Annotated in this window: 198 protein-coding genes, 2 tRNA genes and 6 pseudogenes (2 of these 206 running past the window's edge); 105 read left to right on the forward strand and 101 right to left on the reverse strand. The window is 67.4% G+C overall.

All coding sequences use genetic code 11. From position 1 onward, the window contains the following. Positions 1-355 carry the 3' end of a DUF4215 domain-containing protein gene (locus IPI67_05935; protein ID MBK7579734.1) on the forward strand. Its footprint begins 1,493 nt before the window's first position, so only the last 355 of its 1,848 coding nucleotides appear in the window; the start codon falls outside the window, past its left edge; it ends in the stop codon at positions 353-355. Positions 356-366: 11 nt separating this feature from the next. On the opposite strand, the gene IPI67_05940 is transcribed toward IPI67_05935, so the two are convergent. Further along, on the reverse strand, positions 367-1,281 hold the full coding sequence (locus IPI67_05940; GenBank protein MBK7579735.1) for a patatin-like phospholipase family protein: 915 nt from the start codon (positions 1,279-1,281) through the stop codon (positions 367-369). A 101-nt stretch (positions 1,282-1,382) separates the two neighbouring features. On the opposite strand from IPI67_05940, the gene IPI67_05945 reads away from it, so the two are divergent. After that, positions 1,383-2,681: a hypothetical protein gene (locus tag IPI67_05945; protein ID MBK7579736.1), complete on the forward strand. Its 1,299-nt coding sequence runs from the start codon at positions 1,383-1,385 to the stop codon at positions 2,679-2,681. A 29-nt stretch (positions 2,682-2,710) separates the two neighbouring features. Next, on the forward strand, positions 2,711-4,036 hold the full coding sequence (locus tag IPI67_05950; protein MBK7579737.1) for a hypothetical protein: 1,326 nt from the start codon (positions 2,711-2,713) through the stop codon (positions 4,034-4,036). 4 nt (positions 4,037-4,040) lie between these two features. Here the strand turns inward: IPI67_05950 and IPI67_05955 are convergent, their stop codons facing one another. Further along, positions 4,041-5,243: a hypothetical protein gene (locus tag IPI67_05955; protein MBK7579738.1), complete on the reverse strand. Its 1,203-nt coding sequence runs from the start codon at positions 5,241-5,243 to the stop codon at positions 4,041-4,043. Between the two features lie 43 nt (positions 5,244-5,286). Continuing rightward, complete coding sequence (locus IPI67_05960) at positions 5,287-5,661, reverse strand: hypothetical protein (GenBank protein ID MBK7579739.1); 375 nt, start codon at positions 5,659-5,661, stop codon at positions 5,287-5,289. A gap of 160 nt (positions 5,662-5,821) precedes the next feature. Between IPI67_05960 and IPI67_05965 the strand changes: the two genes are divergently transcribed. Genes IPI67_05965 through IPI67_05975 form a run of 3 tightly spaced genes read left to right on the forward strand, consistent with a single transcriptional unit; the run spans position 5,822 to position 8,804 of the window. After that, positions 5,822-6,457, forward strand: a complete 636-nt coding sequence (locus tag IPI67_05965) for a sigma-70 family RNA polymerase sigma factor (GenBank protein MBK7579740.1) — start codon at positions 5,822-5,824, stop codon at positions 6,455-6,457. Beyond that, a complete protein-coding gene (locus IPI67_05970) occupies positions 6,457-7,800 on the forward strand; it encodes a serine/threonine protein kinase (GenBank protein MBK7579741.1) in 1,344 nt (447 codons plus the stop codon). Before IPI67_05965 ends, IPI67_05970 begins: the two co-directional genes overlap by 1 nt. Next, positions 7,800-8,804 (forward strand): hypothetical protein, encoded by a 1,005-nt coding sequence (locus IPI67_05975; GenBank protein MBK7579742.1) that lies wholly within the window; start codon positions 7,800-7,802, stop codon positions 8,802-8,804. The genes IPI67_05970 and IPI67_05975 overlap by 1 nt, the downstream gene beginning before the upstream one ends. Positions 8,805-8,870: 66 nt before the next feature. Here the strand turns inward: IPI67_05975 and IPI67_05980 are convergent, their stop codons facing one another. Further along, positions 8,871-10,076 carry an NnrS family protein gene (locus IPI67_05980; GenBank protein MBK7579743.1) on the reverse strand — a complete coding sequence of 402 codons (1,206 nt, stop codon included), beginning with the start codon at positions 10,074-10,076 and terminating at the stop codon, positions 8,871-8,873. 108 nt (positions 10,077-10,184) lie between these two features. Between IPI67_05980 and IPI67_05985 the strand changes: the two genes are divergently transcribed. Then, on the forward strand, positions 10,185-10,817 hold the full coding sequence (locus tag IPI67_05985; protein MBK7579744.1) for an autotransporter domain-containing protein: 633 nt from the start codon (positions 10,185-10,187) through the stop codon (positions 10,815-10,817). On the opposite strand, the gene IPI67_05990 is transcribed toward IPI67_05985, so the two are convergent. From IPI67_05990 to IPI67_06005, 4 genes are all read right to left on the reverse strand, one after another. After that, positions 10,811-11,359, reverse strand: a complete 549-nt coding sequence (locus tag IPI67_05990; GenBank protein ID MBK7579745.1) for a hypothetical protein — start codon at positions 11,357-11,359, stop codon at positions 10,811-10,813. The genes IPI67_05985 and IPI67_05990 overlap by 7 nt on opposite strands. Positions 11,360-11,366: 7 nt before the next feature. Further along, on the reverse strand, positions 11,367-13,256 hold the full coding sequence (locus tag IPI67_05995) for a radical SAM protein (GenBank protein MBK7579746.1): 1,890 nt from the start codon (positions 13,254-13,256) through the stop codon (positions 11,367-11,369). Positions 13,257-13,298: 42 nt separating this feature from the next. Continuing rightward, complete coding sequence (locus IPI67_06000; protein ID MBK7579747.1) at positions 13,299-14,219, reverse strand: methyltransferase domain-containing protein; 921 nt, start codon at positions 14,217-14,219, stop codon at positions 13,299-13,301. 142 nt (positions 14,220-14,361) lie between these two features. After that, on the reverse strand, positions 14,362-15,144 hold the full coding sequence (locus IPI67_06005) for a CBS domain-containing protein (GenBank protein MBK7579748.1): 783 nt from the start codon (positions 15,142-15,144) through the stop codon (positions 14,362-14,364). A gap of 81 nt (positions 15,145-15,225) precedes the next feature. Here IPI67_06005 and IPI67_06010 point away from each other — a divergent pair, with 81 nt between their 5' ends. Continuing rightward, on the forward strand, positions 15,226-16,380 hold the full coding sequence (locus tag IPI67_06010; protein ID MBK7579749.1) for a metallophosphoesterase: 1,155 nt from the start codon (positions 15,226-15,228) through the stop codon (positions 16,378-16,380). Positions 16,381-16,389: 9 nt separating this feature from the next. Here IPI67_06010 and IPI67_06015 read toward each other — a convergent pair whose 3' ends face one another. The 5 genes from IPI67_06015 to IPI67_06035 all read right to left on the reverse strand — a co-directional run bounded on the left by IPI67_06015 (position 16,390) and on the right by IPI67_06035 (position 19,604). After that, positions 16,390-16,875 (reverse strand): PaaI family thioesterase, encoded by a 486-nt coding sequence (locus IPI67_06015; protein MBK7579750.1) that lies wholly within the window; start codon positions 16,873-16,875, stop codon positions 16,390-16,392. A 16-nt stretch (positions 16,876-16,891) separates the two neighbouring features. Further along, the gene (fetB, locus tag IPI67_06020; protein ID MBK7579751.1) at positions 16,892-17,692 is read right to left on the reverse strand and encodes an iron export ABC transporter permease subunit FetB; all 801 of its coding nucleotides are present in this window, start codon (positions 17,690-17,692) and stop codon (positions 16,892-16,894) included. After that, on the reverse strand, positions 17,685-18,395 hold the full coding sequence (locus IPI67_06025; GenBank protein MBK7579752.1) for an ABC transporter ATP-binding protein: 711 nt from the start codon (positions 18,393-18,395) through the stop codon (positions 17,685-17,687). Before IPI67_06025 ends, fetB begins: the two co-directional genes overlap by 8 nt. Before the next feature lie 271 nt (positions 18,396-18,666). Then, a complete protein-coding gene (locus IPI67_06030) occupies positions 18,667-19,275 on the reverse strand; it encodes a methylated-DNA--[protein]-cysteine S-methyltransferase (GenBank protein ID MBK7579753.1) in 609 nt (202 codons plus the stop codon). Positions 19,276-19,307: 32 nt separating this feature from the next. Further along, positions 19,308-19,604 carry a SelT/SelW/SelH family protein gene (locus IPI67_06035; protein MBK7579754.1) on the reverse strand — a complete coding sequence of 99 codons (297 nt, stop codon included), beginning with the start codon at positions 19,602-19,604 and terminating at the stop codon, positions 19,308-19,310. Between the two features lie 81 nt (positions 19,605-19,685). Between IPI67_06035 and IPI67_06040 the strand changes: the two genes are divergently transcribed. Further along, complete coding sequence (locus IPI67_06040) at positions 19,686-20,345, forward strand: hypothetical protein (GenBank protein ID MBK7579755.1); 660 nt, start codon at positions 19,686-19,688, stop codon at positions 20,343-20,345. Positions 20,346-20,361: 16 nt separating this feature from the next. After that, complete coding sequence (locus IPI67_06045; protein MBK7579756.1) at positions 20,362-20,589, forward strand: hypothetical protein; 228 nt, start codon at positions 20,362-20,364, stop codon at positions 20,587-20,589. Positions 20,590-21,870: 1,281 nt separating this feature from the next. Here IPI67_06045 and IPI67_06050 read toward each other — a convergent pair. From IPI67_06050 to ruvC, 6 genes and pseudogenes are all read right to left on the reverse strand, one after another. Further along, positions 21,871-22,044: pseudogene (locus IPI67_06050) on the reverse strand (calcium-binding protein). 1,037 nt (positions 22,045-23,081) lie between these two features. After that, complete coding sequence (locus IPI67_06055; GenBank protein MBK7579757.1) at positions 23,082-25,286, reverse strand: hypothetical protein; 2,205 nt, start codon at positions 25,284-25,286, stop codon at positions 23,082-23,084. A gap of 250 nt (positions 25,287-25,536) precedes the next feature. Further along, positions 25,537-26,502 (reverse strand): alpha/beta fold hydrolase, encoded by a 966-nt coding sequence (locus IPI67_06060; GenBank protein MBK7579758.1) that lies wholly within the window; start codon positions 26,500-26,502, stop codon positions 25,537-25,539. A gap of 18 nt (positions 26,503-26,520) precedes the next feature. Further along, positions 26,521-27,207 carry an outer membrane lipoprotein carrier protein LolA gene (locus IPI67_06065; protein ID MBK7579759.1) on the reverse strand — a complete coding sequence of 229 codons (687 nt, stop codon included), beginning with the start codon at positions 27,205-27,207 and terminating at the stop codon, positions 26,521-26,523. 275 nt (positions 27,208-27,482) lie between these two features. Next, positions 27,483-29,588: a hypothetical protein gene (locus tag IPI67_06070; protein MBK7579760.1), complete on the reverse strand. Its 2,106-nt coding sequence runs from the start codon at positions 29,586-29,588 to the stop codon at positions 27,483-27,485. Positions 29,589-29,707: 119 nt separating this feature from the next. Next, positions 29,708-30,280: a crossover junction endodeoxyribonuclease RuvC gene (gene ruvC / locus IPI67_06075; protein MBK7579761.1), complete on the reverse strand. Its 573-nt coding sequence runs from the start codon at positions 30,278-30,280 to the stop codon at positions 29,708-29,710. Positions 30,281-30,406: 126 nt separating this feature from the next. Between ruvC and IPI67_06080 the strand changes: the two genes are divergently transcribed. Both IPI67_06080 and IPI67_06085 read left to right on the forward strand, forming a co-directional pair. Further along, complete coding sequence (locus tag IPI67_06080; GenBank protein MBK7579762.1) at positions 30,407-30,763, forward strand: protein kinase; 357 nt, start codon at positions 30,407-30,409, stop codon at positions 30,761-30,763. Positions 30,764-30,890: 127 nt separating this feature from the next. Further along, entirely contained in the window at positions 30,891-31,292 is a 402-nt protein-coding gene (locus tag IPI67_06085; GenBank protein MBK7579763.1) for a hypothetical protein, read from the forward strand. A gap of 3 nt (positions 31,293-31,295) precedes the next feature. Here the strand turns inward: IPI67_06085 and IPI67_06090 are convergent, their stop codons facing one another. Both IPI67_06090 and IPI67_06095 read right to left on the reverse strand, forming a co-directional pair. After that, complete coding sequence (locus IPI67_06090) at positions 31,296-32,273, reverse strand: esterase (GenBank protein MBK7579764.1); 978 nt, start codon at positions 32,271-32,273, stop codon at positions 31,296-31,298. 6 nt (positions 32,274-32,279) lie between these two features. Continuing rightward, complete coding sequence (locus IPI67_06095; GenBank protein MBK7579765.1) at positions 32,280-33,440, reverse strand: teichoic acid biosynthesis protein; 1,161 nt, start codon at positions 33,438-33,440, stop codon at positions 32,280-32,282. 128 nt (positions 33,441-33,568) lie between these two features. On the opposite strand from IPI67_06095, the gene yhbY reads away from it, so the two are divergent. Genes yhbY through orn form a run of 3 tightly spaced genes read left to right on the forward strand, consistent with a single transcriptional unit; the run spans position 33,569 to position 34,975 of the window. Next, positions 33,569-33,886 (forward strand): ribosome assembly RNA-binding protein YhbY, encoded by a 318-nt coding sequence (yhbY, locus tag IPI67_06100; protein MBK7579766.1) that lies wholly within the window; start codon positions 33,569-33,571, stop codon positions 33,884-33,886. A gap of 11 nt (positions 33,887-33,897) precedes the next feature. Then, entirely contained in the window at positions 33,898-34,398 is a 501-nt protein-coding gene (locus tag IPI67_06105) for a universal stress protein (protein ID MBK7579767.1), read from the forward strand. A 1-nt stretch (position 34,399) separates the two neighbouring features. Continuing rightward, entirely contained in the window at positions 34,400-34,975 is a 576-nt protein-coding gene (gene orn / locus IPI67_06110) for an oligoribonuclease (protein ID MBK7579768.1), read from the forward strand. 6 nt (positions 34,976-34,981) lie between these two features. Here the strand turns inward: orn and IPI67_06115 are convergent, their stop codons facing one another. Then, positions 34,982-36,406 (reverse strand): FAD-binding protein, encoded by a 1,425-nt coding sequence (locus tag IPI67_06115; GenBank protein ID MBK7579769.1) that lies wholly within the window; start codon positions 36,404-36,406, stop codon positions 34,982-34,984. A 163-nt stretch (positions 36,407-36,569) separates the two neighbouring features. Between IPI67_06115 and IPI67_06120 the strand changes: the two genes are divergently transcribed. The 3 genes from IPI67_06120 (at position 36,570) to IPI67_06130 (ending at position 39,067) form a co-directional block, all read left to right on the forward strand. Continuing rightward, a tRNA-Ser gene (locus tag IPI67_06120) sits at positions 36,570-36,659 on the forward strand. 72 nt (positions 36,660-36,731) lie between these two features. Beyond that, a complete protein-coding gene (locus IPI67_06125; protein ID MBK7579770.1) occupies positions 36,732-37,898 on the forward strand; it encodes a hypothetical protein in 1,167 nt (388 codons plus the stop codon). Between the two features lie 65 nt (positions 37,899-37,963). Continuing rightward, on the forward strand, positions 37,964-39,067 hold the full coding sequence (locus tag IPI67_06130) for a hypothetical protein (protein ID MBK7579771.1): 1,104 nt from the start codon (positions 37,964-37,966) through the stop codon (positions 39,065-39,067). 23 nt (positions 39,068-39,090) lie between these two features. Here the strand turns inward: IPI67_06130 and IPI67_06135 are convergent, their stop codons facing one another. The 5 genes from IPI67_06135 to IPI67_06155 form a co-directional block, all read right to left on the reverse strand. After that, the gene (locus IPI67_06135; GenBank protein ID MBK7579772.1) at positions 39,091-40,380 is read right to left on the reverse strand and encodes a cyclic nucleotide-binding domain-containing protein; all 1,290 of its coding nucleotides are present in this window, start codon (positions 40,378-40,380) and stop codon (positions 39,091-39,093) included. A gap of 84 nt (positions 40,381-40,464) precedes the next feature. Then, on the reverse strand, positions 40,465-41,547 hold the full coding sequence (locus IPI67_06140; GenBank protein ID MBK7579773.1) for a peptidoglycan DD-metalloendopeptidase family protein: 1,083 nt from the start codon (positions 41,545-41,547) through the stop codon (positions 40,465-40,467). Positions 41,548-41,738: 191 nt separating this feature from the next. Further along, the gene (sppA, locus tag IPI67_06145) at positions 41,739-43,562 is read right to left on the reverse strand and encodes a signal peptide peptidase SppA (protein ID MBK7579774.1); all 1,824 of its coding nucleotides are present in this window, start codon (positions 43,560-43,562) and stop codon (positions 41,739-41,741) included. Beyond that, complete coding sequence (locus IPI67_06150) at positions 43,563-44,963, reverse strand: tetratricopeptide repeat protein (protein MBK7579775.1); 1,401 nt, start codon at positions 44,961-44,963, stop codon at positions 43,563-43,565. A gap of 39 nt (positions 44,964-45,002) precedes the next feature. Next, complete coding sequence (locus IPI67_06155; GenBank protein MBK7579776.1) at positions 45,003-45,740, reverse strand: zinc-ribbon domain-containing protein; 738 nt, start codon at positions 45,738-45,740, stop codon at positions 45,003-45,005. 201 nt (positions 45,741-45,941) lie between these two features. Here IPI67_06155 and IPI67_06160 point away from each other — a divergent pair, with 201 nt between their 5' ends. Next, positions 45,942-46,469: a hypothetical protein gene (locus IPI67_06160; GenBank protein MBK7579777.1), complete on the forward strand. Its 528-nt coding sequence runs from the start codon at positions 45,942-45,944 to the stop codon at positions 46,467-46,469. A gap of 19 nt (positions 46,470-46,488) precedes the next feature. Here the strand turns inward: IPI67_06160 and IPI67_06165 are convergent, their stop codons facing one another. After that, positions 46,489-47,181 (reverse strand): hypothetical protein, encoded by a 693-nt coding sequence (locus IPI67_06165; GenBank protein MBK7579778.1) that lies wholly within the window; start codon positions 47,179-47,181, stop codon positions 46,489-46,491. 157 nt (positions 47,182-47,338) lie between these two features. Between IPI67_06165 and IPI67_06170 the strand changes: the two genes are divergently transcribed. Genes IPI67_06170 through IPI67_06180 form a run of 3 tightly spaced genes read left to right on the forward strand, consistent with a single transcriptional unit; the run spans position 47,339 to position 50,999 of the window. Further along, entirely contained in the window at positions 47,339-49,057 is a 1,719-nt protein-coding gene (locus IPI67_06170) for an amidohydrolase family protein (protein ID MBK7579779.1), read from the forward strand. Then, the gene (locus IPI67_06175; GenBank protein ID MBK7579780.1) at positions 49,054-50,085 is read left to right on the forward strand and encodes an FkbM family methyltransferase; all 1,032 of its coding nucleotides are present in this window, start codon (positions 49,054-49,056) and stop codon (positions 50,083-50,085) included. Before IPI67_06170 ends, IPI67_06175 begins: the two co-directional genes overlap by 4 nt. 2 nt (positions 50,086-50,087) lie before the next feature. After that, on the forward strand, positions 50,088-50,999 hold the full coding sequence (locus tag IPI67_06180) for a hypothetical protein (GenBank protein ID MBK7579781.1): 912 nt from the start codon (positions 50,088-50,090) through the stop codon (positions 50,997-50,999). Here IPI67_06180 and IPI67_06185 read toward each other — a convergent pair. Both IPI67_06185 and IPI67_06190 read right to left on the reverse strand, forming a co-directional pair. After that, positions 50,996-52,447, reverse strand: a complete 1,452-nt coding sequence (locus tag IPI67_06185) for a glycoside hydrolase family 13 protein (protein MBK7579782.1) — start codon at positions 52,445-52,447, stop codon at positions 50,996-50,998. The two genes, IPI67_06180 and IPI67_06185, sit on opposite strands and share 4 nt — an antisense overlap. Next, the gene (locus tag IPI67_06190; GenBank protein ID MBK7579783.1) at positions 52,444-53,760 is read right to left on the reverse strand and encodes a phenylacetate--CoA ligase family protein; all 1,317 of its coding nucleotides are present in this window, start codon (positions 53,758-53,760) and stop codon (positions 52,444-52,446) included. The genes IPI67_06185 and IPI67_06190 overlap by 4 nt, the downstream gene beginning before the upstream one ends. Positions 53,761-53,962: 202 nt before the next feature. On the opposite strand from IPI67_06190, the gene IPI67_06195 reads away from it, so the two are divergent. Continuing rightward, positions 53,963-56,791 carry a hypothetical protein gene (locus IPI67_06195; protein ID MBK7579784.1) on the forward strand — a complete coding sequence of 943 codons (2,829 nt, stop codon included), beginning with the start codon at positions 53,963-53,965 and terminating at the stop codon, positions 56,789-56,791. Positions 56,792-56,817: 26 nt separating this feature from the next. Here IPI67_06195 and IPI67_06200 read toward each other — a convergent pair whose 3' ends face one another. From IPI67_06200 to IPI67_06215, 4 genes are all read right to left on the reverse strand, one after another. Further along, entirely contained in the window at positions 56,818-58,119 is a 1,302-nt protein-coding gene (locus IPI67_06200) for an aminotransferase class III-fold pyridoxal phosphate-dependent enzyme (GenBank protein MBK7579785.1), read from the reverse strand. Positions 58,120-58,132: 13 nt separating this feature from the next. Beyond that, the gene (locus IPI67_06205; GenBank protein MBK7579786.1) at positions 58,133-59,608 is read right to left on the reverse strand and encodes a hypothetical protein; all 1,476 of its coding nucleotides are present in this window, start codon (positions 59,606-59,608) and stop codon (positions 58,133-58,135) included. Between the two features lie 155 nt (positions 59,609-59,763). Further along, positions 59,764-60,924, reverse strand: coding sequence for a hypothetical protein (locus IPI67_06210; GenBank protein MBK7579787.1), 1,161 nt, complete (start codon positions 60,922-60,924; stop codon positions 59,764-59,766). Then, complete coding sequence (locus IPI67_06215; protein ID MBK7579788.1) at positions 60,914-62,089, reverse strand: glycosyltransferase family 4 protein; 1,176 nt, start codon at positions 62,087-62,089, stop codon at positions 60,914-60,916. The genes IPI67_06210 and IPI67_06215 overlap by 11 nt, the downstream gene beginning before the upstream one ends. Positions 62,090-62,182: 93 nt before the next feature. On the opposite strand from IPI67_06215, the gene IPI67_06220 reads away from it, so the two are divergent. Continuing rightward, positions 62,183-63,751, forward strand: coding sequence for a GMC family oxidoreductase (locus IPI67_06220; GenBank protein ID MBK7579789.1), 1,569 nt, complete (start codon positions 62,183-62,185; stop codon positions 63,749-63,751). Positions 63,752-63,770: 19 nt separating this feature from the next. Here IPI67_06220 and IPI67_06225 read toward each other — a convergent pair whose 3' ends face one another. Further along, positions 63,771-64,928, reverse strand: coding sequence for a hypothetical protein (locus tag IPI67_06225; protein MBK7579790.1), 1,158 nt, complete (start codon positions 64,926-64,928; stop codon positions 63,771-63,773). A gap of 56 nt (positions 64,929-64,984) precedes the next feature. Then, entirely contained in the window at positions 64,985-66,709 is a 1,725-nt protein-coding gene (locus tag IPI67_06230) for a hypothetical protein (protein MBK7579791.1), read from the reverse strand. Positions 66,710-66,774: 65 nt separating this feature from the next. Between IPI67_06230 and IPI67_06235 the strand changes: the two genes are divergently transcribed. Both IPI67_06235 and IPI67_06240 read left to right on the forward strand, forming a co-directional pair. Then, positions 66,775-67,848, forward strand: a complete 1,074-nt coding sequence (locus tag IPI67_06235) for a radical SAM protein (protein MBK7579792.1) — start codon at positions 66,775-66,777, stop codon at positions 67,846-67,848. Between the two features lie 40 nt (positions 67,849-67,888). Then, complete coding sequence (locus IPI67_06240; protein MBK7579793.1) at positions 67,889-68,608, forward strand: methyltransferase domain-containing protein; 720 nt, start codon at positions 67,889-67,891, stop codon at positions 68,606-68,608. Positions 68,609-68,636: 28 nt separating this feature from the next. Here the strand turns inward: IPI67_06240 and IPI67_06245 are convergent, their stop codons facing one another. After that, complete coding sequence (locus IPI67_06245) at positions 68,637-70,034, reverse strand: phenylacetate--CoA ligase family protein (protein MBK7579794.1); 1,398 nt, start codon at positions 70,032-70,034, stop codon at positions 68,637-68,639. Continuing rightward, positions 70,034-70,696 (reverse strand): bis-aminopropyl spermidine synthase family protein, encoded by a 663-nt coding sequence (locus IPI67_06250; protein MBK7579795.1) that lies wholly within the window; start codon positions 70,694-70,696, stop codon positions 70,034-70,036. The genes IPI67_06245 and IPI67_06250 overlap by 1 nt, the downstream gene beginning before the upstream one ends. Positions 70,697-70,793: 97 nt before the next feature. Between IPI67_06250 and IPI67_06255 the strand changes: the two genes are divergently transcribed. Both IPI67_06255 and IPI67_06260 read left to right on the forward strand, forming a co-directional pair. After that, positions 70,794-73,625: a hypothetical protein gene (locus IPI67_06255; protein MBK7579796.1), complete on the forward strand. Its 2,832-nt coding sequence runs from the start codon at positions 70,794-70,796 to the stop codon at positions 73,623-73,625. Next, positions 73,625-76,432 (forward strand): hypothetical protein, encoded by a 2,808-nt coding sequence (locus IPI67_06260; GenBank protein MBK7579797.1) that lies wholly within the window; start codon positions 73,625-73,627, stop codon positions 76,430-76,432. Before IPI67_06255 ends, IPI67_06260 begins: the two co-directional genes overlap by 1 nt. A gap of 10 nt (positions 76,433-76,442) precedes the next feature. On the opposite strand, the gene IPI67_06265 is transcribed toward IPI67_06260, so the two are convergent. Further along, on the reverse strand, positions 76,443-76,931 hold the full coding sequence (locus IPI67_06265; protein MBK7579798.1) for a histidine phosphatase family protein: 489 nt from the start codon (positions 76,929-76,931) through the stop codon (positions 76,443-76,445). 4 nt (positions 76,932-76,935) lie between these two features. Then, the gene (locus IPI67_06270) at positions 76,936-78,552 is read right to left on the reverse strand and encodes a hypothetical protein (GenBank protein ID MBK7579799.1); all 1,617 of its coding nucleotides are present in this window, start codon (positions 78,550-78,552) and stop codon (positions 76,936-76,938) included. A 139-nt stretch (positions 78,553-78,691) separates the two neighbouring features. Between IPI67_06270 and IPI67_06275 the strand changes: the two genes are divergently transcribed. The 3 genes from IPI67_06275 to IPI67_06285 are packed head-to-tail and all read left to right on the forward strand — an operon-like array spanning position 78,692 to position 81,534. After that, positions 78,692-79,285: a hypothetical protein gene (locus IPI67_06275; GenBank protein ID MBK7579800.1), complete on the forward strand. Its 594-nt coding sequence runs from the start codon at positions 78,692-78,694 to the stop codon at positions 79,283-79,285. 60 nt (positions 79,286-79,345) lie between these two features. Further along, a complete protein-coding gene (locus tag IPI67_06280) occupies positions 79,346-80,050 on the forward strand; it encodes a response regulator transcription factor (GenBank protein ID MBK7579801.1) in 705 nt (234 codons plus the stop codon). After that, positions 80,047-81,534 carry a GHKL domain-containing protein gene (locus IPI67_06285; protein ID MBK7579802.1) on the forward strand — a complete coding sequence of 496 codons (1,488 nt, stop codon included), beginning with the start codon at positions 80,047-80,049 and terminating at the stop codon, positions 81,532-81,534. Before IPI67_06280 ends, IPI67_06285 begins: the two co-directional genes overlap by 4 nt. A gap of 74 nt (positions 81,535-81,608) precedes the next feature. Here the strand turns inward: IPI67_06285 and IPI67_06290 are convergent, their stop codons facing one another. Next, positions 81,609-82,151, reverse strand: coding sequence for a hypothetical protein (locus IPI67_06290; GenBank protein ID MBK7579803.1), 543 nt, complete (start codon positions 82,149-82,151; stop codon positions 81,609-81,611). Between the two features lie 258 nt (positions 82,152-82,409). Between IPI67_06290 and uppS the strand changes: the two genes are divergently transcribed. The 4 genes and pseudogenes from uppS to IPI67_06310 all read left to right on the forward strand — a co-directional run bounded on the left by uppS (position 82,410) and on the right by IPI67_06310 (position 86,404). Then, positions 82,410-83,201 carry a di-trans,poly-cis-decaprenylcistransferase gene (gene uppS / locus IPI67_06295; GenBank protein ID MBK7579804.1) on the forward strand — a complete coding sequence of 264 codons (792 nt, stop codon included), beginning with the start codon at positions 82,410-82,412 and terminating at the stop codon, positions 83,199-83,201. A 335-nt stretch (positions 83,202-83,536) separates the two neighbouring features. Then, positions 83,537-84,679: pseudogene (locus tag IPI67_06300) on the forward strand (ATP-binding protein). Between the two features lie 207 nt (positions 84,680-84,886). Continuing rightward, positions 84,887-85,807 carry a hypothetical protein gene (locus IPI67_06305; GenBank protein MBK7579805.1) on the forward strand — a complete coding sequence of 307 codons (921 nt, stop codon included), beginning with the start codon at positions 84,887-84,889 and terminating at the stop codon, positions 85,805-85,807. Between the two features lie 135 nt (positions 85,808-85,942). Beyond that, complete coding sequence (locus IPI67_06310) at positions 85,943-86,404, forward strand: VOC family protein (GenBank protein ID MBK7579806.1); 462 nt, start codon at positions 85,943-85,945, stop codon at positions 86,402-86,404. Between the two features lie 77 nt (positions 86,405-86,481). On the opposite strand, the gene IPI67_06315 is transcribed toward IPI67_06310, so the two are convergent. From IPI67_06315 to IPI67_06365, 11 genes are all read right to left on the reverse strand, one after another. Beyond that, positions 86,482-86,958, reverse strand: a complete 477-nt coding sequence (locus IPI67_06315) for a hypothetical protein (GenBank protein ID MBK7579807.1) — start codon at positions 86,956-86,958, stop codon at positions 86,482-86,484. A 40-nt stretch (positions 86,959-86,998) separates the two neighbouring features. Continuing rightward, positions 86,999-87,721: a hypothetical protein gene (locus IPI67_06320; protein MBK7579808.1), complete on the reverse strand. Its 723-nt coding sequence runs from the start codon at positions 87,719-87,721 to the stop codon at positions 86,999-87,001. 673 nt (positions 87,722-88,394) lie between these two features. After that, positions 88,395-88,820 (reverse strand): type II toxin-antitoxin system HicB family antitoxin, encoded by a 426-nt coding sequence (locus tag IPI67_06325; GenBank protein ID MBK7579809.1) that lies wholly within the window; start codon positions 88,818-88,820, stop codon positions 88,395-88,397. 6 nt (positions 88,821-88,826) lie between these two features. After that, positions 88,827-89,021, reverse strand: a complete 195-nt coding sequence (locus IPI67_06330; protein MBK7579810.1) for a type II toxin-antitoxin system HicA family toxin — start codon at positions 89,019-89,021, stop codon at positions 88,827-88,829. A 587-nt stretch (positions 89,022-89,608) separates the two neighbouring features. Beyond that, positions 89,609-90,136 (reverse strand): hypothetical protein, encoded by a 528-nt coding sequence (locus IPI67_06335; GenBank protein ID MBK7579811.1) that lies wholly within the window; start codon positions 90,134-90,136, stop codon positions 89,609-89,611. Between the two features lie 67 nt (positions 90,137-90,203). Beyond that, entirely contained in the window at positions 90,204-90,461 is a 258-nt protein-coding gene (locus IPI67_06340) for a MoaD/ThiS family protein (protein ID MBK7579812.1), read from the reverse strand. After that, positions 90,458-91,573, reverse strand: coding sequence for a glycosyl hydrolase (locus IPI67_06345; protein ID MBK7579813.1), 1,116 nt, complete (start codon positions 91,571-91,573; stop codon positions 90,458-90,460). The genes IPI67_06340 and IPI67_06345 overlap by 4 nt, the downstream gene beginning before the upstream one ends. Before the next feature lie 740 nt (positions 91,574-92,313). Further along, positions 92,314-93,147 carry a HEAT repeat domain-containing protein gene (locus IPI67_06350; GenBank protein MBK7579814.1) on the reverse strand — a complete coding sequence of 278 codons (834 nt, stop codon included), beginning with the start codon at positions 93,145-93,147 and terminating at the stop codon, positions 92,314-92,316. Between the two features lie 7 nt (positions 93,148-93,154). Further along, positions 93,155-95,740, reverse strand: a complete 2,586-nt coding sequence (locus tag IPI67_06355) for a serine/threonine protein kinase (protein MBK7579815.1) — start codon at positions 95,738-95,740, stop codon at positions 93,155-93,157. 43 nt (positions 95,741-95,783) lie between these two features. Next, positions 95,784-96,599, reverse strand: coding sequence for a hypothetical protein (locus IPI67_06360; protein ID MBK7579816.1), 816 nt, complete (start codon positions 96,597-96,599; stop codon positions 95,784-95,786). Positions 96,600-96,619: 20 nt separating this feature from the next. Continuing rightward, a tRNA-Arg gene (locus IPI67_06365) sits at positions 96,620-96,696 on the reverse strand. Between the two features lie 164 nt (positions 96,697-96,860). Here IPI67_06365 and IPI67_06370 point away from each other — a divergent pair. The 3 genes from IPI67_06370 (at position 96,861) to IPI67_06380 (ending at position 99,417) form a co-directional block, all read left to right on the forward strand. Further along, positions 96,861-97,328 carry a hypothetical protein gene (locus IPI67_06370; GenBank protein ID MBK7579817.1) on the forward strand — a complete coding sequence of 156 codons (468 nt, stop codon included), beginning with the start codon at positions 96,861-96,863 and terminating at the stop codon, positions 97,326-97,328. Between the two features lie 13 nt (positions 97,329-97,341). Further along, positions 97,342-97,638, forward strand: a complete 297-nt coding sequence (locus IPI67_06375) for a hypothetical protein (GenBank protein MBK7579818.1) — start codon at positions 97,342-97,344, stop codon at positions 97,636-97,638. A 114-nt stretch (positions 97,639-97,752) separates the two neighbouring features. Next, positions 97,753-99,417: an IgGFc-binding protein gene (locus IPI67_06380; GenBank protein MBK7579819.1), complete on the forward strand. Its 1,665-nt coding sequence runs from the start codon at positions 97,753-97,755 to the stop codon at positions 99,415-99,417. Between the two features lie 36 nt (positions 99,418-99,453). On the opposite strand, the gene IPI67_06385 is transcribed toward IPI67_06380, so the two are convergent. Then, a complete protein-coding gene (locus IPI67_06385; protein MBK7579820.1) occupies positions 99,454-99,867 on the reverse strand; it encodes a gamma-glutamylcyclotransferase in 414 nt (137 codons plus the stop codon). Positions 99,868-99,917: 50 nt separating this feature from the next. Here IPI67_06385 and IPI67_06390 point away from each other — a divergent pair, with 50 nt between their 5' ends. The 3 genes from IPI67_06390 (at position 99,918) to IPI67_06400 (ending at position 102,498) form a co-directional block, all read left to right on the forward strand. Next, entirely contained in the window at positions 99,918-101,030 is a 1,113-nt protein-coding gene (locus tag IPI67_06390; GenBank protein MBK7579821.1) for a hypothetical protein, read from the forward strand. A gap of 869 nt (positions 101,031-101,899) precedes the next feature. Further along, entirely contained in the window at positions 101,900-102,184 is a 285-nt protein-coding gene (locus IPI67_06395) for a hypothetical protein (protein MBK7579822.1), read from the forward strand. 5 nt (positions 102,185-102,189) lie between these two features. After that, positions 102,190-102,498: a hypothetical protein gene (locus IPI67_06400; GenBank protein MBK7579823.1), complete on the forward strand. Its 309-nt coding sequence runs from the start codon at positions 102,190-102,192 to the stop codon at positions 102,496-102,498. 6 nt (positions 102,499-102,504) lie between these two features. Here the strand turns inward: IPI67_06400 and IPI67_06405 are convergent, their stop codons facing one another. From IPI67_06405 to IPI67_06415, 3 genes are read right to left on the reverse strand one after another with little or no spacing between them, the layout of a single operon-like run. Next, a complete protein-coding gene (locus IPI67_06405; protein ID MBK7579824.1) occupies positions 102,505-103,206 on the reverse strand; it encodes a hypothetical protein in 702 nt (233 codons plus the stop codon). A gap of 50 nt (positions 103,207-103,256) precedes the next feature. Next, complete coding sequence (locus tag IPI67_06410; GenBank protein MBK7579825.1) at positions 103,257-103,673, reverse strand: isoprenylcysteine carboxylmethyltransferase family protein; 417 nt, start codon at positions 103,671-103,673, stop codon at positions 103,257-103,259. A gap of 7 nt (positions 103,674-103,680) precedes the next feature. Further along, positions 103,681-105,843: a hypothetical protein gene (locus IPI67_06415; GenBank protein ID MBK7579826.1), complete on the reverse strand. Its 2,163-nt coding sequence runs from the start codon at positions 105,841-105,843 to the stop codon at positions 103,681-103,683. 68 nt (positions 105,844-105,911) lie between these two features. On the opposite strand from IPI67_06415, the gene IPI67_06420 reads away from it, so the two are divergent. Beyond that, positions 105,912-106,184 carry a hypothetical protein gene (locus IPI67_06420; protein ID MBK7579827.1) on the forward strand — a complete coding sequence of 91 codons (273 nt, stop codon included), beginning with the start codon at positions 105,912-105,914 and terminating at the stop codon, positions 106,182-106,184. A gap of 35 nt (positions 106,185-106,219) precedes the next feature. Here IPI67_06420 and IPI67_06425 read toward each other — a convergent pair whose 3' ends face one another. From IPI67_06425 to IPI67_06450, 6 genes are all read right to left on the reverse strand, one after another. Beyond that, complete coding sequence (locus tag IPI67_06425) at positions 106,220-107,128, reverse strand: hypothetical protein (GenBank protein ID MBK7579828.1); 909 nt, start codon at positions 107,126-107,128, stop codon at positions 106,220-106,222. An 8-nt stretch (positions 107,129-107,136) separates the two neighbouring features. Next, on the reverse strand, positions 107,137-108,204 hold the full coding sequence (locus IPI67_06430) for an ABC transporter ATP-binding protein (protein ID MBK7579829.1): 1,068 nt from the start codon (positions 108,202-108,204) through the stop codon (positions 107,137-107,139). After that, entirely contained in the window at positions 108,201-109,082 is an 882-nt protein-coding gene (gene cysW / locus IPI67_06435) for a sulfate ABC transporter permease subunit CysW (protein ID MBK7579830.1), read from the reverse strand. Before cysW ends, IPI67_06430 begins: the two co-directional genes overlap by 4 nt. Next, a complete protein-coding gene (cysT, locus tag IPI67_06440; GenBank protein ID MBK7579831.1) occupies positions 109,082-109,915 on the reverse strand; it encodes a sulfate ABC transporter permease subunit CysT in 834 nt (277 codons plus the stop codon). The genes cysW and cysT overlap by 1 nt, the downstream gene beginning before the upstream one ends. Next, positions 109,916-110,938: a sulfate ABC transporter substrate-binding protein gene (locus IPI67_06445; GenBank protein ID MBK7579832.1), complete on the reverse strand. Its 1,023-nt coding sequence runs from the start codon at positions 110,936-110,938 to the stop codon at positions 109,916-109,918. Positions 110,939-111,031: 93 nt separating this feature from the next. Then, entirely contained in the window at positions 111,032-111,691 is a 660-nt protein-coding gene (locus IPI67_06450) for a helix-turn-helix transcriptional regulator (GenBank protein ID MBK7579833.1), read from the reverse strand. 198 nt (positions 111,692-111,889) lie between these two features. On the opposite strand from IPI67_06450, the gene IPI67_06455 reads away from it, so the two are divergent. From IPI67_06455 to IPI67_06475, 5 genes are all read left to right on the forward strand, one after another. Next, on the forward strand, positions 111,890-112,651 hold the full coding sequence (locus IPI67_06455; protein MBK7579834.1) for a hypothetical protein: 762 nt from the start codon (positions 111,890-111,892) through the stop codon (positions 112,649-112,651). 89 nt (positions 112,652-112,740) lie between these two features. After that, entirely contained in the window at positions 112,741-113,892 is a 1,152-nt protein-coding gene (locus IPI67_06460) for a cysteine desulfurase (GenBank protein MBK7579835.1), read from the forward strand. A 10-nt stretch (positions 113,893-113,902) separates the two neighbouring features. Then, positions 113,903-114,997: a serine/threonine protein kinase gene (locus IPI67_06465; GenBank protein ID MBK7579836.1), complete on the forward strand. Its 1,095-nt coding sequence runs from the start codon at positions 113,903-113,905 to the stop codon at positions 114,995-114,997. A 179-nt stretch (positions 114,998-115,176) separates the two neighbouring features. Next, positions 115,177-115,968 carry a phosphodiester glycosidase family protein gene (locus tag IPI67_06470; protein ID MBK7579837.1) on the forward strand — a complete coding sequence of 264 codons (792 nt, stop codon included), beginning with the start codon at positions 115,177-115,179 and terminating at the stop codon, positions 115,966-115,968. A gap of 62 nt (positions 115,969-116,030) precedes the next feature. After that, entirely contained in the window at positions 116,031-117,266 is a 1,236-nt protein-coding gene (locus IPI67_06475) for a hypothetical protein (protein MBK7579838.1), read from the forward strand. 45 nt (positions 117,267-117,311) lie between these two features. On the opposite strand, the gene IPI67_06480 is transcribed toward IPI67_06475, so the two are convergent. Further along, entirely contained in the window at positions 117,312-117,530 is a 219-nt protein-coding gene (locus IPI67_06480) for a hypothetical protein (GenBank protein MBK7579839.1), read from the reverse strand. A gap of 3 nt (positions 117,531-117,533) precedes the next feature. On the opposite strand from IPI67_06480, the gene IPI67_06485 reads away from it, so the two are divergent. Next, positions 117,534-117,692 (forward strand): hypothetical protein, encoded by a 159-nt coding sequence (locus tag IPI67_06485; GenBank protein ID MBK7579840.1) that lies wholly within the window; start codon positions 117,534-117,536, stop codon positions 117,690-117,692. Positions 117,693-117,820: 128 nt separating this feature from the next. Here IPI67_06485 and IPI67_06490 read toward each other — a convergent pair whose 3' ends face one another. Then, the gene (locus IPI67_06490) at positions 117,821-118,135 is read right to left on the reverse strand and encodes a hypothetical protein (protein MBK7579841.1); all 315 of its coding nucleotides are present in this window, start codon (positions 118,133-118,135) and stop codon (positions 117,821-117,823) included. A gap of 198 nt (positions 118,136-118,333) precedes the next feature. Between IPI67_06490 and IPI67_06495 the strand changes: the two genes are divergently transcribed. From IPI67_06495 to IPI67_06505, 3 genes are all read left to right on the forward strand, one after another. Continuing rightward, positions 118,334-120,100, forward strand: a complete 1,767-nt coding sequence (locus IPI67_06495; protein ID MBK7579842.1) for a hypothetical protein — start codon at positions 118,334-118,336, stop codon at positions 120,098-120,100. 61 nt (positions 120,101-120,161) lie between these two features. Continuing rightward, positions 120,162-120,974 (forward strand): alpha/beta fold hydrolase, encoded by an 813-nt coding sequence (locus IPI67_06500; protein ID MBK7579843.1) that lies wholly within the window; start codon positions 120,162-120,164, stop codon positions 120,972-120,974. A 117-nt stretch (positions 120,975-121,091) separates the two neighbouring features. Then, positions 121,092-121,595, forward strand: a complete 504-nt coding sequence (locus IPI67_06505) for a peptidyl-prolyl cis-trans isomerase (protein MBK7579844.1) — start codon at positions 121,092-121,094, stop codon at positions 121,593-121,595. A 3-nt stretch (positions 121,596-121,598) separates the two neighbouring features. Here the strand turns inward: IPI67_06505 and IPI67_06510 are convergent, their stop codons facing one another. Continuing rightward, entirely contained in the window at positions 121,599-122,066 is a 468-nt protein-coding gene (locus IPI67_06510; GenBank protein MBK7579845.1) for a hypothetical protein, read from the reverse strand. Positions 122,067-122,151: 85 nt separating this feature from the next. Between IPI67_06510 and IPI67_06515 the strand changes: the two genes are divergently transcribed. The 5 genes from IPI67_06515 (at position 122,152) to IPI67_06535 (ending at position 127,339) form a co-directional block, all read left to right on the forward strand. Next, positions 122,152-122,997, forward strand: coding sequence for a class I SAM-dependent methyltransferase (locus tag IPI67_06515; GenBank protein ID MBK7579846.1), 846 nt, complete (start codon positions 122,152-122,154; stop codon positions 122,995-122,997). Positions 122,998-123,005: 8 nt separating this feature from the next. Next, positions 123,006-124,517 (forward strand): beta-galactosidase, encoded by a 1,512-nt coding sequence (locus IPI67_06520; protein MBK7579847.1) that lies wholly within the window; start codon positions 123,006-123,008, stop codon positions 124,515-124,517. A gap of 76 nt (positions 124,518-124,593) precedes the next feature. Continuing rightward, positions 124,594-125,235, forward strand: coding sequence for a TetR/AcrR family transcriptional regulator (locus tag IPI67_06525; GenBank protein MBK7579848.1), 642 nt, complete (start codon positions 124,594-124,596; stop codon positions 125,233-125,235). Then, positions 125,232-126,530 (forward strand): radical SAM protein, encoded by a 1,299-nt coding sequence (locus IPI67_06530; protein ID MBK7579849.1) that lies wholly within the window; start codon positions 125,232-125,234, stop codon positions 126,528-126,530. The genes IPI67_06525 and IPI67_06530 overlap by 4 nt, the downstream gene beginning before the upstream one ends. 2 nt (positions 126,531-126,532) lie before the next feature. Beyond that, the gene (locus tag IPI67_06535) at positions 126,533-127,339 is read left to right on the forward strand and encodes a DUF2878 family protein (GenBank protein ID MBK7579850.1); all 807 of its coding nucleotides are present in this window, start codon (positions 126,533-126,535) and stop codon (positions 127,337-127,339) included. A gap of 28 nt (positions 127,340-127,367) precedes the next feature. Here IPI67_06535 and IPI67_06540 read toward each other — a convergent pair whose 3' ends face one another. After that, positions 127,368-127,610 carry a hypothetical protein gene (locus IPI67_06540; protein ID MBK7579851.1) on the reverse strand — a complete coding sequence of 81 codons (243 nt, stop codon included), beginning with the start codon at positions 127,608-127,610 and terminating at the stop codon, positions 127,368-127,370. Positions 127,611-127,856: 246 nt separating this feature from the next. On the opposite strand from IPI67_06540, the gene IPI67_06545 reads away from it, so the two are divergent. The 6 genes and pseudogenes from IPI67_06545 (at position 127,857) to IPI67_06570 (ending at position 133,825) form a co-directional block, all read left to right on the forward strand. Further along, on the forward strand, positions 127,857-130,424 hold the full coding sequence (locus tag IPI67_06545) for a phosphatidylserine/phosphatidylglycerophosphate/cardiolipin synthase family protein (protein ID MBK7579852.1): 2,568 nt from the start codon (positions 127,857-127,859) through the stop codon (positions 130,422-130,424). A 157-nt stretch (positions 130,425-130,581) separates the two neighbouring features. Continuing rightward, complete coding sequence (locus IPI67_06550) at positions 130,582-131,508, forward strand: AraC family transcriptional regulator (GenBank protein MBK7579853.1); 927 nt, start codon at positions 130,582-130,584, stop codon at positions 131,506-131,508. A gap of 441 nt (positions 131,509-131,949) precedes the next feature. Then, positions 131,950-132,282 (forward strand): annotated as a pseudogene (locus tag IPI67_06555) (PAS domain-containing protein). Next, positions 132,268-132,516, forward strand: a pseudogene (locus IPI67_06560) (hybrid sensor histidine kinase/response regulator). Before IPI67_06555 ends, IPI67_06560 begins: the two co-directional pseudogenes overlap by 15 nt. A gap of 126 nt (positions 132,517-132,642) precedes the next feature. Continuing rightward, a pseudogene (locus IPI67_06565) lies at positions 132,643-133,437 on the forward strand (response regulator). 226 nt (positions 133,438-133,663) lie between these two features. Beyond that, positions 133,664-133,825 (forward strand): hypothetical protein, encoded by a 162-nt coding sequence (locus tag IPI67_06570; protein MBK7579854.1) that lies wholly within the window; start codon positions 133,664-133,666, stop codon positions 133,823-133,825. An 18-nt stretch (positions 133,826-133,843) separates the two neighbouring features. Here IPI67_06570 and IPI67_06575 read toward each other — a convergent pair whose 3' ends face one another. Together IPI67_06575 and IPI67_06580 are read right to left on the reverse strand one after the other, a co-directional pair. Continuing rightward, positions 133,844-135,070 carry a glycosyltransferase family 4 protein gene (locus IPI67_06575; GenBank protein MBK7579855.1) on the reverse strand — a complete coding sequence of 409 codons (1,227 nt, stop codon included), beginning with the start codon at positions 135,068-135,070 and terminating at the stop codon, positions 133,844-133,846. After that, positions 135,070-136,095 carry a radical SAM protein gene (locus IPI67_06580; GenBank protein MBK7579856.1) on the reverse strand — a complete coding sequence of 342 codons (1,026 nt, stop codon included), beginning with the start codon at positions 136,093-136,095 and terminating at the stop codon, positions 135,070-135,072. Before IPI67_06580 ends, IPI67_06575 begins: the two co-directional genes overlap by 1 nt. Positions 136,096-136,460: 365 nt before the next feature. Between IPI67_06580 and IPI67_06585 the strand changes: the two genes are divergently transcribed. Genes IPI67_06585 through IPI67_06600 form a run of 4 tightly spaced genes read left to right on the forward strand, consistent with a single transcriptional unit; the run spans position 136,461 to position 141,617 of the window. Beyond that, positions 136,461-137,474: a hypothetical protein gene (locus tag IPI67_06585; GenBank protein MBK7579857.1), complete on the forward strand. Its 1,014-nt coding sequence runs from the start codon at positions 136,461-136,463 to the stop codon at positions 137,472-137,474. Positions 137,475-137,476: 2 nt separating this feature from the next. Next, the gene (locus IPI67_06590; GenBank protein MBK7579858.1) at positions 137,477-138,832 is read left to right on the forward strand and encodes an SUMF1/EgtB/PvdO family nonheme iron enzyme; all 1,356 of its coding nucleotides are present in this window, start codon (positions 137,477-137,479) and stop codon (positions 138,830-138,832) included. Then, positions 138,829-140,148: an SUMF1/EgtB/PvdO family nonheme iron enzyme gene (locus IPI67_06595; protein ID MBK7579859.1), complete on the forward strand. Its 1,320-nt coding sequence runs from the start codon at positions 138,829-138,831 to the stop codon at positions 140,146-140,148. The genes IPI67_06590 and IPI67_06595 overlap by 4 nt, the downstream gene beginning before the upstream one ends. Next, the gene (locus IPI67_06600) at positions 140,145-141,617 is read left to right on the forward strand and encodes a protein kinase (GenBank protein MBK7579860.1); all 1,473 of its coding nucleotides are present in this window, start codon (positions 140,145-140,147) and stop codon (positions 141,615-141,617) included. Before IPI67_06595 ends, IPI67_06600 begins: the two co-directional genes overlap by 4 nt. Positions 141,618-141,619: 2 nt before the next feature. On the opposite strand, the gene lon is transcribed toward IPI67_06600, so the two are convergent. Beyond that, positions 141,620-144,007, reverse strand: coding sequence for an endopeptidase La (lon, locus tag IPI67_06605; protein ID MBK7579861.1), 2,388 nt, complete (start codon positions 144,005-144,007; stop codon positions 141,620-141,622). 109 nt (positions 144,008-144,116) lie between these two features. Further along, complete coding sequence (locus tag IPI67_06610) at positions 144,117-144,764, reverse strand: TetR/AcrR family transcriptional regulator (protein ID MBK7579862.1); 648 nt, start codon at positions 144,762-144,764, stop codon at positions 144,117-144,119. Between the two features lie 215 nt (positions 144,765-144,979). On the opposite strand from IPI67_06610, the gene IPI67_06615 reads away from it, so the two are divergent. Both IPI67_06615 and IPI67_06620 read left to right on the forward strand, forming a co-directional pair. Further along, complete coding sequence (locus IPI67_06615) at positions 144,980-147,082, forward strand: SGNH/GDSL hydrolase family protein (GenBank protein MBK7579863.1); 2,103 nt, start codon at positions 144,980-144,982, stop codon at positions 147,080-147,082. Positions 147,083-147,208: 126 nt separating this feature from the next. Further along, positions 147,209-147,901, forward strand: coding sequence for a hypothetical protein (locus tag IPI67_06620; GenBank protein ID MBK7579864.1), 693 nt, complete (start codon positions 147,209-147,211; stop codon positions 147,899-147,901). A 34-nt stretch (positions 147,902-147,935) separates the two neighbouring features. Here the strand turns inward: IPI67_06620 and IPI67_06625 are convergent, their stop codons facing one another. Both IPI67_06625 and IPI67_06630 read right to left on the reverse strand, forming a co-directional pair. Continuing rightward, positions 147,936-148,895, reverse strand: a complete 960-nt coding sequence (locus IPI67_06625) for a hypothetical protein (protein ID MBK7579865.1) — start codon at positions 148,893-148,895, stop codon at positions 147,936-147,938. Then, positions 148,892-149,764, reverse strand: a complete 873-nt coding sequence (locus IPI67_06630; protein ID MBK7579866.1) for a DUF455 family protein — start codon at positions 149,762-149,764, stop codon at positions 148,892-148,894. Before IPI67_06630 ends, IPI67_06625 begins: the two co-directional genes overlap by 4 nt. A gap of 332 nt (positions 149,765-150,096) precedes the next feature. On the opposite strand from IPI67_06630, the gene IPI67_06635 reads away from it, so the two are divergent. After that, positions 150,097-151,941: a hypothetical protein gene (locus IPI67_06635; GenBank protein MBK7579867.1), complete on the forward strand. Its 1,845-nt coding sequence runs from the start codon at positions 150,097-150,099 to the stop codon at positions 151,939-151,941. A 100-nt stretch (positions 151,942-152,041) separates the two neighbouring features. On the opposite strand, the gene IPI67_06640 is transcribed toward IPI67_06635, so the two are convergent. From IPI67_06640 to IPI67_06660, 5 genes are all read right to left on the reverse strand, one after another. Further along, a complete protein-coding gene (locus IPI67_06640; GenBank protein ID MBK7579868.1) occupies positions 152,042-152,248 on the reverse strand; it encodes a hypothetical protein in 207 nt (68 codons plus the stop codon). Positions 152,249-152,561: 313 nt separating this feature from the next. Beyond that, positions 152,562-153,149 (reverse strand): pyridoxamine 5'-phosphate oxidase, encoded by a 588-nt coding sequence (gene pdxH, locus IPI67_06645; GenBank protein ID MBK7579869.1) that lies wholly within the window; start codon positions 153,147-153,149, stop codon positions 152,562-152,564. Next, the gene (locus tag IPI67_06650; protein MBK7579870.1) at positions 153,146-154,591 is read right to left on the reverse strand and encodes a PLP-dependent aminotransferase family protein; all 1,446 of its coding nucleotides are present in this window, start codon (positions 154,589-154,591) and stop codon (positions 153,146-153,148) included. The genes pdxH and IPI67_06650 overlap by 4 nt, the downstream gene beginning before the upstream one ends. A 91-nt stretch (positions 154,592-154,682) precedes the next feature. Further along, a complete protein-coding gene (locus tag IPI67_06655; protein MBK7579871.1) occupies positions 154,683-155,339 on the reverse strand; it encodes a queuosine precursor transporter in 657 nt (218 codons plus the stop codon). Positions 155,340-155,468: 129 nt separating this feature from the next. Further along, the gene (locus tag IPI67_06660) at positions 155,469-156,242 is read right to left on the reverse strand and encodes a hypothetical protein (protein ID MBK7579872.1); all 774 of its coding nucleotides are present in this window, start codon (positions 156,240-156,242) and stop codon (positions 155,469-155,471) included. A gap of 27 nt (positions 156,243-156,269) precedes the next feature. Between IPI67_06660 and IPI67_06665 the strand changes: the two genes are divergently transcribed. The 3 genes from IPI67_06665 to IPI67_06675 all read left to right on the forward strand — a co-directional run bounded on the left by IPI67_06665 (position 156,270) and on the right by IPI67_06675 (position 158,824). Further along, positions 156,270-156,686: a hypothetical protein gene (locus tag IPI67_06665; protein ID MBK7579873.1), complete on the forward strand. Its 417-nt coding sequence runs from the start codon at positions 156,270-156,272 to the stop codon at positions 156,684-156,686. Between the two features lie 95 nt (positions 156,687-156,781). Further along, complete coding sequence (locus IPI67_06670) at positions 156,782-157,300, forward strand: hypothetical protein (protein MBK7579874.1); 519 nt, start codon at positions 156,782-156,784, stop codon at positions 157,298-157,300. A gap of 15 nt (positions 157,301-157,315) precedes the next feature. After that, on the forward strand, positions 157,316-158,824 hold the full coding sequence (locus IPI67_06675; protein ID MBK7579875.1) for an Hsp70 family protein: 1,509 nt from the start codon (positions 157,316-157,318) through the stop codon (positions 158,822-158,824). Positions 158,825-158,830: 6 nt separating this feature from the next. Here the strand turns inward: IPI67_06675 and IPI67_06680 are convergent, their stop codons facing one another. Further along, the gene (locus tag IPI67_06680; protein ID MBK7579876.1) at positions 158,831-160,459 is read right to left on the reverse strand and encodes a VWA domain-containing protein; all 1,629 of its coding nucleotides are present in this window, start codon (positions 160,457-160,459) and stop codon (positions 158,831-158,833) included. 123 nt (positions 160,460-160,582) lie between these two features. On the opposite strand from IPI67_06680, the gene IPI67_06685 reads away from it, so the two are divergent. From IPI67_06685 to IPI67_06710, 6 genes are all read left to right on the forward strand, one after another. Continuing rightward, positions 160,583-162,013, forward strand: coding sequence for a metallophosphoesterase (locus tag IPI67_06685; GenBank protein MBK7579877.1), 1,431 nt, complete (start codon positions 160,583-160,585; stop codon positions 162,011-162,013). Between the two features lie 91 nt (positions 162,014-162,104). After that, on the forward strand, positions 162,105-163,373 hold the full coding sequence (locus tag IPI67_06690) for a GGDEF domain-containing protein (protein ID MBK7579878.1): 1,269 nt from the start codon (positions 162,105-162,107) through the stop codon (positions 163,371-163,373). Between the two features lie 26 nt (positions 163,374-163,399). Then, positions 163,400-164,653 carry an NHL repeat-containing protein gene (locus tag IPI67_06695; protein MBK7579879.1) on the forward strand — a complete coding sequence of 418 codons (1,254 nt, stop codon included), beginning with the start codon at positions 163,400-163,402 and terminating at the stop codon, positions 164,651-164,653. A 28-nt stretch (positions 164,654-164,681) separates the two neighbouring features. Next, positions 164,682-166,733, forward strand: a complete 2,052-nt coding sequence (locus tag IPI67_06700; protein ID MBK7579880.1) for a CRTAC1 family protein — start codon at positions 164,682-164,684, stop codon at positions 166,731-166,733. Between the two features lie 117 nt (positions 166,734-166,850). Beyond that, a complete protein-coding gene (locus IPI67_06705) occupies positions 166,851-169,136 on the forward strand; it encodes a VCBS repeat-containing protein (protein ID MBK7579881.1) in 2,286 nt (761 codons plus the stop codon). 125 nt (positions 169,137-169,261) lie between these two features. After that, a complete protein-coding gene (locus tag IPI67_06710) occupies positions 169,262-170,761 on the forward strand; it encodes an NCS1 family nucleobase:cation symporter-1 (GenBank protein ID MBK7579882.1) in 1,500 nt (499 codons plus the stop codon). Positions 170,762-170,768: 7 nt separating this feature from the next. On the opposite strand, the gene IPI67_06715 is transcribed toward IPI67_06710, so the two are convergent. After that, positions 170,769-173,297 carry a hypothetical protein gene (locus IPI67_06715; protein MBK7579883.1) on the reverse strand — a complete coding sequence of 843 codons (2,529 nt, stop codon included), beginning with the start codon at positions 173,295-173,297 and terminating at the stop codon, positions 170,769-170,771. Positions 173,298-173,425: 128 nt separating this feature from the next. On the opposite strand from IPI67_06715, the gene IPI67_06720 reads away from it, so the two are divergent. Continuing rightward, positions 173,426-174,697, forward strand: a complete 1,272-nt coding sequence (locus tag IPI67_06720) for an acetylornithine deacetylase/succinyl-diaminopimelate desuccinylase family protein (protein ID MBK7579884.1) — start codon at positions 173,426-173,428, stop codon at positions 174,695-174,697. A gap of 3 nt (positions 174,698-174,700) precedes the next feature. Here IPI67_06720 and IPI67_06725 read toward each other — a convergent pair whose 3' ends face one another. Together IPI67_06725 and IPI67_06730 are read right to left on the reverse strand one after the other, a co-directional pair. Continuing rightward, positions 174,701-175,186, reverse strand: coding sequence for a GNAT family N-acetyltransferase (locus IPI67_06725; protein ID MBK7579885.1), 486 nt, complete (start codon positions 175,184-175,186; stop codon positions 174,701-174,703). Between the two features lie 7 nt (positions 175,187-175,193). Next, positions 175,194-175,595, reverse strand: coding sequence for a hypothetical protein (locus IPI67_06730; protein MBK7579886.1), 402 nt, complete (start codon positions 175,593-175,595; stop codon positions 175,194-175,196). 208 nt (positions 175,596-175,803) lie between these two features. Here IPI67_06730 and IPI67_06735 point away from each other — a divergent pair, with 208 nt between their 5' ends. From IPI67_06735 to IPI67_06745, 3 genes are all read left to right on the forward strand, one after another. Further along, positions 175,804-176,670, forward strand: a complete 867-nt coding sequence (locus IPI67_06735; protein MBK7579887.1) for an acyltransferase — start codon at positions 175,804-175,806, stop codon at positions 176,668-176,670. A gap of 107 nt (positions 176,671-176,777) precedes the next feature. Then, a complete protein-coding gene (locus IPI67_06740; GenBank protein MBK7579888.1) occupies positions 176,778-177,908 on the forward strand; it encodes an adenylate/guanylate cyclase domain-containing protein in 1,131 nt (376 codons plus the stop codon). 183 nt (positions 177,909-178,091) lie between these two features. Beyond that, the gene (locus tag IPI67_06745; protein MBK7579889.1) at positions 178,092-179,594 is read left to right on the forward strand and encodes a CoA-acylating methylmalonate-semialdehyde dehydrogenase; all 1,503 of its coding nucleotides are present in this window, start codon (positions 178,092-178,094) and stop codon (positions 179,592-179,594) included. A 6-nt stretch (positions 179,595-179,600) separates the two neighbouring features. Here the strand turns inward: IPI67_06745 and IPI67_06750 are convergent, their stop codons facing one another. From IPI67_06750 to IPI67_06760, 3 genes are all read right to left on the reverse strand, one after another. Next, positions 179,601-180,896: a hypothetical protein gene (locus IPI67_06750; GenBank protein MBK7579890.1), complete on the reverse strand. Its 1,296-nt coding sequence runs from the start codon at positions 180,894-180,896 to the stop codon at positions 179,601-179,603. Positions 180,897-181,008: 112 nt separating this feature from the next. Continuing rightward, positions 181,009-181,197 carry a hypothetical protein gene (locus tag IPI67_06755; protein ID MBK7579891.1) on the reverse strand — a complete coding sequence of 63 codons (189 nt, stop codon included), beginning with the start codon at positions 181,195-181,197 and terminating at the stop codon, positions 181,009-181,011. A gap of 184 nt (positions 181,198-181,381) precedes the next feature. After that, entirely contained in the window at positions 181,382-182,395 is a 1,014-nt protein-coding gene (locus tag IPI67_06760; GenBank protein ID MBK7579892.1) for a diacylglycerol kinase, read from the reverse strand. 300 nt (positions 182,396-182,695) lie between these two features. On the opposite strand from IPI67_06760, the gene IPI67_06765 reads away from it, so the two are divergent. Then, on the forward strand, positions 182,696-184,015 hold the full coding sequence (locus IPI67_06765) for an aminotransferase class III-fold pyridoxal phosphate-dependent enzyme (GenBank protein MBK7579893.1): 1,320 nt from the start codon (positions 182,696-182,698) through the stop codon (positions 184,013-184,015). 310 nt (positions 184,016-184,325) lie between these two features. On the opposite strand, the gene IPI67_06770 is transcribed toward IPI67_06765, so the two are convergent. From IPI67_06770 to IPI67_06785, 4 genes are all read right to left on the reverse strand, one after another. Beyond that, positions 184,326-185,114 (reverse strand): hypothetical protein, encoded by a 789-nt coding sequence (locus IPI67_06770; GenBank protein ID MBK7579894.1) that lies wholly within the window; start codon positions 185,112-185,114, stop codon positions 184,326-184,328. A gap of 415 nt (positions 185,115-185,529) precedes the next feature. Beyond that, positions 185,530-186,645, reverse strand: coding sequence for a hypothetical protein (locus IPI67_06775; protein ID MBK7579895.1), 1,116 nt, complete (start codon positions 186,643-186,645; stop codon positions 185,530-185,532). A gap of 226 nt (positions 186,646-186,871) precedes the next feature. Beyond that, positions 186,872-187,351: a hypothetical protein gene (locus IPI67_06780; GenBank protein MBK7579896.1), complete on the reverse strand. Its 480-nt coding sequence runs from the start codon at positions 187,349-187,351 to the stop codon at positions 186,872-186,874. A 191-nt stretch (positions 187,352-187,542) separates the two neighbouring features. Continuing rightward, complete coding sequence (locus IPI67_06785) at positions 187,543-190,782, reverse strand: VCBS repeat-containing protein (protein MBK7579897.1); 3,240 nt, start codon at positions 190,780-190,782, stop codon at positions 187,543-187,545. Positions 190,783-191,085: 303 nt separating this feature from the next. Here IPI67_06785 and IPI67_06790 point away from each other — a divergent pair, with 303 nt between their 5' ends. The 3 genes from IPI67_06790 to IPI67_06800 are packed head-to-tail and all read left to right on the forward strand — an operon-like array spanning position 191,086 to position 196,399. Next, the gene (locus IPI67_06790) at positions 191,086-192,744 is read left to right on the forward strand and encodes a hypothetical protein (GenBank protein ID MBK7579898.1); all 1,659 of its coding nucleotides are present in this window, start codon (positions 191,086-191,088) and stop codon (positions 192,742-192,744) included. Positions 192,745-192,799: 55 nt separating this feature from the next. Beyond that, positions 192,800-194,443, forward strand: coding sequence for a hypothetical protein (locus tag IPI67_06795; protein ID MBK7579899.1), 1,644 nt, complete (start codon positions 192,800-192,802; stop codon positions 194,441-194,443). Positions 194,444-194,446: 3 nt separating this feature from the next. After that, positions 194,447-196,399: a DUF2079 domain-containing protein gene (locus IPI67_06800; protein MBK7579900.1), complete on the forward strand. Its 1,953-nt coding sequence runs from the start codon at positions 194,447-194,449 to the stop codon at positions 196,397-196,399. Here the strand turns inward: IPI67_06800 and IPI67_06805 are convergent. Next, a complete protein-coding gene (locus IPI67_06805; GenBank protein ID MBK7579901.1) occupies positions 196,381-196,965 on the reverse strand; it encodes a hypothetical protein in 585 nt (194 codons plus the stop codon). The two genes, IPI67_06800 and IPI67_06805, sit on opposite strands and share 19 nt — an antisense overlap. A 230-nt stretch (positions 196,966-197,195) precedes the next feature. On the opposite strand from IPI67_06805, the gene IPI67_06810 reads away from it, so the two are divergent. The 3 genes from IPI67_06810 (at position 197,196) to IPI67_06820 (ending at position 199,650) form a co-directional block, all read left to right on the forward strand. After that, positions 197,196-198,266, forward strand: coding sequence for an NAD-dependent epimerase/dehydratase family protein (locus IPI67_06810; GenBank protein ID MBK7579902.1), 1,071 nt, complete (start codon positions 197,196-197,198; stop codon positions 198,264-198,266). 2 nt (positions 198,267-198,268) lie between these two features. Then, the gene (locus tag IPI67_06815) at positions 198,269-199,297 is read left to right on the forward strand and encodes an NAD-dependent epimerase/dehydratase family protein (GenBank protein ID MBK7579903.1); all 1,029 of its coding nucleotides are present in this window, start codon (positions 198,269-198,271) and stop codon (positions 199,295-199,297) included. A gap of 137 nt (positions 199,298-199,434) precedes the next feature. Further along, the gene (locus tag IPI67_06820; protein ID MBK7579904.1) at positions 199,435-199,650 is read left to right on the forward strand and encodes a hypothetical protein; all 216 of its coding nucleotides are present in this window, start codon (positions 199,435-199,437) and stop codon (positions 199,648-199,650) included. A 53-nt stretch (positions 199,651-199,703) separates the two neighbouring features. On the opposite strand, the gene IPI67_06825 is transcribed toward IPI67_06820, so the two are convergent. Beyond that, the gene (locus IPI67_06825; GenBank protein MBK7579905.1) at positions 199,704-199,973 is read right to left on the reverse strand and encodes a hypothetical protein; all 270 of its coding nucleotides are present in this window, start codon (positions 199,971-199,973) and stop codon (positions 199,704-199,706) included. Between the two features lie 58 nt (positions 199,974-200,031). On the opposite strand from IPI67_06825, the gene IPI67_06830 reads away from it, so the two are divergent. The 3 genes from IPI67_06830 to IPI67_06840 all read left to right on the forward strand — a co-directional run bounded on the left by IPI67_06830 (position 200,032) and on the right by IPI67_06840 (position 203,844). Beyond that, positions 200,032-201,810 (forward strand): HAMP domain-containing histidine kinase, encoded by a 1,779-nt coding sequence (locus IPI67_06830; GenBank protein ID MBK7579906.1) that lies wholly within the window; start codon positions 200,032-200,034, stop codon positions 201,808-201,810. Next, positions 201,807-202,523 (forward strand): response regulator transcription factor, encoded by a 717-nt coding sequence (locus IPI67_06835; protein ID MBK7579907.1) that lies wholly within the window; start codon positions 201,807-201,809, stop codon positions 202,521-202,523. Before IPI67_06830 ends, IPI67_06835 begins: the two co-directional genes overlap by 4 nt. 85 nt (positions 202,524-202,608) lie before the next feature. Continuing rightward, complete coding sequence (locus IPI67_06840; GenBank protein MBK7579908.1) at positions 202,609-203,844, forward strand: AgmX/PglI C-terminal domain-containing protein; 1,236 nt, start codon at positions 202,609-202,611, stop codon at positions 203,842-203,844. Between the two features lie 54 nt (positions 203,845-203,898). On the opposite strand, the gene IPI67_06845 is transcribed toward IPI67_06840, so the two are convergent. Together IPI67_06845 and IPI67_06850 are read right to left on the reverse strand one after the other, a co-directional pair. After that, the gene (locus IPI67_06845) at positions 203,899-205,083 is read right to left on the reverse strand and encodes a ferritin-like domain-containing protein (GenBank protein MBK7579909.1); all 1,185 of its coding nucleotides are present in this window, start codon (positions 205,081-205,083) and stop codon (positions 203,899-203,901) included. A gap of 5 nt (positions 205,084-205,088) precedes the next feature. Continuing rightward, positions 205,089-205,973 carry a PhnD/SsuA/transferrin family substrate-binding protein gene (locus tag IPI67_06850; GenBank protein MBK7579910.1) on the reverse strand — a complete coding sequence of 295 codons (885 nt, stop codon included), beginning with the start codon at positions 205,971-205,973 and terminating at the stop codon, positions 205,089-205,091. Positions 205,974-206,258: 285 nt separating this feature from the next. Between IPI67_06850 and IPI67_06855 the strand changes: the two genes are divergently transcribed. Then, positions 206,259-206,912 carry a hypothetical protein gene (locus tag IPI67_06855; protein ID MBK7579911.1) on the forward strand — a complete coding sequence of 218 codons (654 nt, stop codon included), beginning with the start codon at positions 206,259-206,261 and terminating at the stop codon, positions 206,910-206,912. A 181-nt stretch (positions 206,913-207,093) separates the two neighbouring features. Here IPI67_06855 and IPI67_06860 read toward each other — a convergent pair whose 3' ends face one another. The 3 genes from IPI67_06860 to IPI67_06870 form a co-directional block, all read right to left on the reverse strand. Further along, complete coding sequence (locus IPI67_06860) at positions 207,094-207,840, reverse strand: NAD(P)-binding domain-containing protein (GenBank protein MBK7579912.1); 747 nt, start codon at positions 207,838-207,840, stop codon at positions 207,094-207,096. Between the two features lie 51 nt (positions 207,841-207,891). Continuing rightward, a complete protein-coding gene (locus IPI67_06865; protein ID MBK7579913.1) occupies positions 207,892-208,581 on the reverse strand; it encodes a hypothetical protein in 690 nt (229 codons plus the stop codon). Positions 208,582-209,475: 894 nt separating this feature from the next. Further along, positions 209,476-210,216, reverse strand: coding sequence for a C-type lectin domain-containing protein (locus IPI67_06870; protein ID MBK7579914.1), 741 nt, complete (start codon positions 210,214-210,216; stop codon positions 209,476-209,478). A 216-nt stretch (positions 210,217-210,432) separates the two neighbouring features. Between IPI67_06870 and IPI67_06875 the strand changes: the two genes are divergently transcribed. Both IPI67_06875 and IPI67_06880 read left to right on the forward strand, forming a co-directional pair. After that, on the forward strand, positions 210,433-211,953 hold the full coding sequence (locus IPI67_06875; GenBank protein MBK7579915.1) for a hypothetical protein: 1,521 nt from the start codon (positions 210,433-210,435) through the stop codon (positions 211,951-211,953). Between the two features lie 62 nt (positions 211,954-212,015). After that, the gene (locus tag IPI67_06880; GenBank protein ID MBK7579916.1) at positions 212,016-212,588 is read left to right on the forward strand and encodes a hypothetical protein; all 573 of its coding nucleotides are present in this window, start codon (positions 212,016-212,018) and stop codon (positions 212,586-212,588) included. A 13-nt stretch (positions 212,589-212,601) separates the two neighbouring features. On the opposite strand, the gene IPI67_06885 is transcribed toward IPI67_06880, so the two are convergent. From IPI67_06885 to IPI67_06895, 3 genes are all read right to left on the reverse strand, one after another. Next, positions 212,602-214,494, reverse strand: coding sequence for a hypothetical protein (locus IPI67_06885; GenBank protein MBK7579917.1), 1,893 nt, complete (start codon positions 214,492-214,494; stop codon positions 212,602-212,604). Between the two features lie 37 nt (positions 214,495-214,531). Further along, positions 214,532-215,656 (reverse strand): TIGR04053 family radical SAM/SPASM domain-containing protein, encoded by a 1,125-nt coding sequence (locus tag IPI67_06890; protein MBK7579918.1) that lies wholly within the window; start codon positions 215,654-215,656, stop codon positions 214,532-214,534. 243 nt (positions 215,657-215,899) lie between these two features. Next, positions 215,900-216,688, reverse strand: coding sequence for a hypothetical protein (locus IPI67_06895; protein ID MBK7579919.1), 789 nt, complete (start codon positions 216,686-216,688; stop codon positions 215,900-215,902). 149 nt (positions 216,689-216,837) lie between these two features. On the opposite strand from IPI67_06895, the gene IPI67_06900 reads away from it, so the two are divergent. Both IPI67_06900 and hydA read left to right on the forward strand, forming a co-directional pair. Further along, positions 216,838-217,383, forward strand: a complete 546-nt coding sequence (locus IPI67_06900) for a hypothetical protein (GenBank protein MBK7579920.1) — start codon at positions 216,838-216,840, stop codon at positions 217,381-217,383. Positions 217,384-217,452: 69 nt separating this feature from the next. Beyond that, positions 217,453-218,844 (forward strand): dihydropyrimidinase, encoded by a 1,392-nt coding sequence (gene hydA, locus IPI67_06905; GenBank protein MBK7579921.1) that lies wholly within the window; start codon positions 217,453-217,455, stop codon positions 218,842-218,844. Positions 218,845-218,905: 61 nt separating this feature from the next. Here hydA and IPI67_06910 read toward each other — a convergent pair whose 3' ends face one another. After that, positions 218,906-219,718 (reverse strand): hypothetical protein, encoded by an 813-nt coding sequence (locus IPI67_06910; GenBank protein ID MBK7579922.1) that lies wholly within the window; start codon positions 219,716-219,718, stop codon positions 218,906-218,908. Between the two features lie 4 nt (positions 219,719-219,722). Beyond that, positions 219,723-221,222 (reverse strand): hypothetical protein, encoded by a 1,500-nt coding sequence (locus IPI67_06915; protein ID MBK7579923.1) that lies wholly within the window; start codon positions 221,220-221,222, stop codon positions 219,723-219,725. 449 nt (positions 221,223-221,671) lie between these two features. Here IPI67_06915 and IPI67_06920 point away from each other — a divergent pair. From IPI67_06920 to IPI67_06945, 6 genes and pseudogenes are all read left to right on the forward strand, one after another. After that, positions 221,672-222,688: pseudogene (locus tag IPI67_06920) on the forward strand (hypothetical protein). Between the two features lie 508 nt (positions 222,689-223,196). Further along, on the forward strand, positions 223,197-225,134 hold the full coding sequence (locus IPI67_06925; GenBank protein ID MBK7579924.1) for a response regulator: 1,938 nt from the start codon (positions 223,197-223,199) through the stop codon (positions 225,132-225,134). Positions 225,135-225,182: 48 nt separating this feature from the next. Next, entirely contained in the window at positions 225,183-225,752 is a 570-nt protein-coding gene (locus tag IPI67_06930) for a molybdopterin-dependent oxidoreductase (protein MBK7579925.1), read from the forward strand. A 207-nt stretch (positions 225,753-225,959) separates the two neighbouring features. Then, entirely contained in the window at positions 225,960-226,757 is a 798-nt protein-coding gene (locus IPI67_06935; protein MBK7579926.1) for a nucleotide-binding protein, read from the forward strand. 222 nt (positions 226,758-226,979) lie between these two features. Then, entirely contained in the window at positions 226,980-228,344 is a 1,365-nt protein-coding gene (locus tag IPI67_06940; protein ID MBK7579927.1) for a collagen-like protein, read from the forward strand. Positions 228,345-228,494: 150 nt separating this feature from the next. Then, positions 228,495-229,526: a hypothetical protein gene (locus IPI67_06945; GenBank protein MBK7579928.1), complete on the forward strand. Its 1,032-nt coding sequence runs from the start codon at positions 228,495-228,497 to the stop codon at positions 229,524-229,526. A 4-nt stretch (positions 229,527-229,530) separates the two neighbouring features. Here IPI67_06945 and IPI67_06950 read toward each other — a convergent pair whose 3' ends face one another. Next, positions 229,531-229,917 (reverse strand): SRPBCC domain-containing protein, encoded by a 387-nt coding sequence (locus IPI67_06950; GenBank protein MBK7579929.1) that lies wholly within the window; start codon positions 229,915-229,917, stop codon positions 229,531-229,533. A gap of 82 nt (positions 229,918-229,999) precedes the next feature. Here IPI67_06950 and IPI67_06955 point away from each other — a divergent pair, with 82 nt between their 5' ends. After that, positions 230,000-230,344 (forward strand): helix-turn-helix transcriptional regulator, encoded by a 345-nt coding sequence (locus tag IPI67_06955; protein MBK7579930.1) that lies wholly within the window; start codon positions 230,000-230,002, stop codon positions 230,342-230,344. Next, a protein-coding gene (locus tag IPI67_06960) for an SRPBCC domain-containing protein (protein ID MBK7579931.1) crosses the window boundary here: on the forward strand, positions 230,341-230,686 show its 5' portion. Its footprint extends 116 nt past the window's final position; the window shows 346 of its 462 coding nt (coding positions 1-346); the start codon lies at positions 230,341-230,343; its stop codon lies off the right edge, out of view. The genes IPI67_06955 and IPI67_06960 overlap by 4 nt, the downstream gene beginning before the upstream one ends.

Genomic DNA, 230,686 nt, shown 5'->3' on the forward strand with positions numbered 1-230,686 from the left:
GGAATCGCTGGCGAAGATCCCGCTGCCGGAGGCGCTCACGACCGGGATCGGTGCGTGCCAGGTCTGCCCCGGCTCGCTGAAGTACACGTTCTGCGGCAAGGATCAGCCGGTGGGCGACACCTGCAACTCGCTGCTCGATGCCCTGGTGGGCGGCTGCAAGGGACTCGCGTGCGCGTTGACCACCATCAACGCAACCCAGCCCGACGTGGCAAAATCCGGCGGCGCGTTGACCAAGCTGGCCAACCAGGGCGCGCTGAACAAGATCCCCGCCGCAGAGACCAACGGAAATCAAGACGGTTACTCCGCGTTCATGACGTTCCGAGCACGGCGCGCCCACGTCACCGGAAAAAAGTGAGCTGACTCGCCTCACGGCTCGTCAGTGACACGCACCACACCGCGATCGATGGGCCGGTCGAGCGCGATGCGCGCCGCGTCGCGCGCGCACTCGAGGGCGCGGCGACCTTCGTGCAAACGAAACGGGCCCGAGCGAGGCAGGCCCTCGAGCACCATCGCGACGAGCCCCTGGCGCACCGGAGGCTCGAGGCTCGGGCTCGCCTTGCTGCGCCAGGGTGAGCGCGAAGCAAGGTGGTGATGCAACACACGGCGCCCGGGCTCGACGCCGTGCAAGCCCGGCCGATCGAGGATGCCGCCATCGAGCAGCGGGCGCCCTTGGTGCCAGGTCGGCTGGAACAATCCCGGCAACGTGCAGCTCGCCTGGATGGCGGGAGCCAGCGGCCCCGCGGACAGCGCCCGCGTCGAACGCGAGAACAGATCGAAGACGGAAAACACGGCCGGCACCCGACAGCGCGCGAAGTCGTTCACGGGCAGAATTTCCTCGAGGCGCGCGCGGAAGCGCCGTCCGCGCAAGAGTCCGAACCCCAGGCCCGGATCCCAGAAGTCCTCGCGCCGCAACCGCGTGAGCTCGTCACGAAGCGCCGGAGCATCGAGCCCCGCCGTCCACAGCCCGGCGACCAGCGCACCGGCGCTCGAGCCGCTGACGCGCTCCGGCAAGAGGCCCACGTCCTCGAGCGCCGAGAGCATGCCGGTGTGCGCGAAGAAACCGAAGAACCCGCTGGAGAGCGCCAGCGTGAAAGGCGACTCGGCGAGCCAATCCCGGAGCGTCGGAGCCGTCACGCTGACCACCCGCGGGCGAACGCGGCCCCTACGGGGACATTGGGACTGAAGCGACACACCACCGGACGGGACGCAGCGTAACCGCGCGAGGATGCTGCGTCGACACGCGAGCTTGGGGCTTCGGCGGGACAGACCCAATGTCGGCATTGGCAGTCGCGCTCGCTGGAAGCCGAAGACTTCGGCTCGACACCGAGCAGTTGCCCGCGAATTGCGGTGTCGCGCGCGCCAGCTCGGTAGATACTCGGGCGGTGGGCAGGCTCGACACGAAGGTCGTCCGTCTCGTGGCAGGCGTTCTCAGCGTGTGCGCGAGCGCCGCAGCGCAACCGACCGGCGCGCTGCCGGATGCCTCACCGACAGCGAACCCCAGCGCCGCTCCGCCCGCGTCTCCACCCCCCCCGGCGCTCACGGCAGCAACGCCCGCCCCCGCGCCGCCGCTCGCGCCGCAGCAAGCCAACCCGGTGAGCGTTGGGACCGCGAGCTGGAGTGAACGCTACCAGCACGCTCGCGAGCGGCTCTTGGCCGGCGACTTCCAGAGCGCCGAGCAGGAGCTCTCCGATCTGGCACAGGTGGCGCCCGGCCCCATCGAGCGCTCGCTGGCGGTCGAGCTCGCGCATCTGGCGCGCACGTGGCGCTCGCGCGGGCTCGTGTTCGTGAGGAACAAGGACCTCGGTGATGCGTCGATCAAGGCGCGCGCCGTGGACGAGCGCAGCACCGACGAGATCGCCGTGTTGTATCTGAACTCGGTCGTGTACGGGCTTGGCACCGGTGGTTGGCTCGCGGTGCAGACCGAGCCGGACTCGGCCGCGGGATACATCCTGCCCTCCCTGGCGCTCGGGGGTGCCTCGGCGGGCGCCGTCGCCATCCTCGACTCGGGTCGTCCACTTCGATACGGCGTACCGCAGTCGATCGTCAGCGGAATGTACGTGGGTCTGTCGGAAGGGCTGGTGTGGACGTTCTGGAACCAGTCCCGCACCGACCGCCAGGACGAGTGGAGCGGCAAGACGGTCGCAACGTTGATCTGGGGCTCTGCCACCGCCGGTGCCATCGTTGGCGGAGCAATTGGCTCGACGAGCGGAACGACTCCGGGACGCGCCTCGTTCATCGGCTCAGCGGCGCTGTGGGGCGGGCTGGTTGCGGGCATGGGCGTTGCCGCGTTGCACGAGGAGAACTACGCCCAGGACGACGCTGCTCTGCTCGGCGCGGGCATCGGGATGAACGCGGGAGTGGTGGGGGCCCTGCTCGCCGCCGGCCCTGTCTCGCCCTCCATCGCGCGCGTTCGCTTCCTCGATCTCGGTGGCATCGCGGGCGGGCTCGTGTTCGGCGGGCTCTACATCTCTGCGGCCGGCGACGGCTCCGACGCCAGGGCGGCGCTGGGTCTGACGTCGCTGGGAATTGCCAGCGGACTCGGCACGGCCTGGTTCCTCACCGAATCACTGGAACCCGATCGAGGAGCCGATTCGGCGAGCTCGAACCGCTCGGGCGAGATCGCCACGGCGATCGCACCAACCCGCGGCGGGTTCGTGCTGCGCATGAGCGGGTGGCTGTGAGCGGTGGCGTCACGCTTCGCGCGAACCGGATGAAGCTCCGTGGTCTCGGCCTTCGACTGTTTCTTGCAGCCTCACTTTGCCTGCCGGCTGCGTGGTCTTGCTCCGGTGATGTCGCAGAGCAAAAGGCACCGCCCGCTGACGGCGGCACACCGACGCCGACCACTTGCGGAGGCCTGGTTGCGCCGAGCGATGCGTGCGCCGCGTGCGAGAGCGCAGCGTGTTGCGAACCGGCGGCGGCGTGCGCCGCGACCCCGAGCTGCGCGGCCTTCGAAGTGTGTCTCTCCGCCTGCGCAGGCGACACCACCTGCCGCGCGGCATGTGTCCAATCGAACGGGGGCGTCCCACTGGGTTGGGCCGCCCTCGAGACCTGCCAAGCGAGCGCCTGTGCCGACGCTTGCGGCGCCAGCTGCGGCAAGGCTTTGCCCGTCCATGACACACTGTGCACGGGCTGCGCGACCGTGCCGTGCTGTCAGCAGCTCGCCGCCTGCGCGACGGATCTGGACTGCTCGAAGCTCGTCAGCTGCATCGAGAGCTGCGGAACAGATGACGATTGCGCGGCACTCTGTGTCGTGACGAACCAAGCTGGCAAGGCCAAGCTGAACGCAGTAAGCGCTTGCGTGAGCGGGGGCGAGTGCGCCGCCGCGTGCAGCGGCGCGGACCTGTCTTGCGTGGGCGCCGTGCAGTGGCCGCAGGCCAGCGGAGCGAAATACGGCTACCAAATGGTGCTCCATGATGCCCAGTCGGGTAAACCCATGGTCGGCGCGCAGCTGTTGGCTTGCACGCGGTCCGCAGTGGAGTGCACCCCCGAGTCGGCGCTCGGGGGCGCCATTTCGGATGCCAACGGGGCGGCCGGAGTACTGGTAGACGGAGCCGAGATCGCCTGGCTGAGGGTCGATGGTCCGGGAGACTTCTTGCCGGCCTTGCTGTTCTTTCGCCCCCACCTGGTGGAGACCACCTTCCTGGACGTGTTCTTCTACTCGCTCTCGGCGGCCTCCCAACAGATGTCGTCGGCAGCCAAGATCGACCCGACCACGGCGCAGCTGCACGTGGTCGTGACCGACTGCAAGCACCGGCCGCTAGTTGGCGCCCAGGTCGATGTGGAGGTGCTGGGGTTCGAGCGGACCGTGTTCTACACGCGCGCCGACTCCACGCCGGACCCCAAATTGATTGCGACCGGACCGACCGGCGAAGTTCGAGTGTTGAACATCCCGGTGACCGAGGCCGACGGCTTCCCGCTCGCCGACATCACCGTTCGGAGCACGACTGGAGCGAAGGTCGCACACACTTCGGTGCGACTTCGCGCGGGTTATTGGAGCGAGCTCTGGGGCCTCGGCCCGACGCCTACATCCGAGTGAGCCCTCAGTCGCCGCCGGCGTCCAAGTTCGACGGGAAGCAGATGTCACTGCACTGGGCCAGGAGGCAGTCGAAGAACGCTTGAAACAATTTCTTCCCGACCGGATTGCCGATGGCACAATCCCCCTTGCACTGCTCGCTGCTGCAGCCTTCGCTACAGAGCTGATACTCGATGGCTCGCACGTCTAGTGCGGCGGCAGTGGCTTGCTCGCAGCATTTCTGGTTCCCGCACTCGAGGCAGCTCGGATCGGGGAGCCCAATCCCACAGCGTCGCGCGGGCGGGAACTGGCACTCGCTGTTGCAGTGGTGTGCGCCGCAGTTGATCGCGGCGAAGAACAGCGCCCGAGCGTGGCTCGAGGAACTGGTGATGCAAGCGTCCTGGCAGGCTTGAGAGGCGCCGCAACCATCAGCGCAGTACTGAAGTGCGCTGCAGGCGGGATCCCCGTCGCATGCTTTCGTTGCCGCGCAGCAGTTCTTCACGAAACAATCGGTGCAGACGTCGCCATCTGCGACCTCGATCCCACATTGTGCGCCGTGTGGCGCTCCGCAGACCGACGCGCAGGCCAGACTGGCGCAGGACTGCAGCTCGACCTGATAAGCCCCCGCCCCGGGGTGCCCGATGTAACAAGCGTTCTGGCACCCGAGATCGCCGGGGCCGCAGGCGGCGAGGCAGAGCATGACCTCTCGCGCGGCGGCCACTCCGTAGGCGTCGCGTTCCTCCTTGCAGCAAGCCTGGTCGACACAGGTCGTGCACGCGTTGCTCGGGCCCGGCGGGCGACCGCAGCGTGCCGCGTCCCCGCAAGCGTCGTCACAAGCGCGCACCCGGCATGCCAATGCCGCGGCGGACCGAGCGCGCGAATCGGGATGCTCGGCGCTGCACGTCTGGTAGCAGTTCACGTCGGCGCTCTTGCCGCAGCCGGCCATGCATGTCACGGCGGCGACGCAGTCCGCGTCGGCGTTGCACGCCGAGATCTCGCCGCAGCAGTCGGTGGCAAGGCACGCCCGACAGCCCGGGCTGTCGCTCCCGGCAAAACCCGGCAACGCGCCGCAAGCGAGCGCACTCAAGAGCGACGAATCGGCCGCCGCGTCGGAATTGTCCGATGCGTCGACCTCCGAGACTCGGTCATCGATGCCAGCGATCTGACGGCAGGCGCCGCCCCAGAGGCCGACTACCAACACGAGAGTGCGGAAACGTCGAGCCCCTTTCATTCAGCCGGAGGCTATCACTGCTCCCGTGGGTCGTGCGCCCGTCTCACCGCGCCGCGATCTCCTTCACGCTGCGACGGAACACGGCCCGGTAAAGTCGCGGCTGGCTCGGATCGCCGAAGGACGGGCTCTCGGCCGCGGCGCCGGGGGCCTCCCAGTGATCGAAGCGCCAGCCCGGCTTGGCCTCGGCGACCAGGACGGGCTCGGCCACGCGGTCCCAGCGGAGCTGGCAGCGGGCAATCGCGTCGCACCTCTCCTCGGACGGACCGAGATCCACGGCACCCCCGCCCTCGACCTCGACCCACAGCTGCTGACCGCTGGCAACCATCCGGGTTTCAGGCGCCTGACTCGTCGTCGTGGCGCAACCGGCGGTGACGGCAACGAAAACGGTGACAATCCCCAGGGTCCAGTGCTTCGACATCTGCTTGCTCCGGAGAGACAGGACCCACTGCCGACGGATGTGAACGTAGCTCGGTGCTTTTTTCTCCGAGCCCGTCAAATGCGCGAAAGACAGTTGGTTTTAGGGGTCGCACGGCAGCAAGTTGGCGGCGCAAGCACAAACAAGGAAGATCCGAACTCGCATGGAACCCGCGGGGAGGGCTGCTCTCGACGAGGAAGTGCGAAGGCGCGTTCAAGGTGGAGATCTCCACGGCGCAACCACCGCGGCCCTGGGTGGCTACGGACAGGAGGTGTTCGGCTTCCTGGTCGGCTTGGTCGGTCGACGCGAGGCGGCCGACGAGGTTTTTGCTCGCTTCGCGGAGCAAACGTGGCGCGGCTTGGCAGAGTTCGGCTGGCAGTGCTCCCTTCGCACCTGGCTCTACGGCGTTGCCCGCCACGCCGCGTACAACCACATGCGCGACGAGCGGCGGCGCGCGCGGCGACAGAAACCGCTGCCCGAGGGCTCGCAGCTCTCCGCGATCGTGGCGGAAGCGCGGGAGAAGACCCGCAGCTATTTTGCGACCGATTTCAAAGATCGCTTCGCAAAACTCCGCGAGTCGCTGCCCACCGAAGACCGTGAGCTCTTGGTTTTGCGAGTGGATCGCGGGCTGGAATGGGAAGAGCTCGCGCGTGTGTTGTCCGACGCGAGCGACGATCTGGACGCGGCAACGCTGAAGCGAGAAGCATCGCGACTGCGCAAGCGCTTTCAGTTGCTCAAGAAGAAGCTCCTCGAGCTCGGACGCAAAGAGGGATTGGTCCCAGATCGGTCCGAACGGTAGTGACGCGCGCTTCCGACTCCAGCAGCTCCGCCTCGAGTGGGGAGGGTGAGCCGAGCGAGCCGTCGCTCGCCCAGAGTGGCGAGTCGGTCACTGATACGACTTCGCTCGGCTCTGACGGCTCGCTGGACGGAGAGACCGGGGAAGACTTTCTGCGCGCGCTCGCCCGCGTGCCCAGCACGCCACCCCCGACCGTCGAGCTATTACCGGGCCAAATCGTGGGTGGTTATCGCATCGACGGCAAACTGGGTGAAGGCGGCATGGGCGTGGTCTACGCCGCCATCGATCCCAAGCTGAATCGCTCGGTCGCCCTCAAGGTACTACCTGACAACATCGGCAGCGACCGTCGGGCTCGCTTCCTGCGCGAAGCACGCTCGGCGTCAGCGGTGGACCATCCGAGCATCGCCATGGTGTTCGCCGTGGGCGAGGACGCCGGCTCGATCTTCATCGCCATGGAGCGAGTGTACGGGGTCACGCTCCGCGCCCATCTGATCTCCCACGCCGGCCCGCTCTCCGAGAGTGACGCGCTGCGCATCATCCGCGAAATCGCCAGCGCGCTCTCCAAAGCACACGCCGTCGGGGTCGTGCACCGGGATCTGAAGCCCGAGAACCTGATGCTCACCGAGGACGGTCGCATCAAGATCTTGGATTTCGGCCTGGCCAAGCTGCGAGGGGCCGAAGACTCGACGGGGGAGCGTGAGGTCAGCGAGTTCGCGACGCGCGAGGGACGCATCCTGGGCACGCCGAGCTACATGTCGCCAGAACAGGCGAAAGGTGGCCGAGTGGATGCGCGCAGCGATCTGTTCTCGCTCGGCGTCGTGTTGTACGAGCTCTTGTCCGGCAAGCGTCCGTTCATCGGCTCCACGACCATGGCGCTTCTGATTGCCATCGACCGCGACGACTACGAGCCCCTGGCGAAAGCATGCCCGGGCGCCGACGCGCCCCTCGAAGCCCTGCTCGCACGCTGCTTGGCGAAGCTGCCGGAAGACCGCTTTGCGACTGCCGACGCGCTGGTCGCGGCGATCGACGGGCTGCCGTGGGCCCGTCACCAGGCTCGCCAACGGCGCTGGGCCGCCGCCGGCCTCGCGCTCGCCCTGGTCATTCTTGCCGGGGTGCTCGCGTCGCGACTGGGTTCGGAGCCGAGCACGGCGCGGCCGACCCGGCTCGTCGAATCGGCCGGCGTTCCGGCAGTCGCCCCTGCTCCGACGGGACCCCCCACGACCGCCGCAGTCGAGCCCTCCGCCGCGGCGACCTTTCCCGCCTCCGTAGCGGGAGCGCCGTCGGTGAGCGCGACCAAGCGACGCCCTGTTGTGCCGCGAGCCGATCCGCTATCAGATCAGAAGTGATGAGCGTCAGCAGCGTCGGCAGCGCGTGCGCATACGGCCTGGCGCTGGCGTTGTTGGTCAGCAGCGCCCACGCCGACCCGACGCCAAGCGATCGCGCTCTGGCGACTCAGCTCTTCAAGCAGGGGCGCGCCCTCATGCAGCAGAAGAAACACGCCGAGGCGTGCCCGAAGCTGGAGGAGAGCCAGCGCCTGGATCCCGGGGGTGGGACGCTGCTGAATCTCGCGCTGTGTCACGAGGCGGTGGGGCGCACGGCCACCGCTTGGTCGGAGCTGAGCGAGGCAGTGAGTGTCGCGCGCCGCGACCGACGGCCGGACCGAGAGAGGATCGCCAGCGAGCACATGAAGGCTCTCGAGCCGCGCCTGTCGCTGCTCACGATCGCAGTAAATACGGCTGTCGCGCCCAAAGGGCTCGCAATCCTACGCGACGGAACGGAGGTCGCGCCGGTGGCGTGGGGCACACCCATGCCCGTCGATCCGGGCAGTCACCTGCTCGAAGTCAGCGCGCCGGGCTTCGTCACCTGGACGACCACGGTGGAGATCGGGCCCGACGCGGACAAACGAACGCTCGCGGTTCCCGCCCTCGCTGCGCTGACTCCGCCCACGCCAGAGCCACCGGCCGCACCGCCAACGACGATCCCAATCCAACCGCCCGCGCCTGCCCCGCTTCCGACTCCGCCGCCGTCGCCCCAGCGCGACCCCGCGCCGGCACCGTCCCTCGTCCCCGCCTACGTCGCCATCGGCGTCGGCGTCGTGGGCATCGGGCTCGGTTCGTATTTCGGGCTGCGCGCACTCTCCAAACGCAGCGACAGCGACGCCGCCTGCCAACCTCGCTGCACCGACAGAGCGGTGAGCCTCAACGACGACGCCAGAACCGCCGCCGACCTATCGACGATCTCATTTGCGGTTGGCGCGGTTGGGCTTGGGCTCGGGATGTACTTGTGGCTCGACGCACCGCCACGCGACCCGACAAAATCCGGCATGGTGACGCTGCGCAGTCGCTGGTGAACGGGCTGTCCGCGCCGCGCGCGATTGGCGCCACGCTGATCCATCACGCTTCCCGCCGGGTCCCGCTCATCCCGGGCGACCGTCCACCCGCGGTGCGGTGAGGACGCGCGCGTAGACCAAGACGAAGATCAGGAACGCCAGCGCAAACAGCACGCCACCGGTGAGCATGCTGTGCCGATAGGCCGTGCTGCCGGCCATGGGTCCGAAGACACGAATCAGCGCCGAGAGGGTGACCGCGCCGAAGGCGAAGGCCATGATCGGCTTCGGCGCCAACATGCGCCCGGTGTGGCCGAGCGAGACCCGCGCCATCATGCCGAGCGTGAGTGAGCCGATGGCGCCGGCCGTGAGCGCGTGAAGCGACGCGCTGAGCGTGACGGCGGGCGTCAGGAGCGTGGCTCCTCGCAAGAGCAGCCCCAGGCCGATGAAGGCGTTGCCGGAGTGCAAGATCCAGAGCAGCGGCTGTCTGAACGTGTGCCGGGTTCCCCAGAAGGCGGTCCGCGCGAGCACCAGCACACCGCTCATCGCGGCCCAAGGAGCGACGATGCGCTCATCGACACCCGCGAGATCGATCACCGCGAGAATCACCACACCCGCGGCGGCCGCTCGATCGAGCTTGGGCAGGCTCTTGATGGTCTGAACGTCGGTCGCGTTCTTGGTGAACATGGGCACGATGCGCGCGGTCATCACCACCATCATCAGCGTGATGGCGTAGGTCGCGAGCCAGGCCCCCCGGCGGGAATATCCCGGCAGCACCCCGAGCGCGTCGAGGTGCATGGCGAGGTTTGCCAGAAAGAGCGCCGACAGCATGCCGACGAACTGGTAGTTCCGGGTGTTCGCGCTGTGGAAGATGGGGCGCGCGCAGGCCACTGCGAGCGCCGGCAAGAACGCGAGGTCAACGACGGCGGGCAGCGGGCGCGGGAGTCGATCGGACAGCAGCACCGCGACGCGCCCGAGCAGCCAGAGCAGTGCCAGCACGCCGAGCGGGGCGCCGACCACCGTCTCGCGAGACGTCCAGTTGCTGATCGCAGTCAGCAAGAATCCCGCGATGGTCGCCAGCGCGAACCCGAACAGCATCTCGTGTGCGTGCCAGAACGTTCCCCCCAGGTACTCGTTGGGCGCGAGCACTCCGTTCAACACGAGCAGCCAGATCGGCAAAAAAAGCGCCCCGTACAACCCAGCCAAAAGGAAGAACGGACGGAACCCCTTCGACAAGAGCGCCCACTTCACGCCGGCCTCGGCGACCGGCTTGTCGTGGAGCAGGGAGCGTTGCACGGGCCTCCATCTAGCGCCGCCGACGCCCCGCGCCAACCCCGAACCAAGACGACGTTCGACCGGGCGTGCCGCTTGCGACATTGGCCACTTCGACCTATGTCACGGAGCATGCGCACAACGTGGAGCATCGCCCTCGTGGTCCTCTCGCTGAGCGGCACGGCCGGTGCACACGGCGCGACCGTGTACGAGGTGTACATCCACGACGGGTTCTACGCGCGACTGGGCGCAGGTCCCGGCTACGTGCTCGGCAAGAGCGAGCCCGACCAGGGTACCGGCAAGCAGGACATCGGGGGCTTCGCGCTCTCGACCGAGCTCGCGTTCGGCGGCACAATCTCGCCGGGCCTCGTGATCGGGGGCGGCAGTTACTCGATGGTGGTACCGGGCCCGACGTATTCGTCCGACGCGGGCCCCGATGTGGATGTCGGAACCCACCACGTCTCAGGCTTCGGGCCTTTCGTGGACTACTACGTCGATCCCCGCCGCGGCCTACACTTCCAAGCAGCGCTGCTCTTGAGTGGCGTCTACATCCAGAAGAAGGACCAGCAAGAGTCGGCTTCGGGTTTTGGATTCGGCGCCATGGCAGGCGCGGGTTACGAGCTCTGGGTGGGCCACGAATGGAGCATCGGACCGCTCTTGCGCGTCACGTTGTACAACAATGCCATCGAGGGCAGCGACAGCGGTGGAAAGGCGACCCTGCGCCTGTTCGTTCCGTCGCTGCTCTTCGGCGCGACGTATCACTGAGCTAGGGAAGCGTAGCGTCGCAAGCGCACCACCCAGAGCGGGGCTAGAAGCGCCGGCAGCGCCAGAAGATCACCCGCGTCACGAGCCAGCGCAACGCGATGGACCCCGGGCAAGCTCCGCCCGCGCAACACCTCCAGCAGTGCAACGAACGGCCACTGCACGAGACCCAGTCCCACGCGGAAGACCTCAGCACCGAGGGGGCTCAGCTTGATCCAGGCGAACGCCACACCGGTTACGACGACGGCGCCCACGGCCAGCCAGCGTCGCGCCCGCTCGCCCGGGGGGCGAGCACCCAGCGCGAGCTCGCACGCCGCGTAGAGCACCAGCGGAAAACACACCAGACCCGCGACGTCCGAGAGTTTGCCCGTGACGAAACCAGGGAACCGCGCCTTGAACACGTGGTCGTTCAGCAGCAGGAGGGCGAGGGAAACGAGCGTGAGCGGGTGCAGCAACACCTCACCCGGTACCGGTACAGCGTCCGCGGCTGCTCGGCGCGCGTCCGCCCGCACATCGGCGGCGGGAGTCACCGGCAGCCACCGCACGACGAGCTCACGTTGCGCTCTCCACCAACCTGAGGTGGGTTCGACCATCGGGCGAGGCCTGTTTGTCGAGGACGATGCTCAGGGGCTCGGTCGACAGCGGCAGGTGCTGGTTCTTGGCGTAGACCGGATGTTTGCCGTGTTTGCGCGACCACTCCGCGACGCTGGCTGTGCGATACATCTTCTCGACCACCTGCCGCCAACCGACGCCGGTGTTGTAGGCGCAGAACGAGATCTCACCGAGCTGGGTACCGTAAGGGATGATGCACATCTCGGTCCGCCGAAAATCGTAGTTGAAGAGATCTTGGAAGTGCATGCCTGCGACGAACAAGAAACGCCAGTCGAACTCCCGCGCGTCGCCCTCGCTGGCACCCACGCGATCCCCGCGCGCGCCCATTTGTGAGAGCACCTGCCGGATCAGCGTCGAGAGCGTGAAGCCGGGCGGCGCCTTCTCGGGCCGGAAGTTCCGCAAGAGCGCCACACCAACCTCCGCGAGCGTGGCCTTCTTGCCCTGGCCGGCGTCGGCGATCACGACCAGGTCCCGGAGCAACTGCGGCAGGTCCACGAGCTCCGCCACCGGCACCATCTGTTTGGTGCGTTTGTTGACGAGCAGTACCGTGCCGATCCCGCAATCCGGGTGGCAGCCACACTTGAGCGAACCAAACTCCGCGTCCGCGCCCAGCATCTGGTCCAGAATGTCGCTGAAGGGGTTCATGGCCGAGAGCGGGAACCAATCTCTGAGCGGCTCCGTGATGCCAAGTTGAGCTCGCAGGCCGTGGGCCAGGTGACTCAGGGTGTAACGCTGCTTCTTACGGGTCTCGTCGTCGACGTCCTCGTCCCGCCCCGTGAAGCTGACTGGCTGGAACGAGACGACGGTGACCTTGTCGGCGTTGTCGATGGCGAACTTCACGATGCGCCCGACCTCTTGGTCGTTCACTCCGCCCACGATGGTGACCACCAGCACGACGTCGATGCCCGCCGCAGCCAGGTTCTCGATGGCGCGCAGCTTCACGTCGTAGAGATTGCCGATCTTGCGGTGGGCGTTCTGCTCGTTGCCGATGCCATCGAACTGGAGGTACGCCAGCCGCAAGCCGTTCGCCTTGGCTTGCCGGCAGAACTCCGGTTCCTGCGCGAAACGGATGCCGTTGGTCGCGCACTGCACGCAGAAATATCCAACATCCCGCGCGTAGCGGACCGAGTCGAGGAACGCCGGGTGCAACGTCGGCTCGCCACCGGAGAACTGCACGCTCATCTGCCGCCGGGGTTTCACACTCAGAGCGTCGTCCAGGATGCGTTTCACGTCCGCGAGCTCCAGCTCGTGCACGTAGCCGACCTGGTTCGCGTCCATGAAACATGGCTCACACATCATGTTGCAGCGATTGGTCAGATCGACGGTCAGCACCGAGCCGCGCCCGTACTTGATGCTCGAGCTGCCGTGGTCGCGCAGGCTGCTCTTGGGTGCGAGGAAATCGCGACCGGGGAACAGGCCCTCGATGCGCGACAGGAACTGGACGTCGACGCTGAGCACCTCCTCGAAGGCGCCGTGTTTGGGGCATTCCTTCAGCATCAGGACGCGCCCGTGGCGCACCACGATGTCTGCCGGGATCTCACCGGGATGCTGGTGCAGCACATCGATGGGTTTTTGGCCGGCGAGCACGGCGGCCCGCACTTCCTTGACGCAGGTCGGACACAGCGAGTCGGTGCGCCGGGGAAAGCCGAGCTCCGGGAACGAGCGGTCGTTGCCGCGGATGAGCGGCGCTGGGGCCCAGGCCGGCTGTTTCGGGGCGCCCTTCGCCCAGGCGTTGTACGCCTCGATGGCGGGCCAGAGGGTGGTCGCAGCCGAGCTGACCCAGGTCGTCGCGCGACGGCCGACCGCGGGCAGGAGAGTACTGAAGTGCATGGGTCGCGGGAGCGTATCAGACGTCGGCGCCGGCCCGCGCGTTCAGCCGGGCTTCCGCCCCGAGATCAGGTAACCCATCGTGCCGCCGGCCTGGTGCTCCTTGCCCGCACGGATCGCCGCGGCGACCTCGCGGAAGCCGTCGAGACCAATCTGCCACAGCCGCTCGAACTCCAGCTCGCTTCCGCCACCTGCCAGGAAAAACCGCCGCGTCTCCTCGCGCCCCCAGCACCAGAAGTCGCGCGCCTCCCAGTCGAGGATTTGGTTCCGCAGTACCTCCTGGGCGCGGCCCGCGTAGGGCGGGAACAAGGGTGACGGCCGGTCGTTCATGTGCACCTCGATCTCGGTCAGACCGAGCTCGGCGGCGTAACCAGGGATCAGCTCGCCGATCGAGTCGTTGCCCTCGCCAAGCTTCTCCTTGCCCCGCGTCGCGGTGAGGTAGAGCCGCACGAGATCGAGGAGCTGCTCGATGGGGGCGGAGAAGTGTGTGCTGCCGAGCACCAACGTGTTCGCCATGTTGTTGGGTTCCGCCAAGAGCAACAAACCTCCCGGCCTCACGACGCGCAGCATCTCTCGGAGCACTGCCTTTGGCTCCGGCACGTGAATGAGCAACGTCTGGCAAGTGACGAAATCGAACACGTCGTCGTGGAACGGGATCTTCTCGGCCGCGCCCAGGCGGTAGCTGGTGCGCTCGGCTGCGCCGCTCGCGGCGGCGCGCGCGCTCGCTTCCTTCACCCAGCGCGGCTCGCGATCGATGCCAAACAGGCGCGCCTCGGCGGGCAGGTGCGGGAGCAGCACTCCGCTCCAGTGGCCAACACCCGAGCCGACATCGAGCACCGTGCGCACGGTGTCGAGGCGCAGGCGCTTGGCCATCAGCGCGACGTAGTCGGCGTTCCACCAGAAATCTCGCTGCTCACCGAAGAACTCGGCGGAGTGCGGCTTGGCGGTGGGATCGGTCGTGGACATTCGAGCTTCGAGCGCCTGAAGACGGGCGCGGAAACATCGGCGTGTTGTCCGCTGCACGCAAGCGCACGACCGAGGAAAGGCCCGAGAGCGTCGCAGAGAACGGAAAAAATACTGGGCGGGCCGCGCGAAGTCGAGTCGCGGTTCAAGCTCGAGCGGCGGCCCGGGCGAAGTCGAGGCCCGCGACGATCCCGAGCAGCCGGTTGTTCTCCATCACGAGAAGGTGCCGGGCACGGGTCGCCGCGGCTTGCGCTGCAGCATGATGCAGCGCGGTCCGCGCGTTGACCGTGATGAAGCGCGCGCTCATGACACCCTCCACGGGCGCGTCGCCCGCGTGTGCGCTGCTCTCGAGCGCTTCACGCTGGGTGAAGACACCGACCGGGACCTCGTCGGGACCCGAGACGACCACCAGCCCGGTGACCCCTGCCGCGCGCAAGCTCAGGCTGGCCTCCGCTAGCGGCGTCGCCACGTCCAGCGTCCCCACCGGCGAGGTCATCAGCTCGGCCACATGCGCCTTGGCCCTCGACTCGACCAGCGCGCGCATCACCTCCAACGTTCCCACCACCCCGAAAACGTTGCGCGCCTTGCGCACAAAAAGTCGATGCACGCGCTGCTCCACCATTCCCCTTGCAGCGGTGCGCACGCTCTCCGCCGGGTCGACACAAAATGCCGGCCCGTGCATCAACGCGCGAACTTCTTGCGCCGACAACACCAGCGCGTACGCCCCGGTTTCGCTGCGCTCGAAGCGACCCGCTTTCAGTAGATCGGTCCTCGAGATCACACCCGCGAGCGGCTCAGCGCCGTCGAACACGCCGAGACACGAGACATTGTGAGTCGCCAGGCGGTGACGAACCGTTTCGAGATCGGTCTCGGCCGCGACGCTGAAGACGGGAGTCCGCATGTAGTGGCTGACGGGGCGGTCGAGCATGCGCTCCATTCAAGCCAGAAACATGCCAGGTCCGCCGCGCCACTGCGGCTGAACCGCAGCCTGCTAGACTTCGCGCCCCGCATGTCTCGTGCCTTCGACCAACCGCTTTGTATCGTGGGCGACGTGCACCTCGCCGCGCGCTCGCGCGAGGCGGTTGGAGCGGCCCTCGCTGAGCTGATCCGCCGGCATCCGGAGCACGAGGTGATCCTGAACGGCGACAGCTTCGACCTCTCGACCGATCCGCCGGAGACACCTGCCTCGGACAGCGTGAGCCGGCTCATGTCCACACACGCCGGCGTCACCGAAGCCATCCGGCACCACCTCGCGCGCGGTGCTCGGCTGACGTTCGTCGTCGGCAATCACGACGCAGCGCTGGCATCAGCGCCCGTGCAAGCGGCACTGCGGAGCGCCGTCGGGACAGACACAGCTCGGCTCGATTTCGCTCCCTGGTTGCTGCGCCGAGGTGGTGTGCACGTCGAACACGGCCACCTCTACGATCCGGACAACGCACCGACCCATCCGCTCGCGCCGTGGACCCTGGAGACGGAGCCGCTCGGCATCGCGCTGATGCGGCGCTTCGTCGCGCCGAGCGCCATGTGGGAGTTCGCCCACGGCGAGGAGACGACTCCCCTCGCCGGCCTGCTCAGGACCTTCCGAACCCAGAAGCTCAGGGCGCCGGGCAAGGTGTTTCGCTACTACCGAACCGCCGCCGCGCTGACGCGCGAGGCTGGACGTCAACCCGGCATCGACGGCGAGCGGACATCCGGCGCAAGGGCCGTGACCGCCTACGCAGCGGAGGTTGGCGTCGCTCCAGATGCCCTGCATGCCCTCGCCACGGCGTCGGCGGTCGCCACTCATCACCGTCGGGGCGCCACGTTCCAGCGCTTGTACCTCGATCGCTCACTGGCCACGGCGTTGCTCGTTGCCGCGCTCGGCGCATCCGCCGTTGGAGGCGGCGCGGGACCTGGCGTTGCCGCTGTCGCAGCCTCGTACCTCGGCTTCTCGGTCTCGCGCGGCACGAACCGCTACCGGGGGCTCTTGGAGACACGCCTGGCCGAGGCTGCAACACGAATTCGCGGGCTCACCGGCGCCGCGCAGGTTGTCCTCGGTCACTCCCACCGCCTGGCGCTGAGCGACGGATACGCCAACCCCGGCTCATTCGCGTATCCGGGCCAGGGCCCGCGGCGCTTCGTGCTCGTCGACCCAGACGGCACGACTCACCTCGGCGAGCTGTGAGCGAGCGCTTCAGGTTGCCTTGGCCTTGCCGAGTTTGTCGACTCCGTAGTCCGCGAGCTCGATGAACAAGCCGTTGGCTTCCGCGTAGGGTGCGCCGGACGCGTCCAGCAAGTGACCTCGGGTGTGTACCTTGCGACCATCGACGTGATCGATCCAGGCCTCGAGCAGCACGTCGCTGCCCAGGGGCAACATGCGGCGAAAGCTGACCTCGATCTTGGCAGCCACGACCCGATGCCCGTTCAGCCAACCGACCTTGCCGATGGCGTCGTCGAGTACGGACGCCATGCTGCCGCCGTGAGCATGACCCGGGGGTCCCTCACACCACGGGCCGAACCACACCCGGCCAACCAGCGCGCCGTCGCGGTCGCGGCGGAAATACGCCGCACGTAGGCGCCCGTCCCCCTCCGCGCCGTGTACGAAAGAACGCCCGGACTTGGCAGTGATCGGTGAGAGGGCGGTCCAGCCTTCTTCTGCGACGACCTCGGGCACTTCCATGGCTGCTCCTTCTACCTCAGCGGCGCACGATGCGCTCGGCGCGGAGTTGGTGCCGTTCGTTGAACAGGCTGCGGACGACCCACAACGTCACACCCATGCAGCCGAGCGAGCTCGAAGCCGCCAGCATGAACATCACGACGATCTGGTACTTGACGGCCTCGAGCGGGCTCGCCCCCTGCAAGATCTGCCCGGTCATCATCCCGGGGAGGGACACGATGCCAACGACGGTCATCGAGTTGAGGATCGGGATCATGCCGCGGCGCGCGGCGTCGGTCAGCGGATCGCGCGCCGCCTCCCACGCCGTTGCGCCGAGCGAGAGCTCCATCTCGATCCGGTCCCGGTGTTCGTCGAGATCCGTGAGCAACGCATCGAGGGAGAGGGAGATGCCCGTGAGTGAGTTCCCGAGCACCATGCCCAGCAGCGGGATCACGTACTGCGCGTGGTACCAGGGATGCACTCCGATGATGGCCCCCGTCACCACGAAGGTGGTCGACAGTCCCGTCAGTACCAGGGTCACGAAGGCACCAACGCGGGCGCCGCCGAAGCTGCGGCTCGAGCGCGCCACCGCGGCGTGACCCGCCGCCGCTGTCATCACACCGAGCACAGCCAGCAGCACCCACGGGTTGTCGATGCGGAACACCCACTCGAGCAGGTAGCCCACCAGCATCAACTGCACGACGGTGCGCACGGCCGCGACACCCAGCTTCGACTCCAGCTTCAGCCGCAGGCTGAGGCTCACCACACCCGCAACGAGCACCAGGAGCGCGGCGATGCCGAGCTCGAAGGGGCCGAGGGGGATCACCCCATGCTCAGGCATCGGGTTGCTCCCCCGCTTCAGGCTCGGCGCCGGCTTCTCCCGCGTCCAGCTCGACCCGAGGCTGGAAGTCTCGGATGTCGAGCTGGCGCGAGGTCCAGCGCGCGACCTGTTCGCGATCGTGGCTGACGATCAATGCCGCCAGGCTGGTGCTCTCGGCGCGGCGGCGGATGAGCGCCTCGACGCGCTCGACGGCCTCGAAATCGAGGGCGCTCGTGGGTTCGTCGAGCAGGATGACCGCCGGGTGCAGCAGCAGCGCGCGCGCGAGCGCCACACGCTGCTGCTCACCGACGGAGAGCGTGCGGGCGCGTTGCGCGAGCAGCTCACCTGCGAGACCCAGGCGACCGAGCAACTCGCCGAGTTCGTTGTCGCCGCAAGGCTTGCCCCCGACGCTCGCGTACGAGAGCGGTCTCAGTAGATTGTCACGCACGCTGCCCTCGAGCATGACCGGGCGCTGGCTCACGTAGGTCACTTGCCGGCGCCAAGCGGGCCACGGCGTCTCTCCGCGCTCGCGCCCTTCGAGTCGGAAGGCACCTGCATCGGCGTCCCGAAGCCCCGCGATGGCACGCAAGAGCTCCGTCTTGCCACTGCCACTCGGTCCGATGAGGCCCACGAGCTCGCCGGCGTCGAGGCTGAGGTTCACACCGGTCAGCAGGCGACGCTGCTCGACCGAGATCGCTACCTGCTCGACGACCAGAAGCGCCACACGCCGTGCGTAGCACGAGCTGGCGACTGGGCGCGCACATCGTGACCTGCACAGCCCCGTGTTAGGGAATAGGGAGCTCCCGGATTTCTCCTTGGCCACCATTCGCAAACGTCCGAAGCGTCCCAGAGCTCGGGGAGAGCGGCGACGACGTCGAAAAGAAGGCCAAGCTCGTGCCCCTGTACGCGGGCAAGATCGCCAAGAACGCCAAGACGACAGCCTACGTCTGCCGAGAGCGAACGTGTCTGCTGCCCACCAATGACCCCAAGCTATTTCAGGCGGAGCTTGCCAAATTCGAGCCGCTCCTGCCGACCCGGCCAGCGCCGTTGCGCTGACGTTCGCTCTTGGTGCTCCAACCTCCGCTCAACTTCCCCAGACCCTCATGCTGGTGCAAGCGGCGTTTCAGCTCGATGCCACCCGAGAACCCGCCGAGCGAGCCGTCGGCCGCGACGACCCGATGGCAGGGCACCAGGATCGGCAGCGGGTTCTTTGCCATCGCGGCGCCGACGGCGCGGGCGGCACCTGGGCTACCGACAACCTGGGCAAGCGCGCCATACGTGGTGAGCTGTCCAAAACGAACGCGCGCCAGGCGTTCGAGCACCCGCCGCTGAAATCCGCTGACCAAACGCCAGTCGAGCGGCACGCCAAACGTCGTGCGCCGGCCGCGGAAGTACTCTCCGAGCTCGGTCGTGGCCCGCAAGCGCGAACGCCTCTCGAGGAGCACGACGCGGCGCAGGTCTCGGCCTAGCCGCGAAGCCAGAGTTGTTGCGCTCGCGGCGCCGAAGTCGACGGCGACGACGCCACGCTCCCCTTCCACCACCGTGAGTGGTCCGACCGGCGAGTCTACGACCGCGTAGCGGAATACCTCTTCACGTCGGGCCATGCCCGAACTTGTCTCCGCGACGGGCAGCGACGTCAATCCTCGGCAGGAGTCTTCGGCTCGCTGTGGCCCAGGTCCATGTCCGGCGCGATGCGGTCGCGAATGAGTTGCTTCAGCTGCTTCGGCTCCGGGAAACCGTCACCTTTGGCGCGGTCCCAGAGCTTCTCGTCGCCCAGGTACACTTCGAAGACCCCTCCGCTGCCGGGCAGGAGAGCCACCTCGCCGAGCTGCTCCCCGAACGTGAAGAGCAGCTCTTCGGCGAGCCAGCTGGCGCGCAGCGTGAAGCGACACTTCGAACAAAAGTGAATCGCGACGCGGGGTGAACGCAGCATGAGCGCGAGCGTAGAGGTGACTCCGGCGGCTTGCCATCCCGGACGGGTGACGATGGCGGGAATTTCTGCAAAACTCCGGGTATGACTAGCTTGAAGTTGAAGATAATCGTCTCGGGTCTCGTCACCCTCACGCTCCCGGCGCTGCTGATGTCCGCCTGCGGTGGCGACAGCTCCTCCGACGACAATGGCGGCAAGGGTGGAGCGACCGGCGGCACCAGCAGCGGTGGCGCCAGCAGCGGCGGCACCAGCAGCGGCGGCACCAGCAGCGGCGGCAGTGCGGGGACCACCGGCGGCGGCAGCGCCGGGACCACCAGCGGTGGCAGCGGTGGCGTTGCGGGTTCGTCGAGCGGTGGCAGTGGTGGCAGCACGGCGGACGCATCCACGGACGCGAACCCCGATGGCTCGACCTACGGGACGACGGAAGTACCAACAGTCGACGGTTGCCTCTCGTGCAGCGCAGCTTCGACCAAACTGAACGACGGCATCGAGGCGGCGCGCAAGGCCAACGCGAGCTGCGGCTCCGCGGGCGACTGCACGCTCACGGGTGCGGGCACCACGTGTGCCGGAGACTGCCAAGTCGCGGTCAGTAAGAGCGGCGAGGCAGCGTTCAAGACAGCGCTGTCGAAGCTGGACGGCGACTACTGCCAGGGCTTCGTGCCGGTCTGCGGGTACTCGACACCCAAGTGCGCCGTGCCCACGCTGGTCTGCACGAACGGACTGTGTGAAGCGAAGTACAACTAGCGCCGGGATCGGGCGGATGAAGCTCGGGCAGACGAAGCTTCGGGCTGCCTTGGTTCTCCTGTTTGGACTGGGCGCGACGGCTTGCCCGGATGGGGCAAAGGGCTCGAGCCAGAGGCCGGCGAGCACGTGCAAACAGCGGGGTGAGCAATGCCAGCTGCCCGGCGGTGTGCTCGGCGTGTGCAACGACGGCGCGTGCCCCGCGGGCCGCGAGCCGCCGTGCCTCGCGTGTACACCGCAGCACTGAGCGCCGCGGCGAGCCCCACCAACGCAAACGCCCCGGTACCGATTGCTCGGCCCCGGGGCGAATGCAGGGTTCAGTGCGTGAGCCGGCTCAGCGCACGTAGACTTCCATTGCCTCGTTGCCAGCGGGCGGGTTGCCGCCAGCGTTAAAGACCCATTTGGAGGCGTTGCCCACCACGTGCAACCCAGTCGCGTTACCGCATGCATGGTAGATGCTCGGGTAGGTCGCGGTCGGCGTGCACGTGTAGGACAAGAGCCCATTCGTCGCGAACGGACCGGTGTAGTCCGCCAAGCTCCAGGTCCCGAGGGCCGACGTGCGCTCGATCGTGAGGAGCGTGCGCAGGTTCTTGATCGGCAGTGAGTCAGCCGTCGTGGTGAACGAGCGCGCCAGGTCGTCCGTGGTGCGGACGTGGATCTGGCTCGACACGCCCGACGCAGCGAGGGCCTGCATGGTCGCGGCCGGCATGTACGTGGTCGAACCGCGGGTGACGATACCGGCGGTGAGCCCTGAGGGCCCGCCTGCGCCGGCGGTGGTCGACTCGATCATCGTCCAGCCGCCTCCCGCGTTCCGCTGATCACACCAGGCGAGGAACGGGGCAATCGCGCCGGCTCCATCCGGGTCGATGGTGTACTGGCCGGTGATGCCGAGGGCGCTCATGTTGGAGACCGAGTCGCTGTTCACGTACGCACCACACGACTTCGCCACGGCAGGACCCGCGTCGTTGGTCGAGCAAATGACCGAGCCCTGGATGCCGGCGGTGGCGTTGGCGTCGTTCCACGTGCCGAACGTGCCACATGTGCCCGTGCGGTAGAGCGCGTTGGCGGTGCTGTTGTCACCGTTGGGCTCGAAGCCACCGCAGACCGTCGCGGGTGCGTCACCGTTCGTGTTCCGGCTGTCGTTGATGTAGAAACTGCAGGGCTGGCCCTGACACATGCCGGTCCAGTTCTCCAGGCCGCTTGCGCCGTTCGTCTTCGGGAAGACGTTGACCAGGTTCGGCGGCACGCCGCCGTTCCAGGCCATGATGGCCAGCGCGTGGGCGCGCGTGCGGGGCACGATGACTTCCAGGCCCCGCGCTGCACAGAAGTTGCGGTACACCGACTGGGGAGTGGTGAGCGACGCATCCGTGAACTTGACCATCGTGTAGCCGGCACCACCGTCACTGGTCATGTCGCAATACACGGAGAGCTCGGGAAGCGGTCCCGCAGCGCCGTCCGGGTCGATCGAGGTGTTGCCGTCGCCGATGCTCGGCACGGCCGCTTTCAGCGCCGCGCAGGACTTGTACGCGGTGCAGGTCTTGCCATCGCCGAAGAAGGCCGGCTTGCAGGTGCAGGTGTACGAACCCGCCGTGTTCGTGCAGTCCGCCTTGGGGCTACAGTTGTTGGTCGCGGCCGAGGCGCACTCGTCGACGTCGGCGCAGGTCGTGCCGTTGCCCGAGTAGCCGGCCTTGCACGTGCAGATCGCGTTGCCCGAGGTGTCGTCACACGTGGCGTTCGCATCACACGTCGTCTGCGCGCAGGTCGTCCCGCCGCCGCCGCCGGTGCCGCCCGTTGCGCCGCCGGTGCCGCCCGTTGCACCGCCGGTGCCGCCCGTTGCGCCGCCGGTGCCGCCCGTTGCGCCGCCGGTGCCGCCCGTTGCGCCGCCGGTGCCGCCCGTTGCGCCGCCGGTGCCGCCCGTTGCGCCGCCGGTGCCGCCCGTTGCGCCGCCGGTGCCGCCCGTTGCGCCGCCGGTGCCGCCCGTTGCGCCGCCGGTGCCGCCCGTTGCGCCGCCGGTGCCGCCCGTTGCGCCGCCGGTGCCGCCCGTTGCGCCGCCGGTGCCGCCCGTTGCGCCGCCGGTGCCACCCGTCGCGCCGCCGGTGCCACCCGTTGCGCCGCCGGTTCCGCCCGTCGCGCCGCCCGAGCCAGCCGCGCCGCCCGAGCCGGCCGCGCCGCCCGTCCCACCCGTCGCGCCGCCCGAGCCGGCCGCGCCGCCCGAGCCGGCCACGCCGCCCGAACCCGCCACGCCGCCCGAACCCGCCACGCCGCCGGCTCCGCCGGTCGTGCCACCGGTTCCGCCGGCCGCCCCGCCGGTCCCGCCGACGCCGGTTCCACCTGTGCCCTTGCCACCGGTTCCACCGGTGCTCTTGCCACCAGTTCCACCGCTCGACCCACCCGAGTCGTCACTTCCGCAAGCAGACACCGCAAAACACAGAGCCACCGAGCTCAAGAGCCAGACAGAACGCATTGATATTGACCTTTCAAAAGAAGACGCACGCCGAGCAACGGCTCAGGCCCCCCCGGCGCACGATTTGCGCACCCTAGATCGAATGGGCTTGCACTCCAAGGTGTTTTCCGATCGTTCGGCTGGCTCCCGGTGGAAGGCTCGGGAGGCCGATCGGCCGACCGGGCGAGCGGCAGGTCCCGCAAGACAAAAGCAAACGCCCCGGAGCCGATTGCTCGACCTCGGGGCGCTCGGGTGTCGCGACCGAGAGGTACCTCTCGGTCACCGTCCGTGTGCTCTCAGCGCACCCAGACGTAGCCGAAGGCAGGGATGTTCTTGTCGCCGTTGTCTGGAGTGCAGCCGGCGATGTTGCCGACCGAGGGCGCCGTGCCCGGGCCACACGGTGCAAGCTGACCACCGATGCCGATCCACGAATCAGGTGAGTTACAGTCGTTCTCCTGGTTGCTCACGATCCCGATGCGGGTGGCGGGCCAGGCGGTGGTGTTCGGCTGTGAGTTGAAACCCTCCTGATTGCAGTTGGCCTGGAGCGACGCGTTCGCGCCGATCAGACCCTTCCAGGCATTGCGACCGAGCACGGTCGCCGAGTAGGGCGCCGCAAACACTGCCGCGAGCGAGGTCGCAGTCTTTGGAATGACCAGGCTGGTGGTGGTGGCGCCCACGACCATCGTTGCGCGGACGTTCGTGAACGGAACGACGTTGAAACTCTGGAGCTTCGCTTCTGTCGTGTCGATGGCGGGGCTCGCCGCGTTCAGCAGCGTGCTGTTGGTCCACAGCGCGGCCTGGTAAGTGAAGGTCTGCAGGGCGCCATCGGCCTTGATCGCGAGCGTCCAGCCGCCTCCGTCGATCCGCTCGTCGCAGCCGACGTCGAACGGAGCACCGGCTCCGGCTCCGTCCGGGTCGATCGTGTAGACGCCGCTGATGCCGAGCGCGCTCTTGTTCCAGACCGAGTTGCTCGTCAGGTAGGCGTTGCAGTTCGCGGCGACCGCCGGACCCGCGTCGTTGGTCGAGCAGATCACCGAACCGGTGGTGGACATGGCAGCGTTGGCGTCGTTCCAAGTGCCGAACGTGCCACAGGCGCCGGTGAGGTAGAGCGCGTCGCCGGTGTTGTTGTCACCGTTGGGCTCGAAGCCGCCGCAGACCGTCGCGGGTGCGTCACCGTTCGTGTTGCGGCTGTCATTGATGTAGAAGCCGCAGGGCTGGCCCATACACCTGCCAGTCCAGTTCTCGAGCCCGACCGCCCCGTTCGTCTTCGGGAAGACGTTGACCAGATTCGGCGGTGCGCCGCCGTTCCAAGCCTTGATGGCCAGCGCGTGGGCGCGCGTGCGAGGCACGATCACCTCGAGACCGCGGGCCGCACAGAAGTTCCGGTAAGCCCCCTGAGTACCGCCAAGCGAAGCGTCCGTGAACTTCACCATCGTGTAACCGACACCACCGTCACTGGTCATGTCGCAATACACGGAGAGCTCGGGAAGCGGTCCCGCAGCGCCGTCTGGGTCGATCGAGGTGTTGCCATCGCCGATGCTCGGCACGGCCGCTTTCAGCGCCGCGCAGGACTTGTACGCGGTGCAGGTCTTGCCGTCGCCGAAGAAGGCCGGCTTGCAGGTGCAAGTGTACGAACCCGCCGTGTTCGTGCAGTCCGCCTTGGGGCTGCAGTTGTTGGTTGCGGCCGAGGCGCATTCGTCGATGTCGGCGCAGGTCGTGCCGTTGCCCGAGTAGCCCGCCTTGCAGGTGCAGATTGCGTTGCCCGACGTGTCGTCACACGTGGCGTTCGCATCACACGTCGTCTGCGCGCAGGTCGTCCCGCCGCCGCCGCCGGTGCCGCCCGTCGCGCCGCCGGTGCCGCCCGTCGCACCGCCGGTTCCGCCCGTCGCGCCACCTGAGCCGGCTGCGCCGCCAGTTCCGCCCGTCGCGCCGCCAGTTCCGCCCGTCGCGCCGCCAGTTCCGCCCGTCGCGCCGCCAGTTCCGCCCGTCGCGCCGCCGGTTCCGCCCGTTGCGCCGCCCGTTCCGCCCGTCGCGCCGCCGGTTCCGCCCGTTGCGCCGCCGGTTCCGCCCGTTGCGCCGCCGGTTCCGCCCGTTGCGCCGCCGGTGCCGCCCGTCGCGCCGCCGGTGCCACCCGTTGCGCCGCCGGTTCCGCCGGTCGCCCCACCGGAGCCAGCCGCTCCGCCCGTTCCGCCGGTCGCGCCGCCCGAGCCGGCCGCGCCACCCGAGCCCGCAACGCCGCCCGAGCCGGCCACACCACCCGAGCCCGCAACGCCACCCGAGCCAGCCACACCACCCGAGCCAGCCACGCCGCCGGTTCCGCCGGTTCCGCCAGTGCCGCCGCCGCCGACGCCCGTTCCGCCGGTTCCGCCCGTGGCCTTGCCTCCGGTTCCGCCGGTGGTCTTCCCACCGGTTCCACCGCTGGAACCACCCGAGTCGTCACTTCCACAAGCCGAGACCGCAAAACACAGAGCCACCGAGCTCAAGAGCCAGACTGAACGCATGGTATTGGACCTTTCTAAAGGGTGTGCGCGCCAAGCCGCGGCAACAGCCGAACCCCTCCGCGCACGAATTGCGGACGCTATTCCTTTGTTTCGCAGCTGAGAAGAGGATTCGGAAGGCCAGTGTTGGGGCGAAACGCAGACCTGGGGCGCGCCCAGATCACCCTCCACTCCCCCGCAAAATTCCCAACGGTTTCGCCGCCACCCGCGGCGGCCGTGACCCGGGCTAGGGTTGCGCCCGAGGAACCCAGCGTCAGTCCCTAGCCGCCAGCCAGTCCGCGAGCGGCGCAAACACGCGCTCTTGCGCGGGCCGGCTGATGAACAGATCGGCGTGGGCGAACCAGGTCTCGTCGTCCCCGACCGCGAGCTCGGTCGAGGCCGGCGCACGCATGACCTCGAGCGCGCTCCGCGCCGCGTCCGGCGGCACGATGCCGTCGCGGTTCGCCACCACGCACAAAAGCGGACGATCGATCTCGCCGAGCGCGGTCGTGATGTTGAGGCCATCCACCACCAGATCACCGGACTTGAACCAGCGTGCGATCTCGGAGTTGAGCTTCGGGATCGGATCCTCAACCGTGTCGATCAGCTCCTCGGGCTGGGACAGATCGACGATCGACGCGTTCATGTAGAGCGACAAGAGCCGAGGCGCACGTCGAGCGACGAGCGGCAACACGAACCCCGCCATGCGACGCGTCCCGGAGACCCGAAGCCGCCGCGTGAGCGTCGGCGATGCAAACACCAGCTTGAGCAGCGGGTTGGCGTTCAGCCAGCGCAACGGTGCACCGATTCCGACCACCGATCCAACTCCGTGCGTCTCGGGATGATGCGCGAGATACGCGAAGATGTACGTCCCGCCCAGGCTGCAACCGACGACGTCAACGCGGTCCGTTCCCGTCTCGGTGTGCTCGCGCACGTGGCGGATCGCCGTCGCCAGATCTTCCAGAGCCAGGACGCGAAAACCCACGTCCCGCCCTCCGCCGAGTGAGCGCGATTCGCCCTGGCCTCGGAGGTTGCTGGTCCAGACCTCGAACCCGCGCTCGACCAGGAACTCGATCATCGAGAGGCCGCTCGGGTGAAAACCGAGGGGCGTGGTGTTCATGCAATAGCCAGGTACGAGCAGCACGGGACGCCGGCGCGGGACGCCGAGCCCCGGGCGAACGTAGCGGCGCACATCCAGAGCCCACCCGGTGCTCTCGGGCCAGTGTCGATCGATCTGCATGCGGAAATCGGCCGCGGCTCAGGGCTTGATGACCTGGGTGCCCTGCGGAGGCTTGAAGTCGAACTCGCCCGCCGGGATCTTCTCGTTCACGGTCGGTGACACGAAGTCGAAGCGATTGCGGTTCCCCTGCGCATCCAGCAGCAGCACACGCCGCACCTGATACGTGCCGGAGTCGACATAGAGCAGGATCTTCTGGTAGGCGGGCGTCGCTTCCTTCGGCACGCCCTCGAGCACGTAGCCCCCCTCGAACTGCATCTGCTTGGCGTCGAGCTTGCGCAGCTTGAAGCTCTTCTTGAGGTTGCCGCCGCCGACCAGGAACGCGAGCGCCGCCGGGTACTGGCTCTTGCCCATCGACTGCTCGTACATCTGTTTGTTCTCGGCCTCGTAGACCTTGATGATCTTGCCGTCCGAGACCACGCGGTTGCCGTTGTTCGTGTAGCGCCAGCTCATCTTGCCGGGCTTCTCGAAGATCACGGTGCCGGCGCTGTCCTTGCGCTTGTTGTAGGCCTTGACCTGATAGCGTTGTTTGAAGCCCGACTTGAAGTTCTTGGTCTTGTCGTAGAACTTCTGCACGTTCTCGGCGACCTCGTTGGCGCTGGGTCCGCTCTTGGCTGCCGGCTTCGACTGAGCATCGGCGGTGGCCTGGATGACGAACGGAGTCGCGAGCGCGACGAGGACGGACAAGACTGCGTGGTGGAGCTTCATTTTCGGACGATCCTGCGAACTGCTACTTCCCTAACCCACAACGCCGGAATTCATTCGCGGCTAACACCGCCTCCGGCCTTCGATGGACCTGAGACGAGACAGCGCCCCGGAAGATTCGAGCGGAGGCGGTCCGCGGGGGCCTTTTAGCACAAGGCGCCGCGGCGGCATTTATTAGGGGTTTGCCCAAAGAATGCTGGCCGAGGAAGACCCCATGTCCCTCCCCCGTAGCACGCACCGGGGCTGGGCACCCGCCGGGGGGCGCCGAGCGCTCCCGTTCAGCACTGACGGCGGTAGACCTTGAGCGTCCAGGGCGAGCAAGAACGACCGCTCGAGTAGCGGACCTCGACGTTGGCGGTGAAGCTGTCGTCGCTGCCCGAGCTGTCGTCGCACCAGATGGTGATGATGTCGTTTCCCGGCGACGCCGAGTAGAAACCCACCGGGTCGGAGAAACATCCGGTGCCGGTCACGTAGAGGTCGTAGTTCACCCCGGTGGGCACCGTGAGCTCGAAGCGCACGGACACGTAGGCGCTGCAGCTCGAGGCCTCGTTCGCCGTGATCGTGAAGAACTGGCCTTGCGTACCAGTCTTCGTCAAGCTCGCCTCGTTCACGCAGCCAGAGCAACCGCACACGAAGCCGGAGCAAGCGTCAGCGTCCCAGGTTCCGAGGAGCTGCCCTGGTGCCGAGTTCGACGAACCCGAGTGTTTGGTCTCGCAGCCAGGGTTCGCGTTGCAGTCGCTGTAGCCCGAATTACACGAGGTGACCACGCAGCCGCCGCCCGAGCAGGTCGAAGAAGCGTTCGGGAGACTACACGGCCCTTCGTCGACGTTGCCGTCGCAGTCTTGATCGATGCTGTCGCAGATCTCGACATTGTTGCCCGTGTTGTCGCTGCAAGTGACGGCGTTCATGCCGTTGCACTGCCACTGGCCCTCGTTACAGAGATCCGTGTCCGAGCCGTCGCACGGTGTGCCGGGTGACTTTGAAAGCGTGCACGCGCCTCCGCACGAGTTGCTGCCCTCGTCGATCTTGCCGTCGCAGTTGTCGTCGGCGCCGTTGCAGGTCTCGACGTTGTTGCCGGTGTTGTCGGTGCACGACAGCCCGTTGAGCCCGTTGCACACCAGCTGCCCTTCGGCACACAGGTCCGTGTCGGGCCCGTCGCATCCCGCGCCCAGCACTCCGGACAGTGTGCACACTCCGCCGCACGCGTTGTTGCCCTCGTCGATCTTGCCGTCGCAGTTGTCGTCGACGCCGTTGCAGATCTCGACGCTGTTGCCCGTGGTATCGCTGCAAGTGACGGCATTCAGCCCGTTACAGGTCCACTGCCCTTCCGCGCAGAGATCGGTGTCCGGGCCATCACACGCAGTATTGGGTGTGTTCGAGAGGGTGCAGGCTCCGCCGCAGAGGTTGCCGCCGTTGTCGATCTTGCCGTCGCAGTCGTTGTCCTGGCCGTCGCAGGTTTCGCTTCCGGGCTGCGTTACCGCCACACACTCGAGCTTGCCGTTCTTGCAAGTCTGAGCGCCCAGCGAACAAACCCCCGAGAGTCCGGTGGAGCAGGTCGCGCCACCGCCCGGGTTGTTCTCGTCGTCCTGGTTGTTGCAGTTGTTGTCCTTGCCGTCGCAGATCTCGGTGGTCGGCACCACCTCGCCCTGGCAAGTACCCCACTTGCCGCCGGTGCAGGTCTGCAGACCGCTCTTGCAGAGACCCACGCCTTCGGTTGCCGATGGGCCCGAGTAACAAGTCTGCGTCTTGCCGTCCTGACAGCTACAGCCTTCATCGATGTTGCCATCGCAGTTGTCGTCGACGCCGTCGCACTTCTCCGTCGCGCTGCCGGTCTTCGGCGTGCAGGTCTGCGGCACGCCCTTCACGCAGTTTTCCACCGTGACCTGGCACACACCCTTGCCGCAGGTGGTCTGACCGAGCGCCTCGTCCACGAGGCCGTTGCAGTCGTTGTCCTTGCTGTCGCAGGTCTCGGCCGTGGCCGGCACGACCTCACCTTCACACGCGCCCCATTGCCCGGCCTGGCATTTCTGTTTGCCAGCCTTGCACTCGCCGACACCGTCGGTGCCCGGTGTGCCGCTGTAACAATTCTGTTCGTCGCTGCCGCTGCACTCTCCTCCGGCGTCGGAGCCTGCGTCGCTCCCGGAATCGGAAGCCCCGCTGCCGCCATCCTGCGCGCCGGTTCCACCACTGCCGCCCGTGCCACCCGTTGCCGCGGTGCCGGAGTCCCCAGCGCCGGTGCCGCCCGTGCCGCCCGTGGCACCCGCGTCCGTTCCTCCTTTGCCACCCCCGCCCGTCACGTCCTCGCCGGACGCACACGCAACTGCCAGCGCGGTGGCGAGACCAGGAACGAGCAGCAGCGAGACGGCCCGAACGATGCGACGCATTGCAAATACCTCCGGCCGGAGGGACACGCCTCCGAGGCCCAACGTGCGCCTATTTTCCCCTGATTCGCCCCACGGCGCCAACTTGGCCGGGAGTGGACCCATGAAACCGCGCTCAATCTTCAGGTGGGCACGCGACGCCGGGACGCGACCAAAGCGCGAATCGCCGCCTGCCCGCGCCGGTGTGCCCGCGCCTGCGGCTGCACGTGCGTCGCGAGTCGTTCCGCCAGAGGACCCAAGCGCAGGTGGGTGACCGCGAGCGCCAAGGCGTCGGCGGCGTCACCCGGCGGGAGCTCCGCGAGCGACAACACTGCGCGCACCATCAGCGCGACCTGGCGTTTGTCAGCCTGCCCGCGACCCGCAACCGTGCGCTTCACACGAGCCGGCGCGTACTCCGCGACGTTGACGCCGGCGCGCGCGAGGGAGAGCAACACGACTCCGCGCGCGTGACCGAGCTTCGCGGCGGCCTGGGCGTCCTTGTGGAAGAACAGGCTCTCGACCGAGCCGACGTCAGGTGTGTACCGAGTGATCACCTGCGCGAGCTCGGAGTCGATGCGCTGCAAGCGCCCGGCGAGGGCCATCTTGGCATCCAGGTGAATCACGCCGTGCGCGATGTGCCTCAATCGGCTGCCGCTACGCTCCACCACACCCCACCCGAGGTGCAGCGTGCCGGGGTCGATGCCGAGGGCGATCACGCATCGGTCGTAGCAGGGGTGGCGGTGAATGGAAAGTCTCTTGCCTCGATCGCCGCCGCAAGGTCGAGCAGAGGAGCGGTCAAGCCGCTTGCATCGCGGAACGGAGTGGCGCTAGCTCGGCTTGCATTGCAACAGGTAATCCCAGCACCCGGAATGGTCCTCGCCGAGCGGTACCGGCTGGATGAACAGATCGGACACGGGGGTTTCAGCCAGGTATTTCGCGCGACCGAGCTCCGGATCGGGCGCGAGGTGGCGATCAAGATCTTGAGCCAGGACAGCGTCGACGCCGCCGGCGAACAACGCTTTCAGCGGGAGGCGGAGCTGGCGCGGCAGCTGACCCACCCGAACACGGTGCACCTGCTGGACTTCGACCTCAGCCACCGACCCAGCCCGTTCATCGTGTACGAGCTGCTCAGCGGCGACACCCTGGAGCGGGTCGTCAAGCGTGATGGGCCGCTGGCCGAACGCCGCGCCTGGTGGTGAGCGTGCTGGCGTTCGCGGTGCTCGGGATCGCGGCGCTGCTCGCGTGGCGATGGCTGGCTCGCTGAGCGGAGACCCAGCCCTTCGATTTTGCGTCGCGCCGACCAGACGACGGTCTACCCTGGCAATCATGACGCACCAATTGAGGCTAGCCGCGCTCGTCCTGCTTGCACTGCCCACCTCGCTCGCCGCCTGTGGTGATGACGACAACGGAGGCGGTGGCACCGAGGCAGACAAGATCGGCGTCGGCGCGAGCTGCAACGTGAACGAGGACTGCGCGGTCAAGGGGCAGACCTGTCTGCCCTTCAAGGGCGGTTACTGCGGTCTCGCGGACTGCACCGCAGACGCCGACTGCCCGCAGGGTTCGGCCTGTGTGAGCCACGACGACGGCAAGAACTATTGCTTCCGCATCTGCCTCGACAAGTCCGAGTGTAACTACAACCGCCCCGTCGATCTCGCGTCGAACTGCTCGTCCAACGTCACGTTCGTCGAAGGCAAGAAGGGCAACAAGGCCTGCGTGCCCCCGAGCTGAGGACTACTTCGCGTGCTCGGCGAAGAAATCGAAGATTGCCTTGCTGGCGTCGAGCTCTCGGCTGACTCGGCCGACTGTGCGCTCGGGCAAATACTGCCTCCCGCCCGGCCAGGTGTGCCCACCGCCCTCGATCCGATAGAGGGCGACGGTCGTGCCATCGGCGCACCCTTCGCGCGCCTCGAAGCTGACGCGCGTGCCGTCGTCCGGATCGAGGTCCGGTAGCGTCCGCGGCCCCGAACGTCGGGTGCACGCCGCGTGTTTGGCGAACAGCTCCAGCGTTGCATCGGTCGAGAGCACCTCGCCACGCTCCTTGCCGAGCACGCGGATCTGTCCGCCGCGAAACGGTACGAGCGGATCTTCGGTGCCGTTGACCAGCAACACCGAGAGCGGCCGCTTCGGGGCGGTGTGCTCGAGGCCGACGGGGAGTCCCATGGTGACGGGCGCCACCGCTCGGATCCGCTCCGACAGATCGACGGCCAGCCGAAAGCTCATGGCACCACCGTTGCTGATCCCCGTGACGAACACCCGCTCCCGATCGACTCCCCACTTCGCGTGGGCGTGGTCGATCAGCGTCGAAATGTACCCCACGTCGTCGACGCCGGCTCGCTCGCGGGAGGCGCGATCGACGCTCGGTCGCCCGTCGTTCCAACCCTTGGCGACGCCCTGAGGAAACAAGAGGACCCAGCCCCGCGCGTCAGCCTCGCGCGTCAGCGAGAACTTGGTGAAGCTGTTGAAATACGCCGCCACGCCGCCGCCGCCGTGCAGCGCAATCACGAGCGGCACGGCGAGCGTGGGGGAGTGACCGGGCGGCAGGTGTACGAGGAAACTCCGCTCGCGCCCCTCATGTTCGAGCTGATGCTCGGTCAGTCCGGCACGCGCGCGGGCGCGACACGACAGGAGCACCGCTAGCACCAACACGACCGCGCCGAGCGCCGCGAAGTACCGGCGTCTGCGCCTGGCAGCGGGCGGCACGTCGCCCACCAGCCTTCAGACCTCGGTCGTCGACGCGCCGGCGTCCGGCTGGTCCGGCGTCCACTTGCCCATGGCCTCGGACTCCAGGCGGTCGGGGCCCGGCTCGTCCGCCGCGCGCCGACGGATCAGCTCGTCGACACACGCAAACAGCATCCCGTTGTCGTGGCGCTCGAAGCGCTCGAGGTTCGCCGTGAACTCGTCCACGCGCCCGAGAAAACCGGAGATCACGTCCTGACTCAGCTTGGGCGCCCACTGCCCGTAACCCAGCTGCTCCAGGTAGCGTGCGTTCAGCTCCTGTTCGTATTGCTGTTCGATCGGCACCGACAAGAGCGGAACGTGCAAACTCACGGCCTCGCTCATCAGCGAGAACCCGCCGCCGGCGATCACGGCGCGGGCAGTGCGCAGGTCGTCGACGAAGCCGTTCTCCGAGAACGGTCGCAGCGTGACGTTGCCGTCGGTGCCGTCCTTCCCCATGCCGTAGACCCGGAAGCGAAACGGCAGCTTCTTGAGCGTGGGTACCAGCTGCTCGTTGTTGCCGGCCGTCTGATAGACCAGCACGTGATCGCCGGGCTCGCGCCGCGCCGCCAAGATCTCCGGCCGCAAGATGGGCGGGACCAAGCTGGTGCGGCGTTTCTTCACCGGTGGGTAGAAGAAGCTCGTCACCAGGTAGTGGTAGGCGCCGGGCATCTTGATCTTCACCGCCAGCTTGGCGATGCGAAAGTTCATGCCTCCGGATTTCGTGAGCGGCTTTTCGTGCCGGCAGCGGTTGATGACCTGCATGTTGTCGATGCTGATCACCGGCAAAAAATGGTTCAGCGCGTAGAAGGCCGCCCAGGACTCGAAGTCGCTGATCACCAGCTCCGGCGTGAAGCCGTCCTCGGCGACCTTGCGGTACACCTCGATGTTCTTCTTGATGCCCTTCGGTGCGTCCTTCAGGTTCTCGAACAGACTCTCGGACTTGTCGAGGCGGTTGCCGAAGTAACGCAGGCTCAGCCCGTGGATCTCCTCCACCGTCAGCCGGTCGCGCCCCGCCAGACGATCCGTCAGGAACTTGTGGGCACGGCCGGACACCACGACCTTGATCTCGTGACCCGCCGCCAGAAGGTGCTCGAGGACCACACGACTGCGAGTCGCGTGCCCCATGCCTTCGCCCACGACCCCATAAAGAATCCGCATTTCAGAACCTCCGACGGGCCGAGCGTCGTCCGTGTGGCGCGCCCGGTCGAGCGGGGGCAAATGTTCACCGCTTCTCGGATCTCGGAACGCGAGCGTCCGCCGGAAATCCGTGCCAAGACTCCGCCGCCGTGACCCGCCCCCTGACCGGAAAACAGCGCCGCCACCTGCGCGCCCTCGCCCACCACCTCGATCCGGTGATCCAGATCGGCAACGCCGGAGTGACCGAGGGATTTCTCGCCGAGCTGGGCCGAGCGCTGCACACTCACGAGCTGGTCAAGGTGCGGGTGGGCACCGAGAGCCCCATCACCGCAACCGACAGCGTCCTGCCCATCGAAACCGGGACGAAGTCCCAGGTCGCACAGGTCATCGGGCGCACGCTGATCGTGTATCGCCGGCGCCAGAAAGATCCGAAGATCGTGCTGCCTAAGGAAGCCGGCAAGAAGTAGACTCAGGCCTCATGCCGCAAGCCGCGCGACCCACCGCGTTCAAGACCATCCTGGTGGCCACGGATCTGTCCGAGACCGGCGCCCACGCGCTCGACTACGCCCTGTGTCTGGCGTCCGAACGCGACGACGCGGCGCTGCACGTCGTGTACGTCGCCGGAACGCGCGGCGACCTGCTCGAGGTCACCACGCCAGAAGGCAGCGCGGAGATGACCGCGGGAGCCGCCGCCAAGTACCTCGCCGATCACGTCGAGCGCGCACGAGTCGACGCCATGAAAGAAGGCGAGCCCATCGAGAGCGGGCGAGTCAGCGTGCACGTGCGCTCCGGTGTGGCCGACGACGAGATCGTCACCTTGGCCGAGAAACTCGCGGTGAGCCTGATCGTGCTCGGCACCCACGGGCGCCGTGGGCTCCGAAATCTGGTGCTCGGCTCGGTGGCTGAGAGTGTGCTGAAAGTCGCGACCCGCCCGGTGCTGGTGGTGAGGCCCAAGGCCTATCCTCCACCCGAAGAATGACATGACCGAGGCGTCACGAATCGAGCGCGTTCAGAGCGCCACGAACCTGGTCTGGCTCGATCTGGAGATGACCGGGCTCGATCCGACCCGGGACGTCATTCTGCAGGCCGCGCTGGTGGTGACCAACGCGGCGCTCGAGTCCCTGGAGGAGTATGCGGCGGACGTGTGGCAACCCGAGGCCGCGCTCGCCAGCATGGTGCCCTTCGTGCGCGAGATGCACCAGAAGACGGGGCTGTCGGCGCGCATCGCTGGGTCGAAGACCGATCTCCGGGCCGTCGAGCGGCAGTTGATGGAACGTGTCACTGGCTGGTGTCCGTACGGAGCCGTGCTCTGCGGCAACAGCGTTCACAACGACAAAGCCTTCATCGACCGCTGGATGCCGGCGCTCGCGGGGTATCTCTCGTATCGTCTGGTCGACGTGTCGAGCTTCAAGGTGCTGGCAAAGCTCTGGTACGGGCCAGACGCCGTGTTCAAGAAGCCCAAAGAGGGCGAGCACGACGCGATCGTCGACATTCGCAACAGCATCGCGGAGCTGGCGTTCTACCGCGAACGACTCATGCGACCCGCTTCGGGTTGACCGCGCTCAACACGCCCGATGCGAGCTGCCGGCGAAGATCTTCCCGGGATTCAAGAGCCCCTGCGGATCGAACACGCGCTTGATGTCTCGCTGCAAGGTGATCAGCTCCGGTGACTGCTCGAGGGACAGATAGGGGGCCTTGAGCACGCCGATGCCGTGCTCGCCACTGAGGGTGCCCCGGAGCTCGATCACGTCGCGGAAGAGTCGTTCGATGGCCCGCTGCACCGCCGGCTCCTCGTCCGCCTCGTCCCACAGGAAGTTCACGTGCAGGTTGCCGTCTCCGGCGTGCCCGTAGGTGAGGTGGCGAACGCCGGATTTTTCCGCGTGCGCGGCCACCCGCTCGAGCAGCTCGGGGATCTGCTGTCGGGGCACGACCACGTCTTCGCTGAGTTTGTGGCGGGAGAGCTTGCGCACGGCGCGGCTCATCTCGCGGCGAGCCGCCCAGAGTTTCTCCCGCTGCCCGGCATCTGCGGCTACCAAGATTTCGAGGGCGCCGTCGCAGGCATTGCCGACGCGTTCGGCCTCGCGCTCGGTCTCGCTCGGCTCCCCATCGACCTCGAGCAAGAGCAGGGCCCCCGCCCGCTCGGAGAGCTCGTTGCCCGCCGCGCGCATCGCCGCGAGGGTGTGCGAGTCGAGCAGCTCGATGCAGCGGGGGATCACGCCGGCGCCGGTCATGTTGGCAACCGCCGTGCTGGCGGCTCGCACATCCGGAAACAACGCGAGCAGTGTCATCACGCTCGGCGGCTTCGGCACCAGCCGCAGGGTGACGTCACCAAAAACCGCGAGGGTGCCTTCACTGCCGACCAGGAGCGCGGTGACATCGTAACCGGTCACCCCCTTCACGGTGCGACGCCCAGCCGCGATGCGCTGACCCCCCATCAAGAAGGCCTCGACCCCGAGCACGTACTCTCGCGTCACTCCGTACTTGAAGGCGCGGGGACCGCCGGCGTTCTCCGCCACGTTGCCGCCGAGCGCGCAGCTCTCGACGCTGTTGGGATCCGGCGGGTAGAACAGTCCCTCGCGCTCCACCGCAGCATGCAGATCGGCGAGCACGACTCCGGGCTGAACGACGGCGAGCATCTCGCGTGGATCGATCTCCTTGATCTGATTCATGCCGAGAGTGGAGAGCACGATGCCGCCCGCGGTGGGCACGGCGCCGCCGGTGCGGCCAGTGCCCGCGCTGCGCGGAGTGATGGGGACCTCGGCGTCCCGCGCGACGGCGAGTGCCGCCAGGATGTCGGCGCTCGACTCGGCGCGCACCACCGCGAAGGGCACGTGGCCACGCGCCTCGGACTCATCCTCGGCGTAGGCAGCGCACGCCTCGCGCTCGGTGAGCAGCTTCGACGGCCCGAGGGCGCGCTCGAGCAAACGCAGCGCCTTTTCACGCGCAGCGGGACTCGGCAGCCAAGGCTCCGGCGTTGGGCTGGACATGCCGAAAAACCATAGCGGAAGCGCCGAGACGCCGCCCGGCCAGCGGAGTTTTCATGCGCTTTGTGGCGCGCGGCGCGGAGTCCGAGGGGCGAGCCGCTCCCAGATCTTGACGGCGCCCGCGCTGCGGGTACCTTCTCGGCCTCCGCAGGCCGAAAGACCACCTGGAGAGGTGACCGAGTGGCCGAAGGTACCCGCTTGCTAAGCGGGCGTGGGGGAAACTCCACCGAGGGTTCGAATCCCTCCCTCTCCGCCAACCGCCTCGCGCGCGTTCGTCTCGGCCTTCTCGGACGAACGGCCGCGCCGTGAGTCGGCAGGGAGGACTGTCATGTCGAGGGCCTGCATCTCAGGGATTGTTCTCTTGGCTGTGATCGCGGGTTGCGGCGGTTCGACCGCTGGCTCCGGGACCGGTGGCAGCGGCGCCATCGGCAGCGGCGCGGCGGGCGGCAGCGGTGCGACAGGCGGAACGGCGGGCACGAGCCCAACGGGCGGCGGCGGCAGCAGCGGAAGCGGCGCAAGCGGCGCAAGCGGGGGCACCACTGGCACCGGCGCAACCGGCGGCGGCGGCTTCGGCGGCGGCACGCCGCCCGCGGGCACGAGCTTGGCGGTGCGACGTGTGTTCCTCGGCGACACGGACACGAACTCGATCCCCGACCCGACGGCTTGGAGGAAGTTCGGAATGAACCTGGACGGCCTCGTCTCGACGAAGACCGACACGGCACACTGCAAGGTTCAGGCGGGCGGCGTCAAAAGTTTCATTCAGACCGACGGGGACAACGGCATCGACAACTCCTGGGGCAGCAACCTGATGCCGATCATGAAGTCGCTCGCGGCCGATCCGAGCAAGAACGTCAACGACGGCATCGCCGCTGGAGGTCCGACGCTCATGCTTTCGATCGCGGGTTTGACGACGGCTCCTGATCAGAGCGGGCTATCCGTCGCGAGCTACGCGGCAGCGCAGTTCAGCGGTGGCATCCCCAAGTGGGACGGCAGCGACGTTCGGTTGACCCGCTTCGAGTCAGTGAGCGGCGGCAACATCAATCAGCCCCTCACCTCGTTCCCCGCGAGCCTCGTCGCCGGTGGTGTTCTCTCGGCGGGACCCCCGACCACGATGCAATTCCCGCTGCAAGGCGATCTGATCCTGTTCGGTGACCTGCGGATCCATCTCGCGCGAGTCAGCGCCACGATCACCGGAGTGGGAGGCTCCGCCAAGGCCACTGCGGGGATCGTCGCTGGGGTGATCGACACGGAGGAGATGGTCGTAGAGCTGAAGAAGGTAGCCGGCAGCTTCGACCCGACGCTGTGCTCCGGCGCCACCTTCGACTCCATCGCCCAGCAGATCCGCGCCGCCAGCGACATCATGAAGGACGGCACCAACGGTGACCCGACCAAGACCTGCAACGGCATCTCGATTGGGCTCGGCTTCGAGGCGGTCGCGGTGACCCTGGCCGGTGTCGCGCCGCAGCAGCCGCCGACTCCGGATCCGTGCAACTGAGGCGTCGCCGCCGCAGGTACCCGGTTGCGCGTCGTGCGCGACCGCCTCGAGGTCTCGGCATCGCATTGCTCCTCTTCGCGCTGCACGGCGCGCTGGCTCTCGCGTGTGCACAGACCGCGCCCGAGTCCAGAGCTCGGCCCGTGGCGGTTGCGCCGCCGCCTTCGCGCGCGACCGCGGAGCGCGCCCGTGCTGCGTCGCGCTCGGCAGAGAGTGATGCAGCGACCGCCCCGACGGAAGCGCCAGAGCTCGATCCCATCCTGCTCGAAACCGAGGCCGCGACGCCGGTGCCGGACGCGCCGCCCAAGATCAACATGACGGGCGCCGCCGCTCTGGTCTGGGTCCCCGACGACAAGGCGCGCTTCGCCGTGAAGAGCGTGTTGATCGAAGCGGCGGGGCGTGGTGCACGCGTCGTTGCCACACGCAAAGAGCCAGTGCTCGTGGGACAGCGCGAGCTCTGGGTGTTACGAAAGAAACGCCTGACCTCGCGCGCATGCGCGGAGTGCGAGCTGTGCAACTCGGACCCGCCCGCATGCAAGAAGAACAGCCTGGTCGACATCGAGGAGCCGTTCCTCCAGAGCCTGGGTTCGAAGAAGACCCTCGAACCGTGGAGTGGCGAGTACACACCGATGGATGGCTGCCAATCGGGCGTCGGAGATCACGAGATCGAGCTGACTCTCCACGGCGGCGTCGGCCGCTTCTATTTCTTCAGCGTGAGCACCTCGCTGCAGTTTTGCTGCGGGGCTCATCCGACCTACGGCGACAGCACAATCACCCTCGACGTGGACTCGAGTCAGAAGGTGACCCTGAGCTTTCCGGCGGAGGTGCAGGGCGCGCTCGCCAAGCGCGCCCACGCGGAGCTAGCTCCGGGGTGTGTGATGGACGCGCACGAGAAGCCCGAGCCGTACCGCGCGCTGGCCGCCTACGCAGCGAACGGTGAGCTCACGGGGTTGTTCGACTACACGATGTCGGCGCCGTACGCGTGCGGGACCGGTCCGGGACACTATTCCGTGGTCTCGGAGCAGAGCTCGGCGTGGATCCCGCCGGAGCTCGCGGCCTACGGAAAACTCCCGGCCTGGGTCGCGAGCTACGCCGCCGCGGCCGGTGCGAAGTACGCCTTCATGGTGAGCGCGGCGAGGCTCGGCGCGGTCAAGCGCGAGCTCAAGCGCTGAGACCAACCTTCGGCGCCGCGGTCTCAGGGGCGACGGCTGAACGGTGACGCAACGACCTCGTCGCCCCAGCTCTCGACGAGGGTGTCCGGGGCGGCATCACGCCCCGTGCTCAGCCACTCCGTCGTCTCGTCGAGTCGCAGGCTCTGGCGCACACCCAGGTTCCACAGGAACTTCACCGCCAGCACGGGGTTGTGCTGGAAGAGCGGGTAGAGCGCCTCGCGCGTGAGCACCAGCAGCCGACTTGGCTCGAGGGTCACGACCGTGGCGGAGCGCGGACGGTTGGTGAGCAGCGCCATCTCGCCGAAGTGGCTGCCTTGCCCGAGCTCGGCCAGGCGTTTGCGCCCTCGTTCGACGGCGGCGCGCCCGCTGGCGATGATGTAAAACGCCGCGCTTGCCTCGCCCTCGCGAATGATGACCGTCCCGGCGGGTTGGTCCTCGGAGCGCAGCGCGCCGATCACCTCGAGCAACTCCGAGTAGGTGAGCTCTCGGAGGACTTCGATGCCCGAGAGCGCTCGAAGCGCCTGGGTCACCCGGCTGAGCCGCACCGAGTCTTCGCCTGCCGGTGGTGCTTCCGGTGAGACTTCGAGCACGATGACACTGATGTTGTCCTCACCGCCGGCTTCGTTGGCTGCGTCGACGAGCCGGTCCGGGGCGGTCGAGAACTTCTCGAGGAACGGCCGCAGCTCGCTGGGTTCGACGAAGTAACCGTGGAGCCCATCGCTGCAGAGCATGAGCCGGTCGGCGGGCAGCAGGTCGAAGCTCAGCGTGTCGATGTCGACGTGCGGGTGAGGTCCCACCGCGCGGGACAACATGTTGGTGGCGAAATTCTCCATCGCCTCCGCGCGCGGCATGCCGCGGCGCATCGCCTCGGCGAGGAAGGTGTGGTCGTTGGAGATCTGGTGCACCTGTCCGCCGCGCATCAAATAGAGGCGGGTATCACCGACGTGAGCCAGGGCCGCCTTGCCACCGTAGATGCAGAGCGCGGTGCAGGTGGTTCCGGCTCCGCGTCGCGACGTATCGTCAGCACCCAGCTCGTACACCCGAGTGTTCGCCCGCTCCACGGCATCCCGCAACAGCTCGGCGAGGGCCGCGGCACGAAGCTCGGGCTCGATCTCCGCAATGCCCGGGAGACGCGCGGCGACCCGCTCACGGATGGCCTCGATGGCGGCGTTCGAGGCGACCTCGCCGGCGGCGTGGCCACCCATGCCGTCACAGACGACGAACAGGCCCAGGCCCTCGTCGACCAAAATTGCGTCCTCGTTCCCCTGACGTCGGCGGCCGACGTCGGTCTTGGCTTTGGCAATGACCCGCACGCGCGCCACGATATCGGGGCGGCGGCCGGCTGCAACGGGGACGCTGGATCCGAGCGTTTTTAGGCCCAGACGGGCGGCGGCGGGTCAGGGGCAGTTGCCGCTCTTCACCGTCTCGCCGGTGTTGGGCACGTGGTCGCCTCCGACGTCGACGAACTTCAGGGGGATCGACTGACACGAGTACTTCCCGCAGTCGTCCATGCGCATGACGTGAGCGTGAGGGCCGGTGGAGTATCCCGTCGAGCCGGATAGACCGATGACGGTGCCGCGCTTCACCGTCTGCCCGAGGCTCACGTTCACCTTGTTGAGGTGTTTGTAGGTCGAGAGCTTCCCGTCACCGTGCAATATCACCACGTAGTTCGCGTAGGGGAAGCACGACGAACCGCCGCCGTTGTAACAAGGGTCCCCGGGGCCGGTCTTGTTGTACAGATACTTCACGACGCCGTCGGCCATGGCGACCATCGGTGTGTTGAGCCCGATGGAGAAATCGTAGGCGTAGGCGCTGTTGCCTTGATGGCTGAAGCTGCCGAAGTTGCCCTGGGCAATCTTCGCCGACTTGCCGCAGGCGAGCGGAAGGTAGTACCCGTCGGGCGCCGTGACGACCGGAGGCTTCTCGAGCGTACACGTGGCGAATTGCGCAGAGACGTAGCCAGTGACGTTGGGTGCCTTGATCTGGAACCAGACATCGTTACCGCCGACGACCTCGCCTTTCACCTGGGCGAGCACGTCCACGATGGCGCCGTCGTCGAGCTGACCTACCGCAGCTTTGGCGGTGGACGGAGTGGGGCGCACGTTGAGCATCGCGCCGGCCGCGACGTGGATCTTCACGCGCGGGCAGGCGTTGGTGGTGCCGCCGGTGCCGCCGGTCGCCGTTCCGCCGCTGCCCGTGGTGCCGCCGGTCGCCGCGCCGCCGCTGCCCGTGGTGCCGCCCGCCCCCGCATCGTCGCCAGCCCCCGCAGCGCCGGCCATGCCCGCCATGCCCGCCATGCCCGCGGCACCGGCCACGCCGGCCTCGCCCCCGCTCGCCCAGCCGCTTCCGCCACCTCCAATCGAGCTGCCCGCTCCACCGGAACCCGTCTGCGCGGGCTCGGCGCCCTCACCGGAATCGAGGGTGCAGCCGGAGAGCAGCAGGGTCGAAGCCAGCAGCGAGACGGTCGGGAAGAGGCGCATCCCACTCCGACTTTGCAAGCGCCGGACCACGGGTGCCGCCGCAGTTTCGCGGGAAAACCCAGAAGAGGACCGCACCCCGTGGCCCCCGCGCCAACTTCTAGTTGGCGCGGGCGGTTGCGCGCGTTCGGGCGCGGCCGACCGTGAGCGAAACCCTGCGGGCGAAGAGAGGCTCGAGGCCGGCAGTCTCTCCGTCAGCGAACGACGAGCGCAAACGGCAAGGTCGTCAGTACGGTCTCGTTGGCGAGCAGCGGCGCAAGGCCCGCAACGAACGGGCGGAGCTCCGACGCCACGCCAGCCGTGAAGGGCTCACGCGCGAGGGCAACACGAGCGACGGCGCCTTCGACTGCCTTGGCGTCGGCAGCTTCACCCAAGATCAACGACTCGAACAGGCTGTCGTCTTTGCCAACGACCTCGACCGGTGCTCGTTCATCGAGCTTGCCGAGCTCACGCGCGACCTGAAGCGCACGGGCGAGCCCTCCGAGCTCATCGACGAGCTTGCGATCCAGCCCCTGCTGTCCGCTCCAGATGCGGCCTTCGGCGGACTCACGGATCTTCTCGATCGGAAGCTTCCGGCCTTCTGCCACGCGTTCGAGAAACAGCTGGTAGACCTCGTCCATCTGCTTCTGAACGCGCACGCGGGTCGGATCGTCCCAGCGCGCGAGCCCGGAGAGATACGTGGCGCGTGCCGCCGCCCCGGGCTCTGGGCTGGCCGGAAAAGTGACGGTGTTGATGCCGTACTCGGCGAGCGCGTCGTTCAAGACGATCTTCCCGCCGAGCACACCGATGCTGCCGACGATGCTGGTAGGCTCGGCGATGATGCGCTCCGCCGCGCAGGCCAGGTAGTACCCGCCGCTCGCCGCCATCTCACCCACCGAGGCGATGATCGGTTTCTTCTTGCCTAGCTCGCGCAGCTCGTACCAGAGCAGGTCGCTCGCGAGCGCCGAGCCGCCGGGTGAGTCGATGCGCAGCACGACCGCCTTCACCGAGTCGTCCTTGGCGACCTTGCGCAGCGTCTTGGTCAACGCCTTGGCGGTGATGCCACCCCCGTCGAGCAGACCCCCCGGGGCCATGCTGATCGAGCCTTCAGCCGGCACCAGCGCGATGTGAGGGCGTCCACCTGCGCTGTCGTCCGCGCCGGACAAGATGCGGATCAACTCGGCGATGTCGGGCCCGTCACCCTTCTCGCTGCGCGCGCCAAATCCCCCGCTCACCCGCTCGGTGCCGGCGCGCTTCTTGGCCTCGTCGAGCGCCTCGGATTCGTAGCCGAGGGCGTCCACCAAGCCGCGCTCCTTGGCTTCCCGCGGCGACCACGGCCCGTGCTCCATGTCCGAGCGGAGCTGCGGATTTTTCCGCGCTGCCTCGACGCCGTCCAACCAGCTCTTGCGGATGGATCCGAGAGTCTCGGTGAGGGCGAGGCGTGCCTCGTCGCTCGGCCCGTCCCGTGTCATGGGCTCCGACGCGCTCTTGAATTTTCCGACGTGGAGAAAGTCGGCACCGATCTTGAGTTTGTCGAGCGCGGACTTGAAATACACCATCTGGCCGGCGATGCCGACGGACGCGATCTCACCTGCCGGCGACAGCCAGATGCGATCACACCCCGCCAGCGCCACCCACGCGCCCGCATTGTCGAGGCCGTGAGCGTGGCACACGACGGGTTTGCCAGCTTTCCGGATCTCACCGAGCAGCCCGCCAACCTCCCGTGCCCGCGCAAAGCCCACCGCGCGCTCACCCAGCCGCACGAACACACCCTTCGCGTCTTGATCGTCCCGCGCGCGTTCGAGCGCGCGAACCAGACCGACGTAAGTGCGGGACGCGGGCATCGGGAACAGCCCGCCGCCCGCGGACTCTGGTGCGCCTTGGGTGAGATCGATCTCGACCAGCTTGCCGGTAGCACGACCGAACAACGACGAGCTCGCCTTGGAGCCGGATGCCCCGTACGAGCCACTGCGCGGGCGTCCCTCACACGAGAGTGCGAGCGCCGCGCCGACGAGCAGTGCGAAGGAGGCTCGCCGCACTTATTTCACCCCAGGCAGATCGGAGGTGTCGATCTCGGGTTTGTCGTCCGGCTTGGGCTCTGGCTTGGGCTCTGGCTTGGGCTCTGGCTTGGGCTCTGGCTTGGGCTCTGGCTTGGCAGAACCGCTGCTCGGTGGTGGCGGCGCCGGTCCCTCGCCCTCGGCGAGCCGCGCCGCTGCCTTCTGCCCGTAGGCCGTGCCCGAGCCCGCTTGTTCGAGCACCCGCCGATACAGCGTGAGCGCTCCCTTGCGATCACCCGACTCCCACTTCTGATCCGCGCGCGCGACGAGCGCCGGCAGATAGCTCGGGTTCTCCTTGAGAACCTTGTCGTACATCTTCGCGGCGGTCTCGGGGTCCTTCTTTGCTTTCGCCACGTCCGCCAGACCCGACAGCGCCTCGGTGTTGCTGGGTTCTTTGGCCAGGACCTCGTTGTAGAGCTGCTCGGCGCGGGTCAGGTTGCCGCCCTTGAAGGCCTGCGACGCGAGCTGCAGCTTCACGCGGAAGTCGCCCGGTCCACCCTTGGGCGGCTCGTCGTCCGCAATCACCCCGCCGGCCCCCGAGGTGTCGAGCATCGGCAAGCTCGCCGGATCGACGGCCGCGATCTCGGCGCCCGCGTCGATGCCACCGTCCGTCACCGCAGCGACGCGCTTCAAGAACTGAGCAAGGTCATCGTGAAGCGCCTGGCCTTCGGCCTTGGCGGCGTGTTTGTCGAGCTCCGTCTGAGCCTGCTCCGTCTGTCCGGAGCGGGCTAGCGAGTAGATCAACGCGGCGCGTGCCCGACCCAGCCCTCGCTCGCTCTGGGCTGCGCTCTGCAGTCGATCGATCACACTCGCCCAAACGGGCTGTGACTCGGCCAGATCCAGCGCCGCGAGCACGTACGCATTCTCACCGGTGGGGCTCGACGAGAGCGGAGCGACCAAAGCGCGGGCCTCTTTCAGCTCGCCCGCCAGCCGAAGAATGTCCACCTGGGAGCGGACGACGGCGGGATCGTCGGGAGCGACGGCGACCGCGCGTGAGAGCGCCTCTTTCGCCTTCCCCACTCGCAGCCCGAGCTGTCGGTGGGTGTTTTGGACCAGCTGTTTGTCCTGCGGATCGAGCAACCGCAACCGAAGCCACAGGCCGTCGGCGCGCATCGCCTCGAGGCGAGCGAGCGCCGCGAGCACGGCTGGATCCTTGTCGCCGAGCACCGTGGCTTTGTCGAGCTCACCCCGCGCACCCTCGAAGTCACCGTCATCGAGCTTCTTCTCGGCCTCGGTGAGGAACGCCGCGACGCGCCCGTCAGCGCTCGCCTGAGGTTGGGGCGAGGCCTGGCGGTATTGCTCGAGGTAGCGCCGCCCGACGGTCGCCGCGAGCAACACGGCTACGCCCACCAACACCAGCCCGGCGATCCAGCGCGAACGCACGCGGCGCGACGCGGGACCGGGCAGATACAGCGAGGCTTGCTACTCCCGATAACCGCCCTTCACGTCGCTCGGCGTCGGGGAGTAGTCGAGGTCGGGAACCGACTCGCGAATCATGACCCGACCCGGTGCGCCCGGTACCGACGCTACGGAGGGCGCCGTCGCAGCATCCGCCGGCAGCGCGTTGCGCGGCAACGTCGGCGGGTCGAGATCCGTCTCGGGATGGGTACTTGCCAGCGGATCGACGGGTTTGGACGCCGGAGGACGGATCTGCGTCGCCGCGTCCGTGGAGTGCAGAGCCTCACTCGACGTCCAGGTCGGAGCGTCGGTGTCGGGGATGCGCGGCGGCTTCGGTGGCGGCAGCAGCGGGGCGGCCGGCAGCGGCCCAACGTGGGACCCCGCGGCTGGCGGCGCGACGCCGACGAGGGTGCGAGCCTGAGCGGGCGCCCGGAGGCTCGCACCAGAGCGACCGATGAAGAAGGGTTCGAGCTCGGCGATCGCGCCCAGGGGGCGCGGCGATTGGTTGCCGCGCGCCAGCAGATCCTCGGGACCAACCTGTCGCTGGGCGATGCCTCGCTGGAGCTCGCGCAACGACGTGTACACCAGCTCGCGTCCGCTGGTCGTACGCACGACCCAGCGCTCGGGCACCGCCTGCGACGCCTCCGGGTGCACCTTGAACTGGTGCCCACAGTTGGTGCACTTCACGGTGGTCCCGCGATCGGAGACCAGCGCGTCGTCGAACTCGTATTCGGTTCCGCATCGGCCGCAGCGGACGTCCATCGAACTTGCCTCGGGAAAGCGGCGAAAAACCTAGCATGAGGGCTCCGACCGGGGGGACTTTCGCGCATCGCTCGGCCGCAATCGGCCCCGGCTCGGCCTTGGCGGTCGCCCAGCGGGCCTCGGGCGGATGGCCGAGCTTGTCTGGGGCACCTCAGTTGCTACGCTGGGTGTCGCGGCCTGACGAGACCGCCAAAGAGGCTCATGAAACGAGCGCTGCTCATCGGTATCGCGCTGCTCGGCGCCGGATTTCTAGCAGGCTGTCCCATCTATCCACGCGATCGGCTCGCCTGCGACACCGACTATGATTGCCCGAACGGGCAGGCTTGCGCGGCAAGTGGCTACTGCAGCCAGCCCAACACCGGCGCAGGGGGTGGCCCGAGCGGAACGACCTGCAAGGTCCCCAGCGATTGCGACTTCAACCAGACCTGCGGCACCAAGGGCGTTTGCAAGACCGGTGACTGTTCTTTCAACGGTTGTGTAGCCGGGTACACGTGCGCCATTGCGGACGGAGCTTGGACCTGCGTCGCGGGGGGCAGCGGTGGTTCGTCCGGCAGTGACGCGGGCGACGGCAGCGTACCGCCCGATGGGGGTTCGGACGCTTCGACCGGAGGCAGCGGCGGCAGCGCCGGTGCCGACGCAGCGGCTGACGCGAACAACGACGCGGCAAGCAGCGGCGGCAGTGCCGGCAGCTCGGGCGCCGACGCTTCGAACGATCAGAGCAGCGACTGAGCGAGAACGCAGCTCGGGTTCACTTCACGACGCGCAACCACGGCGGCAGGGGTCGTTTGCCTTTGGCCGGTGGCTCCGAGGGTGTCGCCGCGCGCGGTGAGCTCATGTCCGGCGTCGTGGATGGCCGCGGCGCATCTTCACTGATGCCTTCTCCGGCGGCGACCGCGGGGGGCTCGGCCTGCACGCTCGCGGGCTCAGTGGGCACGGGCTCCGCTGTCTCCGCAATTGCCTCGCTCACTGACTCGGCCGCGACGGGCGGTTGCGCTTCACTCGAAGTCGGCGCATCCGCCTCTGGTTCGCCCCCGCTCGGGACCGCGCGTAGGTGCGCGCGCTTGGCAGCCTTCTCTTCAGCCGTGGCCGCGGCCTTCGCGGCTTGCGCTGCAACCTCGGGCGGAATGTCCTCCGGCCAGACCATGGCACGTCCGTCCGATCCCACGAGCGCGTAGATGGCCTTCCAGGGCAGAAAACAAAAGAACGGCGAACGGTTGAAGCTGAGTGTGCACGACACACTGTCGTCGCTCACCTCGAGATCACGGATCGCCACCGGCATGTTCAACCCGACCTGCAGCACGAGCTGCGGTTGTTTCTTGAACCATTGCGGTACTCGAACCTCCTCGGGTCTCGGGTCGAGGTGAATGAACACGTCGCTCTCCTCGAGCAGCGCGATCATGACCTCCTTCTTCGGCGGTAGACGTTCGGTGTCGGCACCCATCGCGGGACGGCAAATACCCTCTGCGGGCGACGAATGCCAGCAGCTCACCACCAACCCCGCCCGACCACTGCCTACCTTTCCTGAATTTCCCCCGGAAAGCGCCGAACCAATTCCGAGACGACTCCCGCACATGCCGGCTCCCTGTTACTCTTCTGGCATGCGCCCCATCTTGTTCGGCTTGGTACTTCTTCCATTGGTGCTTGCGTCGACTAGCTGCGGGAGCGAGGGCAGCGGGGGCGGTGGTGGCTCGGGCAACCTGGGCGGCTTCGGCAACTATGGCGGCGTCGGCGGTAGCGGCACCGGCGGCGTGACGAACGGAGGCACCGGCGGTTCAGTCGCGGGCGCCGGCGGCGCGACCGGCGGCGGCGGAGTCGCGGGCGCCGGCGGCGCGACCGGCGGCGGCGGAGTCGCAGGCGGCGGTGGCGCGACCGGCGGCGGCGGCGTCGCAGGCGGCGGCGGCGCGGGAGGCACCGGCGGCACCGGCGGAGTCACCAGCCCTCCGGCGACGATCACGCCAGGCGCGGCGACCCGCTTCCTGCTCAAGGGTGCGGTCATCACTCCGGCTGGTGCCATCGACGGTGAGGTCTTGGTCGAGAACCAGAACATCACCTGCGTCGCAGCCTCTTGCAGCTCGCAGGCGGGCGCGACCGGCGCCACCGTCATCAACACGAACGGTGTGATCGTGCCGGGCCTCATCGACCCGCACAACCACGGGCTCTTCAACCTCTTCGACGAGACCGACTGGGCCCCCAAACAGCTCTACACCAACCACAACCACTGGACGGACAAGACCAAAGAGCCTCGTTACTCCGAGATGGTCGACGCAAAACAGAGCCTCGAGTCCGCCTCCGGGCAGAACGTGGCATGTGAGATGGACAAGTTCGCGGAGACGAAGGCGCTGATCGCTGGCACCACTGCTTTTCTCGTCGCCGCGACCTCCAGGAAATGCTTCGGCTCACTCGTGCGCACCATCGACACGGCGTACAACGACCTCGAGACGCCCTCGATCGACAGCGTCCGCACAGCGATTGCCGTGCCCTCCGGCGCGGCGGCGACCTCGGCCTGCACGGCCATCACCGCTGGCGACACCTACGTCGTGCACGTGTCCGAAGGCACCGACGGCCCGGCGCTGAACGAGTTCACTTCACTGAGCACGGTGGCGGGTGGCTGTTTGCTCAACAGCCATGTGACCGTTGTCCACGGCACGGCGCTGAAGGCCGCGAATTTCCAGACCATGGCCACGGCGAACATGGGTCTGGTCTGGTCGCCGAAGTCGAACGTGTTCCTCTACGGCTCTACGACCGACATCCCCGCTGCCATCACCGCCGGCCTGAAGAAGATCGCCCTCGGTCCAGACTGGGCGCTCGGCGGCAGCGTCAACATGCTGGATGAGCTGCGCTTCGCGGACGGTTACGACAACGCGAACTGGGGCAACATCCTGACCCCGAAGAAGATCGTCGAGATGGGCAGCATCGAGGGGGCTCGCGTCCTCGGGCTGGAGAAGTACATCGGCTCGCTCGAGGTGGGGAAACGCGCCGATCTCTTCGTGGTGCCGGGCGCGCTGGCCAACGCCTACGACGCCGTGCTAGCCGCGACGCCGAGCAACGTGCGCCTGACCATGGTCGACGGGCGGGCGCTCTACGGAGAAAAGGCGCTGCAGGCCGCCGGACCCACGGCACCGGGTTGTGAGGCGCTGAGTGTGTGCGGCGTGGACAAGTTCCTGTGCGCCGCCGAGACCACCACCACCGACAAACTGAATCAGACCTACGTGGACTATCGCGGGGCACTCGTGACCGCGCTCTCGACCTACGACACGACGCTGAAGCCGGCCGGCGGACCCTTCACGCCGATCACCAGCTTGACCAAGTGTCCGTGAGCGGGAGCTCCTTCAAACAAACCGTGCTCGACCGCGGCAAGCGGATCTTCGCACGCAGCCCGCCGGGCTCGCTTCTCCCACACATGGGCGGCCGCCCGCTGTTGGTGGTGCTGGTCGGAGCCCGGGGTGGCCCCGCCGAGCGCTGGCGAGAGTTCGGGCGCGACGTCGAGCTCTTCGGGCTCGAACCCGATCCGACCGAGCACCGCCGACTGACGGACGCGCGGTCGCCGGGCGAGCGCTACGTCTGCATCGCAGCCGGTTCGGAGCGTGGACATGCACGGTTGAACCTGACCCGTGAGCCTGGTTGTTCGAGCTTCTACGCGCCCAACCACGAGCTGATCTCTCAATTCTCGTCGGAGCTCTCGCACATGTTCGAGGTCGTGGGGGCAATCGACGTCGAGACCGCACCGCTCGACGAGATCGTGGCGGAGCACGGCGTGACTGCAGACGTGCTCTCGGTGGACGTGCAGGGCGCCGAGCTCTCCGTGCTGCGCGGGGCGAGCCGGTTGCTCGACAGTGTGAAGCTGGTCGAGCTCGAGGTGGAGCTGAACCCGCAGTACGTCGGCCAGCCGCTGTTCAGCGACGTCGATCCCTTCCTGCGGCGGCGCGGCTACGAGCTCCTGGGCCTCCGCCGAACCCTCTGGCGCCGCAAGAGCCGTAGCGGCGCCAACTCCAGCGTCGCCGGCGGCCAGCTCATTCACGCCGACGCGCTCTATCTGAACCGCGCTGCGCTCGACCGCGCGACGACCAGCGCGGAGCTGGTGCTTTTCATGCTGGCGCTCTCCGCGTACCACCAGCACGACTTCGTGGAGTACTTGCTGGACGAACACCCACTCGCAGGGCAACTATCGGGGAGTGACCGGCTCGCGCTGCGAGCCCAGCTGGTCCCTCCCGTGCGCCCGCTCTGGCGCCTTGCACGACGCGCCCTCGCCCTCTTTCATCTACCCCATCACATGACGCTGCGAGCTCTGCTGGTCGCGCTGCGCGGCACGCCGGCGGACGACTGGCACGATCCGGACTTCTTCTGAACATGCCGGACCTCGAGCGCCTTCGATTGCTCGCGCGTGCGAGCCGTTTGTTCGCGTTCCGCGCCGTGTCCTCGACCTTCGCCGAAAATCGCTCGGCTGCCCGCCAGCTGCTCCGAGCAGCGGCGCGCGACGCTTTGCCCGAGCCGGGGCCGGTGCCGATCACCATCGTGCTCCTGAGTTACCGCCGCCCCTGGAACACACCGCTTCAAGCGCACGTCTGCCTTTCCGTGCCCGGTATCACGCGGGTGATCGTCTCGCACAACGACCCAGCGCGCGCACCGCCCCGGCTCCCCGAAGACCCACGGCTCCGCCTGGTCGTGCAGCCGCGCGAGTCGGGGCCCATCACTCGTTATCAAGTGCTCCGTGACGAGCCGGGGCCGTGGTTCGTGGCGATCGATGACGATCTGTTCCTCTCTCCGCTGCAGCTCACCCAGCTGGTGCGGAGGCTGGTCGAGCACCCGGAAGTTCCGCACGGCGTGCACGGGCAGCTGTGGAAAAACGGACAGTTCACCGACAACGTGACCCGTGCGGACGGAGAGGTCGACCTGCTGAACCGGGTGTACGCATTCAGCGCAGCCCAGCTCGCGCGCTACTTCGAGCTCCTCGCGCTGCTCGAGCTGACCGACGAGGCGGTCCTGCGCCGCCTGGACGACGACATCGTGCTGAGCTTCTGCGGCAGCGAACGCCCGCGCATTCACGACCTCGGGCCGATGCTCGATTGTCCCAGCGAGCGGCGGCGGGGTGCGCTCTGGCGCCGCAAGGACGCGCTCGAGCGCCGCACGCAGCTGCTCAGCAGGCTCGAAGCGCTGACCGAGCGCGGCGCTTGCGCCGACGCCGCCGTCGGACGCCCGCTGGTGAAAGGACCACGCTGGTTCTGGAGTTGGGGTCGCGCGCGCTCAGATGAACAGAGCTAGCCTCCGACCCGGAACACACCGCCGCTGCGCGCCCCGACCTCGGCCTCGGGCCCGCGCAGCGTGACGGTTCCGTGGACGAACAGCGGCGTGAGCTCACCCAGCTCGAGCGCTTCCGATTGTGAGCCGGTGTTGGCAACGATCACCAGACGCTCATCCGGGTGCTCACGCACGAACGCGATGCTGACTTCCGTAGCCAGGAGCGTGCGGTAGTCCCCGCGGCGGAGCGCCACGTGCTCGCGCCGGAGCTGTCCGAGCCGTCGGTGCAGGTCGAGCGCGTCGTGGTTCCAGCGCTCGCGATGCTCCCAGGGGAACGCGGCGCGCGATCCCGGGTCGGGTCCGCCGGCGAGACCGATCTCGTCCCCGTAGTACACACAGGGTGCCCCAACGAACGCGAACAAGAGCAGCCGGGCGAGCGCAAACGAATCCCAGTCCCCACTCACCATGGTGAGCAAGCGCGGTGTGTCGTGAGACGAATCCAGATTCAACGCCGCGCGGCTGGTCCGTGCGGGCGCCCTCTCGAGCAGTGTCTCGATGAACTCGGCGTACGCTCGCCCCGAGAGCGGCTGTTTCAGAGGATAATCGAGGCTCTTCACCGCCTCTTGATCGAGGCGGTCGCCCGCGACGAACGCCAGCGTTCGCCCGCCGAACCAGTAGCCGAGCACCGCATCGAAACCGCCCCCGTCGGCGATCCACACACCGGGATCGGTCCACGCCTCGCCGACCAGGTAGAGCTCCGGATTGATGGCCCGGGTGCGCCGGCGGAACTCCTGCCAGAAGCCCGGCGACGCGATCTGCTCGGGGGTGTCGAGGCGAAAGCCGTCGATCCCAAAACGAACCCAGTGCTCTGCGACGCGCATCAAGTACTCGCGAACCTCCGGGTTGCCCGTGGCCAGCTTGGGCAGTGAGGCGTGCCCCGCCCAGGTCTCGTAGTTTGGCGCTCGATTGTCGTAGGCGCAGAGCGGGAAGCCGTCGACCTGGAACCAGTCGACGAAGCGCGAGTCCGCGCCGTTCTCCAGCAGGTCGTGGAAGGCAAAAAAACCGCGGCCGACATGGTTGAAGACGCCGTCGATCACCACGTGCATGGCGCGCCGGTGACAGGCGTCGAGCAGCTGGCGAAAGGCCGCGTCACCACCCAGCGCGGGGTCCACCTGCAAGAAGTCGGAGGTTGCGTAGCGGTGATTGGCGGCGCTGGTGAAGATCGGGTTCAGGTACAGCGCGTTCACGCCGAGGTCCGCGATGAAGTCCAGGTGCTCGAGCACGCCGAGCAGATCCCCCCCCTTGAAACCGCGCGGCGTCGGCGGCGCGTCCCATGCCTCGAGCCGTCCCAGCGGCGAGTGCGCGGCTGAACGCGCGAAACGATCGGGGAAGATCTGGTAGAAGACGGCGTCCTCGACCCAGCCCGGCACCTCGGCGTCCTTCGCGACGTCTCGCGTACCGGCGCCAGTCACAGCGTGAACTCGGGCCGCGTCTGGTTTGCCTCCGCCCGCAGCCGATTGCGAATCAGCACGCGTTTTCCGGTCGGGGCCTTCGCGATGTCGTCGATGCTCCTCACGACCAGGTCGACCCCGGGGCAGAGCGCCGCGAACTTGCGCCTCGCCTCGCCCTCGACGTTGGCGAACTCCGCGTCAGCCGCCACGAGCTCGAGCAACACCTTCGTCTGGGACACGATCGTCACGCGGTACTGCTCGACACCCGCGATCGAAGCATACGGCTCCAGCATCTCGCGCGGCGTGCGTTTTCCGCCGCCTGGCAGCACGAACACGTCCTTCAGGCGGCCCTCGATGCGTTCGATCATCGGTAGCGTGCGCCCGCAGCTGCAGCGTCGGTCGGACGCAACCACCAGATCCCCGAGCTCGTAGCGAACGAGAGGCATCATGCGGTTGATCAGACCCGTCGCGATCACACGCCCGGTGTCACCCGGCCTGACCGGTTGCCCGTCATCGTCGACGATCTCGAAGATCACACTGTCGGCGTCGATGTGATACCCGGTTTTCGCCTTGCACTCCCAGGCCATGCGGTTGAACTCGCTGGTGCCGTACTGGTTGTAGACGGGCTGACCCATCACGTCTTCGATGACTTTGCGCATCGAGCCCGGCAAGAGCTCGGCGTGACAGATGATGGTCTCCGGCGCCGTGGCGCGCAGACGCTCGGGGTAACGCCGCGCGAGGGGAAACAAACTCGTCGGATGGTAGTACCACCAGATGCCTGGGTTTTGCTCCAAGATGGCGAGCTGCGCGCCCTCGTCGAGCATGGCCGGCACACCGACCTTGGGCATGATGCCGAGATAGTTGTGGGAGCGCTTGCGAAACGGCGCGCTCCAGAAATACGCCAGCGGATGCCACGGCCGGAATCCGAGCGCGGCGAACGCGCGATAGTAGAAACCATCCAGCCGCGACCACGAAGCTTCATCGCTGTGGATCTCGAGCTGCGGTCCGCCCGACGAGCCGCCCGAGCGGCGAATGTAACCCGTGCCCGCGCGGTGAAGCTGCAGGTGCTCGAGGGCGACGATGGAGCTCGGGTCGTCCTCGATCTGGCGGCGATTGGGCACCGGGAAACGCCTCAGGTCCGCGAGCCGCTCGACGGAACGCGAGCTGACGCCGGCAGAGGCCCAGAGCTCGCGATAGAACGGCACCTCCTTCTCGACGTAGGCCAGCATCGACCGGAGGCGGCGCAAGCGCAGCGCTTCGAGGGCAGGGGTCGGTAGGTACTGAGAGGCGAGCGCGCTGGCGACCCAGTAGCTGGAATGTGCGAGCGGGAGCATGCGGGTCTGCGAGGGCTAATGTCGCCCTGAGCGGTCGTCAAACCTGGACTGATCCAGCGCGCGCGCGGATGTGGCAGAACGGTGCCGGCGTGTGCCCGCTCATCAAGCCCGACCCTGCCTGCGACGGCCTCACGCCCCGGATGGTGCTCGCCCAGTCGTTCGGGGTGGCATCCGTGCACGTGCCGCGTGAGCCGGGGGCGCCGTGAGCGAACGGCGGGCCCGCACCGGCTTCTGGCTCGTCGTGGGTTATTTCGTTCTCGCAACCATCGCCAACGCCTACGTCCGAGCCAAGGGGTTCGATGCGCGGGTGCTCGACCACCGCGCCTTCGACTTCGGCTGGGAGCTAGGGCTGCCCTGGCGCGCAAGCCACGGACAGTGGGTCGGACGTGATTTCGCCTACCCCATCGGTCCGCTGTGGCAGCTCCTGGCCTGGGTGGGAACGCTCGGTGCGCGGGCCTCGCCAGCGGCCAGCGTCGGCGGACTGCACGTGGTGTTTCCCATCGCGTCCCTCGCAACCGCCGGCGCGCTTTCGACCTGGTGGTGCCCGCGCTGGTCGCGACGCACACTCGTGTTCGCCGCGCTGGCACTGTTTGCGCTCCACGACGACGTGCGCTCCTTCCGCGCCCTCGTCTCGGTCGCGATCGTCATGCTCTACGCACCACGCCGGGGCAGCACGCGCGCCCCCTTCCTGGCCGGCGCCTTGGTCATCGGCTCGACCTTGCTCTCGTTCGAGACTGCGCTGCTCGGTCTGCTGTCGCTGGTGTTCATGTTCATCGCCGAGCTCGTTGCGCGGCGCACCGCCGAGCTCGCCGAGCCGACGCCCGACACCCTCACACCCCTCTCGCGCTCGAGACGCGCAGCGCTGGGTCTGGTCGCAGCAAGCGTCGCACTGAGCCTGCTTTGGGCCGCGGTCGGCGGTAGCTTCTGGGCGGCATTGAAGGGCTGGGGCGCCATCACCGGCGGCTACGTGACGGTGATGATCGAGGGCGCCCACGGCCTCGGCTTCGCGCCGGTGTGGGCGTTCATCGGATTCTCGCTCGTATTGCTCGCGCTCAGCCTGACCCGCCGCGGCAACGAGCTCACGAGCGCGGTGTTGCTCGCCGGTGCGCTGCCGTTGCTGGCGCGCGCCATCATTCGCTCGGACGCCGAGCACGTCTACGCGGCGTTGCTCCCACTCGCCGTGGCGCTGAGCCTGTCGGCCGTCGAGCTCTACCCGAGGCGACCCGCACGCAGCGCGGCGTCTGCGTTGCTGGTCACGACCTTTGCGCTCGCGTGGTTCGGAAGCCGGCAGGGTGTGCCGAACGCCTGGGCACCCGGCGGTTTCAGTCGCGCAGCCCGCCTGCTCGCGGACCGATCACCCGACGAGCGTGGCTACGACCATGACGTGCCAAAGATCGCGCGCTTCGCCCAGGCGCATCGCGAGGCTTGTATGGTCCTGCCCGAGCGTGCGGTCGTCGCACACGCGCTCGCCAATGTGCGCGGGCCGACCGAGACGGGACTGCGCTGGACACCCCGCATGAAAGAGCAGCTCGCAGCGGACATCGAGCGGGATCGCTGTCCATTCGCCGTGCGGCAACTCTCGAGCTTCGACTTCCCGGCACCCTGGCAGAGCTTCGGGTTCGGGGCGGATTTTCTGGCACAGAGCCTGCTCTACGAACCGGCGGAGCGCCTGGGCCCGGCGACGTTCGTCTCGCACTTGCGAGCCCAGGCACGTCGCGCCGATGGTCAGCCTGTTGCTGCGGAGGGCCTGGGTGACACGCGCAGCTTGCCGGTGCCGGGGCGGCTCGGTTTTTCGCTGGCGCGACCGGTAGCGTGGGAAAATTTGCTTCGGCTCGATTACACGCTGAACGTGCCGATGCTGCGTGTGCTGGCCGGAGGGTCGCCGTGGATCAAGGTCGCCTTCTACGACGGCAACGAGCGCCTGGGCGCAGTCACGGCCCTGGCTGACACTGCGGTGAACGAGCGTGCCCGGGCCATCATCCCGGTGCACGCCGAGGTCGCCGAGTGGCGCTGGGCCGCGGGGCGAAGCTCGCGCGTGCAACGCCATGCCGATCGCTTCGAGATCATCGCCGAGGCGCGCCCGCTCTCACCCGCCAGCATCGACTTCGAACTTCACGGCATCGAAGAGCTGACGCCGCCTCCCATCGATGGCGCAAAGCCCCCGTCCTGCAGCGCCGAAGTCGATCTGGCTGCGTCTGTCACGCGCGGCGAGTCCTTCGCACGCGGTCTGCTCGCGCGGCTGGACGGCGAAGGCATCGTGCTCGATCCAAACCCCGAGACCGAGCCCCTCGCGGAGGTGTTCTTGCCGGTCACACCCTGCAAGGACTCCTGTTTGTTCGCGGAGCTCGGGGTCGAGGCGGACGCTGGCCCGCCGCGCGCCGCCCGCTTCGAGGTGCACGTGGTCGACGACTGGGAAAAACCTCGGTTGGTGAACTGGCAAGTGACCGCCGGCGTCTCGCCCAAACCCGCGGAAATTTCCCTATCGGCCTGGGCCGGGCGGGACGTGCTGGTTCGCTTCGGCACCTGGCCCGTCGGAAGCGCCGGCGCCCGTGCACGCGTGTACCGACCGCGAATTGGGCCGTGTCGGGGCAAGAACCTGGTGCACGCGCTGCACGACGGCCGATACACACTGGCGCGCGGCCAGGCAGAGCCACGCGGAGACTCGCTGCGCTTGTCGGTGGCGCCGCTCGGAAGGCCCCCGACTGAGCTTCGAATACCGATCGAGATCGGAGCCTCTGAGTGTCTGGCTTACGACCTGAGCACTGACGCGGCGGCCGGCACACCCCCGCCTTCGCTCGAGCTCTCGCTCCTGCACGACAAGGTCTCGGTGCGTCTGTCGCGGGACATCATCAACCCCGGGGAGTCACGGAGTCATCGCGACATGTCCCTGGCGGAGTTGCGCGGGCAATCGGCGGAGGTCCGGATCGCGGCATGGGGTCCGGATCCGAGCGCACTCGCGCTGGTGTCGAGGCTACGAGTGCATCGCTGTGGCGACGGGGCCCCCTGGGGTTTCGGGCCAGAGCGGCGGTGAGCCTCTGCTCCCGGACGCCGTACCCCTCAACCCGAGCGGCCCACGAGGGAGGGCAAGCTCGTTTCGTCCAGCGCACGGGGCTCGATCATGCGGCGTCTCGCGTACCTCGCCCGCATCTCCGCGCTGAGCGCGAAAAGGCGTTCACTGCGTCCACCCTGCAGGTCACGGCGGATTTCGACGGCAACCTCGCGACAGACCGCCAGCGTCTCGCGCAAGTGCTCCTCGGCGTGGGCCGCCGAAGGACACTGGCCATCATCCTGGAAAAACAGCACGCCGCGCCGCACGGCCCCGGCGTAAAAGGCGGCCTCGGCACGTTCGTCGTCGAACAGGATCTGCATCACCGGAGGCGGACCGAGGCACACCGCACGAATGCCCACGTCGTCGAAGATTTCATCCAGGCCCCGCATCAGGCCCTCACCCGCGCGCCAGATGGCCTCGATCACAGCCTCGCTGCGGTAGAGGTCGAGGCTGGCCAGGCCGGCGGCGAGCCCAGAGGCTTCAGCGTAATAGGTACCGAAGACGTAGGTTCTGTCGCTGGCATCGAGCACGCTCTTCTGGCCGACCACGGCAGCCAGCGGGTGTCCATTCGCGAGACCCTTGCTCAGTGTGAACAGATCGGCGACAACCCCGAAGTGCTGGTGTGCACCCGCCGGCGCAACGCGCAAACCGGCGCGTACCTCGTCCACCACGAACAGCGCCGAGGCAGCGCGAGCCAGGTCGGCGATGCGCGCGAGGTGCGCGGCGCCGAAGAACGCCGGCTCCGGGGTGACGAGCACACAAGCGACGCGCGAACCCTCGTTGTCCAGCACACGTTCGAGCTCTGCCAGATCGTATCCGAAGTCGATCACCGAGCCCGGCACACGAACCGGAGCCGCCCCCGGCAACAGTCGATCGTCCCAGCCGTGGTAACCCGCCGACACCACCAGATCACGACCGGTCGCGACCCGCGCCAAGCGAATGGCGACCTGCACTGCATCGCTACCGTTCTTCACGAACAGCGCGCTCTCGGCGCCGGGCAGATACTCACACAGGCGCGCGGCCAGCTTCTCGTATTCCGGCGGACAGGCACCCAGCAGGATCCCGCTCGCAGCGCGGCTCGCCGCAGCGCGATCGACCTCCGCGCGAGCGTGGCCCAGCGTCACCGCACCCTTGCCCTGAACCCAGTCGACCCAGCGCCGACCCGCGGCGTCGAAGACGTAGGCTCCGGCGCCGCGCTCGAGGAATGTCGGATATCCGTGGCTGAAGCCCGAGCGAAGAAAGGTCAGGATCCCACGGGGGACGTGCAGTCCTTCCGGGGGCGCTTCAGCCTCCGCGACCCAGTCAGCCAACCTCGGGCCCGAATCAGTTGCAGACGCCGGCGGAGTTGTCGCCCTGGAACGGCGAGCACGTCTTGCCCGACGGGCAATCGGCGCTGACCGCGGTGCGGCACACCTTCAGGCAGGTGAGCGAACCTTGCACGGTTTGACACGTTCCGCGCCAAGCCTTGCCGTCGTTTGCACACGACTCGCCGGCCACCGAAGCGACCGAACACTTGCCGCCGATCGCAGCGCTGTCGCCGCCCTCTGCACTGCAGACCCCGCCGAGCGCACAGCGCTGCGAGAGTGAGCACGCTGGGCTCGAGCTGAAGAAGTTGCAGAGCTTGCGACACACGTATGTTCCGAGATCGCGCACGCAGTAGTGACCTGCGGCGCATCCCGTATTGGTGTCACTCGCGGTGCAGGCCGCACCTTCGGTCTTGGTGCCGCGATTGAAACAACCGCCGGCAGCGCCCGAGATCTCCGTCAACAGGCACTCGCGGGTGGTCCCGCAGGTCGACGTCGTGGCGTACGGCGTGCACGACGTGTAACACGCGCCCACCACCGGGCTGCTCACCTGGCCTAGACAGATCTGGCCGGTCGCACAGGCCTGGGTCGCGGTGCACTGGCCCGGACCGCAGGTCAGCTTGGTCGGATCACACACCATCGTCGCGGGAATGGCGCAGTCTTCCGCGTTGGCGCAGGCGCCAACGGTTCCACCCGTGCCACCGGTTCCGCCGGTGCTGCCGCCCGTACCGCCCGTGCTGCCGCCGGTGCCACCGGTGCTGCCACCCGTGCCGCCCGTGCCGCCGGTTCCACCCGTGCCGCCGGTTCCACCTGTGCCACCACCACAAACCTGCTTGTAGTCCGAGCAGCAATCACCAAGCGAAGTGCAACCACTGTCGCACCAGCAACTGCCCGTCGACTTCACGCCGCACGACCCGACGCAGCTGCCGCTCGGCGCGCCACCGGTGCCACCGCCGCCGCCGGCCCCACCCGTCGAGCCACCGCTGCCACCGCTACCGCCGGTACCGCCGCTGCCTCCGCCACCGCTCGTACACACGGTGCTGTAGTCGTCGCAGCAGTCACCGGAGCTGAAACACGCGGTGTCGCAGTAACACCCGTCCGCCGTCGGCGTCGACTTGCCGCAGCTTCCGACGCAGGTCGTCTTGCCGCCGCTGCCACCGCTACCGCCCGTCGCGCCAGTGCCCGCGGTCGCACCGGTGCCGGTTCCACCCGTGTTGATGCCGCCCGTTCCAGCTCCGCCCGTCGCGCCGACGCCGGAAACGCCGCCACCCGACGGTCCACCACCAATGCCACCCCCCGAAGGGCCACCGCCGAAACCTCCGACCGGGCCACCGCCCGAGCCTCCAGTCGGCTTGAACCCGCCGCTGCCTCCGAACGCGCCGCTGCCTCCGCCGCCCGCTGGCAAGCCACTGTCGTCAGAGGTGCTCGCACACGCAGTCAAGCCAACCGCGAGAGACGCCCATGCCAGACCGCGAAGACCGATGTGAAGTGCCATCGTTGAGCCTTTCGGTGACACGCTCGGATACGAGACGTGGCCTGCTTCGTGGCTACGCTCACCCGCGCATCGAGTCAACTGGCGCACATGCGGCCGCGGTCAGCACGCCGAACTCGTCGACGCTGCCAGCCGAACCTGTACAGCCGGCGGAGCGCTCAGAGCTCGCGCAGACGCCGCGACAACAGCTCGAGCTTGGCGACGAATGGTTCGCGGGTTCGCCGCAAGTAGCGCCAGAAATAGAAGCCGGAGTCTTCCAGCGGCAAGAGCTCCGAACTGATGGCGGACAACGCAGATTGCAACGCCGCGTCGCCGCTGTGGCGTGCGAGGGTCTCGCGCAGTGCAAGCTCTCGGGTGAAGGTCTCGAGCAGGCGGAAACACACGAAGTCGTCGGGCGTGTTCAGCCAGGCGGAGAAATCGACGAGAAACGTGCTCGTCGGCAGGTAGCGCTCCTCCGCGAGCGCCGCCCGCTCTTCGACCGCCGCGCTGCCCTGCACGACGCGGTCGACGCGCTCGACCAGCGCGCGCAGCACGCGCTCGTAGGTGAGCCGCGTGCGACCGTTGATTCGTTCACCATCGTCACCCAATACCAAGAGCGAGGCGCCGCTCGCGAAGTACTGCTCGACCGCGCGACCGTAGCTCTCCACCTCGTCGGGCCGGTGCAGCGCTCCCTCGTCCAGATCGACGAGTTTCCAGGTCAGCCCGGGGTGTCGCGCGATGGAGAGCACACGATTTTCTCCCACACGAAGCGCGTCAACGCGCCCGAGCTCCGACTCGTGCAGCAGCGGGCTCAGACGCGGAGACAGGACCTTCTGCCCGTGGCGTTCCTCGGGCTGCCACGCGGGCAGTACCGACCCCATCACCCGCGCAGCGCCGTCGAGCACCGTCCACTCGATGCCCAGCTCCGCCAAGATGGGCACCAGGAAGTGGCTCCAGCCGAGGTCCGCCGGCCAGAATCCCCGAGGCGCGCGGCCGAGGATGCGCTGTTTGGCCTCTACATCGAACCTCACCTGCGCACGCGCGCGTTCGGGAGTGAGCAGCGGGAGCAACGGGTGAAACGCGCCCGAACCAACCACCTCACACAGACCGGAATCGACTGCCGCCACCAGGCGCTCCACGAATTCGGGGCCGAGCTGCGGGAGGCGGGTCAGGAGGGCACCGGACACGTTGAGCGAAAACGGGATCTTCAGCCGCTCGTGCAGCTCGAGCAGCGGTAGATACGACTCCACGACCTGCTCACGCACCTCGCTGTCGGGCACGAAGAAGGGCTGGTGGATGTGCCAGAAGAGCGCGAGCGTGCGCCGAAGCTCAGCTGACACGGCGGAGCGCCTCCGACTCCCCGGTGAGCTCGGCGTAGGCCGCACGCGTGAGCTCGGTTACCTTCGGCCACGCGAACTGTTCAGCTCGGCCACGCGCGCTCGCACCCATGCGCAGACCCTGCTCGGCGTTCGATACGATCTCGAGCACTGCCTTGCCGAAACCGACGACGTCCTGTGGATGGCGAACGTAGCCGTCCACGCCGTCTCGCACGAAGTCACTGGCCCCACCCAGGGCCGACACCACCACCGGACAGCCACAGGCCATGGCCTCGAGCGTCGTCAACCCGAACGGCTCGTACACCGAGGTCGACAAGAACACCGTGGCAGCCGCGTACAAACGCGGTAGCTCGGCGTGGGGCACGTAACCCAAGAGCTCCACGTTGCGCGAGAGCCCGAGCGCGCTCACGCGCGCCGCAATCCGCTGTTTTTCCGGCCCATCACCGGCGATGCGAAGGATGGCGTCGGGGCGCCGCGCCCGCACACGCCGCAAGACCTCGAGCAGATACTCGAGACCCTTTTGCTCACTCAAGCGACTGACCGAGAGCAGCGTGGGCACAGCCGACGCTAGGGCCGAGTCACGACGAAACAGCTCGACATCCACCCCGTTGGGCACCACTCGCAGCTTCTCCGGCACCACGTCGTACTCCCGCGCCAAGAGCTCTGCAATGTAACGACTCGGCGCGAACACTCGGTCGGCAACCCGGAAACCCATCGCCTCGAGTCGGGTCTTCTCTTGCACGGGGATCGGGTGGTTTGCATAGGTGAAGCCGAAGCGCAGCGGCAAGTGCGCGGTCATCACCAACGACACGGACTGACGCGCGCGGAGGGCCAGCGCCGGCAACACGCCGTACCAGTCGTGCACGTGCACGACGTCCCAGGTCTCGCCGAGCAACCCCTTATGCGGAACGTGGGCGTCGATCATGGCCTGGGACAAGAGCGTCTCGCTCGGCAGACGTGCGATCAGCTCGTCGAGCGCCAGGCTCTCCACTCGCACCGCACGCCCAGCCGCGGAGGGGTCCCGGTGATAGTCCCGACCCTCGACCACGACGACCGCGCTCTCGACTCGCGGCGCTGAGCGCCGGACGACGTTCTCGAGGTAGGTGGCGATCCCGCCTAGCCGCCGCGGAGGAAACTCCCCGGCCAGGTGCAGCACGCGTGTCGTCACCGTCGATCCTTGGTGCCGGCAGCATAGTCGATACCGAGAACGAGCGCACTCGGATGGGCGGCGCCGGAAATCCAGGCTAAGCATCCACGGCTCATGACCGCGAGCGCCGTTCGACAGCCGGACTACGGCCCACCACCGCCGAGCGATCTGGGGGACCGCACCTTCGACGTGTGCATCATCGGCAGCGGAGCTTCGGGCTCCGTCGCGGCGGACGAGCTCGCCCGCGCGGGGCTCGAAGTCGTGGTGGTGGAACAAGGCCCCTACGTCGGGCCTTCCACTCTCTTCGCCGACGTCGTGCACTGGGCCGAGCCCGCCTACGTGCGTGTCTTCAGCGGCTGCTTCGCGCTGCAGGGCAATCCCTGGTCGAGCTGCAACGTGGGCGGCGGCACCGTGTTCTTCGGTGGCGCTTCGTTCCGCTACCGCCGCATGGATTTCGACGCGAGCCGCTGGTTGCCAGCCGCGGATCTTCCGGTTGCGTTTCCGTACGACTACGACGAGCTCGAGCCGTACTACGGCGAGCTCGAGCAGCGCATCGGTGTTGCGGCAGATCCCGCGGGCGACCCCACTGCACCACCGGCGCCGAGCGCGCGTTATTTGCCCCCGGTCGCGCCGAGCAGAGCGGCAGAGGTGCTGTTCGCCGGCGCCAGAGCGCTCGGCCTCCGGGCGTTCCCAACGCCACTCTGCATCAACACGGTGCCCTACGCTGGACGCGCAGAGTGCGCGAACCTGACGCCCTGCATCGAACACCGCTGTGAGCGCTTTGCCAAGGGCGACGCAGAGACCATCTTCCTGCGTCCACTGCTCGAGGCCGGCTCCCTGACCCTGTGCGCGGGACTCAAGGCGGTGCGACTCGAGCGGAGCGCGCGCGCGCGCGTGAGCAGCCTGGTCGCAGTTCGGGTCGACACCGGGCAGAGTTACCGCATCAGCGCGCGGCGTTTCGTGCTGGCGGCCAACGCCATCCAATCGGCAGCGCTGCTCTTGCGCTCCGCGGATGACCTCTCACCGTCGGGTCTGGGCAACGACACGGACATGGTGGGGCGCGGGCTGTGTTTCAAGATCAGCGAGTGGGTCGACGGTTTTGTCGATGCCGGGCCCGACGCGGCCAACAACGACGGCCCTTTCTCCACCTTTGCGCTCACGGACCACTACCTCGACGCAGCGGCTCCCTCGGGTCTGGGCGGTCTGATCTACGAGGCGAGCTTCGGCCACCGTTTCTCGCTCCACCGCGGACTCCCGGTGCGAGTCGAGTGCATCCTCGCGGACCACCCTGCGCGGGATAACCGCGTGCTCCTGTCTCGTGACCTCGATGCCCACGGCCTGCCGCGCATCATCATGGACTACACCCCTCACCCAACCGATCTGGCGCGACGGGAGCACATGGTCGACCGCAGCATGGAGCTGTTACGCGCCGCGGGCTGCCGCCTGCTGCGACGCGAGGGCAAGGCCCCGCACTTCGGCGGCACCCATCTGCACGGTGGTTGCCGCGCCGGCAGTGATCCAGCCACCAGCGTCGTCGATGGCTGGGGCCGCGTGCACGGACTCGACAACCTGTTCGTGATCGATGGCGGCTTCATGCCCTACCCGGGCGGGGTCAATCCAACGCTGACGATCCAGGCGAACGCCCTGCGCGCAGCGCGGAACTTGGCGCGCGAGGGGGCTTGAACGAGGGCGCACGCCCGGCTCACTCGAGCACGACGACCGGCGCCAGGAGACCCTTGCCCTGAAACCCTGTGTCCGCCTTCAGGACGGGTGCGTCAGGGGAGCCGGTCACATCGAACGCCTCGACACCGGCGACGGTCGCCGCGAACAAACGCCCCGCCGACGTCAGCGTCGTGCATCGACCGAACCAGGGTGACGTCTCCACGGCGCCGCCGAGCAACACCAGCATCGGCTGCGCGCTGCTCTCGAGGGGGACCAGCGCCAGGGCGGCGGGAGCCGCACCCCGGGAGAGCAACGCGAGCAACACGCCGCGGCTCGCATCTATCTCGACGGACTCGAGCTCACCCAGCGCTCCGGCGACGATGAAACTCCGAAAGCTCTCCGGGGGACCGGGTTGGGTCAACGACAGCTCGCCCAGCTCGAAGCTCTCCGAGTCGGCGTGTTTGCGCACCAGGTACCCGCGCTCGGAGCCCGCGGCCCGAGCGAGGCGAGAGCCTGGGCGTCCGGGCGCCTTCACGCTGTGAAAATCCAGCTTCCATCCGGCCTCGAAGCTGCCCGCGACCAGGCTGTCGAAGTACTCACCGGCGTCGAAACCCGTGGGGCTGAGCGCGAGCCACTCAGCCTTCCCGTGCGCGCGCGCCAAGATCAGACTCGCCGGCCGCACGATGGCCTTGCTGGGTGCCACCGCAACCAGATCCGCGTCGAGCAGCGACCAGCTGACCGCCATCTCCTCGGTCATCACCAGCGTGAACGGAGGCAGATCGAAGAGACGCGCCCCGGGCCCGAGCGGTTCGCTCTCGGCCCCGTCCGACAAACCCGCCTGGCCGATGCGAAACGAGCGCACCACGCTGGTCTCGAGCTGATCGTCACTGGTCGCGACCAGCAGGCGGTCCCCGTCGACGAACAGGTCGAGGATCAGCCCGCCGACGTCATGAGTAAAGCTCGGGTTACCGCTCGCTCCATCGAACAGCACCACGCCGCGCTCGCCGGTTCGACCGATCACACGCGGGGGCTTGGGCACGGCGGCGAGCACGGGATTCGGATCGAGCGTCGACGGCGCTGGGTTCGTGACCGTGGCGGCGCTCGCCTCGACCTCCGGGATCGCATGGAACGGCGGACCGGAGCAACCGGACAGGAGAGCGATGGTGAACGCACAAAACCAGATGCGGGGCTCGGACATGCCTCCCGCTCGGGCCGCGCCCTTCGGGAGTTTCTCGAAAAGTCGTGTTCAGACGCTCAGGGTGCAAAGCGCAGCTCGGCGATGGAACCACCGGCGGGCATGATCACACGTAACCGCTCGACTCGCGGTACGGAGAGGTTCAAGAGCGAGAACTCCGACCCCGCTTGCAGGTCACCAACCGCCTGGCCAACGAGCCGCCCGTCGGCCCAGGCCTCCACCCGCACTCGTCGTTCGGGCCCGGAGCGGCTGCCGGGCATGACACACACGAACACGAGCGCACCTGCGTCCCGGAGCTCGACCTCGAGCACCGACTCGCCGGCGTCCCGCGCTCGCCACTCGCTCGCCACGAACCCGTCCAGCGCTCGCTCGGGTGCAAACGCGAAATCGCTCGGGCTGGTCCTGGCAGTCGGCCGCAGCCAGTGCACGGAGTCCGAACGGCACGGCAACTCCGACGACTCGGACGAGACGAAGCCTGGCCGGGGGCCGACGTCGAACGGCGGGCGTCGCTCGAGCATCAAGGTCGACATACCCGCGAGCAACACCCCGCGATCGAAGGGATAGAGGAAGTCGCCGTGCGCAGCGGCGAGCTGGCTCTGGGACGTGCCGGAGCGGGCGTCCCTCGCGAACGCCGACAGCCCTCGCGCGGCTTCTTGCACCCGGCGCACTGCGATGGGCGCGTTGAGCGCGCTCGCGGCGAAGAGCACCACGGCGAACGCCAGCCCGAACCGCCGCGCACGCCGCGCGTTGCTGCGGGCGGCAGATGCCAGCCCCAGATGCACCAGGATGAGTGTGGGCGCGGCCAGCTCGACGTAACGCTCGGTGAACGCGAGCGCGTTGTCGTAATGTGCGCGTCCGTAGCCAATGGCGAGGGCGATCACGAGCTGAGCGGCGACACCGAGAGCGAAGACGGAGAGTGCGGCGCGCTCTCGACTCGAGACGAGCAACACCAGCGCCGACACGAGCGCGAGCGCGACGACGAGCAACGAAGCGGGCCAGGCCTGCGAACCGATGGCACCCAGCGACGCCGGCAGGAGCTCCGCGGCGAGGCGGAGCGGGTCGACGACGTGCTGGTGGGTCTGACCGAGCTGACTCCAGGGGAAGTACCTGAGCGCGAACAGCGCGCTCGTGAGCAAACACACCACGACCCCGCCCCGCTCGGGCCGCGAAAGCTCCATGCGCCACGATGCAACCCCGAGCGCGAGCCAGGCAAAAACAGCCGAGAGCACCCCGCTCACTCCGCACAGCGGCATGAGCAACAGCACGCACAGGCCGGTCGCGAGCCACGCCCGGTTGGGGCGCCGAACCAGGACCCACGCCGCGGCAATGCCCGTGGCAAAGAGCGCACCGCTCAGCACGAGCTGCAGGTTGAAGCCGCTCACGAAGCTGAAGACGTGGGCCGGCCCGAGCAGAATCAACACGACGACGACGTCGCTGAGCTCGGAGTGTCCGCGGATCCGCGCGGCCGCCCGCGTCACGAGCAGCGACGCCAACGCGAGCACGACCACGTTCAGCACACGATTCACGCCAGCGATGCCGCTCACCACGATGGCGTATGCGCCGAGCGCCATCGGGAGGGGCATCACGTGTTCGAGCGTCGGACGGTGAATCAGCTCCCAGCTGATCGGCTCTCTCCCCGAGGCGACGCCCGCGAAGTAAAGCTCGCGCAAGTAGGGGACGTCGAGCGGCGCGTAGCTCGCGAGCCAGAGGTCGAAACCAACCAAGAGCAGCGCCGAGAACCCGAGCAAGTTCGATGCTTGCCCCTTCCGGTCGGCCCAGCTCATCGCGCGAAGCTACACGAATTGAGCTGTGTCTTGACCGACCGCTGTTGGCCCCATAGCTTTTGGGCATGCGCTTGTTGTCGGTGGAGCAGCTGCTCCGACGGGGTCTGGACCGGCTGGCGCCAGCTAGCCAAGCCGCAAGCGAGCCAAAACCGCAGCGCATCTTCTGGTGGTGGGAGCAGATCTGCAACCTGGCCTGCAACCACTGCGACATCGGTCATCGCACCGAGAGCTACCGCTTGAAGCCCGCCCTCGACCTCGCACAGAAGCGCGAGATCGTGAGCAAACTCTCGACGTGGCTCGGCCCGGGTTACAGCCTGTCGCTGATCGCGGGGGAGCCCTTCCTGCACCGGGACATCTTCGACGTGCTCGGTTTCGCAAGTGAACAGGGTGCGGTCACTTCGCTCACCACCAACGGTACCCTGATCGCGACCAAGAACCGCGCGCGCCAGGTGGTGGACTCGGGCCTCGGTTTCATGGCCGTCTCGCTCGACAGCCTGGACCCCAAGCTGCACGACGAGACCCGCGGCAAACCCGGAACCTGGGCCCAGGCCATGAAGGCCATCGAGTACGTGCGCGAGGCTCGCGAGGCCCGCGGCGCAAAGCGGCCGGTCGTGTACGTCAACTCCATCGTGATGCGCGGTAACCACGACGAGCTCCTGCGCCTCTCCGACTGGTGTCGCGACAATCAGATCGAAGGGCACACCTTCCAGCCTATCGCGACCACCGATTTTTTTCAGGGCAAGGAGCATCAAGGCGACCACTGGTTCCAGAAGAGTGAGCTGTGGCCCGACCCCAAGGAGACCCTCGCGCTGGTGGACGAGCTCGAGCGGCGCCGCGCACAGGGCTACCCGATCAAGAACACCGAGGCGGACTTCGACGCCTGGCGCACGTACTTTCGCGATCCGACGGAGCTGGCGAAGGAGGCAAGCTGCGAAGGGGAGCTCAAGACCCTGCTCGTGACCGAGACCGGTCAGGTCAAGATGTGCCCGAACACGCCGGAAGACTTCGGCAGCATCCTGAAGCACGACCTCGACTGGTTGTGGAGCTCGCCGGCCGCGTCCCGAGCCCGGAAACACGTCTACGAGTGCGACTCACAGTGCAAGATCCTCGCGAACAACAAGGAAGACTTCTACTTCTGAGTGTTCTCGGGCGAGTCTCCGCCTCCAGCTCGAGCGGGCCATGATGAGCACCAGAGAGAACGCGAGCTGGTTCGGCCGTCGTGACGCGTTCGCGTTCCTGGAGCGCGACCGAGACAACCGCCTGCGACTCGCGCAGGTCGAAGCCTGGTTACGCCGGCGGGCGGAGCGTGGTTCGGCCGGTGCACTCCTCGACGTCGGCTGCGGCGACGGTCGGCTTGGCAAACGGCTGGCCGGGCTTGGATATCGAGTGTCTGGACTGGATGCCGCGGCCGAGAACGTCGAGCTCGCGCGCACTGCAGGGGTCGACGCGATCCAGGGCGACGCCAGCGCTGCCCTCCCATTCGAGTCGGAACGATTCGACGTCGTCTACGCCGGGGAGATCATCGAGCACCTGTTCGACACCCGGGCGTTCGTTGCGGAGCTCGCTCGGGTGACTCGCCCTGGTGGAAGTGTGATCGTGACGACACCCAACCTGGCTCACTTGCCCGATCGGTTTCGGCTGCTGCTCGGAGGGACGCCGAGCCAGACCCAGCCGCTGCACCCGTTCCTGAAGCTGCACATTCGCCCCTTCACTGCCGGCACACTGCGTCGCGCGCTCGGCGAAGCGCAGCTACGGGTCGACCACCTCGAGAGCACGCTCGTCGTGTGGCGGCGCGATGCGGCAGATCCAGACCGTGTGGTCCTCGCGTCCCGACTCCCGGCGCGGCTCTTCCCCACCCTCGGCAGCTTCTTGATCGCGTATTCGACGCGAGTGCGTTGACACGAGCGCCGCCGCGATCAGGCTCCGCTCAAAACGCCAGCTTGTACCCGCGTTCGGCCAGCGCCTGGAGCTCTTGCCCCGGCAGCCCCTTGACCAGCGGAGCCTTCTCGCCGATTTCCACGCGGAACTCGTCCAGCGTGACGACGTCGATCTGCATGCCCTCGCCGAGCAGCTCGCGGAGCCCGGCCTGGATTTGTGTGGTCACCGCGCCGCGGGTCGCGGGGCTCGCGTCCGTCTCCCAGCCGACCCGCACCTCGACTCGCTCGAGCGCGGTCTGGATCACCCGGAACCAGCGGACGTTTTGCACCTGCTCCATCACTGCCATCACGCGAAACGGGTCGTGCAGCTCACCCGCCGGAGTGACCAAGAAATCGAGCTTCCGGCCCCGGAGCTGGCGCAGCAGCGGCAGACTCCGGCCACAAGCGCAGGGCTCGGGAGACAGCGCAGCCAGATCCCCGACGCGATAACGGATGATGGGCATCGCCCGCTGATACAGGTTGGTCAGTACCACCTCACCGACCTCGCCGGGCTCCGCTAGCGAACCGTCGGGGCGTACGATCTCGACGAAGTTGAAGTCCGAGTCGATGTGGTAGCCGCCGCCCCCGCTCGGGCACTCCCAGGCGATGATGCCGGTCTCTTCCGTTGCGTAGAAGTCGACGACCTTCGCACCGAAGGCGTTTTCGATGAACCAGCGCGTGCTCGGATCCAGGAGCTCGCCTTTGGTGACCACGCGGAAGGGCCGATACTCGAGCCCACCCGCCGCCTCGATTGCCAGGGCCAGCATCCGGACCCCCGCCAGGACTCCATGAAAGACGTCCGGCTGACGCCGATTGATTTCATCGATCGCCGCCTCGGGAGTCATCCACCAGGGATACGGCTCACGCCGCCAGAGCGAGAGCCGCTGCGGCAAGAAAGCCTTGGGCGCGAGGTGAGCGGGCGCGTCGAGGATCATCTGGGTGTGCCGCGGGCGACAGCCGTGTGCGGTCAAGAAGCGCAGCTCTTGCACACGGCGCGGTAGCTCGGCGACGGGATCGAAATACACACGCACCGGCGAGCCGGTGGAGCCGCTCGATTTGCGCTCGAGCAGGTGCGCGCGCGCGACCTCGGGCCAGATCAGCTGCTCGGTGCAGTCCTTGACGTGACGCTTCTCCAGGAAAGGAACCTCGGCGAACAGCTCCGGATCTGCGAGCTGCGTTCGGCTGAGGCCGGCGGCGGCAAAGGCATCGCGGTAGTGCGGCACGTTTTCCATCGCATGACGCAGAATGCGCCCGCGACGGCGTTCAACCAGGCGCCGGAGAACGGGCTTGGGCAGCCAGGGGTTGCCGAGTAGCTGCGGCAACAGCGTGCCGGCGCCACGCGCATAGGCCAGACCTAGCTCCGAGGCGGAGCGTGCGTGCGGATCGGGACCCAGACCCACCCGAGCCATCAGTAAAACTCCTCGGGCCCGTCGAGCTCGCCGAAGTCGATGCGACGCTTCTCGGCGCGACAGAGCACCAGCATCGAAGACACGGTGCCATGGTACGAACGCTGACTGCTCGGCACGATGTCCACGAGCGCCGCGCCGTTTGCCGCCACGAAGCCCTGCAGCTTGGCCCCGAGCATGAGCGGCTCCTTGACGCTGCTGTGTGCCGCGCGCGCGGACGGCGCCACGATCACGCCGTGTCCCCCCAACTTCAACGCGCCGATGCCAACCCCTGCAAAGACCCGCAGCCCATCCGGACCGTAAGGCGGGTCGGTGATGAACAGATCGAACTGGCTCGCGAGCTTCGGGAGCCGCTTGCGATACACACCTCGCAGGTCGAACTCGAGCGTGGTGATCTTGCGCTTCGACTCGCGTCGGACGATGTCGAGCACCTCCGCGTCGAAGTCAATCAGCGTCAGCCGGGTGTACCCCAACCAGTGCAGGCACAGGCTGGTCAGATCGTCGTCTCCGACCAGCAGCAGGCGGTCCGACGGCGCCGCCAGGCCCACGAGCAGCGCGAGGCGACGCTGCATCGATGGCGCGTCCACATGATACGCCCCCTGCTTCGGTTTGTCGGCAGTGCGAAGCGGCACGGCACGCCGCACGACGCGTCTAATGTCTGCCACCCGCGTGCTCATCGTCAGCCGCCCGTCCTAACCTTCCCGCAACCCCCATGCAACGCAAGCTTGCACCACAGCCGTGTTAGGCTCCTCCGCGGGTTTATTGGCTGAGCAGAGACCCGACCGTCACGCGGGCGACCATGCCGGGGAGCCCGAGCCGCGCTGGCTGCGCGCCGCGCTCACCGCACTGGTCGCGTATGCGCTCCTGGTCGTGGCCGCGCAGGCCGTCGTCCGGGTGCTGGCCTGGGACATGCGGGGCTTCGACGCAAACCTGATCGACTACACCTGGCAGATCGAGCTGCCCTGGCGCGCGACCCGCGGTGAGTGGAGCGGGCGCGACTTCCACTTTCCGATGGGCCCGCTCTGGCAGGTCTTTGCCCTCGCGGGCACGCTCGGTGGAGGCTTCTCCGCACCGCTCGTGATCGCAGGCATGCAGGTCGCGACCCAGCTTGGCGGGATCGGCATCGCGCTCTGGCTCGGGGCCAAGGCCCGAGGTGTTTCCCGCCTGCTGTTGGTCGGCGCAGTCATGCTCGCCTCCTACGGCGCCGGCATCTCCACACTGCGCCCGCTGCTCTCGGTGGTCCACCTGTGGCTCTACGCCCGGGACGCGCGGGACGACCAACCCGCGCGCTGGAGCAGCGCCGCCGCGGCCGCCGGCGTCGCAACCCTGCTCATGTTGTTCTCGTTCGATCGCCTGGTGTTCGCCAGCCTCGCGGTCGTCGCCATGTCCAGCTTCGAGTACCTCGCCCGCCGGCGCTCCGGACTGCCCGCGCGCATCAGCCTGATTCGATTCTTGCGTTATGCGCTCGCCCAGGCCGCGTGTCTGGCGGCCGCTGCGCTCTTCGCAGTGGCCCTCGGTGCAAACCCCATCGAATACGTGGCCGGGCAACGCCGGCTCACCGCGTCGTACGCGGTGAACATGGCCACCAGCGCCGAGGGCTCACCCGTCGCGGGCGCAACCCTCTTCGCACTCTCGGCTGTCGGCCTCGTGCTCTGGGTGCTCGTGCGGCGAAAACGCCGAGTCGCCGGCGCAATGCTGCTCGCAGGGGCGTTGCCCATGCTCGCGTTCTCTGCGGTCCAACCGAACCCGGGGCACGTCTTCATGGGTGCGCTGCCCGCACTGGTCGTGCTGTGTGTGATCGCCGCCACCCGCTCCCTCGGCTCGGACCTGATTCGCATTTCATCGAGCCTGCTTGCGACCGGGTTCTTGTTCGGTTGGTTCGGGACCTTCAGCAGCGACATCTGGCTCCACCCCCGCGCGCTCGTGTCGGCCCGAGACGCCCTCACCCGGCGGCTGCAACCGCAGACCGACTTCGTGACGGATCTCGGGCGCACCGCCGACTACAGCCGCGCGCTCTTGGCGCGCGATCCGAGCATCCGCTGCATGGGGTTTTCTCCTGCCCTCACCGCCACGCACGCCCTCGCCGACATCAATGGCCCGACATCGGCGACAATTCGCTGGAACGCCGAGCAGCGACTCGAGCTGGCGGAGGCGATCCGCGCCGCGCGGTGCCCGTGGTTCGTCTACCAGGTCGGCGGTTTCGATCGCCCCGACCGCCCGAGCTGGTTCATCGGGGAAGATCTGATCGCGATTGGCGAGAGCTACCGGGTTCACGAGCGGCTCGGCCCCGCCACCTACGCGCTCGAACGCCGAGCGACCCCGCAACCGGCCCGCGTCGAGACGCTGCCGATGACCCCCGAACGACGCCGGCTCGCGCTGGGTGTCGAGCTCGTCATTCCGCTCGGACGCGAGGTCTCGGACGCGGATCTCTTGCGCATCGACTACACCCTCAGCGTGTCGCGTCTGGCGACCCTGATCGGTGCGGCACCGCACCTGGAGTATCGCTTCGAGAAGTCGGGAACCGCGACCACCGAATACGCCGATCTCTTCGATCTCTCGGTGAATCGGCCCACCCACACCTTGGTCGCGGTGAACCCCGCCATGGCGGAGACGCGCTGGATCGGCGAGCCCGGCACGCCAGGCTCGCGCCACGCCGACGGCCTGCGTTTCCGGCTGCGCGCTCGCGGGCGCTTCACGCCGAAGACGGCTGAGCTCGAGGTCTCGGGCATCAGCGTTGCAGCACCTGGAGCTCCGGAGGGGCCCGCGCCGGCTCCGAGCTGCGAGCTCGAGCGAGATTTGTTGTCGGACGCCACGACCGGGGTCGCGCTGCCGCGCAACGTCGCGCTCAGAGCGTCGGCCGAGCGCGTCTCGTTGCACCCGAACCCAACCAGCGAGCAGGGTGCCGAGGTCTATTTTCCCATCAAGCCCTGCGCCGATTCCTGCCTCGTTGCGCTGGCGGGCATCGAGCTGCCCCCGGGGAGCGGCGACGGCGCCGAGCTCGACGTCAACGTGCTCCAAGGCCCATCGCGCCCGCGACTCGTCAAGCTCGACGTGCTGCCCGGTGCCGGACCGTCACGACTCGAAATTCCTCTGCAGCGTTTTGCATCAGAAAGCGTGCTGCTCCGCTTCGGCTCGTTGCCCCACGGCGACCCAAGCCAAGACTTCTTGTGGTTGCAGCGCCCGCGGCTCGCCCGCTGTACGGCCCGGACGTCGCTCAGCGAGGCGCTGCGCCAGGAACGTGCGACGGCCGAGGGTGCGGTGGAGGCGCGCGGCGACGACGTCGCCATCGGGCCGGGGCAGAGCAAGCTGACCTACCCGTTCACCGTCGTGGCCGACACCTGCCTCGAGCTCGGCCTCGGCCTCGACGGCTCGAACGGAGCGTACGGGTTCTTGATCGGCGTGCGTGCGGACGGACTGGTGCACGGAGTGACGCTGGGTGAGGTGAAAGCGGGCGAAACCCGCCGCCTCGACCCCGTGTCGATGCACGACTTTCACAAACGCGAGGTCGTGCTCGAGCTGCACTTCGAGCGCAAGCCGGACACGGCGGGCACACTGCGACTGATCGCTCCGCGGCTCGGGAGGTGCCCCCGCTGATGACCAAGGGCCGCAGCCTATTTGTCCTGTTGCTCGCCTACTTTTGCCTCGCGATGCTCGCGAACGCCATCGGTTGGTCCGCGCGGGTCGACGATCGCCTGCTCGAGTACCGACACTGGGACTACGGCTGGGAGCTGCTCTTGCCGTGGGAAGCCAGCCGCGGCCGCTGGTCGGGTCGAGATTTCGCTTATCCCATCGGGCCGCTGTGGCAGCTCTTGGCCTGGCTGCCCAACGCCTTCGGCAGCTTCAGCGCGCGGCGCGCGATCACCGGCCTCCACCTCGTATTTCCGTTGCTGTCGCTGGCGGTCGCCCTGTGGTTGAGTTTGTCCACGCAGAAGACCTGGCGTGCGCGCGCTCTCGCTCTCCTGCCCCTTGCGCTGCTCGGCCTGCACGACGACGTGCGCTCGCTGCGCGGGGTGCTCCCGCTCGCAGCCCTCGTGGTCTTCCTGCCCACGGATCCGGTCCAACCAACCTGGCGACGCTCGGTCGTCGCAGCGGCCCTCGTCTCCGCGAGCGCGTGGCTCTCCCTCGACGCGGGTGCGCTCGGTCTCGCGGGGCTGATCGTCGCTGGGCTGACGCGCGCATGGCTGGCCGAAGCTCGACGGCAGGAGCTGTCACGCCTGGCCATGTTGCTGGCCGCAGTCGCGGGTTTCCAGGCGGTTTTTGCCGCGGTATTGGCGATCTCGGGCGGCAGCTACGCGCGCTACGTCGAGGGGGCGTTCAGCATCACCACCGCCTACGGCACCACGATGCTGCTCGGTGCCGAGGGATTTTCGCCACGCAAGCTCGCCCTCCTGGTGGTGCTCGCGCTGGCGCCGATCGCGGTCATGTTGCGAGGAAGCCGGCGCGACTCGGTCGGAGTCGCGTGGCTCCTCGGAACGACGCCGTTTCTTCTGCGCGCGGTGCTGCGCAGCGATGCGGAGCACGCCTACGCCGCCACCGTCCCGCTGGTCTCGGTGCTGTGTCTGCTCGCCCTGCGCCACCGGAGCGCACGACCACGCCTGGCCGCGTACACGTCACTGCTCGGACTGACCTTCATGCTCGGTTGGTTCGGCGCGCACATCGAGCGTTCGAGCGCCTGGGATCCCCGCGGCTTCTCCCGCGCCGCCACCGCCTTCGCACGCCCGCAAAGCTCGACGCCAGAGTACCGGGGTGAGTTCCGCCGCCTGCGAGAGTGGCTGCTGGCACGCAAGGCCGAGGGTGTGCCCTGTGTGGGCCTGCCGGCGAGCAAGGTCGCGCTGCACGCCATCACCGGCGTGCCGGGACCGACCGCAATGAGCCTTGGCTGGTCGGCGCCCCTGCAACACGAGATGGCCGCCGCCGTGCGCCGCGCGCGATGCCCGCTCTACGTGCAAGAGATCGTGAGCTTCGACGAAGGGAGCTGGGGTTTTGGTGAGTACATGCTGGCGCTCGACGAGCTGTACGAACCCGTCGAGAAGCTCGGGCCTGATCTGTGGGTGACGCGACTCCGAGGCACACCGAGGCAACGCACGACGCAGCCGCTTCCTCTTGCTGAACGCGGCAGCGACCAGCTCTCGGTACCGGGAGAGGTCAGCTACCGGTTTTCGCGTCCGGTCCCCTGGGATCACGCGCTCTTCGTGTCCTATCACTTCGACGTGAGCGGTTTCGCCCGCGCCGCGGGGGGCGTGCCGGCGCTCGAAGCGCAGTTTTACGCAGGAAACGCGGCGCTCGGGCCCGCCATGAGTGTTCCGTACCCGACCGTAGGCACACACCAGACCGTGCTGCCGATCGACGCTGCAGTCGCCGAGCAGCGTTTCATCGCAGGCATCGTAGCGCGGGAGACGCGTCTCGCCGATCGGCTCGTCCTCCGCGCGCGGGGCGGGCGCACGAGCCCATCCAGCATCACCTTCTCGATCACGGCGCTCGAGGAGATCTTCCCTGCGCCAGCCCCGCCTGTGACGACGCGTACGTGTCAGGAGCGGGTCGACCTCGCAGAGCTCGCGAGCACGCCGAGAGTGTTCTTCCGAAGCGCGACGCCGTCGGTCTCTGGTGACGTCATCAGCCTCGATCCGAACCTCTACCCCGAACCCGACGCCGAGCTCTACGTGCCCGTCGTGCCCTGCGAAGACGCGTGCCTCTACGCCGAGCTCGGAGTCCTCGCCGCAACGGAGCCCAGCGACGGCGTCGATTTCGAGATCCACGTGATCGACGGGCACGAAAAGCCGCGCCTCGTCGCCTGGCACACCCTCGCCGGGCTCTCTCCCAAACCCGCGGAGCTGCCCCTCGCTCGCTGGGTGGGGCGCGAGGTGATGCTGCGCTTCGGGACACGCTCGGGCCAGACCCTCGGCGGTGATCGCGCCCGCATCCTGCGCCCGCGCATCGGGCCGTGTAGCACGCGCCAGAATCTGGCCGTCGCCTTCCACCAGGGTCAGCACCGCATCGAACGGGGCCGCGCGGAGGCCCGTGGCGACACGCTCCGGCTCGAGCCCGCGCCTCTTGGTGCGCCCCCGACGGACGTGAGGCTGCCGCTGACGATCGAACCCGGCAGCTGTCTTGCGCTCGATGTGCGCGCCGAAGATCCCCCCGCAGGCTCCGGCCGCATCGCGGTCGACGTGGGCATCGTGGAGGGTGATCTCGTCTTGCGGCTCGAACGGCCGGAGCTCGGCGCCTTCGATCCCCCCCGTAGCGTCAAAGAGCTGCCGCTCGAGCGGTTCTGGGGCAAAAAAGTCGAGCTGCGCCTCGCAACCTGGGCGCTCGACGACGCGCCGAGCCCCACCGCGGTCGTTGCCGGCGCTCGTCTGCACCGCTGCGGCGACGGCGCGCCCTGGGGTTTTGGCGGTCAGTGAGCGCGGGCGCTCAATCCAGCTCTCGCGGCCGCCAGACGTGCACGAGCTCACCGCGCTCACTCGCGGCCTCGCTCCAAGCATCGACGCCGAACGCGAAGCGCGCAATCGCCGCGGTGGGCATGGCCTGGCGCATCAACGACAGGTCGCTCACCAGCTCTTCCATGCCGGGGTTGTGACCCACCACCAACAGGCAGCCGACGTCCGGTGCGACACAGGCAATCTCCGACAGGATTCTGTCGGGCTCCGCCAGATACAACGCGTGCAGCAGTCGCAGCTCCGGCTTCCAGCCAAAACCCTCGGCCACCGCCAGCGCCGTCGCACGCGCCCGCTCGGCAGTCGAGCTCAAGATCAATCCCGGCTGCAGCCCTTCCGCGCCCAAGAGCGCCGCCATTTCGCCGGCGTTCTTTTCACCCCGGGCATTGAGCGGGCGATCGTGGTCCGCGACGCCGTCCTCCGCCCAGCTCGACTTGGCGTGCCGCATCAAGAGCAGCGTCTTCATTGGCTCAGGGCTTCTTCTTGGGCAGCCACTCGGCCTTGGTGGTCAACGCCGTGCCGATCTCGACCCGGGTGATGTCACCCTTGTCACATTTGATCTTCACTTTCGGCACGCCGTCGTCGGTTGTGACGACACTGTCGACCTTCGCGGTCTCGGTGTGGACCTGCCCAACACAGAACGCCATCACCTTGAGACCCGCACCGACCTTGCCCGCGCGCAGCGACGCGACATCTACGACGACGTCCGCCTTGTCCGCCATGCGCTCGACGGTGATCTTCTTGCCCTCGACCTTCTTCACCGTGCCGAGGTGATAGTCCTTGGTCGGCGCCCGAAGCGGCGCCCACACCACGACCCCAACGAGCTCGGTGGTGGGAGGCAGATAACCATCGGTGTCCTCGCTCTTGATGCTCTTCCCGTCGACCCAGGCGCTCGCTTTGTCGAACAGCTGAGGCCCCTCCGCCGCGCCGGGATCTTCGTGAGCGATGAGCACGAACGGCCCGCCCTTGGCCAAGAGCCAGACCTTTTGACCGTGTTTGAGCTTGCCGGTCTCGGCTCCGGCGGCGCTCTCCACGGGTTTCTCCGACGCAGCACCCCACGACCAGGCGGCCTTGGGTTTGTCGAGCTTGCAGCGCAAGCGCTCGCACTCGACCGCGATGTTCAGCTTCTGCCGGGCGGCCGAGATCTCCTCCGGCACCTGCTCGAAGCCGCCGATCTTCAGCGCCGCGTCGATCTCCTTCGCGGCCTCTCCGGGCTTCTTCCCGCTCACCGCGTTCTTCACCACCGCGGTGACGTGCGCCTTGATCGCGTCCCTCACTACCTCGTTTGCGATCTTGCGTTCGCCCTCACTCAGCTTGCCGCCCTTCTGCAGCTCGTCCAGCTTGCTGAACGCCTCCGCCCACTTCTGCCCATCGAGCATCGGCTTGAGCACGCTCAACCCTTGCTCGATGATCAGCTTCTTCAACGCCGCGTCCGCCTTGTCGAAGGTCTCCTTGTCGAGGGCGGTCGTGGTGTCGGGCGCGGTGAGCAGCGCGCGGGCCGCTTCGACGTTCCCCGCCTTGACCTCCTCGGCGAGCTTGCGCTCGAGGCAGGTCAAGAGCTGGACCTTGGTCTTTTCCTTCAGCGCATCCTTGAAGGTCGCCCGCGCCTTGCCGCGGATCGGATCGGCGACGAGCTTCAGGGCGCTCGCGCACTTGCCTTCCGCGGCGTTCTCCAGAGCCCGCTTGGCCGCACGCTCTGCCCGAGCCTCGTCGACGGATTTCTGAAGCGCTCGCGCCTTGCGGGTCAGGTCGAGTCCGGCGTACAGCGTCGCCTCCTCGGCCCGATCGTCCGCGGTCGGGAAGTCTTGCTGCTTGAGCAGCCCCTCCGCCTCCGCGATCAACAGCGCAGCCAGCTCGTCGCGTCCCTCGCCGGCGGCCGCGCTGTCGGGGAATCGCGAGACCAGGCGCCGGTACATCTCGGCGCTCTTCGTGCTGCGCGCCTTGGTCAGAACGGCCTGGGCCCGACCTTCGTCGCGAGAGCTCCCCGCGGGAGAGTCGGCATCCTTGCCGCCGCCGCCGCAGGCGCCCATCGGCAGCGTCGAGAGAGTGAGTGCGAAGAGTCCGATCCCCAGGGTGATGCGTTTCACGCGCGCGATGCTTCCGCCGAGCGGGCGCTTTCGTCAAGCCATGCGGTGGAGTTAGTGCGGTTCAGCGCGCCTGGAAGAGGATGGGCACCGTGGGTGTTCCATCGGGGCGGAAATCGCCATATCAATCTCGAAGGTCTGCATGCCGACTCCGCCCCCACCACTCCCCGAAGGCTCCGAACAGGTCGCCGCCTGGGCGCGCGGCCGGCGCATGAAGTTCGAGGCCTGGCCCGACCAGAGCTGGTTTTCCGCCTGGGAGCCCTTCGACACCATGGTCGGGGCCGAGGCTTGGTTCAACAGCGCGTCGTGGTCGGTCCCGCCCGGGGGTGCAACCATCGCCGAGCCGTGGCAGGCCCCGCTCGACAGCGAGCCCGTGGATCGCACGCTGCTCTTGTTCGTGTCCCACCCGAGCTTCGTGCGGCGCGCCGCAGCCCGCGGTGGCGAGCACTTCAACACCCGGGTTGCTTACCTGGAAAACCCGCCGATGCCGACGGTGCAGATCGGCGACCCAAGCTGGGATTCGAACATGCTGACGCTGGCCGCGTCGCCGTCGGAGGCAGCGGCGGCCTTTCCGCCGGGCGCGCGCCGGCTGTTGTCGGGCTGGGGGTTCACCGGCCACATCGAGATCCGCCCAGGGGGTCTGGTCGTCCACTTCGCCGGCACGAAACCCATTCCCGCGCACCTCGATCGCCTGGTCCACGCCGTTGGACCGCTGGTGAAGGAGCTGGGGCGGTGAGGATCTCTCCCCGCGTTCTCCCCGATTCTTGCACGCGCGCGATGCTAGGCTGAGCCGAGGATGGCGCAACGCATCCTTGTCGTAGAAGACGAGCCCGCGATCGCGGAGTCCGTGGCGTACGCCCTGCGCCGTGACGGGTTCAACGTGGAAATCGCCGGCACCTGCGAGGCAGCAAACGGCGCCGCGGACTCGGAGCTGATCGTACTCGACCTGATGCTGCCAGACGGCAGCGGTTTCGACTTGATCGGTGCGTGGCGGCGCGCCGGACGCCTGACTCCGATCATCGTGCTGTCGAGCCGCGACACCGAGGCCGATCGCGTGGCGGCCCTGGAGACGGGCGCCGACGACTACGTGATGAAGCCATTTTCGCCGCGTGAGGTCGTGGCGCGCGTGCGGGCGGTGCTGCGCCGCGCCGCACCGCCGTCGCCCAGCTCACCGACGGCCACCACGCGCTCACCGCTCGGCGTCGACGAGGACACACGCCGAGCGCAAGTCGACGGGCGCCCCCTCGAGCTCACGCGCGTCGAGTTCGATCTCCTGACCAGCCTGCTCGAGAGCCCGGGTCGGGTCTACACCCGAGCACAGATCATCGACAAGGTCTGGGGAGACGGTTTTGCCATCACCGATCGCACCATCGACTCGCACGTGAAGAGCTTGCGCAAGAAGGTCGCGGATGCCGGCGGAAATCCGGGGCTGATCGAGACGGTGCGCGGCGTCGGTTACCGGGTCGCCGACCAGCCCCGACCCGAAGCCGAGAAGTCGTGACCCGACTGATCGTCGTCGCCGCTGCTTCCATCGGCCTGATCCTGTTTCTCGCCTTCGTGGTCTCGCGCCTGCTCGCGACGCGCACCCGGGGTTTGTCCATTCGCATGCAGGTGTTCCTGGCGCTCGGCCTGATCGTGGGTGCGTTCGCCTTCGGCCTCGGCATCATGGTCATCGATCGCATCGAGGCGCGGGCGGTGCGCCTGGCGAACCAGGCGGCGCACGACGAGAGCGCCGCCATCGCCGGCATCATGGAGGGCGAGATGGACCGCGGGAACATGGGCATCGAAGAGATCGCCGTGCGCCTCGAGGCCGAGCGCGAACGCGGCGCGGAGCTCTCCTTCGAGCTGCTCGACCCGGAGGGCCGCATGCTATTTCCCCGAGGAAAAGCCAGCGAGCGCGGCACCCCAGGCACGGTGACCGTGGACTCCCCGATCATCATCGGCGGGGTGACACGGGGTTCGGCTCGAGTGGTCAAGCCAACCGTCGTGATGCGGCGTTTGCTCGAGGACTTTGCGCCCACGGTGCTGGTCATCAGCCTGGTGCTCGGAGCCGCCGCGGCTGCGGCCGCAGCCCTCATCGGTCGTGCCATCGCGCGCCCCATCGAGAACCTGAGCGCGTTCGCCGAACGCGTCAGCGCCGGCGAGCGGGTCGCCGCACCGCTCTCACCCGGCGGTCGGGAGGTGACGCGCCTGACCCGCTCCATCGACTCGATGCGGCGACAGATCGAAGGGCGCCCGTTCGTCGAGACCTTCGCCGCGGATCTGTCCCACGAGTTGAAGAACCCGGTGGCAGCGATCCGAGCGAGCGCAGAGGTGCTCGAAGAGGGTGCCATCGACGAACCCGAAGAGGCGCGGCGTTTCGTCGGCCGCATCCGCGAGGCAACCGAGCGAATCGAGCGGCTGCTCGGGGATCTCCTGAGCCTTGCGCGCATCGAGGCTCGGGGCGCCGAAGATCAAGAGGTGGTGGAGCTCGAGACCGCGACCCGCATCGCGCTCGACTCGTTGGGGGACGACCGAGGTCGAGTCAAACTGCAGAGTGACGGTGACACCCGGATCCGCGGCGACGAGGCGTGGTTGGTCCGAGCGGTCACCAACCTGCTCGACAACGCCATCGTGCACTCGCCCGAGGGTGAGGGCATCGAGCTCGAGCTTCGCCGCGAAGAAGACGGCGTGGTGCTGGAGATCTCGAGCGCGGGCTCGGTGCCCAAACACGTACGAGAGCGGCTCTTCCGCCGGTTTGTCACCACCCGCGCCGACAAAGGTGGCACGGGGCTCGGCCTCGCCATCGTGCGCGCCGTCGTGGAAGCGCACGGCGGCCGCGCGGAGCTGAAACAGCCCGGGCCTCCGCGCGCGGTGTTCCGCCTGACCTTTCCGCCGGCACGGCGTCGCGCCGCGGAGCAGATCCGCGAGGCCGCAGACGAGGCTCGCGAAGCCCTCGAGCGCCGCTCGAAACCCCGGCACGATGCACCGAACGAGTCGAGCTGACTCGCGACAGAATGTGCGGCGGCCAGGGCGCGCCGGTGCCGGCCCGCGCGCGCCCGTCCGTTACCGCGTGGCTCTCACTGGCACTGCGCTGCGCAGCTTTGCCCGGCGCAGCCCTGAGCCGTCGCAAAGAGACTGAACGCCGCGTCCGTCGTCGGGCAGTCCTTGGTCAGGCACGCCTTCAGCGCCACCGGATCCGTCTCGGTGCACTGCGGCTTCTTCTGAACGAAGCAGGTGTTGAACGCGTTGCAGTCCGTGTCCTTGGCACAGGCCACGAACTCGTTGCAACAGCTGCCCGTGATGCAGTCGGCGCACTGCTGAGAGACGCCGCTGATCTGGAGCGGACACGCGCTGCCGCCGCTGCCACCCCCACCCCCGGTGCCAACGCCACCCGTGCCGACACCCCCCGTGCCGACGCCACCCGTGCCGACGCCACCCGTACCGACGCCGCCGGTGCCCACTGCACCCGAGCCACCGCTGCTGCTGCCGCCGCCCGAGGTCACGCCACCCGTGCCGTAACCGCCAGCACCGCCGGTGCCGGAGCTGCTGTCGGAGGCCGAACAGCCTGCGAGAGACAGAGTTGCAACACCCACCGCCAATGAAACGAGGACGAGCTTCATGTGAGACCTCCGAGAGGGTGAACGAGGACGCACGAGCGCCCGCCACGCCAGGGCGAGCGGATACCGCCAAGCCGCCGCCGGAGCAACCGTCGGCGCACGCCCAGACTGGAGCACAACCTGGTCAAGTGGCTGCAATGCTTGGACTTATGTAACGCAGCCAGGGGGGCGTTCCGGCGATTCCATCAAACCTCCACACAGCCCCCCCGCGTCCCGCGCTTGTCTTTGCCACCTTGTTCTCACAGCGAGCTTCCTTCGCTCATGGAGATTGAAAACATCGTGTCCGAAAACGGCAAAGTCAGAGTCCCGCGTCACATCGCCATCATCATGGACGGCAACGGCCGCTGGGCACGCGAGCGCGGCCTCGAGCGTGTCGAGGGTCACGCAGAGGGTGCCCGCGCGGTGCGCGATGCAGTGGAGACGGCGGCGCGAGTCGGCGTCGAGTACCTCACGCTGTACGCCTTCAGCGTCGCCAACTGGGCACGTCCCCGGGGTGAGGTCGAAGCGCTGATGCGGCTGCTGGTGGACTTTGCCAAGAAGGAGCGCTCGGAGCTGCGTTCACTCGGCATTCGCGTGAACGTCATCGGCGCACTCGAAGATCTGCCCACGGGCACGCGCCACGCGGTCGAAGATCTGATCCACTACACCGCCGACGGCGAGAAGATGACTCTGACCCTGGCCCTCTCGTACGGCGGCCGGCAGGACATCGTGGAGGCTGCGCGGGCCTTGGCCGTGCGCGCTCGCGCTGGGCTGGTCTTGCCCGAAGAGATCGACGAGACCTTCTTCCACCGTGAGATGACCACCCGCACGCTGCCCGACGTGGATCTCCTGATCCGCACCGGCGGCGAGAGTCGCCTGTCGGACTTCCTGCTCTACGAAGCCGCGTACGCAGAGCTGTCGTTCCTGCCCATCATGTGGCCCGACTTCCGCCCCGCGACTCTGCTCGAGTCCATCGAGCAATTCTCGAACAAGGAGCGCCGCTTCGGCCGCACCTCGGAGCAGGTCAAGCGCGGCGAGGCCGCAGCGTTCGACCCGCTCGACCCGGCGGAGTGAGCTCGCGCGCGACCGGTACGCCCCCGCGGCTTCGCGCGCGCTGGTAGGGCCGGATGAAGAACGCGGGGCGCCGATCCTTCGATCGACGCCCCACAGCACCTCCGGTGCGCTCAACGTTGCCGCTTCATGCCGGCGTGAAGACGGGCACTACCATCTCGAGAGAAGCCATCAGGGCCTCGAGCTCGTGAGCCGGCCATCGGCGTCATAGCCGTAGGTCACGCTCGCGCATGAGCCAGCATCCAGCCGTAATTTAAAGACTATTTACTAGCCATGAAAACTCGTCGTTATGTGAAGAGTTTTCATATAGCTTGGTCGCTGTGCAGGAGCGAGGTGAGTTGCTCGCGCGGATTGAGCGCCAGTTTTCGGTGGTGCGCGTAGTCGCGCTGCTGGGACCGCGGCAAAGCGGCAAAACAACCGCCGCGCGCATGTACACGGCCAGCGCCCCGGACTACGCAGGGGAGCAAGCGTATTTCGATCTCGAGGATCCGGATGATCTCCGCCGCCTTGCGGATCCGAAGCTCGCGCTCGGAAACCAGCGCGGACTCGTTGTGATCGACGAAATCCAGCGCGCACCGGATTTGTTTCCGGTCCTTCGCGTGCTCGTCGATCGACCCGACAACCAGATGCGTTTGCTCATTCTCGGAAGCGCGTCACATGATCTCATCCGCCAGAGTTCAGAGTCTTTGGCGGGACGGCTCGCGACCCTCGAGGTGACTCCACTTTCGGGGGACGAAGTGGATGCAGCGGACCGGGAGGGACTCTGGCTGCGGGGTGGATTTCCTCCTTCGTTTCTCGCTGACGATGACGCGGGAAGCTGGCTTTGGAGGAAAGCCTACGTGCAAACGTTCCTGGAGCGCGACATTCCTGCGCTGGGCATTCGCATCGGCGCGCAGGCACTCCACCGATTTTGGCAGATGCTGGCGCACTATCACGGTCAAATCCTCAACGCTTCTGAACTGGGACGTTCGCTCGGGATCGGAGACACGACGATCGCTCGCTACGTCGACATCTTGGTTGGGACGTTCATGGTCCGGCGCCTTGCCCCTTGGTTCGAAAACATCAAGAAACGCCAGGTGAAGCGGCCAAAGGTCTACCTGCGCGATTCTGGGATCCTGCACCAACTCTTGGGCATTCGCTCGGCGTCAGAACTTTTGCGTCATCCGAAGCTGGGCGCTTCTTGGGAAGGATTCGCCCTCGAAGAAGCAGCCCGCACCATCAACGCTGCGCCCGAGGAGCTCTACTTTTGGTCCGTTCATGCACAGGCTGAACTCGACCTTTTGCTCGTGCGCAGCGGCAAGAAGATCGGATTCGAGTTCAAGTTCGCGGACGCCCCGAGCCTCACGGCGTCCATGAGGATGGCGCAAGACGTGCTTGCGCTCGACCAACTGATCGTCGTGCGACCCGACGGCAAAGACTATGCACTTGCACGCGGCGTGGAGGTGACGACACTCGAATCATTGCGGGCTCGCGCGTGGTGAGTGTTGCCGCGCAGGCTGGCCGATGAGGGAACTACCCTCCCCACGAGTATCCGGGGATCATCGTGCTCCGCCTCGCCCGGGCGCCAGCGCTCTGTCCCGGCAAGTTGGGGCAGCTCGAGGCCTTGCAGCCTCGTTTCCGCGCGAGCTCGTGGGCGGCGGCGCGGACACTGCGACCTCTGGCTTCACGACCGGGCCCTCCGCGGCAGCTTGCGCTATCGTCTGCTGGTTGTGCGTGCGGCCTGGCTCTCGACCCTGATCTCTTGCGGTGCGCTGGCCGCGTGCTTGGACATCGCGGAGTCGGAGTCAGCGAGTGGCGGCGGAGGCTTCGTGGCGACCGGCGGCACGACCTCGGGCGGTGGCGGGGCGGCGGGCACCGCGGGGCTCGGCGGTGATGCGGGCACCGGTGGCAGTGCGGGCACGGGCGGTGGCGCAGGCGCCGCTGGAACCCCGAACGACGGCGGCGGAGACGCCGCGGCCAAGACACCCTTCGTGTTGGCCGACTTCAGCAGCGAACAATCGGGCGACAGCGCCCCGAACGCGACGGGACTCACGTTTGCGGCGACGGTCCCAGCGTCGACACGTTTCATGCTCGCCTGCGGCCATGCCCGCGACAACGACACGGCGTCGAACTTCTACGGCACCATCAGTCTCAGCGGACAACCGATGCTCGCCGTCGATCCCGCGGCCAGCGGCGTCGTCGGCAACAACCAGGCCGGCGTGCGGTGTTTTTCCCAAGACGACCCAGCGACGGGGCCACAGGTCGTCCAGTTCAGCGTGCTCGCCGGCCACAGCCTGGACTACCTGCGCATCTCAACTTTCTATTTCAATCGCCCGGCGCTCGTGCACGCGCACGCCATCGCGACCCACAGCGGCGGTAACCAGCACAAGAGCAGCATCGTCACCAGCGAGCCGGCGATCGTGCTGGTGGCCTACACGAAGTATTACACCCAGACACTGAACACCTCCGGATTCACCGAGCTGTTCGACAGCGCCGGGTTCGGCGGTGAGGCGGTGCAGTACGGGGCCTATGAAGTGCAGACCAGCGCGGGCGCGGCAAATTGGAACGTCACCTGGGGCGGCTCGTCGTCATGGGGCGGCAGCCAGATCATGGCCATAGTGCCCAAATGATCGGCGGACGGGCGCACCACGCAGGCTAGCCGGTGGGGACCGCGCCATTTCGGCGAGACGGACGGGCTCAGGTCCATGATACTCCCGCCCTTCACGCGGCGAGCGCGCGCTTGCCCCATAGCAGGGAGGACATCCATGACGACTTTCGTTCATCACGAGCTCAACACCAGCGATCCGGCGGCCGCCAAGAAGTTCTACAAGGGACTCTTCGGGTGGAGCTTCCAGGACATGAAGATGCCCGACGGCAGCGTCTACAGCATGTTCACCACCGCCGAGAAACAGGGCGGCGGGATCCAGAAGCACCCGATGCCGGGTTCACCGAACGCTTGGCTCCAGTACATCGGAGTCGCCTCCGTCAAGAAGTCGATCGCCAAGGCTGCGAAGCTCGGCGCCAACATCATCGTCCCGTACATGCCGATCCCTGGGCACGGCGCCCTCGGCGTCTTCGCGGATCCAACCGGCGCGACCTGCGCGGTGTGGGAACCGTCAGCGGCGCCGGCAGCAAAGAAGGCGACCACGAAGAAGGCCGCCAAGAAGACCAGCAAGAAGGTCGCCAAGAAGACCGCCAAGAAGACCGCGAAGAAGCGCCGCCGTTAGTCGGAGCGACTTCAATCACCGGCTCGATGTCCTCGCGGTGCGCGCTCGCCCGCGAGGACTCGTTCTCGTACCAGCCGTCAGTCCCTGGTGCCGTGAAGCTGCCGGTGCGCCTCGAACAGGACGATGCCCAGGCAGACCGCGAGATTCAGGCTCTGGGTCTTACCTTGCGATTCGACGGTCAGGCTGGTCTGGGCATCCGCGACGACGGCAGGGGGCAGCCCGTGGCTTTCGGGACCGAACACGAGCAGGTCGTTCAGAGCGAACCGAAACTGCGTGAGCGGAGTCGCTCCGGATTGCGCGACCGTTGCGACGACGCGCCCCGAGTAATTGCCCAGGAACTGCCCGGGGTCATCCACTCGGTGCCACTGGATCTTCGCGAAGGCGCCAGCGGAGACCACGCGCATTTCACGAGCGCGAGACTTCCCGTAGCGCTCACGAACCAGGCGTCGCGGATCGAACACGTGACACTCGCGGTGACCGAAGACCTCCAGCGTCCGGGCCAGCACGCAGAGGTTGCGGAAGTCCTGCGGGGCATAGAGGAACACGCTCGTCATGGGTCACACGGAGTCTCGAGCAGTCGTGCTCATGCGCAGCCTACTCGTCCATTCCGATGGAGAGCGACTCTTCTTCGGCGACGCTCAGGGCAATCCGGCGTGCTGACTCCAGGTCGAGGTTCAACAGACTCGCGAGCTCTGTCAACGGAATGCCAGGACGGGCGCGCGCGAGATCGCCGATCGTCGCCCGCAGCGAGCTACTGCCCAAGGGATCGATGAAACGAACGGATCTCCCCGCACGTCGCCCGAGCTGAAGCAGCGCCTCATAGCGATCGAAGTCCGGTGGCCAGGTTCCGTTCCTGGCGATGTCCGCGAGGGTTTCCGGGGCAAGGCGCAGCATGCAGAAGACGTCGTTCTGGCGTTCTTCCGAACCGACGAGCCAGCCTTGCCCGCACTCACGGCAGCGACTGGCCCACAACCACCAGAAGTCGGGCCCCCGCCGCGCGACCTCCTCCAGGGACGCGAACACTCCCCTGTGTTCACCCATGTCGACGACGCCGCAATTGGCGACGGCCAAGCAGTCGCAGGTGTGACTCGCCAACGCGCGCAGCACGCCCTCCAGACGCGTGCGCAGGGAGTCGACGGCAACGACGTCACGGAAGTCCGTCGAAATGAGCTCCAGGTGCCCGTCCTGGCCAAGCAGCGCTCCCAGCGTCTGGGACAAGTAACACCGCTCAGCGAAGTCTTTCGTGCTCAGGTCTCCGCGCACGAACTCCCAGAGCGTGACGATGTCGGCGCTGAGTGGGGCGGCGGCTTCTGTCATCGGGTCTTACGCGGACGAGTCAGCGTCATCGGGACGGAGGTATTCTGGCACGAGTCGAATGCAGCCGCGCGGCGATGGCCTCGACTACACGAGGGGCGTTCAACTTCCACTCGCCCGGGACGTACGTGCCGAGCCAAGCGTAAGGCTCCGATTCGGCCGAGTCGCCGCGCAGGTAGCGACCCAGGAATTCCAGGTGCTCGCGGTTCCAGGCCCAAACCCTGATTCGACCAACATCGAAGGTCCAGTAGCACGCTGGCAAGTGGTCGTACGCGAGGCCCGAAGCTCTGTGGAGGCACGCGGTGCATGCAACCTGCCAATCCTCGAGGGACCACGACGGGGACATGTCACCGATCAACGACGGTTCGCTGGACTCGGACGCTTTCTTGGCGGTGGCCAAAGCCCCGCATCGCGGGCACGCAACCTCGAGGTCGCGCGGCCGACAGCGGTGTCCGTAGCGGACATGGGCCGGTCCAGCAGCGTGTCTCGCAGTCATGTTCTAGGTCCGCAGTGCGAGTCACGCTTTCACCCGCGCACGCCGAGCGTCAAGTCGTCATTCGGCAAGGCGCGGCAGACGCGGGGAGGCAGATCGGGTGCGATGGTGAGCCTGGACGCAGGGATCGTGTTGTGGTTGCGACGACGACGCCGACGGCCGCAGGCCACCTCAGGGCGCGGGCTAGGCCGCACCCGCCACAAGGTCAAAGTGAACTTGAACACCGAGGGCATCCGCAACCTTCCGAAGAGTGGCGATGGATGGATTCGCGCCTGGGCGCTCGAGTTTCGCCATCTGCTGCTGGGACACGCCAACCCTGCGCGCGAGCTGCGCCTGGGTGAGACCGGCCGCCTGTCGCGCCCATCGGAGCGAGACAGCAACGGCGAGCTGAGGATCCACCGCAATGGGCTCCGCGCGGCGTGCGGTCGAGGCGGGTTTAGGCGGGGAGCGTCCGTCGACGAGATGAGCCTCGAGCCAACCTTCGAGAGCTTTCCTCGCCGCAGCCAGGACGCGCTCCTTGGAGGGCGCGCAGGTCGCGCACCCCGGGGCATCAACGAAGACAGCTGTCCACTGACGTCCTTCGCGATCGAGCTTGGCGTGGTAGTGCATGGGTTCCTAGGTCAGTCTGAGTCCGGTGATGCGCTCGATACTCTTGAGCACGCCGATCGAGAGGTCTTTCTTGGGATGCGGGACCGTAACGATGGCGGGGTTGGTGGCGTGTTTGAAGTGGTGGTGGTCACCTTTGGCTCGGACGAGCACCCAACCCGCGTTAGTGAGCGCCCGAATGACATCCGTCGAGCTGCGCACCATTGAAATCTACAACATTTGGGTTGTAGATCAAGTATTGCTCGCCAACGCCCTCAACCTTTGGAAGGTGCTTGCTCGCGGGGTGCGGCCCGCCCACCTGAAAGTCCGCACCAGAAGAACCCAAAGGACCGGAACCGCGAGAGTCATCGCAGCGACATGCAAAACCAACGGAGTTCCGACGGACGTGCCAAGAATGACCATTGGTATCAACGGGACTGCGTAGGCGACGAACACCGCCGGCGCGAATCGAGCCCCCCGTTGCACGTCTGGTACGCTTCGGTAGATCGCGGTACTCGAAACCAAAGAGACCCGCGGTCCCGACGCTCGCATCGCTGGCGGCATCGATCACAGCAGTGGCGCGGGGCGGCGGTGCTCCCTCGGGGTCGACACAGGCCAGCGCGAGTAGCCCGATGACGAGAATCGCGGCGACTCTCACGCCGGCGGTCGATCGAACGCGCATCATGATTGGACCACGCTTCGCCTGATCCGTTCCCGATCGCCGCAAGCTCTCAGGCGCTGCACTGAGGTCGCGCTTCCCCCGCATGCGAGCGGAAGGCCGCGGCACTCGGCAGCGCCGGGTTGGTACAGGCCTAGTATTCGTACTCGACCGTGTTGAGGGACTTCACCTTGTCCTTCCAGGTGATGGCGCTGATCTGTTGTTTCATGCAGGCGACGACCTTGTCGTTCTTGGGTTTGGCCGTGATGTCCATGCCGACGGCCTTGCCGTCCCAGATCGCCACCTTCAACTTCACATGCTGGGTCGGTGACATCTTGCAGGGTTTGTACAGGGCTTCGTCGAGCAGCGGCTTGCTGAGTGCCTCTTGCTCGACGTTGACCCGCGGCGTGCCCTGCGGCACGGCGTTGATCGCCTCGTCGACGCTGCTGCCCTCCTTGAACGTCGGCTCGACCGCAGCCGGCTTGGGCGCCGTCTTGCCTTCCTTGGTGTCGCCTTCGTCAGACTTCGGCTCGTCGCTTGGCTCGGACTTCGGCTCCGGCTTCGGCTCGGGCTTTGTTTGCTCCATCGGCGGATCGGGTGCGTCCGCGGGGGGCGTACTGCCTCCGCAGGCGAACACGAACGCCGCGATACATCCCAGACACGTCGTGAATGATCCCCTCATGGTGGGCGGAGGATAGGCCCGGGCGCGGCGCGGGTCGAGAGGCTCGAATGACGAGCGTCAGGTCACCTCAGCCGCCGCTCAGGGCCTGAACGAGCTGGATCTCGTCGGCCGGGTCGAGCCGCACCGCGAGATCGAACACCTGCTCTCCGTTGCGGAAGAACCGCATGTGAGGCCGCATCTGGTCTTGTTCGTCCACGATCCGAAAACGGATGCCAGGGTAGCGGGCGTCGAGATCCGCGAGCAGCGCCGCGAACGTGGTGCCCCTCGCCTCGACCTCACGCTCCTTCGTGTACGAGAGCAACGGGCTCGGGATCAGGACCTTCATGACGCGAGCTCTGCGGCCTCCACCGCGTAGATCTCCGGTAGGTGGCGGACGATGTTGTGGAAGCGGCGGCCTTCGTCGCGGCTCATCCAGAGCTCGCCGCCAGTGGTGCCGAAGTACACACCGACCGGGTCGTGCCCATCTACGGCCATCGCCTGGCGTTTGACCGTCAGCCACGCCTGTGTGGTTGGCAGCCCCGCATCCAGACGCTGCCAGCTCTTGCCGCCATCGCGCGTCACGTAGACTGCGGGTTTGCCCTCCGGGGAGGTGCGTGGCCAGACGTTGCTTCCGTCCATCGGAAATACCCAGGCGACGTCGGCGTTGCGGGGGTGCACGACCACGTTGAAACCGATGTCACCGACCTTCTTCGGCATGTGTTTACCGATGCGCACCCACTCGTTGCTCGGGCGATCGATGCGGTAGATGCCGCAGTGGTTCTGCTGGTACAGCCGATCGGGCCGGGTCGGGCAGATGGCGAGGCAGTGCGGATCGTGGAACACGATGTTCTTCGGGTCGAACCCCCCGACGACCTCGAGGCCCTTCACCAGCGGCGTCCACGTCTTGCCGCGATCGCGCGACTCGTGCACGCCGCCGCTCGACATGGCGAGGTAGAGGTGTGAGGCCCTGCGCGGGTCGACGAGGATCGAGTGCAGCTTCGGGCCGTCCGGTGTGCCGTCCTGCGGGCCACCCATCCACTCGCGATACTTGGGGTTGTCGTTCAACCCCGAGACGGGCTCCCAGCTGGCGCCGCCGTCCTCGGAACGAAACAGTCCGTGCGGAGACGTGCCCGCGTACCACACACCCTTTTCGCTCGTGTGCCCCGGCGTGAGCCAGAAAGTGTGATCGACCACGCGACCTTTCTCACCCTTGGCTACCTTGGGAAACGCCGGCGGTCGTTTGGCCTCGCTCCAGCTCTTGCCGAAGTTCGTGGAGCGGAAGATCGTCGGGCCGAGGTGACCGGTCTTGGCTGCCGCGAGCAGCGTGCGCCCGTCGCGCGGGTCGAGCACCAGATGACTGATGATGTGGCCGAGGAAGTGCGGGCCGTCGACGCTGAAGTTGCGGCGCGCGGCGTCGCTCTTGTAGATCCACGCGCCCTTGCGGGTCGCAACGAGCAGCGCGACGCGTTGTTTGGTGGCGCGGGGTGAGGTGGGACGCGAGGGTGCCTTCTTGGTGCGCTTCGGCATGGCGCGACGATGCCAGAAAGCCGGGACAGCGGGAAGGCAGGCTGGTCCGGCGCGCGGTCAAGCCCGGAAAACAAACGACGTTCAACCTGTTCGGCGCTCTAGCGGCTCCGCCGCCTCCGACGAACCGCCGTGGCGCCGGCCATCAACAAGAGCCAGGCCGAGCCCGAGCCTCGCGGCGTCGCGCGACAGCCACATCCGCCGTCGTCAGACCCGCTCGCGGGTCCGCCGCTTCCGATGACGTCGGCCCCGTCGATGTTGTCATCGCTTGCAGCACCGCTCGCGCCGGCGGAACCAGCAACGCCTGCGGCTCCCGCATAGCCACCGCTGCCAGGGCTCCCCGCACTGCCAGCGTTCCCAGCACTGCCAGCGACGCCGCCACTCCCGGCGATGCCGCCGACTGCCCCCGCACCCGCGCTCCCGCTCGAACCGCTGCTGCCTCCCGTGCCTCCGCTTCCGCCAGTGCCCGTGGTCGGCGGCGGTCCGTAGAGTCTTTCGATCGCGACCAGATCACCGGCCGGGGGTCAGCTGCCGACCAAGCGGGCGAGAGTGCCGACGACGCGATTGAGCTTGGCAACGAGCGCCGGCTCCAACGACGCGACATGACCAAGCACCGAGGCGGGGGCACCCACATCAAACGCCGTTGCGAACTCGTGTGCCCGCCGCCCGACCCTTCAGCCGCTCAGCCCCAGCAACGAGAGCAGCTCTTTCTTCAGCTCTCCGCGACTTGCGCGGGCCCTCGCCTCGACGTCGCTGCGCCCGAGAGGACCCGCCAGGCTGATCAGCACCCGCGCGATGGTGGTGAGCACGAGCACACTCTCCCCGCTACCGGTCGTTGCGTCCTTGAGCATGGCCATGAACGACATGCGCACCGGGCGGAGCGCGCGCCGGAGCACGTCGACCGCCGCGACGCGTGCGTCTTGGGTGGCCGCGCTCAAGGCACCGGCGGCGGCGGCGCGCAGCTCTTCGCTGGCACCGCTGGTCGTGTTCAGGATGCGGTCGATGCGCGAGACCGCGAGCTGATCGATGGCGCCCGCCTGGCGCAGCCCCGCCAGCGCAGCGATGCGCACACCGTCGTCGGTGTCGTTCACGAGCGTGACCAGCGCATCGCGCGCGTGTGGCCCGACCGCGGTCGACAAAACCGAGGTGGCCGCGCGACGCACGGCCGGTGACTCGTGGCGTGTGAACTCACCGATGATGGGCCCGAGCTTCTCGAACGGCTTCTCGGGCAGTGCGCGCAGCAAGTCCTCGGCGTCGTGAGGCGGGCAGCGGGGGCCGGCGGCGGCGAGCTGTGCGAGCGCCTCGGCGATCACCGCGACGCCGACGTCACCGACGGCCTTGAGCGCCGCGATGAAGCGCCCGCGCGCGGCCTGTTCGTCGCCAATCCGCCCGCGCGCCAGGAGCAACGCGCGTGCACCCGCCGAACCGGCACCGCGCAGGATGCCGATGCCAGCGTTGCGCTGATCCCCCGAGCCCATCAAGAGCGCGTCGGCGATCGCGCCCAACACCTCCGGCTCACGAATGGTCTGCGCCGTGCTCGCAGCCAGAGCCTCGTGACTGTGCTTCCCGGCGTCCACCCCACCCGACAGCTCGAGCAAGCGCGCCGCGGTCGCCCAGAGTGCCGGATTGTCGCCGCGCCGCGCGAGCACTCGCATCGCACGCCGCACACGCTCGAGCTCCCGCGCGAGAGTCTCGAGCTCCGGGATCGCCTGCAGTCTCGCCAGCACCTGCACGGCGTCCCGCGACAGGTCGAAGGCCAAGAGCTCGGCGTCCGCCCACTCTTGCAGGGGCACCGGCAGGTCTTTCAGCTCCAATATCGACGCTTCGTAGAAACGTCGCAGCGTCGTACGTCTCGGGGTCGTCCTGCCGGACGAGCACCTTGGCGAGCGCCCGAGCGACACCCCCCTCGTGCTCGGCGCTGATTCCAGCCCGACTGCTCAGCTCCTCGAGCACGAGCAGCGACAGCTCCACCACCTTGTCGGTGTCGAGCGCCCGGAGCACCACCCGCCGAATGTCGACCTTCGCGAGGTGGGTCAAGGTCGTGGCGGAGCCGCGCGCCAGATCCAGGTTCGATAGCACGGCGCGGAGCTCGGTGAGGGTCAGCGCGCTCGTCACGTCGAGGACGCTGGAGCGCAGCGGGCCTTCGTCCCTGCCGGCGAGCGCGGCACCTGGCGCGCCGCTCAGATCGAACGCGATGCGTGTGACCGCCAGATCCACGTTGCGCGGGACACCGCGATGCCTCGCGACGAGGTCGTTCGCCGTCAGGACCATCAGCCCGCGCCCCGTTCGCTCTCGCAGTCGACCGATCACGGCCTGAGGTGAGAACGCGGTCTCGAACGCCGAGATCAGATCGGCGAGCTCTGCACGACCGACTCCCTCCTTGAGCGCGACGCACGCGAGGTCGTGCTCGGCACACACGTCCGCGAGGCGGCGCACGTAGGGCTCCGATGCGGAACCCACGAGCGCTCGTAGCTCGTAGCTCTCACCCGTGCCGCTCTCCACGCGCAGATCCCGGCCCTCGACCGAGCGGGACAGGAAGCGCACCTCGCCGCGCCCAGCGATGGCCGTACGTGTGGCGGTGGACAGTCGATCGATGGTGCGTTCCCGCTCGACGTCGTCGCGAACGCTCGTGGGGGACAGGCCCGTGGTGAGCGCGATGAACAGCTCCAGGAACCCGGACTCCGGGCTGTCGAGCGGGACACTGGTCCGCTGCACGTCGCGCACCACCGAGCGGGCGTCGAGCAGCGCGCGGAGATCTGCCCGGAGCTCCCGCGCGCTCGGGTAGCGCGCGTCGCGGTTCTTCGCCAGGGAGCGCAGGATGATCTTCTCCAGCCTGGGATCCACCCGCGGGTCGAGGCCCCGAGGGCGCGGGGGCTCCCGGTAGAGCTGCATCTGCACGACGTCCATCACACTCTCGGCGTCGAACGGCAGGTGCCTCGTTGCCACCTCGAACAGCATGACCCCGAGCGCGTACACGTCAGCGCGGCCGTCCAGCCGTTCACCGCGGATCTGCTCGGGCGACATGTACTGCGGGGTGCCAGCAACCAGGTTCACGGCGGAGGCAGCCAGCGAGTTGTCGTCTTTCCCGGCCCGCGGGGACTGCACCGTGGCGAGCCCGAAGTCGCACACCTTCACCACGTCCACCGGGCTGCCGTCCTCGTCCGTGCCCAGCGCGATGATCACGTTCTCGGGCTTGATGTCCCGGTGCACGATGCCCTGCTCGTGCGCGGCAATCAGCGCGGAGCAGACCTGCACGATGACCTCGAGCTCGCGATCCCGACCCAAGCTACGCTCGTTCAAGAGCGCCCTGAGCTCCTTGCCGGAGGCGAGCTCCATCACCAGGTAGAGCAGCCCGTCCGCTTCTTCACCGAAGTCGAGCACCCGCAGCACGTTGGCGTGGTCGAGCTTGCTCGCGGCGAGAGCCTCGGCGTGAAAGCGTTTGTCGAAGCCCGGTGCGGCGCGAAAGTGCGCGTGCATCACCTTCACCGCGACACTGCGCCGGAGCGCGACCTGTTGCGCGCGATAGACGATGCCGGTCGCGCCGGCGCCGAGCGCGACCTCGATGGTGTACTTTCCAGCCAGCGTGCGCCCGACCATGGGGTCGGTGGTGTCGTAGCGAGGCGGCGCGGACAGCGCTTCGCCCATGCCGTTGACGTGGGGAACGGTCGAGAGCTTGCGGTACACCCGCGCCGACGACGGCGGCATGTCCAGCTCGAGGCTGTCGATGCGATCGACGCCGTCCTCGAGCTCGAGGCGGTCGACGGCCGACAACATCTCCCAGCGCCCCGGCGCATACTTCTCACCGACGCCCGCCGCCGGGTCCTCCGGCTGAGAGCAGGCGAGCACCAACAATTGCCCCGCGTGTGCGTCGTCGAAGGGGCGAAGACGCACAGGCAACATGCCGCCGGAAGCCTCGCCGTCCGGATCGCCGAGCAACACGACCGAACGCAGGCCCGGCACACGCAGCTCGAACGCGTGGGGACGCAGGCGCACGACTTGCTCTCCGATGGGCACCAGCGCCACGTCGGTGTTCAGCGCCGCCTGCACGAGACCGACGAGCTCGGCGTGATCGAAGAGGTCGACGAAGACGACGGGGAGCAAGAGAACTCCGATACTAGAACGGAATCAGTTTCCAGGTGAGCAATCAGGCGCCTTCGCGCCGGAACACCAGAGTGTAGGTCACGTGGTGATTCCCCGGGAGTCGCAGGTTGATGACCCGGTCGCTGGCCCCCTCGATGGCGGCGCCGTAGCGCGTGCCGCCACCGGTCATGGGGAAGTTGGTCTGGAACTCGTTCTGGGGTTTCGAGTCGAGGGACAAGGACTCGGTGGGGCCGTCCAGGATGGTCTTTTCGATGCGGATCTCTGGGTTGGTGGTGACGTTCAGCACCTTGTCGTTCTGATCGACGATCTGTACGTAAACGTTGATCCTGCCGCCAGACTCACCAAGACCGGCAAAAGTTGCTGGCGTCTTCCAGAAGTCGACAGACAACGGATCGTTCGCGCCGTTCTTGTTTAAGTCCTCGTCGGTCTCGAATCCGGCTGCCACGAGTCGGTAGAAAGGCTGACCCGCAACCTTGGTGCCGGGACAGAAGCCGACGAGTCCCTTGCCGTCGTCGTGACCGTGACCGCCGAGGGTGTTCGGACCGGTCGCGGTGAACGCCGCGGGCCAGCGCACGCCCGAGGTCGGTGGCGCAGGCGAGGCGAAGTCACACACGACCGGTGGCGCATCGCTCGCAGCATCGGCGATCTCACCCGCGCTGCCGCCGGTGCCGGTTGCACCCGAACCGCCCGAGCCGCCCGTACCTCCGCTCGCGCCGGAGCCACCGCTACCGCCAACTGCAGCACTGCCCCCCGTACCTGGTTGCACCGAGCCCGCGCTGCCGCCGGTCGCCGAAGCAGTGCTCGACGAGTCATCACCACAGCCGGCGACCAACATGGCTGCGAGGAGGAGCCAGCGCATGGCTGTGAGCATCGCACGCTTGGCACGCCCGGAGGGACTCGAACCCCCGACCACCGGATTAGAAATCCAGCGCTCTATCCAGCTGAGCTACGGGCGCAGGCGGCACTGACCTGTCACATTCGGAGACCGATTTCAAAGAGAACCGAGGGCGACGTCCAGGTCGAAGCTGGCCCGCGGCCCAAAGCTCACGGAGAGACTTCCCGGGCCGGCGGCGTTGGAATCGCGCTTTGTGCGCCGAACGACGCCCGTTAGGCTGGCTCGATGAATCCAGACTCGGCACGCGCTCTCGCGCTCGCGGCGGCTCTGGGTCTGATCGCCGGCGCCACCATCGCTTGTTCACCGTCCACACCCGCGACCGCGCCGGCGAGCCCGAACACCCTCGCGACGGTCGAGGTCCCCGAGCAATCGCCGAGTGCATCCGACGTTGGCGAAAGTGAGGCGCTACCCGAGGCCGCCGAGCGCCACGGTGCGCCGAACTGCTGCATGGGCAAGAACGAGTGCAAGGGGCAAGGCCGCTGCGCGGGCGCGAGCAATTGCCGCGGCTTGAACGAGTGCAAAGGGCAAGGCGGTTGCAAGACCGGCTGCCCCGAGGCCGCCGAAGAGAAGAGCTGCTGCAAGGGCATGAACGATTGCAAGGGCAAGGGTGAGTGCAAGACCGCAGAGAACGAGTGCAAAGGCCTGAACGATTGCAAAGGCCATGGCGGCTGCGCCGGTCACTGCCCGCGCTGAGCTTCGGGGACTGATGACGGAAGAGAAGAGAATCATCCTGGCGCGCCGGGCGCAGCTCATCGCTGCTGCGCTGGCGGGGGCGGGCCTGGGTGCGGGAGCCCAGAGCTGCACGGCAGATCAGCGCTCGGGCGTGAACCCGGAGAGCCCGAGGCAGCCCGTCACGGAGATCATCGTGCCCGGGTCGGACGCGAGCGGCACCGAACCGGAAGCGACGGACGAGGACGGTGGACTCCCCGGTCGGACGCCGACCCCCGAGCCGACTCCACCGCCCAGACCCACCCGACCGCAGATCTGTCTGAGTGAGTACTGAGCGACACTCGCGAAGATCTTTTTTTGCGGTCCCCAAAATAGTTCCACCCGCTCGGGCCCCACCCTTCCACAGGAAGGCATGCGGTCAGTCCAGCTCGTGGCGTGGGGAATTGTGATCTCGTTGGCAGCGGGTTGCGCTGCAAGCTCCGGACTCGGGGCCGAAGAGGGTGCGGCCGGCTTCGGCAACAGCGCCGGCACCGGCACGGCCAAACCCGGGGGTGGGAGCGGCGGTTCCGGGGGCAAGTCGAGTGGCCCGGGCCTGAACCTCGATGCCGGCGGCGACGCCGAGTCCGACGCCAAGGTCTTCGTCGGTGATCCAAAGACCTGCGCCGACGCGGCGAGTCAAAAGAGCTACGTCGGCTGTGAGTTCTGGCCCACGGTCACCGCGAACTCGGTCTGGCCAATCTTCGATTTCACCGTCGTCGTCGCCAACACCCAGGACGTGCCAGCTCAGGTCGAGATCAAGAAGGGAGGCAGCGTGGTGGGCAGCGGCACCGTGCCGCCCAATGGCCTGTCGAAGTTCTACCTGCCCTGGGTCGACGAGCTGAAGGGTCCCGCGGTGACGGAGTGCGGCAGCTTGAACGACACACTGAAGAGCAGCGTGCGCGTCAAGGACGGCGCCTACAACCTGACCACCAGCGTCCCGGTCACCGTCTATCAATTCAGCGCCCTCGAGTACAAAGGTCAGGGCGGCCCGAGCGGCAAGGACTGGAGCAAGTGTCCGGCAAACCAGTGTCCTGGCGGCCTGAACGGCTGCCTCTCGTACTCGAATGACGCGTCGCTGCTCTTGCCGAGCACGGTGCTCACCGGCAACTACCGCATCCCCGGCATGAAGGGCTGGCAGCTGGGCAACGTGCCGCCCTACTTCAGCGTCACCGGCACTGCGAACGGGACGCAGGTCAAGGTGAAAGTCGGCCAGGGTGGCGCGGTTGCCGCGGGCGGCGGGATCTGGGCAGTGAGCGCCGGCGGACTGCTCGAGTTCTCACTCGATCGCGGTGAGGTCGTGCAGGTGATGGGGACACCGACCACCGATCTCAGCGGTTCGTTGGTGCAAGCGTCGGCGCCCGTGCAGGTGATCACCGGCATGGCCTGTGTGTACTTGCCGGACAACAAACAAGCCTGTGATCACATCGAGGAGAGTGTGTTCCCCGCCGAGACGCTGGGCCGCCACTACTTCGTTCCGATGCCCACGGGCCCGAACGGTGACGCGCCGGGGCACATCGTGCGCTTGTACGGCAACGTGGACGGGACTCACTTGATCTACGCCCCGTCCAAACCGCTGGGCGCGCCAGATTCACTCAACGCCGGCGACGTGGTCGACCTCGGCATCGTGACCCAGAGCTTCGAGGTGAGCGCGGACCACGAGCTCGCGGTTGCGTCGTTCCAGCTCGGCGCGACAGTGGTCGATCCTTACACGCAGCTCGACAAACAGAAGGGAGACCCGGCCCAGAGTCTGCTCACCGCGGTCGAGCAGTATCGGAAGAAGTACGTCTTCCTGGCGCCCGACGACTACGACGTGAGCTACGTGGACGTGGTGCTGCAGAACGGCACGTCTCTGACCCTCGACGGAGCCCCGGTCAGTGTGACGGCGCAGGCCATGTCGAACGGCTACGGCATCGCCCGCATCAAGCTCGGCCCGGGCCAAAACGGCACCCATGTGCTCGAGAGCAGCGAACCCGTCGGCATCCAGGTCATGGGGTACGGCCTGCAGACGAGCTATCAGTATCCCGGCGGCTCGAACCTGATGTTGATCGCCCCGCCACCGCCGCAGATCAAATAGACCGACGCCGCGCGGTCATGCTTCGCGGTGCATCGCTCAACGTCGACGCGGCGGCGCTCCAGCGCGCGGCGCAGGCGAAAATCGCAGCCGCCATTTGCCGTGGCGCAGACGACGTCGCCCCACGACGCGCGCTTCCGGCATCACGTAGGCGTCGGCCTCGCGACCGTCGGCGAGGCGCACGGTCTGACGCTCGAACAGCACCGGAACCTCTTTGTGAACGTCGAGCCGACGCCGGAGCTCGCGCGAGATTTCGTACAGCTCACCATCGACGGAGCCAGGGCCACCGCGGATCATCGCCGCGTAGACCTCGAGATCTACCAGCCGATACCCCGGCACCGTCTGCGCCAAGCCAAGCGCCGTTGCCTCGGCCATCAACGCGTGGTCGCGCTCGCCGCGCATCAAGGACCCGTAATCGAACAAGAGCAGGCGCTCGCCATCGTCCGTCGCCACGCGCATAGGATACACCGCTCCCGCAGCCGGATTTCGGCTAGACTGCCGAGGTGGCAGCTTGGAGCGCGCTGGGAACCCGCAAGGTCGCCACGCTTTCCGCGTTGGCTCTCGCTGCAGCATGTTCGGTCGATGCGCTGGATCTGTCTGGAAAGCGCTGTCCCTGCGCGGATGGTTGGGTGTGCGACCCCGGCAGTAATACCTGCGTCGCGGTGGGAAGCTCCGGCGGAGCTGACGGGGGCGACGGGGGAGGCACCGGCGGCAGCGGCGGGTCCGACGGCGGCGGCGCGGCCGGCACGGGAGCCGTAGCCGGCAGCGGCGGAGGCGCCGGGGCGAGCGGCAGCGGCGGAGCCGCGGGCACGGGCGGAGCCACGGATGCTGGCGCGGACAGCGGCGACGGTTGGACGGGCTGTGGCGCGTCGATGAAGGTCTGCAATGGAACCTGTGTCCCCACGAACGTGGCGAACGGGTGCGCGGGCACGAGCTGCGATCCCTGCGCGAGCCACCCAAACTCGGTTCCGGCCTGCATCTTCGGCGGTTGCAGCGCCCTCTGCACGTCCGCGTTCGGAGACTGCGATGCCGACCTGAGCAACGGCTGCGAAACCCCGGTCAGCGTCAGTGATGCCAGCAACTGCGGGAAGTGCGCCCGCACTTGCGCCACCAACCACGCGGCCTCCACGAGCTGTTCGGGCGCAGCGTGCCAACCGATCTGCAGCGCCGGCTACGGCAACTGCAACGAGAGCAGCAAGCTCGTCCCCGATGATGGCTGCGAGACCGCCTTGACAACCAGCACCTCCCACTGCGGTCGGTGTGGCTACTCGTGCAGCGCCCAGGGCGGGGTCTCGTCCAAGTTCACATGTTTCTCGGGTGAATGTGGCTGCAGCACGGCCGCACAGTGTTTGACCGAAGCGACACTGACCGGAGTCTCCTGTGACGCCGCCCTACACCGCTGCGTCTGCGGGGCCGGCACGTGCGGCGTGGGCGAGGTGTGCATCAAGCAGGGCGGGAGCTCGACCTGCGCCTGCAACGGCGTCTCCAAGTGCACCGGCTCGACGACGTGTTGCTCGACGGGCTGCAAGAATCTCAGCAGCGACCCGGCCAACTGCGGCGTGTGTGGTCTGATCTGCTCCTCGAGTACGACCTGTCAGGCCGGAAAATGCGTCTGAACCGCCGCCGAGCTGACTCGAGCTTGTACACCACGATCAGAGACGGCACCGCGTACGTGCCCTGCTGATCGTCGGCGCCGAGCACGTTCAGATAGAGCAGCCCCTTGGCAGCGTCGAAGGCTCCACCGCCGGCGCCGCCTCCGCTTTACCACCGCCGCCGTCACTCTCGCTACAGCCCCAGACGAGCGCGGCCGACGCCAAGAGGAAGAGCGAACATCTCAGCGGCAGCGGCATGGGCTCGCCGGCTCGCGCAGCAAAGCGACGCGACCGAGCCCGAGCGGGGCACACGGTGCGCGTTGGGACCGCGCTTCCGGTGGCTGCTCCCAGGCGACGAGACGCGACGTCCGCGCGGGCATCGACTCGCCCTGCGCCGCAGAGTGACTACTTCGTCTTCCTTGCTTTCTTCTCTCCGCCGCTGCCTTCGCCGACCGCTCGGTCGTCGGCGCTGGCCTTCCAGCTCTCGCTGACGCCTTCCCCCCCGCGGCGACCCGCAGGCCGCGAGAGCGGCCGAGGACCGACGCTTGGGGGGGAACGACCGCCACGAGGCCGCGACAGCGGCCGAGAGCCGGGCGAGGCGGGGGCAGCTCAGTCGCGTTCAACTCTCGAATTTGCGCTCTCCCCGCTTGCCCGCCCCAACCACGGCTCAACAGATCAAGAACGCTTCTTTGCTGCTGACCGGCCCGACTACCATCAGGGCTGGTGTTACCCTGTCGCAGTCACACAGGATCGGAGCTCGTTTGGTATCGCGACCCAGAACACTACCGCGTCTTTCATGGCGCGAGCTCTGTCTGCTGCTGGCCGCCTTGCTCGGTTGCGGATTGGGAGGGGGGAGCAAGAACAAGTGTGCGGCCGCGCTCGAGCGGGGCGGAATGCGTCATTCCTCGATTGGCACGGGTTCGTCGGAGCAAGCCGCCAGGACCAGCGCCCAGACGGGCACGTGCATCGCGTACTGTGAGCACGGCGATGCGACCGTCGAGGCGCTCTACAAGACCTGGCGCGCGAGCCCGGCCGGGCAGGTCGCCGGCTCGCCCCGCGACAAGGGCGTCGCACTGGGTTTTGTCCCCGACCTGACGCAGGCCAACAAGAAGTGTCAGGCGGACTGCGCGGCAGCCGTCGCCTCCGGGCTATCCGCGGTGAGGACCACGTGCCTGTGACGCGAGTGCAATCGAGGCCGGGCGCGGGCGGTCTCGCCCTGTTGCTGCTCGTGGCGGCTCTCCTGGCGTGTGGCGGCGGCAACGAGGAGCGCTGCACTTCGACGCTCGACTATCAAGGCAAACGCAGCCAGGGCAAGGGAGTGGACAAGCTCGCAGCTCAGCACAACGCCTGTCGCGCCTGGTGTCAGACCCACGCTTCGGAGGTCACATCGGCAAGCGAACGCGATCGAAACCACGCCCTCGTGGGCTGCGCGAGTCGCTGCGGCGGAGATCTGCTGTTCGGAACGGGCGCGGCGACGACCAGCTGCCCGTAGCGGCGCTCAGCGCGGGCAATCCGCGCGGCGGCCGTACTTGCGGCAGACCTCGTCCTGCCAGAACGTGCAGCAGGCGCTCTTGATGTCGGAGATTGCGCGGGTCGTCGCGGCGGAGTCATCGCCGGCGAGGGCAAGGGTGCCAACACACGCCGCCAGCTCTTTGCGCTTGGAGCAGCGATGGTGCAGCAGCGTGCGGGCCGTCTCGGGGTTCCGGTCCACGTCGAACGGGCTGCCGCCTCGGCCGCAGACCACGAGCGCGTCGCCTTCGAGACAGCCAACGCCGTTGTCGTAGGCGCTGAACAGCGCACCACAAGGTCCCTCGCGGGTGACGGCCTCGGGACTCGACGAGAGCGGTCCGTCGAGCATGCACGCCGCGTGCGCCGCGCGGATCGTCGAGGTGAGCAAGGCATCGCGTGTGAGCATGTGGATCCCGACGAACATCGTGACGGCGGAGGTCTTCAGTCCGAAGCCGACGAACAGGCCGACGGCCCTCTTCCGCGACGACCAGAAGTAGAGCGACGCGAGCAGCGGTCCGAGCAGCAGCGCGGCGAGCAGATGAAATTTCAGATTGGGTCCCTTGGGGACCACACCCGTCTCCGGATCGGGCTCACGCCGCCCACGCATTCGGCGGGCCTCCAGCAGATAGACCGTGGCGACCAGGGCGTACATGCACAGCCATGGCACGACCACCGGGACGAGCACCCGCATGCCGGGGAGTATGCCCGGGTTTCGAGCGAGATGGAGCGCCTGCGAGCGGGTCAGAACCAGGTCTTGTCGCGGTAGGCGCGGTACTCGTCGCCGAAGTGTTGCTCGAGCACGCGATCTTCGCGGCGCGCCCGCACGAGCTGAGCGAGCGCGATGACCGGCACGACTGCCAGGAGCGTGAGCTCGCCGAAGTACAGAATCAGACCGCTGATGCCGAGCAACGAAAAGACGTAGACCGGGTGGCGCAGGCGCGCGTAGAGCCCAGTGGTCACCAGCTTCGACGCGCGCGGCGAGAGCGAGAAGGCCGAACCAAGCTGGAGCCGCGCCAAGGTCAAGAGCGCGAACCCCACGACGCTCGCGCCGAGTCCGAGCGCGCGCAGAGCGGTCCACTCGCCACCGCCGAACACGAACACGAGCGTGGCCACTCCGATGAGTGGCAAGAGTGTGACGATCCAAGCGCGAAGCGTCATGTGTTCTTCACCCACACGAATAACGCTTCACGAACCAGTGTCGCATGCGCGCCATGCTCCCTCTCTGCGCGTCGGGCGCGCGCCGGCGACAGCTCCTGAGCTCGGCGCTGCCCTCGGCGGCGCCCCAGCGCAGCTCCGGACAGTCATTCGGGTTGTAAGCCGCCTCGAACGCCGCGCGGCGTCGGATGACCTCAGCCAAGCTGAGACGTTGTTTGCCGGCGTCCGAACGCGTGTACTCGATTGCCTTCGACTCGCTCTCGGTGCGCAGCACCGCCTCGAGCTCGCGTCGCAGCGCTTCGCCGCGCGTGGCGTCTGCCTCGGCGCGGGCAGCCTGCTCGGGAAACGAGAGTACCGAGTCGATGCCGACCAGGAGCCGAAGATCCCGACAGGGTGTGCTCACCGCCTCCCAGGGTCCGGTTGAGCGGAACATGGCGCGACCCTCCGGCATCTCGATGGGAGTCTTGCGCGCGCCGACGATCTGTTCGGCAATGTCGACCTCGGCGACGCGTCGCTCCAGCTGGGCAAGGAGCGCACCCACGAGATCTTGAAGCTCTTGTCTTGCCGGTTTGGGCTCGGGGCTGATCATGCGGGACATCTGGGCGTAGAAGTCCGCAGCGTCGATCCGGGAAGGTTCCAGGGAAAACCCGCGGTAACCGTCCGCGATCGTGAGCTCGTCGTTGCTCAGGAGGCGCATTTCACCCTTGTCGCGCACGATGGGCCGGAACGCCTTGAAGCCGAAACCCTCGGTGGTGTGCTGGTCCGCGAACAAGAACGTGCCCCGCCAGAAACGGCGCATCCCGATCGTGCCATCGGGTTCAGCGTCGACCGCCAAGAGCTGTCCGGGTCGGGCCGCGGTCTGCGGTACCCACTTCACGAGCGTGAGGGTGTGTCCGTACGGATCTGCGAACACGACCCCCGGACGCAGGTGCTCGCGGTGCAGGGCGACCGGGTACAGATCGGTCACCTCGTCGGTTGCCACCGTGCGCAGGCTGCGCGCCGTCGTGACACCCAGCAGCCGCTCGGCGAAGTCGCGGAACGACGCTCGCGATGCCAAGCGTGGTGTCGCGGGCATCGTCTCGCCCGGGTCACGGGTCTCCACCGGAGGCGTCTCGTTGGTCGTCCAGTCGCCGCAGCGTGGCGGACCGTCGAGCTGCCCGTAGCCGCAGCGGTGGTGACCGAATGGCAAGCCGAGCTTCCACGCGAAGTAAGCGCGCATCACGTGGGGTGCATCGGCGCAGTCCGGATGCAGCGCAAGCTGTTCGGAGTCGGCGTCTTCACCGAGCCCGAGGTGACCGTGCAGGAAGTTGCGCGAGGCATCGGTCAACACGGCACCGATGCCGTTCCAGCGTTTGCCCTCCGGCGCGCTGAAGAGCGCCGCGATCCAGGCGGAATACAGGTTCTCTGCGGCTCGATCCCAGCCGCGCTCGGTCTTCCAGACGCCCGCCCCGGCGGTGCGCCGCCGCCGCCGCTCCGCGACCGTGAAACGTTGGCACGCGATCACGTTCGCGCCTTGCTTGACGACGACGCGGTGAACACCGCGCTCGACCGCCCCGAGTCCGAGCACCCGGTACCAGGGCGGCCCGTCGCCGCGCTCACGCTCGGTGACGGTGAGCGGCCGGCTCCCTTCGGCAGTGATCTCCACCCGAGCGTCGAGGGCGCGATCACTCGCCACCACGACCCGCGGCTGATCTCCAGCCACCAGCGAGGCGGGAGACACGAGCACCGCGGTATCGTTGGACGCTCGACAGTCGTCAGGCTCGCCCCGATGGCGGGCGCGCTCGTCCCGCGCGACGATGGCGCGCATGCGGTCTCGCGTCGCGGTCACCTGAACACGCTGGCGACACTCCGAGCAATTTGCGAGGTAGGCCTCTGCACGCATCAGCACACCGCGCGCCACGAGAGGGTGCGCCTTGTCGCAAGTCGCGCGCAGACCCGCGCATGGCATCAGCTCGCTGTCGCTCAACCTCGGGGGTGCGGAGGCTGGTGTGGGTGTCGGTGCGGCGTCGGCGACAGAAGAGGTTGGTGAGGGTGCGGCCACTGCGGGCGCGCCAGGGCTGAGCCGGGCGGCGCTGCCTGGCGGTGCTGGCCGGTCCTCGGCGCGCGCCCGTCCGCAGGCGAGCGCGCCGCAGGCGAGCAGCACGAAGATCGGGGGCGGGAGCCGGGGCGCCACGACCCGGATTCTATCCCGATGACGCCGCGACCGGCCTCGACTACCTTCTCCCCTCCTGGGAGATCGTCATGCCGCTGTTCAAGCTCTCTTTCGCCGGGTTCTCCGTCGCCGCCTTCGTGTTCGCACTCAGCTCGTGGTCGGCGCCCCGACCCCCGGCGGTTCCCCTCGAGTCCCCGGACGAGGCGGAGTGCTTCGAGTGGAAGTACCCGAAGAACAAAGCCTGCGGTGACCTGAGCGGGAAGACCGAGTGCAAGGCCTCGTCCACCATCTCGGCCTCGGACGACGACGACAAGAAAGACAAGTGCAAGCCCAAGAAGGGCGACACCTGTAACTGCGAGTGAGCGAGCGCGCGTGTTCGTGCGCTGAGCTCGAAGAGCTACTCGTCGATCGAGCGCGTGCCCGCCCGGGTGGCGCTGAACTCGATCAATCGACCCACGCTGGCGGCCAGCGCCGAGGGAGTCGCCGCGTCGAAACCGGCGCGCTCGACTCGGGTGTCCGGCGGCAGTGCCTCGATGCGCGCCTGGAGCTCCCGGAGCGCGTCACAGGCGGTGCTCTTCGGTGCGTAGTCTTGCCCGAGCAAGCGCCAAGCTGCGGCCAACTCCTCGTCGAACCGACGCCACTGCCCGGCGTCCGCGGCCAGCCGCAGACGAGACAGCACTTCTTCCATCAGCCGGTCTCGATCACACGCCCGAAGCAAGCGTTGCCGGGCCTCCGGAGGCATCTCGATGGCACGTTTGGCGCCGAGCAGTCGCCCGAGGTCGGGTAACCAGCGGCGGTCCTCGAGCAGGCGCGGCGCGAGCAACCCCTCGGCGTCCTTCATCACGAACCCTCCGTCGAGAGCGATCAGCGCTCTCAGGAGCGCCAGCTTCAGCTCACCGACGGCGCGCGCGTCTGCCAGCCGTTCGAGCAACAGGTCGGCGTGTGCCTGGGTTGCGGCGGGATTTGCCGCGCGAAGTGCGCTGAGCACGTCCGCCCCACCCCACACCGTCAGCTCGGTCAGAGGTTCGGCGAACATCCACGAGTCGAGCACGGCGGCGGCCGGATCGGCTGACAGGAACCAGGCGTCCGATGCCGAATCGAGCCGCGCGAAGTTCGTAACCTGCTCTCGCGGATCTTCACTGACCGAGTGCACCGAGCCACACTGCCGGCACAGGAACAAATGCTGGAGCGGTTTGCACCACGCGGGCCCGAGCTCGCTGGCCGCGGACCAGATGGACGGCAACGGATGCTCCCCGCGCATGCCGTAGCCACCCCGAGATTGGTCGCACTCTGCACAAGCACTCATGTTTGACCTCAAATGGCGTAGTCCTCCAGGAACACCTTCGCCGCCAGCAGATCGACGTGCACGTTGTCGCCGAGCCGCAGGCCCAGGTCGTCGCTCTCCTTCTGGCTCAGGTGCACGCTGATGGGATCCCCGCTCGGCAACTCGAGCGTGACCTTCACCGTGCTGCCAACCCGCGTCAGCCGCTGCACCCGGGCCAACGACACGGAGGTCTCCGCCGCGTCGGCCACGCGCAGCACCCGCACGTCCCGCGGCCGGACGAAGGCGTTGAAGCGTGCCCCTTCCGGCGCGTCGCTCGGTGCGCCGATGCTGTGCTCCGCCACCCGCGCCCGCCCGCCATCGACTTGACCTTTGAGCACGTTCGCTCCCCCCAAAAATTCTGCGACGAACGCGCTCGCAGGATGATCGTACAGCTCGTTGGGTGCGCCGGCCTGAGCGACCTTGCCCGCCTCGAGCAGGACGACGTGCGCCGCGAGATCGAAGGCCTCTTCTTGGTCGTGGGTGACGAGCAGCGTGGTCACACCGGTCTTCTCGTGGAGCTCGAGCAGTCGGTCACGGAGCTCCACTCGCACCTTGGTGTCGAGGGCGCCGAACGGCTCGTCCAGGAGGAGCAGTCGCGGTTCGGTCGCGAGCGCCCGGGCCAAGGCCACGCGTTGCCGCTGTCCACCCGACAGCTGGATCGGGTAGCGATCCGCATACGCCTCGAGCTGCACGAGCCTGAGCAGCTCCCCGACCCGCGCGTGGATCTCGGCCTTGGGGCGTTTGCGCAGCCGCAGCCCGAAACCGATGTTGTCGTGCACCGTCATGTGTCCGAAGAGCGCGTAGCTCTGAAACACCAGGCCCACCCCCCGCTCGCGCGCGCTCATTCGTGTCACGTCTCGGCCGGCTATTTCGATGCTGCCCGCGTCCGGCAGCTCGAGTCCGGCGATCAGGCGCAGCAGGGTGGACTTGCCCGAGCCCGACGGCCCAAGCAGCGCGGTGATCGCGCCCGTCTTGGCTTCGAAGCTCACGCCCGCCACCGCCGGCGGCGCATCCGGCCCCGAGAACTGCTTCACGAGCCCCCTCACGACCACACTCATCGGGCCGCCTCCGCGCGAGCGCTGGCGTCGGCGCGCGTGAGTCGCCACTCGAGCGCGCGCTTGGCACCCAGCGTCACCAAGGCCAGGAGCGCGAGCAAGGAAGCGACAGCAAACGCGCCGACGAAGTCGTACTCGTTGTAGAGCACCTCGACGTGCAGGGGCAGCGTGTTCGTCTGACCGCGAATGTGCCCTGACACCACTGACACGGCACCGAACTCACCCATCGCGCGCGCGTTGCACAGCACCACGCCGTAAAAGAGCCCCCAGCGGATCTTCGGCAACGTGACGTGCCAGAAGACCTGCCATCCGCTCGCGCCCAGGGTCAGTGCCGACTCCTCTTCATCGCTGCCTTGAGCCTGCATGACCGAGAGCACCTCTCTGGCCACTAGCGGAAACGTGACAAAACAGGTCGCCAGCACGATGGCCGGGAGTGCAAAGATGATGCGCACGTCGTGGGCAGCGAGCCAGGGGCCGAACACACCGCGCGCTCCGAACAAGAGCACGAACAAGAGCCCGGCGATCACCGGTGACACACTGAACGGCACGTCGATCAAAGTCAGCACCAGTGTCTTGCCGCGAAAATCGTACTTTGCGAGCAGCCAGGCCGCCGCAATGCCGAAGACCGTGTTGAGGGGCACGGCGATCAGTGCGGTCACGAGCGTGAGCCATGCCGCGGACAGCGTCGCGGGTGTGAGCAGGGCCTCGAAATAACGCGACATGCCCCGGGCAAACGCCGAATAGAAGACCGTGGCCAGGGGCACGAGCAAGAACGAGCCGAGAAATCCGAGTGCCACCAGCCGCACGCCGAGGGCGCGGGCGCTGACCCGGCGCGGTCGAGGACGGCCAGCAACGCCGCGCGCTGCGATCAACCCGGCCATCACACTCTCCCGCGGCGCAACCAGCGCCCGAGCAGGTTCACGCTCGCGAGCACCGTGAGGCTGAGCGCCAGCATCACCGTCGCCAGGGCCGTGGCCGCGGCGTAGTCGTACTGCTCGAGCTTGGTTGCGATGAGCAGCGGCACGATCTCGGTGCGGAGCGGCATGTTGCCGGAGATGAAGACCACCGAACCGTACTCACCGAGAGCGCGCGCAAACGCCAGCCCGAAGCCCGTGAGCATGGCCGGGGCGAGGGCCGGAAAGACGACCAGTCGAAAGGTCTGAAACGGCGTCGCACCGAGAGTCGCAGCCGCCTCCTCCAGCGCCGGGTCGAGCTCTTCGAGGACCGGCTGCACGGTGCGGACGACGAACGGGAGACCGACGAAGGTCAGCGCGATCACCACACCGAGCTCGCTGAAGGCCGCTTTCACACCCAGCGCTCTGAGCGGTGCACCGAACACACCGTGGGGTGAATAGACCTGCGTCAACGCGATGCCGGCGACCGCCGTTGGCAGCGCGAAGGGCAGATCGACCAGGGCGTTGACCAGCGCGTGGCCGAAGAAGCGCTGCCTCACCAGGACCCACGCCACGACCACACCGAAGAAGGCGTTCAGCGTCGCGCTGGTGAGGGCGGCCCCGAAGCTCAAGCGGAAGGCGGCGAGAGCGCGAGCGTCCGTGGTGATTTCCCATAGCCCCCGCCAACCCACGCTGCTGGTTCTCAGCATCAGCGCGCCGAGGGGCACGAGCACGAGCAGGCCGAGGTAGGCGCCGACAGTGCCGAAGGAGAGGCCAAACCCCGGGAGCAGGCCCGAACGACGCAGTGAGACGCCTGCCATCTAACCCTTGGGTTGGTAGACGCGATCGAAGATCGCGCCCTCCGCGAAGTGGGTCTTCTGGGCCGTCCGCCAGTCGCCCGCGATCTCGGCGACGGTGAACAGTCGCAGGGGACGGAATTGGTCCGCATGCCGCGCCAGCACCGCCGAGTCCCGCGGTCGAAAGTGGTGCCTGGCGGCCAGCTCTTGTCCCTCCGGGGTGTAGAGGAACTTCAGGTACGCCTCGGCGATCTCCCGTGTGCCGTGTTTGTCGGCGTACACATCGACCACTGCGACCGGCGGCTCCGCGAGGATGCTCTCGGATGGCACGACGAGCTCGAGCTCGTTCTCACCAAAACGCTCGACCGCCAAGAGCGCCTCACTCTCCCAGGCGATCAGCACGTCCCCGATCCCGCGCTCGGCGAAGGTGGTGGTCGAACCCCGCGCGCCCGAGTCCAGCACCGGAACCCGGCGATACAACTTCTCCACTAGCTCCCGGGCTCTTGCAGGGCTGCCGTCGGGCCGATGCAGCGCGTAGCCCCACGCCGCCAGATAGTTCCAACGCGCGCCACCCGAGGTCTTCGGGTTCGGGGTGATCACCTCGACGTCTTCGCGCACGAGGTCATCCCAGTCCCGGATCTGTTTCGGGTTCCCGCGCCGCACCATGAACACGATGGTGGAGGTGTACGGCGCGCTATTCATCGGCAGGCGCGCCTGCCAGGTCTTGGGCAGAAGCTGTGCCTGATCGTGCAGCGCGTCGACGTCGTAACCGAGGGCCAGGGTGACCACGTCCGCATCGAGGCCCTCGATCACCGAGCGCGCTTGTTTGCCCGAGCCGCCGTGGGACTGCGCAAACTTCACCTTCACACCGCGCGCGTCGAACCAGTGTCGAGCGAAGGCTTGGTTCACGTCGGTGTAGAAACGCCAGGTCGGGTCGTACGAGACGTTGAGCAGCGTGACCTCGCGAGGTTTCTGGCCGCAACCGCAGGCCAACCATGCCGCCGACAAGGCCGCGAAGAGCACAAACCGGGCGCGCAGGCGTGTCATGCCGGAACCGACGTAATAACGTCACCATGGCACAACATAACGGATGCTTCAACCGGCCTGTCCGTTATCACGGATGGGCGGAACCCCCGGAAATCACTGCCGGGCGTAGGTCATGACCAGGTAGATCACGACCTCGGAGGCCCCGGTGTTGCGATACACGTGGGGTGAATCGGCGCGAAAGAAGATGGCGTCGCCTGGGCGCAAGAGCCGGCGCTCCGAGCCGATCAGCAGCTCGAGATTCCCGCTGGCGACCACGAGGTTCTCCATAATGCCCGAGGCGTGCGCCTCGGCGTGCTCGGCCGAGCGCGGCGCGAGGCGCAACTCGTAGAACTCGACGTTGCGCGGATGGTCCGCCGGGAACAGCGCGCGCGACGCGAACTTCCCGTCGCGGGAGCGCAAGATGCGGGCTTGATTTCTCGGCAGCACCGTCAGCGTGGCCGACTCGGACTGGCTCAAGAGGGCAGAGAAGGGAACCGCGAGCGCGCTCGCGATCTTCCACAGCACGTTGATGGTCGGGGCGCTGCGCTCGAGCTCGATCTGACCGAGCATGGCTCGACTCACACCGCTCTCATCGGCGAGCCGTTGCAGCGACCAACCGCGCTCGGCGCGGAAGCGTTTCAGGTTGCCGGCCACGGTCGGCGTCAGATCTGCAACCGCCGGCGCCTCCTCGCGGCCCTCGGGGCCTGCCGGTGCGGGGCGTTTCGAGCGGGCGACGGTCGCGGGGCGGGCGCGCGCCTTTCTGCCGAGGGCCATCGGGCGAGTCATCCGCCATCCCGTGGGGGCCGTCAATCATCAGCAGATGTCCGTCCGCTGGAACGGACGCTGGAGTTTTCGAGGAGACCGCTGCGGGCCGGGCCGGCCTCGCTCCCCGGAAACGGCGGCGCCTTCTGCCTGCCCACTCCGGCCGCCGGGTACTCAACTCTCTGACACCGAAGGACGGGAGCAACACACATGGTAGGCAAGTGGCTTGTCTTGGGCTCGTTTGGAGCATTTGGGCTGTTGGCGGTTGCCTGCGGGGGCAATGACTCGACGGATCTCGGAACCGGCGGCGCGGGAGCAGGTGGGAGCTCCGGCAGCGGCGGCGCCGGCACGGGTGCCAGCACCGGCACGGGTGCCAGCGCCGGCGTCGGGGGAGCGACTACCAGTTGCAAGAACGCCGGCGAGTGCGCCATCCCGACGCCGTACTGCGGCACGAAGGGTTACTGCATCCAGTGCCTGGCCGATGGCAACTGCTCCGGCGACACACCGTATTGCAACCCGAACACCAACGCCTGCGCGGAGTGCGTCGGCAATGGCAACTGCTCCGGCCAGCAGCCGTACTGCAACACCGCGTCGGGTCGCTGCGTCGAGTGTCTGGCACCCGCCAACTGTGGCGGGGCCAACGAAGTTTGCAACACCGCCACGCACCAGTGCGCAACAGGCTGCAAGGGTGACGGCGACTGCAGCGCGTCGCAAGGAACACCTTACTGCAACACCCAGCTGGGCGTCTGCGTCAGGTGTTTGAGTGACGGCAACTGCAGCGGCGGAGACAACCCGTATTGTGAGGTCGGTTCGGGACGCTGCGTCGAGTGCCTGTCGGACGGCAACTGCGGTGGCGGCGGGCAGCCGTACTGCCACCCGGAGCGGCTGCGCTGCGTCGAGTGCCTGACCAGCGCGCAGTGCGACCCGGGCCAGACCTGCTCGCAGAACGATTTCCAGTGTGACGGAGGGTGAACGACGAAAGTTGATTGGCTGAGATTCCGCGCCCCGGTCGATCTCTGTATCCTGCGGCGCGGCGAGTCTGGAAGAACCCGCACAAGCCCATGCGCGAGCCCATTTATCTGGACCACAACGCCACGACGCCGATCGCCCCGGAGGTCCGGGACGCGATGCTGCCGTACCTGTCCGAGCACTTCGGCAATCCGTCGAGCGGCCACGTCTACGGACAGCGCGCTCGGGCTGCGGTTGAGCACGCTCGCAGCCAGGTTGCCCGCCTGATCGAGTGCGACGCCGACGAGATCGTGTTCACCTCCGGCGGCACCGAAGCCAACAATCTGGCGATCTTCGGCGCCATCGAGGCGGCTCCCAGGCGGCGTGGCGTCGTCACGAGCGTGATCGAACACCCGGCCACGTCGGCGCCTTGTGACTGGCTCGAACAGCATGGGCACGCGGTCACTCGGCTCCCCGTCGACGCCCACGGTCGCACGCTACTGCCAGCCGCTGAGGGCGCCATCGGAGCCGAGACCTGCATCGTCACGGTCATGCACTCCCACAACGAGACCGGCGTGCTGCAGCCCATCGATGAGCTCACTCGGCTCACCAAACGCGCCGGCGCGCTGATGCACACCGACGCGGCACAATCGGTTGGCAAGGTCCCCGTCTCGGTTCGCGCGCTGGGTGTCGATCTGCTCTCGATCGCAGGCCACAAACTCTACGCACCGAAGGGGGTCGGCGCTCTGTTCGTGAAGCAGGGCACAGCGCTGGCACCGCTGTCACTCGGCGCCTCCCACGAGCGCGGGCTTCGACCCGGGACCGAGAACGTCCCCGGCATCGTCGCCCTGGGCAGAGCCGCGGAGCTGGCAGGCAGCTCTCTCGGCGAGGCCGAAGCGCGCACGCGCGGCCTTCGCGACGAGCTGTTCACACGCCTGGTTTCCGCCATCCCGGGCCTCGTGCTCTACGGCCACCCGGCGCTCCGCCTGCCCAACACCCTCTTCCTGCGGTTCCCCGCTGTCAGCGGGCCGGCCCTGCTCGCGGCAACACCCGACGTGGCGGCTTCAACCGGCTCCGCATGCCACGACGGGCAGACCGCCGGGGCGCAAGTACTGCTCGAAATGGGCGTGCTGCCCGCCGACGCGGTGGGCACGGTGCGGCTGACTCTGGGGCGCTCCACGCGCATCGAGGACGTGACCCGCGCCGCCGACGCCCTGACCTTGGCGTGGCGAAGTCTCGCGTCCAGTGGCCGCTCTGGGCCATGATTGCCGACTCGTGGACGAACAGACCCTCGCCCCCGGCACGGTGATCGGGAACCGTTATCGGCTCGAGGCACTCATTGGACAGGGTGCGTTCAGTGAGGTGTATCGCGCGACGGATCTGAAAGACGGCGCGGGCGTGGCCTTGAAGGTGCTGTCGCGAGAGAGCGTCGACGCCGCTGGGCTCGATCGATTTCGCCGGGAAGCGGAGCTCGCGACCCGGCTCAAACACGAGAACACGATCCGTTTGCTCGCCTTCAACCTGCGCACGGGACCGGTGCCCTTCATCGTCTATGAGCTGCTTGATGGAGAGACGCTCCAGAGTCTCATGAAGCGCGAGGGTCCGCTCGGCGAAGCGCGGGCCGCAAACATCACCATGCGCGTGCTGAACAGTCTTCTGGAAGCGCACGAGGTGGGCATCATCCACCGGGACATCAAACCCGAGAACGTGTTCGTGTGCTCCGCCGAGAGCCGAACGGGCAGCGTCAAGGTCCTCGACTTTGGCATCGCAAAGAGCGTCGAGGCGGCGGAGGTGCAGGTCACCGCCGCGGGCATCTTGATCGGCACACCCCGCTACATGCCGCCCGAGCAGATCCGCGGCGCCGATCCGATCCCCGCGATGGACATCTATGCAACGGGAGTGATGCTCGCCGAGATGCTGAGCGGCGAGCCGGTGCTCACGTGTTCGGCGGCCGAGGCCTGCCTCGAGCAACTTCGAGCGGAGCGCCTGCCTTTTCCCGCGTTTCTCGGGCCCTCGCGCCTCGGTGAGGTGATCTGGCGCGCCACCGACAAGGAGCTCGCAACCCGCTACTCGACCGTGAACGAGATGCTCGGTGAGCTCGAGCGTGTCTACCCGCTGCTCTCGCCGGCACCCCTGGTCACGCGCACGGCGCCGGACGAAGGCGCACGCGTCTCGTACGTGCCGACGACGGTGATGGAAAATCCCGAGCGGCAGACCGACGACCGCCACCTGCCGACCGACCCCGGGCCGGCGCCGGCGCCCGCCCGGCGCTCCGCCAGCTGGCTGGTCGCTGCGGCCCTGCTCTTCCTGAGCGCGATCGCCCTCACCGCCTACGGCATCTACTGGGTGAGGACCACGGGAGCGCTCTGATTGAAGCGCGTGCCGTGCGCTGTTCAACCGAAACATCTGGGGTACGCTGCAGCAACGGAGCGACTCGAAGACGAATGCCCCCCAGCCTCGACCGACCAGACACCAGACCAGGGATGAACGACGCACCGCCTGTTTGGATTCGCCAGCTTGCCAGCCGCAGGTCCGCGCAGACTCTGGCTGTGATCACTGCAGCAGTGCTCGTGTGTTCGTGTAACACCAAACAGCCGGAGCCGACCGCGACCACCGCGGCGAGTGCAACCACCGCGGCGAGCGCAACCACCGCGGCGCCCTCCGCGAGTGAGGCTCCGGCCCTGCCACCCACGCTGAGGGTCGAGCGAAAACAGGCAGGCGGGCACAACTATCAGGTGTTCTTGCCCCTCGACGCGGAGTTCGCGCTGCGGCTCGATCGTCCGAGCCAGAAGGAAAAACACGTGACGCTGTGTGTCGCCGGCACGTACACCAGCCCGTCCGATCAAGTGGAGGGGGTGGTGCTGATCGACGGCAAGGTCGTGCAGAAGACACCGCAGAAGTGGGGCGGACTCCTCATCATCGAGGCCGGAGCCATCCGCGTCGAGCCCGCCTCGAAGACGAGCTTCTCCGACGCCTCGTTCGCGCTGTACGCCGAGAGACGCGCCTCGCTCCTCCAGGGGCACCTGCTGGTCGGCGGCGACGGCAAGGTGACCGCGCTCAAACCGAGCCCGGCGCTTCAGCGGCGTGCGATCGCGAGCATCGGGGCGGGATGGGGAAAACACCGTTCCTTCCTGGTCGAATCCGTCGAACCCGTCGAGCTCGCCGCCTTCGCAGCCGATCTGGTCACGCTCGGGGCAAAAGCCGCGCTGAATCTGGACATGGGTGGCTGGAGCGAGGGTTGGTATCGCGACAGCGAAGGCGCGGTGCACTCCATGGGCACCGACAAATCGTCCACCGCGCGCCAATCAAACTGGTTGGTCTTGATGGGGCGCGCGGAGTGACGAGGGCACGCGCTTTCATGACCACGCGGGCAATGTCCGCCGTGCGCTCGCCATGGCCGCTGGTGGGCTCAACGCTCCTGCTCTTTGCCTGCGGCGGCGCGCGGGAACAACCGCCAGACACGGCCCCGGCGAGTGCGCCCCGGCCGAGTGCCGTGCCGGACGCAGGGGTCGAACCGCTGGGCGATGCGGGCGTCGAAGCCGCCGCTCCACCCGTTTCACCCGGACCTCCCGCACCCCAGCTGTCCGACGAGCGCGCGGCACTGGCTGAAAAACTCGGGCGCGCCCGCTGGGTGGTGCGCGGCCGCGTGCGCGAAGGCAAAGAGGTGGTGGAGCAGAGAGCGACAGGCGCGGTGCGCTACCAGTACGCCATCGTCGACGTGCTCGAGTGGGTCGTCGGCGACGCCAAGAACGTCCACAAGGCGTACGCCAAGAGCTTCCCGGTATGGAACATTCCGATCCCGGTGAGCGTCAACAAGTCACCCGCCGCAGGCCACCGCGATCCGGCCCTCGAGCTCTCGGCCCGCGTCGGAGAAGAGCGATTGTTCCTGGTCACATTTCCCAGTGAGGCGCACCTGACCTCGGCTGAGCCCGGGCCGCCACCCTTCGTCGTGAAGCGCTGGGGGAAGTACACGGTCGCCGTGCAAGATCACCTGCCGCTCAGCGAACGCGACGAAGTCATGGCTACGCTGCGAGATCTCGAGCAGCGCGCTCGGTGGCTCGAACAAAACGCCGAACGCCTGGAGGTGCGGGATCGTTTCCGGAGGGCAGCTCCGGAAGCAGTGGCCAAGGCCGCCGCCGGATTCGTCGTCGCGCAGCTCCGCGAGCGGGCGAAGCTGAAGGTCGACCTCGGTCCGCCTGAGCAGCTCGACGGCCCGACGAAGGTCTTCACTTTTCCGCTGACTGGTGATGCCGACGCCTCCGGCAAGCTGACCGTCTCGATCACTCCAGCCACGGGCCGCGTGCGCTCGCTGCAGGTCGACGTGCCCTTCGTGAAGAAGGCAGCGGCCGAGCAAGGGACAACCCGCGCGGAAGCGCTGGCAAATACCAAGTCGGCGCTAGGGATCGAGAGCAGCGGGGGCGAGATGTTCGAGCAAGCCACCGCCAGCGTGCGGGGCGACGGGGTCAGCTTCTGGCGCATCGTGCTGCATGCGGGTCACCTGTACGGGGCGAAGCTGGGTGATCCAGGGCGGATCGCCATCATCTTGGTCACCCCCCGGTCGGGCATCGTGTTCGAGTACAAGAACGCGTTTGCGGAGCCCGTACGGCGCGCGCCAGCGGGCACTCCAGACTCACCCTGAGCGCCGCGTCCCGCATTGCGAGCGCGTCGCTCTCGAGCCGAAGCCTCACTTCGCCAGCGCGTGGAAGCGTTCGTGGACTGCGATCAAGCGCGCCTCGAACTCGGGGCGGCCGGCTTTTTCGCACTCCGCCGCCAGCGCCGCGGTGGCGTCGATCAGCTCTTTGTCGGTCGTTGCGGTCGCCTTGTCCTGCAACGTCTTGGCTGCCGCGCAGGTCTTGTCGGTGCGCGCCGGGCCCTTCTCGGCATGCCAGAGCGGCTTCATCACGTCGTGGAACTCCCGCAGCGGCGCGGGGAGCTCGCCGTGTTCGCCATGCTCGCCGTGCTCGCCGTGCTCGCCGTGCTCACCATGTTCGCCGTGCTCACCGTGCTCACCGTGCTCACCGTGCTCACCGTGCTCACCGTGCTCGTGCGCTCCGTCAGCAGGTGATGCAGCGGGCGGCGAGCCACAAGCCGAGAGCACGAACAGCGCGATGGGAGCCAGAGTGCGTAGCGATTTCACGCCGCGGAATCTAGTCGAACCGGGGGTGGTTCCCGCAAGTCAGATCGAACGCGGCATCACATCGCCACGATCGGCGGCGGTGACGCGGCCTCCGCACCGGCGTCCGGTGCTTCGCGTTCCCCCGGCCCGGGGTCGGGGCGGGCTGCGTCCGGCACGCTGGCCAAGTTGGAATCGTCCGGCGCGTACTCCGCGGGATCGTCGTCCCCCGGCTCGGATGCCTTACCGGCAAAGTCTCCGGAGGTTGCTCCGGGCGCGCCCGCGGCGCCCGCGGCGCCCTCGGGCTCGGTGTCGCCGGGCACTTCGGGCTGCGGGTTCAAATCGCAGCCGGTGATGAGACTCAGGGCTAAGAAAATGAGGACTAGCCAGCGCACGGCGCACCTCTTCCAGGTAAGACGCGGCTGCTCCCGCGAGCCGCCCGGAGAGTGGGCCATGGAACCGGGACCCGTGCAACCAGAGCCCGGTTCGGCTGCCACGACGCGCCGCTTCCCGGCACGCGCTAGGTCGGGTACCTGAGAAGGCGCTCCGTTAGAAGCCCCGGGGCTGCCGGTACTTCGCGCGGGCGGCGCCGCATGAAAGAGGTCGATTTCTACGGATTGCCCCGGCCGGTTCAGGACCGGCTGCTGGACTCGCTCGGCGGGCGCTTCGAGCCACGTCCGCTCCTTCACCAGCTCGGGACTCGCTCGACCGCGCTCGGCTGGATGGGGGTCGCCGCCGCAGCCGCCATCGTGGTCGCCATCGTGGCCGCGGTCGGCCTCGGCAATGCCCAGAGCTCCCTCGCGCTGCATCCCCTGCCCGTCGTCGCCGTGTACGCACTCTTGCTCTCGACCGTCGCGGTGGGGTTGCTCTCGGCGCTCCAGCTCAAATCGCGCATCGGAGACTTGCCGTTCAAACCCGGCATCTACCTCTACGACTCGGCGCTGATCGACGCGCGTCAAGACCGGTTCCGCGTCTATGCCCTCGACACGCTCACCCGAGTCCAGATCGGTCCTCCGGGCAAGGTGACGCTTTCGTTCGGCAGCAACCAGTTCACTCTGCCGCTCGCGGATCCCGCACGCGCGCGAGAGGCTGTCGAGTTGATCGAAGCCACCAAGACGCGCCTGGCAACCCTCGACACCAAGGCACGCTTCGAGATTGATCCGCTCGAACCGCCGGCGGTGATCAGCCCGCTCGCACCCACCACACCCCGCGGACGCAAGGCCCCGCTCTGGGAGAGCCAGCGCTGGGTGCTCGGGCTCGCGGTCGGTTGTGCTCTCGGCGGCGTGCTGTTCTGGCTGCGCAACACCGCCAGCGACAACCGCATGCTGGGCGCCGCCCAGGTCGAGAACACCGTGGCGGGTTATCAGGCCTATTTGAGCCGAGGGAAACGCCACCGCGAGCTCGTTGCGGACGTGCTCTTGCCTCGCGCACTGCTGCGCCAGGCGGTCGAGGCCGGAACCGTCGCCGCCATCGACACCTTCATCCACGACAACCCGAAGACCGGGATCCAGCCGGAGGTCGACGCAGCGAGGACCAACGCCATGGCGGCCGAGCTCGAGCGCGCCAAGGCGCCCGGCACCCTGTCCGCGCTCCTCGACTTTGCCGATGCACATCCCGACCACGGCTTGAAGGAAGTATTCGAACAGGCGCGCCACGCGGCCTTCCTGCGCGCCCGCGCCCGTTTCAAACAAGAGATGGCCGAGGGTGCAGCGGAGCAGGTCGAGTTCGTCAATCGCCTGCTCGAGTACGCGGAGAAGGTAGGCGCCAAGAAGACCGCGCAAGGTTACCGCGGCCCGACCGTCGAGATCCGGTTTCAGCGCTTGGCCTCGAAGACGCTCGGCAGGGCCGACTCCGCGATTCGCAAGAATCCCATGTTCAGCGGCGCGCCGAGCTACCCCGCGCAGTACTTCCAGCCCAAACGCATGGAACCTCACGAGCTAGTGATGGCGCGCGCGTTGGCGGAGCGCTTCGCCAAGGTCTTCGAACCGGAAATTCTTACCTTCGCCCCGGGCGCGCCGCTCGACGGCGAGTCCGAAGACACACCACCGGTCACGAACCCCTCGTTGTTCATCACCCACCGCCTCGAATGGTCCGGCGGGGCGATCGCGCGGGACAAACCCCGGGGCGTGTTCATCGGCCTGCTGTTGTTCTTCCGCTCCGCGTTCGTGATTCCAGGCGACGACCGCGCGCTGAAATTCAAGTATACCGCGGGCGAGAACGTCTCCCTCGAGCTGATCGCAAAACACGCCGACAAACCCTCGGCCGGAGCCCTGGAGGCGGCGGTGTATTCGAGCATGACCGACAGCTCGTTCGAACAATTCCGTAGCCGCTACCTGGCCAAGTGGTTCAAGAAGCCGTGACGGGCGAGCGTCGCTGTTTTCCCGTGGCGCGGCCGGAACAAAGCTGCGAAAAGATGCCCCGGTGTTGCGCATCCAGTACGTGAAGCGCGGGAATCATCGCATCGCGTTCTCCCTGCGCGGCGAGCCCAGCTCGGCGCCGCTGTTGATGATCCGCGGGCTTGCCCGCACCAGTCGTCACTGGGGCCGCATCGTGGGCGAGCTGGAGCAGCGCTTCCGCCTGGTGCTCATCGACAATCGCGGCGTCGGCAAGAGTGACGTCCCGCTGCGCCCGTTCACCACAGCCGACATGGCCGACGACGCGGCGACCGTGCTCGACACGCTCGGGCTCGAGCAGAGCAACGTGCTCGGCATCTCGCTCGGCGGCATGATCGCGCAGGAGCTCGCCTTACGCCACCCAGAGCGGGTTCGGCGCTTGGTGCTCGGATGCACACGCGCCGGCGGCGGCACGGGCAAGTCCGTCCCCTGGCGCACCGCGCTCGAGCTCGTCCGAGTCATGCGCCTGCCAGCCGAACGAGCGATCCGCGAGTCGGCCAAGCTGATCTTGTCCCGAGATTTTCTGGACCAACACCCCGAGGTGCTCGACGAGTGGCTGGAGATCGCGAGGCAATCGCCGCCCAGTCGGCGTGGGGTGATCTTTCAGCTGCTGGCCGCCGCGCGGCACGACACGAGTCAGCGCATCTCGGGCCTCCGTGTGCCGACACTGCTCATCACGGGCGACGCTGACCGCCTGCTGGACGCCGAGAACTCACGCTATTTGTCGCGCAAGATCCCCGGCGCCCGCCTCGAATTTCTACCCGGCGCCGGGCACGATTTCCCGACCGAGCGCGCCACGGAGACCGCCGCGCTGCTCGCGACGTTCTGCTTGGACGCTTGAGCCGCCGCCGGCCGGCGCGCGTCCGCACGGGATTTTGCGCGTCACTTTCGCCCGCCGGAGTCCGGGATCGCGATCTGATCGTGGCAACACCGCCCCGGTCGAGTCTAGAGTCCGCGCATGGCACAGACGGTCGTTCTCGAAACCAATCTCGGCAGCATCACCCTCTCACTGGACGAGGCTCGCGCTCCAAAATCGGTGGCGAACTTCCTGCACTACGTCGACTCGGGGCACTTCAGCGGCACCATCTTTCATCGTGTCATCGATGGTTTCATGGTGCAGGGCGGCGGTTACACGGAGAGCTACGAGCGCAAACCGACGATCGCGCCGGTGGAGAACGAGGCGGACAATGGCCTCAAGAATCTGCGCGGCACGCTGGCCATGGCGCGCACGAGTGATCCGCACTCGGCGACGGCCCAGTTCTTCATCAACGTGAAGGACAACGCATCGCTCGACCACAAGGGCAAGACCGACGCCGGCTGGGGATACACCGTGTTCGGTGAGGTGAGCGCCGGCATGGACGTGGTCGAACGGATGAAGGCCGTGAAGACGGGCGCGCGCGGTCCGTTCACCAAAGACGCGCCGCTCGAGGCCATCGTCATCACCGGCGCCAAGCGCGCCTGAGCGTCACACACCCAGGTCGAGGCCATCCTTGGCCAGCACCGCTCGGGCGCGGTCCGTGCGCTGGCAGACTCCAATCGAGAGCGCGGCCATCAGACCGCCAACGAGCGCGGCCAGCTCCACCATGACCGAGAGCAACGAGAAGTAACCCCAGGTCAGCGCGACCACGGTGAAGGCTCCGACCAGCAGCGCCGTCAGCGCAGCGAGCACGAAGCCGGCGATGGCCGCCCAACCCCGGGCGCGGGACAATTTCCAGCCGACGGCGGCGCTGGCAGCTCCAACCGGCAAGAGCAGTGCAGGCATCACCCAGTGCCAGGAGAAGAACCGCAGATTACTCAGGGACTGCACGGCGTAGAGCAACGTGAACACGCCCAGGAGCAGCACGATGCGCCCCGCCATGACTGCCACGAGGGGGGGCGCCGCTGCGGCGATCTCGGCGTCGATGCGAGCAGAATCCGTCGCTGGGGGTTGCATCCGTGACCGGGTCGCTGACGACCGCTCCGGACCCTGCTACGCAGGCGGCGCACGCGACCTTCCCCGCGTTCTCGTGGCCCACCCCATGTCCCTCGCTCAAATCGCGCCGACCGCGCACTACACCGCCTACGTCTGGCACCGGCTTGGGTTTCCGCACGCCGAGCACTTCGCCACGTCCAGGGGCCGCCGGCTCTTCTGGTCGTTTCGCGCCGCGGGTGAATGGGTCGCGGTGGTTCACCCGACGCTGCCCTCGATGTCGCAGTACCTGGAGCTGCGCCACCGCTGCATCGAGCACGCCCTCGACGAAGAGCGGCCCGATCGCATCGTGGAGATCGGCGCGGGCCTGTCCCGCCGAGGCCTCACCTGGTCCGCGGATCGGGGCGTCGACTACATCGAGCTCGACCTGCCCCACATGGTCGCAGCCAAACGCGAGCTGATCGCCGCGCGGGTGCCGGCCTCCGTCCGCAACCGCGCGAGCGGGCGCCTGCGTCACGAGGCCGTCGACGTGCTCGGGTCGGACTTCGAAGCTTGGCTGAAAAAGGCTCTGCACGGCGCACAGCGACCGATCGTGATCGCCGAGGGAGTGCTCGGCTACTTCGAGCTGCCGGAGCGGGCGCGCGTGGCCCGGAGCATCTGCAACGCGCTCGACGGGCGCGGCGCGTTTTTGTGTGATCTGCGTGCCGCCGAGGGAGGGAGCTCGGTAGCCGCTGCTGCCAAGCTCTTGCGCGGCGGGATCTGGCTCGTCACCCGCGGGCGCGGCATCCGAGAGGATTTTTCGAGCACTGGCGCGGTCGAGCAGTATTTTGCGGAGGCAAGCTTCGGCGAGGCCGTGTCCATCTCCGTGGAGCGCGCGGCCCCGCACCTTGCGGCTCTGCGCTCACCCGGGCGTGTCTGGCGTGCGAGCGGCCGCGTGGCGGCAGGCGAGCGGTGATCGCGGCGATGGCGATCACGCGCCGGTCGAGCGCGGTGCTCGCGGCCACGCTGCTGTTCGCCTGTGGTAGCAACGACGACGGACAGGCACAGACCGAACCCGGCCGGGTTTGCGCAACCGACGACGACTGCGGGGTAACCGAGGTTTGCGCGGTCGGACGCGTGCGAGAGCTCGAGCTCGAAGCCGGCGATGACGCGCGTTGCCTGGCACGGGACCAAGCGATCGGCAGCGCACCAGCGAGTTACCGTTTCGTCGGAGGCGGTCGCCCGCTCGCTGAACGGTTGTGCGTCGCCGGCGGGCTCAACCGCGGCGCGGGGGCCGCGGCCGATGCCGTTCGCAAGCGCCAGCTCGAGCTCTTGGTGTCGGCGGGAGTCCGGGTGATCCGTCTCGATTTTCCCTGGGCCGAAATCGAAAAACAGAAGGGCTCCTTCGACTTCAGCGCCCTCGACCCGGCGGTCGATGCCGCGCGCGCGGCAGGGCTCGAAGTGCTCGGCATCATCGCCTACGGCACACCCTGGGCTTCTTCCCTCACCACGGCCGACACCCGCTACCCACCGGACGACCCGAACGACTACGCCACCTACGCCCGCGCCTTGGCGTCCCACTTTGCCGGCCGCGTGAGGCGCTGGGAGTTGTGGAACGAACCCAACGCTGGCTGGCGGTTCTTCCGGCCCAAGCTCAACGGCGACGCAGCGAAATACGCGGTGATGATGGCCAGCGCCGCGGCGGCCCTGCATGCCGAGTGCGCCGACTGTCAGGTTGTGTCGGCAGGTCTGTTCTTTCATTCGCAGGTCCTGAACGGCGCCCTCGAGTTCACCTCCGACATGCTCAGCGCGACGCCGAGCGCCTTCTCGGGTGTGGACGCGTTCGGCATCCACCCGTATCCACGTTACCCGCCCGTTGCGGCGCCGGAGGTGGACACGCCCCCGGAGCGCGGCTTCGGCGGAATGTTCGCAGATCTCCACGCGGTGCTCGATGGCTACGCGGTGAACCCGTTACCGTACGCGGTCACCGAGCTTGGTTGGCCCTCGTTCGGAGCGGTCGACGAGGGCGTGCAAGCCGCGTTTCTCGCCCGGTCGGTGTTGCTCGGCGCGGCCGTCGGCGCCGATCCGTTGTGCTGGTTCAACCTGGCGGATGGGCCGAACCACGGCACGTTTCCACCGGAGGATGATTTCGGCCTGTATCGCTTCGGCTCCGACGACCCGAACGGAGTGATCGCAAACAAACCCGCTCGAGATGCCCTCGCGCGGCTCGCAACCCTGGGCGCAGACGTGTTGCCGCTCGGGGCGTCGCAGGTCGGCGCATTTCATGACCCCAGCGCGGGGCAGTTTGCGCTCGACTTCGAGGGTCCGAGCGGGCGCGTGACTGCGCTGTGGCAGCTGGCGAACGAACCGACCTCGCTGCAACTGTCGGCTGAGACTCGACATGCCGAGGACCTGTTCGGAGCGACGGTCGCGGTGCCTGTGGGGGGCGCGCTGTCGGTGTCCGTCGGGTCGTCGCCGCTCTACCTGGTGCCGTGAGCTTGGGCGCGTGGCCCACGCGAAATCGACCCCAGGCCCCTTGCGCGGCGTTCGATGACTTGCTATCACTGACTGCGTGTCACCCAAAGAACTGGTCAACTCCCGGCAAAAGCGCAAGCTAGAGACCCGAGCGGCTCTCAAGCGGGCGGCCCTCGATTGCTTTGCGGATCAGGGATTCCGGGCCACCCAGGTCGGTGACATCGCGCGGCGCGCCGGGGTCGCGCACGGCACCTTCTACGTACACTTCGAGACGAAGGAAGCCCTCGTCGACGACCTGCTCGCGGAGTTCAATCACCAGCTCGTGCTGCGCCTCGAGCGCGCCTACCACGAGCGAGAGTCGTCAGGCCCCGACGCGATCGCCCGCCGCCTCGCCGAGGTTTGCCTCGATCACTGGAAGCGTGAGCGGGAGTTGCTCGGGGCGCTGACCGAGCGCGTGGGCGATGGCGGTGGGCTGCCAGCACTGCGCGACGGCATCAGCCCACCCGTCGCACAGTTCCTGGCAGACCGCTTGACGGCCTTCGCTGCCGCCCATGGCACGGTCCTGTCCGAGCCCGAGCTCGTGGCCCACGCCCTGCTCGGCATGTGGATGCGCGTCGGGCTTCGCTACGTGTTCGGCGAAAAGCTGAAGCGCGCGGACGCCGTGGAGCTGCTCACCAAACTATCGCTCGGCGCCCTCGGCGCGGTCTTGCCGATTCAAAAAGCAGAGGTGCTCTCATGAACAGCCTCGTCTCGTTGTCCACAAAACGCTCATCGGACCCCTGGCGCGAGTACGCCGCCGCAACTCCGGAGCAGCTACCGGACTTTCGACGCTATCAGCCGAAGCCAGGCCATCCGACCTGGGGGCGGCTGGCCCGCGAAGCCCGGGCGCTCGCAGCGAGCCTTGGTCCGACCCTCACCGCGCCGGTACGAGGCCCGGAAGAGTGGCGACGCCGCGCGCTGTCCTACGCCACCGCCGCGCGTAGCTACGTCGAGAACCGCTCGCGGGCGCGGGCGGGGCGCGAAGACTTGCTGCCGCTCTATTTCATCTGGACGACCCTGCGTCCGTGCAATTTTTCCTGCAGTTATTGCGACGATCACCGGGGCGCGCGCTATCCGGAGCTCGACGGACACGGCAAGCTCGATACCCAGCGCGGCGAGCGTCTGCTGTCGGTGATGCGCACCCGAGCGAGCAGCGTCTACTTCGCCGGCGGCGAGCCGACGCTGCGAAAGGACCTGCCGCGGCTCGCGCGCCGCGCACGGGAGCTCGCGTTCTATCCGATCGTGGTCAACACCAACGGCAGCCTCTTGCACCGCTTGCTGGCAAAACCCGAATGGGCCACGTTCCTGGCCGACGTCGACATTCTGGTCGTCAGCCTCGACGCCCTCGACCTCGGGCTACTCGCCGACATGTGGCGGACCCCACACCCGGAGGACGTGATCCGAAATCTGCTCATGCTCCGAGAGCTCGCGGAGGGCGCTGGGGTGAAGCTGATGGTGAACGCCGTGCTGCAACCGGGTCGGCTCGCCGAAGCGCGCGCGGTGCTCGACCTCTGCCAAGATCTCGGCATCTGGTTCTGTCCCGTCCCGAAGAACGCCGGTCCGCGCGTCGACGGCGCCGTGCTCGCGGACCCGGAATACTCCGAGCTCGTCGCCCACATCCTGGCCGAGAAGCGCGGTGGCGCGAAGATCAGCGGTTCGCTTCGCATGCTCGAGCGCCTGCTCCGGGCCGAACCCTTCGAGTGTCGTAACACGCTCAAACCCCACGTCGACCACGACGGGCGGCTGGCGTGGCCGTGCAAAGCGGCGGTCAACGTGGAGCCGGAGTGGATTGACGTGCTGGCGTTCGACCACGTCGACGCGCTCTGGGACGAGGCGACCCGCCGCCACGACCCGCGGGATTTCCACGGTCCAGGGCCCGAACAGTGTGGCGGTGACTGCGCCTGGGCGCAGAACTACACGACGGACGAATACCTGCATGGGTTGATGCACCCACGCAGCCTGCTGGGTGCGGTGCGGGATTTTCTGAGGGCCTGAGCATGCGCACGCTCGGCGATCGCGCGTTCTTCATCGACACCGCCGCCATCGTCGCGGTGAGTGTCGCGATCTGCCTCGCGAGCCAGGACCTCGCGCTGATGAGCTGGCTCGTGCCGCTCGTGCTCGCAACCCGCCTCGCGCTCTGGATGGCGCTACCGGACCGCGAGCGAGACATCACCCGGCGCGGTGAGGTGCTCTTCTACGCTGTGTGCACGGTGGTGGGCGCGTTCAACGACTGGAGCTCCGTCACGCGCTACCGCATCTACGACTACACTGTGCCCACCGACCTGCCCGGGGTCAGTCACATCCCGATCTGGATGCTGCTCTTCTGGGGCATGATCTTGCGCTTCTTCGTGAGTGTATTCCATTACCACCGCCTCGAACTCGCGCCCGCCAACGGCGCGCTGTTCGTCGGTCGGCGGCGCTTCGAAGGGGGCGCTCTCCGACTCACGTTCTTGGTCGCGCTGGTGGTGCTCACACGGCAGTCCATCTATCGCTCCTTCGCGCACCCGCTGTGGTCTTGGCTGCCGTTCGCAGTCGCCCTGCTGGCGGTGCTGGTGTTTGCCCGTCCAGACCGCCGACGCATCACCCTGGTCGGAGCGGTGATGCTGCTCGGGCCCCTGGTCGAAGCGCTCTACATCAACGTCGGGCACCTCCACGCCTACCGGCTCGGTTGGTTCGGGGGTGTGCCCCTGTGGATCGCCCTCTGGTGGGGCCTGGCAGCGTTGCTCTGGGAAGACATCGGGACGCGCGTGCAACGCCTCGTCGAGAGTGTGACCGGCTGCACTCCGACTCGCGTGCCTGCGTGAGGCGCCGCTCACCGCGGCCGCGAGCCGCTTACTCGGCTGCCTCTCGATACACCTCCAGGTGCAGCGCGGCAGAGCGATCCCAGGAAAAACTCCGAGCGCGCTCGATGCCGCGTGCTCCCAGCTCCGCCCGCAGCACGTCGTCGTTCGACAAACGACGCAGCCCACGCGCGAGCTCGGACACGTTCAGGGGCACGTGCAGGGCCGCCCGTCCGAGCACCTCGACCAGCGGCGGGGGCGAGGGTTCACCGGTGATCTCGACAAGCGGCTCCAAGCGCGTACGCTCGGCTTGGTGGAATTTTGCAATTCGTTTGCCCAACGCGCGTCTCCCCTGACGTCCACGGGCTCGCCTGCCGCTGGTGGACACTCGCTGCCAGAGGCCCGCGGCGCGCGAGAGCATCTCTCGGGGGCCGGCTCGTGAGCGAGGGTCTCGTTGACATCGGCGATGCCGCCGCCACCGTTGCCCACGCCGTCCTCGACGTTCGCCCTCAGCGGTTCGTTGGAGCGTGGAAGCCCACGCATGCGTGACGGCGCAAGCATGTCCCGGTCGACGCGCACGAACTTCCGGCGCGCGCTGGTCTTCGTCGATCATATCGGGGAGCCGACCCATGTACTCTCGGCGCTCGCGAGCGTGGCGCCCACGCTCAGTAGCATCGTCATCGTGGCCGGCGAGCGAGTGCTCGAATCGCTGGCTGGATGGCGAGAAGTGGCGAACTCCTTCGCGCCGCAGGTGGCCGCGTACCACGCGCCACACCTCCCGTTGGAAGCGCTCGCGGAGCTGGCAAGGACCGAGTCCGCCGATCTGTTGGTCGTAGGAGGGGCGTCGCTGGCCTGCGCGCGCCTCGTCGCGGCCGCGGCGCAACGCGCCGGCGTCGCGCTGCTCTGGCCCGCCGGCGGAAACCACGCTGGTGTGACGCATGTCTTTTGCGCCGCGCTCGGTCGGCGATCTCGATCCGCAATCGCCGCGTTCTTGCGCGAGCAGGCCTCGCCGTCGTGGACGCTCTCGATCGCCGGTGCGCCGGAGATGGGAGTTGGCGAGATTGCGTCCGCTCTGGACGTGCTGGGCGTTCGGGCGCGCGCGACGTTGATACCTCACGCCGCAACTTCGCTGCGCAGCGCGCTGGCGGTCGCCGCGAGCGCCGGGCGGGTCGATCTGATCGTGCTCGCGCGGGTCCCAGCCCCGCTGCTCATCGCGTACGATTGGCCCGCGCCCGTGCTGGTCGTTCCCACGCCCGCGGGACCCAGAGGTCCCTCGCTCGACGTGTGCGACGCGATCGAGCTCCGGGGACGGGTCCGAGTCCACGTCGACGAGGTCACCGTGGGAGGCGGGCTGTCGCCGGCCGCCGGCCGCCGGCTCGCATTGGTCACGGGCGGGCAGACCATCGAGACGCTCCTCACGACGAACGATGGCGAGCTCGACGCTCTCGTCGTGCCGTCCACCGCGACGCTCGGCATCGCGTCCATCGACGACGGCGTTGCGGTCGACGCCATGACAGTGATCGACCAGCGCTTCGCCATCCTCCGCCCCGTACGTCGGGTTGCGCTCTTCGACGCGGAGCTGAGTCGCGAGAAACTCGAGCGACAGCGTGAAGTCGCCAGCGTTTCCGATCTCGAGCCGCTCGGCGTGCGCATGAGGCCGACGCGACGCGTCTCCGCGATCCGCGAACGCCTTCGCGCCGTAGACTTGCCGACGTGTGTCATCGACGCGCGCGCCGTGCTCGATGAGGGCGTTGCATTCGACGTCGCCGAAGCCAACGACGCGGTTCGCCTGGGTCGGGTCGGCGCGCGGCTGCGCTCGGCAGGCTACGACGTGGTCTCGCTCTTCCATCCGGGTCTTCCAGCCCCCGAAGCGCTGGTGCGCGATGACCCCAGCGTGGCGGTTGCGGGCAATCGTGTCGACATCGAGCTCGACAACAAGCTCGCTCGCGCGCGGCTTCTGGACGCTATCGCGCAGAGCGACGATTCGGTGAACGTGCAGGTGTACATGGCACAGGGTGACGAGGTCGGCGCTGCGATCGAATCGGCGATCGCCGACGCGGGAGCCCGGGGGGTCGTCGTACGCGTCCTCGTCGACTCGCTGCACGGCATGCATGGCTCGTTCGGGAGCGAGAACCCTCTCCTCGCTCGCATGGCCCAACGCCGTGGCGTCGAGGTGCGCGCCTCGCGACCCGTCGCGAGCGTGCCGACCATGGCGGACATCAAACAGCGCGACCATCGTAAGCTCGTCGTCGTCGACGAACGGGTTGCGCTCGTGGGCGGACGCAACTTGGGGAACGAGTACTACACCGGCTTCGACGAAGTCTCGCTCGAAACTACGACGTCGTGGCGCCGGGTGCCTTGGCTGGACGGGGGCGTGCGCATCGAGGGGCCCGCGGTGACGCCCATCGCGGAGTCGTTCCTCCAGGCGTGGACGAGCGCCGGCGGCGCGCCGTTCGCCCTGCTCCCCTGTTCGCCCGCGGGAACGGTCCAAGTTCGGGTCGTCGACCACCACGGCCTACGCGACGCGCGCACTCTCGAGGCGTACCTCGAGCTCATCGACGGCGCGCGCTCGCAGATCCGCGCCGTGAATGGCTTCCCGTACGTGCTCGAGCTCCAGCACGCGCTCGTGCGTGCGATTCGCCGAGGCGTTCGCGTGCGCGCGCTGACCGGTCATGTCATCCCGCGCCACAACGAGACGCCGTTCACGGGCCCGTGGTCGTTCGCGCGAGCAACGGTCACGGAGTTCGTGCATTCGCGATTGGATCCGATCGTTGAAGCAGGCGGTGAGGCTTTCTTCTTTGCGCTCGAAGGGGTAGCGGGTTGGCACCCCGCGCTCGGCCGGGTCTTCCCGCACGTTCATGCGAAAATCATGTCCATCGATGGCGCGCGATGCGCCGTCGGCAGTGCAAATCTCGACGTGACCTCGGCCTATTGGGAGAGCGAGCTGATGGTCATCGTCGAGGACGCGCAGGTCGTGCAGCAGCTCGAGGCACGCATCGACGAACTCATCGCCGGCTCGGCGCGGATCGAGCGTGACGATTCGAATTGGCGCGAACGTGCACGACGCCGTAGCTGGATGCGACGTTGGCCCGGACCGATCGCCATCTGAGCCGCCTGGGGCGGTTGCGCGTAGGTCGTCGCTGAGCCCCGCGTCGGCGTACAATCGCCTGGTGCAACGGGCAACCAAGGTGCGACCGTGGAAACAGCAGGGGACCGCCAGCGTGGTGGAGCTGCGACCGATGCTCCAGTACGCTCGCACGAGGGGCGTGGACGTCGATGGGATCCTCCGTGACATCGGCGTGTCGGCGTCCAAGCTCGACGATTTCGATCTCCGTATCCCCGAGGCGAGCCGCTCTCATGCTTGGATCCAGGCCGACCTGCAGGCGCGCGACCCGTACTTCGGCTTGAACGTCGCCGAACAGGCAAAGATGGGAGCGTACGACGTCCTCGATTATGCGTGGTGCTTCAGCAGCACCCTCGGCGAGGCGCTGGACCAACTGGTCCGTTTTCATCGCGTGCTGTCGGATGCATGGGCAATCAGCCACGAGGTCGTCGGGCGTAGTGCTCGGTTGCGACGCATCCATCGAACACCTGCCCCCGAAGTCGAGGCGGCCCTCGCATTCCTGCACCTCCGTGCGCGCGAGCTCACCGGCCGCGACCTCGCGCCGAGCGAGGTCAGTTTCGCGCACGCCGCACAAACTGATACGACACGCCACCGAGCGGTGTTCGGCTGTCCGGTGCGCTTCGGCCGCCCATTCTCGCAGCTCACTTTTTCCGTGACCGACCTTGCGATTCCCATCGGGACAGCCAACCCCGGCGTTCTCGCGGTCCTGGAACGCTACATGAGCGAGATCCTATCGCGTGTTCCGGCCGCGGGATCCTTCGTCGAAACGGTCCGGGCGGCCGTCTCCCGGACGCTCCGTGCGGGTGCTCCGCCGAGCTTGCGTACGACCTCTCTCGCGCTTCATGCATCGGCCCGCACCATCCAGCGCAGGCTCGCCGAGAACGGCACGACTCACCAAGAGATCGTGGACGCCGGGCGCCAGGAGCTTGCCGAACATCTGCTCGCCGAGGGGCGGCTCTCGATCACGGAGATCGCCTTCCTTGTCGGCTTCTCCGACGTCAGCGGCTTCCAGCGCATGTACAAGCGTTCGACCGGCGTGAATCCGTCCCAACGGCAGCGGCCGGACTGACCGGCCGGCCGTGTGGCGCCGGAGGCCTCGCGTTCTGGCGTGTTCGGCGCGGCCGGAACCCGAAAACGCAGCAAATAGACTGGCGTGCCGACACGGATCGTTCTCTTCGATGCCCCATCCTCGGACGAGAGGACCGCCTACGTCGAGGCGCTGACTGCGAACGGACTGGTGGTCGCTGATGACGCCGATGCGCACGACGATTGCATCGTGGTTGGGCGTGACGAGACCTCGATTCTCGTTCACTTGTCGTATCCGGTGAGCGTGCGCCTGTCCCGAGGCATCAGCCCCGGAGATCTGGCGGCGTTTCTCCGGGTCGCAGTCGAGTTCGAGGAGCTGCAGCGCCGCGTGGGTCTTGGCGCGGAGGAGTCTAGCTCAAAGATCGAGAGAGACCTGCAGAGCACGACTGCATTTCTCGACTCGATCGTCGAGAACATCCCGCTGATGATCTTCGTGAAAGAGGCACAGCAGCTGCGATTCGAGCGCATCAACAAGGCAGGCGAGGAGCTGCTGGGGATCGGGCGGGAAGTGCTGCTCGGAAGGACCGACCGCGATTTCTTCACGGAGGAGCAAGCCGACTTCTTCCAGGCGAAGGATCGCGAGGCCTTGGCGGTGAGCTCACCCATCTGCGTGGCCGAGGAGGCGATCGTGACCCCGCAAGGTGAACGCTACCTCCGGACAATCAAGATCGCGATCCGTGACCGACGAGGCACGCCGACGCACCTTCTGGGGATCTCGGAGGACATAACCCCACGGAAGAAGATGGCCGAGGCACTTCGCCGGACGGAGGACCAGTTCCGCCAGGCGCAGAAACTCGAGGCCGTCGGGCGACTCGCAGGTGGCATTGCGCACGACTTCAACAACCTCTTGTCCGTCATCCTGAGCTACGCGGACATGATTCTGGAGGACGTGAAACCCGGCGATCCGCTCCGGGACGATCTCGGGGAAATGCGAAGTGCGGCGGAACGCGCCAGCTTGCTCACACGTCAGCTCCTCGCGTTCAGTCGAAAGCAGGTGCTCGCACCACGCGTCCTTGACCTGAATGAAACCCTCATGGGACTGCGGAGGCTTCTGGGTCGCCTGATCCGGGAAGACATCGAGCTCACGCTGGGCACGTCGCCAGGCCTTGGCTACGTCCTGGCCGACGTCGGGCAGATTGAGCAGGTGCTCATGAATCTGGTGGTCAATTCGCGTGACGCCATGCCCGAGGGAGGAAAGCTCACGATCGAGACTTCGAACGTGGACTTGGACGCCGAGTTCGCTGCGAAACACCTCGGCGTCGCGCCCGGACGCTACGTCATGCTCGCAGTCACCGACACAGGCATCGGCATGGACACGGCGACACGCGCGCGGATTTTCGAGCCGTTCTACACTACGAAGGAGCAGGGCAAGGGCACGGGGCTGGGGCTGGTCATAGTCTTCGGCATCGTGCATTAGATCGGCGGTACGATCTGGGTCTATAGCGAGCCGGGGCACGGGACCACGTTCAAGATCTATCTGCCGCGCGCGGCGGCTTTCGCGACCACCGCCCAGCCACCGAATCCCAAAGAGCCGGCACGCGGCGGTTCGGAGACGATTCTACTCGTGGAGGACGAGGACGCGGTGCGCGGGCTCGTGCGCACCATCTTGCGGCGCGCGGGTTACACGGTGCTCGACGCGGAGAACGCAGGCGCAGCGCTATTGGTGTGCGAAGCGCACCGCGAGCGCATTCATCTGCTACTCACGGACGTTGTCATGCCACGCATGAGCGGGCGCCAGCTAGCCGAGCGGCTCCTGTCAGTGCGCTCCGACATGACCGTGATGTACATGTCTGGCTACACGGACCACTCGATCGTGAATCATGGCGTGCTCGCTGCCGGCGTCGCCTTCGTTCAGAAGCCAATCACGCCGGGGCTGCTGCTGCGCAAGGTGCGGGAAGCGCTCGATCGTTGAAGGGGAGGGAACCCAGGTGCGACCCGGAGCTCAGAAGCTGCCGGCGCTCTGCTTTGACGAGCCCTGAGCCAGCCGAACACCAGCGCCGGGAAGAACACCGCGTCGCCACCGAGGCCATCCACGCGCCGTACGCCTCGTGGACGATCCCGGCGATGTGGACTCGCCTTGTCTCGAGATCCATGAGCTGCGGAGGGAGCCTCATTGCCCCAAAATCGGCGGCGATTTCGTGGGCTGGGTCCTCGAACACTACGCCTTGCTCAACTCTGTACTCCTGTGGATCGCCCCCTGGTGGGGCCTGGCAGCGTTGCTCTGGGAAGACATCCGGACGCGCGTGCAACGCCTCGTCGAGGGTGTGACCGGCAGCACTCCGACTCGCGTGCCTGCGTGAGGCGCCACCGCGAGCCGCTTACTCGGCTGCCTCTCGGTACACCTCCAGGTGCAGCGCGGCAGAGCGATCCCAGGAAAAACTCCGAGCGCGCTCGATGCCACGTGCTCCCAGCTCCGCCCGCAGCACGTCGTCGTTCGACAAACGACGCAGCCCCCGCGCGAGCTCGGACACGTTCAGGGGCACGTGCAGGGCCGCCCGTCCGAGCACCTCGACCAGCGGCGGGATGTCACTCGCGACGACCGGCGTGCCGCAGGCCAACGCTTCCAATGCCGGCATACCGAAACCCTCGTGTTTGGAGAACTGCACCAGCGCCTCCGCTCCCTGCAGGATCTCGAGCAGCGCGCCGTCGGAGAGGCGCTCGGGAAACACGACACGAGCGCCGATCCCGAGCGCTTCGGCGCGCTCGTCGAGCGGGGTCGAACGGAGCACCCCAAAACGCCGCCCGCGGTACAGGCGCTGCAACATCACCAGGTGCACGTCGCTGGGCAGACACGCCGCGGCGAACGCTTCGAGCACTGCCCGGTGGTTCTTGCTGGGAGTGTTCTGACCCACGACCAGCAGATATCGGCCGCGGATGCCCAGGCTTGCGAGCGCGCGAGCCCGCGCCGTCTCGCGGCACGCCGGGGGTTGAAAGCGCGACTCGACCCCGTGGTGAATCACACGAGTCCGCGTCCGAGCCGCAGGCTCGACGCGCGCGATGGCGAGCGCGGTGGCTTCGGAGATTGCGATCAGCCGCGTCGCGCTCCTGAGCGCACGCAGGATCCCGTCTCGATAGAACGCGGCTTTGAACGGCGTGACCGCGGACAGCCCCTCGGCATCCGCCGGCGACTCCAGCCACATGAGATCATGAACCGTCACCACGGTGGGGCATTGCACCCCGCGGCCCAGAATGTTGAAGGGTGCGTGCAGCACATCCGAGTCGTCCAGGTTCACCAGACGTGACGGCATGGTGAGCGTCATCAGACCGTTGGCCGGGGCCGCTACGACACTCTCACCGACGTTCGCTTCGGCCGACAGCGGGCGCGCCGCGCGTGGGTCGACCCACAGCTGGAAGCGCGAGCCCGGCGCGAGCCTCGGCACACGGTCCACGAGCGCCTGCACGTACGCACCAATGCCACTCGGCCGTTCGCGCACGTAACGGCAGTCGATGGACACCGCGAGGTTCGGCGGCGCACTCACACCCGGTTCGGGCACGAGTCGCAGCGCGGACGCAGGGGAGCTCCGACGAGCACGCTGCCCGAGCATCACGCCACCACCTTCAGGCGACGAGGTTCGGGACGAGCGGGGTCTTCGCCGACATCGACCCCGAGGGGCGGCAGCATGTGTCCGACCCGCCCTCCCCAGGCGTAGTTCTCCTCGACCACGCGGGCGCACCAGCACTGCCCGCAGCCACCACGCTTCAACTGCTCGAACGCCGCCCGCGCACCGAGCTCGACCACGTTCGGCGCGGTGCTTCGGCGCAGCACTTGCCCGCAGTGAAACAGGTTGCCCTCAGGGTCGAGCGTCGCGTTGATGATGCCGGCGGCGCAGGGCAGGCTCGCGTCCTCGGGGAAGGCCCGAAAATGGCGCAGGCTCGCCCAGCCATTGGCGACGGCTGCGGTGCCCGCGAGCTTGCGCGCTTCCAGCTGACGAAAGGCGCGCCGGAGCGCGTTGGTGTCCGACGCCCAGGCGCTCCCATCCCGAGCACTCTCCAGGAACAGACTGTTGCGCGCCGGCTGAAAGACCACCGGAAACTCCAGCTCTTCGGCCAGCGAGACCAGCTCGCCGACATGACCGACGTTGTGGCTACCAACGACACAGGTCAGCTCGACCCGGACGCCGGCGTCACGCGCCGCGAGCGCACCCTCCAGGGCCTTGTCGAACGCACCGTCGCCCCGCATGGCGTCGTGACACTCGCGCGGACCGTCCAGGCTGATCTTCAGCTTCGACAGCAGGCGGATGGTAGCCATTTTTTTCGGCACCAGGATGCCGTTGCTGTTCATGTAGACGCGCACACGCCGCTGTACGAGGAACGCCGTGACCTCGTCGATGCAGCGGTGGGTGAGCGGCTCACCGCCGTCGAGTGAGACGTGGCGCATACCCAGCTGGTGAAGCTCGTCGAGCGCGCGAAAGATCTGTGGCTTGGTCATTTCCCGCGGCCGCGGCGTGTGTCGATCGCAGTACTGGCAGTCGAGGTTGCACAGATGGGTGATCTCGAAGCCGACGGAAATCGGGGCGGGTTTGAGCCCAGAGCGCGCAGAAATCCCCCGCGCGAGAGTGGTCAAGTCCATCGGAAGCTCCTTGGGTCATGCAAAGGAACTGCAACGGGCGTGCCGCGCGTGTTTCCGCGCGCTGTCGGCGATCCGCAACCCGCGACGCGCCATCGCTGTGACTCACGCGCTCCAGTCGGGCGGAAACTCGACCACGCCTGTGAGCGCGCGGCACACCCGACATCGTCCCGGGGTGCGCCGCTGTGACTCGTAGGCGAGCCCGCCGGGGCGACCGAGGCAGGTAACTCGTTTCGTATCCCAAGCATTTTCCCGGGCTCGCCACGTCTCGCTGTACCAAACGAGCCCCTGCGCCGTATCCTGAAGGACGACGGATGCGGTGAGGGCTCTCGCAGCTGCACCCGCGCCCGCGCTCGGAGGTCCAGGTCTTGAATTCACGATGCACGCTTCTCACGACGACGTTGGCGCTCGTTGCGCTGAGCCCGACCCTCGCGCTGGCCGAGCCGAGCGCGAACGACAAGGCGATGGCGACCCAGCTGTACGACGACGCGCAGAAGTCGATGGCGGACAAGGCGTACGCGGTCGCCTGTCCGAAGTTTCGCGAGAGCCAGCGCCTCGATCCCCAGCTCGGCACGCTGTTGCATCTGGCCGACTGCTACGAGAAGGCCGGCAAGACGGCCAGCGCATGGGCGGCGTTCAAGGAGGGGGCGGAGATCGCCCATGCCCGCGCTGACGCGAGGGAGCGTGTGGCTCGCGAGCGAGCAGTGGCGCTCGAAACCGGCCTGGCACGACTGACCATCTCGGTGCCCGACGGCAGCTCGGCCGGGTTCCGAGTGGTGCTCGACGGGCAGGCCATCGGGCAGCCGCTCTGGGGCACGGCCGCACCCATCGATCCCGGCGCGCATGTGATCGTGGTGTCCGCCGACGGCCGAGAAGACCGGAAGTACCCTGTGACCGTCGCCCCGGGCGCGCTGGAGAGCGTATCCGTCGAGCCAGGCGCGGTGAGCCGGGCGGCCCCAGCCGCGAAACCCCTGCCGACGCCTGTCGAGACGCGGCCCGAGGCGCCGACACCCAGCGCCGCAGATCGAGCTCAGCGCGACAGGGCATCGAAGCGTCCAGTGCTCGGCTACGTCGGCATTGGCGTCGGCGTGGTCGGTGTCGGGGTGGGCGCGGTCGCCGGCGCCATGGTGTTCAGCAAAAAGAGCACGATCGACTCGCACTGCGACGCGAGCAAAGCCTGCGACGCCGAGGGCCTCGATGCGGCCTCGTCGGCCCGAACGTTGTCCACGGTGAGCACCGTCGGCTTCGTAGTCGGCGCGGTGGGCCTTGGCGCCGGCCTGTACTTCCTGCTCTCGGGAAGTGGCGGCGCCGCGCCACGCACTGCGCTGTCGACCCGCGTCGGTCCGGGGGGCGGCGGCCTGGCGTTGGTACGGGAGTTCTGAGCTTGAGTCGCTGGGGAATCGACGCTCTCGCGCTCCTCGTCGCCGCCACGGGGTGCGCGTCCATCGCAGGTCTCGACCTGGATGGCTTGCACGCGCGAGATGACGCGGGGACGACGGGCGGAGGTGCCGGGTCGGGCGCGAGCAGTGGGACCGGCGCATTCGGCGGCGGAGGAGCGAGCGGCGGCAGCGGGGCCTCGGGCGGCGCCTCCGGCGGCGGCGGCGGCACCAGTGGCAACGGTGGCAACGGTGGCACGAGTGGCAACGGCGGCAGCGGCGGCGGTGGGGGCAGCGGCGGGAGCTGCACGCCCAATGCATTGCAGTGCAACGGCGACCAGCCGCAGAAATGCAATGGCAGTGGCGTGTGGCAGGACGACGGTCTGGCGTGCACCGGTGACGGCAATTGCTCCGCCGGCGTTTGCGTCGCGACCAGCTGCAAATCGAGCGGTGTTGGCGTCACCGATTGCGGCCCCGGTGAGAGCTGTTGCACGAGCCTGCCGGTGCAAGGCGGGACGTTCAAGCGAAGCTACGACAACGTCACGTTCGTGGACGGTACGCATCCAGCGAAGGTCAGCGACTTCCGTCTCGACAAATACGAGGTCAGCGTGGGTCGCTTCCGGAAGTTTGTCGAGGCGTCGGTCGCAGGCTGGGCTCCTGCCGACGGGTCCGGCAAGCACATCCACGTGAACGACGGCAAGGGCTTGCTGGTCGCGCCCACGACCAACGCCTGGGAATACGGCTGGCGCGCGGCGTGGTCGAACAAACTGGCCAAGTCCACGACCGACTGGAACACGAACCTCAGTCAGAGTACGGCGTACCAGACGTGGACGACGAGCGCAGGGCCCCACGAGAAGCGGCCCATCAATTACGTGACCTGGTACGAGGCCTATGCGTTCTGCATCTGGGACGGCGGGTTTCTCCCGAGTGAGGCGGAGTGGAACTACGCCGCGGCCGGCGGCACCGAACAGCGCGTGTACCCGTGGGGCAAGACGGTGCCCGGTCCGGACACGAACCTGGCCATCTACGGTTGCTACCTCAACGGTCCTGCCTGTTCCGGCGTGACGGAAATCGCGACGGTCGGCTCCCTCCCCACGATCGTCGGCAAGTACGGTCAGCTCGACCTTGCCGGAAATGTGACCGAATGGAACCTGGACACGTTCCCAACCCCCTTCCAGGCGACCTCGGGCTACGCCACGCCGTGCACTGACTGCGCCGAGCTCTCCACCCCAGGGCGGTGCATGACCCGGGGCGGCTACTTCCAGCCGACGTCGACGACGGAAATCACCAACTCGCTTCGCGTCGGATACGCTCCGACGGATCGCAAGTTCGGCGTCGGATTTCGCTGTGCGAGGACGCCATGACGGCCTCTCACGCGTGGCCCTGGCTCGTCCTGGCCATCGCAACGACCGGTTGCGCGTCGCTTGCCGGCCTCGACCTGGACGGCTTGCACGAGCGAGCCGCCGACGGCGGCGTGACGGGGGGCAGCGGCGGCGCGGGCGGCGGCCAGGGTGGGACCATCGGTACCGGAGCGGCCGGCGGAAGCGGAGGCAGCGTGCCCACGGGGGGCGCGGCGGGAAGCGCCGGGCAGGGCGGCATCGCGGGCAGCGGAGGCACGGCGGGCAGCGGCGGCGGCGGCGGGTGTACCCCGGACGAGAAGCGCTGCAACGTGAACGCACCCGAGCAGTGCGACGCGCAGGGCACGTGGAAGAAGTTGCCGCAAGCTTGCGCTTCGCCGACGCCCACTTGCCTTGCCGGGGCTTGCGTCACGAAGCCGAGCTGTGCGGGGACGGGCGCGGGGATCGATGACTGCGGCTCGGGCGGGGGTAGCTGCTGTGACAGCCCGAAGCTGCCGGCCGGAACTTTCAAGCGCAGCTACGACGGCGGCAACTTCACCAACGCCACGTATACGGCCAGCGTGAGCGAGGTCCGCCTCGATCGGTACGAGGTCAGCGTGGCGCGTTTCCGGAAGTTCGCCGAAGCGTGGCTAGGCGGCTGGCGCCCCGATGACGGCGCCGGCAAGCACGACCACCTCAACGGCGGGAGCGGGCTGAAGGACGGCGCTGCGGGGGGCGCCTACGAGGTCGGCTGGGAAAAGGCGAGCTGGGACGCCAAGCTTCCGACGACGATTCAGGCCTGGGACGCGGCGCTCGCCTGCGACGCAAAACACAGTTGGGCCTCGGCGCCGGGGTCGACCGACCGGAGCGCGATCAATTGCGTGACCTGGTACGACGCGTCTGCATTCTGCATCTGGGACGGCGGCTTTCTGCCGAGCGAAGCCGAGTGGAACTACGCCGCCGCCGGCGGCAGTGAGCAGCGCGTGTACCCGTTCTCGAGCCCGGCGTCATCGAGCACGATCGACTGCAGCTACGCCAACTTCGCCGGGTGCATCCCGACGACGGGCATCGCCGGGGTGGACGCGCTGTCGCCGAAGGGTGACGGCAAGTGGACACACGCCAACCTGGCCGGGAACGTCCGCGAGTGGACGCAGGATTGGTACTCCGAGACCTATCCTCTGCCGTGTACCAACTGCGGGCACCTGTCTCCGATGACGGAGCGCGCGGCTCGCGGCAGCGACTTCCTGAACAACACCTTCACCGCCCAGAGCTCGGTTCGCTTGCATGGGGTGCCAGAGAAGCGCGAGGGCGGCTACGGGATTCGTTGCGCGAGGGTACCGTGAGCGAAGCGGAGAACACCTCGGCGGGCGTGCGCGAAGGCGACGTGCTCGCGGGGAAGTATCGAGTCGAGCGTGTGCTCGGAGTCGGTGGCATGGGAGTGGTGGTCGCCGCGCACCACATTCAGCTCGACGAGAAGGTCGCGCTCAAGTTCTTGCTACCCGCGGCGCTGACCAACCAACAGGCCGTGGTGCGCTTCGAGCGCGAGGCGCGGGCCGCGGTCAAGATCAAGAGCGAGCACGTCGCGCGCGTGACCGACGTGGGTCAGCTCGAGAACGGCGCGCCCTACATGGTCATGGAGTTCCTCGACGGGGGTGACCTGGCCGGTTGGCTCGAGCAACGCGGCGCGCTCTCCGTCGAGCAGGCCTGCGAGTTCGTGCTGCAAGCGTGCGAGGCCATCGCCGAGGCCCACGCCATCGGCATCGTGCATCGCGATCTGAAACCGGCCAACCTGTTCTGCATCCTCAGACGGGACGGCTTGCTCTCGGTGAAGGTGCTCGACTTCGGGATTTCCAAGCTGACGGTCCCGAGTGGCTCCGGCGCCGACCTCGGGTTCACCACGACACAAGCCGTGATGGGGTCGCCCTACTACATGTCGCCCGAGCAGATGACGTCGGCGAAGGACGTCGATGCCCGCACCGACATCTGGTCATTGGGTGTGGTCCTGTTCGAGCTCGTCACTGGGCGTGTCCCGTTCAAGGGGGATGCGCTCCCCGAGCTCGTGCTGAAGATCGCAGGGCACGAGCCTCCGTCGCTCCGCGACCTTCGTCCGGACACCCCTCTTGGGTTCGAGGCCGTCGTGCGCCGCTGCCTCACCAAGGATCGTCGAGACCGCTACCAGAACGTCGCTGAGCTCGCGCTCGCGCTCGCGCCGTTCGCGCCCAAACGAGCCAGCGTTTCTGTCGAGCGAGTGTCCCGCGTGATCTCCACCGCGGGCATCGCCTCCACCGTGCTGGTGCTGCCGCCCTCAACCGACGAGGGATCGCCGCCGGCGACTCCGGCCAGCACCGTCGATCCGACGGCGATTCCGCTGGGGGAGGCGACAGGACGCGTTTCGAGGCGGTCGCGGCTCCCGTACGTCGCACTCGGCGCTCTGGCTGTGCTCGGCGCTGGCGGGTGGGCGGTCTTCGCGCGGCACGACGCGGCGCCGACGACGGACGCGAGCGCGGCGGCGACCGGTGGAGCGAGCGCGGAACCCACTGTCGCGTCGTCCGTGGTGCCGCCGCGGCCGGCGGAAGAGCCAGCCGTGAGCTCGATCGAACCGGCCGCGGCCGCGCCGAGCGCAGAGCCTCGGACGGTGCCGGTCGCGAAGGGCGCCGCGCCGCCCAGACCAGCGCCCATCGAGAGGACAGCTGCCTCCGTCAAGCCGCCACCGAGCGCAGCGCCAGTACCGAGCGCAGCACCAGTCACGAAGCCACCTTCCGCACCTGTGACGGGTGCTGGTGGCTCGGATAGTCTCGGCGGTCGAATGTGACTTCAACTCGCCAGCAGCGCCGGCGGAGCGTGGGGAGAGGCATCCAGGGCCGGGACATGCGGGGTGTCCTCGAGGGCTAGGGCGAGCACCTCGCGCATGTCACTCACCAACACCAGCTCCAGATCGGCACGCACCGCCTCGGGCACGTCCTCGAAGTCGCGCCGGTTCTTCTCGGGCAAGATCACCCGGCGGATGCCGGCCCGATGCGCCGCGAGCACCTTGGCCTTGATGCCACCGACGGGCAGCACCCGACCGCGCAGCGTCACTTCGCCGGTCATCGCGGTATCGGCCCGCACCGTGCGCCCCGACAGGAGCGAGGCCAGCGCGGTGAAGATGGTGATGCCGGCGCTCGGTCCGTCCTTGGGCACGGCGCCCTGCGGTACATGCAGGTGCAAGTCACTCTCATCCAAGCCTTCCAGATCGAGCTCCAGCTCGGCCGCGTGGCTGCGCAGGTAAGAGAGCGCCGCGCGGGCCGACTCCTTCATCACGTCGCCGAGCTTGCCGGTCGTCTCGAGCCGACCCTTGCCGGGCATACGCGAGGTCTCGATGAACAGGATGTCGCCACCCACCGGCGTCCACGCGAGGCCCGTGGCCACACCTGGCACCGAGGTACGCTCGGCGACATCGCTGGAAAACCGGGGACGCCCCAGGTAGCGCTCGACGTCGTCAGCCCCAACCCGAACCGCGACCGGCGCCGAGTCTTCCGCGCGGGCCACGTCCAGGGCGACCGAGCGGAGCAAGCGGGTGAGCTCCCGGTCGAGCTGCCGTACGCCGGCCTCACGGGTGAAGTCCCGCACCACCGCGCCGAGCGCCGCGTCCGTCAGCTCGAGCACACCCTCGGCCAGGCCGACCTCGCGCAGCCGCTTGGGCAGCAGGTGCCTGCGAGCAATGCCCAGCTTCTCGGGTTCGGTGTAACCGCTGAGCTCCACGATCTCCAGTCGGTCGCGCAGTGGCGCCGAGATCGTCTCGAGTGTGTTCGCCGTGCAGACGAAGAGCACCTCGGAGAGATCGAAGGGCACCTCGAGGTAGTGATCGGTGAAGGCTTTGTTCTGTTCCGGATCGAGCACCTCGAGCAGCGCCGCCTCTGGCGAGCCGCCCCAGCCGGAGAAGAGCTTGTCGATCTCGTCGAGCAAGATCACTGGATTCTTCTGGCCTGCCTTGCGCAGGGCATGGGCAATGCGACCCGGCAGCGCACCGATGTACGTACGCCGGTGTCCTCGGATCTCGGCCTCGTCCCGCACGCCACCGAGCGCAATGCGAACGAAGGGGCGACCGGTCGCGTCGGCGATGCTCTGACCGAGCGACGTCTTGCCGACGCCGGGCGGCCCAACCAGGCACAGGATGGTGCCGCGGGGGTTACCCGAGAGTTTGTGCACCGCCATGTGTTCGAGGATGCGTTTCTTCACGTCATCGAGCCCTGCGTGGTCGGCCTCGAGCTTGGCCGAGATCCCGCTCAGATCGAGGCTGGCCTCGGCGCGGCGATTCCACGGCAAGTCCGCCAGCCACTCCAGGTAGTTGCGGATCACGTTGGCCTCGGGCCCTTGACCCCCTTGGGCGTCGAGGCGGCGCAGCTCCCGCTCCGCGACCTTCGCCACCTCTTCCGGCAGCTCGGCCTCGGCGATGCGCTTGCGCAGGCGCTCGCTGTCACTCTCACCGTCCTCGTCACCCAGCTCACGCCGGATTGCCGAGATCTGCTCGCGCAGCACGACCTCGCGCTGTTTCTTCCCGAACTGCTCGCGCACGTCCCGATCGATCTTGAGTTTGAGCTCGTTGAGAGTCTTGGCGCGGGCCAAGAGTTGAATCACCCGCTCGAGTCGCGTGACCACATCCGAGGTCGCCAGGAGCTCGACGGCGTCATCGGCGTCCGGAAACAGCCCCGCAGCGACCCGGTCCGCAAACAGACCCGGGCTGCCATCGATGCTCGGGAGTTTGTCCAGCGCCCCACCGGACTCCTTGACCATCTGTTCGACTTGTTTCGCGAGCGCCTCGGCGAGCAAGCGCGCTTCGGGCTCGTCTTCTCGCGACTCTTCGACGAGCTTCGCGTGTCCCTTCCAGAACGGCTCGGTCGTCTCCAGATCGCTGAGCTCGAAGCGGTCGAGACCCTCGAGGGTGAGCTGGTAGGCGCGGTCGTTCTGGCGCTCGACGCCGATGACCTTTGCAACGGTTCCGTGGGGATGCAGGTCGGTGAACGCGGGATCACGCATCTGCCCCTGGCGCTGACTGACCACCAGCACCAGATCTCCGGCGTGGAGGGACAATGCCAGCGCCAGCGAACGCGGCCGCCCGACGTTGAAGCTGAAGGTGGTGCCGGGAAACAGCGCCCCGGAGCGCAGGGGCAGGACGGGCAGCGAGGAATTTGGGAGCAAGGCTCCGGATCGCAGGGTTTTCAAGGGACCTCCGTGATGAGCAGTGAACGGAAAGTAAATTCGTTCACGAGTTCGTCAACCCGTCCCCGGACAGATCATTCGCGAGCGGCGGCGCTCGGTCCGCGCGCGCGGCTCAGGCCCCGCGTCTTCGACCCGTCGTGTTTTCCGCCCGCACCAGCAGCCCACGCACGAGCAGCTCGTTCATCTCCTGGCACAGCGCGAGTGCATCGTTGCGGCGAAGGTCGAAGATCCACGGCGGACTCAAGCTGGTGTGAGCGCGCTGAATGAGCTGCGCCACCCGCGCCGGATCGTCCACGGAGAACTCACCCGCCTGTCTGCCTTTTTCGATCAGCTCGGTGACGTACGCCAGCTCGTCATTCCTGAACCGACCGTGCGCGCTCTTGACTGCAGCCGCGCTGCACAGCACCAGATCGCAGGAGTGAGCGCCCTGTCGCGAGAGCTCGAACAGCGCGACGACCCGCGCTTCGAGCGCTCGGCAGATGCGCTCGGCAAAGGCGCCTCGCGCGCCGGCGCGCTGCATCTCGGAGAGCACGTGGTGTTGGCGCCTGCCGGACAGCTCCCCCACGATGTCGTCCTTGGAGCCAAACTCGAGGTAGACGCTGCCGACACCAATGCCCGCCTCCCTCGCGATCTCGCCGATCGTGGTCTTCAGCGGACCGTAGTGGCGAAACAGCCGCTCCGCTGCCGCGAGGATGCCCGCACGGCGCTCCGGGTCAGCGCCGCGGGATTTCGCCGAAATCTTGTCTCGTTTTTGACGCATGCCGAACCCGTGAACGAAATCCTCGACCGCTCACAAGATAGCTTGGCTCGCGGATAAAAGGGAACGCCGGAGGGAGCGCGGCCGGCAAGAGCCGGGAGCGCTGCGGAGCGCTGCGCATGGCTCCGCGGGCCCGCCAGGCGCTCACGACGCCCGCGACTTTTCGCGCCTTGCGCCGGGTGTTTGCCGACCGGGCGGCGTAGACTCGGAGCCTGGACATGGGAGTCCCTGCTCCCCACAAACGCGCGCGCCACGGAGTTGCGCCACTGCTCGTCGCGGGTCTGCTCGCCGCGACCGCGCTGCGCTGCGGCTCCGGGAGCCCACCCCCCGCAAACGTGGGCCACCCCACCGCGGATGCCGGCATGCCACGGGCCCCCGAGGCCAAGGCGATGCCGCCCGTCACCCCGCCCCAAGCGCAGCCCACGTGCGCTGCGCTGCGGGTCGAGCTACCGGCGCTGATCGAAACGAAGCTCGACGTCCCGGTTCCGACAATCGTCGACGCGGCGCAGGCGTTGGCGCCGTTCCGCGAGCGCGTGGCCAGTCTGCTCCGCGGCCGCGCGAAGGATCACGTCCGCATCGCGGTGTTCGGCGACTCGAACATGACGATGGATTGGATCACCGGAGAGATGCGGCGCACGCTGCAGCAGAAGTACGGCGACGCTGGGCATGGATACATTGCGCTGGGGCGGCCCTGGAACTGGTACCGGCACATGGACGTCCGCAGCGGGCACCAACGGCTCGACTGGACACCCTTCGCCGTCTCCACCCATCCTTCGCATGACGCGGCCTACGGCTTCGCTGGGATCGCGGCGCGTAGCGAGCGGCGCGGCGCGGTCACCTGGGTCGCCACGGCGGACAGCTCGTCCCCGATCGGAACACGCGCCAGCCGCTTCGACGTCTACTACTTGAAAAAACCCAACGCCGGCGCGTTCGAGATCCGGGTGGACGGCAGCTCCGTCGCCCAGGTGGACACCGACGGCGCGACTCGCGAGGCCGGATTCGCGCCGTTTTCGCTGCCGGACACTGCCCACAAACTCGAGTTCGTCGCCACCACGGTCAAGCCGGTGACGCTGTTTGGCGTGACGCTGGAGCGGGGCGACCCGAGCTTCGTCGTGGACTCGTTGGGTGTCGGTGCGGTCAGCGGACCGCTGCTCTTGCGACAGAACAAGGACGTGATGGTCGCGGCCTTGCGTCACCGAAAGTACGATCTGATCGCGCTGCTGCTGGGCAGCAATCAGGTCTGGCCGGTGAAGTACGAAGCCTGGATGGCCGAGCTCATCGCGCGCTTCCGCGAAGCACAGCCCGACGTGCCAGTCTTGGTCATGAGCCCCGTCGATCAAGTGACGTCGGTCAAGGCAGTGCGCTCCGTCCCGGACATCCGCTTGGTGGCTCATCAGAACGAGAAGATCGCGCGCGACAACCACTGCGCCTTCTGGGATTTCCGCGGGGCCATGGGGGGCGAGGCCTCCATGGTGCGTTTCATCGCCTCGGGCCTGGGCCAGGCCGACGGAATCCACCTGACACAGCACGGCGCAAGTTACATGGCGCGGCGACTGCTCTACGCGCTGATGCGGGATACCGACCAGTGGCTCGAGAGCCATCCGGCGGCGGCGTGCTCGACGGAGCCTCCGCAGTCTCCGGGGCAGTCGCCCGCCGCCGCGAACCAAGAAGCCGGCGCGGCCGCAGCCGAAACACCGCCCAAACGCGCCTACTACCGGGTCGCGGCGATCGGCGATTCGCTGACTGCGGTGCGTTCGCGCGGCGGCAGGTACCTCGAAGATCAGCGCAAGAAGTGTCGCAAGAGCCGCTTCGACAACTACGGAGTGGGCGGCGAAAACGTCGCGCAGATGCGGCGGCGGTTTCAGCGTGAAGTGGTGGGCGATCCGCGCGCCAAGCGCCGGCCGAGGTACAGCCATGTGATCGTCTTTGGCGGCGTCAACGATCTGATGAACGACGTGAGCGGGGGTCGTTCGACCGCCAAGATCATCGCCGACCTCGACGCGATGTACACGATGGCGCGTCGGGCAGGGGCGCGGGTCGTGGGGATCACGGTCGCCCCCTGGGGCGGACTCGAGAGCCACTACAACCCGCGTCGGGCCGGAGCCATGCGCGAGGTCAACGACTGGATCCTCGCGCAGGCTCAGGCGGGCAAGATCGATCTGGCGCTCGACTCGGTGCAGTTGCTCGGCTGCGATGACGGCGAAAAGCTATGCGAGAGCTTCGAGTTGCCCTGGATCCGAGACGGTCTCCATTTCAACGAGGCCGCCCACGACAAACTCGGTCAGGCGCTGTACGACGCGAAGTTCTCTGACTGTCGCTGAACGCCGCCGGACGTGACGCACGCGGAGCGCACTTCATGAAGTGTGCGCCGCGCACGCGACCAGAGGTTCGCCGGAAATTGCGGCTGAAAACCCGCCGAATGTTAGCGTTCTCCGACGCCCATTCCGATGGATCTTCGCCGCTTCTTCTCGAACGCACTCTTGCTCGCGAGCGGCCTCGCGGTCGCGCTGTCAGGGCGCGAGGCGCGGGCGGAGGAAACACGACGGAGTGCCGGGAGCGAGGGCAAGTGCGCCTCCGTCGTGCACATTGGCGATAGCCTGACTGCGTACACCCAAAGAGCGCTCACCGACGCCTACGCCGCGGTCGGGGTGCGGGCCGTGGTCGACGCCCACGGCGGACGCGCGACCTTGCAGAAGCTCCGTGCGGATCCGAAGACGGGCAAACAAGCGGCGCGGGCCATGAGAGAGTCCGGCTTCGGCGGTTGTTGGGTGGTGGCGCTGGGAACCAACGACACCGCCAACGTCGCCGTCGGGGCGGGCTACACCCGCGCCAAGGCCATCGACGAGATGATGAAGGCGATCGATCCGACCGGAAGCGTCCGCGTCATGTGGGTGAGCTCGTTCACGACCGTGACCACCGGCCCTTGGTCCAACACCAACATGCAGCTCTGGAACACGGCGCTGAACCAGGCGCGCGAGCGCTGGCCCAACCTGCGGGTCTTCGACTGGGCGACCACCGCGGCCTCGGGTGTCGCGCCATTCGCCGACGGAATCCATCACACCCGCGCCGGGTACCAGGTGCGCAACAAGGCCATCGCCGAGGGCCTCGTGGCGAGCTTCGGGCCGGAGCCCAAGCGGTAACAGGCCGCTGCTTGGGCGTTCTTGATCGCCCCAGCTAGCCGAGCCCCAGCAGCTCCGTCGCACGTTCGTGCGCAATGCCGCGCGCGGGATCGAGCGCGAAGGCCGTCGCCCAGTCCATCGTGAAGCGGGCGTTGATCTCGCTCAGCGGGTTCAAGATCGTGCGCCCGGTGCCGTCGAGGGCACGGTGCCGGTAGGCGTCGATTCCGAACGGACCGAAGTAACCGGCCCGGACCAGCGCGTCGCCCACGATGCTCATCGTCTCTTCGAGACGTGCGTCGTCCTCCCGCGGGACCTCGCTCGCTCCGGCACAATCGGTGCGCGTCCATACACCGTGCGGGGTCGTCTGTTGAAAGCACGGTCGCGAGATCGAGACGTGACCGGAAACGTCCACCCATCCGGACCGCGTGTACTCCCGCACCACCTCGACCCACGGTTCGACGACCAGCGGTCCCCTGCGCAAGCTCGCCTCGAGCCACATGCGCTCAGCGTCGGATGGGCGCCCCGCATAGATGCGCCGCCGCCCGCGACCCGCGGCGCCAAACGTTCGGCGTACGAGCCAGCCGTTCGGCGCCGGGTGCGCGAGGCTCGCGAGCACCTGTTCGAGATTGTCCACGACCTGTTTGCCGAAGCTCGCACCTGCGATCGGGGTGCGCAGCTGCGCCGCGAAGGGCCGAGCATTGACCCGACGGAGGGTCTCGATGCTCGGCGCACGCACGGGATTCGCCCCTGCGGCCAGCAGGATCTTCTGTGCGCGGCGCGTCGGACACCAGGCAACCCCGGGGAGCCCACGCGCCAGCTTCGCCCGCTCGGTTCCGTGAAGGACCTCCTCTTCGGTCAGCACGATATCGCCTGGGGCAACCAGAGTTCCGATCAGCCGAGGGCTCTCGCGCGCGACGATCGCACGCAGGTGCGCCGAGGGCGTGTAGCTCTTGGCAATCTCGAGCTCGTGCTCCGCGTCGAGATTCAGGACCCATGCCCGCGGTCGCTCGCTCACTTGGGCCTCTTGCCCCCCACCGGCGGGACGGCCGCGAGGGCATCCAGAAACCCTGCGTCGAAACCGGCGCGTGTCCGCGAGTCGCGATTGAGTGGGCGCCCCTGGAGCACCGCAGGTGTCAGGGGTGCGGGCAGCGCCGCGCGCCAAGCTTCGAACGTGAGCGGGGCCCCGCTGAAATGCTCGAACCACTTCTTTGCAAACAGCACGTGTCCAATCTCGTCTCGGTCGACGTGCTCCAGGATGCGCGCGCCGCGTTCGTCGCCGGCCGCGCGGAACTGGCTCGCGAAACGCTGGGTATGATCCAGGTTCGCGCCCTCCAAGCCGAGACCCTGCAGCGCAACGAACGCGGCGGGGCTCGCGCAGGCCGGGACACGATCCCAGAACCAGTCGCGGACGGGGTACGCGCCGAACTCCGTTCCGAGCTCGCGCATGTGCCCCAAGTACAACTTGAGGTGCGTCAACTCCTCGGCGCACAAGCGCACGAGGCCAGCACGAAACGCTCGCGGTGCAGTCGGAAACCTGAGCAGCGCCCACGCAAAGAGCTCGGCCGCCTGCAGCTCGTGGTGGGCAAAGAGGTGGAACAATTTGCCGCGCGAGCGCGCCTCCGCCAGCGCTTCGGGGTGGGGCGTCCCGCGACTCTTTTCGATCAGGCGCAGTGCCGCGGGGCGCCCCGGGCGCTCGATGCAGCGCTCCTTGGGAGTGGACTCCCAGGAGCGCTCGTCGTCGAGCGCGGGCGGGCGGGCCGGAGAGAGCTTGGTGGACAGGTCCGTGCTCACGATGAAGTCGAAACACCAACGCTCGATGGTCCCATCGGGCGGAGCTCGCCCCGGTGCGGTCCAACCGTCGGCGCTGGTGGTTGCGCTGTTCATCGCGGGACAATGCTACTTCAGGCCGGCGCGAACGCCTCGACGCGGCGGTGAACGAGCGGTTCTGGCGTGTGCCGGCCGACGCCCGCGCGCCCCAAAGGCGGGTTTTGCGCTCGAAACGCCGAGGCTGGGCTTGGCGTGCCCAAGGCGGCCTGCACTAACGTGGGGACATGCGAGCTGCGCGGACCTGGGCGAGTGGACTCTTCCTCGGTGCGCTTGGCTGCGGACCCGCCGCCGCGCCGACCACGGCGCCAGAAGCGAGCGACCGAAGAGCTCCGTCGGGCGAACGCTCCGCCGCCCAGTGCCGCTCGCAGACGAGCCAATGGGTCGCTCGCGTGCATGAGCTGCGAGACGCTGGCCGTCTGGAGGACGCACTCTCTGCATCGAGACCCAAGCTCGACGGCTGCGCGAGCGCGGAAACAGAGCTCGCCGACGCGCGGCTGCGGGTGCTGCAAGAGCTGAAAGATCAGCGGGGCATACACGAGACCGCCCTCTGGCTCAGCCAGGCCAACGATGCGTCTCCGCTCGCGCGGGAACACGCCAAACAGGCGCTGAGCCAGGCCGGCGCTCCGATCGACGATCTACGGCTTGCGCGCGACGCCACGACCAGAGGCCTGCAGCTCACCTGGGACCAGCGCCGAGCGGCCCTCGACACGGCGCTCTTGGCGTACGAGCGCGCCACGGGTGAGCGCGCCGAGGCCGTCGCGCTGTCTCCGAGCAATAACCTGCAAGTCCTCGACGAAGGCACGCTGGTGGCACTGGCGCGGCCGACGCCGGGGCGCGGGTTTCAGCCCGTGGTGCTCGACCTCGTGGGCGAGCAAGGCAAAGTTCCGGTGGGAACCGCGAGGCGTGTGCTGCCAGCGACGGCCGGCGAGGTGCCGCGGATCTCCGTCGCTCCGAGCGGGCTGATCGTCACGAGCGCGGGCGGCAACGGGTTTGTTTACGCTTCGCCCAGCTCCGCGGGGCGGCCGCTGCCAAAAGCTGCCACGCATCAGGCGTTGAGCGGAGATCGCGTGGTCGTGGCGAACCCCGATTGGGTGCTGGTCGTCGCGGGCAATACCGGAGGCGAAGTCCTGTCGAAGACCCGCGTGTCCGTGAGCAGCGCGGCGCTCACTCGCGCGCGGCGCAGCCGGGACCGCAAGTTCTGGGTGGCCTGTGCAGCCGCCGGTGAGGAGCCCAGTGGCGTCGTGGCACTCGCCGCTCCGAGCGGTGTGCTCGCGGTGAACCTTCCGCCGGTTGCTGGCTGCGCGTTCGACGACAAACGCTCGAAGCTCGCCGTGCTGCACTCCACTCGACCCGCAGTGCTCGAGATCTTCGACTTGAGCGCGGGCACGTCGTCGCGCGTCCAGCTCCCCAAGCTAGGCGCGCCGGGGGAGACCCGCCTGGGAATCACCAGCAGCGAGCCAGCAGCCGTGTCGGTGAGCACCGACGACAAACACGTGTTCGTGAACCTGGCGAGCGGGCGAATGACAACCCGGCTTCCTGCCTCGAGACCCGTCGGCCCCCCCGCACTTCGCTCGGTCAGCGTCGGGTCCGCAGGTGAAACTCCCAGCTCGGTTCGGGGCCTGGAGCGGTTGGCGGTCGCCCCTCGGCGAGTGATCCGGCCCGCGTTCGCCACACTGCAGGCGTGGACCGCCAATGGCGTGATGAGCTTCGACGGCAAGACGGTCGCCGCTTACACGTCCGACCCGAAGTCCGGTGGCATCGAGCTCGTGGTGGCAGACGCTGCGTCGTTGAAAGTGCGTCACCGCATCGCGCTGGAGTATGGCGAGAACTGGCTCACCGCTTTCTTCATCGACAATCGTTTGTTGGTCGCCCAGTCATACCCAAATCACCAGGTGTTCGACGCGAACACCGGCGAGTATCTGGCCAGCATCGAGAACCAAGAGCCCGAGCTGCACTTCGATCGCTTCTTGCTCGAGGCCGGTGTGCTCTGGGACACCTCCCCGAACGTCAAAGCCGAGAGCCGCAAGCTGGATCTGGGATTCGTCGACGACGGTGAGTGGACCGGCAAACCGGAGCCGCGGACCTGGCAGGTCAAAGGCAAACCAGGCCGCCTCACCTTCGCTGACGACGGCGGCGTCCAGCTCGAGGGCATGGATGCACCGCGCTGGCTCTACTGCCGCTTCGGCGAGTGGTTGGCACCCTGGCCGGTGTGTGAGCATCGGCTCCAGCGCTGAGGGCGGCGCGGCGCGCGCACAAAAAAGAAGGGCGACCGCGAACGGTCGCCCTTCAAAGTTTGGAACGGTGCAACCCCTCAGGCGGGCTGCGCCCTTCTCCTCACTTCGCTTCTTCCTTCTTCTCCGCCGGAGCTTCTTCCTTCTTCTCCTCGGCCGCCGGGGTCTCCGGGGTCGCGGGGGTCTCCGGGGGCGTCGCCTCCGGGGCTGCGGGGGTCTCCGGGGCCTTCGCCTCGGGGGTCGCGGGCGCGCCGCCGCAAGCAATGCCGAAGGCGCTGAGGCAAACGAGCGAAACGAGAGCAGTGGCCATACGCAGATTCATCGAGGATCCTCCTGTGACGGGCCGACTTCGGCCCAGCATTCGAGCAGACGCGCGACTTTACTGAATCGGCTCGTGGGGGACCAAATCTGCGCTCACTGGGTGGTCTATCCGGTCCCGGGGCCTGCGCGGGCGAGCAGGGGAGCCGTCTAGAGCACCGAACAGGTTGAACGTCGCTTGTTTTCCGGGACTTGCAAGGTGTTCGGCGCTCGCGCTCGGAGCGCGCACGGCCGAAGGCCGGGGGTTTGGGCGCAGCCCCAACGTAAAGGTCCTAGAACACGAGCAGCGCAAGCTGATCGGTGTTCTAGGGGGCGAGGACTTCGTGCCGCCACCCGGCGGCATCCTTCCGGTACTGATGCCGAAAATGCAAGCGGTCCGGATCCGCGATCCAGAACTCGAACAGCGCTGGCTTCAGCGCAAACCCACCCCAGTGGACCGGTCGGGGCACGGGCGCTCCGGCCAGCCGCGCTTCGGCTTCGGAGCGCCGGGCGAGCAGCTCGTCTCGGGTGGTCGGGCGACTCTGCGCCGATACCAGAGCGGAGAGCTGGCTCGCACGGGGGCGGGTCGCGAAGTAGGCGTCCGCGTCCGAATCCGAGACCCGCGTGACACTGCCCTCGATGCGAACCTGACGTCCGAGTGCGGACCAGAAGAAGAGCAGCGCCGCTTGCGGGTTGTCGGCCAGCTCTCGGCCCTTGCGACTCTCGAGGTTGGTGAAAAAACGATACTCGCCGTCGACCACGCCCTTGAGCAGGACGGCCCGCACCGAAGGTTGGCCAGTCGCGGAAGCCGTAGCGAGCAACATCGCGTCCGGATGTTTCGGTGCGGTTGCCTCGTGCTCCACGTACCAGGCTGCGAAGACCGACAGCGGATCGGCGTGCGGTCCGAGGTTCACGCAGCCCTCGACATTTCCCGTAGCTCCTCGGCCAGGATCTCGAGCCCGCCGTGCAGCGTCTCGCTTCGAAGGTAGGCGTACCCGATGGGGAAGCCGTGCAGGTGCGGCTCACCCTGAAACGCCCGTGACATCAGGCCGATGCGCACCTTGCGCGCGAGCAGGCGCTCGGCAAGCGCTTGAAGCCCGAACTGGCGCGGCAACTCGAGCCAGATGAGCGGACCACCCCCGGGTGAGGTCCAGCGCACTCCCGCCGGCATCAGAGCTTCGAGCGCCGACAGGCAGCTCGCGTAACGCAGGTCGAGCTCGGCTTGCAGCTGGGCGAGGTGTGTATCGAAGTAACCTCGCTCGAGGAACTCACACAGCGCCGCTTCGATCAGCGTTGGGTTGCCGAGGGTCGCGACCCGTTTGGCGGCAACCAAGGCCGGAACCGTCTCCTCGTTGCCTGCGACGAAACCCAGGCGCAGCGACGGCAGCAGCTTCTTGGTGAACGAGTTGACGTACATCACGTTGCGCCCACCCAGCGCTCGCAGGGTGGGCCGGTATTCATCACACGACAGCATGTCGGAGCCCCAGTCGTCCTCCAGCAGCGCAAACGAAAACTCGTTCGCCAGCTCCAGCAAGCGTACGAGCTCGTGCGTCGAGTACGAGCGCCCGGTGGGGTTGTGAAAGCTCGTTACGGCGTACAATAGCTCCGGCCGCGCTCTTGCCAGCACCTCGCGCCACTCGTCGAACGGCACCGGTCCGAACGGATCGAGTCGCAGACCCGAGAGCTCCGCCCCCAACGAGGCGAACAGAGCCTGCGCCTGCTGATAGACCGGATTCTCGGTGGCGATGCGGCGTTTGGCCAGCGCCCTACACACGGCGTCCAGCGCTTGCTGCGAACCCGTCGTGATCACGATGTCCCCCGCGACGACGTCCATGCCCCGCGCGTGCAGGCGCTTGGCGATCACGTCCCGAAGCGGCGCGTGCCCCTGAGGGTCGTACAGCGAGTGGAGACCCGGCGTGTTCAGCACGCTGCGGATGCACTCGGAGACGCGCTCGCGCGGCAAGAGCTCGGGGTCGATGAAGACCATGCTGAGCTGCAGCACGTCGGGCTCGGGCGCGCGGGGCCGGTCGATCGCCTGCTCGAGCAGCCGTGCCCTCGGCGCATTTGTCACAGCAGACGCTGGTGTCTGGGCGGTACTCACGGCCACGAACACCCCGTCACGCTCTCGCGACACGAGCACTCCGCGCGCACACAGCTCGTCGTAGGCGGACTGCACCGTGTTCTTGGAGATGCCGAGCTCGTGTTCGAGCGCCCGCACGGGGGGCAAGCGTGAGCCGGCGGGTAATCGCCCCTCGGCCACCTCTTCGACCAGCGTGCGCACGATGTCTTCGGCGTTGACCTTGCGACGGCCGCCGGAGGGTCGGATGTTCACGCGCACGAACGGGGCTTTGGCCATGACGGGGCGAGCCTAACGAAAGTCGGGGAGAGACCCGAGGGACAGCCGCGAGAAATCCCCTGGGACAGCAGCCAGACATGGCTACGCCCGCTCAGGTTTGCAGTGAGAACGGCGTGAACTTGGTCTTGGTGTCGAAATAGTCCTCTCGCTCGGCGATCTTGAGCGCGCGCACCACCCGGTAGGTCAGCGGAGTCGCAAGGACCTCCCAACCGACCTTGATGCAGTAGTTGGCGATCATCACCGCAACGAGCAGCTCGTTCGACCACGTTCCATAAAAAGCGAGGGGGTAGAACACGAGCGTGTCGCAGGCCTCGCCGACGATGGTCGAGCCGATGGTACGCGCCCAGAGCATGCGCCCTCGGGTCATGACCTTCATCTTGGCCAACGTGAACGAGTTGGTGAACTCACCGCAGAAGTAACCGATGAGCGACGCCAGCGCGATGCGCCAGGTGGAGCCGAAGGCGGCCTCGATCACCGGCTGCCCCGTCCAACCCGCGGCCGGCGGCAGGTGGACGACGACCCAGCTCATGAAGGACGCAAACGCCAGCGCACCAAAACCCGCCCACACTACCTTGCGCGAGCGGGCGTAGCCGTAGACCTCGGTCAACACGTCACCGAAGAGATACGACAGCGGGAAGAACAGGTTCCCGGCACCGAACGCGAAGCTCTTGCCGAAGAGGTGAACCTCCGTGACCTTGCTCACGCCGATCAGGTTTGCGCACAAGAGCACGCACACGAACGACGCCATGATGAGATCGTAGTAGCGGTAGCTCTTCGCCCCCGGGTCGGTCACCCCCGCATTCGTCGCAGAGGTCGGCGCCGGCGCCAACGGGATTCGCGCTGGGGTCGCGGCCAAAGCGCGCGCAGAAGGCCGAGCTCAGCGCTTGCAAGTCGCGGTCTTGCCGGGTCCGCAGCCACAATCGCCACTGGTGAACTCGGCGGTCTGGCTGTAGCCGGCGGGGCAGTCATCGCCGCACTCGTTTCCGCAGCACACGTCGTGTTTCGGCGCGCAGACCCGCTCACACACCGTACCGTTGACGCAGAACACGGGGTTACACGCACCGCATTCGCTCAAGCACGTCAGCTTGCGCACGAAGTAGCCCGCCGGACAGATGACGGAGCCGCACTGGAGGATGACGGGCGCGGGGCTGGTCTGCATGCTGTGGGACACCCCCTTCACGGGGTCACAGCTGTCGTCGGTGCAGGTGTTTCCGTCGTCGACCACGAGCGGTTTGCCCGGCGCGCATTTCCCGCTCTGGTCGCAGGCCTCATCGCCGTTGCAGACGTTGCCGTCCGAGCACGAGGTTCCCGGCGCGGGGGTGTGCGTGCAAAGGTCACCCCAGCAGCCGTCGAGAGTGCAAGGGTTGGAGTCGTCGCAGTCATCGGCGGTCGCGCACTGGGCATCGGTCGTATTGGCGTCCCCCGCCTGACCCCCGGCACCGCCTGCGTCACTGCTTGCGGCCCCGTCGGGCTGCGAAGTCGGCCCGGCGAAACCATCGAGCGGGTCCAGAAAACTGCACGCCGTGAACGTGAGGGCGAGGAGCCCACCAACGAGAGCGCGCCGGATCAGCATCGAGAACTGGAAGTGTAGCAGGTTGGGTTGGCGTCCTCCGACGCTCGACCGATGCACACGACGTCGCGCGGGTTCCACGAGCGGGCCTGTGATAGGCTGGCGGCCGTGCGCCACTGGATCATTCCGCACCTCTTCGCGCTGACCTGCGGTTGTGCGAGTGATACCAGAGTGGTTCCCATCGTCGGACCGGATGGCTCGCCCATGTTCCACGTGAGCTGCGGCGCCAACGAAGCCCGCTGTTACCAGCTAGCGGGAGAGCGCTGCCCGGGCGGCTACGATCTGGGCCGCACGGCAGCGGGTCGCGGGAACTTTCTGCTTCGCTGCCGTCCACCGGGTTCTCCGCCGGGCAACGCGAACAGCTGGGTGACCGAGCTCGATCTCGCGCCCACGCCGTACGGTTCGACGGTCCAGGGGCCGTACAACGTGCCGGTCCCCGTCACGACTGTGCCTCCAGGTTATCCGCCGCTCGGTGGCGGCGGGCCACCCGCGCCGAAGCCGACCCCCGGCGACGTGGGGTACTGACCGCCGCTCTGGCTGCGAGCGCGCCCCGCGACCAAGCGAGCGCGCCACTCCGAGCAGCAGCTGGTGTCCACGCCGGGACGATGTATCGTCGGCGCATGCCGGCGAAGGAACCGAAGGCCGCGACGACACGACGCCAACTCCGCACCATTCGCCAGGTGCTCGGGCGACTCCAGACGAAGTGCAAGGAGCGCTACGACGCCGAGGAGGAGACCAACTTCTTTTCCATCGTCGTCGACGAGGGCGATCCGCTCGCCGAGGCTCACCTCGTGCACTACCCCGGGCTGGTGGCCATCTACGGGGTTTTTGCGATCAAACCAGCGAAGCGCCACCGCGCCGAGCTGCTGGCTTTTGCGAATGCGTTCAACGCTGCCTTGCATCAGGGCACCGCGGTCGTCCGAAGTGACGGCCGTCTCGTGTACCGAGCCGCCGTCAGTTATCGGAAGGTCAAGGACCTCGACCCCGGCTACGTGGCGGGGTTGATCGCCGACCTGTTCAGTGTCATCGATCTGATCGACCTGCCGCTGATCCTGGTGGCCAAGGGCAAGACCGCGCGCGCTGCCATCAAGGCGACCTGGGACGGGTCCGAAGAGGCGCGCTTCGCGCTGCCGAGCTGATACGGAGCGAGATCCATGCGGCTCGGCATCGACCTCGGCACGACGCGCACCATCGTGGCGATCCACGACCGCGGGAACTTCCCCGTCGTCACCTTCGCCGGACCCGACGGGGACAGCCTCGACTATTTCCCCACGGTCACGGCGGAAGAGAACGGGCGGCTCGTGCATGGGCCCCGAGCCGAGGCGCTCGAACAAACCGGCGCGCCCACGCTTCGTTCGTGGAAACGGCTGCTCGCGCGCGCCCATCAAGACGCACGCATTCAGATCGGCACGGTCGTGGTGTCACCGGCCGAGCTCGTCGCCGGCTTCCTCGCGGCCCTGAAGCACGACCTGTGCTCGAGCTCGAACGTCGCTTCGCTGCTCGAAGAGCCCCTGGAGGCGGTCATCAGTGTGCCCGCGAACGCCCACTCCACTCAGCGCTTTCTGACCCTGGATGCCTTTCGCCGGGCAGGTTTCGAGGTGCGTGCGGTGATCAACGAACCGTCCGCGGCTGGCATCGAGTACGCACACCGGCACGCGAGTACGCTGTCGTCTCGACGCGAGCACGTGTTGGTCTACGACCTCGGGGGCGGAACCTTCGACGCCGCACTGGTGCACCTGCACGGCGACCATCACGACGTCGCCGTGACCGCGGGTGTCGCAGAGCTCGGTGGCGACGACTTCGATCACATCCTGTGCACGATGGCCCTCGAACGCGCGGGCCGGCCGCGGTCCACGACACCCACAGCCGAGCTGCTGGCCGAGTGCCGCGCCGCGAAGGAGTCGATCCACGCGAACACTCGGAAGCTCGTGCTCGAGCTCGGCGCCCTGGGCGACGACGCACCGGAAGACCCGGTGGTCATCCCCATCGCAGATTTCTACGAACGCTGCCGCCCGCTCCTGGACAGAACCCTCGACGCGCTCACGCCGATCGTCGCTGCTCTCGAAGAAGACGAGGCCAGTGGCGACCTGGCCGGCATCTACATGGTCGGCGGCGCGAGCGGCCTGCCGGTGGTTCAGCGCGTGGTCCGCGAGCGATACGGAAGGCGAGTCCATCGTTCGCCGCATCCGGCGGCGGCGACCGCCATGGGTTGTGCAATCTTCGCCGCCGAGGCATCCGGCGCCATGGTCCTCAGCGAGCGTCTGGCTCGCTATTTCGGGGTCTTCCGCGAGGCCGAGGCCGGACAGCGCGCGGTGTTCGATCCGGTCTTCGAGAAAGGAACGCCGATGCCGGCGGAAGGCCGCGAACCCGTGATCACCACCCGGCGCTACCGCGCGGCCCACGACGTCGGCCACTTTCGCTTCGTCGAGTCAGCCGATGTTGACGCCGCCGGCGAGCCGAGCGGCGACATGACCCCTCACGCCGACGTGCGTTTCGCCTTCGACCCGCGACTCGATCCCACTGCCCTGCCGTCGGCGCCCGTGAGCCGGCTCGTGGAGGGTGGCCCGCTGATCGAAGAGCGTTACGAGCTGGACGCCGCCGGGGTGGTCGCCGTCACCATCACGGATCTGGACCGCGGCCGAAGCGCACGTTTCGTGCTCTGAGCGTCCTCAGTACAGCGGGATCGCTGCGTCGATCAACGACTGGATCTCGTTCAGCTCCGCGTCCACGCCGCCTGGGTTCGCGGCGAGCGCAAGCTGCTTGGCCTTCGCCAGGTCGACCTTCGCCGTGGCCGGGTGCCTAAGGGCCTCGGCGAACGCGATGATGGCCTTCGCCTTTCCGAGATAGACCGGTGTGCTCGCCTGCAGCGCACCCAAAGTGGTGTTGACGGACTTCTCCATCTTCTGATGCGAGATCGGCGTCTGCCAGCGCACGACGACCTCGACGGGATCGGCTGCGTCCAGCGCGGTGGGCGAACAGGGTGCGACGATCTGGTTGAACACCATGGCGTCGTTCGGCGCCAGATGTTGCGGCTCGATCTGCTCGGGATCCGTCGAGTACTCCTCACCGAAAAACTGCTGAATGCCCATGTACCAGGGCATACGAAGCTCGACCCCCACTGCTCGCGCGGCGACATCCATGGTCTCGTCGAAGCGCTTGCCGAACATCTTCTGAGCCTCGGCGGCCGTGTCCAGGTAGACGTAGGCACCTCGGCCGGCATCGGTCACGGTGTTCATCAGCGTGTCATTGATGCCAGCACCGACCCCGACGCCGACCAGGTAGATACCGTCGCCATCGTTGAGCTGCGCGCCATCGCCGATGAGCTTCTCGTCCGTGATGCCGACGTTGGCCATGCCATCACTGATGACCACGACGCGGTTGAGCTTGCCCGGGTCGAAGCTCTTCTGCGCGAGCGCGTAACCCTTGGCCAGGCCGCCCTGCAGATCCGTGCCCCCGCCCGCGCTGATGCCCTCTGCGAGCGCCACCACCTTCGGGTCATTCGGCCCCGAGGCGACGTGGTTGGACAGCAGCACTTGCTGCGCGGTGTTCCAGGTCACCATGCTGATCAGATCTCCAGGTGCGAGCTGCGCGGCAATGGCCTTCACCGCGGCGCGCTCGAGGATGATGGGCTCGCCCGCCATCGAGCCCGAGGTGTCGAGCACGAAGGTGAGCACCATCGGCCGGCGCGGTTTGCTCGCCGCCGGTGAGGCGACCCCGATCTGAAGATCATAGCTCCCGGGCGTGTCGCCAGCCCCAAGCTCGGTCACGACGGACAGCGAGCCGCTGGGGGCCGCGGGATAGCCCACATTGTAGTAGTTCAGGAACTCGTAGGTCCTCAGCATCCACGCCGGCGGCGCTTGATGATCGTGGATCAGACGGCGGGCGATCACCGGGGACGCCATCGAGTTGGAGTCGTCCGCGGACAGGAAGAACACCGCTTGTTTGCTGGCGTCGAGCGCTGCGCAGAGGTCCGCGTCCGCGGCGTCCGGGGCGCCGCCGTCGTTCAGATCGGTGGGCGGAGCCCCTGCCTGCCCGCCCGAGCCTCCGCTCGCCGCGCCGGCGTCGAAGAAACCGCCGCCGCCGCCGCCATATCCAGCCCCCGCAGCGCCGGACCAGCCGCCGGACGAACCGCCGAAACCGCTCGAGTAACCGCCTGCGCCGCCCGCACTCGCGGCTCCGAACCCACCCGTAGCGTGCGGTCCGATCTCACCAGCCCCGCCGTCGTCCGAGCTCGAACAGGCGACCAGCCCCAGCGCCAAACTCAAGACTCCCACTCCTCCGACGGCCAGTGTTCGCATGAGAACCTCCACCCGGTCGGATTAGCAGCATGCGTGCCGTCGGCCGTGGCACAGCCTGGCACGCGCGCCCATGACGCAAGTGTGACCAAGAAAGCTTCGAGATGGGCGTGACAGCGGCGCGGCGTGAGCCAAACTAGGTTTGGGTATTCCTTGCCTGCGGCCCAGCACAACCTCCTCGTCCTCTCCGACGTTCACCTCGGCAGTGATCTCGTGCAGCACTTGCAGCCCGACGCGCCGATGCGGAGCGCCGCGAGCCTGCGCCGCGATCGTGATCTGTCTGCCCTGCTCGACTGGTACCGCGAGCGTCCGGAGCGCGACCGCCCTTGGCGCCTGGTGATCGCCGGTGATCTGGTGGACTTCGTCGGCATGAGTGTCTCGGGCGATGGGGAGGAGCTCTCCACCGAACCCAACGAGGACGAGCGCGAGCACGGCCTCGGCAGCGCCGTCGATCACACCCTGGCCAAGCTGCGCCGCGTCGCCGAGCACCATCGCGACGTGTTCGCGGCCCTCGGGCGGTTCGTCGCCGCGGGAAACACCCTGGTCGTGGTGCGCGGCAACCACGACGTCGATTTCCACTGGGAGCCGGTGCAGGCGGCCTTCCGCCGAGTCCTGGCGAAACACGGCGCGCCGACCGCCGCGATCGAGTTCGCGGAGTGGTTCTACTACGAAGAGGGCGCCGTCTACATCGAGCACGGCCACCAGTACGACACCTTCTGTTCCTACGAACACGTGCTCTTCCCCGTCGAGCCCTCGGATCCCAAACGCTCCGCGCGTTCACTCTCGGACGTGTTGCTTCGCTACGTCGTGCGTCCCACCCGCGGCATGCGTGAGTCCGGACACGACACCGCCAGCGCCATCGACTACGTGCGCTTCGGTCTGCGCCTGGGAGTCCGCGGCATCCTCGGCCTTGGGGCACGCTTTGCGGTCGCCGTTGCGATGCTCGTGGGCCAGTGGCGCGAGCACATGAGCGACGCGACCGGCTGGGTGCGAGCGGAGCACGAGCGCAAGATGGCGCTCCTGGCCGAGGCCCGACAGCTCAGCCTGGTGAAGCTGAAGGCGCTGGCCAAACTCCAGCGTCCGCCGATCACGCAGAGTGTGATCCGACTCCTGGCCGGGGTGATGGTCGACCGCGTCGCGATGAGCGTTGCGGCAAGCGTGGCTCTGATCTGGTTCCTGGTAGCCCGCTGGACCGTAACCCTCGGCATCGCCACGGCAGCGAGCCTCGCGCTCATTGGTCTCGTGAGCTTTCTCTGGCGTCGAGCCCGCGGCAACATCGACGCAAGCACCGCCCTCCGAGACGGAGCGGCGCGGGTCGGGAGTGTGTTTCCGGCAGCGTTCATCGTGATGGGGCACACCCACCTGCCCGAGCTCCGCCCGACGAGCCACGACTCCACCTACGTCAACCTCGGCGCGTGGGCCGAGGAAGAGATGGGGGATGGCGAGGCGACCAGCCTCCCGGCGACCCGTACGCACCTGGTCGTGAATCTGTCCGACGAACAGCCCACCGCCGCGCTCTTGTCCTGGGACAACGAGCGTGGGCCGCGGCGTTACTAGAGAAAATCGCAGTGCCTGGGTGGTCGGCCTCTTCGACGTGCCCGCGCCCGCCTGCTTAAGAACCGCCAAGAGCTGCCGTTGAGGCACGCAAATGGCTGAAGTGGTGCGCGCGAATCCCCCGGACGAGGCAAGAAGACCAGACAGCGGGGCCCAGGACTTCTCCCTGCAGCACCTGATGCGCCGCGCGCTCGACGCCGCCAGCACCCTCGAGCTCCGAGCGCGAGAAGACCAGGTCTTTCGCTCCGTGACGGAGCAGATCAACTCCGGCGTCTACCTCGACGAGGTGGCGAACCACATCTACGAGTCGTTCCGGGACCTGATCCCCTACGACCGCATCGGACTGGCGTTGCTCGAGCAGGACGACCGCGTGCTCCGCGCGCGCTGGGCACGAGCCGAGTACGCACCCGGTGGGATTGGCCGTGGCTTCGCCGCGCCGATGAAGGGCAGCAGCCTCCAGCGCATCCTCGAGACCCGGCAGCCACGCATCATCAACGACCTCGAGGCCTATCTCGCGGCCAACCCCCATTCGGTATCCACGGCCAAGATCCGAACGGAGGGCGTGCAGTCGAGCTTGACTTGTCCCCTCGTCGCTGCCGGCCGTCCAGTTGGCTTCTTGTTCTTCTCCAGCCTGCAACGCGCCACCTACGAGGCGGTACACGTCGAGCTGTTTCAGGGGATCGCCAACTTGCTCTCGGTGGTCGTGGAGCGCGCCCACACGCTGGAAAATCTGGCCAGCCTGAACCAGGAGCTGGCGACGAAGAACCGGGAGCTGCGCCGCGCCAACGCCCGGGTTCGCCACATGACCGTCACCGATCCGCTGACCCGGATCGCCAATCGCCGAGGACTGACGACCGCCCTGAAGATGGCGGCTTCGTTCTCGGACCGCCGCGGGGTCCCACTATCCGTCGTCAGCTTCGACGTCGACCACTTCAAACGAGTGAACGACACCCACGGACACGACGTCGGCGACCGCGTGCTCAAACACGTCGCGCAACTGACCCAGCGCACTTGCCGCCGAGAAGATCTGGCGGGGCGCGCCGGCGGCGAGGAGTTTCTGGTGGTGTTACCGGCGACCAACGAAGAGCAGGCGAAGGTCGTCGCGGAGCGTCTGCGAACCAGCCTGGCAGGCTCGCCGGTGAAGGGCGCAGACGTCAGCGTGACCGCGAGCTTCGGCGTCGCCGAGCGCGCGACCGGCGAGAGCCTCGACTCACTCCTGCATCGGGTGGATCGCGCGCTGTATGCGGCAAAACACGGCGGACGGAATCGGACCGAGCTCGCGTCGTGCCTCGACCCGGAGGCGTCGGAGGAACCCGCTCTCGCCCAGCCGGTAACCTCGGCTGCGAGCGCAGACGGTCCGTGACCGCCGCGCCGTGATATTCCTCGCTGATGCGACCCTGGCGCGCGTTTCTCCTTGGCTCGTCCATCGCGGCGTTTGCTTCGACCCTCAGCGTAGGTGCAGCAGCCTACGACGCCGACCACGTCTTCATCACCAATCGCGGTGGGAACAACGTGCTCGAGCTCGACGCGAGCCTGAACTACGTGAAGAGCTGGTTCGACGGCGCCGGGCTCAGTGTGCCAAATGGGATGGCGTTCGATCCTTCGGATCGCATCTACGTCGCCGACACCGGTAACAATCGCATCGTGGTGTTCAACGCCGCCGGCGCTCAGGTGACGAGCTGGGACACCGGAGCGCTCCTGGCCCCACAGGTCGAGAGCCTGAACTTCAACGCCGCCGGCCGACTCTTCGCCAGCGCGAACGCGGGCAACGGTACGGTCGCGAGCTGGAAGAGTGACGGCAGCGATCCGCAAGTGTTCGTCAAGGACAACGCTTACCTGAACCTCGGCAACGTGAACTTCTCGGCAACCGGCAACGTGTTGCTCGCCGATTTTTCCGGCTCGCATGGCGTGCGCGAGCTGCACCCGACGACCGGCGCGTTGCTCAAGGAGTTCGGCCTGGGCACGAGCAAACACGAGGACATGGTGCTCGACGCCGACGACAACATCTTCGTCTCCGCGTTCACGCAGAACAAGGTCCTGAAGTTCGACGCGACCCGCACTCAAGTTGGAACGTACTCGCCCCCCGGCCTGGTGCAGCCCACCGGCATCGTGCTCACGGCCGCTTGCAAGCTGCTCGTGGCGTCGTTCGGCACGGACGAGATCTTCGAGCTCGACTACGACGGCAGCTTCATCAAGAAGTTCAAGGTCCCGGGACTCTCGCTGCCCGAGAGTCTGGTGATCGCCAAGCTGTCGGTCGCGGGCTCGATCTCCATCGGCAATCCGGTGCCCAAATGCTCGGGGCTCGACGCCGGTGTCGGCGGCGCGGGCGGCTCGGGGGGCGGCGGCCCGAGCGGAGGGGCGGCCGGCAGCGGTGGGGCCGGTGGCACGAGCGGAGGCTCGGGGGGCGTCAGCGGCAGCGCGGGCGCGAGCGGCGGAACGACGAGCGGCGGCGGCGCGGGTGGCGGCGCAAGTGGCGGGGCGAGCGGGTCGGGCGCTGCTCCACCCAAGGGCGGAACGACCTCCGGCGACGACGGCGGCTGCGGTTGCCGCACGACCGGCCGCGAGACGAATGACACCGCTTTCGCGTGGCTCACGCTGCTCGGTTTCGCAATTCGGTTGCGAATTGCGGATTCACGACACTAGGAGCCGCGGCTACTCTACGAGGACTCACATGAAAGTGAACCTGTCGCTTCTGCTTGCCGTGCTCTCGACCACCGCATCTGCCTCGCTCGTCGTGGGCGGCTGCTCGTCCGATGGCTCGAGCTCGAGCCCGACGTCCGATGCGGGGAACGACGCCTCCGGCGGCAGCGCAGGCACTGGCGGAACGGGCGCTGACGCCTGCGCAAACTGTCCGCCGCTTCCGGATCCGATCTGCACCGCGGGCTCGCGCTGGAAACCCGGCACCCAAGCCTTCGTGGAGAAGACGGCGGAGTGGGGGCTGACTGGCGTCGAGGGCTCCCGACTGAGTGTGACGGACATCGACGGAGACGGCGCGCCAGATCTCGTGGTTCGACAGGCGGCGATCGCGTCGGACGATTTTGCGTCGGGGGGCAAACGCTACGTCTGGTTGTTGCGCAACACCGGCGCCAAGAAGTTCGAAGACGTGACGAAGACGTCCGGCTTTCTGGCCATGCGCACCGACTCGAGCGGAGCCAAGGGGCGTCCCGGACAGATCATCGTGTTCGGCGACGTCGACAACGATGGTGATCTCGACGGCTACGATGCGCTGGACACCTCGAATCCCACGAACTCCTTGGGGGAGCACAGTGAGCTCATGCTGAACGACGGCGCGGGGCACTTCGCGTTCGGCCCTGACGCGAGCGACGCGCTCAGCGCGAATCGACCTGAGAGCCCGTCGGGAGCTTCGTTCGTCGACTTCGACCGGGATGGCAACCTGGATCTGTGGGTCACGCAGTACTCGTACGCGGACACCGGACAGCTCAACGCTTCGCCGCAGCAGGACCGGCTCTACCGCGGAGATGGCAAGGGCGGCTTCGTCGAGGTGACGAACGACGTCGGCCTGACCACGTTGCCCTGGGGAAACATCGGCGATTTGAACAACGCCCTCGCTCACAGCCAAGCCTGGGCGTCGCTCGCCTGCGATCTGAACGGCGACGGCGCCCCCGAGCTCTTGGCCGCCTCCTACGGCCGCGCGCCGAATCATCTGTGGCAAGGTTCGATGAACGGCGCGAGCGCCAGCTTCACGAACCGCTCGTTGGCCTCAGGCTACGCCTACGACGGCGACATGAGCTGGCAAGACAACCAATTCGCGCGTTGTTTCTGCCAGGCGAACCCCACGGCAACCGACTGCGCCGGCGTGCCAGCCCCGCTCATCACCTGCACCCAACCCAACTGGAACCACAAGCAAGATCGCGAGCCCTTCCGGCTCGGGGGCAACAGCGGCAGCACGACCTGCGCCGACATCGACAACGACGGCGACATGGATCTCCTGACCAGCGAGATCAAACACTGGTGGGCCGGCAAGGGCGCCGACGGCAGCGAGGTGCTCGTGAACACCGGTGCCAAGGACCTGAAGTTCGACCGCCCGGGCGACACCGCGCTCGGCCTCGAGGTCAAACACGGCACCACCAGCTGGGACGAGGGTCACATGACCAACGCCGTCTTCGACTTCGACAACGACGGCTGGCCCGACCTCTACGTGGGTGCCTCCGACTACGCGGGCAACCACGGCCTGCTCTACCACCAGGAGTCGAAGCTCTCGTTCATGGACGTCCCGATCGCCGAGGGCATCGACCACCATCGGAGCCACGGCGTGGTCTTCGCCGACTTCGACGCTGATGGCGATCTCGACGTGGTCGTCGGACACTCCCGGGCGCGCTGCGACGCGACGGCCCCGGACGACTGTTACGCGACGGCGAACGTGCGGTTCTTCGAGAACGTGATCGGCCAGAACGGCAACTTCGTTCAGATGCGGTTGGTCGGCGGCCCGGGCACGAACCGCGCGGCGATCGGCGCGCGGGTCAGCGTCGAAGCGGGGGGGGTGACCCAGACTCAGGAGGTCGGAGGTGGCCACGGTCACTACGGCTCCCAGCATCAACTGGCGCTGTCGTTTGGCCTGGGCACGGCTTGCACCGCCAAGGTCAGCGTGCGCTGGCCCGACGCGGCCCTCACGACCGAGAGCTTCGAGCTGCCATCCGGCTACCGCTTTGTCCTCGAGCAAGGCAAACCGCCGGTAGTGCTGCCACCCTCGACCAACAAGTGACGACCCGCCGGGCGCGCCGCAGCGCGGCTCACGTTCGCAGCCTGAGCTTGAACAGGTGACGAAGCGTCACCCGCGCCGGCTGGAGCGCACACGCTCGACGTGCAATCATCAGCCTCGATGAAGACCGTCAGAAGACTCTGGCAGGCAGCGGCGCTCCTTGGCCTGTTCATACCCGCCTTCGTGAGCTGCGGTGACGACTCGAGCGGCGGAACGGCGTCGAACGCGGGTGGCTCCGGCGGCGGCGGCACCGGTGGCAGCGCGACCGGCGGGCAAGCTGGAGATGCTTCGGTCAACTTCGACTCGAGCAGCTGCCAGACCGGCAACGCGTGTGGCGACGGTGGCATCTGTGCCGGCGGTGTGTGCTGCGACAAGGCCAACGCCTGTGGCAACGACTGCTGCTCCGGTAGTGAGCTGTGCTCGTTTCAGAAGTGCGTCACACCGGGCAAGACCTGCACCGAGACCTCCGACTGCGCAGCGGGTGAGTACTGCGAGCTCGCCCTTGGCAGCGGCTCCGATGGCGGAACGGCTCCGGACGCCGCGAGCTGCACGACTGGTTTCATCGTCGCCGAGGGCAAGTGTCTGCCGCAGCCGCCCGAATGCACCGGTGCGGAGCCCGGCCTCGATTGTCTGCCCAAGTGCGAGCTGCCACCGAGCACGGCGGGCTTCGATCCGGAGATCACCTACACCTGGGGTGGCGTCACGAGCTCACCCTTCTCGAGCGACGTGATGATGACCCCGATCGTGATTCAGCTCGACGACGACAACTGCGACGGCAAGATCAGCGAGCAAGACATCCCCGAGATCGTATTTTTGACCTTCGCCGGTGGCGCGTACACCGGTCTCGGGACGCTGCACGCGATCTCCGTCGTCAACGGGCAGGTCGTGGAGAAGTTCGCCACGCCCGGCATCCTGAATGCGATGAGTGAGCTCGCCGGCGGCAACATCGACGGCAAACCCGGCAACGAGGTCGTCGGTTGTTCGTCGGGCAGCGTCTCTGCGTTCGATGGCAAGGGGCAGAAGCTCTGGACGAGCCCACCGATCGGCTGCCGTGCACCGGCCCTCGCTGACCTGGAAGGCGACGGCACGGTCGAGGTCGTCGTCGAAGGCGGCATCCTGAACGGCGCAGACGGCACGCTGAAACACGCCTTCGCGGTCGGCGTCTCCGTCCCCTCCGTGTCCGACCTGGACGGGGATGGCAAGCTCGACATCGCGGACGGCCGGCGCGCGTATCGGGCTGACGGCACCCTGCTCGCCGACTGCGGCGTGGACTCGGCCTGGGCCGCCGTCGGAGATCTCGACAAGGATGGCAAGCCCGAGATCGTCGGCATCAACCCGGCCAACGGCAGCCGCAAGATGCACGTGTGGCGCGTCAAGAGCGGCACGCCCAACTTCGAGGTCGTGCGCGCGCCCTTCGACATCCACGAGACCGCCGTCTCGAACCCGTGCGGGCACAACTCCGGCGGCGGACCGCCGACCATCGCCGACTTCAACGGGGACACGGTGCCCGACGTGGCCCTGGCCGGCTCCATCGCCTACGTGATCTTCGACGGCAAGAAGCTGATGGACCCAACGGCGCCGAGCAACACGACCCTACTCTGGCAGAGCATCACCCAGGACTGTTCATCTGCGGCGACCGGCAGCTCGGTGTTCGACTTCAACGGCGACGGCAAGGCCGAGGCGGTCTACTCGGACGAGATCTACCTGCGGGTCTACGACGGGGCCACCGGCAACGAGCTCTGGAAGACCTGTAACACCACCGGAACTCTGATCGAGTACCCGGTCGTCGCCGACGTCGACAACGACGGACAGGCCGACATCGTCGTGGCGTCGAACGCCTACGCCTTCAACTGCGGCGGCACGAAACAGAGCGGCATTCGTATCATCCAGAGCAAGAGTAAGTCTTGGGTGCGCACGCGCCGCGTCTGGAACCAGCACACCTATCACATCACCAACGTCGATGAGGACGGGACCATCCCCACCAAAGAGGTCCCGAACTGGACGGTCCCCGGTCTGAACAACTTCCGCCAGAACAAACAACCCGGTAACGAGTTCGCCGCGCCGGACGCCGTCGTCACGCTCAAACCACGCTGCGCCGGCGCGTTCGGGGTGCTGGTCGAGGTCCGCAATCTGGGCCAGGCTCCCTTGCCCAAGGGCGTCAAGGTCGAGGTGTTCTCGGGAACCCCGCCAAGTGGCACGTCGCTCGCGATCACCGCGACCACCATCCCGCTCTACGCCGCGCAGGCCGAGCTGCTCTCGCTCGATCTGCCGAACGCCCCCGCCGACGTGAAGAGCGGCGCCACGCAGGTGTACGCGACGGTCACCCCACCCGCTGGCGTGATCGAGTGCCGCACCGACAACAACAGCTCGAATCCGGTAGCCGCCGTGTGTAATCAGCCGCGCTGAGGCTGCGGTTTGCGCTCGCCGCCTGGCTCGTGTTACGCGGGCCGGCTTTGGGAGGCGGCATGACGACGGTCACGCGAGAAGAAGATCTGCACACCGGACCGCCGGAGGTCCGCAATCAAGGGCAGATGTTCGAGGTCGTGGGCACCATCGAGTCGCCCTACAACAACCACGATCTGGCGCCGGTGATGCTGTCGGAGCGCAAGTGGGCCACGAAGGACATCGCCGCGCTCTGGATCTCGATGTCGGCGTGTGTACCGACCTACATGCTGGCGTCCAGCGTGATCGCCGAAGGCATGAGCTGGTGGCAGGCCGTGCTCACGATCTTCCTCGGCAACACCATCGTGCTCGTGCCGATGTTGCTCAACGCCCACGCCGGCACGAAGTACGGCATCCCGTTTCCAGTCTACTGCCGCTCCTCGTTCGGCATCCTGGGCGCCAACGTGCCCGCCATCCTGCGCGCGCTGGTTGCCTGCGGCTGGTTCGGCATCCAGGCCTGGATTGGTGGCTGGGCCATCTACAAGATCCTCAGCGTGTGGATCCCGAGCTGGGAGCAGCTCGGCAACCTGCCGTTCATCGGCATCAACACGCCGCAGCTGGTGTGTTTCTTGTTCTTCTGGGCGATCAACATGTGGGTCATCTACAAGGGGATCGAGTCGATCCGGATCCTCTTGAACATCAAGGCGCCGCTCTTGATCGCGCTGGGCTTGTTGTTGCTCTACTGGGCCTACTCCAAGGCCGGCGGGTTCGGCCCGATGCTGGAAAAGCCGAGCGCCTTCGACGCGGGCCAGCCCAAGGCAGGACAGTTCTGGTCCTTCTTCTTCCCGGCCCTCACCGGCATGGTCGGCTTCTGGGCGACGCTCTCGCTCAACATTCCCGACTTCACGCGTTACGCCTATTCACAGCGTGATCAGGTAGCGGGCCAGGCGCTCGGCCTGCCGACCACGATGGGGTTGTTCTCGTTCATCGGTGTGGCGGTGACCAGCGCAACCGTGGTGATTTACGGCGAAACCATCTGGGATCCGGTGGTGCTGATGACCCGCTTCAAGAACCCGGTGCTCTTGGTGGTTGCGCTCGCGGCGCTCTGCATCGCGACCTTGGCCACCAACATCGCCGCCAACGTGGTGAGCCCCGCCAACGATTTTGCCAACATCTCCCCCACCAAGATCTCGTTCCGCACCGGCGGGCTGATCACCGGCGTGATCGGCATCGTGATCCAACCCTGGCGTCTGGTGTCCGATCCCAGCGGCTACATCTTCACCTGGCTCGTGGGTTACTCCGCGCTGCTCGGAGCCATCGGCGGCGTGCTCATCGCCGACTACTACGTGATCCGGAAGACGAAGCTGGACCTGATCCGCCTGTACGAAAAGGACGGGCCCTACTGGTACAAGGGCGGCTGGAACCCCATCGCCATCATCGCGCTGCTCGCCGGCATCCTACCCAACCTGCCGGGCTTCCTCGGTGTGGTGAAGTGGGCCAAGGTCAGCCCGTTCTGGACCGAGCTCTACCACTACGCCTGGTTCGTGGGTTTTGGTCTGTCGTTCCTGGTGTACACGGTACTCACGCTGGCAACGAAGCCATCGACTGCGGATGGGGAACGCGCGCAAACCGAGCCCGCAAACGGCTGAACAACGCCTACTTCAACGCAATCAGCGCGTTGACGTCGAACAGCCCGCCGTCTATTTGCGCCACGGACGAGCCGCGGGCGTAGACGTCGAAGCCGGCGTAACCGGCCTTCTTGTAGTGCTCGAAGTCCTGCGCCCAGGTGTTCGAGGTGCTCATCTGCAAGTTCAGTCGCACGTCGGCGGCGCTGGGCGGCGTGAGCGCGAGCAGCGCGTACAAGACCGGCTGCTCGGCGTGAGGGTCGAAGCCGTCCGCCAGCTTCACCAGGTTGTCGAACAGCGTCTGCGCTTCTCGCGCGCGCGCCTGGCTCAGAGAAGCCGCAGTCGCTTTGTCGTAGTCCGGTCGGTTGGAGGCATCGACCGGGAAGCGGATCTCGACGGTGCGCGGGCCCACGGTCCCGACGTTCTGAATCACTGCGCGCTCGGCCGCCGATAGCTTTTCGTAGCTCAGCGCGTGGAGTTTGTACTCCGCCGCCATTGCCTCGAGCACCGCGGAATCCTTGGCGCTCGGGATCGACGCCCGCTTCGTGGCAATCTCGGAGTCCGAGGCGCCGCGGTCGATCATCACCGCTCGCAGGTACGCGGTCAGCGCGTTCTTCAGCTCGAACTCGCTCTTGTTCGCGAACAGGCTGCCGAGCGCTTTGTCATCGAGACGAAGATCGACCACGACCGAGGTCGGCGGCCCCACGAGCGATGCGGCCGGCTCCAGGGTTGCCTGCGCCGTGAGGCGCAGCGCGCCGGCCTTCGTGACCAGATCCTTGGCAGCGGGCTCGACTCCGGCCATGGCCTGGTCCAGCGCCGCCGCGCCGTCCGCCCGCAGCTTGACCACCTGCGGGTCATCGAGCACCGAGAGCCGACACGGATCAAAAGCCTTGCTGTTCGGACACGCCTTGACCACGTAGCGCTGAAGCTCGTTGCCCGGCTTCTCGATGGCAGTGAGCGCGGCGTTGCCGCCCAGGCTCTGGATCACGGCGTCGAGGTGATCGAGGAGCTTGTCGCGCTCCATGTAGTCGTCGCCCTCTTCCGCCTGGAGAAACAGATTGGCCTCGCCCTGGGCAGGCACACTCGGATTCGCCGGGTCGAACACCAGCCCACTCATGCCAACACGGGTGTGGCCGTGGGACGAAAAGAGCCAGCCGCTCTGTTTGTGGAGGCCGTCGAAGAGCAGCGTCCGTGCGCCGCCCGGCGTCTGGATCACCACCGAGCCCTGAGTCTCCTCGATGCTCTTGAAGAAGCTCATGCCGAAGATGTCGATGCCTGCGTACGACGTCGCCGCCACGCCGGAGCGCGACAGATCGAACTCGGCAATCACGCTCGGATCACCCTGAGCCGAGAGCGCCTGTGCCAACCGGATGTCACCGCGCAGCGCCTGGGCGAGCGCCTGTTCGATCGCGGCCGGATCGGAACCGCCATCCAGCTTGAAGCGCAGCCGCGCTACCGACAATCGCGTCTCTTTCTTGGTCTTCTCGGCGCGCGCGGCGATGAAGTTGAGCTTGGCGTTCATCTGGTTCTGGAGCGCTTTTTCCACCAGACGGCCCAGATCGACATCGATCCCTCCGATGCTGACCTTGCTCTTCACGAGTCCCTGGATGCCCCAGCCATCCGTCAGCGCAATGCTCGCGCTCTTGACCGATGCGCTCGACACACCCACGTCCACGACGACCTCGTCACCCGCGAGGCGCACGAGCTGCACGTCCATCTGCCCGGACAGGTGCGCGCGCAGACCGCCCGAGAGCACGAGGTTGTAGCTGACGCCGGCGGCCGGTGTCGCAACCAACAGCGGGACACCGACACCCAGGTTCAGACCGACACTGCCCGCGCCGCTGAGGGCCATGAGCTCCCCAGGTTTCATGGCGCGCACGTCGGACGCGCTGCGAGGAACGACGAATCCGCGCGTGCTCTTGATCGCTGCGAGCGGTGCGCCCCCGAGGGCCGCGGCCTCGCTGCCGAAAGGTGCGATCACCCGAGCCGCGAGGTTCCCGTTCGCGGCGAAGCCGACCGACACACTTGCCCCACCCAGCCCGCCCGCGGTCAGCCCCCAGTTGTGACCGAGCGACGCCCCAATCTGGAAGGCAAACTCGCCGTAGACGCTGTCGTTCGAGGCATGAAGGTGCTCGCGTCGCAGCCGGTTGACCTCGGTGGTCAGCTCACGCTCGCCGTACGCAACCGCCAGGCCCGTGGCCAGGTTGTCGAGGTTGCCCAGCGTCAGGTCGTTCTTCGCCTTGTCGGCGGTCGCGTACACCTTGGGCTCGCCCAGCTTGATGCCGGCATAGGTGCTGACCGTCAGCGCGTCGTTCAATTGGTCCGACGCGAGGCCCGCGCCCACACTCATCAGATCACCCAGGTCGAGTTTCTTGGCGTCGCGCCAGAGCGAGGTGATCGAACCCCAGCCATCACATTTGCCGTCACAACTGACACCGAGCTGCTCACCGGGATCCGTGGAGCCGCCGCCCGCGCTGTCCGAGGTACTGCACGCGCTGAGGGCGACCGCACCGAGCGCCATGGCGCCCGTGAGATTGATGAAACGAAGCCGTCGGGACATGGGGGGCAGCGTAGCGCGTGTGTGTCGCGTTGCGAACCCCAGTCGGCAAATTTCCGGCACAGGCTGGCAGGGTCGCGCGAAACGCTCGCCGCTAGCGGCACGCGAGCTGTCTCTGCATACTATCGGTCGTGACTGCTGCTGCGCGTGACCGCGTCCTCGAAGCAGTTCGAGGGGCGACGGATGAGCTGATCGAGCTGACCTGTGCACTCGTGCGTGTGCCCACCGTCAACCCACCGGGCGAGAACTATCGCGACGCCGCCGAGCTGCTCGGCAAGCAGCTCGCACAGAGTGGCTACGAGATCAGTTATCACGACGCCGAGGGGCGCCCGGAGCACACGGTCGCCCACCCACGCGTGAACGTGCTCGGTCGTCTGGGTGGGAACGCTCACCCCGCCGTGCACCTGAACGGTCATCTCGACGTGGTTCCGGCCAATCGGGGCTGGAGCGTCGAGCCATTCGCCGCCGTGGTGAAGAACGGCAAGATCTACGGGCGTGGCACCGCCGACATGAAGGCCGGCATCGCCGCCGCGGTGTACGCAGTCGAAGCCCTGCGGCGCGCCGACCTCACGCTCCGCGGCAGCGTCGAAATCTCCGGCACCATCGACGAAGAGAGCGGGGGGCAGGCCGGGGTGGCGTGGCTGTGTGAGCGAGGGGTGATCCGCCGCGAGCGGGTCGATCACGTGATCATCCCGGAGCCACTCAACCCGGACCGCATCTGCATCGGACACCGCGGGGTGTACTGGTTCAAGGTGACCGCCGAGGGTCGCGTCGCCCACGGCAGCATGCCGTTCCTCGGCGTGAGCGCCATCGACCACCTGGCTCACCTCGTGGAAAGAATGCGGACCGAGCTTCAGCCGGTGCTGGCCAGCCGCACCACCGCCGTCCCCGTGGTGCCCGAGGGCGCGCGCCACGCAACGCTCAACGTCAACGCCATCCTGGGCGGGCAGGCGGGACGCGAACCGCAGACACCGTGCGTGGCGGACCGCGCCGAAGCCATCTTCGACCGGCGCTTCTTGTTCGAGGAGGGCTTCGACGCCGCGCGCGCGGAGATCGTCGAGCTCTTGGCCCGCGCGACGCGAGAAGACGCGGCGCGGCGCTACACGCTGGAAGATCTCCTGGTGTTCCACCCCGTGCGCACGCCGGAGGGCTCGCCATTGGTCGCGGCGCTCGAGCGCGCTGTCGCCTCGGTGTACGCACGCCCCGCCACCCTGGTCGCTAGCCCCGGCACCTACGACCACAAACACTTCGCGCGCCTCGGTGACATCGAAGACTGTGTGGCGTACGGGCCCGGCATCCTCGAGCTGGCGCACCAACCTGACGAATACGTCGCCATCGAAGATCTGGTGCGCGCGACGGAGGTCATCGCGCTGTCGCTGATCGAGCTCGGTGTGTTCGCCTGAGCCTCAGTCCGCGCCACCACGAGTCATTTCCAGCAAGGTCGGCCGAAAACCAGCTGCGGCAAACAACGCCTGCGCCGCCGTGTTGTTCACCATCGTCGACAGCAGGATGCGGGGCGCGCCCAGGGTCTCGAGCTCGCGGATCAGCGCTTCGACCAACAGCCGACCGGCGCCCGTTCGACGCGCCGAGCTCTCGACAAACACGTCGTGGATTGCGCCGTGAGCATCCAAGAGCAGGTTCCAGTCGCGCCCTTCGAGGGTTCCGTAGGCGTACCCGATGATGTGTGCGTCGAGCTCCGCCACCAAGATGCGAGCGTGCTCACGTGCGAGCTCGCGTCGGAACCAGCTTTCGTAACCTTCCTCGACACCGTCGACGAGCAGGAAGCGTCCGGGATCGACGGCGTGGTGCATGCGCACCAGCTCCGCCGCCAGCACCGCTGCGCGCGGCAAGTCGCTCGGCGTAGCTCGGCGAATCACCGGCGCGGTGGGCATGCAGTCTTCACTTGGGCGGCGGCGGCGCGCCGTACAGCGTGCGCACTTCGCCCGGATCCTTGATGGCTTCGGGCGGAGGTTCGTCCGGTGCCATGCCGTACATCGGCGCGGGGTTGCCCTCGTCCTCGCCCGCACCGAGTCCAGCGTCGGGGCCCTGTTCGTCCGGCGGCGGTCCACCGTAGACCGGCGCTGGCCCGGGGCCAGGGCCAGGACCTGCACCCGGGCTGCCCGCACAAGCCGTTGCAAGCGCTGCACCGAAAGCGATTCGCGCTGCGCGCGAGAGACGGGAGACATCGGGAACTTCCCTCGGCGCCTCGAGCGGCAGCGCCGCCGAACAAAATGGGCAGGCCGCTTCGGTGTACCGGACGTGTCGTTCACACTCCGGGCAGGGTCGTAGGGTGGCGAGCATGGTTCTTCCGATCGGTTGAGTCCCCGAGAATAACTCGATCGATGCTTTGAACGCACTGAACATCGGAGCGCCAGCGAAACTCGCCGGATCCTCGTGCGTCCGCGCCGTCGCCGCTCCGCGCGATTAAGTCGCTGGTGCTCGGCTCGGGCCTGCGTATTCTACGCGCCAATTCACTTCTCGGAGTCCACTCCGAGGGAGGACGCGAGCCATGCCCCAGATTGTTCGTTGCGGTTTGATTCAGTGTGCCAACGCCCTCAACGACGAGAGCGCACCGGTCAAGAAGATCCAGGAGGCGATGCTCGCCAAACACATGCCGTTCATCGAAGAGGCGGCGAAGAAGGGCGTGCAGATCCTGGGACTGCAGGAGATCTTCAACGGTCCGTACTTCTGTCCGAGCCAGGACAAACGCTGGTACGAGGCCGCCGAGTCCATTCCGGGCCCGAGCACCGAGATGTTCCAGGCCATCGCCAAGAAACACGGCATGGCCATCGTGCTGCCGCTGTACGAACAAGAGATGCGCGGCGTGTTCTACAACACCGCTGCCGTGATCGACGCCGACGGCAAGTACCTCGGCAAGTATCGCAAACAGCACATCCCGCAGGTCTCGGGCTTCTGGGAGAAGTACTTCTTCCGTCCCGGCAACGGCGGCTACCCGGTGTTCCAGACGGCGTTCGCCAAGGTCGGCGTCTACATCTGTTACGATCGCCACTTCCCCGAGGGTGCGCGCTGCCTCGGCCTGAACGGCGCCGAGATCGTCTTCAACCCGAGCGCGACCGTGGCCGGCCTCTCGCAGTACCTGTGGAAGATCGAGCAGCCCGCCCACGCGGTGGCGAACGGGTACTACGTCGCCGCGTCGAACCGCGTCGGCACCGAGGCGCCCTGGAACATCGGCAAGTTCTACGGCAACTCGTACTTCGTCAACCCGCGCGGCGAGATCATCGCCGAGGCGAGCGAGGACATGGACGAGCTGGTCGTTGCCGATCTCGATCTGAACCTCATCGAGGAGGTCCGCCAGACCTGGCAGTTCTTCCGCGATCGCCGCCCGGACGCTTACGAAGAGCTCGTTCGGCCCTGAGTGCGGCCGAGCCCGAGAGCTTCGGGTTCTCGGGCTCGTCGCCTCGAGCGCGTGAGACTCGGATGATTCGTCCGAGTCTGGGCAGAGCGCGCTGTTATGCTTTCCAGGTGGCGATTCTGGATTGGCTGACGAGCCCGGAGGTGGCCCGCCTCGACGGCGCGGCCTTCATCGGCGCGGTGGGCGAACACCTGGGAGAGCTCGGCGTGCCGGCCTGGCGCATCAGCTCGAGCTTCTCGTCCATCCACCCCGAAGTCGCCTTCTACAACGTGCGCTGGGAGGCAGGTGGCGTGGCGGTGCTGGGACTCAGGTCGCAGTCCATCGTGACCTCGCCGTTCTACACGGATAGCCCCGTCGCCCGCGTCTACCAGGATCGAATTGCGGAGCTGCGCCGTCGCTTGACCGGACCCGAGGCTCAGCTCGACTTCCCGATCTGCCGCGAGCTGGCCGAGCTCGGCGCCACCGACTACCTGGTGCAACACCTGCGCATCGGCGGGGGCCGGCGCGGATACATCTCGTACGCCACGCGTGAGCCCGGCGGGTTCCCGGACTCGGCTCTCGAGCTCCTGCGCGAGCTGCTCGCCCCGCTGTCCCTCGCTGTGGAGGTTCGCTGCCTGGAGTTCACGATGCAGAGTCTGCTCCAAGTATACCTGGGAGGTAGCGCGTCCGAGCGCGTCCTGTCAGGAGCAGTCACTCGGGGCTCGGGTGTGCCCATCGAGGCTGCCATTTGGTACTGCGACCTGCGCGGTTTCACGACGCTCTCCGATCGCCAGCCTGCGGCCCAGGTGGTGGCGATCCTGGATCGATACTTCGAGGTCGTGGCGGGCCCGATCGACGGCCACGGCGGGGAGATCTTGAAGTTCATCGGTGACGCGGTGCTCGCGATCTTTCCGGTGACCACGGACCGCGGCGAGGCCTGCCGGCGCGCTCTGGCCGCGGCGCGGGCGGCGCTGGACGGGATCCGGGCGCTCGACGAACCCATCGAAATGGGGCTGGCCCTGCACGTGGGCGAGGTCCTGTTCGGAAACATCGGCGCCCGGGAGCGCCTCGACTTCACCGCGATCGGCGCCGCCGTCAACGAGGTTTGCCGGGTCGAACCCCTGTGCAAACAGCTGAACCGCTCGCTGCTCCTGACCGGCGCCTTTGCTCAGGCCTGTCCCGATCCCGACTTCGTATCCCTCGGCCCACACCAGCTGCGCGGCGTCGCCAGCCCACAAGAGATTTTCGCGCCGCGGTCCTGATGGAAGCCCGGACGCATCTGCGTCCGAGCACTGAACGGTCTCTCGGGCTTGAAGGACGCGGGGGCTCGCGTCATGCTTCGCGCCTCGCCCGGGCGCGTGTCAGTTGACCGCGAGCCCGAGTCACCGATCCGGTTCGGTCGCACCACCCCACGCGCACCGTTCCCTTGTGAGGAGTAAAGCGTCATGAGTACGAGCAAGCTGCCGGCATTTTCCGCCCGTTCCTACGATTTCGTCGAGTACGTTCCGGTCAAGAACTGGATCGGCGGCGAGTGGCGCGACGCCACCACGCAGAAGACCATCCCGGTGGAGAACCCGCGGCACGGCAAGGCCATGTCCAACGTGCCCATCTCGGGTGCGGAAGACGTCGACCTCGCGGTGAAGGCCGCCGAGCGCGCGCAGAAGAGCTGGCGTGAGGTTCCGATGCGTGAGCGCGCGCAGGTGTTCTACCGGCTCAAAGCGCTGATGGAGCGCGACCTCGAAGAGCTCGCGTGGCTCGTGACCCACGAGAACGGCAAACCCATCGAAGAGGCGCGGGCGAGCGTCGAGAAGGGCATCGAGTGCGCGGAGTTCGGCGCCGCGCTGCCGAACGGTGGCGGCGCGGGCGAACAGCTCGAGGTGAGCCGTGGTGTCTTGTGCAAGGAGATCCACGAGCCCCTCGGCGTGGTGGCGGGCATCACGCCCTTCAACTTCCCGATCATGGTCCCCCTGTGGATGCTGCCGCAGGCCATCGTCGGCGGAAACGCCTTCGTGCTGAAGCCGAGTGAGCAGGTGCCCATGGGCAGCATGAAGCTCGCCGAGCTACTCAAGGAAGCCGGGCTCCCGGACGGTGTGTTCAACATCGTGAACGGCTCCGTGGACGTGGTGAACGCCCTGTGTGATCACCCGACCATCCGCGCCATCGGCTTCGTGGGTTCGACCAAGGTCGCGAAGCTCGTGTACGGCCGCGGCGCCACCTCCGGCAAGGCCATGCTCTGCCTGGGCGGCGCGAAGAACCACCTGATCGTGGCTCCGGACGCCGATCCGAAGGTGAGCGTCGACAACATCGTTGCCTCCTTCACCGGCTGCACGGGCCAGCGTTGCATGGCGGCCAGTGTGCTCGTTGCGGTCGGCGACGTGGACCACGTGCTCGGACCCATCATCGAGAAGGCGAAACTACTCGCCCCGGGCAAACAGCTCGGGCCCGTGATCAGCAGCGCGGCGGTGGAGCGCATCGAGCGCTACGTGACCGAGGCGGAGAAGGCGGGCGCCAAGGTCGTGGTCGATGGCCGCGGTCAGAAGGGCGGCAAGGACGGCTACTGGACCGGCGCCTCCATCATCGACGGGGTGACGCCTGAGATGGGCGCGTGGCAGGACGAGATCTTCGGGCCGGTGCTGTCCATCTTGCGAGTGAAGAACCTCGACGAGGCCATCGCCATCGAGAACAAGCACCCCTACGGCAACGCCGCGGCGATCTTCACCACCAGCGGCGCCGTCGCCGACTACGTCACCCACCGGGTCGAGGCCGGCATGGTCGGCGTCAACGTCGGGGTGCCCGTGCCCCGCGAGCCCTTTGGTTTCGGCGGCTGGAACCACAGCAAGTTCGGGCACGGCAACCTGACGGGCCTCGACGGCTTCCACTTCTGGACGCGACCCCGCAAGGTCACCATGAAGTGGGATCTGCAACCCGACACGACCTGGATGGGCTGAGATCGCCTACCGCACGTAGAGATAGCAGTACGCCGGCAGCACCTGCGGCGACGACGGCATCTTCGGGATCACTTTGTCCACCAGGCCCCCGGCGTAGTTGCCACAGGAGATGCCGTACTGCGCGAGGCCGATGCCCACCGCGGTATCCGGCGTCGAGCACGAGTTGGCGTCGCCCGTGTTCGGCTCGTTCATGATCAAACCCAGCCGCACCGCCGCGCCGCTCACCGACCGGCTGAAGCCTTGCAGGTTGCACAGGTCCTGGTGATAGAGCGGCTGCGCCATCAGAGACAGCCAGTCGTTCTTGTTGACTGAGGTCGCGCTGCCGTTCTGGACGGCGGAGAGCAGCGAGGGCGCGGACTTGCCAACCTTGACGGCGCGCAGCTTCGAGTCGCGCGGATCCCAGGTCTCGAACCGGAGCTCCGCGAAGGGGAGCGAAGCGTAGCCAGCGAGTTTGGCCTCGGTGAACTTGGAGTGGTCGTTTCCCGGCGGGGGAGCCGGCGAGGTCTCGTTCAACGGCGTGGCATTCGTCCACAGCGAGCTTCCCCACTCGAATGTCTTCAGTTTGCCATTTGCTTTCAGCAGCAGCGTCCAGCCTCCGCCGTCCGCGTCCATGTTGCAGTACGCCTGGTAAGGCGGGGCGTTCGCCGAGGCGAGGCTGTACACACCGCTCGGGGCGCCGGAGCCGACCAGCTCCTTGCACGACGCCAGGAAACGGCACTGGCCGGCGGTACAGGGTATTTGCGCGCCCGCGTCCGACTTGGGGCACGCCGTCCCGCAAGCTCCACAGCTCGCCACGTCTTTCGTGAGCTCGGTCTCGCAGCCGTTGCCGGGATCGCCATCACAATCGGAAAACCCTGAGTCGCAGCTGAACGCACAATTCCCCTCGACGCACTTCGTGCTCGATGCGTGCTCTCCCTTACACTCGCTCCCGCAGGCTCCGCAGTTCTCGAGGCTCTGGTTAATGTCCGTCTCGCACTTGTTCGACGGGTCGAGATCACAATCTCGGAACGCTCCGCTGCAGCTCACCTCACACGCGCCCTTGGAGCAGGCCACCGTCGCTCCGGGCACGTTCAAACACGCATTGCCACACGTGCCGCAGTGCTGTTTGTTGGTCGCGAGCGTCGTCTCGCAGCCGTTGCTCCCGTCGTTGTCGCAGTCGGCCTTGCCCGGTCCGCACGCTCCGGCGTCGTCTTCGGTGACATCCGAGATCCCGAGACACGCGGCGAGCAGCAGCGTCGAGCCCAGCGCGGCCAACAGGCGCGAAGCCTGGCGACTTCGGCTGGAAGCACCCGGCTGGCCCATCCGCGAAGGATACGCCCTCCGGGGACGGACTCCGCAAACTTCTGCTGGTCGCACCTCTTTGGTGCCGCCCGCCGTCGCGGTCCGGAGCCGCACGCGGCGCGGAGAGCCGCGCTCAGTAGCCCGGCAACGGTTCACCAGCGTCGGTTCGCAGATGATTCATGCAGACGACCGTGGCTCCATCACACGCGATGGCGTTGGGATTCGCTGGGTCCGGGCTCGCCTCGACCTTGGCTCGATCCCCGTCTTCGGGACCCCAGTTGAGCTTGAGCTGACGCGCGGATGAATCGAGGGAGAAGCTCACCTTCTGGTAGAGCTCGATCTCGGAGACAACACCGAGCTGTAGTCCTCCGTATCCGCTTCGTCGAATAGCCAGAGGTCCGCCTCTGCCTTCCACATCCACGCGAAGAAGCCCATCTGCGAGTACATCCTCGACTGCGGGTCCTGCATCTCGCGCTGGAGGATTTGCCGCAGGGCCGCCGGCTTGGCTACGCCGCTGCGACGCGATCTCGCCGCATTTTTCGCCAGTTGATCAGTGGCACCGCGTTCGGCAGGTAGTTCATCTCGACCTCCGTGCGCTCACCCGCGAGATCGCCGCCGATCTCGAAGGGCACCGGGCGGTCGAACTCGAAGCGACAGCGGGTGACCAGGAAGTGGTGGTCGTTCGGCAGCGGGTGTGCGCCACGCCAGAGCCACGGGATGCGCGCCGTCGCCTGCAGCGCCGACGCCGCATAGACGCGCACGTGCATGCGCCCGGGCGTGAGGTGCGCGAACGGGAACGCGCGGAAACCCAGGCCCAGCTCCTCGGTGGTCGCGGCGCCTCCGACGCTGACCGGGCCCTCGTAGAGCACCGCACCGGGCCCCGCGTCGTCGAGCGGCACGGCGTGACCTGTGGGGCTCACGGCAAGCGCGGGCTCACCCAGGTTCACGACGCGCACGTTCGGCGGCGTGAAGCCGAACAGGTGGCGCGGGATGGTGCGGGTGAACAGGCTCTGCATGTAGCCTGCCCGCGCGCTCACGCCGCGCTTGGTGCGCAGCGCCGACTCGCGCGTGGCCTTGTAGTCCGCGAGCACCTCGGCGTCCCAGCCAGTGCCGGCGAAGGGAGTGATCCGACCTTCGGTCTCGACCAGACCGAAGGGAACGAGCGGCGGCGCCGCGTGTTCGTTCAGATGCGACAGCCCGCGGAGCGCGGCGCGTTTGCCGACGTCGCCGGTTGCTCGAGCCCAGCCGTTGCCGGTGCCTAGCGGCAGCAGACCAAAGGCGGGAACGGTGAGGCCGTGATCACGCAGCTCGTTCAAGAGCGCGACCGCGGTGCCGTCACCGCCGCCGGAGATGAGCACCTCCGGGCGCAACGTAGTGAGCTCGTCGCGCACGAAGTCTCGCGCTTCGTCCAGGGTGCTGGTCACCTCGACGCGCGCTCGCGGCAAGATCTGACGAATGCGCTTGCCGATGGCTTCGGAGCCATGCCGCGCTCGGAGGTTGACCAGCACCGCGACCGTCATGTCGAGGTTAACCTAGCGCCGCGCCAGACCCCGAACCGTCAGATTTTGGTCACACCTGTTCTCCAGGGCGCGCGAAAGGTGCGCAGTGCCATTCGCAGCGGCACCGGGCGCCGCCGCGCAGCCACCGGACCGTGGTGAGCATGCGAATCTGCCATCGAGCAGGACGACTGCGGCGGCCGCCACAAACCTCGGCATGAACCCCGCTCGCATCGCGCGTCCTCTAGCGCCGCACCTTGCACGGTCGTAGCATCGCCGCCCGGAAATTGCTGAAGCCGCGGAGAGCGGACGAAAGGGACGCCGATGGACACCCAGGAGATGATCGACCTCTGCAAGCGCCACACCCTGTACACCTGGGCCGCCACCGACGCCGTGAATCCCCTGCCCATCGCCCGCGCGGAGGGGGTCTACCTGTACACTCCCGAGGGCAAGCGCATCCTGGACTTCAACAGTCAGCTGATGAGTGTGCTCATCGGTCACAGCCACCCAAAGGTGGTGGCGGCGATGAAGAAAGCGGCGGACGGTTTGATCTACGTCTACCCGCAGACCGCCACCGAGGTGCGCGCGCGCTACAGCAAGAGGTTGGCCGACCTGACGCCGGGCAACATCAACACGTTCTACTACACCCTCGGCGGGGCCGAGGCGAACGAGAACGCCATCCGCGCGGCCAAGCAGTTCACCGGGCGCCAGAAGATCTTGACGCGGCACCGCGCGTATCACGGCGGCACCAACGCGACGATGCAGCTCACGGGTGATCCGCGCCGCTGGCCGAACGAACCGGGCATGCCCGGCGTCGTGCGGGTGATGGACCCGACGCCGTACTACTACAGCTTCGGCAAGACCGAGGCCGAGATCACCGCCAACAACCTGCAGTACCTGGAGGAGATCATCATGTACGAGGGGCCGCAGACGATTGCGGCGATGATCCTCGAGACGGTGACGGGGACGAACGGGGTGCTCGTGCCGCCGAAGGGCTACATGCAGGGACTGCGCGCGCTCTTGCAGAAGCACGGCATCTTGATGATCTGCGACGAGGTGATGGCGGGCATGGGTCGCACCGGCAAACTCTACGCCTTCGAGCACTTCGACATCGTGCCGGACATGGTCACGATGGCGAAGGGGCTGACCAGCTCGTACGTGCCGCTGGGAGCGCTCGGTGTGTCCGACGAAATCCGGGATTATTTCCACAAGAACGTGTTCTGGGGCGGCCTCACCTACAACTCGCATCCGTTCTGTCTCGAGGTGGCGGACGCAGTGCTCGACGTGATGGTGGACGAGGGCTTGGTGGCGAACGCCGCGCGGCTGGAGAAGGTCGTGCGCCGCGAGATGGATCGGCTGACGGCGAAACATCCGAGCTTGAAGGAAGGTCGGGTGATTGGGCTGTTCGGCATGATGGACGTGCAGAAGAACAGCAAGGGCGAGTTGATCGCGCCCTACAACGGCACCCACCCCGCCATGGGCAAGCTCGCCAAGTTCTTCGAGCAAGAGGGGCTGTTCACCTTCGTGCGCTGGTCCAGCTTCACCTGCAACCCGCCGCTCAACATCACGGAAGAGCAGCTGATGGAGGGGTTTGCGATCGTGGATCGCGGGCTGGAGATCACGGACGAGGTGTTCGAGGGGTAGGCCGCGGTCCCCGACCGGGGGGTCTCTGGAGCTGGCGACTGCGCGCTGCCGAAGAGCATGCGACCCCGCGCCGCCGACCCACGCGCTTGCGCTGGAGCAAGCGGCCCCGCGCTGCCGACCCCCGTGCTTGCGTCGGAGCAGGCCACCCGGCACTCGTGCCCGTGCGCGCGCGGCAGGCACGTCGAATTGGAGCGCACGGTGGGCGATGTTCGCACGAGAAAACATGCCTCTTGATCACGATTGTGCTTGACCGATTTCCGGAGCACCTCTGCGCTCGCACGACAACCTCCGTTCGAACGGCGCACTGTCGTCACGCATTCGTCGCCTGACGCGCTCTCGCGACGAAAACACTTCGAGCATCGTCCGACGCTAGGAACGCCGCACCTGGTGCGAGCAGCGCGGACAAAAATCTCCGTGGTACGAGAGCTTCATGACTCACGTGCCTCTCCACCAACTGAGCGACGACGCGCTCGTCGAAGCAACCCACTCCCTCGTCGTGGCCGGTCGCCGGGTCACCGCCAAGTTCATCTACTACCTCGCCGAGGTCGAAGACCGCCGGCTGCACCTGCGCGCCGCATCGCCATCCCTCTTCGACTTTTGCACCCGCCGCCTCGGCATGAGCGAAGGCGAGGCCTACCGGCGCATCGTCGCCGCGCGTCTGGCGCGGAAGTTCCCCGTGATCTACGAGCTGGTGGCGTCGGGCAAAGTGCACCTGTCGGCGCTGGCCTTGCTCCGTCCCCACCTGACTGCGGAAAATCACGTGGAGCTGCTCGGCGAGATCTCCGGAAAAACCAAGCGCGAGGTCGAGGCCGTCGTCGCGCGCCTCGCGCCCAAACCGGACGTGCCTTCCCGGATCCGCAAGCTGCCGTCGCCGCGTGGCACGGCGTCGTCCGGTCGAACCACCGCATTCGCGAAGCAACTTCAGACAGACCGCCACAAGATCCAGTTCACCGCCAGCACGGAGTTGCGCGCCAAACTCGAGCGTGCGCTCGATCTGATGAGCCACTCGAATCCGCAGCGAGACATCGCGTTGGTCGTGGAGCGAGCCGTTGAGCTTCTGCTGCACGACCTCGAAAAGAAGAAGCTCGGCAAGGCCCAACGAGCCGCCCGCCCCCAGCGCTCCCGCGCCGAGCGCGTGAGCAACAAGACCCGGCGCGAGGTGTTCGCCCGTGATGGTGAGCGCTGCTCGTACACGAGCGCTAACGGCGAACGCTGCCCGGCGCGTGCGTTCCTCGAGCTCGACCACCGTCAGCCGCGGGCCCTCGGCGGCAGCTCCGAACCCGAGAACGTGCGTGTGCTTTGTCGAGCGCACAACCTTCTCGCAGGGGAGGACGTCTTCGGACGCCAGCTCATGAGCAAACAAGTCCACGTGCGCGAGCGGCGCGCAGCGTACGAGCGTGCGAGCCACGGCGGAGGCGCTTGCGCTGACGAAAGCGCTCGCGTTGTGCCGAATACCCGCCGCGGCGGGGGGCACTTTCGCTGGAGAAGGCACCCGCGCAACGCGGGCGCCGGCATTACTTCGGCACGTAAATCGTGTCGCAGCCGAACTGCACTTCGATCTGCCCATTCGGATCCGATTGGATGCTCTGGCAGGTGCTATCGCAGACCTTCACCTGGGTCGGGGCCTGATCGTTGTCGTAGTACCAGCCGCCGTTCGGGCCGCATTCCGCGGCCGAGCCGACCTTGCCGATGGGCGAGCCCGTGCCGCCACCCGGCGTGAAGATCACGTTCACCTTGCCCGGGTTGAACTGCTCGCCTGCGGGCGGCGGCGGAATGCCCCACGCGCAGTCGAGCTTCGCCGCACCGACCACACCCTGGGCCAGCTGGTTGAACACCGGGTCGAAGTTCTGCAGACACATGTCGCTCGACACCCCGCCGGTCTGCGTCACGAGCTCCTGATAAACGGTGCCGGGTTTCGCGGCGCTCGGGCACTTCGTGTAGCAATACACGCCGTACATCTTCCACTGCGCCGGCTTGATCATCGTCGGATCGACGGCGTTGATCTGCGTCGTGAACTGCGCCGCCGGCAACGACGAGTTGTCGTCGGTGACGACCGCGAAGATCTTCACGGCCTCGGGCCGCAGCATGTTCTTGTAGGACTGATACTGGTCCAGGTACTTCTGCAGCGCGTCGGTGCTGCTCACCGTCTCGTACACGTGGGCGTAGAGCGGGAAGTTGGTGTCGTTCGGGCACTGGCCCGAGCCGAGCGGTTTGTCGATGCACACACCCTCTTCGGGAATGATCCCCGGGAACGGCGATGGCGCCCACTGCTCGGCGACCAGCACGATGTGAACGTCGACCCCGGCGTTGGAGATCAGCTGCGAGAACTTGTTCATGTTGGCCTTCACGGCCGCGGTCTCTTCGCTCATGCTGCACGACGTATCGACGGCCCAGATCACGTCGACCGGCAGCGTGCCCGCCGCCGTCTGCTTCACGCCCGCGCAAGCATTGCCGACACCACCACCCCCGCCGGTTCCCGTGCCGGCTCCCGTGTTGAGCCCGCCGCTGCCCGTACCGCCGAAGCCGATGGTCCCTCCCCCGCCCGTCGCGGAGCTGCCAGCACCGTTCCCACCACCGCCGGAACTGCTGTCGTTGCTCGCTGCCGAGCACCCGAGCGCGAAGAAAACCAAGCCGGTAGCTACTCCCCGGAAGTGCCGCATGCACCGAAGTGTGCCGTCGATGGGGGAAACTGGCCATGGCAATCAAGACGCCTGCTCCATCGAGCGACAAATTGCCGCGGCACGTCATGCCCCGACCGCCCCCACGAGGTTCGAGTCAAACGCGAGAAAGCCCGCCGATCCCCTCAATCTTCGCCGGTCCGCTCGCCACGAAACCGCTCGCGGACACCCCGGACGTTCAGCGCTTCAGACAGAACGCCAGCGGGTCCCACTCGTTGCAGTTTCCGGGAGCGGTCTCCACGGCGCGGGCCGGGTCGCCAACAGTCGGCCTTCCCACAACCTCACTGCCCGTCTCGCGCACAGCGCGCGCGCTCGAGCGAGTCATGATGCCGCTGGGCTCGAACACCGGCGCCGAAGCCAGCGCGTCTCCGTCATGCGACAGCGACGGCCCACCCGAGAACATCGACGCTGCCACGAGCGACACCACGGCGAGCACACCGACACACGAGCTCGCGATCCACGTCCGCTTCAGCGAACTCGCTGCACCCGTTTGTGCGCGGCTGAGCTCTTCCGCTTGTTCACGCTTGATGCGCTCGAGCTCGACCGCTGCCTTGGCTTGAATCGCAGCGCACTCGGCAGCAGCCTCGAGCCGCGCCTGGGCACGAGCGGTCATCGAGGTGGGGGCGGCTTCGAGGTCGAGGGCGGGGACGTGGCTCATGGTGTTCGTGTGACTCCGGTTTGATTGCTTGGGAGCTCACTCAGCAATGCGTGTGCCAGCACCCCGTCAGGCGGTTTTCCCGCAGTTCTGCCGCCGACGCCCCGCCCAGGCGCCGCACGTCAGCGTCACGCTGTTACAGCCCACTCCGGCGACGTTACTGCGGGGACCTCGCAGCTTGTCCCACCCACGGCTCAGCCGCGAGGGCGTCGACGCCGACGACCGAACGCCCCCAACGTCAGGGCGATCAGCGCGAGCATTCCGAGCTTCGAGTCAGCGCCCGCCGCCCGACAACCACAGCCGCCATCGTCGCCCGATCCGGAGCCGCCGCCCTTGCCGCCGCTCGCCGCACCAGCGCCTCCCGTGCTCGAGCCACCCGTGCCGCCGCTCGTCGAAGCGCCCGTGCCGCCGCTTCCTCCCGGCCCCGCGTCGTTGCCCGCCGCGCCACCGCTCGCGCCGACACCACCGACTCCAGCGCTGCCGCCCACGCCCGCGTCGGGCGGATCCGGCTGCACGTCGTTGGTGTAGCTGCCCGTGGCGTCGATCGCGACCAGCGTGCCGTCGTCGACCGCACACAGGAGCTCGACCTTGTCGTCCTTGTCGAGATCTGCCGCGATCACGTGGACGACCGGTGCACCCAGCGAAAGCGACCAAACCAGCGCGCCGGTCGCGCCATCGAGTGCGTACAAGTATCCGTCGTCCGAACCGAGCACGAGCTCGTCGTCCCCGTCGCCGTCGAGGTCGACCGCGATCGGCGCATACAGCGCCGAGCGTTTTGCGGGCGGGGATGCCTTCGCGTAGACCGCGCCGCCCGCCAGATAGTCGAACCAGACCTCGGTCATCGTTGCACCGCCCACGCGCGCCACGGCACCCAGGGCGTTTCCCGCCATGCCCGACCAGACCAGATCCTCTGCGCCGACCACCCCAGGACGCCGCATCAAGGCCGCCGTGTTGGCGTCCGATCCGGCCACCACCTGCGTCGGGGGCGTGTAACTCGCTTCGACCACACCCGCGAGCGAGCGTCGTTCGTAAGCACCGAACGCGTTCTGCGACGCCACCCGCACGATGTCGATCTCCGTGTCCGCGTCGAGTTGACCGAACATCGCCTGACCATTCGGCCCGTTGCCAGTGCGGAACAGCTGCACGAAACCCTGGCTGGGCGTGCCTGTGCCGGCCTTCGAGACGTCGATACCCACGAACCACGAGCCGTGCAGCGCCGACACGATGTCGAGCTTACCGTCACCATTGATGTCCGCCGCGGCGTGCCCCTGCAGATACACCCCGCTCGGTGGGAAAAGATCGCCGACCGGCCGCGTGACCATCGAGCTGCCGTCGGTGCCCTTTCGGATCACCAGCTGCTGCTCACTCTTGGCGTCGAGCTCGGTCAGGAAAAAATCCTGCGTGCCGTCGCCATCGAGATCGTCGAGCAGCTCGAAGTTGTCGAACCCGGCCACGCTCCGCCCGGCACCGATGTCCTTGCGCCAGGCCTCGGAGCCGCTCGCTTCGAGCGCCACCAGCGCCGTCTCCTCGTAGCTGGCGGTGGAGTGACCCCGCACCACGAGCCGCGCGCCACCGCCGGTCTTTGGCAACAGCATGCCCGGAGCGTTGACGTAACCCCGGGACTCGGGCTGCGCGGCGTCCGGCAGGCGCCAGGTCGTCACCGGCACCCCCTTGGTGTCGAGCAACGTGCCGTCGATGGCAACCAGCGCGTCCGAAGACTCGACGGCGAATACTTTGTTGCTCGTCCCATCCAAGCTCGCGACGCTGACGAGCTTGGAGTGATTGCCCGGCCTGAGCTCGTTCTTTTGCAACAGCTGATTGTCGAGCACCCGCAGCCCGCCATCCGTTAGCATCACCAGCGACTGCGCCGCCGCCCCCGCCGCGCTGATGCCCGAGTCGAGCAGGTGCACGGCCCCGGTGATGCCGTCCGGGAACGCATACTTGAACAAGATGAGCCCGTTCGAGCCGTGCACTGCCAGGAGCGCACCGGGCCGCGCGTCGGTGATCGAAGCCGCGAGCGCCTTCTGGAACACGTACGCCTCCGCCGCCGCGTCGGCCGCACCGTTGACGTTCTGCCGCGCGAGGACCTGCCCCGCGCCTCCGGTCACGAGCATCGAGCGGCGCGCGCTGACCGTCGCGGCGCGCGCACCATCCAGCGCCCAACCCTTGTCGACGAGCGCGCTGCCCGAAAACGAGTACGCCCGCAGCTTGCTGAAAAAAGGCTTCGGAAAGCTGCCGACGCCGCTCGCTTCGCGCAACAGCACGTCCGGCTTGCCGTCGTCGTCGACGTCCGCGACGCCTTCGAGCACCTCGCCGCTCTTGGACGCGAGCGTCGCGCCGCTGGCAGCGTTCTTGACGACCGTGGTCCAGGTGGAGCTTGCCGCGTCCCACACCGAGTAGACGATCTCGGCGCTGCCGGCGCCGTCCAGGTTGGCCACGGCGTCACCGAGATACCGCACCTGTTTCACCTCGACGTCGTTGCCCGAGCCCGGCGTCGTGTCGGTGACGTACTGGTCCTTCCAGCGCAGGGTCGGCGTCAGCGTTGCGCCGGCGCCGTTGCACGACACCACGAACACTCCAGCGTCCTCGCTGTAGTAGTAGCTGTAGTCGTAGAGCACGACCTCGGCTCGATTGTCTCCATCCACGTCGACCGCCGAGAACGCCGGAAAATACGTGGGAGCGATGGTGCCGGTGACCAGGCCCGCCTGATCACAGCGCACGCCGCCCGTGGCGGCGTCGTAGGCCACGAAGCCGCGATCGTAACCGCGGATCAACTCCAGCTTGCCGTCGCCGTCGAGATCCCCCGCCGCCATGTCGATGGACCACGGGGCGCCCGCGGCTTGCCAGATCTGATTTTGCGCCGGCGTCGTCACGCCGCTCGAGAACGCGTAGCCAATCAGCGCGCCGAGTTGTTCGCTGAGAAACAAGCGCTGGCCGCCGGAAGGATTCGGCACCACGAGGGCATCGATGGCGATTGTTCCCGTGGCTTTGTACCAGAGCGTCGCGCCGGTCTGAGCGTTCAGCACGTACAGCCCGAGCGGGCTCGCGCCGGTGGCGATGACCTCCGGCGGGCCCTGACCATCCAGATCGGCGACGGCGATCACCCGCCGCGCGCCGATGTTCTCACTCTTCCAGAGCTGAGTGTCGTTGGCGCGGCGAGCGACGACGGAGCCGGACGAGACCATCACGACGTCCTTCGCGCCATCGCCGTCGATGTCGTGGGTGACGACCTGATTCTCCGCGAGCGCGCCACCGACGGATCGCTTCCACGCCACGCTGGGCGTCGCGCTGATGGCGCCGACTCCGCTCGAGCGCGCGCTGCGCTTCTGGTCGTGAGCCATGGCGGGCCAGCCGTCACCGCCGGTAGCAAGAGCCGACTGGCTGACGAGCGCAGCCGTAAAAATCACCGAGACCGAGAGAGTGCGCGGGGACATTCACAGAGCCTACGCGGTCTTTGGGGCGCCGCCGAGGGGGCGGGCGGTGCGGCCATAGGGTCGGCAGATACTGGGAGTAGAATGACTTCCACCTCGTGTCGGACTGCGAGGCGAGGACGTACACGTTACCGTAAGCGTCGGAACCGAAGAGGTTCGCCGTGATTGGGCTTGCCGTTTCAAGCCAGCGCGACGCCGTGCCCCGGTTCTGCACACTTTGAAAGTGTCACCCGGAGGGGTGAGCCTGCACTCCTGGGCAACCCGCGTGGTTGCGCGCTAGCATCGGCTGCCTCGCGCCCCGCCCCGATGCCAAAGCGCATCTTTTTTCTCATCCGCCGCAGCCCCTTCGAGACCTGGATCTCGCTCGCGGCTCTCGTCGCCGCGTTCGTCATGTTCGGACGCGAGCTGGCGTTCTTTCAGCGCCATCCCGGCCCCGTCGCGTTCGACGACGGGTACACTGTCGCGTTCGCCGAGCGGATCATCGATCGATCGTGGCTGCCGTACGTGGATGCGTGCAGCCATCGCGGACCGCTCTTGTACTGGTTGACCGCTGTGTTCCAGAACCTGTTCGGTCGGTTCAGCTGGGTGGGGTCGCGCAATCTGTCGTTCGTGCTCTGGTTCGCGACCATCACCGCGGTTTACGTCACTGCCATGGCAGCAAAGCGGCGCGTGGCGGCCGGGGTTGGAGTGCTCCTCTTGGTGTGGTTCGCGGCCGTTTACGACGTGCCGGCCACTTTCGGCGTGGGAGGGGAGAGCATTGCGTCCCCGCTCACGGTCTTCGCGCTCGCCTTGGTGACGATCGCCCTCGAGCGGTTGGAGAGGCTCCGCGGCCGCGCTGTGCTGCTGTTTCTGGCCGGATCCCTGGCAGCCCTTGCCGGCCTCGCGAAACAGACCGCACTGCCGACCATTGCCCCATTGGCGCTCTGGACGGCCGCCGTGTGGTGGAGCGATCGCGCCGAGCCCGGCCGGCGTAGCGGCTATCTTCTGCTGGCCCTCGGCGCGGGTTTCGTGCTGCCCATCGTGGCGGTGCTGGCTCGCTACGCCGTCGCGGGTCACCTTGGCTCGTTCTGGTACTGGTACTATGTCTACAACGCCGAAGTGTACATGGCGCCGCACCGGGCCGACTCTTTCCGAACGGTGTTCGATCGCCTCTTCGATCATCGGAGCTACGCACTGCTTGGCCTCGCGGTGCTCGTCATCGGGAGTCTGCTCGCGCGAATCGCAGCCCTCGGGCCCAGGCCTTGGCAGCCCGCGCGCGAGTACACTAAGGGTGGGTTCGAGCTCACGCTGGTCTGGCTCACCTTGCTCGCACTGCTGGGCGCGCTCGCCCCGTTGCGCTTCTTCTTCCACTACTTCCTACCGCTCTTTCCACTGGCCGCGCTCCTCGTCGGCGTCGGCATCGAGCGGACGTTCATGCAAGCGGGAGGCAGCCGCGCCGCGTTCGCTGCGGCGTCCGCGCTCGTCGTCGTGTCCCTGTTTGCGATCACCCTCTTCGCCCACGATCGCCTGATGCGCGGTCTGCGCGAGTCGCGCAAGGCCGGGGACTGGTCGGGGGTCTACCCCGAGCCGGTCTGTGACTTCATCGATGCACACAGTAAGCCCGGCTCGCCCCTATTCATCTGGGGCTTCGATGCTGACGTCTACGTCACCTGCCGGCGCAAACCCGCTTCGCGCTTCGTTTACCTGACCCTCGTGGCCGGCGTCGTGCCAGACAGCTCGTGGCACGAGCCCAATCCGCAGCGAGTCGCTCGGGACTCGCGCGCACAACTTCTGTCAGATCTCGAGGAGGCCAAGCCAGATGTCGTGTTGGAGATCCTCGAAAACATGAAAGGGGTGTCGATGAGTGTCGCGCCAGAGATCTTCCAGCACGTGGATGCGCGCTACTGTCGTGCCGCGGCTCTGAAGACCAAGGACGGGCGGGTGGTGACACCGTGGCTACTCAACAACGGACAGGCATGCCCGTAGCTCTCCGAGAATTCCCTTGGACTGATTTCGACAGTTTGTCGATACTCCCGGCCCAGTGAAACTCCGCGCCTGGCTCCCAGTGATCACTGCGGTGATGATCGCGATCCCAGCGCTCGTCATCGTCGTCAACCTTCACTGGTTCTTCCTGAAGAACGCCAGCTACGTCGGCTTCGACGACGGTTACACGGTGGCGCTGGCCGAGCGCATCATCGACGGCCAATGGTTGCCGTACGTGGACGGCTGCAGCCATCGCGGGCCAGTCCTCTATTGGCTGGTCGCCGTTGCGCAGAAGCTGTCCGGACGCTTCAACTGGATCGGCCCGCGCAGCCTGATGCTCGCGACGTCCATTATCACGCTGTTCACCATCGTCGGCACTGGCATGGCGGCTCGGGTGCCGCTCGCTGGCGCTGTCGGAGCTTTACTGTGGGTGTACCTAGGGCTCGTGGCCCACGAGGCCGACAGCGCGTTCGCGGTCACGGGCGAGGCCATCGCGGCCGCCTTCGGCTTGCTGGCACTCTTTTTCCTGGCGTGGGGGCTGATTCGTGCGACGCGGTACCGCAATCGCGTCCTCTTGGTTGCTCTCTCCGGCGCAGCAACCGCGATGGCAGGTTTCACCAAGCAGACGGCATTCCCCATCGCCGCACCACTCTTCGTGTGGGTGTTCTGCTCGGCGCTATCGATGGAAGGCCTCGCGAGACGGCAACGAATCGGCCTGCTCGGTGCATACATCGGCGGGCTGCTGGCGATCGTGGTCATCGTGCTTGGTCGTTACGCCATCGGCGGGCACTTGAAGACTTTTTGGTACTGGTTCTACACGTACAACCGCGAGGTCTACATGGCTCCCATGCGCGCGGTCCCGTTCCGCGACGACTTCGACCGTTGGGCGAAAGGCCAGCACTGGGCGGCCTTCGCGATTGCGCTCGCCGCGAGTTGGGGTCTTGCGCGTCCGCTCGCTGAGGTGCGTTCGTTCCGTGATCTACCTGGCGGCTACGCCCGGGCCGGGCTCGAGGTAACGACCTCGGCGCTGGTGTTGGTCGTGTTCGCTGCGATCGCGAGCCCGCAGCGCTTTTGGCCGCCGTATTTCATCATGGTGTTTCCGTTCTTGGCGATGGCGCTCGGCCTGCAGATCGGCCTGGCGATGGACCGCAGCGACGGCCACCCGTGGAGCCGTGCGGCCGGCGCGCTGCTCCTCGGCGCCGTTCTTTGCGGTTGGGTCGGATACACAGCGCGAAATCGCGTCAAGGAACTGGTAGCCGACTACAAGTCCGAAAAGCGAAGGCCTGCGCTACCCGAACCCGTGTGCGAGATGATCAACCAATACGGGAACAAGGACGACAGTTTGTTCGTCTGGGGCTTCGACGCGGACTACTACATCACTTGCAAGCGCCACCCCGCCGCAAGATTCACCTACCTGACGCTCGTCGCCGGCACCGTGCCCCCGGCATGGAACGACATTCGCCCGGAGCGTGAAGCCCGCAATGCGCGGCGTGATCTGATGCACGACTTGCAGGTCAGCAAACCCTCTGTAGTCCTGAACTCACCGGGGACCATGCATGACGTCGGAATTCACACGGTGCCCGCGCTGAGCGAGTGGCTGAAACGCGACTACTGCGCCCTCGCCCCCGTGACCAGCAAGACTGGTCGCCACGCCGACGTCTGGGTGCGCCGCGACCTGACCACATGTACCCATGGTGAGTAGGCGTTGCCCGACGAAGTCCCGCTCCTGACCCGCTTCGCACGCGTCGCGACGCTGGGCGCAGTCCTCTCCGTCGCGTTGACGACCGCGGCGCTGTTCGCCTTCGGCAAGGACTGGGTCCCGAAGTTCATCTCGGGCAACGAGCTCGAGATGGCGCACCGCATGCGCCTGATCCGCTGGACCCTCGGGGCCGCGGGTGTGGGTGCGCTGTTTGCCGTCATCGCCGAGCTCGTCGTCTGGCGACGACGCCTTCGCAGTGACGCCGTCGAGCGCGCGCTATTGCTGGTTAGCCCGCTCGTCGTCGTGGGCTTCCTGCCGCAGCTTCTCCGCGTCGAACCCTGGGTCAATCGCCACGAGATCTTGCTGCCGCTGGTGCTGGCGCTCGCGCTCGGGACCGAGGTCCTCGCCTATCACAGCCTGGGTTTGGTGCCGGGTCGCGTGCTCGAGTTGCTCGACCGGTTGCGCGGGAAGCTACCGGGCTTCTGGAAGAAACACGGCCCGCTCATCCTCGTCGTGCTTGCGGCCCTCGGCTACGCGGCGTTCATGAGCTTCTACAACATCCGCTGGCACCAGAAGCTCAGGACCCACAACTTCGATCTCTCGATCGACAACAACCTGATCTTCCGCGCGCTCCACGGCTACCACATGGAGAGCACGGTCACCCACGGCAACTCGCCCGGCGCGTACCTGGCAGCGCACGCCAAGCTCGGGCAGTACGTCATCTTGCCGGTCTACGCGCTCTTCCCCAGACCCGAGACGCTGATGGTGCTCCAGGGCACGCTGCTGGGGCTCGGCGCGCTGCCGCTCTACGGGTTTGCGCGGCGCCACGTCTCGGACTGGACGGCCGCCGCCGTGTCGCTGGCGTACCTCGTGTACTACCCGCTCCACTGCAACAACTTCGTGGAGTCGAAGTACCTGTCGCTGGCGTGTTTCTTCATCCTGGCCACGTTCTGGGCGGTCGAACGCAAGAAATGGCTGCTCTTCCCGCTGGCCTTCGTGGCCGCGCTCGTGATGCGCGAGGACATTCCGGTGGGGCTGGCGGTCGGCGGTGTGTTCCTGCTCCTCACCGGCCATCGTCCGAAGAGCGGCACTTTGATCGCGCTGATCTCCGTCGGCTGGTTTCTCTACCTGCGCTCGCGCATGGACAAGGCCGGCAGCTGGTGGTTTCCGGGCATGTACAAGGGCCTGTGGGCCACCGGCGAAGAGGGCTACAGCAGTGTGCTGAAGACGGTGCTGACGAACCCGCTGTTCGTCCTGAACGAGGTGCTCGAGAAGGAAAAGCTCGTGTACTTGATGCACATGCTGGTGCCGCTGGTGCTCTTGCCGGCGCGGCGCTGGCAGCTCTGGGCGGCCTTCATTCCCGGCACAGCCCTCACGCTCTTCGTCACCGATTACAAACCCATCCAGGGGTTCTCGTTCCAGTACGTCATGCACTGGATCCCGTATTTGTTCCTGGCGGCGCCCCTGGCCCTGGCCGCCATGACAAAGGACGGACCGACCGGGCCGCGGCGGGCTCACGCCGCCGTGGTGGCCATGGCGTTCGCGAGCTTGGTGCTCTCGTACCAGTACGGCGCGTTCGCGAGGCGCCCCAACAGCGTGCGAGGCGGGTACTTCCAGATCGATTTCACCTTCAGCGCGGAAGAACGCCAGCGTTACGCCGATCTGAAGCGGGTGATCGGCGACGTTCCCCCGCAGGCCTCGGTCGTCGCCAGCGAAAACGTCGGGCCCCACGTCTCTTCCCGCACTCACATGTACGCGATGCGGCGCGGGCTCTACGACGCGGAGTACATCGCAATCGCCCGCACCGAGCTCGACTTCGAACAGACCCGCAAGCTGCTGACGGAGGCGGCGAAGAGCGGCGCCTACGGTGTGGTCCAGCGTGCCGGTGACTTCGCGCTGCTGAAGAAGGGCGCGGACGCCAGCGGAAACGCGGCGTTGATTCAGGAGTGGAAGCTCTGATTGAAGCTCGGCGAGCCGGCGATCTTGCGCGCGAGCGCCTCGTTGTAGCTCAGCGCTCGACAGCGGGCCGAGAGCAGCGCCTGGGCGAGCGGAGCGTAGACCAATGCGAGCAAGCTCGTCGGAACCCGCACGGTCTCGAGAGACAGCTGCTCACCGGAGACGAGACATACAATCATGCCCTCGGCGTGCACGCTGGCCTTGACGATGTCGCGTCTCGGCACGACCCGCATGCCAAAACGGCTGCACAAGAAGAGCGCCGAGCTCGACGACTGCATGCGGGGTTGAATGAACGCGCGAGCGAATGGCAGCGCCGTCAGCCACGCCAGCGGCAGCGGGAGCCAGGGGGCGTTCCTGAGCGTGATCGCGGCGTCCCCGCATTTCGCGGCGCGAAAGTCGGCACCTTGAACGGTGTTCTCAGCCTGAACCCTCGACAGCACGGCGACGTACAAGAAGACCGCCAGAAAAAGACTGAGCACGCTGATGAGCCAGGCGATGGCCCAGTGAAAGGGCAGGTCTTCTTCACTGAGGAGATAGAGACCCACGCTGGCGCCGCCCACAATCGACACCTGGGCCAGGTAGACCCAGGCTCGGGCGGGTCTCGCGTGCGACTTCCGGGAACTCGAGTGTTCGGTTCATTTTCCTGTTCCTCTCAGCGGCGGCCCGCGCGCGTTGAATGGGCGGCTCATCGGTGTGGCGCGCAAGCGTTTGCGCGGTTTTTTCCAGAATGCCGGGCCCGGGAAATCACAGCGCAAAGCGGAGGTTCCTGGGTTAGATTCCCGCCCCCCTTCGAGCTCAGATGGCAAACACCGAGAACCTCGCGATCGTCACGGGCGCCGCCGGCTGGCTGGGTCGCCGGTTGACCGACGTCCTGGCCAACGGCCTCGAGTCCAAAGCCCACCGCGGGCGCTTCACACCACGCGACGTGCGCGCCCTGGTCTTGCCGGGCGAGGACGCCGACGGCGTGCGCAAGCTGTCGGACAAGATCCAGGTCGTCGTGGGCGACATCCAGAACCCCGACGACTGCAAGAAGCTGCTGGACGGCGCCAAGGGCGCCACCGTGTTCCACGCGGCGGGCATCATCCACCCGAAGCGCGTGAGCGAGTTCCGCGCGGTCAACGTCGTCGGCACCGGCAACGTGCTCGACGCCGCCATTGCGGCCGGCGTACGGCGCGCGGTGATCGTCTCGTCGAACTCCCCGATTGGTGTGAACCCGTCGAACGATCACCTGTTCGACGAGAGCTCTCCGTACAACCCCTACATGGGCTATGGGCGCTCGAAGATGGAGATGGAGCTCCAGGTGAAGGAGCTCCAGAAACAAGGTCGCATCGAGACGACGCTGATCCGTCCACCCTGGTTCTACGGTCCGTACCAGCCGCCGCGGCAGACGCTGTTCTTCGAGATGATCCGCGACGGCAAGGGTCCGGTGGTCGGCGGCGGCGAGAACCGGCGTTCGATGGCCTACATCGACAACCTCTGCCAGGGGCTCCTGCTCGCTGGAGAGGTCGAGCGCGCCAACGGCGAGACCTACTGGATCGCCGACGACAAACCCTATCGTATGAACGAGGTGCTCGACACCATCGAGCGTCTGCTCGAGAGCGAGTACTCGATCCCTTGCGCGCACAAACGCCTGCGCCTACCCGGGCTCGCCAGCAAGATTGCTTACCTGGTCGACTTTGCGCTGCAGAGTGTCGGGCTCTATCACCAGAAGTTCCACGTGCTCTCGGAGATGAACAAAACCATCGCGTGCAGCGTCGAGAAGGCCAAGAAAGAGCTCGGTTACGCTCCCGAGGTGGCGCTCGAAGAGGGCATGCGGCGCAGCCTCGGCTGGTGCATCGATCAAGGGCTGCTCGGCCCGCGCAAAGGCTGACCATGAAGACTCTCGTCACGGGCGGTTCGGGTTATTTCGGTGAGGTCGTCGTTCAGCGCTTGCTCGAGCGGGGTGACTCGGTGCGCGTGTTCGACCGCGTGGACAACAACGACCGTCCGAAACACGTGGAGCTGGTCCGGGGCGACGTGCGCGATCGGAGCGCCGTGCGGCGCGCCCTCGAAGGGGTCGAGGTGGTGCATCACAACGTGGCGCAGGTGCCGCTCGCCAAGGACCGCGACGAGTTCTGGTCGGTGAACGTCGACGGCACGCACATCGTGCTCGAAGAGGCGGTGCGGGCCGGAGCGCGCAAGGTCGTGCTCGTGTCGTCGAGCGCCATCTACGGCGTCCCGGCGCGGAACCCGGTGAATGAAGACACCGAGCCCAGTCCTCGGGAGGCCTACGGCCGCGCCAAGCTCGCGGGGGAGGACTACGCCAAGCGGGTCATCTCCCAGGGCCTCAGCGTGAGCATCGTGCGCCCGCGCACGATCTTGGGCCACGGCCGCCTGGGAATTTTCCAGATCTTGTTCGAGTGGGTGCGAAAGAGCCGTCCGCTCTACCTGCTGGGCGACGGGCACAATCGCTACCAGTTCGTGCACGCGGACGACCTGGCGGCGGCCTGCCTGTTGGCGGACGCGCGGACCGAGAACGACGTGCTGCTCTGCGGCACCGATCGTTTTGGCACGATGCGGGAGCTCTTGACGGGCCTGGTGCGACACGCGGGCTCGAACAGCCGTGTGCGCTCGCTGCCGTTTGGGCCGACGCAGCTCGCGATGAAGCTCACGAGCAAACTCGGTGTTTCGCCCCTCGGGGACTACCACTCGCTGATGTACGGCCGCGAGATGTACTTCGACATCACATCGACCTCGGAGCGCCTGAGCTGGACGCCCAAATACAGCAACGCCGAGATGATCGCCGAGAGTTACGACTGGTACGTCGAGCACCGCGAAGAGGTGCTGACTCGTGAGGGCGCCTCCCACCATCGGTCCCCGGTGAAGCTGGGAGTGTTGAAGCTGCTGGAGCGGCTGCCGTAGCGAACGGCCGCGCAGTGCACCGTCCGCGCGAGCGGGACACGACGTGGAAACGCCACCTCGATGCACGCCTCGATAGCCACCTGAACCCAGCGCTCCGCCGCGGCCCGCAGCGTGGCATTCTTGCGAAGCTCGCTGGCATGTCAGCCGCACTCCAGCCAGGCGAGGTGGCGCGTCGCGCGCACGGGCCCTTGCCCAGACAAGCGGCCGGCGTGTTGTCCGGCCAAAGCAAGACCAGCGACGTGATCGATGCCAGCGTTGCGCTGCTCGCTCGGCGGCATGCGGCTGCGGTTCTGACGAGTGATCCCGAGGATCTGAAGCGCATCGACCCAAAGCTCCCGCTCGTCGCTTGCTGAGGTCGAATGCGCCGAGAGCCTGGTGGGAGGCGACTCGAGCTGCCAGCGTCATCTCACACTGACTCGTCGACGCTCGCGATCGCTGCGAGCGCCTCTTCGAGGGCCGGGAGCACGGCGAGATCCTTGCTTCGACCCGTCGCCCGCTTGCCGCCGATTCTCGGGTCGGAGAGGTCTTCGAACCAGATGTCGATGTCACGGGTTCCGGTGTTAGCACCCTGCAGCACGGCCGCGCTCAGACCCACGAGCATGAAGCGCACGCCGCGGCGTTCGAGCGCGGCGAACACCGCCCGCTCACCGGGTGCGAGTGCGGAAAAGTCGTCCATGCGTCAGGGGAGTCGGGCGGTGATATTTCCGTGACACAGCCGGGTGAAGCTCCGGAGCGTGCTGCAACGCCCCAGCTCCCAGATCAGAACCCGCGATTTTGCGGCGCTCGGGCTCGCCGTCCTTTTACCGCTCGTGTTTGCCGCTCTGGTGGGGTACCGCGCGCTGGTCAACGAGTCCGCCGCCCGACAGCGTGAGGTCGAGGTCGAGATCGGCGCGACCGCGCGCCAGTTGCGCACGAAGCTGCTCGACGAGATCGATGCCTCGAGCGCACGCCTGTCCAAGGCCGAGCTTCCCGCGGAGCCCGGCACGGCTCTGCAGGAGATCGAGCGGGCAATGCCGACGTTCGCCGTGGCCTTTGTCATGGGCAGCGACGGCACGTTGCGGCTTCCAGCCCCCGCAGAGCTCAGTGAGCCCAACGCGGAGTGCGACGAGTCCGCACGCCGGATCTCGCTGCGTCTGGACGATGCCGAACGCGAGAAGCTCGCGCAGAAACTCGTGAACGACTGCCCGGACGTGCGCTCGGTGAGCGGCCGTTATCTGCTGCCGGCCCTCGTCTTCGATGGTCTGACCAACGTGGATGGCGCACGCTTCTCGAGTTGGCTCGAGAAACACGCCGCCTCGCTCAGCGCGGCCGAACGGAGCGCGACCGAACACGCACTCTCCACGGTGCCCTGGCTCGACGCGAACGGAAAGGCCCGCGCTCTGGACCTGCTGCGGGGCCAGAGCTCCGACCGTGACGAGCTCACGCGAAAGCTGGCGGACACCGCGGCGCGCCGCGCGGTCACTCAGCTCGACAGCGAGACCCCGATCAGCAAGTGGAACAGCGACGGCGCAGTCGGGGTTCTGCGTCGCATCGATGACAAACTGATCGCCGGGTTCCTCGTCACCCCGCGGGCGCTCGGCCGCGCAGCGCCCTCTTTCCCGCTCCCGGCACAGCTCGTCATCGCGCCGAGTGAGCCCAGCGGCCCGCACGCCGCCGCCGAGCTCGCCCAGGGACTCACGCTGGTGGTCGGGCTCGCCGATCCGCGCCACGTCGAACGATTGACGTCCGAGAGCCGGCGCTGGCTCGTTTCGTCGGCGCTGCTGCTGGCGGCGCTGGCCCTTGTGTTCGGGGGTGTGGCGCTATCACGAGTGCGAGCGGCGCGCCGCTTGAGCGAGCTGCGCACCGATTTCGTGTCCACCGTGTCGCACGAGCTACGCACCCCCATCGCGTCCGTCTCGATGCTGGCCGAGCTGCTCGAGCAGGGGCGCGTCGAAGAGTCCGAACGCGCCGAGGTCCACCAGGCGCTGGCCAAAGAAGCGCGTCGCCTGGGCGAGACCGTCGATCGACTGCTCGGCTTCAGTCGCATGTCCGCCGGCCGCTCGACCACCTCGCGCCGAGAGCTGCGCCTCGCGGATCCGGTCCGAGAGTCCCTCGCTGCCTTCGAAGAGCGTCACCCTGGGGTGGTAGTGGAGCGCGCAATCGACGGAGAGCTCTCTCTCGTCGCCGACGCGGATCAAATCCGGCTGGCGGTCGACAACCTGCTCGCCAACGCCATCAAGTACGCGCCCGACGGACAGCCCTACCGCGTTTCCGTCGAAGCTCGCGGGAAGGACGCCCTGATCTCGGTCGCGGATCGGGGGCCGGGCGTCGCGCCCCGGGATCGCAAACGTATCTTCGAGCCGTTCGAGCGGGCCGACGATCGGCTCAGTCGCGCCACCGAGGGCAGCGGCATCGGCCTCGGTCTCGTGCGACACGTCGCCGAGGCTCACGGCGGCCGCGCGTGGGTCGAGGCCAACCCGGATTCTGACCAGGGCGCACGTTTCGTTGTCGCGCTCCCACGAGGCGTGGCATGACCCGAAACGTGGGCATTCAAGAGTCGGTGCTCGTGGTCGAGGATGATGCGAGCCTGCGCCTGGGTCTGGAAAAAACGCTGCGCTCGGAGGGCTACCGGGTTCGCGTCGCGAGCACCGGTAGCGACGGCCTCGAGTCCGCCCTGGCAGAGCCGCCCGATCTCGTGCTGCTCGACCTGATGCTCCCGAACATGAACGGCTTCGAGGTCTTGCAGGAGCTGCGCGCGCGCAACGTCGAGCTCCCGGTCATCATCCTCACCGCCAAGGGCTCGGAAGAGGACAAGGTCCGCGGCCTGGCCCTCGGCGCCGACGACTACGTGGTCAAACCGTTCGGGGTGATGGAGCTGCTCGCCCGAGTCGACGCCCAGCTGCGCAGAAAACGCCTCGCTCGTTCGACGCTGAGCACCCTCACCCTGGATGAGGTGACCGTCGATTTTGCAGGCCATCGCGCAACCCGCGCTGGTGAACCGCTCGAGATGACCTCCCTCGAGCTCAAGCTGCTCGCGTACTTCGTCGAGCACGAAGGCGCGCTCTTGCCGCGGCAGCGCATCCTCGATGCGGTCTGGGGCGCGGACTACTTCGGCACCGATCGCACGGTCGACAACTTCATCAACCGTCTTCGGCAGAAACTGGAAGCCGATCCGAAAAACCCGCGCTTCTTGCACACACTCCGGGGTGCTGGTTACCGCTTCGAGCGCCCGGTGAAGAAACCATGAGCTGGCTTACACAGTACCAAGACATTCGAAGCGCAGGCTCTCTCTCGTCACGCCGCGAACCCGCGGCACCACGAGGAGAATGATCATGAACACGAACATCCGACTTATCACCGCCCTGTCCACCCTCGCCCTGGCCGCTTGCACCGCGCAAACCGACGGTGGCGGACAACGAAGCGAGTCCAAGGGCGAGCCTGTCCAGGTCAGCGAGCAGGCCCAGGCGGTCGAGACCGCTCAGCGCAGCCTCGACGTCGGCAAGGTGGCCCCGGGTAGCGAGGCCAGCCTCCAGGCAATCATCAAGTCCGGCACCGCCGACGAACGCGACGAGGCTGCCTTGGCTCTCAGCCGCACGTATCAGCTGCAGGGCAAGACCGAGGCTGCCATCACGACGCTCGAAGACTTGCTCGCATCTCACCGTGAAGACGACCGCTGGGAACGAGAAGAAGAGGTCGGCAACAAACTGGCGGAGCTGGTGACCGGGAGAGCTGCGCCCGTCCGCCCCGAAGCCCAGGAAAGAGACCGGATCTCGGCCTTTGCCCGCGCCCTCATGCCGAGCTTCCACCCCGATGCCAAGGGCGCCTACGAGCTGGACGTGATGCTGGTCGGTGGAAGCGGTACGGCCTCCAATCGCCTCGGCACCTTCAACGTGGGCGACGCAATCCACGACCGCGCCCTCGAGCAGTGCCCGCTGTGTGAGAAGCGCCCGAAGGTCCACACCCACCAGAGCCGAATCGGAACCTGGCTCTCCGTCCCCAAGTACCGTGAGCGCTTCGACACGGCGTTGACGGTCTTCTTCTACGACAAAACCGCAAACCGTATCCCGGCGCGATACGAGCAGTACCTGCCGATGTCGGTCAAAGAAATCGACGAGCGGCTGGCGTCGGGGCAGGGCTTGATCGCGGTCAAACAACGAGAGTCGGCGCCGCCCGTCATCTTGATCGCGGCACCACGTTTTGGACAGATCACCGACGTGGAGACGGCGCTCTCGGAGATGTCGAAACTTCCCGAGGGACCGGTCAGCGTGAAGCTCGCGGGAGGATTGCGGCGCGACGAGATCCAGAGTGTCATCCGCGGCGCGCGCAAGGAGTTCAAAGCCTGTTACGAGGCGCTGTTGACGCGAGCCGCGAGCGCAGCCGGCAAGGTCACGCTGGAGTTTTCGATCGACGCGGAGGGGACGGTCCGGTCGCCGCTCGCGAAAGCGGACGGAGACGCCTTGTCGGAGCCGCAGTTCCTGTCGTGTTTCAGCCAGGCGACCCAGGCGCTGACATTCCCCGCGGCGGGCGTCTCGACCACGGTGAAGTATCCACTCGAGCTGTCTCCGTGAGCGAAGGGTGGGTGAGGTCCCGCCCACCGGGCGGGGCCTGGCTCGCGCCAATCGTCACATGAAGTTTCTCGTGTGCAGCGCCGACAGCGTCTCCGCTTCGGAATCGGAGAACCCCAATCGCTCGAGGCGACGCCGGCGTCCGGCATGCATCTCGACCTGAAGCTCGACGACGCGGTTGAAACCTTGCCGGATGGCGGTTGGTGTCCAAGCACCGGCGGCGAGCACGATCAACGCGTCGTACACGAGCTCGTTGAGACCGGCGGAGGTGGCAAGGGAGTCGTGGCGGGCCTGAATGCCGCTCCGCAGGCGACCGAGCAGCGCTGGCTCCTGTTCGAGATGACGTTCCAGATGTGCCATGCCAAACGCAACGTGACGTGCCTCGTCCCGCGCCGCCAGGAGCGCAACTTGTCGTGTGATCGGGTCGGGACCGTGGGTGCTCAGGAACGAGAGCAAGCTGAGAAAACTGCCCTCACCCAGCACGCCGAGCAGGAGCGACGAGAGCGCGAAGTCGGTCTCGTCGAGCAGGGTCTTCAGGGATGCCTGGCCACCCACGGTCGAGAGCCCGAGCTCGGTGCGGTTGAGGAGCGCCCGCCGAGTGAAGACCTCGATGTGCCGGGCCTCGTCGGCGGTCTGGAGAGCCAGGAGCTGCATCACTTCACGGAAGTGTGGGTGCAGCTGCGAGAGAAACCGCGCCGGCACGAGCAACGCGGCGGTCTCGTTCTCGATCAGATAGGTCATGACCTGCACCACGGCGTCCTCGACCTCGGCGGGCAAGTCAGCGACCGCGGTCCAGTCGATGGCGGTGTTCGGATCCCACTGCGCCGCCACTCCTTGTTGGTACAGACGCGCCGCTTCCTCGGCCCACACCCCGCGTTTTTCGGACAACACAAACCCGAGCTCCGGCCCGCCACTCTCCACGCTGGCGCCGCGTGCGGCCAATCCCCAGCTGGCCTTCGGGTGTTCGACCACACCGTCGATGCCGGCGCCTCCAGCGCGCTCCGCGCCGCTGAAACGCCCGGCTTCCGCGCCGCCGCGCTGGACTCGCACGACCTCGCCCTCTCCGGGCTCGAGCGCGACGTGCCCTTCTCCACGGCACCACGCGGAGATGTGAATGAGCAGCGCCGGCGCGGTGCCACGAACCGCCACGAAATCGCCGACCGCCACCTGACGGAGTGCGTGACGAAGCAGCACGTGGCCGCCTTCGGCGAACCCGAGGTCCAGGAGGTCGAGACGCTGCAGGGTGCTCAAGCGAGGCCAAATTCTGCGAGAAACACCGCGAGCGTGTCGAAGCGTTTCACCGCGCGCTCGAGCAGCGCGTAGCCCTCGACGCGCCCGGGCTTCCACTGTTTGAGGCCCTCGAGGTCGAGCAGCGGTCGCACGCGAGGGTCGTCGTAGGACATCTCGAACAGCAGCGAGACGAACTGCTCGACGAGGGCATTGGGCGCGTCGTCGAGGACCGTGAAGTTGCAGTGGTCGTACTTCTCCGTGTGCGCCAGGATGTGCGTCGTGTTCGGCGGCAGGGTGCCTTCCTTGGAAAAGAGCAGGTGATTGCCGTCGATCATGCAACAGGCGTGCACCTCACCTTCCATCAGGGCCTTGGCCGCATCACGCTCGCCGCCGATGTGATCCCCGTGTTTGCCGACGAGCTTGTCGAAGCGCCGAACCTCGAAATCGCGCCCCGGCTCCAGACCCTGTTCGGCGATGTGGAGCAGCGGGAGCAAGGTCGCTTGCGGTGAATCCGAGGCACCGACACCCACGACCTTGCCAGCGAGGTCCGCGACCGATTTGATCGCACCGCCTGCCTTGACCACGACGAGGCTTCGGAGATCCTGATCCGAGTCGCGCATCGCCACGGCTCGCGCCGTGCGCCCTTTCCGCGTTGCGATCGCCTCCGCTTGCAGCCACGCGAGCGGCGAGTTCCACGCCACGTGGTACTGCCCTTGAAAGTGCCCGCGCACCTGCTGCTCGTAGTTGGAGTAGAGCAGGTAGTCGAAGCGCAGGCCGTGTTCTTCGAAGTACGCTTTGAAGCCGTCCCAGATGGTGACGACCTTGGGATCGTAGGCCACGGCGCCAAGGAGCAGCGTCGTGGGGGCTGACGTTTCGACCGAGGCGGATTCTTGTCTCGACATGTTCGCTCCAAACGGCCGGTCCCCGGCCGCGCGAGCGAACGCGCTTACCGGCGAAAGGCCGCAGTCATGACCCGGCGCCGCCGGGTCGATTGGACGGCTCAGAGGGTCTGCGGGAGGGTCGTCTTCACGATGGAGCGAAGCTTGGGTGACTCTCGCTTTCGCGTAAAGGGCTTTCATCCGTGATCGTTTGAGCGAAGGCCAGCGCGCCATCCTGTGAGAGGGTGGTCGTCATCGAGCTGTGAGGCGCGGGCTCGCCTCGCACGCGCCTGCTACTCTGAGCTCGGGATGCGGCGTGCAGCTGGAGCGCTCTGGGTTTCCATCGCGGCCTCGGGCTGTGGCGCCTCCGTCAGGCACGAGGCCACCATGGTCGGTCAGCGCGAGATCCGGCTCGGGGAGCGGGTCGCGCCACCCGCGCTCGCGGTTCGCTCGGTCGCGGGCGGAGTGCTCCTGCGCGTAGTGCGCAACCCACCCTGCCTCGCGATGGTGCAGGACGAGATCGCGGTGAACGAGCGCGTGATCCGCGAGGCGCGGCTCGGTCCGATCATCACAGGCGGCGCGCTGATAGCGTCCGGCGGCTGGCTCTTCTTCAGCGGCGATTCGGAGAGAGCCGACGGTCGGCGCGCCAGCGGGCTCCTGCTTGGAGTTGCCGGGTTCATCGTCGCCATGACCCAGGGGTCCGACTCCGAGGAGAGCTACCGGACCACTCGGCTCCTTCCGCCACGCGAGCGCGCGAGCGAGTGTCGCACCGTCGACGAGGAGGTCCGGTCGGTCGCGCTACTCCTGCCCGACCGCAGCATGCTCCAGGCCGAGCGGACCGGGACCGGGCTCTGGCGTGCCGACGTGCCGGACGAGACGTGGGAACGGTGGGGGAATCACGTCAGCGTGTGGGTCATAGTCGACGGAGCCAACACCCACCGTGTTCAGATTCTGCGACCGTAGTCGAGCTCGGGGACGCTGAAGCGGGGCGCACCCGGCGAGCAGTGAGATGGAGAGCGTGAGCGTGAGGCCCAGCAGGCAGCGTGTCATGGGCTGTACGTGACTCAGCTGACACGCGGCGGCAAGCACGCGCGGTGACGGGGGAGCGCGCGGGTGTGGCGGCTCGAGCGCACGCGCGCTGCGCTCACTTCTTCAGCAGCTTGAACGCGTGGGTCCAGCCGCCACCACGCAGGCCCGGAATGCACCAGAGCATGCACAGGGGTTCGACTGCGCGGGCGCCGGCGGCGGTGCCCATGTCGGCGGTCTCCCAGCCGAACGACTCGAGGATCTTCGTGGCCTCGGCTTTGGCCGTCGCGTCGTTGCCGCATATGAACATCGTCGGCTTCGTACCGCCGAAGTCGGGATCGACCATGAACGCGTTACCGACGCAGGAGAACGCTTTGACGAGGCGCGCCTTCGGTGCGCGCTTCTGGAGCCGCTCCATCAGCGACTCGTTGGGGCCGGTGAAGAACTTGATGACGCCATCTTCGGGCGGCTCGGCGGCGATGGGGTTGGTTGCATCGAGGATCAGCTTGCCAGCAAGGTTCTCGGGCCCCGCGAGGTCGATGACCGACTCCGCGGCGCTGCCCTTCACTGCCAGGACGACGAGCTCACCAAAGGCCGCCGCCTCTCCGAAGGTCCCGATCGACGCGTTCGCGCCGGCCTTGGCCTTCCAGTCGGCCAGCTTCGACGCGTCGCGTGAACCACGCATCGCTGCGTAGCCATGTTTCAGGAAGCCGTTCGCCAGAACCTCGCCCACCTGACCCGAACCGAGAATCGCAACCTTCTGCATGCGAGGGACGATGCCACGCTGGGAAGGCCGAGTCGACTCATCCGGGCGCGCCGTTAGTCTCGATCGGTTCTTCCCAGTCCGCGCGCGATCGTCCACCATCAGCTCGGAGCGGCGGCCCGAGTCGAGGCGGGGGAAGGGCCTGCCAGCCGCCTAGGGCGCATGCGCCGCGCCTCGGCGATGCGTTTCTGCAGCATGCCGATGAGCCTCTGCCTGGTGCGTCCCCTTCGAGTCATGATGCGAGCCTCTGACTCGCTCGCATTGGTGCCCACGACGCTGCCGCTGCCGAGACCACGAGCACCTGCCGGCACACCCTGTCCCGGACACTGTTGATAACTCCGTCTGCGCGGGCTCGGGCGCCATCGTGGTCAAGGTGGTCGGCACGTCCGGCTGCGGAGACCAGCGGGCGATGAGCTCTTCGAGCTGACGCTTCGACTTCCCTCGTGCCTCGGCGAGGAGCTGCTCGACGTTGTCCTCTGTGAGGTGCCTGGAGAGGAGGAACAGCCCAGTCAGGTGCACGTTGCCGGACGCGAGCTCGTCGAGGATCTGAGGAAAGCGCTGTGCCAGCCTGGCGACCCGAACGCGCTTGTTGGCTCCGTCCTCGGAGTACCCCAGGCGCTCCACGCAGCGAGTGGTGAGCGAAGAGCACGCGACCAAATAGACAGTCCGGCCGAGCCGGATGAACTCGCTTCGGGCCTGCCGCAGTCGCGGAATCGCTGCCGGTCGCGTGGCGTGAGAATGGAAAATGAAGACGACGTCCGTCGATGCGGCGCGCTCGCTGCTGACGGCAGCCGAGAGACGTTCGCGGAGCTCGAGATCGGAGACCGAAGAGAGGAGAGGCATGCTTTCTCGCATACCACGCGATTTTCCGCCCTCACCGCTGCCACCAGGCGCGACGCTCACGACATGGAACGTTTCGAACGTCACCGCGATGCGCGAAGCGCGCACAGCCCTCTTCCTCGTGGCAGCGCGCGATGGTTTTCTCGTGACTCGTCGGAAGCGCACGCTGCGCGCCCGGTAACCGGTCAAGAAGAATCGTGCTCGCGTCGCGCTCGACATGCTCTTTTCAAGCACGCGCTTCGGCGCAGCGCAGAGCTCGGAACCACGCCTCTCGCACCCCTCGAACAAAGAGGGGTGCACGGATTGCCCTCGGTGGTCTTGGCAGCGGCAGCGTCATGGGCTCGCGCGCTCGCGCGGAGTGCGAATCGCTGGCGGTTCCACGCATGCGACGGCAGTGCGCGACGCACACGCTAACGACGCGCGATCGCGCGGACGTCACTCGGCGTGCCGCACCGGACGCGCTGGTGCCGCACCGGGCGCGCTGGTGCCGCATCGGACGCGCTCACGCCCGCACCCCGCTCTCCTCGCGGCCCGCGCACCCCATCCCTGCGCCGCAGAGTGACTACTTCGTCTTCCTCGTTCTCTTCTCTCCGCCGCTGCCTTCGCCGACCGCTCGGTCCTCGGCGCTGGCCTTCCAGCTCTCGCTGACGCCTTCCCCCCCGCGGCGACCCGCAGGCCGCGGAGCGGCCGAGGACCGACGCTTGGGGGGGAACGACCGCCACGAGGCCGCGAAGCGGCCGAGGGCCGGGCGAGGCGGGGGCACCTCGGCCGGACTCGAGCTGCGAATTTGTGCTTCGCTCCCCAGCCCTCCCCCGAGGCAGCGCAACTGATCGAAGACGCGTCGCTCTTCCCAACCCGTCCGGCCTGACTACCAATCAGGGCTGGGCGCGCCGTCGTCTACTCGCAGCACCAGCCGCGGACGGTTCCCGCTATGAGAGAGTCGCCAGTGCAGACCGTATCGCTCCAGTTCTTGGCGAGCGTACTGTTGATGAGGACGCAGCCCTGGCCTGGAGGCGCGGACGGCTCGTTCGCCCCCCATGACTGGTAGTCGGACCCGAGCAGGGGAGTCTTGTCGACCCACTGGAAGGGGTTGGTACCCGTTCGCTTCAGGCCGATCCATTTGTTGGCGTTGCCGTTCAAGTTCTTGAGCGCGTCGTTCGTGGCGTCGTCCCCCACCTTGACCAGGTCGAGGCACTTGGCTTGACAGCTCGAGCGTGCGGCGTCCCAGCTGACGAACGACGTGGCGGAGCCAGTCTGGCAACAGGTGTACTTCTTGCCGGACCCCGTCGTGCTGGTGCACTGTTCGCTGACGACGGGGTCGCCGACACAAGCGCCCCCGCTGCCAGCGACTCCGCCAGTGCCGCTGCTCGCCGCGACTCCTCCACTGCCCGCTGCACCGCCCGTCGCGACTCCGCCGCTGCCCGCGGCCCCGCCGCCGACGCCGGCGCTGCCGGCAACTCCGCCGCTTCCGCTGCCCCCACTGGAGCCAGCGTTGCCGCCCGTGCTCGAGCCCCCGCTGCCGCCGCTCGAGCCCGCGCTGCCACCGTTGCCCCCGGCACTGGTGTTGGTCGATTCCGAGGTGCAGCCCGAGGCGGCGCCGAGACAGCCCAAGACCAGAGCAAGAGCCAATCCACGCATGGTCCTCGATGTTAGCGCAATTCGTTCGGAGGCGGGCGGCGCCTCGACTGCGATGGGCCGTCGGACCGAGGAAATCCGTCGGCAACGCGTGCACTTCCCTCACGTCCCTGGAGGCGGCAGGTCGACTGGCTCGCGCCAGCGATCTCGCGCCTCGGACCGCCCCTGTTCAAAGCGGGTTTGGACCGCCCAGGGTCCGTGTCATCCTTCGTTCCACCAATGAGCCATCTGCACTTGTCGGTCTCCATCGCGCTCGGGAGCGCACTCGTGACCCTTGCCCCTGCCGCCGGCGCCGCAACGCTCACGGTCGGCCCGGGCAAACAATACGCCGCACCCTGCGCGGCCTTCGCTGCCGCGGGCCAGGGCGACACCATCGACATCGACGCGGCGGGCAGCTACGCGGGCGACGTCTGCGCCGTCAGCAAGAACAACCTGCTGATCCGCGGGGTCGGCGGCGGACGCGCGAAGATCGACGCGGCGGGCAAGAACGCCCAGGGCAAGGGCATCTGGGTCATCACGGGCAACGATGTGACCGTGATGAACATCGAGTTCTCGGGGGCGAAGGTACCCGATCAGAACGGTGCGGGCATCCGTCAGGAGGGCACGAATCTGACGGTCCAGAACTGCTCGTTTCACGACAACGAGAACGGCATCCTGGCGGGGGACAAACCGGGTAGCCAGATCTTGATCGAGTTCACGGAGTTCAATCACAACGGCGCAGGCGACGGGTACTCACACAACCTCTACATCAATCACGTCGCCAAGCTCGTGTTCCGCCACAACTGGTCACACCGTGCTCAGATTGGACATCTGCTCAAGTCGCGGGCGGCGGAGACCCACGTACTCTACAATCGACTGACCGGAGAGAGCGACGGTACCCAGAGTTACGAAATTGACGTGCCTAACGGCGGCAAGACCTACGTCATCGGCAACTTGATCGAGCAGGGGACGAAGACCGACAACCCGTCGATGCTCGCGTATCGAGAAGAGGGACCGAACGCCGCCAACCCCAGCGACGCGCTGTTTGTCATCAACAACACCTTCGTGAACGACAAGGGCAGCGGCACGTTCGTCAACGTGGGTTCGACCACGTCCACGCCCGCCGTGATCAAGAACAACATCTTTTTTGGCGGCGGCACCCTGACCAATCAGGCCAGCGCGGTGCTGGCCAACAACGAAAAGGGAACGGTGAGCTGCCTCGTCGACCCGAAGAACTTCGACTACCACCTGACGCCCGCTTCGGTCTGCGTCGATGCCGGAGCACCCCCGGGCAACGATGGCGCCTTCGCGCTCTTGCCGGCCTTCCAGTACGTGCACCCCAACTCCACGGAGAATCGCGCGAGCGTCGGCAACATCGACGTCGGCGCGTACGAGCTGGGCGGGGGCAGCGCGGGCGCCGCGGGAAGCGGCGGCGGCGGGGGCACCGCGGGGGCGACGGGTTCGGGCGGCGCCGCGGGCGGCGGAGCTACCGGCACGGGCGCGACCGCCGGCACCGGGGCGACCGCCGGCACCGGCGGCGCAACCAGCACTGGCGGCGCAACGAGCACTGGCGGCGCCACGGCAACTGGCGGCGCAACGGGCTCCGGGGGCAAGAAGGCGTCGACATCGAGCGACGACGGCGGCTGCGGCTGTCGTACGAGCAAACGCCGGGACCCGGGCGGTGTGCTGCTCGTGCTGGCGGGCGGGCTATTCGCGCTGGTGAAACGGCGAGATCTGCGCACCCGGTCGCGGGCGAGCTGAACCGACGGCAACAGCTCTCACTTCCCTCGCGTCCCAGGCGGAGTTAGACCTGCCGCATGGGGATGCAAAAAGCTTTCGGTGTCGTCGCGCTTGGTTCGCTGCTGATCGCCTGCGGCGGCGCGACCCCGCCGCCCGAAGCCGCAAAGCCAGAGCCCGCACCGGCACCCAAGCCCGTGGTCGAAGAGCACAAGGCCGAGGAGCCGAAGCAGGAAGAGCCGAAGAAGGAGGAAGCCCCTCCTCCTCCAGCCGCGCCCGAGGTCCCCAAGAGCGCCGCCACCATCGGCGGAGTCAGCATCAGTGAGATCGATCCGAAAGCGCTCGTGGCCGCGCTGCAGAAAGCAGGCTGGGCGCCGGAGGAAGTCGAGATCAACCACGGCACCGTCGGCAAATACGAGAACATCGAGTTCGGCATCGCCAAGGGCACTGACAAGGGCACGTTCGAAATCGTGCGCCGCGCGGCGCAGCCGACCGGAGCCTCGGGCAGCATGATGGGCCCGAAGGATCAGGCCGCCATGCACGAAAACCTCGGGGCGGTGTTCCTCGACAGCAAGTCCGAGGTTGTGGTGATCGTGGTGGTCGAGGGCAAACAAGCCGTGGCGAAGAAGGTCCTCGAGCTCGTGATCAAGAAGAACTGAGCGGCGGGCGCCATCAGTACTGCGTGACGATCTCGAAGCTGGGCGGCGGTCTGGGGACTCGAATGAACCCGACACGGTCTCCCGCGATGGGAAAACGCTCGATCACACAGTCGGGGCGACACACCAGGGGCTCGAACCAGTGAAAGCGCAGCACGACTTCGTCGCCCGTGACGTCCTCGACTTTGATGCGATTCATGGCTTGCTCGGTGACACGCCCGGCCCCGCGTAGAAAGTAACTCGGCGCCTGGCGCACGCGGTAGATGCGGTGCTCGGCCACCGTCGCAACTAGCTCGAGCACGTCCTGCCGGTAGTCGAGGAAACCGTACTCACCTGCCAGCACCACCCAGCCGACCGCGTAGTCGTCGAAGTAGGCCTGCAGCTCCGCACCCAGGAGATTCCCCGCGCGCGCACGACGAAACAGGTGGGCGTCGGCGTGGTGCACGTTGCGGTGTTCGAGCCCACCCAAGATCGGCAGGCGCGTGGAGGCCGCCAGGTACTCCGCCAGCACCCAGTGCGTGGGGTAGACGCCGCGCACTACGATGCGCCCGCTGCCCTCGGCGTGTTCGATGAGCCAAGCCCGGAGCTCCTGCGCTTCGGGGCTCGCGTGCGAGAGCCGCGCGCCGAACGGCTTGGGTTCGTTCAGCACGATCTCTGCCGTGGGCATGATCGGCAAGAGTCCCGGCATGAAGAACAGGACCGTGCGCACGAAGCGCGGCACGATCAACACCAGCGCCAGAGCCAGCGTGAGCTTGGCCGCCTTGTCCATGCGCCGGAGTGACTCACGGGAGAACAACTCCGAGAGCAACGCGCCGGCGGGGATCGCCGCGGCGAGCATGGCAGGAGCAATCTGCCGATAGGGCTGCGTCTGGCGCCCCGCGTTCGTATAGCTCGCGAGGTAGGCGTAGGTGATGCCCCACAAACACAGCGACGCCAGCGGGAGCACCCGGCGATCTCCGAGCTTGTGCCAGCGCCAGAGCGTCACACCACCGGCGGCAAAACACAGCGTGCGCACCAGCGTCCGCACCGGCGCACCCGTGTGATCGGAGTTCTTCAAGAGGTCGAAGAGGTCGTAGAGCAGGTACTCGAGGCGCGCGTTGAAGTAGGAGTCCGCGGTATCGACGTAGTGTTTGAAGCGATAGGCGGGGAAGATCCAGATCAGCGCCGTCGCCGCCCCCGCGGCGAAGGCCAGCCAGACCAGAGCGTGCTCCCGAGCCCCGAGGGTTTTGCGCGCGCGGAAGTACATCAACCCGCCCGGGACCAGGAGCGCGATCCCGGCGAAGGGATGCACGATGGCCAAGGCCGGCGTGAGCGCCACGAGCGCCGCGAACCACTTGGTCTCGTGTTCCTCCAGCGCGCGATGAAAGAGCGCAACGAACAACACAGCGCCGTAGGCGGCAAACGACCAGGAGATCATGCCGATCCACCAGGTCCAGTGCAGAAGTGAGTCGAAGTACCAGAGCAGGATCCAGAGTGCGACGCTGATTCCCGAGCTTCGGCGGTCGAGGCCAAACAGCCGCGCCGATGCGTAACCCACGAACGGAACCAGGCTCATCACGAGCACGATGAACAGGTTGAAGCCGAGCCCCGCGTGGATGCCGAGGGCGCGCAACCCGATCACGAACAGCTCGGTGCCCTTGCTGGTCAGGTCTTCGGCCACACCGGCGGGTTGCCCCGCCAAGACCAGCGGGTCCCAACCCCAGAGGGCGCCGGAGCCGCGGAACGCCGTCAGCGCACGATCGACCTGATAGGCGTGGAGCGCGTAGTCGACGACGACCACGGGTTCTTTCGAGAACAGCACGCGCGGTGGCGCGAACCACGCCAGCAGAGCAAAATGGAAACCGAAGACGGCGACGAGCGCGGCGGGCAGGGTCCACGGCCGCCCCTTCGACGTGCTCGGCTCGCTCACTTCCGGGTCAATCTACCATCAGTCGCGAGCGCGGCCGTCAATCTTGGCTGTGGGCGTGCGCTGCGCCGACCTTCGGCTGATACGCACACAACGGATCTTCGGCGAGCATGCTGCCGGTCGCAGCCAGGGCGCGGGAGCGCGAGCCGCCGCAAGGGCCGCGGTACTCACAGATCCCGCAGCGCCCTTCGAAGGACTCCGCGCGCCGCAGCGCCACGAACATCTGCGAGCTTCGATAGATTTCGACTGGATCTTCGAGCTTCACGTTGCCCGCGACGAGCGGCAGAAATCCCGAAGGTGAGACGTCCCCGACGCTGGAGATGAACATGATGCCGTTGCCGTCGCGGATCCCGAGCCCGGGCACTGGGCCTTCTCCACCGTGGGGGTGACCGTGACCGTGGCCGTTGCCGTTGCCGCCTGCGTCCTTGGGTCGGGCCTTCACGCGCTCGAGCAGGATGCGGCGGTAGTGCGGCGCCTCGGTGGTGGTGACGATGGGCAAACCCTTGCCGCGCGGCAGACCAGCCAGCCACTGAAACAACGTCTCACACTCGTCGGCGGAGATCGGGTTCAAGACGGTGCCGCGTCCGACGGTGACCAGGAAGAACAGGCTCCAGCGCGCTGCGCCGATGGACTTCACGAGCGGATAGATGGCTTCGAGATCAGCCAGCGTCTCCTTGGCCACGAGCGTGTTGACCTGGAACATCAGGTCGACGTCGACCGCGGCCTTCGCTGCCTCGAGGGTGCGCGCGAAGCAGCCGGGCACCTGACGGATGTCGTCGTGGTGCTCCGGCGTGGCGCCATCGAGGCTGAGAGAGATCGCCTCGACGCCCGCTTGTTTCAACTGGGCGATGGCCTCGGCGGTGAGCAACGGCGTGCCGCTCGGAGAGACGGACACCGCGAGCCCGAGAGACTGGGCGTACGCAATGAGCTCGAATAGATCGTCGCGCTTGAGGGGATCGCCACCGGTGAGCACGACATGCGGCAGCGGATCGCCGAACGCGGCGAGTCGCTCGAGGAGCTTCTTGCCTTGGGCGTTCGACAGCTCGCGCGGATCGGCGTGCGGTGCGGCCTCGGCGCGGCAGTGACGGCACGCGAGATCACAGGCCTTGGTGGTCTCCCAGTAAGCGCGCGCGGGTGCGCGATCGAAGACGAAGCGATTCGGCATAGTGCGGAGCGTAGCGCGGAGGCCTGCGGACCGGAGCCCCCACGGCGGCCAGGAGGCGGCAGGCGCGGCGATTTGGGCGGAGTGAACGGGCGTTTTTGTGGCCCCGGGAAAGCCCGCCGCCCGCCGGACCGACCGCAAAAATTGCTCGGGCGAAGGCGTGCACCCGCTTCTTCCGGCAGAAGTGGGTTCGCCGGCGGCGGCGGGGAGTGGCGCAAGCCCGCGCGGACAACCCAAACCCAAAGCCTACTTCTGCCGGGTAGCCTTCAGCGTCGCGCTGCAGCTCCCGGTCGAGAACCCATCGCCGAAGTAGCTGTACTCGCCCGTCGCAGCGTCACCCGACACCGCCAACTTCAGCTGTTTCGACTCCGAACCCGTCTCGTAGTCGTCGTACGCGTAATAGTAGTCGAAGGCCAGCGAGCAACCATCGACCGAAGTGCTCAGATCCCAGTCCGAGTGAACGCTGCCACCTGGCATCAAGCTCACCGTCATGCTGTTCGGCGGCCCCGGAAAACAAGATACCGGCCCACTGGCGACGACCTCGATCACCCAGGTGCCGAACGGATCACAAAGCTCAGTCGAAGGTGCGCAGACCTGCGACGCTTCGGTCACCCACTGCCCACCGCTGCACAGCGCCTCGACCGGCGAAAACCCACAACCGGAGACGAACTCGGTGTAGCTGCACTTGCCCGACCCCGAGCAGGCTTGACCCGCGGCCGGCATGTCTTCGGGACACGCCGTGCTGACCGGCGGCGGATCCTTGGGTGGATCCACAGGCGGCTTGGTCGGCGGCGGCGGAGGGAACGGATCACAACCCGTCGAGCCAAACTCCGCCTTCCACTTGCCATCCTCACACCAGAGCTTCGCCCCGGGATCACACATCGTCCCTGGGTACGTGCAGGTCAGGCCCTCGTCACCGCAGGCGCTCCCGGCGGCGGCCTCCGTTTTCGGACAGCCGTCGCTCGACGTTTCGCCGGCACAGCCCCCGGAGAGAAGCGCCGAAACCGTGAAAATTGCCCAGAGAGGACGCAGCATGACCTCGACATTTGCAATCGCCGTGCCTCCATCGTTGGCCCAACTTGGCACTCCGCACGACCGCCTTCACGCGCCGCGCCCAGCCGTCGCTTTCGCCTCGCCAGACCCGTGCCCTCGTGCGAGCGTCGGTCGGCTCTTGGAGGTCCTGCATGCGCTCTCTCAACCTGTCATCAATCGTCGCTCTGACGCTCTTCTCCGTCATCGCTTGCAGCAGCGACGACTCCGGCGGTGGTAGCTCGTCGTCCTGTGCAAGCGCTCCACTCAGCTGCCCCACGGGCAAGACCTGCTGGGTCGTGACCACCGACGGCAAGTACGACTGCATCGACGCCCAGGCCACGCAGGTCGAGGGCTCACCGTGTCAGAACTCCGTCGGGCAAGCCCAGTGCAACACCGGCATGATGTGTTTCCCGGGAGCCCAAGGCAGCGCCAACGGAACCTGTCAGCCGTTCTGTGCAGCCGACAAGACCTGCGCCGGCGCCGGCCAGTGTGTGGGTGTCACGTTGATCAACGCACCCGGCGCAGCGACGGTGTACGCGTGCGCTCCGACCGGTACGGGCGGCACCGGAGGCATGGCGGGCAGCGGCGGCGCCGCGGGCAGTGCGAGCGGCGGCGCCGCGGGCAGCGGCGGGGCAGCCGGCAGCGCATCCGGCGGGGCAGCAGGAAGCGGCGGCGCGAGCGACGCGGGCGCGGACTGAAATCGGGTTACCATGCCGGATCCGTGGGGTGTGCCCCGGGGAGACCGTGCGCTGATAGAGGAGAGACTCATGAGCATTTTGATCAAAGGTGGGCGCGTCGTGACCTCCGCCGACGACTACATCGCGGACGTGTTCATCGACGGCGAGAAGGTACACACCATCGGCAAGGACCTCGCGGTCAAGGCCGACGAGGTGATCGACGCCAAGGGCAAGCTCGTGATCCCGGGTGGCATCGACCCGCACACCCACCTGGACATGCCGTTCGGCGGTACGAACAGCGCGGACGACTTCGAGAGCGGCACCATCGCCGCGGCGTTCGGCGGCACCACGTGTCTGGTCGACTTCGCCATCCAGTCGAAGGGTGAGAGCACGCTGAAGGGCCTCGATACCTGGCATGCCAAGGCCGAGGGCAAGGCCACCATCGACTACGGCTTCCACATGATCGTCACCGACATGCCCGACGAGCGGCTGCCGGAGATGCAGAAGCTCGCTGATGCCGGTGTCACCTCGTACAAACTCTTCATGGCGTACCCCGGCGTGCTGTACGTCGACGACGGCACGCTCTATCGCACGTTCCGCCAGGCCGGTGAAAACAGGACCCGCATCTGCATGCACGCCGAGAACGGCATCGTCATCGACGAGATCGTCAAGGCGGCGGTGAAGGACGGCAAGCTCGAGCCGAAGTACCACTCACTGACCCGGCCGACGCGCATGGAAGCGGAGGGTGTGCACCGCGCGATTGCCATCGCCGAGGTCGCCGACGTTCCGCTGCACATCGTGCATCTGTCGTGCGCCGACGCGCTCGAGCAGGTGAAGCTCGGCCGCATGCGCGGCGTCGACGTGCAAGCCGAGACCTGCCCGCAGTACCTGTTCCTCGACTACAGCTATTACGAGAAGCCGGACTTCGAGGGCGCGAAATGGGTCATGACCCCGGCACTGCGCGAGAAGTGGAATCAGGACGTGCTGTGGCAAGGCCTGCGCATGGGGCACCTCTCGCTCGTCGCCACCGATCACTGTCCCTTCTGCTTCAAAGGCCAGAAGGAGCTCGGGCGCGACAGTTTCACCAAGATCCCGAACGGCGCGCCGGGCGTCGAGAACCGCATGACGCTGCTCTACCAGGGTGTGCTGAAGGGCCACTACGATCTGAACCGCTTCGTCGAGATCAGCTCCACCGCCGCCGCCCGCACCTTCGGCATGTTCCCGAAGAAGGGCACCATCGCCGTCGGCAGCGACGCGGACATCGTGATCTTCGACCCGGACAAACGCGTCACCATCAGCGTGAACAACCCCGAGACCCACCACATGAAGGTGGACTACAGCGCCTACGAGGGCTTCGAGGTGCAGGGGTATCCGGACACGGTGCTCTCCCGCGGCCGAGTCATTGCCGAGCGCGGCAAACAGCGCACGCGCGGCGGCGGTCGTTTCATCAAACGCGCGCTGGCCGGCGAGCTCTTGCGCTGAGTCTGCCCGCGAGGCCGGGACGCGGCGGGCTCGCTCGCGTCCCGAACCGCCCTCCCCGGCGTCAGAGCGCTGCGTCCTTGCAGCGCTCGATGCCAGAGCGGAAGCTCTTTTCGACCACCGACCGCCGGTCCTTCTCCGAGAGTTTCTCCATCGCGCTCGGGAACTCGTCCCGGTAGACCTGAAAGGCCGCCTTGCAGTCACCGGCCCGCGCAAGGCACGACGCGCCGGTGTGGAAGAGTGCCTTCGGCGCCGAGGTCACCTGCGAGTCGTCCGGGCCAGTGGACGGAACACGCGGCAGCAGCTCCTTCACCAGCTTGACGTTGGCGGCGCAGTCATTGCGAGTGTTCATGTACGCGCCGTCGGTGAGCTCGCGCAGAGCGCGCAAGAGCCGATCGCGATCCGTCTCGTCGCCCCCACGGCAGCGCATCGAGGCGATGGCCTCGACGCTGGTCTTCGCCAGGCCCGGGCTCATGTTCATCTCGCGCACGTAGTAGTCGAGCAGGGCCAGCTTGCCGGCCTGACAGTTCCCCGTGAGCATCTCGCACTGCGCGCGGATCGCCGTCAGCGTGCTCTCCAGCTTGGCGTCGATCTGTTTCACCCGGTCGAGGTCCTCGAGGCACCCCTTGCCGTCGTCGTGCATCATCTTGCGACTGGCGGACTGCACCAGCACGGCGACGTCGCCCATGGCCGTCCCCGGCAGCTGCGACGGGCCCGCCCCCGTCGCCGGAACGGGTGGCGACGGCGGCAGCTCCGACGAGGCAATCTGCTGCGGATCGCCCTGCCCCACGCTCGCGGCGGGCCCGGGCGCGCGCGACTCGCGCTGGCACGCGAAGAGCCCGAGCGCGACGACGACCGAGAGCCCAGTCCGCTTCATACCGCTACTTCTTCTTGCACTTCTGGTTACTGGTCTCGAACCCCGAGCGCATGATCTGCTCTTTCAGATCGGCCTTGGTGTTCTTGAGCAGCTCGACGGGGTAACCATCCTTGTACAGCTTCCAGGCCAGGTCACAGTCGCCGGCCTTCACCGCGCAGCGCGCCGCGCTGTCGTAGAGCGTGCGCGGACCGTGAACGATCTGCGTGTCGTCCTCGTCCTTGGGTTTGACGGTCTTGAACAGGCGCTTGGCTGTGTCGTAGTTCGACTTGCAGTAAGCCGCGTCTTTCTTGTTCACACCGGCCATGATCAGGTTGTTGACGGCTTGCAACAACGTGTCCCGGTCACCCATCTTGCCCTGACAATACAGCTTGGCGAGGGCCTCGACGTGCCCGTCGATCTGCCCCGGTGATTGGTCCCCCTGCATGACCGCGAGCCCCTTGGTGGCCATCGCCTTGCCTACGTCACACTTTCCCGAGACCATCACACACTGCGCGCGCAGGTAGTGCGGAAAGCCAGACTTCGGTTCCGTCGACTTGTCCTTCGGGTTCAGCTTGTCGTGCGCGTCGAGCTCCGCGAGGCATCCCTTCCCGTCTTTTGCAGCGAACTTCGTCTGGGCGCTCTTGAAGTGCTCCCCCGCTTCACCCGTGGCCTCGAACTTTGCCTCGAGCTTGCTCGCCTTGTTGAGCGAAGCGTCCGTCTCCGGGGCTTTTCGCGCCGTGACATCGGGGTTCTCGCCGCTCTCGATCTTGCGCAGGGTCAGGCGGATCGGGACCTTGCAGCCCTGGATCTCGGTGGCCGTGTCGCTCTTGCAGGTCGTGAGATCGCCGCCCTGTTTGTCGGCCTTCGAGCTCTTCTTGCTGCTGCCGCCAGCACCGAATCCGTACAGTGAACCCTCGGCGCTGACGCTCGTGTCCTTGGCCGAGCCCAGCGCGAAGGCCCCGAGGTTGAAGCCGTAGACGAAGTGCGTGGCGCCCTTGCAGCCGGGGACCTTGCTGACGTCGCCCGCGTACGCCGCGGGCCGCGTCGCCGAGCGTGTACCGGCCACGTAGTACTCCATGCGGAACTGCTCACCGCCGGAGACGCGCCCACCCAGGCTCGCCACCCCGAGCGGAAGGTTGGCGTAGAGCTCGGCTTCGCTCTTGATCTCCATCTTCTCGAGCGAGCCGCTGGTCCACTCGACGGGTTTGTACGAACCGAACGAACCGCGCACCGAGTCGTCCTTGCAGCTGTCGAGCACGGTGAGCTTGCAGCCTTCGTATTTGACGAACACGACATCGTTGGAGGCGATGGACTCGAACTGCGACATGTCCGTCGCGTCCCACTCGATGATGAACGGACGCTCGTGGTTCTCCGGGTTGCAAGCGTTCTTGCCGGCGAAGGTCTCACCCATCAATTTGCTCTGGCCGGACTCGCGGGAGCCGCCCGCCCCGGGTGCTCCACCGGGTCCGCAGGCGGCCGAGAGTGCGATCAAGCCGAAGACGCCGAGATAGGGGAGCTTGTTCATGACTTTCCTTCGATTTCTGCGCCGCGGAGACTTCCACTCTGTAGCCCGGGCTTCAAGGGCGGCCTCCCTACGCCCGAGATCGTGAGATACTTCCCTCCTTGGAGGTATCGCTGATGAGGGACGGCGCTCGGTGGGTGACGGCGGTGTTCGCAGCAAGTCTTGCGCTGAGCTGTGGAGGGGCCGGCGGCTCCGACGCCAAGGGGACCGGCGGCAGCGGCACGGGCGGCACCGGCTCGGGCGGAACCAGCGCCGGGGGCACGAGCTCGGGCGGAACCAACGCGGGAGGTACCAGCTCCGGCGGAACCAACGCCGGTGGCGCCGCGGGCACCAGCTCCGCCGCGGGCACCAGCGCCGGTGGCACGGGTTCCGGTGGAACGAGCGCAGGCGGCACGGGCGCAGGCGGCACGAGCGCAACCGGCGGCGCGACCGGAAGCGGCGGCAGCGGCGCGACCAGCTCACAGAGCGGCCCGCCCGCCGGCAACCCCGACCCAAAGAAATGCACTGACCCGCTGCCTGCGGACGCAAACGCGGAGAGCATTTCGTCGCCGACCACCGTCGTCGGCACCGGAACGCCGGCCAGTTGCACCTCGGCGGCATTCGTCGCGGCAGTCGCCAACGGTGGTGTCATCACCTTCAACTGCGGCAGCGCGCCGGTGACGATCACCCTCGACCAGACCGCCAAGATCTTCAACGACAAGGGTCCGAAGATCGTGATCGACGGTGGCGGCCTCGTCACACTGTCGGGCGGCGGCAAGGTGCGAATTCTCTACCAGAACACCTGCGACCAGGCGCAGAAGTGGACGACGTCCCACTGTCAGGACCAAGACCACCCGCAGCTTTCGCTGCAAAACCTCACCTTCATCGACGGCAACGCGAAGGGTGAAACGAAGGAAGGCGGCGGCGGCGGCGCAGTGTTCGTGCGCGGCGGTCGCGTGAAGATCCTCAACTCACGCTTCTTCAACAACGTCTGCGACGACACCGGCCCCGACGTCGGCGGTGCGGCGGTGCGTGTCTTGAGTCAATCCGGCGGACAACCCGTCTACGTCGTGAACAGTACGTTCGGGGGCGCGGCGGGCTACGGCAATACCTGCTCGAACGGCGCTGGGCTCTCGAGCATCGGCGTCTCGTACACGGTGATCAACAGCTTCTTCAGCCACAACAAAGCCATCGGCAACGGCGCGAACCCAGCCAAGGCGGGCACTCCCGGCGGCGGCAGCGGCGGCGCCATCTACAACGACGGCAACACCTTCACGTTGACCTTGTGTGGCACGAAGATCGTCGACAACACCGCGAACGAAGGCGGCGGAGCGATCTTCTTCGTGAGCAACGACAAGAGTGGCTCGCTGGTGATCAAGGACTCGTTCCTGAGCAAGAACCCGAGTGGCAAGTTCGAGACCCAAGGGTTCCCGGGCATCTTCGTGCTGGCGAAGGGTCCACCCACGGTCACGAACTCGACGATTCAGTGACGCGCGGCTCGGGATTTCTCCACAGAGCCACCCAGATTCTTGGCCCACGCGGCCGATATTGGCGATGCCGATCGCGGAGAGACCGCGTGAACGCCGCCAAGCAAAACACAGCTGCTGCTTTTGAGCTCGAAGTCGGGCGCGCGCCCGTCGTCATCGTCCGTGACGCCGCGTCCGCATCGACCGTGCCCCCACCCCCATCCACGCGCAGGCGCATGCGAATTCAGACGCTGCCTGGCCTCGGCGATGCGGACGGTTACCGCGCCTCGCTGATCGCCATCGACGGCGCCGAGTTCGCGGCCGTCGACGAGCTGCTCGCCCACAGCCTCGACGGCTTCGATCTGGACTGAGCGGAGCGCAAGTTTGGCGCGCAGCCCACTCGGGCCCTGCGGCGAGAGAGTCCCGGAATTCTTCGCGTCTCGGCCCAGCCTGGGCGGGTGTCGCTGAGCGCCGCGAGCTTTCTGAGACCCAGGCGGTCGCCCTCGGCCCGATATCGACTAGGGTGGTCGTGATGAGCGACGATCTCCAATCGCTCAAGCAGCGCATCCGTGTGCTCGAGGCGCAGGCCGAGCGCACGGGGCGAGACCAGGCGATGATGGGGCCGCTGCTCGAGGCGATCCCAGCCGTCGTGATGCGCATTGGGCTCGACGCGCGCCTGGAGTTCATCAACCGGGTGCTCCCAGAATACGTTGGCGTACCGCTGATCGGCGCGAGCATCTACGAGTTTGCCCCGTTCTCGTACCACGAGGTCATGCGCGCGGCCTTCGAGCTTGCGATTCGGGAACGCCGCGCGACCTCGTTCGAGTCGGAGGCGATGGCCCCCGACGGCACTCGCGACTGGTACGCCAGCACCTTCGCTCCCATCTTGGATGGAGAAGAGCTGGTGGGCTTGGTGCTGATCGCCACCAACGTGACCCGCACGCGCCGCAACGAAGCCGACCTCAAGGACCGAGAGGCGCGGCTCACGCTCGCCCTCGAGGCCGGCAACGTCGGCATCTGGCGCTGGGACGCCGTGAGCGACGTCGTGCAGTGGGACGAGAACCTGTGCTCGATGTTCGGCGTGCTCAAGGAGGCGGCACCCCGGACGGAGGCGGAGTTCATGCGGCTGATTTCGCCCGACCAGGCCGGGCGCATGGCGGCCCACATCAAGCGCGCTCTGGAGTCGGGAAACTACCCCGATTTCGAGCTGCGCGTGGACTCTCCGGAGGGAACCCGCTGGATGATGATCAAGGGCGGCGCCATCACGGACGACAACGACCGTGTGACGGCGCTGCTTGGGGGAGTGATCGACATCACCGAGCGGCGGCGGTTCGAACGACGGGTAACGGAGGCCCAAAAGCTGGAAGCTGTGGGGCAACTGGCAGCCGGGGTCGCACACAACTTCAACAACGTGCTGACCTCCATCGTGCTGACGCTGGAGCGCGGAAGGCTGCATGGCTCGCAGGAAGATCGCGCGTTGATGGCCGACGCCTTGGAGTCGGCATTTCACGCTGCCGGTTTGGTGCGCGACCTGCTGGCCTTCTCCCGGGGTCGCAGCGCGGCACCCGTGCGACACGAGCCACTGGTGGCCGCAGTACGCCGCGCCATCGTGCTCGGAAAGAGGACCTTCGACCGTCGGATCACGCTCGAGCTGACGGGGCTCGATGCGCCATCGCTCACTCGCGTCGCCGTCGATGGCAGCGCGGTGGAGCAGCTGCTGATGAACCTCCTCTTGAACGCCCGGGACGCCGTCGATGGGCTCGAGGCGGAGCGCTGCCACATCGACGTGTCGTTGCGGCGTGTTGCTGCTTCCGAGCTGCCCCAGGCACCTCCCGATGCAACGGAGGACTTCGTCGAGCTCCGCGTCGAGGATCGGGGAGTCGGCATGAACGAGGCAACTCGCCTGCGTTGTTTCGAACCCTTCTTCACGACCAAGGAGGTTGGCAAGGGCACCGGCCTCGGCCTCTCCACGGCCTGGGCCGCAGTGACCGCCCTTGGCGGCTTCGTGGAGTGTGAGTCCCGCCCGGGCGTCGGCACGACCTTCAGCGTTTACCTACCGGCGAGCGCTCCGGCCGAAAGCCGCGCCGCGCCGCTCGCTGATGCACCGGAGGCGAAGGGTTCAAGACACACCGTCTTGGTCGTCGATGACGAACCCGCAGTGCGTCGTGTCTGCATCGCGGTGCTGGAGCAACACGGGTTCGTCGTGATCGGCGCGGCGTCCGGTGAAGAGGCCGTTCAGGTCGCGGCGACCCACGCCGTGGACGCGGTGTTGCTCGACTACAGCATGCCGGGGATGTCCGCCGAGGAGACCCTGAGGCGCCTGCGGCAACTTCGCCCCGCTCTGCCCATCGTGTCTCACAGCGGGCTCTCGGTGCTGCTGGAAGGCGCATCGAGCCACCTGGCCAAGCCGGCCACCGCCGAGGGCATCGTCGATGCGATCCGGCGGGCGCTCGACGCTGACCGCCCTTGATTGTCGCCTCGCGTAACCGGCCGCCGTCGTCTCGCGTAGGCTCTGGTGGTGCGACCCGAGGAGTCCCCTGCCGCCGAGATCACGCCGCCAGCGGTCTACGCGGGCCGCCGCGATTTCATCAAACGCGCCCTGGCGTTTGGCGGCACGGCCGCAGCGCTCGGGACAGGGTTGACGCTGCTGTCGGGCCGCGGCCGCGGGGAGAGCCCGGCGCCACCGATGAAACCGACGAACCCGGAGTGGGCGCCGACCAAGAGCGACCGCTTCGGCATAGGCGACGAGCTGACCGCCTTCGACTCGATCACGACCTACAACAACTTCTACGAGCTCGGCCTCGACAAGGACACACCGAGCCGGCTCGGTCATCTGATCGAACCGCGCCCGTGGACCCTGCGCATCACCGGTGAGGTGAAGAAGGAGCTCACGCTCGACATCGACACCCTCGTGCGCTGGTTTGGTCTCGAGGAGCGCGTCTACCGAATGCGTTGCGTCGAGGCCTGGTCGATGGTGATTCCGTGGCTGGGCTTTCCACTCCAGAAGCTGATCCAGCGCGTCAAGGGGGGGGGGTCTGTAGGGCGCTGGGTCCCGGGCTCGGCATCATCCATTTCCTGCTGCGGGTGAAGGCCAGTCGGGTCGAACCCCTGACCTATGGCGCGGTGCTCGTCGTGCTGCTCGGAGTGCGTGGGGTAAGCTGGGCGTCGAAGCGCCGGAGGTGAAACGCTGCCGGGCGTTCTCCGCCGCGTCGCTGCGACGGCAGCGGGCTCCCCGTCGCGCAAAACCTGCACTGACGCCTGGCGTTCGCCGGTGCGGGGACTAGGCTGGGCGGCAATGACTCGCATCCGCTTGCTCCCGCTCGGTGTCGCGCTCGCATTGGCCGGGTGCGTGGACAAAAAAACCCCAGAAGCCAGCGCAGAACCGGCCTCTTCGGCCGCCCCCGCCGCGAGCTACAGCGAGGTGCCACGGCCGGCCGTCGGGGCGACGCCAATCACAATCAGCGGCACCATCGTCGAGAAGCTTTCGCATCCGATGTACACGTACCTGCTGCTCGATACCGGCAGCGCCAAGGAGTGGGCGGCCGTCCCGACCGCAAACGTGGAGGTCGGCCAGAAGGTGACGGTCGAGCAGGCGATGCTCATGCAGGGCTATCACAGCGCCGCGCTGAAACGAGACTTCGACCGGGTCTACTTCGGCACGTTGAGCGGCGCACCACGTCCCGCGTTGCCGTCCGCCGGAGCGTCGGACTCGGCGACACCGCACGCGACCCCTGCGCCGGAGCAACCGGCGCGAGACATTCACGTCAAGAAGGCTCCTGGAGCGGACGGCAAGCGCGTGGCGGAGGTCATCGCGCAGGCTGCGAAGCTCGCGGGCCAGACCGTGTCCGTGCGCGGCGTGGTGGTCAAAGCCATGCCGGCGATCTTGGGCAAGAACTGGATCCACCTTCAGGATGGAAGCGGCACGGCCGAGGCAAAGACCCACGACCTCACGGTGACGCTGCCGCCTGATCAGGCTCCCAAGCTCGGCGAAACGGTCCTCGTCCAGGGCAAAGTTGCGACGGACAAGGATCTCGGCAGCGGCTACCGGTTCAAGGTGCTGCTCGAGGCGGAGCGGATGCAGAAAGAGAAGTAGCGGGGACGGGGGCTCTTCAGGAGTGCCGACCGACAACTCGAACCTCGCGCCCGCGCAAATTCTGCGACGAGGCAACTTCTGCAAACATTGCACTTTTGGGCCGGAAATCATTGGGTTAGGGTGCCGAAGTCGTCCGTGTGCCTATCGCGTACACGATTCGGGCCTTCGCGCCCTTCGACATGAATTCCCGCCTCAGCCGAGGCACTTGCATCGGAGGTAATTATGAAGACGACCAGTTGCGGCATCGTACTATTGGGAGCACTGGGCTTATTGGTTGCGGCTTGCTCCGGCAGTGACGGCGCTGATGGCAAGGCGGGTCCCGCGGGAACCGCAGGCCCCGCAGGCACCGCGGCAGGACCGACTGGCCCAGCAGGACCCGCTGGCCCGACTGGACCAGCCGGACCGGAAGGACCCGCAGGCACCGGCGCGGACGGCGGCGTGCCCGAAGGCGGCCTCGTCACCGGTTGCCTTTCACCGTGTCACGGCTTCACGGGCATCGTGGAGCAGTGGAAGACGAGCACTCACTACTCCACGTACATCTCCAACCTCGGTGGTGAAGAAGTCGCCACCTGGACGGGAGCTTCGGCCTGCGGCAACTGCCACGCAGTCGATGGAATCGAACAGCGCGTCGCTGGCAACGTGAAGTACAGCGGCACCGCAGGCCCGACCGGCGTTGCCAAGGGTCAGCTCAACTACAAGAACAGCACCAGCAGCGCCATCGGCGAAGCCAACTACGGTGGCCAGGCGAAGGTCGCGCAGGTCGGCTGCATCACCTGTCACTCGGTCACCGCCGCCAACGATCCGCACATCAACGGTGGGCTGTATCAGGCTGGGACGTTTGCGCTGCGGGTTCCCACGGGCGCGAGCGACGAGGGCACCATCGAGAAGTCCTCGGCGGTGGGTACTTCCGACGGCACGGCTGCCGGCAAGTACGGCAAGGGCAATGCCTGTGTCTGGTGTCACAAGTCGCGCAAGGACGTGACGAACTACGTCAAGGCGACCGGCAACAACCTGACCAGCGCGTACTGGGGACCCCACGAGGGACCGCAGTCCGACATCTTCACCGGCAAGGGTGGCTACCACTACACGGGTCTGACGTACGACAACTCCGTGCACCAGGGTTTCGCCAACGGCTGCATCAACTGTCACATGTCGCCGGTCGCGTCGAACCAGAACATCGGCAACCACTCGTTCTACCCGCAGCTCAGCTCGTGCAAACAGACCGGCTGCCACACGACCGCCACCAGCTTCGACGCCTTCGGCAACGGCGCGCTCAAGAAGATGGAAGACGGCATTCAGGAGCTACGAGTGGCGCTCAACACCAAGGGCTGGCTGACCCGCAGCGAGGCAGCACCGTACGCGGTGCTGACCGCTACCGAGCTGGCGGACCGGGAGTTCAAGCTGGACAAGGTTCGCTCGGGCAGCAGCGGCCTCACCGGCGACGAAGCAGGCGCGCTCTACAACTACCTGCTCCTCGCCCGCGGTAGCGCCAGCGGCATCCACAACCCGAAGTACAGCCGCCAGCTGATCTTCGACTCGATCGTGGGCGTCGGCGGCACGAACACGACCTACCCAACACGCCCGTAACAACGCACAATCGCCGAACGCTTCGCGGGGTCGCAGGTTTCTGCGGCCCCGCTGGCGTTTTGTGACCGGACTCTCGGCATTCCGGCTCCGCGACGCATGGCCCGTCCCGCCACGGTTCCATTGGGGAGGAAGAAGCCGTAGCCTCGAAGCGTGAGATACGTCGTGCGCGCGCTCGTCCTCTTCACCCTCGCCCTCGGCATCATGCGCTGTGGCTCGTCGGACGACAGCTCCACCGTGTGTGAGTCCGGTCGACAGGTGACCTGTGCGTGCCTGAATGGAACCGGGTATCAGGTGTGCCGCGCAGATGGCACAGGGTACGGCGTCTGCCAGTGCGGCGACGCCGGCGGCGATGGCAGCGCGGGGACTGGCGGCGCCTCGGGGGCCGGTGGTAGCGGAGGTTCTTCCGGTGGCGGCGGCGTGAGCGGCGGCGGAGCCGGTGGGACCGCGCCGGGTGGCGGTGGCGGTGGCACAGGAGGCTCGTCCGGCAGTGGGGGCGCAGCAGGCGACGCGGGCGGCGTGTGTGCGCCGGGCACCGCGACCAACGTCACTGGCGCCTGTGATCTGGTCAAACAGGACTGCGCGGCCGGCCTCACCTGCAGGATCGAGGCATTGGACGGCGGGACCTATCAGAGCTCATGCCTCGATCTGGGCAATGGTGCGAAGAAGCTCGGCGAGAGCTGCAGCTCGCACAAGGACTGTCAGGCGCCCCTGAGCTGCGCGCTGTCGAAGTGTACGCGACCGTGCTGCCCGAACCTCGAAGCTCAGCTGTGCGGGTCGAGCGGCGCTTGTGACATGACGATCAACTACGGTTCGTCGGCGTTCGTGCAAGTGTGCACTTTCTCGGCCTCGTGCACGCCGTGGACGAAGGATTGCCCCTCGGGCCCGGAGTCGGACTGCCACGTCGGCTCCGGCGGCAAGCTGAAGTGCAGCTTTCCCAACTACACAATCGACGCTGGCTCGACCCTCGGTCTGCCGTGTAAATTCCTGAACGACTGCCAGAGCTCTCAGCAGTGTGATTTCGCGAGTGGCAGCGGCGTGTGTCGCTGGCTGTGCAAGGCAACCGCGAGCGGCGGGCCCGATGCCGGCGTGTCCGGCGGAACCCCCGGCAACGGAGGCTGCCCGAGCGGCGAGAAGTGTGTGGCGTACTCGAGCCCGAGCTGGCTCGGGGTGTGCCGACCCTGAGGCCTCAGGCCAGGTACTTCTTCAGCGGCTCCCAGTAGCGGGCGTGCCAGCCCGCGTCGAGGTGCTCCCGCGCGTCGGCCGGGACACCGGTGTGATCCATCACCAGGCGAGTCTTGCCGCCTTCGGCAACGAGGTCGAGCTTGACCAGCGAGTACACACCCTCGGGCCACTGTTTGACGCGCCACGCCTGAACGATGCGCTGATCCTTCACCAGCTCCAGCGTCCGCCCGAGGATCATGCCGCCGTGACACGAGAAAGGGGACCCGGGTTCGACCCCGATGTCCGCCGGTCCGCCGGTGAAGGCCGCATGCAGCTCGCTCTGCATGAGTGCGTCGAAGATTCGCGCGGGGGCGGCGTCGAAGACGATTTCTTGGTGGATCGATTCGGACATTGGGCCTCGTTCTTCTGGGTTCGAACGGCCGATTCGGTCGGCCGTTGCAATTGTTAACCAAATGGTTTACTTTTATCTCCCGATGCCGTCAAGGGCCGACATTCGCGCCAGCCGCCAGCTGGACCAGGTGTTCGGCGCGCTCTCGGATCACACGCGCCGCGCGCTGCTCGCGCGGTTGGCGAGTGGCCCCGCCAAGATCACCGATCTAGCCGAGCCTTTCGACATGTCGCTGCCGGCGGTGTCGAAGCACCTGAAGGTGCTGGAGCGTGCGGGCCTGGTGGAGCGGAACATCGACGGACGCGTACATCGCTGCTCGCTGAACGCGGCGCCGTTGGCCGACGCGGAGGCGTGGCTCGACTACTACCGGGGGTTCTGGCAGCAGAACCTCGACGCCTTGGCGCAGTACCTGGAGGGAGAAGACAAGTGACCGAAACGAGATCATCGTCAGCCGAGGTCGAAGCTCTGACCCTGGTCGTGCGGCGCACGCTCAGCGCGCCTCCCAAGCGGGTCTTCGAGGCGTGGACGCGGGCCGAGCTGCTCCAGAAGTGGTGGGGGCCGGGCCAGGTGACCTGCCCCGAGGCGGAGGTCGACCTCCGCGTCGGCGGCAGCTATCGCATTGCCAACCGCTTCCCCGACGGCAGGGTGATGTGGATTCACGGCGTGTTCGAGCAGATCGAGGCACCCAAAAAGCTCGTCTACACCTGGGGCCTGGGGGATGCCCCGAGCAGCGAGCGCGTCACCGTTCAGTTCGAGGAGCGCAGCGCCGACG

This window comes from Myxococcales bacterium (assembly GCA_016706225.1).
GTDB lineage: Bacteria > Myxococcota_A > Polyangia > Polyangiales > Polyangiaceae > JADJKB01.

Bases quoted from the DNA above. Each gene is read 5' to 3' on its own strand.
- IPI67_06410 (MBK7579825.1), bottom strand. From the start codon at position 103,673: ATGACGCTTCGCGCTTGGATCGTCACACTCTTGCCACTCATCGGAGTG.
- IPI67_06010 (MBK7579749.1), top strand. From the start codon at position 15,226: ATGTCTCGTGCCTTCGACCAACCGCTTTGTATCGTGGGCGACGTGCAC.
- IPI67_06235 (MBK7579792.1), top strand. From the start codon at position 66,775: ATGCGCTTGTTGTCGGTGGAGCAGCTGCTCCGACGGGGTCTGGACCGG.
- IPI67_06315 (MBK7579807.1), bottom strand. From the start codon at position 86,958: ATGACGAGCGTGTTCCTCTATGCCCCGCAGGACTTCCGCAACCTCTGC.
- IPI67_06620 (MBK7579864.1), top strand. From the start codon at position 147,209: ATGGATCTTCGCCGCTTCTTCTCGAACGCACTCTTGCTCGCGAGCGGC.
- cysW (MBK7579830.1), bottom strand. From the start codon at position 109,082: ATGGCCGGGTTGATCGCAGCGCGCGGCGTTGCTGGCCGTCCTCGACCG.
- IPI67_06245 (MBK7579794.1), bottom strand. From the start codon at position 70,034: ATGGCTCGGGTGGGTCTGGGTCCCGATCCGCACGCACGCTCCGCCTCG.
- IPI67_05955 (MBK7579738.1), bottom strand. From the start codon at position 5,243: ATGAAAGGGGCTCGACGTTTCCGCACTCTCGTGTTGGTAGTCGGCCTC.
- IPI67_06860 (MBK7579912.1), bottom strand. From the start codon at position 207,840: ATGGTGGACGATCGCGCGCGGACTGGGAAGAACCGATCGAGACTAACG.
- IPI67_06275 (MBK7579800.1), top strand. From the start codon at position 78,692: ATGCCGACTCCGCCCCCACCACTCCCCGAAGGCTCCGAACAGGTCGCC.
- IPI67_06455 (MBK7579834.1), top strand. From the start codon at position 111,890: ATGGTAGGCAAGTGGCTTGTCTTGGGCTCGTTTGGAGCATTTGGGCTG.
- IPI67_06890 (MBK7579918.1), bottom strand. From the start codon at position 215,656: ATGCCGAATCGCTTCGTCTTCGATCGCGCACCCGCGCGCGCTTACTGG.
- IPI67_06745 (MBK7579889.1), top strand. From the start codon at position 178,092: ATGAGTACGAGCAAGCTGCCGGCATTTTCCGCCCGTTCCTACGATTTC.
- IPI67_06065 (MBK7579759.1), bottom strand. From the start codon at position 27,207: ATGAAGCTCCACCACGCAGTCTTGTCCGTCCTCGTCGCGCTCGCGACT.
- IPI67_06320 (MBK7579808.1), bottom strand. From the start codon at position 87,721: ATGACAGAAGCCGCCGCCCCACTCAGCGCCGACATCGTCACGCTCTGG.
- IPI67_06180 (MBK7579781.1), top strand. From the start codon at position 50,088: ATGCCGGACCTCGAGCGCCTTCGATTGCTCGCGCGTGCGAGCCGTTTG.
- IPI67_06425 (MBK7579828.1), bottom strand. From the start codon at position 107,128: ATGAGTGCTTGTGCAGAGTGCGACCAATCTCGGGGTGGCTACGGCATG.
- IPI67_06705 (MBK7579881.1), top strand. From the start codon at position 166,851: ATGAAGACCGTCAGAAGACTCTGGCAGGCAGCGGCGCTCCTTGGCCTG.
- IPI67_06125 (MBK7579770.1), top strand. From the start codon at position 36,732: ATGTCGAGGGCCTGCATCTCAGGGATTGTTCTCTTGGCTGTGATCGCG.
- IPI67_06855 (MBK7579911.1), top strand. From the start codon at position 206,259: ATGCGGCGTGCAGCTGGAGCGCTCTGGGTTTCCATCGCGGCCTCGGGC.
- IPI67_06675 (MBK7579875.1), top strand. From the start codon at position 157,316: ATGCGGCTCGGCATCGACCTCGGCACGACGCGCACCATCGTGGCGATC.
- IPI67_06950 (MBK7579929.1), bottom strand. From the start codon at position 229,917: ATGTCCGAATCGATCCACCAAGAAATCGTCTTCGACGCCGCCCCCGCG.
- IPI67_06790 (MBK7579898.1), top strand. From the start codon at position 191,086: ATGCCAAAGCGCATCTTTTTTCTCATCCGCCGCAGCCCCTTCGAGACC.
- IPI67_06105 (MBK7579767.1), top strand. From the start codon at position 33,898: ATGCCGCAAGCCGCGCGACCCACCGCGTTCAAGACCATCCTGGTGGCC.
- IPI67_06205 (MBK7579786.1), bottom strand. From the start codon at position 59,608: ATGGCACTTCACATCGGTCTTCGCGGTCTGGCATGGGCGTCTCTCGCG.
- IPI67_06870 (MBK7579914.1), bottom strand. From the start codon at position 210,216: ATGCGTGGATTGGCTCTTGCTCTGGTCTTGGGCTGTCTCGGCGCCGCC.
- IPI67_06715 (MBK7579883.1), bottom strand. From the start codon at position 173,297: ATGTCCCGACGGCTTCGTTTCATCAATCTCACGGGCGCCATGGCGCTC.
- IPI67_06695 (MBK7579879.1), top strand. From the start codon at position 163,400: ATGCGACCCTGGCGCGCGTTTCTCCTTGGCTCGTCCATCGCGGCGTTT.
- IPI67_06505 (MBK7579844.1), top strand. From the start codon at position 121,092: ATGGCACAGACGGTCGTTCTCGAAACCAATCTCGGCAGCATCACCCTC.
- IPI67_06280 (MBK7579801.1), top strand. From the start codon at position 79,346: ATGGCGCAACGCATCCTTGTCGTAGAAGACGAGCCCGCGATCGCGGAG.
- IPI67_06495 (MBK7579842.1), top strand. From the start codon at position 118,334: ATGAAAGAGGTCGATTTCTACGGATTGCCCCGGCCGGTTCAGGACCGG.
- IPI67_06445 (MBK7579832.1), bottom strand. From the start codon at position 110,938: ATGACACGCCTGCGCGCCCGGTTTGTGCTCTTCGCGGCCTTGTCGGCG.
- IPI67_06575 (MBK7579855.1), bottom strand. From the start codon at position 135,070: ATGCTCGGGCAGCGTGCTCGTCGGAGCTCCCCTGCGTCCGCGCTGCGA.
- IPI67_05995 (MBK7579746.1), bottom strand. From the start codon at position 13,256: ATGCACTTCAGTACTCTCCTGCCCGCGGTCGGCCGTCGCGCGACGACC.
- IPI67_06700 (MBK7579880.1), top strand. From the start codon at position 164,682: ATGAAAGTGAACCTGTCGCTTCTGCTTGCCGTGCTCTCGACCACCGCA.
- IPI67_06070 (MBK7579760.1), bottom strand. From the start codon at position 29,588: ATGCGTCGCATCGTTCGGGCCGTCTCGCTGCTGCTCGTTCCTGGTCTC.
- IPI67_06000 (MBK7579747.1), bottom strand. From the start codon at position 14,219: ATGTCCACGACCGATCCCACCGCCAAGCCGCACTCCGCCGAGTTCTTC.
- IPI67_06820 (MBK7579904.1), top strand. From the start codon at position 199,435: ATGTCAGCCGCACTCCAGCCAGGCGAGGTGGCGCGTCGCGCGCACGGG.
- IPI67_06265 (MBK7579798.1), bottom strand. From the start codon at position 76,931: ATGAAGACGCTGCTCTTGATGCGGCACGCCAAGTCGAGCTGGGCGGAG.
- IPI67_06935 (MBK7579926.1), top strand. From the start codon at position 225,960: ATGACTCGCATCCGCTTGCTCCCGCTCGGTGTCGCGCTCGCATTGGCC.
- IPI67_06140 (MBK7579773.1), bottom strand. From the start codon at position 41,547: ATGCGCCTCTTCCCGACCGTCTCGCTGCTGGCTTCGACCCTGCTGCTC.
- IPI67_06310 (MBK7579806.1), top strand. From the start codon at position 85,943: ATGACGACTTTCGTTCATCACGAGCTCAACACCAGCGATCCGGCGGCC.
- IPI67_06230 (MBK7579791.1), bottom strand. From the start codon at position 66,709: ATGAGCTGGGCCGACCGGAAGGGGCAAGCATCGAACTTGCTCGGGTTC.
- IPI67_06900 (MBK7579920.1), top strand. From the start codon at position 216,838: ATGCGCTCTCTCAACCTGTCATCAATCGTCGCTCTGACGCTCTTCTCC.
- IPI67_06825 (MBK7579905.1), bottom strand. From the start codon at position 199,973: ATGGACGACTTTTCCGCACTCGCACCCGGTGAGCGGGCGGTGTTCGCC.
- IPI67_06785 (MBK7579897.1), bottom strand. From the start codon at position 190,782: ATGTCCCCGCGCACTCTCTCGGTCTCGGTGATTTTTACGGCTGCGCTC.
- IPI67_06925 (MBK7579924.1), top strand. From the start codon at position 223,197: ATGAGCGACGATCTCCAATCGCTCAAGCAGCGCATCCGTGTGCTCGAG.
- IPI67_06545 (MBK7579852.1), top strand. From the start codon at position 127,857: ATGCGTGACGGCGCAAGCATGTCCCGGTCGACGCGCACGAACTTCCGG.
- IPI67_06030 (MBK7579753.1), bottom strand. From the start codon at position 19,275: ATGGCCCGACGTGAAGAGGTATTCCGCTACGCGGTCGTAGACTCGCCG.
- fetB (MBK7579751.1), bottom strand. From the start codon at position 17,692: ATGCCTGAGCATGGGGTGATCCCCCTCGGCCCCTTCGAGCTCGGCATC.
- IPI67_06035 (MBK7579754.1), bottom strand. From the start codon at position 19,604: ATGCTGCGTTCACCCCGCGTCGCGATTCACTTTTGTTCGAAGTGTCGC.
- IPI67_06815 (MBK7579903.1), top strand. From the start codon at position 198,269: ATGAAGACTCTCGTCACGGGCGGTTCGGGTTATTTCGGTGAGGTCGTC.
- IPI67_06510 (MBK7579845.1), bottom strand. From the start codon at position 122,066: ATGCAACCCCCAGCGACGGATTCTGCTCGCATCGACGCCGAGATCGCC.
- IPI67_06005 (MBK7579748.1), bottom strand. From the start codon at position 15,144: ATGCTCGACCGCCCCGTCAGCCACTACATGCGGACTCCCGTCTTCAGC.
- IPI67_06595 (MBK7579859.1), top strand. From the start codon at position 138,829: ATGACGGCCTCTCACGCGTGGCCCTGGCTCGTCCTGGCCATCGCAACG.
- IPI67_06040 (MBK7579755.1), top strand. From the start codon at position 19,686: ATGACTAGCTTGAAGTTGAAGATAATCGTCTCGGGTCTCGTCACCCTC.
- IPI67_06225 (MBK7579790.1), bottom strand. From the start codon at position 64,928: ATGTCCGAGCCCCGCATCTGGTTTTGTGCGTTCACCATCGCTCTCCTG.
- IPI67_06690 (MBK7579878.1), top strand. From the start codon at position 162,105: ATGGCTGAAGTGGTGCGCGCGAATCCCCCGGACGAGGCAAGAAGACCA.
- IPI67_06165 (MBK7579778.1), bottom strand. From the start codon at position 47,181: ATGGGTGCCGACACCGAACGTCTACCGCCGAAGAAGGAGGTCATGATC.
- IPI67_06840 (MBK7579908.1), top strand. From the start codon at position 202,609: ATGAACACGAACATCCGACTTATCACCGCCCTGTCCACCCTCGCCCTG.
- IPI67_06725 (MBK7579885.1), bottom strand. From the start codon at position 175,186: ATGCCCACCGCGCCGGTGATTCGCCGAGCTACGCCGAGCGACTTGCCG.
- IPI67_06330 (MBK7579810.1), bottom strand. From the start codon at position 89,021: ATGGTGCGCAGCTCGACGGATGTCATTCGGGCGCTCACTAACGCGGGT.
- IPI67_06170 (MBK7579779.1), top strand. From the start codon at position 47,339: ATGCGCCCCATCTTGTTCGGCTTGGTACTTCTTCCATTGGTGCTTGCG.
- IPI67_06955 (MBK7579930.1), top strand. From the start codon at position 230,000: ATGCCGTCAAGGGCCGACATTCGCGCCAGCCGCCAGCTGGACCAGGTG.
- IPI67_06780 (MBK7579896.1), bottom strand. From the start codon at position 187,351: ATGAGCCACGTCCCCGCCCTCGACCTCGAAGCCGCCCCCACCTCGATG.
- orn (MBK7579768.1), top strand. From the start codon at position 34,400: ATGACCGAGGCGTCACGAATCGAGCGCGTTCAGAGCGCCACGAACCTG.
- IPI67_06155 (MBK7579776.1), bottom strand. From the start codon at position 45,740: ATGGACGTCCGCTGCGGCCGATGCGGAACCGAATACGAGTTCGACGAC.
- cysT (MBK7579831.1), bottom strand. From the start codon at position 109,915: ATGGCAGGCGTCTCACTGCGTCGTTCGGGCCTGCTCCCGGGGTTTGGC.
- IPI67_05965 (MBK7579740.1), top strand. From the start codon at position 5,822: ATGGAACCCGCGGGGAGGGCTGCTCTCGACGAGGAAGTGCGAAGGCGC.
- IPI67_06735 (MBK7579887.1), top strand. From the start codon at position 175,804: ATGCCCCAGATTGTTCGTTGCGGTTTGATTCAGTGTGCCAACGCCCTC.
- IPI67_06370 (MBK7579817.1), top strand. From the start codon at position 96,861: ATGAATCCAGACTCGGCACGCGCTCTCGCGCTCGCGGCGGCTCTGGGT.
- hydA (MBK7579921.1), top strand. From the start codon at position 217,453: ATGAGCATTTTGATCAAAGGTGGGCGCGTCGTGACCTCCGCCGACGAC.
- IPI67_06730 (MBK7579886.1), bottom strand. From the start codon at position 175,595: ATGCTCGCCACCCTACGACCCTGCCCGGAGTGTGAACGACACGTCCGG.
- IPI67_06810 (MBK7579902.1), top strand. From the start codon at position 197,196: ATGGCAAACACCGAGAACCTCGCGATCGTCACGGGCGCCGCCGGCTGG.
- IPI67_06420 (MBK7579827.1), top strand. From the start codon at position 105,912: ATGCCGCTGTTCAAGCTCTCTTTCGCCGGGTTCTCCGTCGCCGCCTTC.
- IPI67_06085 (MBK7579763.1), top strand. From the start codon at position 30,891: ATGACGCACCAATTGAGGCTAGCCGCGCTCGTCCTGCTTGCACTGCCC.
- IPI67_06045 (MBK7579756.1), top strand. From the start codon at position 20,362: ATGAAGCTCGGGCAGACGAAGCTTCGGGCTGCCTTGGTTCTCCTGTTT.
- IPI67_06535 (MBK7579850.1), top strand. From the start codon at position 126,533: ATGCGCACGCTCGGCGATCGCGCGTTCTTCATCGACACCGCCGCCATC.
- IPI67_06520 (MBK7579847.1), top strand. From the start codon at position 123,006: ATGGCGATCACGCGCCGGTCGAGCGCGGTGCTCGCGGCCACGCTGCTG.
- IPI67_06650 (MBK7579870.1), bottom strand. From the start codon at position 154,591: ATGGCCAAAGCCCCGTTCGTGCGCGTGAACATCCGACCCTCCGGCGGC.
- IPI67_06240 (MBK7579793.1), top strand. From the start codon at position 67,889: ATGATGAGCACCAGAGAGAACGCGAGCTGGTTCGGCCGTCGTGACGCG.
- IPI67_06630 (MBK7579866.1), bottom strand. From the start codon at position 149,764: ATGAACAGCGCAACCACCAGCGCCGACGGTTGGACCGCACCGGGGCGA.
- IPI67_06865 (MBK7579913.1), bottom strand. From the start codon at position 208,581: ATGCCTCTCCTCTCTTCGGTCTCCGATCTCGAGCTCCGCGAACGTCTC.
- IPI67_06220 (MBK7579789.1), top strand. From the start codon at position 62,183: ATGACCGCGAGCGCCGTTCGACAGCCGGACTACGGCCCACCACCGCCG.
- IPI67_06290 (MBK7579803.1), bottom strand. From the start codon at position 82,151: ATGAAGCTCGTCCTCGTTTCATTGGCGGTGGGTGTTGCAACTCTGTCT.
- IPI67_06450 (MBK7579833.1), bottom strand. From the start codon at position 111,691: ATGGCCCTCGGCAGAAAGGCGCGCGCCCGCCCCGCGACCGTCGCCCGC.
- IPI67_06610 (MBK7579862.1), bottom strand. From the start codon at position 144,764: ATGCGTCAAAAACGAGACAAGATTTCGGCGAAATCCCGCGGCGCTGAC.
- IPI67_06160 (MBK7579777.1), top strand. From the start codon at position 45,942: ATGAAACGAGCGCTGCTCATCGGTATCGCGCTGCTCGGCGCCGGATTT.
- IPI67_06340 (MBK7579812.1), bottom strand. From the start codon at position 90,461: ATGAAGGTCCTGATCCCGAGCCCGTTGCTCTCGTACACGAAGGAGCGT.
- IPI67_06325 (MBK7579809.1), bottom strand. From the start codon at position 88,820: ATGCACTACCACGCCAAGCTCGATCGCGAAGGACGTCAGTGGACAGCT.
- IPI67_06680 (MBK7579876.1), bottom strand. From the start codon at position 160,459: ATGCGAACACTGGCCGTCGGAGGAGTGGGAGTCTTGAGTTTGGCGCTG.
- IPI67_06060 (MBK7579758.1), bottom strand. From the start codon at position 26,502: ATGCAGATCGATCGACACTGGCCCGAGAGCACCGGGTGGGCTCTGGAT.
- IPI67_06880 (MBK7579916.1), top strand. From the start codon at position 212,016: ATGCAAAAAGCTTTCGGTGTCGTCGCGCTTGGTTCGCTGCTGATCGCC.
- IPI67_06895 (MBK7579919.1), bottom strand. From the start codon at position 216,688: ATGCTGCGTCCTCTCTGGGCAATTTTCACGGTTTCGGCGCTTCTCTCC.
- IPI67_06095 (MBK7579765.1), bottom strand. From the start codon at position 33,440: ATGCGGATTCTTTATGGGGTCGTGGGCGAAGGCATGGGGCACGCGACT.
- IPI67_05985 (MBK7579744.1), top strand. From the start codon at position 10,185: ATGCGCACAACGTGGAGCATCGCCCTCGTGGTCCTCTCGCTGAGCGGC.
- IPI67_06460 (MBK7579835.1), top strand. From the start codon at position 112,741: ATGCGCGAGCCCATTTATCTGGACCACAACGCCACGACGCCGATCGCC.
- IPI67_05960 (MBK7579739.1), bottom strand. From the start codon at position 5,661: ATGTCGAAGCACTGGACCCTGGGGATTGTCACCGTTTTCGTTGCCGTC.
- IPI67_06580 (MBK7579856.1), bottom strand. From the start codon at position 136,095: ATGGACTTGACCACTCTCGCGCGGGGGATTTCTGCGCGCTCTGGGCTC.
- IPI67_06260 (MBK7579797.1), top strand. From the start codon at position 73,625: ATGACCAAGGGCCGCAGCCTATTTGTCCTGTTGCTCGCCTACTTTTGC.
- IPI67_06015 (MBK7579750.1), bottom strand. From the start codon at position 16,875: ATGGAAGTGCCCGAGGTCGTCGCAGAAGAAGGCTGGACCGCCCTCTCA.
- IPI67_06395 (MBK7579822.1), top strand. From the start codon at position 101,900: ATGCGTCATTCCTCGATTGGCACGGGTTCGTCGGAGCAAGCCGCCAGG.
- IPI67_06835 (MBK7579907.1), top strand. From the start codon at position 201,807: ATGACCCGAAACGTGGGCATTCAAGAGTCGGTGCTCGTGGTCGAGGAT.
- IPI67_06055 (MBK7579757.1), bottom strand. From the start codon at position 25,286: ATGCGTTCAGTCTGGCTCTTGAGCTCGGTGGCTCTGTGTTTTGCGGTC.
- IPI67_06115 (MBK7579769.1), bottom strand. From the start codon at position 36,406: ATGTCCAGCCCAACGCCGGAGCCTTGGCTGCCGAGTCCCGCTGCGCGT.
- IPI67_05940 (MBK7579735.1), bottom strand. From the start codon at position 1,281: ATGCCGACATTGGGTCTGTCCCGCCGAAGCCCCAAGCTCGCGTGTCGA.
- IPI67_05975 (MBK7579742.1), top strand. From the start codon at position 7,800: ATGAGCGTCAGCAGCGTCGGCAGCGCGTGCGCATACGGCCTGGCGCTG.
- IPI67_06190 (MBK7579783.1), bottom strand. From the start codon at position 53,760: ATGCTCCCGCTCGCACATTCCAGCTACTGGGTCGCCAGCGCGCTCGCC.
- IPI67_06515 (MBK7579846.1), top strand. From the start codon at position 122,152: ATGTCCCTCGCTCAAATCGCGCCGACCGCGCACTACACCGCCTACGTC.
- IPI67_06530 (MBK7579849.1), top strand. From the start codon at position 125,232: ATGAACAGCCTCGTCTCGTTGTCCACAAAACGCTCATCGGACCCCTGG.
- IPI67_06360 (MBK7579816.1), bottom strand. From the start codon at position 96,599: ATGCGCTGGCTCCTCCTCGCAGCCATGTTGGTCGCCGGCTGTGGTGAT.
- IPI67_06915 (MBK7579923.1), bottom strand. From the start codon at position 221,222: ATGAACAAGCTCCCCTATCTCGGCGTCTTCGGCTTGATCGCACTCTCG.
- IPI67_06765 (MBK7579893.1), top strand. From the start codon at position 182,696: ATGGACACCCAGGAGATGATCGACCTCTGCAAGCGCCACACCCTGTAC.
- IPI67_06760 (MBK7579892.1), bottom strand. From the start codon at position 182,395: ATGACGGTCGCGGTGCTGGTCAACCTCCGAGCGCGGCATGGCTCCGAA.
- IPI67_06655 (MBK7579871.1), bottom strand. From the start codon at position 155,339: ATGGCGTCGTTCGTGTGCGTGCTCTTGTGCGCAAACCTGATCGGCGTG.
- IPI67_06710 (MBK7579882.1), top strand. From the start codon at position 169,262: ATGTTCGAGGTCGTGGGCACCATCGAGTCGCCCTACAACAACCACGAT.
- IPI67_06405 (MBK7579824.1), bottom strand. From the start codon at position 103,206: ATGCGGGTGCTCGTCCCGGTGGTCGTGCCATGGCTGTGCATGTACGCC.
- IPI67_06670 (MBK7579874.1), top strand. From the start codon at position 156,782: ATGCCGGCGAAGGAACCGAAGGCCGCGACGACACGACGCCAACTCCGC.
- IPI67_06875 (MBK7579915.1), top strand. From the start codon at position 210,433: ATGAGCCATCTGCACTTGTCGGTCTCCATCGCGCTCGGGAGCGCACTC.
- IPI67_06750 (MBK7579890.1), bottom strand. From the start codon at position 180,896: ATGGGCCAGCCGGGTGCTTCCAGCCGAAGTCGCCAGGCTTCGCGCCTG.
- IPI67_06430 (MBK7579829.1), bottom strand. From the start codon at position 108,204: ATGAGTGTGGTCGTGAGGGGGCTCGTGAAGCAGTTCTCGGGGCCGGAT.
- IPI67_05950 (MBK7579737.1), top strand. From the start codon at position 2,711: ATGAAGCTCCGTGGTCTCGGCCTTCGACTGTTTCTTGCAGCCTCACTT.
- IPI67_06375 (MBK7579818.1), top strand. From the start codon at position 97,342: ATGACGGAAGAGAAGAGAATCATCCTGGCGCGCCGGGCGCAGCTCATC.
- uppS (MBK7579804.1), top strand. From the start codon at position 82,410: ATGGAGATTGAAAACATCGTGTCCGAAAACGGCAAAGTCAGAGTCCCG.
- IPI67_06640 (MBK7579868.1), bottom strand. From the start codon at position 152,248: ATGGCCACTGCTCTCGTTTCGCTCGTTTGCCTCAGCGCCTTCGGCATT.
- IPI67_06850 (MBK7579910.1), bottom strand. From the start codon at position 205,973: ATGTCGAGACAAGAATCCGCCTCGGTCGAAACGTCAGCCCCCACGACG.
- IPI67_06615 (MBK7579863.1), top strand. From the start codon at position 144,980: ATGGGAGTCCCTGCTCCCCACAAACGCGCGCGCCACGGAGTTGCGCCA.
- IPI67_06335 (MBK7579811.1), bottom strand. From the start codon at position 90,136: ATGAGGGGATCATTCACGACGTGTCTGGGATGTATCGCGGCGTTCGTG.
- IPI67_06940 (MBK7579927.1), top strand. From the start codon at position 226,980: ATGAAGACGACCAGTTGCGGCATCGTACTATTGGGAGCACTGGGCTTA.
- IPI67_06910 (MBK7579922.1), bottom strand. From the start codon at position 219,718: ATGAAGCGGACTGGGCTCTCGGTCGTCGTCGCGCTCGGGCTCTTCGCG.